This window comes from Actinomadura citrea, from assembly GCF_013409045.1.
GTDB classification, from domain to species: domain Bacteria; phylum Actinomycetota; class Actinomycetes; order Streptosporangiales; family Streptosporangiaceae; genus Spirillospora; species Spirillospora citrea.
The window spans coordinates 1562921-1793606 of the sequence record NZ_JACCBT010000001.1 but is presented as its reverse complement, the minus strand read 5'-3'; the positions used below and the strand labels follow the sequence as shown (position 1 = coordinate 1793606).

Below are 230686 nucleotides of genomic sequence, written 5' to 3'. Positions count from 1 at the left end.
CAGCCATCAGCGCGGCAACAGCAGATCCATAGAAGGTCAATTTTTCGTCAACGAACTTGTCGCGGCGTTCCCTTCCCGGACAGTTGCGCCGCTCCCCGCGAAGCGCTCAACTGCGATCTTCCGCCGCGACCCGTCCACCTGCCCCCCGTGACCGGCCGATCAGGAGCCTCGCGACCGTCCGAACGGCCTGCGAACGTATCAACGATCTGTTTCAGTTCCGACCGTTCCCGGTCCGTTCGGCATCGAACGTGCATAGCTACAACTCCAGCCTCGCATTCCCGACTAGCCGAGGGAGACGGATGGACATCGAGCAGCCAGCGCGTGGCGAGCGCCCCACCGCCGACGAGTTCCGTACCCGCAACGACGAACTCTTCGCCAGGCGCCACGAGCTCCAGGATCGGCTCAGCGCGCTCCGCGCGCGGGCCGACACCGGGGAGCTCGACATGCTCTCGGAACTGGTGCTGCGGCGGGTCGAGCGCGAGTTCGACGACCTCACGCTCGAGATCATGATCGCGAACTTCGGTCTCGTGCGCAGGTACGTCACCATGTTCACCTCGAAGTCGAGCGAGCACATCGAGGACTTCGAGAGCGCCGGCAAGGTCGGCCTGCTGTGGGCGATCGCCTCCTACGACCCGAACCGCGGCCCCTTCGCCAGCTGGGCGTTCAAGCCGATCCAGCGGGAGGTGCTGCGCGCGGTGCGGGACGCCGACCACCCGAACCTCAATCCCGGGGACTTCGAGAAGCGCCCGGCCATCCTGGCGGCCGAGCGGGCGTTCCTCGAGGAGGCCGGGCCGGACGCCCCGGTCGACCACGCCGACATCGCCCGCCGCGCCGGGGTGACCGAGGCCCAGGTGCGCCGCGTGCTCGACGCCCCCCGGCTCGACAGCCTGCACACGGTCGCGGGCGGCTCGGGCGAGGACGACGTCGCGTGGGAGGACCGGCTGCCCGACGCGTCCCCGAGCATCGAGGACGAGGTGCTGCTCCGCTTCGACCTGCGCGCCCTCAGCAGCCGCGGCTTGCCGTTGCTCGACCCCCGCGAACGGTACGTACTGACGCGCCGGTTCGGACTGGACGGCGAGCCGGAGCAGGCGTTGCGCGTCATCGGCGAACGGCTCGGGCTGTCCCGCGAAGGGGTGCGGCAGATCCAGCAGAAGGCGCTGGCCAAGCTGCTCCAGCCCGTCGTCGAGACACCCGAGGGCGCCCGGAGAATCGAGGGACGGGCAGGATGAACGACGGACGGGAGCACGCGGGCGGCCCCGGCGCGGGACCGGCCGGGGGCGCCGGAGAGACGTCTGCGTGGATCATCATCGATGACACCGCGGACGCCGCCGCCGAGGAGCCGGCCGCCGCACCGCCCGCGGCCGGCGGAGAGCCCGCCGCCCCCGAGTCCGAGCAGCCGCCGCAGAGTCCGAAGCCCTCGCAGGGCGACCCCTGGGCCTCGCTCGGCACCTGGGACTCCTGGAGCGCCGCCCCGGGCGCGCCTTCCGAAGCCACCGGCGACACCTGGAGCGCTCCCGGCTCCGCGCCCGGCGGCACCGGCACGCCCGCCGCCGGCACCAGCGCTCCCTCCGGGCAACGGAACACCCCGCCCGCCCCGCCGACGAACCCGCCGGCCCCCCAGCGCAACGCCCCGCCGACCCCCCGGCACAACACTCCGCCTGCCTCCCAGCGCAACGCCCCGCCGACTCCCCGGCAGAGCACCCCGCCTGCCTCCCAGCGCAACGCCCCGCCGACCCCCAAGCACAACGCCCCGCCGACTCCCCGGCAGAGCACCGCGCCTGCCTCCCGGCACAACGCCCCGCCGGCCCCCCGGCAGAACGTCCCGCCGAGCGCCCAGCACAACGCCCCGCCAAGCCCGCCGCAGAACATCCCGCCGAACACGCAGCACGGCGCTCCCCCGAACTACGGCGTTCCACCGAACACGCAGCACAGTGTTCCGCCCAACCACAGTGTCCCGCCCAACCAGGGCGTTCCGCCGAACCACGGGGCGCCGCCGAACCACGGCGTGCCGCCGGGTACGCCGCCCGGCGCGCCCTACGGCGCTCCGGCGAGCACGCCGCATGCCGCCGCACCCGGTGTCGGCTACGCGCCCGTGAACGCGCCCGGTGCGGCGCCCCACGGCTTCCCGGAAGCCGGTGGCCCGTTCCAACCGGAGCCGGCCGCGGGCTGGGCGCAGGCCGCCGACCAGAGCGGCACCACCGGTCCCGCGCAAAACGCCTGGTTCTTCGACGAGGGCAACGACGACGTCCACGCGGACGCGATGGAGGACGCCGGAGCCGGAGGCGCGGTCCGCCGCATGCTGCCCGGCCGGCTGCCGCGGCCCGGCGCCTTCGACCTGATGCCCACGATCATCACTTTCTTCATCACGTGCATGAGCGTCCTGCTGGTCGTCGCATCGCTCATGTGGCGGCCGGACGTGCCCTAGCCGCCCCCGGCACGCCCAGTGAGCCTGGCCGACGCCCCGAACCGGCCGGTCAGGCCGGGGTCGCGTTCCAGAGGCTCCGCATCTTCTCCCGTGCCTCCTCCGCCGCGCCGAAGACGCGTGGCGCACGGTCCAGGACCGCCGTCAGGTCCTTCGCGGAGCACACCCACACGCCGGCGGCCGTGGTGAACGGCCGGTTCCGCATCCCCGGCACGCACACGACCGCGAGGACCGTCCTGCCGCCCAGCTTGCGCGACAGCCTCCGCGCCTGGTTGGCCGCCTGCCGGACGGGGTCGCCGTGCAGCACGCGCTTGCCGACCCGCATGGCCCCGTCCTCGGTGGAGACCCGGCCGTGCCCCGTCTTCACCTCGATGGCCGCGGCCCCGCAGCCTCGGGTGAAGACGACCGTGTCGCAGTCGCCGCCCCGGGCGCCGAGCACGAGCCCGTAGGCCGCCGCGACCGACTCCGTGCGCCGGACGGCCGCGCGCACCTCACGCTCGGACCGCGCGCCCACGGCCGACCGGCGGGCCTGCCCCAGCGCCCGCGTCGCGCGGATCCACGCGTACCCGCACCCCGCCGCCGCGGCCACCCCGGCGACCGCAGAGGTCGCCCTCAGCGCACTCGCGTCCAGGAGCAGCGCCCCCAGTAGGGCTCCCGCGGCCGTGACGGCCAGCGTGGCGGCCCCGGCGGCGTAGAGCGACCCCCGGGTCCGGTGCCGCCACATCTGCCGGGAGACGAAGTCTCCGGCCCGCCCGACCTCGTACATGGATCTCCCTTGGACGCTTGCCTGCGGGCCGCGGATCAGGCCCGGGCGCGGAGCCGTTTGCGGCGGGCCTGCTCGGCGTCAGCGCGGCGCGGCGTGGGCCGGCCCTTCGCGTCCTGCGCGCCGCGCGCCGCGCCGCCCGCCTCGCGCGCGCCGGCCCGGCGCCGCCGGATGTTCTTCAGCGCCCTGAACCAGATGACGCCCTGCTCCGACCCGTCGCGGATCACGTCCCGGACCTCGCGGGCGAGCCACCCGACGGACCGCCAGGCGAGCCGCCAGATCGTCAGCGCCATGCCGGCGATCATGAAGTTCAGCACCGAGGCCAGCCCGGCCACCTGCCCCCAGGCGGCCGCCTCGCGCACCCCGCACCGGCCCGTGCTGAAGAGCCCGCCGGGGCACTCGCCCGGCACCAGCACCACGAGCGCTCCCGCGGCCGCGGCGAGGGTGCACAGCGCGGCGGCGGCGGTGATCCTGCCGATGGTCTTCTTCCAGCGGCGGTGGAGCCGCACGTTCAGCCGGACGACCGCGGCGGCGGCGACGCCCGCCGCGCCGGCGGTGACGACGTCCCCGAGGTCGAACGTGACGACGTCCCCGTACTGGAGGATCAGCAGCCCGATCGAGACGCCCGCGAGGACGAAGCCGAGCAGCACGACGATCGAGGCTTCCAGGGCGATCGGCAGAAGGTCGATCCGCCGTGTCCGGGCCTCGTCCTCCGGCCGCGCCTGGTCCTTCGGGGGCGCCTCGTCCTTCGGCCGGCGTCGCGGCGGCCTCACACCGGCCCCCTCGTCCCCTGCGGGGCTCCCAGCGGGAGCGTCGCGGGCGCGGTGAACGGGTCGGGCGGCTGGTAGCGGGCCAGTTCCTGCTTCCGCATCGGAATGATCACGTACTCGACCCGGCTGGCCGGCTTGTTGACCCGCAGGTACCCCTCACCGGTGCCGAGGGCCCGCAGTTCCTTCGGGAAGACGATGAACTGCTCCTCCCCCATGGCCTGCAGGTTCTGGACGTGGCCGTCCTGGCCGACCCGCTCGCTGAACTTGTTGTTGTCGCGCATGCCGAGGAACTCCGCGCACTTCTCCGCGGCCTCGGGGGACGACTGGGCCATGGCGACCAGCCAGTTGATGTTCTGGGTGAGCCGCGACCAGTCGTCGCCGTCCTTGTCGATCCAGTCCGTCGGGCCCTGGGTGCAGAGGATCATGTTGAACATCGCGGACCGGACCCTGGACAGCATGTTCATGGCGATCTCGCGGTCGATGAAGTTCGCCTCGTCCACCACGATGAGCCGCGGCCGGTCCTTGGGGGCGCGGCCCTGGATCCGCTGCGCGGCGTACACCGACAGCCGCTGCAGTGCGGAGGAGGACAGGATCTTCGCCATGTCGGGCTGGCCGAGGGAGTTGAGCCCGATGTAGGTCAGCCCCTCCCGCCGGACGTCGATCATCTGCCGGTCGGCGGCGGGGACCAGGATGCGGCGGCCCGCGCCGGAGTCGTACAGCCCGGTCAGCTTCGTGCCGAAGCTGGCCGCGGAGGCCGCCTCGTCGCGGGACGGCCGGAGCACGTTGGTGTAGCGCTCGGTGCAGTACCCGAAGCCGCGGACCCCGTCGATCGCGAGCACCTGCTCCTTGACGGCGCCCTTCATGCTCTCGCCCTGCTCCATGATCTTGCCGATCTCGAGCATGTTGGGCGGGGAGAACCTGTCCGGTGCGATCTCGGCGGCCTCGTGGAACATCTGGACGACCTGCTGGAGGACCTTGCGGTTCAGGGCCTGCCAGTACGCGTCGTCGAACTCGACCATCGTCATGATGGTGTCGAACGCCTCGTCGGCGGACATGCCCGCGAGGGCGTTGAACCAGAAGGCCGGCTGCTCGTCGCCCAGGGCGATCTCCTGCATCGGCATGCGGTGCGCCTGCGCGTAGGCGCGCAGGAAGTCGCGCAGGCCGCCCGGCTCGGTGTCCTCCTTCATGTCGAGGACGGTGACGTCGAAGCCCATGTCGAGTGCCGCCCCGATGATCCACATCAGCGTGACGGTCTTGCCGCTGCCGGTGGAGCCGACGACGGCGCCGTGCATGCCCATCTCCTGGGTGCTCAGGAAGACCGGACGGTCGTTGGCGCCGAGCCCGAGGGGGATGGTCTTGGCCTTGATCGGCGTCTTCCTGGCCTTCTCCGTGGCGTACGGGCCGTGCACCGCCGGGATGTCGGCCACGGTCACCCGGCTGGCGACCCGCTTCTTCAGCATCTCGCGCCGGCCGTCCCTGGGAGTGATCGGATCGTCGACCAGCTCCTTCTGCCGGAACCAGGTGCCGTCGAACAGGTCGACGAACTTCTTCTTCTTGCGCAGGAAGGACGAGAGCGTCATGATCGCCGATCCCCGGGCCCTCCCGACGATCAGTCCGAAGAGGCCCGCGAGCACCGCGGTCAGCGACAGCAGGACGGTGACGGGCACCTTCCCGGGCTGCCCCGGGCCGAAGTCGGCGAAGCTCGCCAGCCAGTAGCCGTAGGCGTACGCGTTGTCCTTGGCCCGCAGGGCGAACCCCACCACGCCGGCCAGCGAGACGATGATCCAGTCGCGCCGGGCCAGGAAACGGCGCAGCGCGATGAGCAGCGCCCAGGCGCAGAGGGCCGGGATGAGCACGGCCAGGATGACCGCGAACACCAGCAGGACCACGGTGGGGAAGACATAGCCGCCACCGGCCAGGTCCGCGGGCCTGCTCTCCGGCCCTCTCGGGTCCGCCACGTTCACTCCTTACGCTGAGGTTCCCGCATCAGCCGCCGCTGTTGCCGACCTGGTCGACGCTGGTGAAGATCTTTCCGACGAGGTTGCTCATCATTTTGACCCCCTGGACGGTGAGGCCGAGGTTGAACAGCATCCCGCCGATGAGCAGAGCGAAGATGAGCGACTTGAAGGCCTCGCCCGGACGCCCGCGGCCGATGCCGTTGATCATCCGGAAGACGCCGAACACGACGATGACGACCGCGATCGCGCCGCAGATCGCGACCAGCGCCTTGCCCGCGGGCGAGGTGAAGAAACTGTCGGCGCCGGTCTGGCCGAGCTCCGGTCCCGCGAGTATGTGAAAACCAGGAACTGACATCCTTTTTCCCTCCATGGTTTGAGGTCCCGGTCAGTTGTTCAGTGCGTTGCTGTAGGGGTTCAGTTCCGCCGCGGAACCGGCAGGTCCCCACGCGAGCACCGGGGGCTGCGCCCCGCTGGCTCCCACCAGCAGGTCGAAGTCAGCAAAATTAGTGAATGGCTGGACGTTTCCCTTCTTTCCAGGGACCGTCCCGGTTTGTTCGGCTCTGGCAAGCATGATCCGCACCCGGACGACGAGCTGGTCGTCGAGCGTCTTGATCGCCGAAAGGATCTGCACGGCCTGCGACGAGTCCGCCAGGCGGAACCCCGAAAGGCCTTCGTAGCGGTGCTTGGCGTCCTGGTCACCGGTGACGGCGAGCAGTGCCGTCGAATCACCCGTGGCGTAGGCGGCCGCCCATCGCAGAATCTGGTTTTTGGACTCGGTGCTGACTTCCGTGGTCAGTTGCCGGTAATTGGTGTAGTCGCCGGTCCCCTTGGGCTTGCCGGCACCGTTCTTCCAGACCGAGAAGGCGGGAGAGGCGGCCAGGCGGGGCCCCGAGGGGTCGAGCAGCACCGTCACGTCCAGTTGGAGCACGTGCGAGCTCACCGCCGGCGATTCGCTGCCCCCGGCCGGCGGGCTGCCCTGCGGGTCGGCCGTCGTGCCCGGGGCCGGCGTGCCGGTCGCTCCCGCCTGGGGGGCTCCGCCGGACGGCGACGCGGCCGCCCCGCCGGTCGGCGACGCGGATGCCCCTCCGGTCGGAGACGCGGACGCCCCGCCGGTCGGAGAGGCGGCCGGCCTGCCGGTGGCCGCCGGGGACGGAACCTGCGTGGTCCCCTCACCCTGATCGGGCAGCACGACGAGGTAGTGGTGGATCTCGAAGTCGGTGAAGCCGAGCTTCTCCGTACCGAAATGCCGGGGGGTGAATCCGACCCAGTTCAGCGCCCGGTAGTCGAGCGGGGTCGAGCGCCCGTCGGGGCCCTCCGCGGACGCCCCTTCCGGGTCGAAGGACTCGGCGCGGGGCACGTCCTGCATCCTGCCGGCCAGGAAGTTGACGGCGGCCGTGTACGAAAGGTCGCGCCCCTGCGGGGTGACCGAAGACAGGTCGGGCTTCTCGCTCCCGCTCGAGAGTGCGACGAACACCGCGACGATGCTCAGCCCCGCGGCCACGAAGAGCGCGACCAGGATCCTCCTGGCCCGCCTGCGCGCGGTCGGCTCACTGGAACGCCGGGCGGGCACCATGGTGAAACGAGTGGGTGACTGTTCCGGCATCGTCCCTCCTCTATTTGTCATGTTGCAGCCAGGACCGTGCGGCCCTCACGCGGATGCGCAAGTGCCGGCCGCACTCACCCGCGGCGGCGATCGTTCCGGCCGCGGCGGCGGCCGCTGGACAGCTGGGTGGACGCCGTCAGCCGGCGTCCCTTGCGGCGGGGGGCCCGCAGCCGGTTCGCCCCCGGCATCTCCTGCTGGGGGTAACCGCGCGAGTCCCAGCGGACGGCGTCCACCGGGACGCCGCCGGGCAGCATGCGCACGGTGCCCGAGGCGGTGCGGCGCAGCGGCGAGATGCCGATGTACAGCCGGACCGGCCGGCCGTCCACGTAGAGCCTGCGGTTGCGCGTCCCGTTGATCTGCAGCCCCAGCCACGTCGCCAGCGACTCCCCGTTCAGCGGGGACAGGCTGACGGACGCCCAGCCGGCCGCCCCTCCGAGCACCGGGCCGTACATCAGCGCGTTCAGCCCCGGGCCGAAGACGAGGAAGGCGATCAGGAACCCGAGCGCCGCCCCGACGATCACGGCGATGAGCGTGGTCAGCCTGACCGTGCGGGGCAGCGTGATGTCCTTGTTCAAGCTGCCGATCACCGCGGGCGGCGGCTTCAGCATGTTGGTGGCGGCCAGCATCGCCGGCCCCCTGACGCGGTCGTCCTCCTCGCTCATGCCTGGAACCGTGCGGGGTTGCACCCCGGACGCCATAACGATTCGCGACACGTCGCCGCCCTCCGGTTGCCCGGACGCCCTCGCCCGCGACGGTCAAAGGCATGCCGAAGTTGACCGACTACGCCCGCCAGGGCTTCCGGCGGCGGCGTCTCTTCCAGGAGACCGAGCTGCCCGAGTGGTGGAACATCGCGGTGTGGGCCGGTGTCGGCGGCATCATCCTGATGCTGGTGGTCAGCGCGGTGTTCGACCGCGATGAGTCCTCCGGTGCCGCCCCTTCCGCGAGCCAGGCACCGCGCTACCAGGTCCAGACACTCGACCCCCGCGGTCTCACCGCCTCTCCGAGCCCGGGGGAGGCGACGCCCACAGCGTCCGGGAGCCCTTCGCAGGTGCTTCCGACGGGAGCAGCCGCCAGCAACTTCACCGCCACCGCCGCGACCAGGGTCCCGATGACGGACGGCGGCGCGACGGTCGTCCCGGCCGGCGCCCTCAACGTGGCCGTGGCCTCCGCCAGGGCCATCGTGACCGGGAACTGGAAGGGCGTCCCCATCATCGGCACGGCGCGGCCGTCTCCGGCCAAGGCCATGCCGCAGGGATCGGCGGTGCAGGGGATCACCGTCGCGGATCCCACCAAGACCGGCAACAGCCAGTACCGGTTCAGCGCGACGATCACGCATGCGGGCGGGGCGAGGCCGGATGTCGTCGACCTCCTGGTGGAGCCGGACGGGCGCGGATACGCGGTCCGGGCGGGATAGCACACTCGGCGACTCGATCCGGCATCTCCTTGCCCTGGAAGCGAATCGGCGGACGGTCAAGGTCGATCGTCTCCCGCGCCCGGGGGGTGAGTGCAGAGCCGAGCAAGGTACCGGAACCGAGGTAGCGGCTAATGCCCTGGATGGACGAGGACAGCAGCCCCTGGAAGGGCTCCGAGGTCTCACCGCGCCCTCTGGACGGTGATGAACTGCAGGACGGCCAGTCCTCGGCTCCGCCCGAGCCGACGGCGCTGCAGCCTGTGGCGGAGGGCGAGTTCCCGGACGACCTGGCCGAGCTCACGCCGGAACAGGTCGCCACGCTGGGTTCGGACCCCCGGATCGCCGCCGCGGCCCAGCAGCCGCAGAACGTCTCCGACATCCTCGCGGAGCAGTCGGCCATCGACCGCGGCGTGGACGGGCAGGGGAAGAACCCGTACGGCGACGCGGCGCTGCGGGGCGGGCCCGTCAAGCTCAACAAGGACAACCCGCTCGGGATGCAGCGGGCGCTGGAGGCCGCCGCGAAGGCCGCGCAGCTGGCCAAGGACCTCAAGGCCCCGCCCACCGGCACGCCGTCGGAGCAGACGCCCCAGAGCAACCCCAAGGAGGGGCTCAAGAAGGCGGCCGGCGAACTCGCCGAGGGCAAGCTGCGCGAGGCGGCCGCGAAGAAGGGCCTCCCGGCGAACTACGTCCCGTCGATGCCGGAAGGCGACAACCTCGGAGAGAAGGGCCTCAACCTTCTCGGGCAGGCCGCCGACATCGGCGCTCGCGCCCTGGCCGACCGGTACGCGCCCAAGGTGTACGACGGCGTCAAGGACTCCGGTGCCGGCGGCAAGGCGCTCGACAAGTTCGAGCAGTCCAACATCGGCCAGAAGATACCCAAGTCGTTCTGGGACGGCTTCCGGCGCCGGAAGGGCGGCGCGCAGAACACGGCCGGCGCCGGCCAGCAGAGCAAGGACAGGGCCGACGGCAAGAAGTCGGAGAAGGACAAGAAGCGCGGCAAGCTCAAGGTGATGCTGGCCGCCAGCGTTTCGATCCTCGTCCCGTTCCTCTGCATCATCCTCATCGCCGGGATGCTCCTGGGCGTCAACGTCGACGACGACGTCCCTGAGTCCCAGCCCGAGCAGACCTCGGACACCAAGGTCGCCGAGTACTTCCCCGGCAACTGGCAGCGGATCCTCAAGCAGGCGTCGGAGCAGACCTCGGGCAGTGCGCAGGACTACTCCGAGGTCCCCTGGACGATCCTGGCGGGTCTCGCCAAGGCGCAGACCGACTTCGCCCGCTACAGCCCCTACGACAACGTCGACCGCGACCCCGGGCGCAAGTCGAAGGAGGTCCCCGGCGGGAACGGCTCCGGCGACGGCACCGGCGGCGTGGACGTGAACGTCAGCAACACCGTGGGCGCGGGGCCGGGGCCGGTCCAGGGGGTGACCGGCGCGGGCTCGGCCGCCACCGTGCCCGGCACCGGGAGCGACCACGTGGCGCCGCCGGACGGCGATCTCAGCCATCAGCTCGGCTGGTTCCTCTGGGCTCTGCGGATGCAGGAGTCGAACGGCGTCTACGACCGCAATGCCGGGACGAACAAGAGCACCGCCTGTGGTGCCTACCAGTACATCACCAGCACCTGGAACAACTACGGGGGCTACGCCAGGGCGTGCGAGGCCCCGCCGAGCGTGCAGGACCGCCGGGCCAAAGAGGACATCCTCAAGGCGTGGAACAAGTACCACAAGTGGCAGCCGATCGCGGTCGACCACTTCACGGGGAGTTGGGGCCCCTACCCGGAGAAGTGGGACCAGTGCCCGGGGGCCTGCGACTTCAACCCGACGGCCTGGAAGTACGTCGACGGCGTCATGACGAAGATGCGGGCCGCGGCACAGGCGCACCCGGCCGGCTCCGGCGGCACGCAGCCCGCCTCGTACAGTGTCGAGCCCGCCGGGCCCTGGGCGCAGACCGCCGCGCTCCGCGTGGACAAGGGAACGTCCGAGACGGGGAGCCCCGGCCTCCGCGCCTGGGGCTGCGACGTCGACAACCCGGACCCCGACATCGGCGGCAAGGACAACCAGGGCAGCGGGCCGTACCTGCTCAATCCCGCCGCCTCGGGCCAGATGCGGTCGCACGGTCTCGATCCGCAGAACCCGTGCCAGTCCTCGTACTTCGTGGCCTTCGAGCTCGTCAAGGCGGCGGAGAAGGTGCACCGCGACCCGAAGAGCCCCAAGTGGAAGCCCGACGGTAACGAGAAGGACCAGGAGAACGCCCGCAAGTACTGGAGCAAGGTCATCGCGACCTCCGGCATCTTCGTGGAGCGCACCGCCAACCCCGAGGGGCCCTGCGCCGTCCCCCCGCCGGACGATCCCGAGAAGCCGTGGTCCATCAGCTTCAAGATCATTTCGATCTGGCGCTGCGAGACCAACCGCCTCCAGAACCTCTACCTGGTCACCGGCGCAAAGTCCCAGGAAGGCGGATACAAGTACTCCGTACAGGACAATCGTCCCGCCGCGGTCGAGACACTCGTCAACGAGGCGATGTCGGTCAGCTACGGAGCCGGCAAATGGAAGACCGAGGGGTGCGACAACGGCAAGGACTCGCGCCAGGGCATCTTCCCGATGACCAAGAAGGAGGCGGAGGAGGCCGGCGTCGAGGACCGGTGCGATGTCGACAAGAACATCGCCGGCGCCGCCAAGCTGGTGCTGTCCGTCGAGAAGGTCCCGCCGGAGGAGCGCCCGCACGACCTCGGGGTCTTCCAGCCGATGGTCGGCGGCTGGCAGAAGCTCAGCATCGCCATGGGCACCGACCTCAAGCTGTTCTCGCAGATCGGCCCCGGCCAGAACACCTTCGAGGCGTCGGACGAGTGCCTCACGGTGATGAGGAAGTTCCTCACCGACATCGCCCCGTTCGCGACCGAGTTCGCGTCGCTGAAGAAGCCTCCGGACTCCGACAAGGTGTACAGCGAGTGGAAGCCGAAGCTGGACAAGCTGGAGGAAACCCACGGGATCACCGACCCCGGCAGCGATCTGGCCTGCATGGTCGGGTCCTGGGCGCCCGGCTTCAACAACACGCTCGCCCAGATCGCCACCGACCTGGCGGGGAGCGGAGCGAACGGCACCAACCTCAACGGCCTGGGCAACTACTACCAGGGCAGGGAGGACGCCAACAAGGAGACCCCGCCGGTCGTCGGCGAGGACACCCTGGTCATCCCGCGGCTGGCACTGCGTCCGCTGAAGCCGGTCGGCGCGCCGGTCGCGCCGGACGCGACCGAGGCGTGGTCCCGCCTCGGCAACACCGAGGGCGTGCTGCTCCCGCTGGAGCAGGTCGCGGTCGAGTACGCCTGGTTCTTCGGCGGCGTCATCCCCCCGTTCAACAGCGCGGGCAAGCTGATCGGCTCGCTCGCCACCGGCGGCGGCGGCGCGGTGGACAACGGCACCGTGCAGGTGACGGTCGGGCCGGACGGCTGCCCCGAGAACGCCCCGAACAACACCCTGCGTGAGGGGGCCAAGGAGATCGGCATCCGCAAGCTGTGCGTGGACTCGGTGGCCCAGGCCCGCACGCCTCAGGCCGCGATGGCCATCAAGTGGGCGCTCACCCACCTCGGCTGGCCCTACGCCCCGCTCGACTCGGGAAAGCGGAACGACCCCGGCTGGGCCGACTGCTCCAGCTTCGTGTCCAGGGCCTACCGCGACAGCGGCGCCATTCCGAACCTGTACCCGAAGGGCAGCAACGCCCCCGTCACCACCACGTTCGTGGGGGCCCGCTGGACGCACAAGATCTCGCTCAGCCAGGCGAAGCCCGGAGATCTCGTGGAGCCCCACTCCGGCCACGTGGCCATGCAACTGGCCGACGGCTACAAGGTGCACACCAACCAGACCGGGGACGTCTCCAAGGTAGAGCGCGCCTATTCCGGTGCTTACTGGGTCGGCTGGATCGACCCCAGCAAGGTGTGAGACCTCGCCCATGACGGCCGCCGATTCCGCGTGATCTTGATCACGCGGAATCGGCGTAACGGCCGTTTTCTTTTGTGTCGTCGATCCGCCTACAAGACTTGCCAAAAACAGTCACAGTGCACCTTCCACTTGCGAGTGAGGTGTGCTGTGCGCGACAATTGATGAGCACATTGCAAACAGAGCCGACCCGGCCCCGTTCGCATCTCATCAGACGCGCACAGAAGCCGGGTCCATCACCCGGCTTCTCGCGCCTTCACCGAAAGGAACAACCGTGAACAGCGCGAAGCCGAACAACCGACGCATCCAGCTCATCGTCCTGGCCGTCGTGGCCGCACTGGCCGCCGCCGGCCTGACGTTCGGTCTCATCAAGATGACCGGCTCGGACAGCGACGGCGACCACGCCGACCCCAAGCCCACCGCGACGGCCCCGGCGACCGAGAACCAGCCCCGTCCGGTCATCGCGATGGTCGAGCAGGGCGAGCAGCACGCCCTGCTGGCCTTCAAGGTCTACCCCCAGGGCGGTCAGGTGACCGGGACCTACACGCTGGTGCACTTCGACGGCAACGGCCGCAAGGTCGAGGACCCGAAGGCGAAGGCGTTCAACGGCGTGGGCACGGGCAACACGTTCGAGCTCAACGGCCTGGGTGACTACGGGCCGGTCAAGGGCACCCTCTCCGCGGACGGGACCCGCCTCACGTTCGACCAGACCTTCGGTGTGGAAGAGACCGAGTGGCAGGTCATCGACTCCGAGAGCGTGTTCGACGGCAAGGTCAACGAGTACGCCAAGAAGTTCGAGTCGTGCTCCAAGAAGCACGACTACAACCCCTGCGAGGGCGTCAGCTGAACGCCCGCGCAGGCGCAGGTTCCCCGAACCTGCGGGAACACGACCCGAACCCCGACGACGACCGGCCTCCACCCCACAGCGGGGCGGAGGCCGGTTCTTCTTGCGGCTCGGCGGTTTCCGGCTAGGGCCTTTCGCGAAGTGGCCTCGGCCATGCGCGCGAACGCGTGAACTGGCCGGTGGAGCGAAGCCGGAGGCGAGCGGAACCGGGCAGATCGCGAAGCGATGCCGCGTTCGCCCCAGGCCCGGTCACGCAGCGAGCCGCCAGGCGAGCGAAGCGGGCCGGGACTGTGAAACACAGCCGCCAGGCGAGCGAAGCGGGCCGGGCCTGTGGAACACGGCTACGTCCTGGACATCTCGTCCCGGTACATGTCCCGCAGCACCCTCCGGATGTCGACCGGAGTGTTCGCGTTCGCCGCCAGCCGGGGGTCGACCTGGGTCATCCGCCTGCTGTCCTGGAGAGACCGCTCCAGGTCGCTCAGCCGGTCGAGCACCGCCTGGTTCTCCGAGCGTTCGCCACGGCCCTGCCTGTCGAACATGTCCCTCAGGTCGTCGAGGTTGCGGATGATCGCCGCTGCGGCTCCGGAGTCGGTCGGCCGCTGGGAGATGGCACCGACCAGCCTGTCGATCTCCTGGTGCACCTGCTGCTGCGCCTGCTGGTTGCTCTTGGTGATCTGGTCGGCGAGCCGCGTCAGCTCACCGGCGTCGATCATGCTGCTCGGATCGGCCATCTGCACCCGCAGTTCGCAGACGCCGCGCGCCGAGCGGGACGCGTCGACCGCGTCCCGGAACATGGCGCTCAGCCTGTCGACCTGCTGGGCGGACTCCCGCTGCATCTGGGTGAGCCGGGCGTACTCCTCTCCGAAGAACTCCCCGGTGATCGCTCCCGTGTTCATCGTGTCGTGCAGGTTCTTGGTCTCCAGGGCGATGCTCGCCATGGAGCGGATCTCCCCTTCGAGCTGGCGCTGGAGGTTGCCGGCCGACGCGAAGGTGCCGTCCGGCATCTCGATGCGGATCGTGTTGAAGTCTCCGATCTCTCTCCGCGCAGCGGTCATCACACCGCTCACCGCCTCCAGATCGCGGTGCTGGCGAATGTCGCGGCTCGGCATGTCGACGTCATTGGCCCAGTCCCGGGCCGCCTCCACGGCGGCGACCTCCCCCCGCCGGGGGGCGATGGTGATGCGTGAGATCTCCTCGTCCTTGCCCCCTTCGAGCCAGCGCTCCACCCGCACCTTCACCTCGGGAAGGCGCGTGTCGAGGCCGTGGGCTTCGAGGACGTTGACGATCTCGCCTTCATCGGTGATGTAGCCGCGTTCCCTGAGCTGCGCCGTCATCCGGGCGATCTGCTGATCCTGGGTCTCCATGACCCCGTCGGAGGTCATCTGGGCCCGCCGGTCGCGCGCGGGGAGGAACAGGTGCGGGAGCATGCCCAACTGCTCGGCGGTGATGCCCTGGGGCCGGCCGCCCGCGAACTCCACGTTGGGGGCGAGCAGTCCCTGGTTGCTGACCGCGAGCTGACTGGCGTTCAGCCCCATCGCGTTCGCCGCGTCGGCGAGCGCCCGCATCTTCTCCTCGTCGTTGACGAACCCGGTGAACTCCGGGTTGAGCCCGCCGGGCTGCCCTTCGCCCCACTGCCGGGCCCGCAGCATGTTCAGGCCCTCCTCGGCGTGCTGGCCCATCAGCCGCCGCTGCTCCTCGGAGTCGCTGACGCGGATGATGTTGCGATGCCAGTCGTCGGCCTGCCGCAGACCCGACCGGGCGCTCCCGGCCGTGGGCATGCCCGCCGCGGAGATCGCCTCCATGCCCGTCCCGTCGCCGCCGGCGCCGGAGCGCACGCCTCTGACGCCGTTGACCCCGGCCTGGATGCCGCGCCCGGCCGCGGCGGAGCCGGTGAAGGCCATCAGCGGCAGCGTCGCCAGCACCGCCGGCGGCGCCACCATCGTCAGGCCGGCCAGGCCGGCGGTCAGCCCGGCGTACGCGGCCGCACGCTGCGCGGGCGACCCGGACGCGGCCTTGCGCTGCAGGGCGTTGACACCCTGCTGGAGCTTCGCGCGGCTGCCGTCGTACTTGTCCTTCGCCCAGTCGGTGATCGGGCGGGTGGCTCGCTGCGCCCCCCGCTTCGCCACACCGGCGACCGCCCTCGTCGCACGGTTGTTGAGCATGCGCCGCTGCAGCGACCGCTCGTCCAGGGCGGCCAGCCTCGCCTTGCCCACGCCGAGGCGGCCGAGGCGCTGGGACACCTGCTGGCCGGCGTTGCGCGACAGCCTCCGATCACCACTGCTCCGCAACACGATGGCCGAGGCGAACCCCGTGGCCCCTGTGGTGGAGGAGATGTCCCCCAGGCTCAGGATCTTGCTGATCTTTCTGAACAGGAACAGCGCCACCAAGGGGGCCGCGCCTTGCGCGACCTGCTGGAAGAAGTTCGGTGTGGCATCGTTGGTGGTCGCCTCGATGGCCTGGTACGTGGTATCGGTGAGCATGGTCAGGAACGTCAGCCCGAGGGTGAAGAGGGCATCACCCGCCGCCGCCGCTCCGGTGAGTTTGAGCAGTCTCATGCCTTGCGGCAGGCCTGCTCCTATCAGCAGTAGTGTCAATGGCAAGATCATGACTAGTCCTGCCAAACCCACACTGGACACCGTCATACCGATCGCCATCGGTCCCATGACGAACAGGAAGACGAAGGCGACGATCATCGACATCAGGCCCTGGGTGAGCCGCTGGGCCTGGTTCTTGCCCAGCCAGGCGCTGACGAAGTTCCAGTCGGCCTGGCAGGCCGGCTCGCTCGCGTAGCAGTTCCCCAGCTTGTCCTTGAGCTCGTCGTCGCCGTTGAAGTAGAACGTGCCCATCGTGCCGTTGTCGCAGAGGAAGCAGAGCACGTCGATGCCGGCGACGCTGAACTGGTGCCCGCTCTTGTCATCCTCGTAGGTGACGTCGCTGTAGAGCTTCTCGCAGGCCTTCGCCTTGTCCTTGGTGTCGGTGGCCTTGTCCCACTGCGGGATCGTGTGGGCGCTGCCGAGCCCGTCGTCGTTGGCCTTGCAGGCGCCCCAGGCGATCATGATCATCTGCTCGTCCGCGGCGGGGTCGATGAAGTACCCGCGGGCCGAGTTCGCCGTGGTCCTGCCCTTGCCGTGGCCGGTGGCCAGGTCGTAGGCCTCCAGCTTGCTCTCGGTGCTCACGTCGGCGTTGGCCTCGAGCCAGCGACAGGAGGCATGAGCCGGCGAGGGGAACTGCTTCGTCCCTTCGCCGAACTGCGCGGCCTGCCAGGAACGGACGAGCGAGATCTCCCACATCTTGCTCACCTGCACCATCGCCTGTTTGCCATCGGCGAGCGAGGTCTTCTCGTTCCGGCTCATGTACTCGGTGTTGAGTTTCTCGTCGAGTTGCGCGCAGGTGACCTTGCCCGCTCCGCCGTCCGGATGGCCGTCGTAGAACACGGGATTCGTAGCCACGCCGTCGTTGACTCTGCCGATCTGCTGCAGGCTGTAAAGCGAGTCCGACATGGTCCCGAACCAGCCCTGGACGGTCTTGGCCATCCACGGGGCGGTGTACGCCGCCGTCGGATTGTCCTGGTGCTTGTCGGCCTGGTCGCCGATGAAGAAGATCAACCCGTTCGCGGCCAGGAACACCATGATCAGGCGCATCGCGGCCGCGGGCCCCCGGCGGTGGCCGCTGCTGGACCAGCGCCGGAACACCGCCGCCATGACGAAGATCCACGAAGGGATCAGGAACCACGCCGCGTACAGGGAGAAGGTGCGCACGACGGAGTTGATCGGATCCGCCGCCCGGCAGATCATGTCGAACGAGTAGCCGAACCCCATGAGCGCGCCGATGATCCGCCAGCAGAGCGCCGCCGCCATGAACATCAGGCTGGCGATCATCGAGACGAACCGCTGGGTCTTGAAGATCCGGGCGTTGTCCACCACGAAGAGCTCGAAGGACGTCCACCGGTGCAGCGGCAGGAAGGTCCTGGCCTCGTTGTAGACGTCGCAGTCGTCCTGCTTGATGTCGTAGGTGGGAACGTCGTCGTCCGGCGCCGCCGCGAGCAGGCGCCCGCCGGAGCCCGTCCCGGGCTGCGCCGCGGGGGCGTAGGAAGCGGAGGGCGCCGACGGCGCGGAGGGCGCCGGCGCTGCGGCAGGCGCCGACGGCGCGGCGGGCGCGGCCGCGTGCGACGACCGGCCGCCGGACCCGAACCCCTCGGTCTGCCCGGAGAGCAGGGCCAGACCGCCGAAGACGGTCAGCGCGAGCACCCACACCAGGAGCTGGACTCCACGGCGCGGGCTCTGGCGCGCCGGCTTCGCACCGCCCGGCTCCACCCGGTCGGGGCGGCTCTGCTTCCGCGGGTCGCCGCGGCGGGCCGGGCCGGGCCTCAGCCGACGAGCCATGGGTTCTGCTCCTCCCCCGCCCGCGGCGGCGCGGCGGTGACGTCGTGCCCCGTGTGCGGCGCGGCGTTGATGTCCGGCCCCGCCTGAGCCTGGACCGCGCCGTTCTGCCCCGGCGGCGCTGCGGCGCCGGGCTGTTCCATCCGCGCGGCCGCGGCGACGGCCGCCTCGTACTCGGCCCGCTCGGCCTCCTCGCGCTGGCGGCGGTCCTCCTCGCGCTTGCGGCGGTCCTCCGGGTTCGTGCTGTACGCCTGCGCCGCCTCCGGCGGCGTGGGTCCGAGGACGACCTGGGCGTGCCGCCCGAACAGGTCACGGAAGATGCCCCGCGCCCAGCGCGCCGGTTTGCCGTCCTCCGCGGGCAGCGGGCCGAACTCGCGGATCTGCGCGAGCCGTTCGGCGGTCGGCTGCAGGCCGCACAGCCTCAGCGCCGTCTCCGCCTCGCGCTTCTCGTTCAGCTTCAGCACCAGCACACGGCTCAGATAGGACTCCAGGTCCTTGGTGACCACGTCCGCGATCCGCTGGGTGAGGAACACCGGCATGATGTTCAGCGACCGGCCCTCGCGGGAGATGCGCTGCAGCGAGGCCAGGCCCTCGGCCTGCGAGAGGAAGGTCCACGCCTCGTCCACGATCAGCACGCCCGAGCGGTTGGCGATGAGGATCTCCAGCGAGGCGCGGATGACCAGGCGCACCGCCGCGAGCGCGATGCGCTCCGACACCGAGTACTCGCTCGGCGTCTTCCCCTCCGGCAGGCCGAGTTCTCGGTCGAAGTCGACCAGCGTGAGCCGCTGCGACATGTCCAGGCGGGGCAGCGGCTGGAGGGCGATGCCGAGGGAGAACATGGAGGACGCCTCCATCTGCTGCTCCACCAGGCCGCGCACCCTCTCGGCGTCGTCGCCGGGGACGTACTTCAGGGCGTCCCAGACGCAGCGCGCGCCGTTGAGCGCGCCCCGCTTCAGCCCGGAGCCGAGCGCGAGCCGCTCCGACAGCGAGAGCCCGTCGCGGGAGTCGTCCAGCGCGGACAGGATGTGCACGTTCGCGATCTCGGCCGCGATCGTCGGCGGCGCGTACCGGAACGGGTCGAAGGCCCCGGGCGACTCCTCCAGCGCCGACATCGACACCCGGCCGGCGGGGATCCCCAGCCGCTGGACGTAGTCCACCATCCCGTAGAGGGAGTCGCCGCCCTTCGGGTTCACGAAGATCACCGGCAGGCCGTTCAGCGCGGCCTGGGTGGCGACGGACTGCGCGAAGAAGGTCTTGCCGCTGCCCGGGTCCCCGAAGATCCCGAAGACCGGCGGCAGGTTCTTGCGGGGGGCGCCGAGCGGGTCGACGAAGAACGGCGTGCCGTCCGGGTCGATGAGCCCGCCGTAGACGCCGAGGTCGTCACCGAGGTCGGAGAACGCCTGGAGCCCCGCGTGCGAGACCATCGGCACGTTGACGTCCTGCAGGAACGGGTTCACCCGGACGGACGAGCAGGGGAGGGTCTCCTCCAGGGCCTGGATCTGGCGGTGCTCCAGCGCCTTCATCTGGATCCCGTAGTACTGGGCGAGGAACTCCATGTAGGTCTCGGTGGCGTCGGTCATCTCCCGGGCCATGATGAAGCTGCACCTGGCCAGCATGGGCTGGTTGGAGTTCGCGAGGTAGTCCTCGACCTCCTTGGCCTGCTGGAAGGTCTGGGAGAGCTCGACCTTCTCCAGGTCCTGGGTCTTGCGCTCCTCCTCCATGTTGGACATGATCCGGCGCTGCGCCCGTCGGGACCTCGCCCGCGTCAGGTTCGCCGGTTCGAGCTCGGCCCTGATCGAGATGACGTGCGGGGCGTCGCCGGGGTGGCTGATCACGTCCAGCGCCCACTGGGCCTCCGGGGACGGCATGACCGGCTGGTCGAACCGCATGACGGCGGCCATCTCCAGCTCGCCGATGCCGGTGACGCCGAGCCGGGTCGGCATCTCCTCGATCACCGCGTCCGGGCCCCGCCCGAGGTTGTACCAGGACTCCAGCTGGTCGAGCTCCTGGCGGGTCGGCTCCTGCGCGTCCGCCCGCTTGAAGATCGAGGTGATGTGCTCCATGTCCTTCTGGTAGTCGGACAGGTCGGGGACGTCGTCGGCCATGGAGTCCTTGACCAGGTCGGTCAGGGCTTTGATCGTCCCCATGCCGCCCTGCGAGCCCTTGCCCGCGCGGGACGTCTTGTCCATGAGCGACGACCGGAGCTGCACACCGACGAACAGGACGCGCTTCGGGGCCAGGAAGCCGAAGGCCTCGGCCTGGTAGGCGCGCAGTTCGTCGGTGTTCTCCTTCGGCGGGGTGACGAGGTCGTCCCAAGTGATCGAGACCAGATGGACGTTGCGGTTGTTGGACAGGGTCGCCAGCCCGCCCACGGGCTGCCGCGACGTCCGGCCCAGGTCGCCCAGGAGCCTGGCCAGCGGCGCCGCCATGGACAGCTGCTCCGCCGGGTCCTCCCACTTCATCGGCGACAGCCGCACGGTGCGGTACATCCACACCTCGCCGTTGTAGCCGACGTAGACGCCGTCGGCGGTACGCCAGGCGTACGGAGTGGTCCACATGGTGGCGGTGTCGGCCTCGGAACGGCCTGCGCGGCTGGTCCCGGTGACACGTCCGAGCGCCGCCCTCAGGTTGACCATGTGCTGTCATCTCCCTGGTCGTGTTGGCTCTCAGGGAGACAGTCCGGCAACCGGGGCTGGCGGCATCCATCATTGTCCGCACAGTCGCTAATAGAGATTCCGGCCGCTTCGCCGACCGGGTGACAACCAGAGCGCTGAGGACACTGAGTGATGGCAACTGCGCCGAACCTCGTCGTCGCGGGGGATCCGGGCGTCGCCCGGAGTTTGCGGGAGACCGGCCGGTTCTCCGCGGTGTACGACGCCGCCTCCGCGGCGGAACTTCGCGACCTGTCCAAGAGCGGGCGGGTCGGCTCCCCTGCCGCCTTCATGTTCGCCCCGGGGTTCGTCGAGGACCTCCCGGGCGCCGGCGTGTCCGTCCTTGCGAACGGGCTCGCCGGCCGCGGATTCACCGTGCTCGTGCACGGATACTTCGCGGAACGCGGCGACACCTTCGCACCGGGCGTCCACGTCATCGGCGGGCAGCTCAAGATGTCGGACCTGCTGGCGCTGTTCGGCATCGGGGGTCCGCCGCCGGCCCAGCCCGCCGCCCCGCCACCGGCCGCGTCCCGGCCGCCGGCCGCGTCCCAGACGCAGGCCGCCGGGCAGCAGCAACCGGTGGCCCAACCTTTCGCGGCCGCCCCGCCGCCCGCCGAACAACCGCCCGCGCAGGCACCCGCAGAACAACCGCCTGCCACCGGTCAGCCTTCTGCCGGGGGTTGGAACCCGAACCCGGCGCAGCCTCCGTCCTTCGCGCAGGGGCCCGGTGCCGCGCCGCCGCAGGCCGCCGAACCGCCCGCGCCCTCCGCCCCGGCGCCGAACCACCAGCCGTGGGGCGCTGCCGCGCCCGGGCAGCAGGGGTTCGCGGGGCAGCAGCCCGTCCCGGGAGGCCATGCGGAGCCGGCGCCGGACCAGGGGTCCGTAACGAGGCAGGACCACAACGCGATGCCGGCCCAGCCGTCCTCGAACGGGTGGCCGGGCCCCCAGCAGACGGCGGCGGCCGCCCCGCAGGTCCCCGCGCCCCCCGTGCCTCTGGGGCGGGTCATCGCGATCGCCTCGGCCAAGGGCGGCGTGGGCAAGACCACGACGGCCGTGAACCTGTCGGTCTACGCGGCCAGGCATCTGCACGCGGCCGGCCGGCCCGGGAGGGTGGCGCTGGTCGACACCAACTTCCAGCAGGCCGACGTCGCGCGGTACCTGAACGTGGAGTCGCCGACGGTCCTCGACATGCTCCGGGTGAACGGATCACTCAGGGTGGAGAACGTGCGCACCCATCTCGCGCACATCCCGGACGCCGACCTGTTCACCCTGCTCGGGCCGCAGGACGTCACCATGGCCGACCCGGCGCTGATCAACGCGATGCTGTACCGGCGGATCATCACGGTGCTGCGGCAGGCGTTCGACTACGTGTTCGTCGACACGCCCGTCGCCGAGCTCTTCCACATGACGTTCACCGACCTGATCCTGCCCGAGGCCGACGCGATCCTGGTCCCGGTCGAGCCCAACCGGGTGACGCTGGAGGCCGCCCGCGCCTGGCTCAGCGCGATCACCATGGCACGGCACTCCCGGAGCGGCGGCGTCGACCCCGAGAAGCTGTCGCTCATCCTCAACCGGGCCCGCGCGGACGTGGACTGCAGCCCGGAGGACGTCATGGACCTGATGCCCGGATGGCGGTTCGTCGGCATGATCCCGGAGGACCTGGAGTGGACGCAGGCCGCCAACAACCGCCGGCTGAACGCGCTGCAGATCGGCCCGGACCTGGAGGCGACCTTCCGCGAGATCCTCCAGTTCGTCACCGGGGACCCGGTGTTCGGCCAGCCCATGGCCGCGCATTCGGGGGGCGGCCGGGGCGGCATCTGGAAGAGGCTCCTCGGCATGGACCCCAAGTGATCATCCTCGAACCGGCCCTATCACAAGAAAGGAAGCGGCCATATGGCAGCGCAAAATGAGCCCGCCACCGGAATGGACTTCTGGGCGGCCATCGGCGTCGGCCAGGAGGAGGACGATGGGCCGGAAGAGCAACCCTCGCAGGACAAGCTCCTGGTGACCGGCGCCCCTGCCTCCGCGCCGGCGGACACGGGCACCGCCGCACCGGCGGACACGGGCGCCGCCACAGGTACCGCCAACGGTTCTGGCCCGGGTTCCGAGACGGGAGCCGACCAGCGGGGTCCGCAGGACGACTGGGCGTCACTGTTCTCCGCCTGGGACGACTCCGCCAACGGCGCCGCTCCCGCACCGGGGCGACCGGCCGCCGGATCCCCGTCCGACCAGGCGGTGGCCGGGGCGGGCGCCGGGGCGGGCGGGGCGGGCGCCGGGGCGGGCGGGGCGCAGGCTCAGGCGCCGTCGGCCGCCGCGAAGCCGAAGGCGCAGGAGAGGCCCCGGAAGCAGGAGGAGCCCGCGGACGCGCCGGCGGAGCAGCCTCCCGAGACCCCCGAGGACGCGCAGAGCGCCGAAGCCCCGTCCGCGCCGAAGGCGGGCGGGACGGCGGAGGCCCCCGCGTCCGCGCAGGATCACCGGACCACGCGCAGCACGCCCTTCAGAACGGCCGGGCATGCCACCGAGACCCCGGCACCCGCCCAGGCTCCGCAGGTCGAGCAGGTCGAGCAGGTCGAGCAGGCCGCCCCGCAGGTCGAGCAGACCCCGCAGGAGCCCGAGGATGCCGCCACGCCCCAGCCGCCGCCCGCGGCCGACCCGGCGTGGGCCATCGCGGAGCGCATCGCCACCACGCTCCGCCCCCGGGTGGCCGAACTCTGGCTGGAGGTCCTCACCCGGCACACGGGCGGGGATCCGGCCATGGCCAGCAGGGTCTACCACGTACTGAACGGCACCCACCTGCTCGGCGAGCTGATGCGCGACGAGACGATCGACGAGGTGCACGTCCACGGGACCCAGGTGACCGTCTGCGGAGCGCGCGGCATCCGCCAGATCCCGGGGTTCCCCAACCTCGCCGCGTCCCGCCGGGCCGTCAAGACGATCACGGCCTCCCGGGAGAAGCGGGGCCTGGTCGTCTCGAAGGTCAACGACTCCGTCGTGATCAGCCGGCGGAGCGGCACGGTCCCGAACACCAACGCCCTCGTCGCCAGCGGCGTCGTCGGCGGGGACCAGCTCGCCCGGATCCGGCAGGCGCTGCAGCAGATGCAGACGGTGACCGTGACGGGCCCGGCCGCGCGGATCGTCATCCGCGCGCTCGCCTCGTTGATCCCGGAGGGAAGCCGCGTCTTCCTCGGGGCGTACGCGACGCTCCCCGCCGGGTGCGTCACCGCGGTGAGCCCGATGGAGGCCGACTACGTGCTCGGCGTGCGCCCGGGCGCGGTGGCCGAGGAGATGGCGGGCGCGGGGCAGGTCGGCGGCCTCATCGCCAACCCGGAGACGCAGTTCCCGGCGGCGCTGCGGTTCGCCGTCACGGGGCCGTCCGCCGCGCCGGAGCGGCTCGTCGACCGCTGACCGCCCACCGGAGCCGCGGCGCCGCCCACGGCCCGCACCCGGTTCCCCAGGAACGACGAAGGGGCGCCGCTCGCCATGTCCGGCGAGCGGCGCCCCTTCGGGTGTCGGCTCAGTCGCGTGTCAGCTCAGGTGCACGGCGCGCTCGTGCTTTCCCTCGCCTATCTCCAGCACCCTCGCACGCGCCGCCGCATCGGCCAGCGGCGCGATGAGACGGGCCAGGGGGGCGCGCTGCGGGGTGCCCGGTATCGCGGCCAGTTCGGTGACCCGGCGCACCCCCGTCGCCCCGTGCAGTTCGAATCCGCGGACGGGGTGGGCCCAGAGCCTGCCCTGCGCCGTGTCCATCACCGGCACCGCCCGATCGCCGGGGGCGACGGCGATATCGCCTAAAACCCAGCCGGTCCGCTGCGCCGCGTCGGCGTAGGCGATGACCTGCTCAAGGTCACGCCGCAGCCGCGACACGCAGGAGCCGCCGAACGTGACCGGCGGACCGGCCAGCGCGACGGCGTCGCGGCATCCCAGCCGGCCCGCGATCTCGGCGACCCGTTCGAGGACACTGCGGTGAACGTGGCCCACCTGCTCTCCATCCACGGTCAGCAGCACCACGTTCGCGCGGCCCTGCGAATCGGCCATCGGTTCCCCCTGCCCGGGCGGCCCCCCGGCCGCCAGGGACGGTTCAGGCAGTACGCATGTCCACGACGCGGTCGGAGTCGAGGATGAAGCTCGCGGCCTCGTCCGGAGTGACCCCCAGGACGTCGATGACCAGCCGGATCGGACCGACCTTCTCGGCGTCGCAGCGGTGGCACCTGGTCCGGTTGTCCCCGTACACCTTCATCGAGGGGTTCTGGTCGCCGTTGCTGTGCCTGCTCGGACGCGGGCAGTGCCACAGGTTCCCGTCGTCGGAGGAGGAGCCCAGCCGCGTCAGCACCGTCCGGACGTCCACCGACTTGGCCTCGGCGATCCGCTTGTTGTGCGGCGAGACGGGGACGGGCGGCACCATGTCGGCGCCGCGGCGCCCGGCCCGCAGCTCCTGCCGGTACTTGGCCGCCTCGCGCCGCAGCTTCTCCAGGTCGACGCCCTGGGTCGGGTCGTCCTTGGTGACCGGGGCGGGCTCGTTGCCGGTGGACAGGTAGGGGAACCGGTCGTCGGCCCGCCGCCGCAAAGCCGCGACGAGCACGAAGGTGGCCAGCGCGTCCCGGGCCGAGTCCGGCGGGACCATGCGCAGCCGCGCCGCGTACCGGATCACGGTCGCGGCCTCCGGGGTGACCAACTGCTGCGCGCCGGAGCCGACCTGCACGGTCGGGACGCCTTCGGCGTCCTGGCCGCCGACCTGGCCCCACTCCAGGTACCCGGGGGGCCGGCCCGCGTCGGTGAAGGCCTCCCCCTGCGGGTCCAGCCGCGAGAACTCGAGGACGGTCCCGCCGGCGTAGGCGTCGACGCGGCGGCCGGCGAAGCCGCACAGTGCCGCGTACGGGACGAGGCAGTTCGGGTCCTCGGGCGCGAGGTAGATCACGCGCGATCGGAAGTCGGCCGCGGTCAGGCCGCTCGCCCGCAGGCCGGCGATGGTCGCGGCGATCACGTCCTCGTCGTCGCCCGGAACCAGGTCGACCGACTTGACCCCTTCGATCGCCGGAGGTGAACCGGTGGTGCGAACGGCCAGCACGTAATCGGTCAACTGGTGCATCTGGTCTCCTTTGTAGTGTGCCGCCCCCGTGTGTCACGCATGACTGTCCACGCGACGGGGCGAGCCGCATGCTTTATTTGTCAACCGGTTCGTCGGCGCTCGTCGTCCGGTCCTCTGGTACTTGCCGATCCGACCTGGCCCGAAACGGTTATGACTGAAGAGTGGACACCGGCCGGGGCGACCGGTGCCGCACCTGGCCGGAATCGGCCGGGTGCCGACGTTACCGCCGGCCGTCCGCGGCCGGTGGCTGGACACGGAGAAGGGTGCACAGTGCCAACGCAAACCAAGGAAGAATTCTACGTCCGGCGCCTCTTCGACGACGACGTTCCCGTGTTCGTGGACGCGACCAAGTACGTCCGGCAGGACCTGCCGTACCCGCTCAGCGCCAAGAAGGCGCTGAAGGCGACCTGCGGGGTGCGGACGGACAACGAGGTCCTGGCGTTCAGCCTGCGCAACTACACCGGCAAGCAGGCCGAGCGGGAGGTCGAGCACGTCGAGAGCACCGTCGCCGGGCGGGTGACGGCGCAGAACCAGCTGCGGCTGCGCATGCCGCGCAGGACCCTGCACGGCCTGAACGAGACGGCGCGTGCCCTGTCGGTCGTCCTCGGCGACGAAGTGATCACCGAGCTGGACGGCGACCTCTACGTCCTGACCCTCGCCCGCGCCGGCAACGAGGGGACGCTGGCCCTGGCCGGCAAGCTGACCAGGTCGGAGGGCGGCTTCGTCCGGTCCGACGTCAGCGACGCCGACACCGAGTTCGAACTCCCCGTCGCGGGGGTGCGGCTGCGCATCTTCCTGCGCTCCCCCGTCCGGGACCGCATCATCGCCTACGGGTTCAGCGGCTACCTCACCCGCAAGCCCGGCGAGATGGAGACGGTCACCCGGGCGACCGCGCTGGCCATCAACAGCATCCTCGGCCTGGCGACGTTCCGGATGCTGTCGCAGCTGGACCACGTCGACGTCCCGGCCGTGCCGCGCGGCAACGCCGTCCGGCAGCGCAAGCCCGCCGAGCAGGTGACCTTCACGATCCCGGCGCTGCTGTTCGCCGACGACGGAACGCCGGCGGCCCGCGGCCGCGTCGCCGCCGAGATCGACCTGGACCAGGTGGACCCGGTGACCGGCGGCCTGCAGCTGCACGTCACGGCGGGCGACCAGCTGGAGTGGAACCCGGCGGTGGCCGAGACGCTGAAGTTCGAGGCCTACGAGCGGGTGCTCACCGAGACCATCGCCGCCATGCTGCACTCGGCCGTCGGCGTCGACACGGTGCGCGACCTGGCCTACGACATCATGCTGGGCGACCTCGGGGCCGAGGGCATCGCCCGCCTGCGCGCCGCGACCACCGACCTGCCGGGCCTGGCCGCCAAGCCCAACCAGGCCGAGGTGCGGTCCGCGCAGCCGGCCACCGGCGTGCCGGCCGCCTGACGCCCGGCGCGGACCGGCGCCTCGCCTCGCACCGTTCGTCCGGACCGGTGGTGCCAGACCCCTGGCGCCACCGGTCCGGACGTCCGCACCGGCCCTCGCGCGATACGGGATCGTCGCGCGGCGGGTTCCGGCGGGGGACGGAGCCAGGCTTTAGAGTCTCCGTGTAGCGGCCCCCACACTGGAGACGACGGTGATGACGAACCCACCGGACCCTGGTCACCCTCCGCGTTCGCAGGCGCCCGGCGGGCCTGGCGGGCCCTATGGTCCGCCTCCTGGCGGGCCCGCCGGTCCCTTTCCGGGCCCCGGCCCCGTCCCCGGGCCCCGCCCTCCCGGCCCGGCCTCCGGGTTCCAGGACCCGCGGCAGGGGTGGGCGCCCCCGCCCGGCGAGCCGAGGGGCGGGAACCTGCTCGGGGGGCTGTTCGACCTGAACTTCGACAACATGATCACCACGCGGGTGGTGAAGATCCTCTACGTGCTCGCGCTGATCCCGATCTCCCTGTTCTCCCTGCTGATGGCGGTGTACGGGCTGGCGTGGATCGACGACAGCGCGGCGTTCGGCTACCTCCTCCTGCTCGCGTCCCCGTTCGTGTGGCTCTTCCAGGTGTTCGCGACCCGGATCGTCCTGGAGTTCGTCATCAACCAGTTCAAGATCAGCGAGTATCTTCGGGCCATCAAGGACAAGGGCTAGACGGGACTGCTGTGGGCGAGTTCGATGGCACCCCGCCGCGGGACACCCGGCGGGATGCCGGGACGACGCGGCGGGACGCGGGGGTGCCCGGGCCGCGCCCGGCGTCGCTGACCCGGCGGGAGGGGCACGGTCCGGGAGATCCGCTGATGCGGCTGCCGGCCGTGCTCGGCGAGCGGTACGCGGTGGTCGCCGAACTGCCCGTGCAGGGCGCCGAGTCCGACCTGCTCCTGGTGCGCGACGGCGACGGCGCCGAGTTCGTGGTGAAGATCTTCCGCCGCGGGTACCGCGCCGACCGGGAGGTGTGGGCGAAGCTGCCCGCGCTGGAGGCGCCGAACGTCCTGCGCATCCTGGAGACCGGACACGCCGACGGCCGCGACTACGAGGTCGCCGCGTACGCGCCGGACGGCAACCTGCGGACGCTGATGGACGAGGGGCCGCTCCCCGGCGAGACGGCCGGCGAGGTCGCCGCCCAGCTCGCCGCCGGTCTGCGGGCGCTGCACCGCGCCGGCATCGTCCACCGGGACCTCAAGCCCGAGAACGTGCTGGTGCTGGGCAGGGAGCCGCTGCGCCTCGCGATCGCCGACTTCGGGCTGAGCCGGGTCCTCGACCAGAGCGTGGTGTTCGCCTCGTCGTCGCGGACGCTGGCCTACGCGGCGCCGGAGTCGCTGTCCGGCCAGGTGTCGCCGGCGCGCGACTGGTGGTCGCTCGGCATGATCGTCCGGGAGCTGGCCACGGGCCGGCCGCCCTTCCAGGGGTTGAGCGAGACCGTCGTGGTCGACCACCTCGCGACGCGGCCGGTCAGCGCGGACGACGTCCCCGACCCGCGGCTGCGGCTGCTGTGCCAGGGCCTGCTGACCCGCGACCCGCGCGGAAGATGGACGGGCGAGCAGGTCCGGGAGTGGCTGGACGGCGGTTCACCGCAGGTCGCGGAGGAGAGCGTCCAGACGGGCGTCGGGCTTCCGTTCAAGGGGCGGCGCTACACCGGCAGGAGTGAGCTGGCGCGCGCGCTCGTCGAGAACTGGGACCACGCCGCCCAGTACTTCTTCGGACGGGGCGAGTCCGGCGAGGCGTGGCGGAGCCTGCGGGAATGGCTCGCGGAGATACCCGACGACAGCCGCATCGCGCTCGTCGACGGCCACCTCATGACGACGCTGCCGCCCGACGTCAAACTCCTCCACTTCGTCCGGTGGCTGGATCCGGCGATGCCCCCGCATTACCTCGGCCGCCGGATCACCGCCGCCGACCTGCCCGGACTGGCGGGCCTGGCCGCCGACCGGAGCCATCCCGACCACCGCACGGCCTGCCTCATCGGGCGGGCGCTGTGGGAGCACCGCCTGCTGCCCGTGCTCGCCGGCTTCGCGGGCGGCGAAGAACTCGCCCGGGTCGACGACCAGTGGCACGCGCACGTGTCGGCATGGAACGACCTGGCGCGCTGGCTGCGCGAGCAGGGCTCCACGCCGCCGGGTCTCGCCGGCCGGCTGCCCGACGCCGGCGCGGAGGAGCCGCCCGCCGTGCTGCTCGCCCTGCTCGCGCTGGCGGCGCGTCCGGACGAGACCGGGCCCCTGATCGCCAAGGGCGCGGAGCGGGCGCGCGCGCCCGTCTCCGAACCGGTGCCGTGGTTCTCCTGGATGGTGGACGGGGCCGGCGACGATCCGCTGCGGCTGCTCGCCGTGGCGCGTGCCGCCCCCGAGGCCGTGGCCGAGAGCGAGTCGCGAACGCGCGAGCGGCACGCCGCCGAGCAGCGCGACGAGGCGCTGCGCACGCACTGGGCCGACCGCGAACGGCGGCGGCTCGCCGGGCGCAACTCGGCCATGGTGAAGGCCGTCGCGCTGACGTCGCCGCTGCTGTTCTTCTGGCTCCTGGTGAGCTGGGTCATCGGGTCGCTGTTCGGCGGAGGCGACGACGACGGCACGACATCGGTCGGCCTGCACAGTTCCTCTTCGGGCATTTCCTTCGGCGTTCTGGCCGTCGCGTCCGTGCTCGCCTGGGCGGTGCAATGCGGCGGCGAGGTCTTCGTGGCGCGCGCGCAGGGCGCGGACTACCTCCCCCACGGTCCATGGGCGATGCTCTCGGGCATCCTCGGCGCGGGCGGCCGCGGACTGTCGACGGCGTCCCAGACGATGTCGGGCGCCGCGCAGCGGACCGGGCGGCGCGGCTGCGGGTGCGTGCTCGTCGCCGCGACGGTGCCGCTGCTGCTCTTCCTTCTCCTGCTCGCGGCGGTGACGTCCATCGCGAGCCTGCTGTGGGTCCTCGTCCTCATCGCCGTCCCCGCCGCGCACGCCGTCGCGGCCGGGGTGCGGCTGCACCACTGGCGGCAGGCACGGGCGATCGGAGGGACCCCATGAGCAGCGGGATCGACGCGGACATCGCGCTGGACGCGGCGGTGGTGCTCAGCCTCGGCATGAACCGCCTGCTCGGGCACGGCGCGGGCCTGGCCGGACGGGGCGCGGAAGCGCTGGCGGCGCTCGCCGCCGGGCGCGCGGAGGCGCGGGCGGCGGCGCTCGCCGAGGTCCGGACGCACGAGAGGGCGCTGCGCGAGACGGTGGAGCGCAACGCGCGCATCGCCGCGCTCGCCGAGACCCGCGCGAAGATCGGGGCGGACGTGCCGCTGCCCGGCCGGCTCGACCCGGCCGAACGGTCCGCCGCGGAGCTGACCGCCTGGTGCGCCGCGACCGACCCCGTCCTGGACGAGGCCGAACGGCGCCTCTCCGAGCACCTCGCCGCCCAGGTCGGCACGCAGATCTTCGACGTCCCCGCCGAGGGCCTGGAGTCCGCCGCCGGAGACGCCGCGCCGCCGCCGCGGGCCGGCGACCTGCGCGAGCACCTTGAGCGGATCATGACGCGGCTGCTGCCCGACGCCGGGGAGGCGGAGCGGCGGGCGGTCGCGGAGGCGGCGGGGCTGCTGGCCGGCGTCGCGACGCCGGCCGACGCGGAGGGCGTCCTGCAGGAGGTGCGGCTGCGGATCCAGGAGGCCAACCGCCGCACCCGGGAGCGGCGGGACGAGGAACGGCGGCGGGCGGCCGAGCGCGACGCCGCCGAGCAGGCCGAGGCCGAGCGCCGGTACGTCCTCGACTCGGTCACGGCCGCGTTCGAGGACATGGGGTACGAGGTCCAGGCCGGGTTCGAGACGCTGACGGCCGAGGACGGCACCGTGACGCTGACCAAGGGCGCCTGGCCCGACCACAGCGTCCGGATGCGCGTGGACGACGCCGCGCACGTGCGCGCCTCGATGGTGCGCGAGCGGCCCGCGGAGAGCGAGGACGACCGCCGGGTGGACATCGAGCGGGAACAGGAGTGGTGCGAGGCGTTCGAGGCGGCACGGGAGCGCCTGGCGGGGGCGGGGATCCGCTCGGACGTGGCGTGGCGGCTGGAGCCCGGGGTGCGTGAGCTGCCCGTTTCGGCGGAGGCACGGCAGACTAGGGGCCGTGCCGCCCAACGCGAACGCTCCCGCGAGCGTCACAAGTGAGGTGTGCAGGGGGCGCGCGGACGGAGTGGAGTGACTAGATGAGCATTGATTCGCCGACCCTCGGGGGGCGGTTGCAGGGTTGGCCGCCGTTCATCCGGGAGCTCGACGCGACCCTCTCGGTGCACTCCCAGTACGTCCTGTCGGGGAACCTGCACGACAGTTTCCTCGCCCCGTCGGACGGCGGCCCGGCTCGGCTGCTCCCGTTGCGGGCCCTGCTGTGGGAGACGCTGCACTCCAGCGGCGCGTCCTTCATGGCCGTCTACGACCCGGTGGACGGGCTGCAGATCGTTCCCGACCCGGGCGAGGCGTCCGGGGGCGAGGCGGCGTCGGCGGCGGAGTCGCTGCTCGGCAAGATCAAGGCGGACGAGAAGCCGTCGCTGGAGGGGCTGACGCGGCATCTGGCCGCGATCGCCCGGCCGCAGGAGAACGTCCGCGCCGCGTTCCTGATCGACTCGGCGTCGCGCATCGCCCGGACCCCGACGGACCTGGAGCCGGCCGAGCGCGACTTCTTCCGGTTCTGCGCGAAGCTGTCGCGCAGCGCGCGTCCCGTCCGGGTGACGGGGGCGCGGCCGAAGCCGCTCTACAACCCGGTCATCTGGCTGGTGGAGCGGCCGGGCGACCTGCCGCCGTGGCTGACGGCCGACAACGAGAACATCCGCGAGATCACGATCCCGCGCCCGCATCTCGGCGACCGGCAGGAGACCGCGCGGCTGCTGGCCCGCGCGTTCGGGGTGAGCGACGTCGGGTCGGACGAGGTGGCGGCCGCGGCGTGCGACGCGTTCGCCGAGCAGGCCGACGGGCTGACCCTCCAGTCGATGATCGAGGTGACCCGGCTGGCGAAGGAGCGCAACGTCGACCTCGCCGACCTGCCGGACGCGGTCCGCACCTACAAGCTGGGCGTGCTCGACAACCCGTGGAGCCGCGGGCACCTGCGGCGCCGGGTGCTGGAGGGTGAGAAGCGCGTCCCCGAGCGGGTGATCGGGCAGCCACAGGCGGTCACGAAGACCCTGGACATCCTCAAGCGGGCGGTGCTCGGGCTGTCGGGCGCGCAGGCGACCAGGTCCGGCAGCCGCCCGCGCGGGGTGCTGTTCTTCGCGGGTCCGACCGGCACCGGCAAGACGGAGCTGGCCAAGGCGATCACCGAGCTGGTCTTCGGCGACGAGTCGGCCTACCTGCGCTTCGACATGAGCGAGTTCTCCGGGGAGGGCTCCGGCGACCGGCTGATCGGGTCGCCGCCCGGGTACGTGGGGCACGAGGCCGGCGGCGAGCTCACCAACGCCGTCCGCGAGGACCCGTTCCGGGTGATCCTCTTCGACGAGATCGAGAAGGCGCACCCGCGGATCCTGGACAAGTTCCTGCAGATCCTGGAGGACGGCCGGCTCACCGACGGGCGCGGCAACACCGTGCACTTCTCCGAGTCGATCCTCATCTTCACCTCCAACCTCGGGATGTTCGTGCCGGGGCGGGACCTCACGGCCGGTGACGGGTCCGCGTACGGGGCGCCGGACCGTGTGCAGAACATCACACCCGGGATGTCCTACCAACAGGTCGAGCAGCGCATCAAGGGCGCCGTCGCCGACCACTTCACGGCGGTGCTGAACCGGCCGGAGCTGCTCAACCGGTTCGGCGACAACATCGTCGTGTTCGACTTCATCTCCGGCGAGGCCGCGCACAAGATCTTCGACCTGCAGTTCGCGAACATCTGCCGGCGGGTCACCGAGGAGCACCGGCTCGTCCTCGCCGTGAAGGGGGACGCGCTGCAGACGCTCCGCGAGTGGTGCACGGAGGAGCTCGCCAAGGGCGGGCGCGGCATCGGCATGGCGCTGGAGTCGCACTTCGTCAACCCGCTGGCGCGTGCGCTGTTCGACCGGGAGCTCGTCCCGGACGAGAAGGTGACCGTGACGGGGATCCGGCGCGAGGGCAGCATCGTGCACCTGGACCTCCAGTGAGCACGGGCCGTCCCCCCGCGGCCGGAGACGGCGCCGGTGAGACGCTCCTGCTCGCCAAGGCGCACTATCCGGTGACCACACTCGGCCCCGGGACGCGGGCGGGCATCTGGACGCAGGGTTGCACGTTGCACTGCCACGGCTGCCTCTCCCGAGACACGTGGGACGCCGACCAGGGAAGGGCGATCCCCGTCGAAGCGGTCCTAGGATGGCTCGCGTCCCTTCCCGAACCGGTCGACGGGGTGACCATCTCGGGCGGCGAACCCTTCCAGCAGCCGGCCGCGCTGGCGGCCCTGGTGCGGGGGATCCGCGCGTGGCGGGAGACCCGCGACCGTGAGACGATTGCGTTGGACATATTGGTTTACAGCGGATATGTCTACTCTCGGCTCTCGCGCGCCGCTGTGACGCGCGAGATCGTGGACATGTGTGACGCCGTGGTCACGGGGCCGTACGTCGACCGGCTCAACCCTGGGGGGCGACACCCCGGGGACGGCTCCCTACTCTGGAGGGGGTCGGCCAACCAGCGTGTCGTGCCGGTGTCCCCCCTGGGACGCGAGCGGTACGGGGCAGTGGCCGGCGTCGGCGACACTGAAGGAAGAGGGCCCCGAGTACAGGTGTCCGTGGACGAAGGGCCGGAGGGAAAGCGGGTGTACTACATAGGGATCCCGCGAAGAGGTGACATGGAGCGCCTCACGTCGAGGCTCGACCGCGCCGGGGTGCGCTCGGGGGATGTGTCATGGCGACCTTGAACTGTCCGGTCTGTGACGAACCGTTCCAGCCGGGTGATCTGCTCTGCATGAGCTGCGGGGCCAATCTGGCACGCGCCGGTGGCGGCGCTCACCAGCAGGGCCCGGGCGGGTACGAACCGCAGCGGATACCCCCGCCGCCGGGGCCGCAGCAGGGGGGCCAGCAGTACGGCGCCCCGCAGGACCAGTACGGCCAGCCGCAGCACGGGCAGCCCCAGCAGGGCCAGCCTCAGCAGGGGCAGCAGTACGGTCAGCCCCAGCACGGGCAGCAGCAGTACGGCCAGCCGCAGCAGCAGCCGCCCGCGGACCCGTGGGGCGCGCCGCAGCAGCAGCCGCCCCAGGACCAGTGGGGCCCGCCGCAGCAACAGCAGCAGCAGCCGGACGCGTGGGGTCCGCCCATGCCTCCGCAGCAGTCCCATGACCAGCACGGGCAAGGTCAGCACGGGCAGGGTCAGCACGGGCAGTCCCCGTACGGGCAGCAGCCGCAGCAGGGCCAGCAGCAGTACGGCCAGCCGCAGCAGCAGCCGCCCGCGGACCCGTGGGGCGCGCCGCAGCAGCAGCCGCCCCAGGACCAGTGGGGCGCACCGCAGCAGCAGCAGGCGCCCGACCCCTACCAGCAGCAGCCGCAGGACCAGTACCAGCAGCCGCAGCAGCAGTACGGCGCCCCGCAGGACCAGTACGGTGCCCCGCAGCCCGGACCGGCCGACCACCAGTACGGGCAGCCGCAGCATGGGCAGCCCCAGTACGGTCAGCCGCAGCATGGGGGCCAGCCCCAGCACGGGGGCCAGCCCCAGCACGGGGGCCAGCCCCAGCACGGGGGCCAGCCCCAGCACGGGGGGCAGCCGCTGCACGGCCGCGAGGCGACGCTGCTGCCGCACGAGCACAACCAGGGCCAGCAGCGGTCGCCCGCGCCCGACAGCACGGCGTTCATGTGCCCGTACTGCGAGGCGGTGCTGTCCAACCCGGGCGCCGCACAGTGCGACTCGTGCCTGCGCCCGCTGCCGCAGAAGGGCACGCCCGTCCTGCGCGTCCAGTTCCCCACGGGAGAGCTCAAGGTCTCGGTCGGCCAGCACCTGGTGCTCGGCCGGGACGCCGGCCAGTCGCCGGTGGCGACCACGTTCACGCAGTACGACAACGTCTCGCGGCGCCACTCGACGGTGTGGCTCGACCCGTCCGGGACGGCGTGGGTGCGCGACGAGGGCTCGACCAACGGGACGTTCGTCAACGGCGAGCGTCTCCCCCGCGGCGTGGACGCCCCGCTCCGCGACGGCGACCAGCTCCGCCTGGCCGCCGATGTCACGGGCACCGTCCAGCTGAGCTGAGCAGCACGCGTCAAAGGGGCGGCCCCGCGGTTCCGAGAACCGCGGGGCCGCCCCTTTGGGCTTCGGCGCTCAGCCGGCGCGCTTGGTGCGGGCGCGCGTGCGCTCGCGCTCCTTGGCGTCCAGGACGACCTTGCGGATGCGGACGGCGGTCGGGGTGACCTCGACGCACTCGTCCTCGCGGCAGAACTCCAGGGCCTCCTCCAGCGACAGGAGACGGGGCGGGGTGAGCCGCTCCAGCTCGTCGCCGGTGGACGACCGCATGTTCGTGAGCTTCTTCTCCTTGGTGATGTTGACGTCCATGTCGTCGGCGCGGGAGTTCTCCCCCACGATCATGCCCTCGTACACCTCGGTGGTCGGGCCGACGAAGAACGTCCCGCGCTCCTGGAGGTTGGTGATCGCGTAGGCGGTGGCGGCGCCGGACCGGTCGGCCACGAGCGAACCCGAGGGACGGGTGCGCAGCTCGCCGAACCAGGGCTCGTAGTCCTCGAAGACGTGGTGGGCCATGCCGGTGCCGCGCGTCTCGGTCATGAACTCGGTGCGGAACCCGATCAGGGCGCGGGCCGGGACGAGGAACTCCATCCGGATCCAGCCGGTGCCGTGGTTGGTCATGTGCTCCATGCGGCCCTTGCGGACCGCCATCAGCTGCGTGACCGCGCCGAGGTACTCCTCGGGGATGTCGACGGTGAGCCGCTCGACCGGCTCGTGCTTCTTGCCGTCGATCTCCCGCGTGACGACCTGCGGCTTGCCGACGGTCAGCTCGTAGCCCTCGCGGCGCATGTTCTCCACCAGGATCGCCAGGGCGAGCTCGCCGCGGCCCTGCACCTCCCAGGCGTCGGGACGCTCGGTCGGCAGCACCCGGATCGACACGTTGCCGACGAGCTCGCGTTCGAGCCGGTCCTTGACCATCCGGGCGGTGACCTTGGTGCCCTTCTCGCGGCCCGCCATCGGACCGGTGTTGGTGCCGATCGTCATGGAGATCGCGGGCTCGTCCACCGTGATCAGCGGCAGCGGGCGCGGGTCCTCCGGATCGGCGATGGTGTCGCCGATCATGATGTCGGGGATGCCGGCGATGGCGATGATGTCGCCGGGCCCGGCGTCGTCCGCGGGCTTGCGGGTGAGCGCCTCCGTCATCAGCAGCTCGGTGATCTTCACCCGGTCGACGCTGCCGTCGTGCCGGCACCAGGCGACCTGCTGGCCCTTCTTGATCGTGCCGGCGTGCACCCGGCACAGCGCGATCCGGCCGAGGTAGCTGGAGGCGTCCAGGTTCGTCACGTGCGCCTGGAGCGGGGCGTCCGGGTCGTAGGACGGCGCGGGGATCGTCTCGGTGATGACCTTGAACAGCGGCTCCAGGTCGTCGCTGCCGGGCATCGTGCCGTCCGCGGGCTTGTCGAGCGAGGCCCGCCCGGCGCGGCCGGACGCGAACACGATCGGGAAGTCGATCTGCTCCTCGTCGGCGTCGAGGTCCATGAAGAGCTCGTAGGTCTCGTCCACGACCTCGTCGATGCGCGCGTCGGGACGGTCGGTCTTGTTCACGACAAGGATCACCGGCAGCCGCGCCTCGAGCGCCTTGCGCAGCACGAACCGGGTCTGCGGGAGCGGGCCCTCGCTGGCGTCCACCAGGAGCACGACGCCGTCCACCATGGACAGGCCGCGCTCGACCTCGCCGCCGAAGTCGGCGTGCCCCGGAGTGTCGATGATGTTGATGGTCAGCCCGTTGTGCAGGACCGCGGTGTTCTTCGCGAGGATGGTGATCCCCTTCTCGCGCTCCAGGTCGTTGGAGTCGAGCACCCGGTCGTCGACGTCCTGGTTCTCGCGGAAGGCGCCGGACTGCCAGAGCATGGCGTCGACCAGCGTCGTCTTGCCATGGTCGACGTGGGCGACGATCGCAACGTTACGGAGGTCGTCGCGCGTGGAGATGGGCATGCGGGTTCGCCTTGCGTGAGAGTTCGGGAGTCGCCGCAGACACGCGGCAGTACCCATTCTACTTGGCCGTGCGTACCACCCACTCCGAGCCGTTCGTCCCACCGGTCGCACGGGCCTCGATTGGCCAACTTTGCGCATCCTTTGTAATCTGCCCGAGATCCGGTCGTCCGGAGTCCCACCCCCCGGGACTGCGGCCGGAACGCCGAATCTCCCGCGGGAGAACCGGGGACCCACCACCCTCGGGGTGAATCGACGCTCGTCGTAGGGCGACTCCGGCCCGAACCCGTCAGCTAACCCGGTAGGCGTACGAGGAGAGGAGAACACCGGCTTGGCTCCGGATTCCCACCGGCGGCGTCGCGTTCTGCCCACCGCCACCGCCACCCTGCTCCTGATCGGCCTCGGCGCCACCGCGCCGAACCTCGCCCACGCCGCGCAGCCGTTCCGGCCCGCCTCCGCGCCGTCGGCTCCGAGCCCCACGCCGACGACCGAGAAGGGCCTGCGCAAGAGCCTCGACGCGCTGAACGAAGAGGCCGAGATCCTCACGGAGAAGTTCAACAAGGCCCGTGTGGAGTTCAACAAGGCCCGCAAGGCCGAGCAGGACGCCACCAAGGAGGCCGAGCGGCTGCGCGCCCTCGCCGAGCCCGCCCGCCGGCGGCTCGGCGCCCTGGCCGCCGCGAACTACATGGCCGGCAGCCCCGACGTCCTCTTCGGCTCCGGCGCCTCCCCCGAGGGGCTGTCCGACCGCGCCTACCTCGCGCAGAGCCAGGCCACAGCCGTCCTCGCCCTGAAGAAGCAGATCGACCAGGCCGACGCCGCGGAGCGCACCGCGAAGGCGAAGACCGCCCAGGTCAAGAAGGCCTGGGACGACGCCAAGAAGGCGCGCGAGGCGGCCAGGACCAAGGTCTCCGAGGTGATGAAGCGCCTCGACAAGCTGACCACCACCCACGCGAGCGACCCGCGCACCGGCCTCAGCGCCACCGTCAAGGGCTCCGGCCTGCCCGCGAAGATGGCCCGCAAGGCGCTCACCAAGCTCGGCTCCCCGTACGTGTGGGCCGCCGCCGGACCGAGCAGCTTCGACTGCTCCGGCCTCGTCGTCTGGGCCTACGGCCAGGTCGGCAAGCCCGGCCTCCCGCACTACACCGGCGACCTGTTCGCCATGGGAACCAAGGTCTCGCGCGGCGCGCTCCGCTCCGGCGACCTCGTGTACTTCGGCGGCAACCTGCACCACATGGGCATCTACCTGGGCGACGGCAAGTACCTCCACGCCCCCCAGACCGGCGATGTGGTCAAAATCTCCAAACTCTCCGACCGCTCGGACTTCGCAGGCGCGAACCGTATTTCTTAGCGTTTTTCTCCTCCTTCGGGCCTGGCGGCCCTCCATCGTCGATAAACGCGGGCGATCGCTGGCATCGCTTCGTCTCGCCTTGCGGCTCGCTGCGCGATCAGGTTCTCGCTTCGCTTGAACCTGCCTTCGGACGCGATCGCGGCCCTTGGGGTTGTTGCGGGGTTGCTGTGGCGGCTGAGGTCGGTCGTGAACGGCTTGGGTGCTCGGCCGATCTCGATCAGATTCACGCTTCGCTCGAACCTGCCTCCGGACGCGATCGCGGTCCTTCAGGTTGTTGCTTGGTTTCGGCGGTGGCCAGGGTCGGCGCGTTCGGGCTTGGGCGCCCGGGTGGATCCCCGCGGGGCGGGCCCGGGTTCAGGAGGTTCTAGGTGAGGCCCTGGGCGGCCAGGAGGTCTATCACTGGGCGGTCGCCGGGGAGCCAGTCGACGTCGTAGAGCTCGGGCGGGGTCAGCCAGCGGAGTTCCAGGTGTTCCAGAGGCTGGGGCTCGCCTTCTGCCAGCTCGGCCGTCCAGACGCGCAGGACGGCGCGCTCGCTCAGGCGCCAGTCGCCGCCGACGCGGCGGACGAGGCGCACCTTCACGGCCAGTTCCTCGTGGCACTCGCGTACCAGGGCGTCCTCGTCCGACTCCCCGGGGTCGACCTTGCCGCCGGGGAGCTCCCAGCCGCCCGCCATGTGCGGCGGCTCGGCGCGCTGGGCGGCCAGCAGCCGCCCGTCCGCGAGGATCGCCGCCCCCACCACCACGAGATCGATCGCGACCAGCTCCTCTCCGTCTTCGTGATCAGACCGCGGCGCCGGTCCGTCCGGTTCCGTTCCCCCGGAGGGAGGCGACCAGACGCGTCGCGTCGCGGACGATCTCCTCAAGGTGGTCGCCGTGCGCCCCGCGCCAGTAGACCTGCCCGCACCCGGCGCAGCGGCCGTAGACGTCGTAGCTGCGGCGCGTGCCCGCCCGCAGCTCGCGCTCGATCTCCTCCTTGTCGACGGGGACGAGCTCGCCGTTGCAGGCGGTGCAGCGCGTCCACGGCCGCAGGACGGGCGCGAAGCGGTCGAGCAGGTCGCGGAGCTGGTCGTCCGGCCGCGAGCCGCGGACGTAGGCGCCGAACCACAGGGCGCGGCGGCGCAGGAGGCCGCGGTCCTGGGTGAGCAGGACGCGGCGCTCCTCGTTGGCCTGGACGACGAGCGCCGGGTCGTCCATGTCGTTGTGGTAGGCGGTGTCGAGGCCGAGCAGGCGCATGCGCCGGGCCAGCGTGCCGAGGTGCACGTCCAGGAGGAAGCGGGGGGCGACCTGGCCCGGCTCCAGCGGCACGGGCTGGGGGCGCGGCACCGCCGCGACGCGGACCTCGGCCCCGGCGTCCGGCCGGGTGGCGGGCCCGGCGGGCTCGCCGTCGGCGGTCATCGGGCCCGCCTCGGGCAGCGGGACGCCCAGCGACTCCACGAGGTGCCCCAGCGTCGAGGTTCCGTCGAAGGGCACCCGCGCCGGGGACTCCCGCCGGGTGGCGGGCAGGAACATCAGCAGCTCGTCGGCGACGCGGATCGTTATCTCCACGCCGATCAGCATGCCACGCGCGGCCGACGGTTCAGGCGGCCGTCACGTGCGCGGCGGAGTCCGACAGGCGCGCCAGGAGGGCGGGGACGTCATGTCCGCGCAGCACTCCCCCGCGCTTGACCACCCGTCCGCCGACCAGGACGGTGTCGACGTTGCGGGTGTCCGCCGCCAGGACCACGGCCGCGATGGGGTCGTGGGCCGCCGCGAGGCCGAAGGTGTCGGTGCGCAGGACGAGGAGGTCGGCCTGCTTGCCCGGGGTCAGCGATCCGGTGACGTCCGCGAGCCCCGCGACCTCGGCGCCCTCGATCGTGGCCGTCCGCAGGGCGTCGGCGGTGGTGAAGCCGAGGCCGGCGCCGTCCGGGCGTCCCCGTTCGAGGACGTAGGCGGCGCGCATCACGCTGAACATGTCGCCGGGGCCGGAGGCGACCGTGTCGGCGCCGAGCCCGGTCGCGGCGCCCGCGCCGCGGGCACGTCCGGTGGGCGGGGCGCCGATGTCCAGTGCGGCCTCGATGGCGGGGGCGACGGAGACCGTCCCGCCGCTTCCGGCGATCCGCTTCAGGTCCTCGTCGGTGTAGAAGTTGGCGTGGACGTACGTGGCCGGGTGGTCCATCAGCCGGTGGGCGTCGAGGAACGCCAGGCCGCGAGCGGCGCTCTCGGCGCCGTGGCCGCCCATGTGCACGGTGACCGGCAGCCCGAACTCGCGGGCCGTGCGCCACTCGGCGAGGGCGCGCTCCTCGCCCGCGATCTCGGGGCCGAGCGCGGCCATCGCCATCGTGACGGTGCCGCCCGGGGCGGCGAAGTGCTCGCGGTGGACGCGGCCGGTCTCGGCGGCGAGCGCGCCGAGGTCGCCGTCGCCGCCGTAGCAGTACCCGAACACCGCCCTGATGCCGGCGGCCCGCAGCGCCGCGATGTTCGCCTCGGTGTGGTCCGGGCTCAGCTGGATGTGCGACCAGTCGACCAGCGTCGTGATGCCGGAGTCGAGGCACTCCAGGGACCCGGCGAGCGTCCCGGCGAACACGTCGTCCGGGCGGTACCGGGGCGCCAGCTCGCCGAGGACGCGGCGCAGGTAGGCGGGGAGCGTGCCGTCCGGCAGGGCGGCGCGGATCCCGGCCTGCCAGGTGTGCCGGTGGGTGTCGACGAAGCCCGGCATGACGATGTGCCCGGTCGCGTCGATGGTCTCGGCGCCGTCCGGCGCCGCCAGGTCCGGACCGACCGCGGCGATGCGGCCGTCCTCGACGAGCACGTCGGCGGTCCCCAGCACGGTGGGTTCGGGGGCGGTGTCGATGACGAGGCCGTTGGTGATCAGCAGGGTCGTTGTCATGCTTAAAAGCTTAAGAGTTAGCTTTCTAAAAAGCAACTGGTGGAGCGAGTACGCTCGGGGCGTGCAGGACGAGATCGATGACGTGGCCGCCGCGTGGCGGCGGGACGGGCTCCCGGAGCCGCTCGTCGCGATGCTGGAGCTGAGCAAGCGCGCCGGGCGCGTCGCCCTGCTGGTCCAGCAGGCCCTCCGGGGCCCCCTGGCCGAGCTCGGCCTCACCTACGCCGAGTTCGAGGTGCTGACCGTGCTGCGCCGGGAGGGCGAGCCGTACCGGTTGAGGCCGAGCGAGCTCACGCGCTCGGCGTTCCTCACCTCGGGCGGGACGAGCAACGTCCTGCAGCGGCTGCAGAAGGCGGGCTACGTGGAGCGCGAGGCCAACGCCGGCGACGCGCGCAGCCGCTTCGTCCAGCTGACCGCGGACGGGCTGCGCGTCACCGAGCAGGCCCTGGCCGCGTCGGGGACGGCGCACGAGGAGGTCATGGCCCGGGTGCCGCCGGAGGACGTCCGGGCCGCCGCCGACGCGCTGCGCGAGGTCCTGCTCGTCGTGGGCAGGCGCCGGTTCCGCTGAACCCGCCGGGCGGCTACTGCCGCGCGGCCAGCTCGGACACCTTCTTCTTGAAGTCCGGCCGCGCGAGCGGGCGGGTCACCCCGATCCAGTTCGCCTTCTTGTAGGTCTTCACGCCGATCGCGGGCACGCACGCCGAGCAGCTCGCCACGATCATCTTGCCCCCGCCGATGACCATCCCGACGTGGCCGGGGTTGTCGGCCGACGTCCCGGGGCCGGAGTTGAAGAACACCAGGTCGCCGGGCTGCTCCTTGCCCTTGGCGATCTTCACGCCGAACGGCCACTGCTCGAACGTCGTGCGCGGGAGGTTGAGCCCGACCTGCCGGTAGGCGGCCTGGATCAGGCTGGAGCAGTCGTAGGCGTCCGGCCCGTTCGCGCCGAACACGTACGGCTTGCCGCGCTGCGCCATCGCGAACGCGATGATCGTCTTGACGAGGGCGCCGACGTTGGCGGGCAGCTCGTTGTCCTCGCAGTTGATCCCGTTCGCCTGGACGGCCTCGAACTCGCCGCCGGCGTAGCGCTTCGCCCAGTCCAGGACGAGGTCCACGTAGTCCCACGAGTGGTTGTACTGGAAGATCGCGGTGCGCATGCGCTCGGGGGCGCCGTTGTGCTTGAGGTAGGCGGCGGCCGTCGGGATGGCGTCCTCCGGGTCGTAGCGGTCCTTCTTGCCGTCCTTGTCGCCGTCCACCGCGAACGCCTTGAACGTCGCGGCCAGGAACTGCATGGGACCGCCCGCGCCCGCGTAGTTCTCCCCGCTGGAGACGCCCGGCATCGTCGACCTGCCGTGGTCGGTCTCGACCTTGCCGACGCCCGCCAGGAGGTTCCAGGGGATGCCGTACTTCCTGCCGGCCTCCTGGTACAGCTTCAGGTAGTCGGCGGGGACGGACTTCGCGTCGGTGGCCGCCGCGGGCTGCGCGCCGGCGCCGGCGACGTTCACGCAGCCGCCGCCACCGCCGATCCCGCCGCCGAACAGGAACTGGCTCGCGCCGAACAGGATCGGGACGAAGACCAGCGCCGCGAACATCACCGCCGCGACGCCGAGAGCGCCGACGAGCAGCAGCCTTCGCGGGCTCATCCCGTGTCACCCGCCTGTCCGGCGTCGGCCGGCTCGAACGAGTAGACCTTCAGCGAGCCGCCGTCCCTCGTCACGGTCACCGCGTACTGCTTGCTGTCGCTGCTGGTCCGCCCGTTCTTGGTGACCTGCTGCCGGCCGGTCACCAGGAAGATGATCGAGTTGTTCTCGATGTCGCGGATCTGGTCGAGGGACGCCGCGCCCTGCGCGACGAGCTGCTCGCGGCGGCGCTCCTCCACCATCCCGGGCGTCGCCACGCCCTGGCCGAGCCGCTGCCCGAGGTCGGTGGTGGTCAGGCCGGCGAAGCGCGCCATGTAGGTCTGGGGGGCCTCGTCGTAGCGGTACGTCCCGTAGGCGGCGACGAACCGCTGCGCCATGTCGGCCGCCGTGGCGAACTCCTGCCGGGAGAACGGCAGCAGCCGGTACACGTCGAAGTCGTTCGGGTCGACGGCGTTCTGGATCCCGGGCGGCGGGGACGCGGGGGCCTGCGGTCCCTGCGTCGCGGTCGCGCTCGGGCGGGCCTTCGGCTCATCGCCGGACCCGCCCGAGGGAGAGGCCACCGTCAGGTAGACGCCGACCGCCGCGAGCAGCACGACGAGACCCGCGAACAGCAGCTTGCGCCGCCGGTCGTTCAGGTTCATCACTCGTCCCGATTCGGCTCACCGGACCGGCGATCCACCGGACGCAGCCAGAACGGGATCGGCGGGCTGGCGTTGGAGCCGCCCCGGCCCCACAGCGGCGGGGGCTGCTGCCGCCCGCCGGGCTCGGGACGCGAGGGCCTTCCGCCCCCGGCGCCGCCGCCGCGGCCGCGCTGCCGGGGGACGTTCCCAGAGCCGCCGCCCGAACCGCCCGAACCGCCGCTGCCGCCGTTGCCGCCGCCGGAGAACCAGCCGCCGCCACCGGAGCCACCCGAACCACCGGAGCCACCGGAGCCGCCAGAACCACCGCCCGAGCGCCCGCGGCCGCGTCCGGAGCCAGAACCGGACGAGCGTCCGCCGCCGGAGAACCAGCCGCCGCCACCGCCGGAGCCACCCGAGCCGCCGGAGCCGCCGGAGCCGCCGCCCGAGCCGCCGCTGCCGCCCGAACCGCCGCCACCGGAGACCCCGCCGCCGGTTCCGCCGCGGCCCGCCCAGGAGGTCGGACGGACGGTGCCCTTGCCCGACCCTCCTCCGCCTCCGGAGTCCTCACCGTCGCCCTTCGCGACGGTGACGCCGCCGGGCTTGACGGCCGCCGCCCTGGCGCCGTCCGTGCGGCGGTCGCCGAGGGCGCCCGCCCTGGTCGGCAGGTTCAGCGGAGGAGCACCGCGCCTGGAGCGCCCCTGGGCCGCCGCGGCGCCCGCGCCGCGCGGCTTGGCCGCGAGCACCGGCGCGTCCTCGGGCGACTGCTCCGTGCCCGCGCCGGGCGCCGACCGGTCGGCCGCGGCCACCGTCCCGGCCACCGCGCCGCCGCCCGTCACGCCGCCGGCGACGGCGGCCGCCATCGCCGGGTCGTTCTTGGCCTTGCGGAACATCTGGTAGGCGGCCACCGGCGGCATCGCCTCGGTGCTCTTGCGGGCCGCCGCGATCGACTTGCCGAGCTCCGCCTCGCCCTTGCCCCGCGCCCCGACCGCCGAGTAACCGACGGAGGAGAACAGGTGCTGGAACGGCTTGCGGTACACGAACGCCGCGAACGTCACCAGCGCGATCAGCACCACCTGCAGGCCCCAGGGCAGCGTCTCGCCGAGGATCAGGCTGTACGCCCACAGCAGCAGCGAGAGCACCCCGATGAGCGCGGCCTGCTTCAGCAGCATGGACAGCAGCAGTTCGAGCCAGCGGACGGCGATGACGCGCCCGACGCCCGGATGGATGCCGATCCCGAGGAAGATCGGCCCCGCGACGAGGAGCAGCAGGAACGCGATCTTCACGACGATCAGCGCGAGCGCGATGACCAGGATGAGCAGGCCCGCGACCAGCGCCGCGAACAGCGCGATGAGCGACACTCCCAGCCGGTTCTGCCAGTCCTTGCCCTGGAAGAGCGCGTAGTTCTGGGGATGGTTGTCCTTGATGTCCTTCGTGACGTCCTTGTAGGCGTCACCCTTCTTGCCCAGGTCGACCTTGTTCGTGCCGTAGGTCTCCGGAAGGTCGACCGCCTGGGCCCAGAGCAGCTTGTCGGCGTTCTGCTTGATGATCTTCGCGTTGGGGTCGCTGGTGCCGAACTCGCCCTGCAGCCACGGCTTGCAGACCAGCGCGACCCACAGCGCGTTGGCGTTGCGGGACGTCGCGTCCATGCTCTCCGACGTCGCCGGGTCGGGCTTGCCCTCGGGGACGGGAACGCACGTCCCGCCCTTGGTGTCGCTCGGTGGCAGCGCGGCGCTGAACGCGGCGCTGGTCGCCTCGGACACCTTCGTCCCGAGCGTGGTGAAGTCGGCGGGCCGCGCGATCAGCCAGACCAGCGCCACCATCGCGGCGACCATCCAGATCACGCCCTCGGTGACCTTGCTCGCCCGCTTGCGGACGAGACCCCACCAGGCCAGCCACATCGCGCCGAGGATGACCACCCACGACCAGTAGCGGGCGTTGAACGTCTTGCCGACGTTGGTGATGACCCCGTCGACGGTGTCCTTCAGCCAGCTCAGCAGCGACTCCGACGCGGCCGCCTGGTAGACGCTGATCGTCGTCCGGTCGACCGTCCGGACGAGGGTGAACACGGTGTTCGCGATCGCGTTGCCCATCATCGACATCGCGTCCGAGCAGCCCATGTCGACCGCGTACCAGGTCTGCCCGGCGGTGCCGTACCGGTCGTAGTACGTGAGCTTCTCGACGGGCGTCTTCCGCAGCTTCTCGTCCGGGTAGTCGGGCGGCTTGATCATGCCGTCCGTCCCGGATCCGTACTGCTCGGGCGCCGGATGGTCGGCCGGGCTGCACGCGTCGTTCAGCGGGTTCGGCAGCTGCGGGACCGACGCGGACGCCGGCGACAGCGGCCCCAGCATGAACAGCGCCATGACGACCAGCAGCATCACCGAGCGGCGGGTGCGCGGCGCGCGGCGGCGCCTTGGGCGCCGCAGGGCCTTGCGGTCGAGTCCTTCGCCGGGCGAGCGCTGCAGGCGCGCCGTCCCGTCGCGGGAACCCATCATCGGGAGACCTCCTCGACCTCGGCCCCCGCGGCGGTGAGTTCGGACGTGCCCGGACGGGACCGGGTCGGGTTGGTGTCGAGCCAACGCTGCAGTTCCTCGGAGATCAGGTCGACGCCGATGCGCCCCGCTCGGCCGTCGAGGTCACGGAAGATGCATTCGCCGTTGCCGAGGTTGCGCAGCACGGCCTTGTGCTCGTCGGACGCCTCGACCCCGAGTAGGGACATGACGTTTCCGACCTCGACCCGCTCGGTGGAGCGGAACGAGAACACCGAGGACAGGCAGTTCGTCACCTGCTCGTTCAGCAGGTCCCCCGCGTTCTGGGAGACCAGGATCAGCGCGGTGTTGCGGGAGCGTCCCATCCGCGACACCTCGGGCACCAGCTTGGCGCCCTCGGGCGTCGAGGTGATCGCCCACGCCTCGTCCAGGAAGATGGCCTTCGGGACCCGCCGGTCGAGGCCGTGCATCAGCCGCCGCGCGAACTGCGACACCAGGTACATCAGCGCGACCGACAGCCGCTGCTCGTAGGAGTAGTCCTCCCGCGAGATCGTGACGTCCGGCAGGGTGAGCCCGCCGAGCGTGAACACGGTCGTCCAGCCGGCGGTGTCGATGCGCTCGCCGCCGGACGGGTCGAAGCACAGCCGCGCGAGCCGCATCTCCGACATCGAGCGCAGCACCGCGCCGAGGTTCTTGGAGGCCGGATCGTCGGCGGCCTCCAGGTGGTCGACGACGCGGCCGAGCGACGGACGCTCGGCGTTGGCGACCGCGCCGACCGCCTGGATCATCGCGGACTCGCGCTCCTCCGACATCCGCGGCAGCAGCAGCCGCAGCGTCTCGGTCGCCATCGTCTTCATGGTGGCGAGGTCGTCGCCGAAGGAGAACGGGTCGAGCAGGCCGGGCGCCGCCGAGCCGAGCGGCAGGATGCGCGCCTTCCTGCCCCGCGCCTTGAGCAGCTCCACGAGCGACTCGGCGTCGCCCTTCGGGTCGATCGCCGCGATGGTGACGCCGCGCAGCGCCATCTGGTAGATCAGCAGCAGGGCGAGCGTGGTCTTGCCGCCGCCGGGCTCGCCGGTGATCGCCACGGCCGTGGGGCGGTTGCGCGCCGCGGCGACGAGCGGGTCGAAGTGCACGATGGCGCGGGCCCGGCCGAGCGACTCGCCGATGTAGGGGCCGACCCAGCCCTCGCCCTCGTCGTCGGAGCGGTCGCCGAGGTCGACGGTCGCGACCGGCATGCCGCCCGCGATGGTGCGCAGCGGCTGGCGCTGCGCGTAGGCGTTCAGCCGGATCTGGTCGCCGGGCAGCGACTCCAGGAACAGCGAGAACTGGTCGCCGGTCGAGTTGACGACGTCGATGCCGATGTCGCGGTAGTGCTCCACGACGGCGTCCACGCGCTGCGCGAGGAGTTCCTCGGTCGGCGCCGACACGATCAGCCGGTGCCACCCGTAGACGAACGGCAGCCGCTCCTTGGTGATGCCGTGCTCCAGCATCCGGGCGGCGTCGATCTGCTCCGCGAGCGCGATCGGCGCCTCCGCGCCCGCCTCCCGGATGTGCTGGTCCATGTCGCGGGCGTGCGCGAGCTTGCGCGAGACGTCCTTGGACGCCTTCGCCGGGGGGATCAGCTTCATCCGCGCGCTGATCTCGACGGGGAACGGCAGCGCGTCGGCGTAGTGGAGCCAGGGCTCGCCGTCGGGGAACGGCATCATGTCGGGGAACCGCGCGAACGACAGGTACGCGACGTACGACGCGGCGGTGGCGCCGCCGCCCGCCCCGGTGAAGTTGGGCTGCTCGATCCGCAGGTAGGAGCGCCCGTTGTGGATGGCGCCCTCCACCAGCGCCTCGATCTCGCCCTTGCCCCACGTCCGGCGCGCGACGGCGGACGGCGGCGGATCGGCCAGGGACCCGGTCACCGCGTGCTGGAACAGCCACGCGACCTCGGTGGAGGTGGCGTGCCTGGCGTACAGGGCGGAGCCGCCGAGCGCGCGGCCGATCCGGTCGGCCTGCTCGGTCCAGCGCGCGATCTCCTTCTTGTCGACCGCGTCGTCGTGCACGCCGAGGACGCTCTCGCTGCGCTTGTAGGCCCTGAGGAGCTGGGGCAGGACGCCGCCCGAAAGCTGCGCGCCCATGCCGCGCGGACCGAGCCGCACCCCGAGGTAGACCTCCTTGGTCCAGAAGTCCTTCGCCCACACGTGGGCGTAGGTCTCCTCCAGGTACTCACGCCACCCGGAGCCGCCGTCGGACGTCCCGTCCAGCGCCAGCGCCCACTCCGCCGCCGGATACGTCCGGTGCCCGATCCGCAGGTGGACCTCGGCGTCCTGCATGCGGATGCCCGCCAGCGCGATGGTGATGTTGGTGGCGAGCGCCTCGCGCTCCTCACCGGTCGTGAACTCGTAGGACACCGTGGGGAGCCGGAAGTACGCCCACGCGGCGCTGTCGGTCAGCAGGACGCGGTCGTCGAAGTACCGCACGGCCAGCCGGCTCGACTTGCTCATGCCGTCCTCCCGACGCCGGTTCCGATCAACGATTCTCTCCAGCGCCGGGCGGCCGCACAGGGCTGCCCGGGGAAGTGTTCGCCATCCGGACGGTCATGAACGTCAGGCGCGTCCGCCAGCAATGCCCGGTTCACCTCGGTCTCCGCTCGATGCCCGCGAGGGGCGCTCATCGGGTGGCCTCCTGCTCCTGCTGAAGCTCCTGGTAACGCTCGGGCATGACGGTGAAGCCGCCGGCCACGACGCCGGCGAGGGCAAGATAGGCACGCCGCGTCGGCGTGCGCAACGACTTCAGCTCGTTGCGCGGCGCGCGGTCCATGCTCAGGTGATCATCCCACGGGATGCGCACCAGCGCCCGGCAGCGGCCCCGCGCCACGGCCTCGGCCTGCTCGACGTCGTCCATGCTGCGGCGGCTCACCCCGTTGATGACCGTCACCGCGCGGGACCGCAGCTCCTCGTAGCCGTGGCCGTCCAGCCACTCGAACGTCATCGCGACGGCGCGGGGCGCGTCGGCGCTCGCCGGGGCGACGAGGACGATCTGGTCGGCGTACGGCAGGACGCGCGCCACCACGGCGGCGGCCGCGTCGAGCAGCGTCACCGAGTAGAACTTGTCGATCGTGCGGATCGCGAGGGCGTAGTCGCGGTCGTCGAGCGCCTGCAGCGGGTTCTTGCCCGCCGCGATGACGTCGAGGCCGGACTTGGCCTGCGAGGTGTACCGGCGCATCGCGGTGAGGCTGGAGACCTGGTCGGCGCGCGTGATGAGCCCGGTCAGCGTCTCGTTGGTGTCGCTGCGGGTGCGCCGCGCGAGCGCGCCCGGCCCGGGGTTGACGTCGATCGCCACGACCGGCTCGCCGTTGTGCTGCGCGAACGTGTGCCCCAGCATCAGCGCCGTGACGGTCTGCCCGGCGCCGCCGGTGCAGCCGAGCACGACGACGTGCCGCGTCCCGTGGAACGGCTGCTGGATCCGCTGCTGGTAGTCGGCGTCGACCTCACCGTGCCCGCCGCCCACCGCGTGGATGAGCCGCCGCAGCCCGCCGGACGTCACCTCGTGCTCGGGACCGGGCGGCGTGATCGCCGGACCCGACGGCGGGGGCGAAGGCGGCGGCGGCAGCGGGCGGGGTCGGACGGGCGACGCGGGCTGCGACCGCACCTCCCGCGGCGGCGCCTCCTCCTCCACCGGACGCGGGGGCTCCACTGGACGCGGAGGCTCCGCCAGACGGGGCGGCTCCACGGGCGGCACGTCCTGCGCGGGCGGCGACACCGGCTCGGGAGCCTGCGGCCGCTGCGGCTTGGACAGCCCCTTCGACCAGGGCCTGGGCGGCTCCCGCAGGACCCCGGGCTGCTCCGGCGGCGCGGCGGGACGCGCCGGCGGCACCTGCGGCGGCGGCACGGGCCGCGCGGCGGCCTGCTCGGCCGACGCGGCGGGCAGCTCGGGCCGCGCGGTCTCCCGCTCCGGAGGCGCGGCGGGCGGCCGCACCGTCCACCCGGGACGCGGCTCAGGCGGCACCGGAGGCCGCACCGGCTGCGCGGCGGGCCGCTCTACAGGCGCGTGCGGCTGCTCCGGTGAAGCGGGCCGCTCGGAGTGCGCGGCAGGCTCCTCCGGTCGCGCAGAAGGCCGCTCCGGCGGCGTGGTGCCCTGCTCCGGCCGCGCGGCGGGCAGCTCCAGCGGCGTGGCAGACCGCTCCGACGGGGCGGGCGACTCCGCCCGCGCGGCGGGCTGCTCCGGCTGCGCAGGAGTCTGCTCCGAAGGCGCGTGCGGCTGTTCCGGGGGCGTGGGGGGCGGCACCGGCTCCGCCGCACGCTGTTGCTGGGGCCGGCCGTAGGGCCGGGGAGGCTGGGCGCCGAAGGCGCCGGGGACCATGGGGATGTCCGGGCGGGTGGCCGCGGGGGGTTGGGGGGCCGGGGTCGCTCGTTGCGGGGTGCGCGCGCCGGCGACCTTCCTGTCGCCGGGCTCTCCGTTGAACGCCTGCGTCGCGCGCACGCGCTCGCCCTCGGCGGCGTGGACCTGGTCGGGCTCGGCGGGCGGCTGCCGCGTGACGCCGTCGCCCGGTTCGACGGGGCGCACCCAACGGACGCTCGGCGCCGCGGGGGCCTGCTCGTCCTCGCGCGGGGGCGGTTCGGGGGCGCCCGCGATCTCCTCGGCGGCCCTGCGGTCGTCGGGGCGGGGCTGCTGGGGGATGTCCGGACGGGTGTCGCCGACCGGGACGGCCTGCCAGAACTCGGCCTGCTCGCCCGGCCGGCGGACGCCGGAGGCCAGGGCGCGCTTGCCGGAGCCGGGGGGCGGGCCGGGCGGGGGAACCTCCAGCCGCGGCGTCGCCGGGGGCTGCTCGACGCCGGCGGGGAAGGCCAGGACGTCGTCCTCGTGCGAGATGTCCCGGCTCGTGCGGCGCCACGCCTTGGGCGGGACGACGGGTTCGGGCGCGGCGGGCGGGGCGACGGCGGCCTGCGGGACGGGCTCGGGGGCGAGGGCGATCGGAGCGGCGGGGACCGGTTCGCGCTGGGCCGCGTACTCGACCAGGGACGGCGGCGCGGCGGCGACGGCGGGGCGCGGGATCAGGACCGGGGTCGCGGCGGGGGCCGCGGCGGGTTCCGGCTCGGCAGCGCGCCTGCGGCCGCGGCGGCGGGTCTTGATCGCGGCACGTTCCATGGCGGCGGCCGGGGCGGGGCTCCCGGCGCGCCGCCAGACGCGGGCCACGATGACGACCTCGCGGGGCTCCTGGATGGGGGTGAGGCGGCACCAGGTGCGGGGTTCGGCGAGGTAGCGGCCCTGGGAGAGCAGCAGCTCGGTGAGCCTCTTGCCCTCGATGACGGGGCGCGTCGCCAGCCACGTGAGCACGCCCGGCGGGACGATGTAGAGCACGTGCCAGGGGGACGCGAAGGGGATGCCGACCAGCCGGAGCAGCAGGATCCACGGCACGAACACGCCGAGGAAGACGCCGATCTGGACCAGCGGCAGCGGCATCGGAAGCCGCAGGTCGTACAGCTTGTACAGCCGCTTCTCGATGCGCCAGATGTTCGTGTACGTGGGTAGATCCACGCCCCTACTCCCCTAACTGCGCGAGCACCGTGCCGCCTGCCGACCTCCGCCCGAGGTCAGGCGTCCACGCCTAGGGCCTTGGCGATCGCCTTGGCCGTGGTCTCGATGATGTTCGGTACGTAGAAGACCACTCCGATCCCGATCGCCAGGCAGATGAATTGCACGAACCGCGTGATCTCGCGGGTGAACAGGAAGAAGATCGCCACAATGGAGACGATCACGAGGAACAGCGGGCCGAAGATCTGGCGCAGCCAGTCGGCGAGCTGATCGGTCTTGAGTTCGTCGGCCGCAAGGATTTCGTGCGGAATCGACGCCATGACGTGCTGCAGCATCGACTGGCTACCTTCCCTGGTCGGCGGTCGGGCTGGGGGTGGTGGTGTTCACTTCGCGGCCTCTCATGACGCGTTCGGTTGTGTGGTGCCGCGAATGTCCTGGACGAGCCAGGTCGTCCCCTTCTTCACCATGGCGAGCTGGTAGCTCTGCTCGAGCTCACCACCGCCGCCCCCGGCCGGCTGCCACACCACGGTCGCGGTGACGGTGCGCGAGCCACCGGGCCCCTTCGGCGCGACGACCTCCTTGACCTGTACGAAGATGACGGACTTGGCCAGCCCCGCGATGGTCGTCCCGTTGGAGAAGCGGGACAGGGCCGCCTGGTTGCCGTTCGCGTACTCCTGGAAGAAGGTGCCGAGGAAGGGCTGAAGTTCGGTTTCGAGGGAGGTGTCGCGGTCTTGGACCCCGTCCTGGGGAAGCTGCGCCTTGGCCGGTGGGGGGAGCAGGGCGGGACGGGCGGAGACGACCAGCGAGCCGCTCCGGTCGGCGTACACCGGGACGGCGAGGCGGAGCCAGCGGTCGGCGGTGCGGGCGAGGAGCGTCACGGTGGCGTTGCTGGCGTCGCGGGCGTCGACGCCGGCGACCTGGACGGACTGCACCTGCATCCTGCCGACGCCGTTCCAGCCGTACTGGGCGTCGGCGCCGTCGGGCAGGAAGGTACGCAGCTGCGCCTCGCGGGCGGGCGCGGTCTTCTGGTCGAAGTTGAGGTAGACGTTGGCGAACTGGAGGGCGAACGCGCCCGCGGCGCTGCTGGGGAACCCCGCGTTCTTCGGCGCCTTGGACGTGGCGCCCCCTCCGCTGGGCGTGTCGTCGGCGGTGAAGCGCTCGAACGGGGCGCGGACGCCGTTGACGAGGATGACGAGGATCAGGGCCCACAGCACGGCGCGGCCGACCCAGACCCACCATCGCCCACCGGATCCGCCCCAGCGGCCACCGCCGCGCGAGCCGCCGCCGGACCGTCCGCGGCCGCGCTCGGGCAGGTCCCACGGGTCGGCGGACGCCGCGAGCGCCCGTCCGGGCGCCGCGGTCTCCTCGACTACGGCGGTGTCACGGCCGCGTCCCACGGCCGACCTGCGAGCCATCCTGCCTCCGCTCGCGCCTCGCCCCCGGTCGGCGCGGTCCTGTTGCCTGGTCATGTCGGTGGCTTTTCTGAACCCACCTCGGGCCCAGGGTAACCACGGGCGTCAATTGTTCCAGCGCATCCCAGCGAAGCACAGCCCCGGCACGCGGTTGCGGATAATGCAATCCACCTCAGCAGGAACGGGGAGGATTGCCAAACGGTGACGTTCTCCTACCCAGGCCTCCGAACGGTGCGCAACCCCAGGTAACGGACAAGCGGGACGCCTCAGAAGTTGCTTGGTCACGGGATGGCGGCGCCGCCCGCAATCCGTTTCCAGAAACAGCGGACACTGTGTCGAAAATGCGACACCCCGCACCAAAACACCCAGCTCACCGGGCACACCGGCCACACGGGCATCCTGTGTCGCCAAAATCACACAGGTCACGGGGTCCGTCCGACCCTGGCGGGCGCGGTCGGACGGTGAAGCGGTCAGACGTTGAAGCGGAACTCCACGACGTCGCCGTCCTGCATGACGTAGTCCTTGCCCTCCATGCGCACCTTGCCGGCGGTGCGGGCGGCGGCCATCGAGCCCGCCGCGGTCAGGTCGTCGTAGGAGACGATCTCGGCCTTGATGAAGCCGCGCTGGAAGTCGGTGTGGATGACGCCGGCGGCCTCCGGCGCGGTGGCGCCCTTGGGGATCGTCCAGGCGCGCGACTCCTTGGGCCCCGCCGTCAGGTAGGTCTGGAGGCCGAGGGTGGCGAACCCGATCCGGACGAGCTGCGACAGGCCGGACTCCTCCTGCCCCATGCCCTGCAGCAGTTCGAGCGCCTCGTCGTCGGGCAGCTCGATCAGCTCCGCCTCGATCTTGGCGTCCAGGAAGATCGCCTCGGCGGGCGCGACGAGGGTGCGCAGGCGCTCGCGCAGGGCCTCGTCGGTCAGCTCGCCCTCGTCCAGGTTGAAGACGTAGAGGAACGGCTTGGCGGTGAGCAGGTGCAGCTCGCGCAGGAGCTCCAGGTCGACCCCGGCCTGCTCGGCGCCCGCGAACAGCGTGACGCCCTCGTTCAGGAGCTTCTGCGCGGCGTTGACGGCGTCGACGACGGCGAGCTTGTCCTTGTCCTTCTTGGTCCGGGCCTCCTTGTCGAGGCGCGGCAGCGCCTTCTCGATCGTCTGGAGGTCGGCCAGGATCAGCTCGGTGTTGATCGTCTCGATGTCGCGGGACGGGGCGACGTCGCCGTCCACGTGCGTGACGTCCGGGTCCTCGAACGCCCGGATGACCTGGCAGATCGCGTTGGTCTCCCGGATGTTGGCGAGGAACTTGTTGCCGAGCCCCTGCCCCTCGGACGCGCCCTTGACGATGCCCGCGATGTCGACGAACTCCATCGTCGCCGGGATGGTCTTCTGCGAGCCGAAGAGCTCGGCGAGCACGGTCAGCCGCGGATCGGGCACGCCGACCACGCCGACATTGGGGTCGATGGTCGCGAACGGGTAGTTGGCGGCCAGCGCGTCGTTCTTGGTCAGCGCGTTGAAGAGCGTCGACTTGCCGACGTTGGGCAGCCCGACGATTCCGATGGAGAGGCTCACGGCCGTCAAGTTTATGGGCGCCCGCGGACCCCTCGGGCTGCCCGGAACCTCCGTGCGGCCTCCCTCTGGTGAACACTGGGCCAAATGTCCGGTGACGCGGGGCGCCCCGGCGCGTCGCGGTCGCCGATCGCGGACGCGCTGTCACGATGAGCGGATGGACCTCGCGCTGTTCGCCGGACTCCTCGTCGGCGCCGTCTTCGGCGCCGTCGCGGGGTACGCGCTCGCGACGGGCCGGCAGGGCGCGCTGATCGCGCGGGCGCGGGCGGCCGAGGAGAAGCTCGCCTACGCCGAGGAGCGGATGGCCGAGCACTTCGAGAACCTGTCGGCCAAGGCCCTGGACGCCAGCAACCAGCGGTTCCTGGAGCTGGCGGACGCGCGGCTCAAGGCGGCCGGCGTCGAGGCGGCCGGGGAGCTGCAGCGCCGCCAGCAGGCCGTCGAGCATCTGGTCGCGCCGCTCAAGGAGACGCTCGCCAAGGTGGAGGAGCAGCTCCGCGAGGTGGAGACGGGCCGCCGCGAGTCGCACGCCATGCTGGCCAAGCAGGTCGACTTCGTCCGGCAGAGCTCCGACCAGCTCCGGCGCGAGACGCAGTCGCTCGTGCGGGCGCTGCAGCGACCCGAGGCCCGGGGGCGCTGGGGCGAGCTCCAGCTCCGCCGCGTCGTGGAGCTGGCCGGGATGGCGCACCACTGCGACTTCGACGAGCAGGCCGGCGCGGTCACGGCCGACGGCACGGTCCGCCCCGACATGGTGGTGCGGCTGGCCGGCGGCAAGAACATCGTGGTCGACTCCAAGGTCTCGCTGGCCGCCTACCTTCAGGCGGCGGAGAGCGGCGACCCCGTGCGGCTGGACGCGCACGCGCGGCACCTGCGCGACCATGTCGACCGCCTGTCGGCCAAGTCGTACTGGCAGGCGTTCAGCCCTGCGCCGGAGTTCGTCGTGCTGTTCATCCCGGGCGAGGCGTTCCTGGCGCCCGCCCTCGACCGCGACCCCGGCCTGCTGGAGTACGCGATGAGGCGGCGGGTGCACATCGCCACGCCGACGACCCTCATCACCATGCTGCGGACGGCGTCCTACGCGTGGCAGCAGGCCGCCCTCTCGCGCAACGCCCGCGCGGTCTTCGACCTGGGCAAGGAACTGTACGAGCGGCTGGGCACGATGGGGCAGCACGTCGACGAGCTCGGCCGCGCGCTGACCGGCGCCATCAAGTCCTACAACCGGACGGTCGGTTCCCTGGAGACGCGCGTTCTGGTCAGTGCGCGCAAGCTGAACGAGCTCGGAGTGGTGGACGACGGCCTGGAAAGCCCCCATCCTGTCGAGGAGAGCCCCCGCGCCCTGTCCGCGGCCGAACTGACCGCATACGACGAACTTTTCGACGACGAGGACCATCTGCCTGATCGGGACCATTCCCGGCCTGGCCCCGCCGCGGCGGGTCCCGGCGGGCGCGTCCCCGAGCAGGGCGATCCGCGGAACGTCCAGGAGCGGAACGGGCCGGGGCGTGTGGGGGGTCCGCCTCCCATGGGGAAGAGGTGGCGATGAGTTCATCGACGGTACGCGACGCGCCGGGCGGCTCCTCGGCGTCCCCGGAGGGCCCGGCGCGGCGCCGGCGCGGCGGTGCGCCCCGCTCGGAGTCGGCCGGCCCGATCACGCTCACCGGGCGCGGCGGCATCGTGGTCATGTTCGCCGCCGGGGTGCTGTGCGGGCTGCTGTCGCGGTGGTTCGGCGTGCCGCTGCTGGCCGGCGCCGGGTTCGCGATCGGCTGCGCGCTCGCCGCCTTCGCGACCCGTCCCGCCGACCTGCTCACGCTCGTCGTCAGCCCGCCGCTGGTGTTCCTCGCCGCCACGCTCACGGTCGTGCTCGTCACCACGCTCGGCGAGGGCTCGCTGCTGCGCGGCGTCACGGTGGGCGTCTTCACCGCGCTCGCGGCCACCGCGCCGTGGCTGTTCTTCGGCACGCTGCTCGTGGTCGTGATCTGCCTGGCGCGCGGCGTCCTGACGAACGCCCGGGAGCTGCACGACAAGCTGGTCGGGGTCCGTCTCTTCGAGAAGGACGAGAACGAGAACCCCGTCCGGTGGGACGACTCCCCCGGCACGCCGGAGGGCCGGCACGCCCGGGGCGACCGGCCGCCGTCCGGGGCCGCGGGCTAGACGGGCGTGATGCGCAGGTCCTTGCGGAGTTCCTTCGGCAGGGAGAAGCGCATCCTCTCCTCGACGGACTCGATCTCCTCGGCCTCGCCGTAGCCGCGCTCGGCGAGCCAGGCGAGGACGTCCTGGACCAGCTCGTCCGGCACCGACGCGCCGCTCGTGACGCCCACCGTGGCGACGCCCTCCAGCCAGGCCGGGTCGATGTGCTCGGCGTAGTCGACGAGGTAGGCGGCGTCGGCGCCGTGCTCCTTGGCGACCTCGACCAGGCGGACGGAGTTGGAGGAGTTGGTCGACCCGACCACGATGACGAGCTGGGCCTGCGCCGCCATCTCCTTCACCGCGACCTGCCGGTTCTGGGTGGCGTAGCAGATGTCGTCGGACGGCGGGTCCATCAGCTTGGGGAACCGCTCGCGGAGCTTCTCGACGGTGGCGACGGTCTCGTCGACCGACAGCGTGGTCTGCGACAGCCACGCCACCTTCTCGGGGTCGCGGACGATCACGTTGGCGACGTCGTCCGGGCCGTCGACGAGGTGGATGTGGTCGGGGGCCTCGCCGGTGGTGCCGATGACCTCCTCGTGGCCCTCGTGGCCGATCAGCAGGATGTCGTAGTCCTGGGCGGCGAACCGGACGGCCTCCTTGTGGACCTTGGTCACCAGCGGGCACGTCGCGTCGATGGTGCGCAGGGACAGGCCCCTGGCCTCCTCGTGCACCACGGGCGCCACGCCGTGGGCGGAGAACACCACGATGGAGCCCTCGGGGACCTCCTCGGTCTCGTCCACGAATATCGCGCCGCGCTCCTCCAGCGTCCTCACGACGTGCACGTTGTGGACGATCTGCTTGCGGACGTAGATCGGGGCCCCGTACTTCTCCAGGGCGATCTCGACCGCTTGCACGGCCCGGTCGACGCCCGCGCAGTAACCACGCGGCTTGGCGAGCAGGACACGGCGCTGGGTGGAGGTCATGGCTCCATCGTACGAGGGGCCGGGCTGTGACCGACTCCACGGCACGCTTTGCCAGAATTCCATTCACCCCGCGTGACCAGGGTCGCACCGATGGGGCAGAGTGAGGGGGACGGAGACGAGGCAGGAAGAGGAACGTCCGATGAGGAAATCGCCGCGCCGCGTCAGTGAGCAGGTCCGCGAAACGGTGGGTGAGCAGGTCCGCGACCTCCCGCTGCACGCCGTCCGGCTGGCCATGTTCGGCGTCGGCCGGGCACTGCTGCTCACCGACCGGGTGACCAGGGACTACAAGGAGATCACCGAAGGCGGCGGTGTGAAGCCGGTGGTCGGGCGGCTGCGCGACGACGTCCAGCACACGGCCGGCAAGGTCGTCGGGCTGGTCGCCGAGCGCGTCCGCGGTGAGGAGCCCGAGGCCGGGCCCGCGCCCGAACCCGTGCGCCGCACCAGGACGGCCGCCGCGCGTTCGGCGGCCACCGAGGAGATCTCGATCGGCAAGCCCGGCGGCGGGCCGGGCCACAGGCCGAAGCACGCCCGCCCCGGACCGCCGCCGAAGCCCGCCAAGCCTGGTGCGCTGGGCAGGCACCACGCCAAGGCGGAGGGCGAGGCCGGTCCGGCCGCCGGGCCCGCGCCGAAGCCGGTGCCGTCCGAGCCGAAGCCGGAGCCCGCGCCGCAGGCCGAGCCCGCCCCGAGCCCGAAGGCCGCCGAGCCCGCGCCCTCCAAGCCGAAGCCCAAGCCCAAGGCGGCCGAGCCCAAGCCGGCCCCGGCTGCGGAGAGCAGGGCCCCGGAGAAGAAGGCTCCGGAAGCGAAGGCCCAGAAGAAGGCCGACGAGGCGGCGTTCGAGCCGAAGCCGGAGGCCAAGCCCGCCGCGCAGGCTGAGGCCAAGCACATCGCCGAGGATCTGCCGGTGCCCGACTACGACAGCGCCACGCTGCCGCAGCTGCGCGCGCGCCTTCGCGGCCTGTCCGCCGACCAGGTGAAGCTCCTGCGCGAGTACGAGCGCAAGCACGCCGGTCGTGAGGACGTCATCCGCATGTACGAGCGCCGCATCGCCAAGCTCAACGGCCTCAACTGAGCGGCACGGAGCGACGGCAGGAGGAAGCCCCCGGGAGCGCCCGGGGGCTTCTTCCGTTCCGGGGTCAGGCCGCAGCTGGGGCGTCCTGGAAGGTGTGGTCGATGTCGACCCGCTCCAGCGAATCCAGGTGGCGGCGGCGCACCGCGAGGATGCCGATCGCGACGGCGCAGCAGGCCGCGCCGACCACGTACGGCAGGTTCGCGTCGACCTCCTCCGCGAGCCTCGTCGCGATGTACGGGGCGAGGGCGCCGCCCATCCACCGGACGAAGTTGTACCCGGCGGACGCGACGGGCCGCGGGCTGTCGGAGACCTCCATGGCGGCCTCGGTGAACGCGGTGTTGTTCAGCCCGATCGGGATGCCGGACAGGACGGTGCAGGCGATGATCCCGCCGTGCCCGAGGAACGCGAGCCCGAGCTGGAACACGATCAGCAGCCCCAGCGCCAGGTACATGACCCGGACGGTCCCGATGCGCCGCTGCAGCACGGGGGCGCCGAACACCGACGCCAGCGCGACCATCACGCCCCAGCCGAAGAACACCAGGCCGATGCCGTGCGCGCTCATGCCGAGGACGAAGGGGGTGAAGGCCAGGATGGTGAAGAACGCGTAGTTGTAGAACAGCGCGGTGAACGCGGTGGTGGACAGGCCGCCGTGCGCCAGGGCCCGGATGGGCGCGCTCAGGCGGGTCTTCTCGGCGGGCTTCGGCGTGGGCTTGAGCAGCGTGGCGATCAGCAGGAAGCCGACCGCCATGAGCGCGGCGGTGCCGAAGAAGGGGAACCGCCAGTTCATGTCGCCGAGCAGGGCGCCGGCGAGCGGGCCGAGTGAGATGCCGATGCCGAGCGCCGCCTCGTAGAGGATGATCGCCGACTCCGCGCCGCGCTTCCCCTTCGCGGGGGGCCGGTCCCCCGCACCCTCCGGGTCGCCTCCGGCTCCGCCAGAGGCCGCACCCACGATGACGGCGAGCGCGGTGGCGACGAACAGGGCGTTGCCGAGGCCCCAGCCGGCGCGGAAGCCGACGAGCTGCCCGACGGTCCCGGACGTCCCGGCGAGGGCGGCGAACGCCACCACGATCGCCAGGCCGATCAGCAGCGTCCTGCGTCCGCCGATCCGGCTGGACACCCAGCCGGTGACCAGCATCGCCACCGCGGTGATCAGGAAGTAGCTGGTGAACAGCAGGGACACCTGGCTCGGCGAGGCGTCCAGATTGGCCGCGATCGCGGGCAGGATCGGGTCGACGAGGCCGATGCCCATGAAGGCGACGACCGCGGCGAAGGCGGTCGCCCACACCGACGTCGGCTGCCTGAGGATGCCGCCGCCCTTCGGGGTCGCCGAGGGCTTCGCGTGCATGAGTACCTCCGTGTGCTGGTTCAGGGTGCGCCGAAGAGCTTGTCGAGGGCGGGCAGCGCCGCGGCGACCGCCGCGCGCTCCCCGTCCGTCAGCTCCGCGAACCGCTCGGCGAGGAAGCCGATCCGGCGCTCGCGCCCGGCGGCCAGCCGGTCGCGTCCCGGCCCGGTGAGCCGGGCGGTGACGACGCGGGCGTCGGCGCCGCTCCGGCCGCGCGCGACGAGCCCGTCGCGTTCGAGCCGGTTGATCTGCGCCGTCATGGTCGGCAGCCGGACGCCGTGCTCGGCGGCCAGCTCGGTCATCCGCCGCGGCCCGTGCTCCAGGGAGCCGAGCACGGACAGCTGCTGGCTGGTGATCGGCTGGTCGGCGCTGACCTGCCGGAGCATCAGCACCACGTGGCGCAGGCGCCGGTTGAGCTGCTCGGCGAGCTCGCGTTCGGATGCGGTCACGGTGTCTCCTCGGAATTACTTAGCTAGTCTAAGTTAGCTTGGCTAATGTTTGGTGGCCCGGCGCATGTCTCTTCGGTCACACGGATTCTGCCGGTGCGGGCGGCGTGCGGACCGGCGGCCCGGCCCGCGCCGTAGGCTGCCTGCATGGCGATGGAGACCACTGCCGAATCCCCGGTTCCGGTGCGCACCGTGCTGCAGGCGGTGAGCGGGTGGATCGGCAGGCTCGGCCGCATCTGGGTGGAGGGTCAGATCACCGACCTCAACGCCCGCGGCGGCACGGTCTACATGACGCTCCGCGACCCGGTGGCGAACATGTCGGTGCGGGTCGTCGGCCCGCGCGCGGTGTTCGAGGCCGCCGGGCCGGCGGTCACCGACGGGGCCCGCGTCGTCGTGCACGCCAAGCCCGACTTCTGGATCAACCGCGGGACGTTCTCGCTCAGCGTGCTGGAGATCAGGCCGGTCGGCGTCGGCGAGCTGCTGGCCCGGCTGGAGCGGCTCAAGCGGGTGCTGGCGTCCGAGGGGCTGTTCCGGCCGGAGCGCAAGCGCCCGCTGCCCTTCCTGCCCGGCCGGATCGGGCTGATCTGCGGGCGCGACTCCGACGCCGAGCACGACGTCCTGCAGAACGCACGGCGGCGGTGGCCGGCGGTGGCGTTCCGGGTGGAGAACACCGCGGTGCAGGGTTCGTACGCGGTCGGCGAGGTGATGGAGGCGCTGCGCGCGCTGGACGCCGATCCCGAGATCGATGTGATCATCATCGCGCGCGGCGGCGGCGCGATGGAGGACCTGCTGCCGTTCTCCGACGAGGCCCTCGTCCGCGCGGTCCACGCCGCCCGCACGCCGGTCGTCAGCGCGATCGGGCACGAGCAGGACAGCCCGCTCCTGGACCTGGTCGCCGACGTCCGGGCCTCCACCCCGACCGACGCCGCGAAGAAGGCCGTGCCGGACGTGCGGGAGCAGCTCCAGCTCGTCCGGCAGCTGCGCGACCGCGGGCGGCGGTGCCTGTCCGGCGCGGTGGAGCGGGAGCTGGCATGGCTGCGGTCGGTGCGCTCCCGGCCCGCGCTGGCCGACCCGGTGCGGGAGATCGAGCGGCAGTCCGAGCAGGTCGCGGCGCTGCGCGACCGGACGCGCCGGTCCCTGTCGGCGGCGCTGGACCGGGCCGGGGACGAGCTCGGGCACACCCGCGCCCGGCTGCTCGCCCTCTCCCCCGCCGCGACGCTGGAGCGCGGGTACGCGATCGTCCAGCGGGAGGACGCGTCGGTGGTGCGGGAGGCGGCGTCGGTCAAGGACGGCGAGCGCCTGCACGTGCGGCTCGCCGACGGGCGGCTCGGTGTGAGCGTGACCGAGCGGGAATGAACCGCGGGTCGCCGACCGAACCGCGAGTTGCCGACCTGGGGGACGGGAGGTCCCCCCGGGGATGAGAGGGTGGGCCGGTGGCGGACGAGAAGGGGACGGCCGAGAAGCCGTCGTACGAGCAGGCGCGGGACGAGCTGGCCGAGGTCGTCAAGCGGCTGGAGGCGGGCGGCCTGACGCTGGAGGAGTCCCTCGGCCTGTGGGAGCGGGGCGAGAGGCTCGCCTCCGTCTGCGAGGAGTGGCTGGAGGGCGCCCGCGCCCGGCTGGCCGCGGCCCTGGAACGGCCGGGCGACGGCGACGCCGCCGCCCCGTTCTGAGGCTCAGGAGGCCGGCGTGACCGTCACCGGAGGCGTCGGCCCCCCGGTCTTCGCCTGCTCCTTCAGCGACCCGGCCAGGACGGCCAGCTCCGTGTAGGACGCGGTGCCGGTGACGACGATACTGGCCCCGTCCGGAAGCGTCCGGGCGAGGGAGTTCGCCTTCTTGTCCTTGCGGTGGTACTTGGTCCAGGCGACGCCGTTCACCTGCTGCGTCCCCACCGGCCGGCTGCTGTTGGCCATGCGCGGGACGTACTGCGACGCCTTCTCGTTGCTCTGCTCCAGCGCCGCGTACTCGTCGCTGGGCGTCACGAACCCCAGATGCCAGGCGACGGGGTCCTTGCCGTCGGCGTCCAGCCCGTGCACCCGCGAGCTGTTGGGACGCCAGGTGGCGGGCAGCCCTTCGGGCGCGTAGACGGTGAAGGGCGCGTCATTGCGCATCACCCACAGCTGCGAGCCGTAGTCGACGGTCGGCAGGACCTCCTCGTTGCTGCGCGGCGTGACGACGTAGATCGCCAGCACGATCAGCAGGCAGGCGCCCATCGCCATGGTGAAGCCGCCGAGCCCCGTGGTCAGCCGCTTGTACACTCCGGGGCTCACCTCGACCACGGGCCGTCCCGCGTGCGCGGCCGGCTCGGGGCGTGCCTGCGGAGCGTCCGTCTCGGGGCGGTCCGCGGGCGCGTCCGCCTCAGTCTGGACGGCCTCGGCGTCCGGGGCGGAGGATGGGGTCTTGTCGGTCACCCCTCCAGGATCCCCTACCCCTGGCGCTGCTCCGTACCGGGGTTGCGGATCGTGCCGACGATGGCCATGGTCCTGTCGGCGAGCCTGCGGGCGGCGTCCTCGTCGTCCAGCAGCGAGATCTCCGACACCGCGCCCGCCATCGCGCCCGTCAGCACCGTGACCAGGGCCTCGTCGACGCCGCCGTCGGCGGTGTGGAACAGGGCGGCGTTGCGGCTGGCCCACTTGTTCAGCCGCTGGCGCATGACCCGGTCGAACCCGGGGGGCCCGTCGCCGGAGATGAACAGCCGGGCGACGTCCCGCTCGTCGAGGCAGCCGTTGAGGTAGGCGCCCGCGCCGGCGATGAACTGCCGCATGGGATCCTTCTCGCCGGCCTCCCGGACGGCGTTGATCGCCTCGCGGGTGCGCTCCTGCTGGCGTCCCTGGAAGTCCTCGAACAGCGTCAGGTACAGGTCCGCCTTGCCGTTGAAGTGGTGGTAGAGGCTGCCCACGCTGGCGCCGGCCTTGGCGACGATGTCGGTCACCGCGGCCTGGGCGAAGCCGGACTCGCAGAAGACGTCCCTGGCCGCGGCCAGCAGGGCGCCGCGGGTGGCGGCCCCGCGGTCGGAGGTCCGCGCGGGGCCGTCGGCGGGCCGCGCGCCCCCGTTCCGAGTCACCCCGCCGGACGGGACGTCGATGTCGCTGCTCATGACGCCTGAGATTACGCCCTCTCCCAGGGGGAAACGATCCCTTGTCCGTGCCGCGGTGGTTTCACGGCTCCGCATCCTGTACTCGTTTCACCCGCGCCGGCTCGTTTCACCCGCGCCAGGACACCTGTTCGACCCGTGCCCGGACGGCCCGCGGCCCGGCTGGTCTGGTCCAATTTGTGGCCTGCCATCCGGTCCACGGAGAATCCGAGGCACCACCGACCGAAGGGGCTGCCCCGCCATGTCCGATGAGACCACCGTTTCCTCCCCCCTCGCCACCGAGCCGTCGGCGCCGGACCGCAACCTCGCGATGGAGCTGGTCAGGGTGACCGAGGCCGCCGCCATGGCCGCGGCCCGCTGGGTCGGCCGGGGGGACAAGAACGGCGCCGACGGGGCCGCCGTCAACGCGATGCGCCAGCTGATCAACACCGTGTCCATGCGGGGCGTCGTCGTGATCGGCGAGGGCGAGAAGGACAACGCGCCGATGCTGTTCAACGGCGAGGAGGTCGGGGACGGCTCCGGCGCCGAGTGCGACGTCGCCGTGGACCCGGTGGACGGCACCCGGCTGACCGCGCTCGGCATGAGCAACGCCATCGCGGTGCTGTCGGTGGCGCCGCGCGGGTCGATGTTCGACCCGTCGGCGGTGTTCTACATGGAGAAGCTGGTGACCGGCCCGGAGGCGGCGGACGCCGTCGACATCGAGCGCCCGATCGCCGACAACATCCGCGCGATAGCCCGCGCCAAGGGGTCCTCGCCGCACGACGTGACGGTCTGCATCCTCGACCGGCCGCGGCACGAGGGCATCGTCAAGGAGGTCCGGGAGGCCGGGGCGCGGATCAAGTTCATCCTGGACGGCGACGTGGCCGGCGCGATCATGGCGTCGCGGCCGGGCACCGGCGTGGACCTGCTGCTCGGCATCGGCGGCACCCCGGAGGGCATCATCGCCGCATGCGCGATCAAGGCGCTCGGCGGGGTGATCCAGGGCCGGCTGTGGCCGCAGGACGACGAGGAGCGGCAGAAGGCCACCGACGCGGGCCACGAGCTGGGCCGGGTGCTCACCACCGACGACCTGGTGACCTCCGACGACGTGTTCTTCGCCGCGACCGGCATCACCGACGGGGAGCTGGTCGACGGCGTCCGCTACAGCAAGGGCACGGCGGTCACGCACTCGCTGGTCATGCGGTCGCGCAGCGGCACCATCCGGACGATCTCCAGCGAGCACCAGCTGAGCAAGCTGCGCGCCTACAGCGCGATCAACTTCGACACGGCGGTGTAGGGGCCGGGCGCCTACCGGCCGCGGTTGAGGCGGTTGCGGACGCGGCTGCGCAGCGTGAGCTTCGGAGCGCGCGCCCGCACCGAACCGAAGATCAGCGTGCCGCCCACCTCGATGGTCGGGCCCTCGGCCGCGGGACGGGCCCGCAGGTCGCGTGTGCTGAGGATGGTGCGCCCGGTGACGTCCACGCGGACGCCCTCGGGGACCAGGAGCCGGATGCGGCCGCCGAGGACCAGCGAGTCGACCACGATGTGGCGGCGCTGCAGGACGGCCTCGCGCAGGTCCAGCTCGACCGTCCCGAACAGGGCCAGGAGCGGGAGCTTGACCGGGACGACCCAGCGCCCGTCCCGCCGGGTGCGGCCGAAGAAGACCGAGACCGGGCGGTCGTCCACGAGGATGGGCTGCGCCTCCTCGGGGCTGAGGTCGCCGGTGAGCCCGGTCAGCTCGCCCAGGGTGCGGGCGGCGAAGACGCGGGAGGTGCGCTCGGAGTGCTCCTCCATGGTCAGCCGCCCGTCCGCGAGGGCCTCGCCCAGGACGGCGGCGACGCGTTCCCGGTCGGCGTCGGACGCGCGCAGGTCGCGCACGTTGGTGACCTTTTCGCTCGCCGGGCGATGGGGGACGTCCACAAGGAAGAGCGTATCCCCCGGCGGGGACGGACCCGCGGGAAAACGGGTGGGGATTCGTCCCTCCCTTACCTAGTGTGAGAGGTATGACCTTGCACCGTGCCCAGATCGCGGCTGCCCGCGAGGGCACCGGCGCGGCGGCGATCAGCCTCCGCGGCGTCGTGAAGCGGTTCGGCGGCTTCACCGCCGTGGACGGGCTCGACCTGGACGTCCCCACCGGAATCTGCCTGGGGCTGCTGGGCCCGAACGGCGCCGGCAAGTCGACGACGATGAAGATGCTGACCGCGCAGGCGATCGCCGACGAGGGCACGATCCGGGTTCTCGGCTTCGACGTGCCCCGGGAGTCCAAGCGCGCGCGGGCGGCGATGGGGGTCGTCCCCCAGCAGGACAACCTCGACGAGGAGCTGACCGCGCGCGAGAACCTGGAGGTGTTCGCGCACCTGTACCGGGTGCCGCGCAAGGGGCGGCGCAAGGCGGTGGACGACGCGCTGGCGATCGCGCATCTCACCGGGCGGCAGCTGACCAGGGTGGACGGCCTGTCCGGCGGCATGCGGCGCCGGCTGCTGATCGCCCGGGGGCTGGTGCACCGGCCCGCGCTCGTCCTGCTGGACGAGCCGACCGTGGGCCTCGACCCGCAGGTGCGGGCCGAGCTGTGGGGGCTGATCGACGGGCTGCGCGCCGGCGGCACGACCGTGCTGATGTCGACGCACTACATCGAGGAGGCCGAGCGCCTCGCCGACGAGTGCGCGCTGATGTCGCACGGCAGGGTCATCGCGCGGGGCACGCCGTCGGCGCTGGTCGCCGAGTACGCGGGCGAGCGGGTCGTCGAGCACTACGGGCCGCCGGACCGGCTGACGGAGGTGGAGCGGGTCGCGCGGTCGGCCGGGCTGCCGACCCGCCGCACCGGGCCGTCGGTGTCGGTGCTGAAGGCCGAGACCATCGCGCCCTCCCTGGAGGACGAGCTCGGCCCGGACGGCGTCCGCCGCGCCTCCAGCCTTGAGGACGTGTTCGTGGTGCTGACCGGGGAGCGTGTGGAATGACCGCCCAGGCGGAAGCGGCCCGGTCCGAGCGGGCGCCGCGCCTGCGCCGGTTCGAGACGGCCCCGGTCCGCGGGATCTGGCGGCACGAGCTGGCCCTCTACAAGAGGTACTGGAAGTCGCAGTCGTTCGCCTCGATGGTGGAGCCGACGTTCTTCCTGCTCGCCTTCGGCTACGGGTTCGGCTCGATGGTCGCGGTGATCGGCGACTACCGGTACCTGGACTTCGTCGCGACCGGCGTCGTCGGGACGGCGGCGCTGTTCACCTCGGTGTTCCCGGGGATGTTCAACGGCTACATCAGGCGCGTGTTCCAGCACACCTACGACGCGATGCTCGCCGCGCCCGTGGACGTGCACGAACTGGTGACGGCCGAGGCGCTGTGGATCGCGGCCAAGTCGGCGGTGTACTCGTGCACCCCGATCATCGTGGCGCTGTTCTTCGGACTCGACCCGTCCCCCGGGATGCTGCTGGTGCCGTTCGTGACGTTCTTCACCGCGCTCGGCTTCGGGCTGTTCGGCATGTGGACGTCGTCGGTGGTGCCGTCGATCAACTCGTTCGACTACGTGATCACCGGCGTGGTGACGCCGCTGTTCCTGATCGCCGGGACGTTCTTCCCGGTCGAGGCGCTGCCCGGCTGGGCGCAGAAGGTCTCCTACCTCAACCCGCTGTACCACTGCGTGCAGCTGGTCAGGGACGCGGTGTTCGGCCTGAGCCCGCTCGCCGACCTCGGGCACCTCGGCGCGCTGGTGGCGTTCGCCGCGCTGATGTGGATCATCGCCGTCCGGGGCATGCGCAAGCGCCTCATCGGGTGACGCTCCCCGCCCATTGACCTGGGGCGTACCCTGTCCCTACGCTGACGCGAATCTTCTTCACGTTATGCATCCAGAGAGGTCGGGGCGCATGAGCGAGGGCACCACCGCCCGGGACCGCCGGGCCCGGTTCGCCGCGTACACGGCGTTCGCCGTCCAGGGGCTCTGCTTCGCCTCCTTGGTGACCCAGGTGCCGAAGATGCAGGAGTCGCACCGCCTCAGCGACGCCACGCTGTCGCTGGTGCTGCTCATGGTGCCGCTGGTCGCGGGCGTGGGGAGCGTCGCGTCCGGCGCGCTGTTCCAGCGGCTCGGCAGCGGTCCGGTGCTGCGCGTCTCCCAGCCCGCCGTGGCCGTCACGATCGCCCTGATCGGCCTCACCGGCGACAACGACCTCGCCCTCTACCTCGCCGTCGCCACCTTCGGCCTGTTCGTCGGGGCGGTGGACGCGTCGATGAACGCCCAGGCGATCGCCGTCGAGCGCCGCTACGGGATCAGCCTGATCACCGGGTTCTACGCGGTGTGGAGCATCGCGGGGATCCTCGGCGGCCTGTGGGCCTCGCTCACCAACAAGCTGGACCTGTCGCTGTTCACCGGCTTCGCCATCGCCGCCGCCGTCGGCGTCGCCGCCTCGCTCGCCACCGGCGGCCGCCTCTACCGCCGCGCGGAAGAGGGCGACGGGCCCACCCCCGAGGAGCTGAAGGCGGCCGGGCGCAGCGTCCCGTGGCGTCCGATCCTGGTCGTGGGCGCCGCGATGGCCGTCGCCTACCTGGCCGACTCGGCGATCTCCAGTTACGGCGCCAAGTACCTGGACGACGAGCTGTCGGCGAGCGACTGGGTCGCCCCGCTCGGCTACGTCGCCTACCAGATCACCATGGTCGTCAGCCGCGCCGTCGCCGACCTCGCCGTCCGCCGCTCGGGCGCCGTCAAGGTGGTGCGGATCGGCGGCCTGGTCGGCATCATCGGCATGACCGGCGTGGTCGCCGCCCCCAACGCGGCCCTGGCCATCGCGGCGTTCGCACTGGCCGGGCTCGGCCTGAGCGTGATCGCCCCGGTGTCCTTCTCCGCCGCCGGGCGCGTCGACCCGACCGGTCTCGGCGTCGCCGTCGCCCGCGTCAACATCTTCAACTACGTCGGCTTCGTCCTCGGCGCCGCCGTGGTCGGGGCCATCGCCCCGCTCAGCGCCGACCACGGCCTCCGCATCGCCTTCATCGTCCCGTCGCTCCTGATCCTGGTCATCTTCGCCACCGCAAAGGGCTTCGCCGTGTCCTCCCAGGGGGGCGAACCCTTGGAACCCGCTGTGTCCGCCCAGGAGGTCGACCCCCCTGGGGAATCACGCGTCTTCGGCTAGGGCCGTCACGGCGCGTTCGCCTTCTGTCTGGGCCTCCTCGGGAGACATGTCCTTCAGGGCTTGGCTGAGCGCCACTTCGGCGGCGTCGGCTGCGGCCCGGAGCGTCACAGCGTGCTCCTGTGCCCGTTCGAGGTCGCCCAGACCGACACAGTCGAAGGCCACCTGCGCGTCGTGGGCGGCCATCTTCAACTGCCGCGCGGCCTCTTCCAGACTCATGCATACCTCCTACACCGGGGAAGCGGTTCTTACCCTCCAGCACCGTGAGCAACCGCTTGACCCAGCAGTTGCGCGGCTTTGACCAGGCGGGGCTCCGGGAGGCTCGCGTAGCCGAGGACGAGCGCGGGGGGCGCCTCCTCGGCGCGGCGCGGCGACCACATGGCGCGGGCGCCCGCGACCGACACCCCGGCTCGCGCGGCCCGCTCGACGATCTCGTCCTCGTCGCATCCGCCCGGCAGCTCCACGTAGAGGTGGATGCCCGCTGAGACGCCGCGAACCCTGGCGCCGGGCAGGTTCTCGGCGAGCGCGCCGGCGAGGGCGTCCCGCCGGGCCCGGTACCGCCTCCGCATGGTGCGCAGATGCCGGTCGTAGCCCCCGCCGCGCAGGAACTCGGTCAGCGCGTACTGCTCCAGGACGGGCGCGCCGAGGTCGGTGTTGGTGCGGTGCTCCCGCAGGCCCTCGGCGAGGAACGGCGGCGCGACGGCCCAGCCCAGGCGCAGGGCCGGGGCGAGGGACTTGCTGACCGAGCCGAGGAGGACGACCCGGTCGGGGTCGATGCCCTGGAGGCAGCCGACGGGGTCGCGGTCGTAGCGGAACTCGGCGTCGTAGTCGTCCTCCAGGATCACGCCGTCCGCGTCGCGCGCCCAGGCGATCAGCTCGGCACGGCGCGCCGGGGACAGCACGACGCCGGTCGGGTACTGGTGCGCGGGCGTGACGAGCACGGCGCGCGCCTGGGTGCGGGCGAGCGCCGCGACGTCCACGCCCTCCTCGTCCACGGGGACGCGGACGAGGCGGACCCCGGCGGCGGCCAGCATCGGCAGCTGCCGGACGCTGGTGGGGTCCTCGACGGCGAGCGCGGTGTGGCCGTCGGCGCGCAGCTGGCCGAGCAGCCCCGACAGGCCCTGCGCCACCCCGTTCATGATCACGATCCGGCCGGGGTCGGCGTGCGCGGCGCGCACCCGGCCGAGGTAGGACGCGAGCTCGGCGCGCAGGTCCGCGACGCCGGCCGGGTCGGGGTAGGCGAGCGCGTCGTGCGGCAGGGTGCGCAGCGCGGCGCGGGCGGCGGCGATCCAGCGCTCGCGGGGGAACGCCGAGAGGTCGGGCTGCCCCGGGGACAGGTCGTACCGGACCGCCGGTCCCGCCTGGGGCTCGGCCTGCCGGGCGGGTGGACGGGGCGGCGGCGCGGCCTCCTCGTCGGGGCGGGCCAGCGGCGCGATGCGGGTGCCGTCGCCGCGCCGCGCGATCAGGAAGCCCTCGGCGGTGAGCTGCTCGTAGGCGGTGACGACGACACCGCGCGAGACGTCCAGGTCACGGGCCAGATCGCGGCTCGACGGCAGCCGGGTCCCGGCGGTCAGCCGGCCGGAGCGCACCCCCGCGCGGAAGCCCGCGGCGATCTGCGCGGCCAGCCGCCCGGCGGACCGGTCGAGGGAAAGATGAAGGTCGGTCACATGACTCTCAGCGTCAGGGGGCGGGGTGGACGTCACGGCCAGGCTATTGGTCCGTGTTCAGGCGCATTGATTGGCTCTGTCAGGTGGTCCAACCGCGCCCTAGCGTTCGGTCCATGAACACCTCCCACAAGCGCGGCATGGCGGGCGCCGGGGCCGCGATGTCCCTCGTCGGCACCTTGACCGCGGTCTCGGCGACGATCTCCGGCTACCCCGTCTTCGGCGGCCAGGCGGCCCGGTACGCCGTCGCCGCGCTGGTCCTTCTGGCCGTGGCCCGCCTCGCCGGCGGGCCCGCCCGCCGGCCCTCCGTGCGGGACTGGCTGCTGCTGGCGGCGCTGGCGGCGACGGGGCTGGTCGCGTTCAACGTCTGCATCGTGCTGGCCACCCGGGACACGAGCCCGGCCACCATCGGCACGGTGATCGCGACGGTGCCGATCGTGCTGGCGGTGGTCGGGCCGCTGATGGACGGCCGCCGCCCGGCCCCGGCGATCATCGCGGCGGCCTGCGTGGTGGCGGCGGGGGCGGCGCTCGCGAACGGCCTCGGCGGCGGCGGCGCCCGCGGGCTGCTGCTCTCGCTCGGCGCCCTCGCCGGGGAGGTGGGCTTCTCGCTGCTGGCCGTGCCGCTGCTACCGCGCCTCGGGCCGCTGCGGGTCTCCGCCTACTCCGCCGCGCTGGCCGTCCCGATGCTGCTGGCCGTCGGCCTCGTCGCGGACGGGACGGCGCTGCTGCGCGTCCCGACGCCCGGCGAGCTGGCCGGCTTCGCCTACCTGTCGATCATCGTCACCACGATCGCGTTCCTGCTCTGGTACGACGCCATCGGGCGGCTCGGGGCCGACCGCGCCGGGCTGTGCGCGGGCCTGATCCCGATCAGCGCGGTGGTCACCACCGTCGCGCTCGGCATCGACCGGCCGCAGCCGGCCGATCTGGCGGGCGCCGCCCTGGTCGCCGCGGGCGTCGTGGTGGGCCTGCGCGCCCGGGTCGCCCCCCGTGGGCCCGCGCCCGCCGAGCCCGTAATCTGTGAGGCGGCCCCCATCGGAATCGCGCGAGGATCTGCCTGAGATGCCTGAGTTCTCCTACACCGACCTGCTTCCGCTCGGCCCGGACGAGACCGACTACCGGCTCCTGACCTCCGACGGGGTCTCGACGTTCGAGGCGAACGGCCGGACGTTCCTGCAGGTCGAGCCGGAGGCTCTGCGGCTGCTCACCGAGACCGCCATGCGCGACATCGCCCACCTGCTGCGTCCGGCGCACCTGGCGCAGCTCCGCCGGATCCTGGACGACCCCGAGGCGTCCCCGAACGACCGGTTCGTCGCGCTGGACCTGCTGAAGAACGCGGGCATCGCGTCCGGCGGCGTCCTGCCGATGTGCCAGGACACCGGCACCGCGATCGTCATGGGCAAGCGCGGCCAGCACGTCCTGACGGACGGCGACGACGAGAGGCACATCTCGCACGGGGTGTACGACGCCTACACGAAGCTGAACCTGCGCTACTCGCAGATGGCGCCGGTGACGATGTGGGACGAGAAGAACACCGGTTCCAACCTGCCCGCGCAGATCGAGCTGTACGCGACGCCCGGCGACGCCTACAAGTTCCTGTTCATGGCCAAGGGCGGCGGCAGCGCCAACAAGTCGTTCCTCTTCCAGGAGACCAAGGCCGTCCTGAACCCCAAGCGGATGATGTCCTTCCTGGAGGAGAAGATCCGCTCGCTCGGCACGGCCGCGTGCCCGCCGTACCACCTGGCGATCGTCGTGGGGGGCACGTCCGCCGAGTACGCGCTGAAGACCGCCAAGTACGCCTCCGCCCACTACCTGGACGCGATGCCCGCCGAGGGCTCGCCGCTCGGGCACGGGTTCCGCGACCTGGAGCTGGAGCTCCAGGTGTTCGAACTGACGCAGAGGCTCGGGATCGGGGCGCAGTTCGGCGGCAAGTACTTCTGCCACGACGTGCGGGTGGTCCGGCTGCCGCGGCACGGCGCGTCCTGCCCGGTCGCGATCGCGGTGTCGTGCAGCGCCGACCGGCAGGCCCTCGCCAAGATCACCGCGGAGGGCGTGTTCCTGGAGCGGCTGGAGACCGATCCCGCCCAGTACCTGCCCGACACCACCGACGAGCACCTGGACGACGACGTCGTCGCGATCGACCTGAACCGCCCGATGGCCGAGATCCGCGCCGAGCTGACCCGGTACCCGGTCAGGACGCGGCTGTCGCTGACGGGCCCGCTCGTCGTGGCGCGCGACATCGCGCACGCCAAGATCAAGGAGCGGCTGGACGCGGGCGAGCCGATGCCGGGGTACCTGCGCGACCACGCCGTCTACTACGCGGGCCCGGCCAAGACCCCCGAGGGCTACGCGTCGGGCTCGTTCGGCCCGACCACGGCCGGCCGGATGGACTCCTACGTCGAGCAGTTCCAGGCCGCGGGCGGCTCCCTCGTCATGCTGGCCAAGGGCAACCGGTCCAAGCAGGTCACCGACGCCTGCAGGGAGCACGGCGGCTTCTACCTCGGCTCGATCGGCGGCCCGGCGGCGCGGCTCGCGCAGGACTGCATCAAGAAGGTCGAGGTCCTGGAGTACCCGGAGCTCGGCATGGAGGCCGTCTGGAAGATCGAGGTCGAGGACTTCCCGGCGTTCGTCGTGGTGGACGACAAGGGCGAGGACTTCTTCGCCGACACCACCGGACCCGTCCTCAGCATCGGCAGGCGCTGACTTTCCGCACCTCCGGCGGCTCCCCGCGGGGACCGCCGGGCGGAGGTCCCCCACGGTTTCTTGTCGGTAGGTCACAGTATTGGGCCAAAATTCGCGTTGGTGATGAAGTCTCCCCGATGACCGGCTGGCCACTCCGGTATCTTTTCCGCCATGTCACAGTCAGAGCGCCTCGTGCTAGCGACGCGCTACCGGCTGGTCTCGGAGATAGGTCAGGGCGCCAACGGCACCGTGTGGAGAGGCCACGACGAGCTCCTCGACCGCGCTGTCGCGATCAAGGAACTGCGGCTCCCCGACAACCTCGCCGAGGACGACCGGGTGGTCTTCTACCGCCGCACCCTCCGGGAGGCGCGCGCGCCCGCGCAGCTGCGCACGCACTCCATCGTCGAGGTCTACGACGTGGTCATCGAGCAGGGCCGGCCGTGGATCGTGATGGAGATGATCGAGGCGCCCAGCCTCGAACAGCTCATCGAGCGGTCGGGCCCGCTGCCGCCCGAGCGCGTCGCGCACATCGGCCGCGCCCTGCTGGACGCCCTCAACACCGCGCACAAGGCCGGGATCGTGCACCGCGACCTGAAGCCGAGCAACGTGCTGCTGGACGGCGACCGCGTCGTCCTCACCGACTTCGGGCTCGCGTTCTCCTCGGGTTCGGCGAGCCTCACCAAGACGGGCCACTTCATGGGGTCGCCCGCGTACGTGGCGCCCGAGGTCGCCGCCGGGGAGACGGCGACCCCGCGGTCGGACCTGTGGTCGCTCGGCGCGACGCTGTACGCGGCGCTGGAGGGCCGCCCGCCGTTCGAGCGCGAGAACGTCATGGCGACGCTGTCGGCGCTGGCCAACGAGTCACCCCCCGCCCCGCAGAACGCCGGTGCGCTCGCGCCCGTCATCACCGGGCTGCTGGAGAAGAACCCGACCCGGCGGCTCAGCCACGCCCGCGCGGTCGACCGGCTCGAACGGGCCCTGGCGGGCCCGCGCTCGGGGCGCCGCGCCCCGACCCCCCGCTACCGGCTGATGGTCGTGATCGGGCTCATCGGCGCGACCGTCGCCTCCTGCGGGATCGGCGCCACCGCCCTCATCGTCGGCATGATGCGCGAGAGCCCCGGCCCCTCCCCCACCGCCGCCGCGTCCACCCCGGCGGGCACCGCCCAGGCCGGCGCACCGCCCGGCGCCGCGACCAGCACGCTGGTCGTCCGGGCCCGCAGCGACTCCTGCAAGATCTTCGTGTCGGTGCCGGGGGCCGCGATGACCGTGCTGAGCGACGAGACGCTGCACATGGGCGAGGCGCGCCAGTACGACCAGCCGCGCATCAACGCGGTCGTCTACGACGCGTCCGCCTGCGACGTCTGGGTGAACGGGCGGCAGAAGCCGGCGGGCAAGCCGGGCGAGCGGCAGAACTACACGCTGAACAAGGAGTGATCCGCGCCTCACGCGGGAATGCGTGACCCACCGACCGGGCTGCCATGGACGACGGCGGCCGCCGAAGTCGAGTGGGAGGCGTTCCATGGGCGAGCAGGGGTTCCGGATCGAGCACGACTCGATGGGCGAGGTCCGGGTGCCGGCCGCGGCCAGGTGGCGGGCCCAGACGCAGCGCGCGGTGGAGAACTTCCCGATCTCGGGACGGACGCTGGAGGCCTCGCACATCGCCGCGCTCGGCCAGATCAAGGCCGCCGCGGCGGTCGTCAACGCCGAGCTGGGGGTCCTCGACAAGGACGTCGCCGGCGCCATCGCCGAGGCCGCCCGCGAGGTCGCGGACGGGCGGTGGGACGACCAGTTCCCGATCGACGTGTTCCAGACCGGGTCGGGGACGTCGTCCAACATGAACGCCAACGAGGTCGTGGCGACGCTGGCGCAGGAGCGGCTCGGCGCCCCCGTCCATCCCAACGACCACGTGAACGCCTCCCAGTCGTCCAACGACGTGTTCCCCTCGTCCATCCACATCGCGGCGACCGGGGCCGTCGTGAACGAGCTGATCCCCGCGCTGCGGCATCTGGAGGCGGCGCTCGCCCGCAAGGCCGAGGAGTTCGCGACCGTCGTCAAGTCCGGCCGCACCCACCTGATGGACGCGACGCCGGTGACGCTCGGGCAGGAGTTCGGCGGATACGCCGCGCAGGCCGGGCACGGCGCGGAGCGGCTGGAGGCCGTCCTGCCGCGGCTGGCGGAGCTCCCGCTCGGCGGGACGGCGGTCGGCACCGGCATCAACACTCCGGAGGGCTTCGCCGCCCGCGTCATCGCCGAGATCGCGCGGGCCACCGGGCTGCCGCTCACCGAGGCCCGCGACCACTTCGAGGCGCAGGGCGCGCGGGACGGCCTGGTGGAGGCCAGCGGCGCGCTGCGCACGGTCGCGGTGAGCCTCAACAAGATCGCCAACGATCTGCGCTGGATGGGGTCGGGGCCGCGCGCCGGGCTCGCCGAGATCCGGCTGCCCGACCTGCAGCCGGGCTCGTCGATCATGCCCGGGAAGGTGAACCCGGTGATCCCCGAGGCGGTCGCGCAGGTCGCCGCGCAGGTCATCGGCAACGACGCGGCGGTCGCGTTCGGCGGCGCCTCCGGCAGCTTCGAGCTGAACGTGATGCTGCCGATGATGGCGCGCAACGTGCTGGAGTCGATCACCTTGCTGGCGAACGCGTCCCGGCTGCTGGCCGACCGCTGCGTGGACGGCGTCGAGGCCGACGAGGAGCGGATGCGCGAGTACGCGGAGTCCTCACCGTCGATCGTGACGCCGCTGAACCGCTACATCGGGTACGAGGAGGCGGCGAAGGTCGCCAAGCAGGCGCTCCGGGAGCGCCGGACGATCCGCGAGGTCGTGCTGGAGCGCGGCTACGTCGAGGAGGGAAGGCTTACCGTCGAGCAGCTGGACGAGGCGCTCGACGTGCTGCGCATGACCGGCGCGGCCCGCCGCTGAGGCGGGCGGCGCCCGTCGCGCGTCCCAGACGCCCCGCAGGGCGTCCGGGACGCGCCGGGCCGGGTCAGTACCAGCCGACGGACTGCGAGTGCGACCACGCGCCGCACGGCGTGCCGTAGCGGTTCTTGATGTAGCCGAGCCCCCACTTGATCTGGGTGGTGGCGTTGTTCTGCCAGTCGGGCCCGGCGCTGGCCATCTTGGAGCCGGGCAGGGCCTGCGGAATGCCGTACGCGCCCGAGGAGGGGTTGGCCGCGTGGGCGTTCCAGTGGCTCTCCTTGTTCCACAGGTTGACCAGGCAGCCGAACTGGCCGCTGCCGCCGAACCCGTAGCTCGGCAGCAGCCGCTTGGCGATCGCCTGCGCCTCGCCGGCCGGGACCGGGTCGCCCGTCGGGCCGCCGCCGCTGCCGCCGGAGGGCTTCTTCTCCGGCGTCTTGGTCGGGATCGGCTTGCCCTTGGGAAGCAGCGAGGGGGCCTTCTTGCCGCCGTCCTGGCGCGTCGCGCGGGAGGCCCGGTCGAGCGCCAGCTTCTTGCGCTGCTGCTCCAGCACCTTCGGGTCGATCTGCGGCGGCGCGGCGGCGTCGGCGAGCTGCTTGGTGGGCTTGACGGTCTGCGTGCCCTCGTCGCCGGAACCGCCGGTCAGCGCGAACGCGGCGACCGCGCCGCCGCCGAGCAGGACGGCGGCGCCCGCGGCGACCACCGCGATCCGCACGCCGTTGCGCCCGCCGGAGCCTTCCCTGCGACCGCCGGAGCCGCCCTTGCGACCGGCCCGGCGGGGCCCGCCCGGCCCGGAGGAGATCTGGTCGCCGGGGCCGCCGGTGGAGACGCCGGTGCGCAGCGGCTCCTGGAGGGGCTGGAGTCCGAGCGTGTCCCCCGCGGGGACGCCCGCGCGGGGGTCGGTGCCGGCGACGCGCACGTCGTCCTCGTGCGGCGCCTCGGGCCCCTCCACGGAGGGGTCGGGCGTCTGCGCCGGGACGGGGGCCGCGGCGGTCGGCTGCCGGGGGTCGGAGCTCTGTCGATCGTCTCGCCTAGGGGACCCGGGACGGTCTCCGAACAAGGCGGTCCTTCCGACGGTCGTACGCGCATGGACACGCGCACGAACTGTTTCCACCCCGGTCCGGCGTGCCGCCGGTGGTCCGGCGGCCTCGGACCCGGGACGGCGCCCCGCACGTCGCGCGCGTCGATCAGGGGGCGCGCTCCGGGCCGGCACCGCACTGGGGGTGCTTACGGGGAGACACAATGCCCGAGGCCGAGGGCTGCTTCGCAACCAAAACGAGACGAATGCGGCTGATGGGACGGTTGTCAACCCGTCCGAACGGGGGCCGAAAACCCGGATGGACCTGCGGTTCTCCCCTCACGGCGCAGCAGATGTGACCTTCGCCACATTCCTACCCTCCGGGGTTTAATGATCACCCTCGGTAGGAATCATGCACGGCGTTCTGAGACGCGAGGACCCCGGCGGCCGTCACGGTCCGCCGGGGTCCTCACTCGTCCGGGTCAGACCCCGACGTCGCCGAGCATGTCCGTCACGAGCGCCGCGATCGGCGAGCGCTCCGACCTGGTCAGCGTCACGTGCGCGAAGAGCGGGTGGCCCTTCAGCCGCTCCACCACGGCCGCGACGCCGTCGTGCCTGCCGACGCGCAGGTTGTCGCGCTGCGCCACGTCGTGGGTCAGCACGACCCGCGACCCGGCGCCGATCCGCGACAGGACGGTGAGCAGCACGCCGCGTTCCAGCGACTGCGCCTCGTCCACGATCACGAACGCGTCGTGCAGCGACCGTCCGCGGATGTGCGTGAGCGGCAGGACCTCCAACATGTCACGGTCCACGACCTCGTCGACGACCTCCGGCGTCGTCACCGCCGAGAGGGTGTCGTAGACCGCCTGCGCCCACGGCGACATCTTCTCGTTCTCCGAGCCCGGCAGGTACCCGAGCTCCTGGCCGCCGACCGCGTACAGGGGGCGGAACACCACGACCTTGCGGTGCCGCCGCCGCTCCAGCACGGCCTCCAGCCCCGCGCACAGGGCGAGCGCCGACTTGCCGGTGCCGGCCCGCCCGCCGAGCGAGACGATGCCGACCTCCTCGTCCATCAGCAGGTCCAGCGCGATCCGCTGCTCCGCGGACCGGCCGCGCAGCCCGAACACCTCGCGGTCGCCGCGCACCAGCCGCACCGACTTGTCCGGCTGGACGCGGCCGAGCGCCGAGCCGCGCTCGGACAGCAGCCGCAGCCCCGTGTGGCACGGCAGGTCCCGCGCCTCCTCCAGGTCGGCGCTCCCCGCCTCGTACAGCTCCTCGACGGCCCCGGCGGTCACCTCCAGCTCGCGCATCCCGGTCCAGCCGGACTCCACGACGGCCAGTTCCGCGCGGTACTCCTCGGCGGCGAGCCCCACCGCGGACGCCTTCACCCGCATCGGCAGGTCCTTGGAGACCAGCACGACGTCGCGTCCTTCACGGGCCAGCCACGCGGCCACCGACAGGATGCGGGTGTCGTTGTCGCCGAGCCGGAACCCGTCCGGCAGGACGCTCGGGTCGGCGTGGTTCAGCTCGACGCGGAGCGTTCCGCCCTGGTCGCCGAGCGCCCCCTCGATCGAGACGGGCTCGTCCAGCCGCCCGTGCCGCAGCCGCAGGTCGTCCAGCGTGCGCAGCGCCTGCCGGGCGAAGTAGCCGAGCTCCGGATGGTGCCGCTTGGCCTCCAGTTCGGAGATGACGACGATGGGGAGTACGACCTCGTGCTCGGCGAACCGGGTCATCGCCCCCGGATCGGCGAGCAGGACGCTGGTGTCCAGGACGTACGTGCGCCGGTCCGGTTCCCTGCCGGAGGCAGCGCCCCCGAGGTCCTCGGAGGTCTCCGGTTCGTTGCGGGGGGACGACCCCCCGCTCCCCCCGGACAAACCCGGGGCGGAAATCCCGGACGGGTTCCCGGACGTGCCGGGACGGCGCGCGGAGGTTGTGGCCACTCGATCTCCCTGGATATGGGGGAACTGCCGGTGGCGCGCAGGTCCGCCCGCGCAGGGGCGGTGGTCCGAGGAGGACGGTCAGGTACCGTAGCGCCGGTGCCGCGCGGCGTAGGAGCGGATGGCCCGGAGGAAGTCCACCTTGCGGAAGTCCGGCCAATGGACTTCGCAGAAGTAGAACTCCGAGTGGGCGCTCTGCCAGAGCATGAAGCCGGAGAGACGCTGCTCGCCCGAGGTGCGGATGACCAGGTCCGGGTCCGGCTGGCCGCGCGTGTAGAGATGCTCCGCGATGTGCTCCACGTCGAGGATCTCGGCGAGTTCCTCGATGCTGGTGCCACGACTCGCCTGCTCGATGAGCAGTGAGCGCACCGCATCAGCGATCTCACGCCTACCTCCATACCCAACCGCGACGTTCACAATCAGGCCGGGTGCGCTCGATGTGGCCTCCCCCGCATCTTTCAGGACGCGGGCCGTTTTGTCGGGCAGCAGGTCGAGGGCGCCGACGGGCTTGACGTGCCAGCCGTCGGCGGCGAGCTTGCGGACGGTGTTCTCGATGATCGCCAGCAGCGGTTCCAGCTGGTCCGCGGGCCGGTTGAGGTTGTCGGTCGACAGCAGCCACAGCGTGACGTGCTCGACCCCGGCCTCCGCGCTCCACTGGAGCAGCTCGGAGATCTTCTGGGCGCCGCGCTGGTGCCCGGAGTTGACGTCGGCCAGCCCCATCGACCTGGCCCAACGCCGGTTGCCGTCCAGGATCACGCCGACATGCCGGGGGGTGACGTCGGTGGGCAGCTCGGCCTCGACGCGCCGCTCGTACATCCGGTAGACGGCGTCGCGGACGGCCGCGTACGGGCCGGTCCGGCGGAGGGCGGAGATCAGCCGCCCGCCCTCGGAGGGGCGCCGGCGCACGCCGTCCCTCCGCGCGCCGCGCGGCCTCCTGGTGCGCGGCTCTCCCGTACGCCGAACCCCCATATGGGCTTCCCTTCGAGCGACCGACCCTGGCGGAAAGTCGCTCAATTATGGCCCGACGGCGACACTTCTCCCACCGTCCCCGTGACGCCAGACTAACGCGCGGGGCGCGCCAGACGGGGCGGATGGCCTGCTCTGGCCCGCTCCGCCTCGGCGAGCAGGTCGGCCAGAAACCGCGCAAGTTCGGCCGACGTGAGGACGGCGCGGACGCCGCGCCCGCTCGCGCCCCACGCCTCGATCACGGCGCGCCGCGCGACCCGCCACCGCCCCGCCGCGGACTGCTGGCGGCCGACCCACATCGAGGACGTGCGCAGGGAGCAGCGCAGCTCGCCGGTGCTGATCACATCGCCGCGGTCGCGGTACCGGAACGCGAACAGCTCGGGCTCGCGGGCGGTGTCGCCGGGGACGGGGTCGGGGAAGCGGTCGTCGGGGTCGGGCCAGCGCGCCGCCTGCGGGGACCCGTCGGCCCGCGCGGCGGCGACCCGGGCGGCGAGACCGGCCAGGAAGTAGCCGCACCGCTCCCCCACCGCCCCGAACGAGTCGCCGTCGCGCCACAGTTCGAGCGTGACCTCGAACGGGGTGCCGCCGCGGTCGAGCGAGGCGATCGGGACCACCGCGAGGGCGGACCCGTCCAGGCAGCGCAGCCCCAGCATCCCGTGCACCTCCCGCCCCGCGTCCGGCCCGTTATCCAGGCACAGTAGGGGAGGTCGCCACCATGATCACACCCAGTGACCATCGTGATCGGGTAATGGTTGGCCCGGCCCCGCCCGGCCGGTCGGGCCGGTCAGGCCTGCGGGCCGGCGGCGCGGGCGCGCTCGACGTGCTGCAGGGCGCTGCGCAGCTCCGACAGCCACTCGTCGGTGTTCTTGCCGACGAGCCGGACGCACCAGGCGAGCGCGTCGCTGCGGCTGCGGGCGACTCCGGCGTCCACGAGCGTGTCCAGGACGCGGCGCTCGGGCTGCCGCAGCCGCGTCATGACCGGCACCGACAGGGTGGTGAACATCTCCCGCTCGCCGTCACACTCCACACCCCAGGACACCTTGCGGCCGAAGCGCTGCTCGGCCTCCCGGGCGATGGCGATCCGCCGGTCACGGGTCTCGTCGCGGAAGCGCTGGACGTGCCCGGCGACGAAGCCCGCGCGCTCGGCGCCGGACGCCTCGGCGGCGGCGGCCGGGACGGGCAGCGCGCCGACCACCGCGACCTCCTCGCGGTCGACGACGACTTCGGGCGCGCCCTCGAACCACTCCTCCGGGATCCGCCCGGTGAACCAGCCCCGCAGCTGCTCCGCCGCTTCGCTCGTATGCATGTAATCAAAATTACATCGCTCGCCGCGCGGTGCGCCAGCCCTTGCCCCGATTGACAATCCGCTCCATTTGATAGTTACTTTCATTTTATAGAGACACTCATTTGGAGGTGGCAGCCATGTCCGTGGGGCACGCACGGCGCTGGTTCGGGCTGGGCGCGCTGGCGCTGAGCATGCTGGCGCTCGGGTTCGACATGACGATCCTCAACGTGGCGCTGACCACGCTGTCGGAGGAGCTGCACGCGAGCACCAGCGCGCTGCAGTGGATCGTGGACTTACCTGCTGGTGTTCGGGGCCCTGCTGCTCCCGGCCGGGCTGCTCGGCGACCGGTTCGGCCGCAAGCGGCTGCTGGTGGCCGGCCTCGCGGTCTTCGGCGCCGCCTCGCTCGCCGGGGCGTTCGCGAACGGCTCCGGCGGCGTCATCGCGGCCCGCGCGTTCATGGGGCTCGGCGCGGCGATCGTGATGCCGCTGTCGATGTCGATGCTCCCCGCGATCTTCCCGCCGCAGGAGCGCACCCGCGCCGTCGCGGTCTGGTCGTCGGCGATGGCGCTCGGGCTGCCGCTCGGACCGCTGCTCGGCGGCTGGCTGCTGGAGAACTTCCGCTGGGGTTCGATCTTCCTGGTCAACGTGCCGGTCGTGCTCGTCGGCGGCGTCGCGGTGGCGCTGCTGCTGCCCGAGACGCGGGACCCGTCCGCGCCGCGGGTCGACGGGGCCGGCTCGCTGCTGTCGATGGCCGGCATCGTCGCGCTCGTCTACGGGGTCATCGAGGCCCCGGCGCGGGGCTGGGGCGACGCGGTGGTGCTGCTGTCGTTCGCGCTCGCGGCCGTCCTGCTGACCGGGTTCGTCCTGTGGGAGCGGCGCGCCGCCGCGCCCATGATGGACATGGCGCTCTTCCGCGACCCCGGCTTCACGTGGGCGATGGTCGCCGCCGTCGCCGCGAACCTGATGATGGCCGGGGCGCTGTTCGTCCTGCCGCAGTACCTGGAGGCCGTCCAGGGCAACGACGTGTTCGGCACCGGGCTGCGGCTGACGCCGATGCTGCTCGGCCTGCTCGCCGGGGGGATCGTCACCGACCGGGTCGCGCACCGCTCCGGGCACAAGCCGATCCTCGTCACCGGGCTGCTCGTGCTCGCGGGCGGCTTCGGGTGGGGCGCGCTCGCCGGGCCGGGCGACGGCTACTCCGCCACCGTTCCGTGGCTGCTCGTCCTCGGGCTCGGCTGCGGCCTGACCATCGTCCCGGCGATGGACGCGGTCCTCGCCGGGTTCGACGGCATGAGCGCGGTGTTCGCCGCGTGCGGCGCCGCCGCGGTCGCGACGGCCCTGCTCCTGTGGCTCTTCCAGCCCGGCCGTGCCCGGGAGGGTGCGGCCCCCGCCGCCGATGCACGACAATCGGACCATGAGCACGTCGTCCCGTGAGCACGCCATCGACCGGCTGGAGGACCGGCTCGCCCGGCTGCCGCTGCGGGAGCGCAAGAAGCTGCGGACCCGCCGGACGATCCAGGACCACGCCCTCCGCCTGTTCGGCGAGCGGGGATACGACGAGACGACCGTGGAGCAGATCGCGGCGGCGGCCGAGATCTCGCCGAGCACGTTCTTCCGCTACTTCCCCACCAAGGAGGACGTGGTCGTCACCGACGAGTACGACCCGATCATGGCGGAGGTCATGCGGGGCCAGCCGGCCGGGATGTCCCCCATCGAGGCGCTGCGCACCACGCTCCGCGAGATGCTCCCGCTGATGTACGAGACCGACCTGGACGTGGTCAACGCCCGGCTGCGGCTCACCTCGCAGGTCCCGGCGCTGCGCGCCCGCACGTTCGAGTCGCTGCGCGAGGGCACGCACGCCATGCTGACCGAGGTCGTCGGCCACCGGACCGGACGTCGGCCCGACGACCCGGACGTGGAGACGTTCATCTGGGCCGTCCTGGGCGTGCTCCAGGCGGCCATGTACCAGTGGGTCGAGGGGCGCGTGACGACCGAGGAGCTTCCCGAGCTCGTCGACCACAACCTGGAGTTCCTGGACCGCGGCTGCCCGCTGTGACCCGGCGCCCGAGCCGGGAAGGTCAGCGCGTCAGCGCGGCGGCCATCTTCGGGCTGACGCGGACGGCGCCGCGCATGTTGCGGGTGTAGACGTCCTGGACCTGCACCACGGTGCCCGTCCGCGGGGCCGCCAGCATCTTGCCCTGGCCCAGGTAGAGGGCGATGTGCGAGATGTAGCCGGGCGCGGTCGGGTCGTTGGCCCAGATGAGCATGTCGCCCGGCTCGGCCTTGCCGTAGGGGACGACCCAGCCGGCGCGGGCCTGGTCCGCGGCGACGCGCGGGAGCCGGATGCCCGCCCTGGCGAACGCGTACTGCATCAGGCCGGAGCAGTCGTAGCCGCCCTCGGCCTCGGACTCGCCGCCCCACACGTACGGCCAGCCGAGCCTGGTGTAGGCCGCCTTGATCACCGTCCGGACCTGGCCGGCGGTCATGACCTGGCCGTTGGCGGCCGGCACGTCCCCGGACTCGGGGAAGTCGATCTCCGGGTTGACCGCGACGGCCTTGGCGCCCTTCGGCAGTGCCTTGCGCAGCTTCTTGATGAACGTCTTCGGCGCGGCCTTCGGGACGCTGACCAGCATCGCGTTGCCGGTCGGCAGTCCGAGGGCCTGCGCGGTGGCGTGCGAGACGATCGCGTCGACGTCGCTGATGCCCATCGTCGCGTACGCGCCCACCCGCAGTTGCGACTGGTGCTGCTTGCCGCCGACGGGCACCTGGCTGCCCAGCTTGACGCCGCCGTCGCTGCCCATCGTGAACGAGATGGCGACGTCGCCGGATGCCACGTTGCGCCAGAGCGCGTCCGACTTGGCGGTCGGCTTCGGCGTGTAGTTGCGGAACGTGGACGGGTCGACGCCCATCAGCCCCACCCGCTTGCCCGCGACCATGCCCTGAACGGCGTCGACGACCTCGACGCCCTTCACTCCCTTGGCGCCGCGGACCTTCTGGACGAAGTCGGCCGGAAGTGTGGACGGCGCCGCCACGAGGACGTGCGGAGTGAGCCTCCTGCCGAGCGGCGCGACCGCCGTGGGCGACAGCCCGGTGCTGCCGGACGCGGCCACGAACCGGGCGCGCTGCTCGCCGCGCCGCGCCTGCACCGGCCCGTCGTCGCGCGCGACGAGGACGGCGGTGTTGGCGGCGAGCGTCGTCAGCACGGATACGCCGATGATCGTCGGTAGCACCCGGCGGTTCGGCTTTCCCACTGCCACGCTCCCTCGATGGTCGCCCTGCACCGGCTCCTGACCGCGCACCGGACACGACTATGACTCAATGGTCGGCCATCGTCCAGATACCCGGGGTGCCCTATGACATCCTCGACCGCTTCACCCCGTTGGGTCAGGAGCGGCCCAGTTACTCAGTAGTAACAGCCCGGCCATCTGAGATCAAGGTCACGTTGTCATAAAGTGGATCGTCAGTCCAATTGCCCACGTAGCTCGCGGTTCAGCTCGGCCTGGGTCGTGACGGGCAGCCGGCAGACGAACCCCCGGCAGACGTACGCCGCGGGCTCCCCCTCCAGCAGGCCCCGCCCCTCCAGCAGGGGCACGCCCTCGGCGTCCGGCGGGCCGGTGCTGACCACCGCGCCCGGGGCGACCGCCATGAGGGCCGTCCGGTGCAGGGCGCGGGTGCGCGCGTCGTCCGGATCGCCGATCACCGCGATCTCGACCGGGCCCGTCGCGCGGGCCTCGGCCACCGCGAGGCCCCAGCCCGCGAACCGCGCGTGCTTGTCGGCGAGCGTCCCGGCGGGCGCCAGCGCGTCCTCCGCCGCCTGCCGGTGCCAGTCCGACCCGGTCAGCGCGGCGAACGACAGCAGCGCCCCCGCCGCCGCGAACTGCCCCGACGGCGTCGCGTTGTCGGTCGGGTCCTGCGGGCGCCGGAACAGGCGCTCGGCGTCGTCGGCCGTGTCGTAGAAGCCGCCGGCCCCGTCGGCGAACCGTTCGAGGACGGTGTTCAGCAGTTCACCGGCCAGCCGCACGTGGTGCGGGTCGCCGGTGACCGCGTGCAGGGCGAGCAGCCCCTCGGCCACGTCGGCGTAGTCCTCCAGAACGCCGGCGTTCGCGCCGGCCGTCCCGTCCTTGGACGTGCGCGTCAGCCGGCCGTCCCGCAGATGGACCTCCACCAGCAGCCGCGCGACCTCCTCGGCCGCCCGGACCAGATCCGGCCGGTCGAACAGCGCACCGCACTCGGCGAGCGCCGCGATGGCGAGCCCGTTCCACGCCGCCACCACCTTGTCGTCCCGTGCCGGCGGGATCCTCTGTGCGCGCGCCGCCAGCAACGCGGTGCGCACGCGCTCGTACCGCTCGACGTCCTCGGGGTCGCTCAGAAGCTGGAGGACGGAGGCTCCGAGCTCGAACGTTCCCGTCACCTCGAAAAGGGTCTCCGCGAACGCGCCGTCCTCGTCACCGAGCACCTCCCGCAGCTGCTCGGGCGTCCACACGTAGTACCTGCCCTCGACGCCCTCGCTGTCGGCGTCCAGCGCCGAGGCGAGACCACCGTGGTCGGTGCGCAGGTCGCGCAGCATCCAGTCGCACGTCTCCAGCGCGACCCGCCGCGCGAACGGCGTCCCCGTCAGCCGCCACCAGTGCGCGTAGACGCGGGCCAGCAGAGCGTTGTCGTAGAGCATCTTCTCGAAGTGCGGGACGACCCACCGCGCATCCACCGAGTACCGTGCGAACCCGCCGCCGAGCTGGTCGTACATCCCGCCGCGGGCCATCGCCTCCAGCGTGCGGGACGCCATCGCCAGCGCCTCCTCGCCGCCCGTGCGCGCGTGATGGCGCAGCAGGAACTCCAGCGCCATCGACGGCGGGAACTTGGGGGCGCCGCCGAACCCGCCGCGTTCGGCGTCGTAGGAGCCCGCGAGCACCTGCACCGCGTGCGCGAGCACCGCGTCGCCGGGCGCCTCCGTCCCGGCGAGGCCGGACCCGCGCGAGGTGAGGGCCTCGACGACCTGCTGCCCCTGCTGGGCGACGTCGTCGCGCTGCTCCGTCCACGCCTTGTGGACGGCCTGCAGCAGCGCCCGGAACTGCGCCCGCGGGAAGTACGTCCCGCAGTAGAACGGGTGCCCTTCCGGCGTCATGAACACCGTCATCGGCCAGCCGCCCTGGCCCGTCATGGCCTGGGTCGCCTCCATGTAGACGGCGTCGATGTCCGGTCGCTCCTCCCGGTCGACCTTGATGTTCACGAACAGCTCGTTCATCGCCCGCGCCGTCTCGCCGTCCTCGAAGGACTCGTGCGCCATCACGTGGCACCAGTGGCAGGCGGCGTATCCGACCGAGAGCAGGACGGGGACGTCGCGCCGCCGCGCCTCGGCGAAGGCCTCCCCGGTCCACTCCCACCACTCCACCGGGTTGCCGGCGTGCTGGAGCAGGTACGGGCTGGTCGCGTCCTTGAGCCGGTTCATGCCCCCGATCCTGCCCGATCCGGCCGCCGCCTCACTCCCCCCGCGCCTGCGCGGCGAGACCGGCGAGGGCGGACTCGATGGCGCGGTGGAAGGTCGGGTAGGCGTAGATCATCTCGCGGAGCGCGACGGTCGGGGTCTCGGTGTGGACGGCCACGGCCAGGAAGCCGAGGACCTCCCCGCCGGACGGGCCCGCGGCGGTCGCGCCGACCAGGGTGCCCCACTCGACGTCCTCGACCAGCTTGATGAAACCGTCGTTGCCGGCCTTGTGGATCCAGCCGCGGGTCGACTCGGGGATCGGCGCGACGGCCGTGCGGACGGGGAGGTTCTGGTCGCGGGCCTGGGCCTCGGTGAGCCCGACGGACGCGATCTCGGGATCGGTGAAGGTGACGCGCGGCACGGCGCGGTAGGCGGCGGGCGGTCCCTCCTCGCCGAGGACGTCCCGGACGGCGACGGCCGCCTGGTACATGGAGACGTGCGTGAAGGCGCCCATGCCGGTGATGTCGCCGATCGCCCACACGCCGTCGGCGGCGCGCAGGTGCCCGTCCACGGGGATCCGGCGGGCGTTCTCGTCCAGGCCGACGGCGCCGAGGCCGAGGCCCCGGAGGTTCGGACGGCGGCCGGTCGCGACGAGGAGGCGGTCGGCGACGAGCGTCTCGTCGCCGAGGTGCATCGTGAACTCCGATCCGTCGTGGGTGACCCTGGTGACGTTCACGCCGGTGCGCACGCCGATGCCCTCGCGCTCGAAGACCTCGCGCAGCAGGGCGCTGGACTCGGGCTCGTCGTTGATGAGCAGGCGGTCCGCCGCCTCGACGATGGTGACGCGGCTGTCGAAGCGGGAGAAGACCTGCGCCATCTCGACGCCGACCACGCCTCCGCCGAGGACGAGGAGCGACCCGGGGGCCTCCGTGGCCTGGACGGCTTCGCGGTTCGTCCAGTACGGCGTGCCGGCGAGGCCGTCGACGGGCGGGGCCGTGGGCGAGGTGCCGGTGTTCAGCAGGATGCCGCGCCGGACCTGGAAGACGCGGCCGTCCACGGTCACCTCGCGGGGACCGGTGATGCGGCCCCGGCCGCGCGCCAGCCGCACGCCCTTGCCGGTCAGGCGGTCGGCGGCGACCTTGTCGTCCCACGCGTAGGTCGCCTCGTCGCGGATCCGGGCGGCCACCGGGCCCCAGTCGGGCCGCACCGACGCCTCGCCCGCCATGCCGGGGACGCGGCCGGCCTCAGCGACCAGCCCGGCGGCGCGCACCATCATCTTGGTGGGGACGCAGGCGTAGTAGGGGCACTCCCCGCCGACCAGCCGCGACTCCACGCCGACGACCGACAGGCCCGCCTCGGCGAGCCTGCCCGCGGCGTCCTCTCCCCCGGGCCCGAGACCGATCACCACGACATCGACTTCGTCAGCCATGCCCTGGGTCCTGCCCACCATCCCGTCAGGTCAGACGGCGCGGCGGCAGCGGGATCCGGTCCAGATCGTGGACGAGGGTGATGTCGCCGCCGAACGCGGCGGACGCCTCGTCCGCGAAGCGGTGCTCGTCGGCGGCGGGGTAGCGCTCGGAGAAGTGGGTGAGGACGAGCCGCCGCGCACCCGCCTCCGCGGCCACCGCGCCCGCCTGGGCGGCGGTGAGGTGCCCGTACTCGGCGGCCAGGGCGGCGTCCTCGCCCAGGAAGGTGGACTCGATGACGAGCATGTCGACACCGGCGGCCAGCTCGCGGACGCCGTCGCAGAGCCGGGTGTCCATGACGAACGCGACCTTCTGCCCGGGACGGGTCACGCTGCACTCCTCCAGCGTGACGGTGCGGCCGGCGGGCGTGGTGACCCGTCCGTCCTCCTGGAGGCGGCGGATCAGCGGCCCCCTGACGCCGCGCGCGGCGAGCGCGCCCGGCAGCATCGTCACGCCGTCCGGTTCCTCCAGCCGGTACCCGTACGCCTCGACGGGGTGGGAAAGCCGCCGCGCGACCAGGCCGAACGGGGCGTCTCCGGTGTCGAGCGCCATCCGCTCGCCGGACACCGGCCGCTCGCGGATGACGTCGGTGTCGCGGAACGCGGTCGCGTGCCGCAGCCGCTCCCAGTAGGGCCGGCCGCTCGCCGGGAAGGCCGCGTCCACCGGGTGCGCGACGCCGTCGCGGGCGATGCGCTGGACGATCCCCGGCACGCCGAGGCAGTGGTCGCCGTGGAAGTGGGTCACGCAGATCCAGGTCACGTCGTTCGCGGAGAGCCCGGCGTGCGTCATCTGCCGCTGCGTCCCCTCCCCCGGGTCGAACAGGACGCCGTGCCCGTCCCAGCGCAGCAGGTAGCCGTTGTGGTTGCGGGACCTGGTGGGCACCGCGCTGGCGGAGCCGAGGACGGTGAGATCGCGAACGGACATCCTCCCATGGTGCCGGTCGAAGTGCCGGACAAGCGCTTGGTTATTCTGTGCGCGATGCAGACGACCTTGGGAGGGCCCGTTGGCCGGTAGCAAGCGCGACAAGATCAAGATGACGCCGGAGGAGGTGGCGGACTACCTGGCCGCCAACTTCAAGGTGCAGGTCGCGACCGTCGGCAAGGACGGCGAGCCCCACCTGGTGACGATGTTCTACACGCTGTACGAGGGCAGGATCGCCTTCACCACGTACAAGTCCTCGCAGAAGGTGATCAACCTGCGCCGGGACCCGACCATGACGTGCCTGGTCGAGGACGGCGTCGAGTACAACGAGCTGCGCGGCGTCGCCCTGTACGGGCGGGGCCTGGTCATCGAGGACCCCGAGCCGCGGTCCAAGGTCGGCATGGTCGTCGGCTCCCGCATGGCGGGCCTGCCCGTCCCGAAGCTGGGCGAGCCGGTCGACCCGGTCATCGCCGAGGGCATCGAGCAGGCGCTGGCCAAGCGCGTCCTCATCGTCATGGAGCCCGACCGGGCCGTCAGCTGGGACCACCGCAAGGTGTAGGCGCCGGGCCCGGTCAGGCCGGGCGGATGAGCTCCGCGGCGCGGTCCAGGGCGGCGCGCTCGGCCGCGTCGTCGCCGCGGAGGCGGGCGGCGTCGGCGATGCGGACGAACATCGCGGCCTGCCCGCCGACCGCGTCCAGCCGGCGCAGGATCTCCAGGGCCTGGCCGAAGAAGTTGACGGCCGCGACGGGCCGGTGCGCGCGCAGGTAGGCCTCGCCGAGGCTCTCCAGCGCGCCGGCCCGGGCGTGCTCGTCCGGCTCCGGCAGGGCGGCGAACTCGTCCGGCAGCGGGCCGAGCAGCCCGATCGCGCGGTCGAGGTCGCCGGCGACGATCAGCGCCCGGGCGAGGTCGTGGCGCGCCACCAGCACCGCGTGGGGATCGCCGCCCTGCTCGGCGAGGCGCAGGGCCTCCGCCAGCGTCTCGGCCGCCTCCGCCCGGCGTTCCCGCTCCAGCAGGGCCAGCCCCTCGGCCTCCACCTCCCCCTCGCCGGCGGCCGTGCCGGCGAGATGGTGGTCGAGGGCGCGGCGGAGTGCGGCGTCGCGGTCGGCGTCGGACTCCTCACGCTCGGCGCGCTCGCGGGCGCGGGCGCGCACCGGCTCCGGAAAGCGGAACCGGTCGCCGGGGGACGCGACGAGGAGGTCCCTCGCGGCCAGCGCCTCCAGCAGCTCGCGCGCCTCGGGCTCGGGGACGTCCGCGAGGACGGCGGCCGCCGCGGGCCCGAGGTCGCCTCCGCCCGGCGGCAGGGACAGCAGCCGGAGCAGCCGGGCCGCCGCGGGCGGGAGATCCCGGTAGGCGTCATCGAAGTTCGCGCGCACGTCGAGGGTCCTCCCCGGAGGCGGCGGCGTCCAACCGGCGCCGGGGCCCGGCCGGGTCAGGCGTCGTCGTCGGAGGGCTTGGCGGCCGCACTGGCCTTGGCCGCCTTGGCGGCCTCCGCGCGCTCCCACTCCTGCTGCCTCAGGTCGGCCTCGCGGGGCGCCTGGATCTTCTTCATCTGCTTGCCCATCGACCGGATCAGGAAGACCGTCGCAGCCAGCAGGAGGAGGAACACCACGAAGCCGAGGACGCCGGGGCTGACCGTGTCGTCGTTCAGCGGCATGGCGTAGACGGCAGGCATCACAGACACACCTTCTCCCGGATGCCGGCGAACAGGTCGTCCTCCGGCAGTTCCGTGTCGACCAGGGACCTGGCCAAATGGTAGTCCTCGGTCGGCCATGCCTCGCGCTGGACGTCCAGCGGGACGACGAACCAGAAACCGTTCGGGTCGATCTGGGTGGCGTGGGCGAGCAGGGCCTGGTCACGGGTCTCGAAGTGGTCGGCGCAGGGGACCCGCGTGGTGACCTCCCACCTGGCGGGCTCGTCGCCCTCCTCCTCGAAGCGCTTCAGCCAGTCGCCATAGGGCGACTCCAGGCCGGCCTTCTCCATGGCGGAATGCAGCGCGAGGATGCGGCCCTTGCTGAAGGTCATGTGGTAGTAGAGCTTCAGCGGCTGCCAGGGGTCGCCGGTGCCCGGGTAGCGCTCCGGGTCGCCCGCGGCCTCGAACGCCTCCACCGACACCTCGTGGCACTTCACGTGGTCGGGGTGGGGGTAGCCGCCCTTCTCGTCGTAGGTGAGCATCACGTGCGGGCGGAACTCGCGGACCGCGCGCACCAGCGGCTCGGTCGCGGTCTCCAGCGGCTCCAGGGCGAAGCAGCCCTCCGGCAGCGGCGGCAGCGGGTCGCCCTCGGGGAAGCCGGAGTCGACGAACCCGAGCCAGCGCTGGCCGACGCCGAGGATCTCGCGGGCCCGCGCCATCTCTGCCTCGCGGACCTTGCCGATGTCGGCCTTGACCTCGGGACGGTCCATCGCCGGGTTCAGGATGTCGCCGCGTTCACCGCCGGTGCAGGTGACGACGAGGACCTCGACGCCGTCGGCCACGTAGCGCGCCATCGTGGCCGCGCCCTTGCTGGACTCGTCGTCGGGGTGCGCGTGCACCGCCATGAGACGCAGGGGCTCGTCGCCGCCGCACGGCCGTTCGAGCGCCGCGCCGTCGAAGACGTCGGACGTACCGTCGATGACCTCGGACACTTGGGGGTCTCCCTCTCCGGACTGTTGAGCGGCCCCCGGTTCGAGGCACGCGCCATGACAGACGAGAATGAATTGTCCCTGACAACGTCCGAACCCCGCACGAGGATTCCCGCCATGACGACGAGCGTGTCGAAAGCAGCGGCTCCGGCCGAGTCCCGGCGGAGCCGGCTCGGCCTGGCGGTCATCGGCCTCCTCGCGGCGGTGATGGCGGCCGGCTTCGGCGTCCTCGCCGCGCACACGGGGCAGACGCCCGGGATCGTCCCGCAGACCGTCACCTACGACATCACCGACACGTCGGTCGAGATCAACTACACGGTGGCCAAGGGGAAGGACGACGACGTGCGCTGCACGGTGGACGCCTACGACACCGCCTTCGCGGTGCTCGCGCAGAAGGAGGTCTCGGCTCCCTCCGGGAAGTCCAGCGTGAAGGGGACGGAGACGCTGCAGACGCCGCGGCGGGCGACCGGGGCCAGGATCCGCGACTGCCGCAAGGTCTGACACCGCCGCGACCGGCCGACCGATACGCCCGGTGAGTGACGAGACACGGTTTGGCGGATTGCGGACGCCGTGTTCAGGGAACCTTTACCCGCACACACCGGATAGGCTTGAGGTTTCACCCAGCCGCACTTCATGTCGATGTGACTCCCGCCCGCGGGGGCGGGTGAGATCGCACCATGTGGATGAGGAGTACCCGTGACCGAGACCCGCGCTGACAACGTCACCTGGCTCACCCAGGAGGCGTACGACCGGCTCAAGGCTGAGCTGGACCACCTGTCGGGCCCGGGCCGCATCGAGATCGCTCAGAAGATCGAGGCGGCGCGGGAGGAGGGCGACCTGCGCGAGAACGGCGGCTACCACGCGGCCAAGGAGGAGCAGGGCAAGATCGAGGGCCGGATCCTCCAGCTCCAGGGCATCCTGGAGAACGCCCGCGTCGGCGAGGCCCCGCGCACGGAGGGCGTCGTCGGGCCCGGCATGACCGTCACGGTCTCGTTCGAGGGCGACGACGAGGAGGTGACGTTCCTGCTCGCCTCCCGCGAGGAGGTCGGCGCCCCCATCGACGTCTACTCCCCGAAGTCGCCGCTCGGTGCCGCCATCGACGGCAAGAAGGTCGGCGACAAGGCCACCTACAACCTCCCCAACGGCCGCTCGATGACCGTGGAGGTCCTCGACGCCACCCCCTACGGCGGCGCGTAGCCGCCGGGTTCGACACCGCGCAGACGACGACCGCCGGGCGGCTCCCGCCCGGCGGTCGTCGCTTGTGCGGCCCTACCTCCGCGGACGTCCACCGGGCGGTCCGCCCCCGGCGGGTGCGGACACCGCGCGGACGAGGGGGAGGGTGCGGTACGGGATCTGGGTGGCGAGGGAGATCACCGAGGAGGCGCGCTCCACGCCGGCGACGTCCACGATGACGTCGATGACGCGCTGGAGGTCGGTGTTGCTGCGGGCGACGATGCGGCACAGCATGTCGCCGGGGCCGGTGATGGTGTGGGCCTCGATCACCTCGGGCACCTGGGCGAGCCGGGCCGCCACCGGGTCGTGGCCGCCCGCCTGCCGCAGTTGCAGCGTGACGAAGGCCGTCACCCCGTAGCCGAGCGCGGCCGGGTCGATCTCCGGGCCGTGGCCGGCGATGACGCCGTCCCGCGCGAGCCGGTCCAGCCGCGCCTGGACGGTGCCGCGCGCGACCCCGAGCCGCCGGGACGCCTCCAGGACGCCGACCCGGGGCTCGGCGGCGAACAGCTCGATCAGCCGGCCGTCCAGTTCGTCGATCGGCACGGCACCCTCCTGTGGTCGTGGTCACCATGTACAGAGCGACCGGTCGGATCGCGGTCGCACTGTACAGATTGACCAGTGTTTCAGCCCGCTCTTGCGCACCTTGCAGGCACATGTCGAGATTAGGTGGCATGGATGAGTTTCCGGTCAAGGGTATGGACGCCGTCGTCTTCGCCGTCGGCAACGCCAAACAGGCCGCCCACTACTACTCGACCGCGTTCGGGATGCGCAGGGTCGCCTACCGGGGCCCGGAGAACGGCAGCCCGGACGAGGCGGTGCACGTGCTGGAGTCGGGCGGCGCCCGGTTCGTGTTCCGCGGACCGGTGAAGGCGGGCACCGAGCTCGGGCGGCACATCGCCGAGCACGGCGACGGTGTCGTGGACCTCGCGATCGAGGTGCCCGACGTCGAGCACGCCTACCGGCATGCGCTCGCGAAGGGCGCCACCGGCCTGCAGGAGCCGCACGTCCTGGAGGACCGGTACGGCAAGGCGACGGTCGCGGCGATCGCCACCTACGGCGAGACCCGGCACACGCTGGTCGACCGCTCCAACTACACCGGCCCCTACCTGCCCGGGTTCGAGCCCGCCGAGCCGATCGTGGAGCCGGTGGGCAAGCGGTTCTTCCAGGCGATCGACCACTGCGTCGGCAACGTCGAGCGCATGGACGAGTGGGCCGACTTCTACCACCGAGTCATGGGCTTCACCGACATGGCGGAGTTCGTCGGCGACGACATCGCGACCGAGTACTCGGCGCTGATGTCCAAGGTCGTCGCGGACGGCACCCGCAAGGTGAAGTTCCCCCTGAACGAGCCCGCGGAGAGCAGGCGCAAGTCGCAGATCGACGAGTACCTGGAGTTCTACGGCGGCCCGGGCGTCCAGCACATCGCGCTCGCCACGAACGACATCCTGGCCTCGGTCGACCGGATGCGCGCCGCGGGCGTGGAGTTCCTGGAGAGCCCCGACTCCTACTACGAGGACCCCGAGCTGCGCGAGCGCATCGGCCAGGTCCGGGTCCCGATCGAAGAACTGCAGAGGCGCCGGATCCTGGTCGACCGGGACGAGGACGGCTACCTGCTGCAGATCTTCACCAAGCCCGTCCAGGACCGTCCGACCGTGTTCTTCGAGCTGATCGAGCGGCACGGCTCGCTCGGCTTCGGCAAGGGCAACTTCAAGGCGCTGTTCGAGGCGATCGAGCGGGAGCAGGAGCGCCGCGGCAACCTGTGACACCGCGCCACCGGTGACACCCGTGGCACCGCGGCGAGCCTCGACGCCGCGGTGCCCGGACTCGGGGGACCCGGCCCCGGACGCGCCCGCGTCCGGGGCCGGTCGTCGCCCGGGCGACCGCGCGCCGCCCGTACCGGGCACACTGTGGGGCCATGAGCGAACCACCCCAGGACACCCCGAAGCCGGACAGCGGCTGGCAGCCCCCGGACCGGCCGCCGGGCGAGGCCCCCGCCTCGCCCGAACGCCCGCCGCCGTACCAGGGCTCCTACGGCGGGCCTCCGGCCCAGGCCGCCCCCGCGCCCGGGTACGGCCACCCCGGCGCCCCGCCGCCGCAGGCGCCGCCGGTCCCGGGCTACGGCCCTCCCGGCTACCACCACCCCGGTCCGCAGGGGCCGCAGGACGTGATCGCGGGACGGGGCGCGCGGCTCGGCGCCGGAATCCTCGACAGCGTCCTGCTCGGCATCGCGGCGACGCCGGCCGTCCTGTTCTCGATCCGCTGGGACCGGCTGCAGGACATGGCCAGATCGGGCGAGCCGATGACCGACCCGCTGGACCTCTACAACATTCCGCGCCTCATCGGCGGGTACGCGATCGCGTTCCTGCTGGGCTTCGTGTACTTCACCGTTCTGCACGCCCGATGGGGCCAGACGCTCGGCAAGAAGGCGTTCGGCATCCGGCTGGTGCGGGCATCCGACCTGTCGGCGGTGAGCTGGGGCCAGGCGCTCGGACGGCAGGCCTTCGTCTACGCCATCAGCGTGACGACGGGCGCGCTGAACCTCCTCACGCCGGTCGCGGGGATCCTCGGGCTCGTTGGCCTGCTCGACAACGCCTGGATCCTGTGGGACGAACGGCGCCAGGCGCTGCACGACAAGGTGGCCGGGACGGTGGTGGTGAAGGCGACGCCGTGGACGCCGAACCCCTACGCCCGCGACCAGACCCGGTCCTGACCGCGTCCCCGGTAAGAGCCTGGTCATGCGGGGGTAAACATTCCGGCTCCACCCGGGCGCGGCAGGGTTGGGTCGCGGTCACGCGGCGACCCTCACGGCATGACGCAACCGCCGCACGACCCCGCGTCCGGGCGAGAGCCGGAAGACGACCGGCCGCACGGGGACCAGGAGCACCCCGACCGGCCGGGCCCCTATGGCGGCCGGCAGCCGTATGGTGAACGACCCCAGGGCCAGCAGCCTCCGTACGGCGAGCAGCCACCGCAGGGAGGCCAACAGCCGCCCGGCGGGCAACAGCAGTACGGCCAGCAGCAGTACGGCCAGCAGCAGTACGGCCAGCAGCAGTACGGCCAGCAGCAGTACGGCCAGCAGCAGTACGGCCAGCAGCCCTACGGGGAGCAACAGTGGGGCGGGCAGCAGCAGTACGGCGGACAGCAGCCCTACGGCGAGCAGCAGCCGTACGGCCAGCAGCAGTATGGCCAGCAACCGTATGGCCAGCAGCCCTACGGCGAGCAGGGGCAGTGGCAGCAGCAGCAGCAGTACGGCGAACAGCCCTACGGGGCCCAGCCGGGGTACGGGCAGCAGCACCCCGGCTACGGGGCGGGCGGGTACCCGCACCCTTCCGGGGAGCTGGCGAGCCGCTGGGCGCGGCTGGGCGGGGGCATCGTCGACCTCATCGTCATCGGCATCGTGGCGGGCCTGATCTCGATCCCGTTCATCAACTGGAACGACGTCGTCGACCCGGAACCGGGCACCTCCATGTACGACGGCGCCCGGGTGGGGACGAACGCGATCAGCGTCGTGCTGGCCTTCTTCTACTTCTGGCTGATGCACGCCAAGTGGGGGCAGACCCTCGGCAAGATGCTGGTGCGGACGCGGGTCGTGCGGGCCGACGACGGGCAGGCGATCACCACCGGCCAGGCCGCGGGCCGCTCCGCGTTCTACAGCGTGCTCGGCGGCATCTGCGGGTGCATCGGCCTGATCGACATCGCGTGGATCCTCTGGGACCAGCGCAAGCAGGCGCTCCACTGCAAGGTGGCGCGGACGGTCGTCGTCAAGGCCGACCCGTACCGGCCCAATCCCTACTCCCACCGCTGACATCGCCCCCGCCGGCGGGCTTTCCGGCACCGTCCGAGTTGCCGGGCGGGGTCTCGTCCGGGCAGGCTGGACGGCGTGCATATGGCCGGAAACTCACCCAGTCCCCGTCGTAACGGCTCAAGGGCCGTCCGCGGCGCCGCGTCGCGCGGCGTCCCGGGGCTGGCCGCCCTCGCCCTCGCGGGGTCGCTGACCGCAGCCTGCCAGACCCCGTTCAAGGACCCGGGCGCCTCCGGCCCGTCCAAGGGACCGGTGGTGAACGGCCCGGCGGGCCCCACCACCGCGGGCGACGACTACGTGCCGGGCAACGGCAACGGCGGCTACGACGTCCAGCACTACGGGCTGAAGCTCACCATCACCCCGGACGGCCCGAAGCAGCTCGACGGCGTCGCGACGATCACCGCCAAGGCGACCGCGAAGCTCGCCCGGTTCAACCTCGACCTGACCGGCCTGGACGTGTCCTCCATCAAGGTGGACGGCGCGCCCGCGCGGCAGCAGCGCGGCGGCGGGGAGCTGGAGGTGACGCCCGCCAAGCCCCTGGAGCAGGGCAGCACCTTCACCACGGTGATCGCCTACTCGGGGACGCCGCGCCCGGTGTCGGACCCGGTGCTCGGCCGGTACGGCTGGATCCGCACGTCCGACGGCGTCTTCGTGGCGTGCCAGCCGAGCGGCGCGCACACGTGGTTCCCGAGCAACGACCATCCGAGCGACAAGGCCACCTTCGACTTCGAGATCACGGTCCCGCAGGGCCTGACGGCGATCGCCAACGGCGAGCCGGACACGCCGCCGCAGGACTCCGGCGGCGGCGCGCCCGGAACCCCGCCGGGCCTGCCCGGCGGGCCGCCCACCGAGACTCCGCCCACCGAGCCGACGGACGGCCCGACGGACGGTCCGGGCGTCGTGCCGGTCGGCCACCGCGCCGCCGCGGGTGCCGTGACGACCTCGAAGTGGCGGGTCAAGGACCCGATGGCCACCTACCTGGCCACCGTCGACGTCGGCCGGTTCGCGGTGCGGACGGGCAAGACGGCCGGGGGCATCCCCAATATCACCGCCGTGGACGCGACCACCTCCGGTGTGAACATCGACCAGTTCCACCAGCTGAACGGCCGGGTCATCGACGAGTGGTCGAAGCTGTTCGGCCCGTACCCGTTCTCCTCCACCGGCGGCCTGATCGACAACGCCGACGTCGGCTTCGCGCTGGAGACGCAGACGCGGCCCGTGTACGGGGCGTTCGGGCTCCAGCCGACCATCGTCGCGCACGAGCTGGCGCACCAGTGGTTCGGCGACAGCGTCAGCCTGTCGCGGTGGCAGGACATCTGGCTGAACGAGGGCTTCGCGACCTACGCCGAGTGGCTGTGGGACGAGAAGACCGGCGGCCAGACGGTCCAGGAGCACTTCGACGAGGCCTACAACGGCATCGGCGGCGGGGAGCTGTGGGACGTCCCGCCCGGCGACCCCGGGCGCAAGCAGATGTTCGGCCGGTCGGTGTACGACCGGGGCGGCATGACGCTGGTCGCGCTGCGCGGCCGGGTCGGCGAGGACGTGTTCTACAAGATCCTCCAGACCTGGACGAAGGAGCACCGGCACGCCGCCGGGACGACGAAGCAGTTCATCGCGACGGCGAACCGCGTGTCGGGCAAGAAGCTGGACGCGTTCTTCGACGACTGGCTGTACCAGAAGGGCCGTCCGTCCAAGTGACGCGGTGATCCCGGTCTGCTGCGGGTGAAGGCCCGGCAAGGATTGGGGAAAGGCGGGCCGGTCGCCGTCCGCGCGGGGCGGGCGCGCGCCATCATCGGCCTGATGAACGGGCCATCTCGGCGGATGACCGCGGCCTTGACCGCCGCGATCCTGGTCGGATCGCCCGGCGCCGCGTCCGCGTCCAAGGATCCGGGCGCCGCGGCGGAGCGGCGGGCGGCCGCACCTTGTCCACAGCCCTTGCCGCCCGCCGTGCCGCCGCCGGACATGTGCGGCACGGCCTCCCCGGGAGCGCCCGGCCTGGGCGACCCCTACTTCGAGGGCGCGGGCAACGGCGGCTACGACGTCGCCCACTACGACGTCGCGCTGGCCTACGCGGGCGCCAGGACGGGAGCGGTCGACGCGGCGGTCACGGTCACCGCGACCGCCACCCAGGACCTGTCCGCGTTCGACCTCGACTTCCGCGGCCCGCAGATCACCGCCGTCGCGGTGGACGGCCGGGCGGCGCGCCACCGTCGCGCCGGCCGGGAGCTCGTGGTCACGCCCGCCGAGCCGATCCGCGCCGGACGGACGTTCCGGGTCGCCGTCCGGTACGCGGGCAGACCGGAGCCGATCGGGAACAAGGCGTTCGGCGCCTACGGGTGGGTCCCGAGCAAGGACGGCGCGGTCGTCGCCTCCGAGCCGGATGGCGCGTCCACCTGGCTGCCGGTGAACGACCACCCCCGCGACAAGGCCACGTACGCGTTCCGCATCACCGTCCCGAGGGACCTGCGCGCCGTGGCGAACGGGCGTCCCGGTCCCGTCCGCACCGGCATCGCGACCACCACCTACACGTGGACCGAGGACGCGCCGATGGCGAGCTACCTGGCCACGGTCGCCATCGGACGGTTCCAGGTGCGGCGGACCGAGGTGGACGGCGTCCCGGTGATCACGGCCGTGGACCCCGCGTTCCGCTCGGCCGCCGAGCGGCTGGAGAGCACCACCGTCAAGGTGATGAAGTGGGCGGCACCGCTCTTCGGCCCGTACCCGTTCGCGACGGCGGGCGGCATCGTCGACGACCCGAAGCTCGGCTATGCCCTGGAGACCCAGGAACGCCCCGTCTATGGCGGCTTCGCGCCGGACGACGGCTTCATCGTCCACGAAATGGCCCACCAGTGGTTCGGTGACAGCGTCGGGCTGCACCACTGGAGCGACATCTGGCTGAACGAGGGCTTCGCGACCTACGCCGAGTGGTTGTGGCGCGAGCGCACCGGCACGGACTCGGCCGAGAAGATCTTCAAGCGGTACTACGCGCAGCCCGCGAGCTCGCCGATCTTCAGCCCGCCGCCGGGCGCGCCGGGCGCCGCGAAGATGTTCGGCTTCTCCGTCTACGTCCGCGGCGCGATGACGCTCCAGGCCCTCCGCGAGCGGGTCGGCGACAGGGCGTTCTTCACGATCCTGCGGACGTGGACGGCCGAGCACCGCCACTCCACCGCCACGACGCCGCAGTTCACCGCGCTGGCCGAACGGGTGTCGGGCCAAAGGCTCACGACGCTGTTCCAGGCGTGGCTCAGTTCGGAGACCAAACCGCTGAGTTGGTGACCGGACACCGGATTCCGCCACAGAAACCTCACCTGACAGGCAGATTCGATATCAAATCGCGCTTGTGCGGACCCGGTTCACGAGAAAGTCTTGAGCGCTGTCATGACGGTCCACCCAGGCTACCGAGGACGAGGTCGATGAGCAGAACCCCCAGAGCGCTGGCGGCCGTGACGCTGGGCGTCGCGGCGAGCCTCGCGGTGACCGCGGCACCCGCCGGCGCCGCCGAGCGGTTCACCCCCGGGGCGCCCGGCGCGGGCGACCCCTACTTCCCCGACATGGGCAACGGCGGCTACGACGTCGCCCACTACGACATCGGCCTGAAATACGACCCCGCGACCAAGGGGATCCAGGCGGTGACCCGCGTGACGGCGCGGGCGACGCAGAACCTGTCCCGGTTCGACCTGGACTTCCTCGGCCCGCTGAAGATCTCCTCCGTGAAGGTCGACGGCCGCGCCGCGTCCTACACGCGGACGGGCGCCCAGGAGCTGGTCATCACCCCGCGCAAGGGCATCCGGGACCGCCGCGCCTTCACCGTGACCGTGGCGTACTCCGGCGTTCCGCAGACGGTCAACGACGACGCGCTGGGCGTGTCCGGCTGGGTGCCCACCCCCGACGGCGCGGTGATGCTCAACCAGCCGTTCGGCGCGGCCACCGTCTACCCGGTGAACGACCACCCGACCGACAAGGCGACCTACACCTACACGCTGACGGCTCCGAGCGGCCTCACCACGCTCGCCAACGGCGACCCGCGCGGCAGGCGGACCGCGGGCGGCTGGACGACCACGCGCTGGGACGTCCGCAACCCGATGGCCAGCGAGCTCGCCATGATCGCCATCGGCCGGTACGACGTGACCACCGGACGGACGAAGGCGGGCATCCCCAACCTGACCGCCACCGACCGGGCCATGGCCATCAAGCCGGAGGACGCGAAGAAGTTCCACGACCAGACCGCCGAGGTCACCGACTTCCAGAACCGGCTCTACGGCCGCTACCCGTTCACCTCGACGGGCGGGATCGTCGTCAAGGCCGGGGTCGGCTACGCGCTGGAGACGCAGGGCCGCCCCGTGTACGACCTCGGGCGCCGTCCGGGCGGCATCCCGAGCACCGACCTGCTCGCGCACGAGCTGGGCCACCAGTGGTTCGGCGACTCGGTGTCCCCGGCCAGGTGGGCCGACATCTGGCTGAACGAGGGCTTCGCGACGTACTCCGAGTGGCTGTACGCGGCGGCGCACGGCGGCACGTCCGTCCAGAAGCAGTTCGACGAGACCTACGCGACGCCCGCGAGCAACGGCCTGTGGACGGGCAGGGTCGCCGACCCGGGCCGCGACCACATCTTCGACGGGCTCGTCTACGACCGCGGCGCGATGGCCGTCCACGTGCTGCGCACGAAGATCGGCGAGCGGGCCTTCTCGGCTCTGCTGAAGGCGTGGCCGGCCGCCTACCGGTACGGCAACGCCTCCACGAAGGACTTCGTCCGCTTCGCCGAGCGCCTGTCCCGCAAGGACCTGGACGCCTGGGCCAAGGCCTGGCTCTACTCCGAGGGCAAGCCGTCCCTGTAGAACCCCGCTCGGCCGTGACACCGCACCCTCACGCTGAGCCGGCCGCGCGCGGCTAGCTCAGCGTGAGGGTGTAGCCCTTCTCGCGGAGGCGGCCGATGACGTCCTCGGAGTGGTCGGCCCCGCGGGTCTCCAGGTGCATGAGCACCTCGGCCTCCTCGACATGGAGGCGGGCCGCCATCCGCTCGTGCATGACGTCCAGGACGTTGACGCCCAACTCGGCCAGTTCGCTCAGCAGGGTCACCAGGGCGCCCGGACGGTCCTTCAGGCGGCAGCGCACCACCAGGTAACGCCCCGCGCCCGCGAGCCCGTGCCGCAGCACCTTCGACAGCAGCAGCGGGTCGATGTTGCCGCCCGACAGCAGCACCACGACGGGCGGCTCGACGGCGTAGCCGTGCTCCAGCAGCGCCGCGACGCCCGCCGCCCCCGCCGGCTCGACGACCTGCTTGGCGCGTTCGAGGCAGAGCAGCAGGGCCTGGGAGATCGACTCCTCGGTCACGGTGACGACGGCGTCCACCAGCTCGGTGAACATGGCGTAGGTCAGCTCACCGGGACGGCCGACCGCGATGCCGTCCGCCATCGTGCGCTCGATCCCGATCTGGGTGGGCCTGCCCGCTGCGAGCGACGGCGGGAACGCCGCGGCCCGCTTGGCCTGCGCGCCGACGAGCTTGACATCCCCGCCGCCGGTCTCCTTCGCCAGGCCCTTCACCGCCGCCGCGACCCCGGCCAGCAGGCCGCCGCCGCCCACCGGCGACACGATCGTCCGCGCCTCCGGGCACTGCTCCATGACCTCCAGGCCGATCGTGGCCTGCCCCGTGACGACGTCAGGGTGGTCGAACGGGTGGATGAACACCGCGCCGCACTCGTCCGCGTACTCCTGCGCGGCGACGAGGCAGTCGTCCACGGTCGGCCCAGGGAAGACGACCTCGGCGCCGTAGCCGCGGGTCGCGGCGATCTTCGGGAGCGGGGCGCCGACGGGCATGAACACGGTGGCCTTGCAGCCGAGCATCGAGGCGGCGAGCGCGACGCCCTGCGCGTGGTTGCCCGCGCTCGCCGCGACCACGCCGCCCGCCCGCTCCCGCTCGCTCAGCCGCGCGATCCGCACGTACGCGCCCCGGATCTTGAAGGAGCCGGTGCGCTGCAGGTTCTCGCACTTCAGCAGGACGGGCCCGCCGATCTGCTCCGACAGCACCCGGGAGGGGATCAGCGGCGTCGGCACGGCCACCCCGCCCAGCAGCTCCCTGGCGGCGCGGACGTCGTCGACATCGATGGAGGCCGGACCAGAGTCGCTCATACTCGCTCGTGGGGGGGCGCCCCCCCACACCCCCCGGGCCGCTTCGCTCATTCATTCATCCTTGCATGCCCGGCCTATCCGGCACTCCAATAACGATCTTGGGCGTAGACCAGGGCGGCGGCGCCGACGAGGCCCGCGGTCTGCCCGAGCTCGGCCGGGACGATCCGCAGCCGGCGCGCGAACTCCATCCGCGCGTGCTCGCCGAACGCCTCCTCCATCGGGTCGAACAGCAGCCGTCCCGCCTGCGAGAGCCCGCCGCCGATCGCGGCGACCTCCAGATCGCACAGGTGCGTCGCGGACGCGATCGCGATGCCGAGGGCGCGGCCCGCCCGGCGCATCGCCGCGCCCGCGACCGGGTCCCCGCGGCGGGCGTCGTCGGTGAGCTCCACGCCGGTGGCGCCCGCGCTCCCGGACCGCCAGCCCTGCTCCCGCGCCCACGCGACCAGCCCCGGGCCGCGCGCGACCGCCTCCAGGCAGCCGCGGCCCCCGCATCCGCAGGGCGGCCCGCCGGGCTCGACGATGACGTGCCCGATGTGCCCGGCGTTGCCGCTGGCGCCGTTCACCAGGCGCCCGCCGAGCATGAGCCCGCCGCCGACGCCCGTGGACACCACCATGCCGAGGACGTTGTCGTGCCCGCGCCCCGCGCCGAGCCAGTGCTCGCCGATCGCGACGCAGACCGCGTCGTTGTGGATGCGGACGGGCAGGCCCGGGTACCGGGCGCGGAGCCGATCGCGCAGCGGGAAGCCCCGCCACGCCGGGATGTTCAGCGGCGACACCTCGGCTGCCGGCCAGGTCATCGGCCCTCCGCAGCCCACCCCGACGCCCGCGAGGGGCGGGTCCCCGGCGCCGGCGGCGAGCTTGGCGAGCAGCGCCTCCAGCGCCCGCCACAGCTCCTCCCCGTCCACGTCCGGCGAGTTGGGGGTGGGGGCCCGGTCGTGGGCGGTGACGCGCCCGTCGGGTTCGACCAGCGCGGCGGCGAGCTTCGTCCCGCCGACGTCCACCGCGAGCACGGCGCTCAAACGCCCTCCTCGGCCCGGCCGAACGCGAGGATCGAGGCGGTGAAGCCGTGCACGTGGTTGCGTCCCGCGACCGGGCCGATCTCCCCCGCCGCGAAGAAGCCGCCCACCCCGGCGGGGCCGAAGGCGCGGTCCAGCACCTTGGCGTCATGGTCGGAGTCGGGGAACATCGCCTGCCCGCGGCCGTTGCAGGAGATCAGCAGCGCGCCCTCGACCGGCGCGAGGTCGAACCGCTCCAGCAGCGCGGCGAGGTCCTCCTCGGCGGCGCCCGCGTCCCGGACCTGGAACCGGACGGTGCGCCCCACGTCCACCACGTCGCCGATCGCGATGGCGCCGGTGTCGGTGTCGGCGCCCACGACGCCGCGGACGAGGAAGTCGCCGTGCTCGTGCTCGTCGGCGTACTCGTCCATCGCGACGCCGATCAGCAGCCCGCGCCCGGCGAGCTCCTGCTCCTCCTCCGGCAGCCCGAGGACGATCTGTTCCAGCTTCTCCAGCGCCGGCACCCCCGCCAGCTCGTACAGGACGTTCTCCTCGGCCCTGGTCACCACCATGTCCGGGCCGATCGGGCGGGCGCCCTGGCTGACCACCGTGGCGGCGGCGACGGACCCGCCGATCACCACGCCGACCGCGCCGTCCCGGTACACCTCGCCGCCGACGAACAGCCGCGCCTCGCCTTGCCCGGTCTCGCCGCCGACCCCGCTGCCCTCGGCCAGCCCGCCGACCAGCGGCAGGCCGGGCAGCGCCTCGTCCGAGCGCTCCACGAACGCGTCCACCGGGAAGCTGTACGGGTCGGCCAGCAGCACGCCGACCGCGTCGTCGTCCTGGGCCTCCGGCATGCCGACCACGATGAGCCGGTCGTCGCCCTTCAGCGTCTCCAGCCGGAACGCGTCGAGCCGCGCGCCGGGCAGCACCGCCGCCCACGCGCTCACCGCGCCCCGCTCCTCCACGCCGCGCCCGGCCCCGATCACACCGGACGCGCTGCACCCCAGCAGCAGCGCGGGACCGGCCGCGCGCTGCGCCGCCTGCGCGGCCTCCTCGATCTGGCCCGGGTCGTCGCCGGTGACGAACACGCACACCAGGTCGGGCGCCGCGCTGAGCGGCGCGAGCGCCTGCTCGACCGCCGTCGTGGCGGCGCTGGACAGATCGGGTCCGAGGGCCAGGCCATCACCGAATCGCGCCATCGGCGCCGCCTCCCTCACTCCGTTCGCCGGGTCGCTTCACACCACCAGTCTCCCCCTCCGCGACCGTTCCACCCAAACGCCGGCGAGACGGGACAGGGCGGGCGAATCCCCGGCGGGGGTGCGATTCCCCGGGCCGGGACGTAGTGTCGGTCGCGTGCGTTCATCCACACCACGCGAGTCCTCCTCCGGCGAATCCGCACCCCGTGAATCGACGCTGGGCGCGCTGCGCGCCACCGGTCACGTGCGGCTTCCCGTCAAGGCCGAGATCCGGCGCAACCTGCTCGGCCGGCTGAGATCCGGCGAGCCGCGCTTCCCCGGCATCCTCGGGTTCGACGAGACCGTCCTGCCCCATCTGGAGCGAGCCCTGCTGGCCGGGCACGACCTGGTGCTGCTGGGCGAGCGCGGGCAGGGCAAGACGCGGCTGATCCGCACCCTGGTCGGACTGCTGGACGAGTGGACCCCCGTGGTGGCGGGCTGCGAGATCAACGACCACCCGTACGCGCCGGTCTGCGTGCGCTGCCGCCGGCTCGCGGGGGAGCTGGGCGACGCGCTTCCGGTCGAGTGGAAGCATCGCGACGACCGCTACGGGGAGAAGCTCGCCACGCCCGACACCAGCGTCGGCGACCTGATCGGCGACGTCGACCCGATCAAGGTGGCGGAGGGCCGCACGCTCGGCGACCCGGAGACCGTGCACTTCGGGCTCGTCCCGCGCACCAACCGCGGGATCTTCTCCATCAACGAGCTGCCCGACCTCGCCGAGCGGATCCAGGTGGCGCTGCTGAACGTGCTGGAGGAGCGCGACGTCCAGGTCCGCGGCTACGCGCTGCGGCTGCCGCTGGACGTGCTGCTCGTCGCGTCCGCCAACCCCGAGGACTACACCAACCGGGGCCGGATCATCACGCCGCTGAAGGACCGCTTCGGCGCCGAGATCCGCACCCACTACCCCCTCGAACTGGACGCCGAGCTCGCGCTGATCCGCCAGGAGGCCGACTTCGCCGACCTCGCGGGCCTGCCCGCCGAGGTGCCCGACCACATGGTCGAGGTGATCGGGCGGTTCACCCGGCTCGTCCGCGACTCGACGGCGGTGGACGCGCGGTCGGGTGTGTCGGCGCGGTTCGCGCTCGCGGGGGCCGAGACCGTCGCGGCGGGCGCTGTGCGCCGCGCGGCGCTCACCGGGGAGGAGCACGCCGTCGCGCGGGTCTGCGACCTGCCGGCCGTGGTGCCGTCGCTGATGGGCAAGGTGGAGTTCGAGGTCAGCGAGGAGGGCCGCGAGCAGGAGGTGCTGGAGCACCTGCTGCGCCGCGCGGTCGCCGAGACCTACCGCCGGACGCTGGGCGCCGCCGACCTCACCGGCCTGCTCGACAAGTTCGACTCCGGGGAGAGCGTGGAGTCGGGCGAGCTGGTGCCGGCGCGCGAGCTGCTGCGGCGCACCGGCCAGGTGCCCGGCCTCGCCAAGATCATGGAAAGGCTCGGCATGAGCGGGGAGTCCCCGGGGCAGGCCGCGGCGGCGATCGAGTTCGCCCTGGAGGGGCTGTTCCTCACCCGGCGGCTCTCCAAGGACGTCGCCGAGGGGCGGTCCGACGGGACGGCGACGTACCGGACGTGACACCCCGCCCCGAGGTCTCCACGCGCAAGGGGATTCGATGAGCCGATACCGCTACGGCGCCTACGAGGACGGGCCCGACCCGCTCGCGCCTCCCTACGACGTCCGCGACGCGCTGGACGCCGTGGGCGACTCGGTGCTGGACGGCACCCGCCCCGACGACGCGCTCCGCGAGCTGCTGCGGCGCGGCCTGCCGGGCGCCCAGCCGCGCCGGGGGCTCGACGACATGCTGCGCCAGGTCAGGGAGCGGCGCCGTGCGCTGCGCGACCGGGGCCGCCTCGACGGCACGCTGGAGCAGGCCCGCGCGCTGCTGGACACCGCGATCGGGCAGGAGCGGGCCGAGCTGTTCCCCGACCCGGGCGACGACGCGCGGCTGCGCGAGGCGGAGCTGGACATGCTGCCGTCCGACACCTCGCAGGCGATCCGGCGGCTGTCGGACTACGACTGGCGCTCCGCCGCCGCCCGCCGCACCTTCGAGCAGCTGAAGGACCTGCTGCGCCGCGAGGTCCTCGACGCGCAGTTCCAGGGCATGAAGCAGGCCCTGGAGAACCAGGATCCGGCCGCCATGCAGCGGGTCAAGGACATGATGGCCGACCTCAACGCGATGCTGGAGCGGGACGCGCGCGGCGAGCACACCCAGGATGACTTCGACCGGTTCATGGGCGAGTACGGGGACATGTTCCCCGACGATCCGCAGAACCTCGAAGAGCTGGTCGACGCGCTGGCCCGCCGCGCCGCCGCGATGGACCGGCTGCTCGCCTCGCTCAGCCCCGAGCAGCGCGCCGAGCTGGCCGGCCTCATGGAGCAGGCCATGCAGGACGCGGGCCTCGCCATGGAGATGACCCGGCTCGGCGACGCGCTGCGGACCCGCCGCCCCGACCTCGGCTGGGGGCAGCCCGAGCAGATGACCGGCGACGACCCGCTCGGCGTGGGCGACGCCACGACCGCGCTGGCGGAGCTGGCCGACCTCAGCGAGCTGGAGGCGGCGCTCGGGCAGGACTACCCAGGCGCACGGCTCGACGACATCGACGAGGACGCCGTCCGGCGGGCCCTCGGCCGGCAGGCCGTCGACGACCTCGCCGAGCTGCGCCGCATCGAGGCCGAACTGGAGCGGCAGGGCTACCTTCAGCGCAAGCGCGGGAAGCTGGAGCTGACGCCGAAGGCGGTGCGGCGGCTCGGCGAGACCGCGCTGCGCCGGGTGTTCTCCCAGCTGGCGTCCGGCCGGCGCGGCGACCACGACCAGCGGGACGCGGGCCAGGCGGGCGAGCTGACCGGCTCCAGCCGCGAGTGGCGGTTCGGCGACGAGCAGCCCCTCGACGTGGTCCGGACGGTGAGCAACGCGATCCGGCGCAGCGCCATGGAGCGCGGGACGACCTCGAACGGGACCGGGGAACGCGGCACCGGCCTCGTCCCCCCGCCCGCGGATGCGAGGCTCGCCGAACCCGTGGGCACCTCCGACGCCGTGGCGGTCGGCGGAAACGGCGCGCGGCGCCCGGACGGCGTGCGGCTGAGCGTGGACGACTTCGAGGTGCACGAGACCGAGCGCCGCACCGGCGCCGCCGTCTGCCTGCTCGTCGACCTGTCCTACTCGATGGTGCTGCGCGGGACGTGGGCGGCCGCCAAGCAGACCACGCTGGCCCTGCACACGCTCGTGACCAGCAAGTTCCCGCAGGACGCCATCCAGATCATCGGGTTCTCCAACTACGCGCGGGTGCTGCACCCCACGGAGATGGCGGGCCTCGACTGGGACATGGTGCAGGGCACCAACCTGCACCACGCCCTGATGATCGCCGGACGGCACCTGGACCGGCACCCCGACTTCGAGCCGATCGTCCTCGTCGTCACCGACGGCGAGCCCACCGCGCACCTGCGGCCGGACGGCCGCTCGCTGTTCGACTACCCGCCGTCCACCGACACGCTCGTGCTCACCCTCGCCGAGGTCGACAAGATGACCCGGCGCGGCGCCTGCATGAACTTCTTCATGCTCGCCGAGGACCGGCGGCTCGTGTCGTTCGTGGAGGAGGTCGCGCAGCGCAACGGCGGCCGGGTCTTCGCGCCCGACGCCGACCGGCTCGGCGAGTACGTCATCAGCGACTACCTGAGAATCAGGCGCTGAACCACGCGACGACCTCGATGGTCGCGATCGCGTCCGAAGGCAGGCCCGGGGGCGGAGACGCGAGCGAAGCGATGCCGGCGATCGCCGCTTTTGTCGACGTTGGAGGGCCGCCAGGCCCGAAGGTGGAGAGAAAAGCAATGAACTAAGGTCGGCCCATGTCGACTTCGGACCGCATCCTGCTCTTCCTCCACATCGGGTTCGCGATCTTCACTCTGGGGCCGCTGACCGCCGCCACGATGTCCACGCCCCGCTACATCCGCAAGCGCAACGTGGTCGTGGTGCGTTACCTCCACCGGACCACCCAGATCTACGGGATCGGGACGCTGGGGATCTTCCTGATCGGGCTCGGGCTGGCGAAGGGCGATCTCGCCGAGGTGTGGCTGACGGTGTCGATGACGCTGTTCGTCGTCGCGCTGGTGCTGCTGCTGATCGTCGAGCGCGACCAGCGCAAGGCGGTGCACCTGCTGGAGGTCGCGGCGGCCGAGGCGGTGCCCGCGCCCGTCGCGGCCCGTCCCGCCGCGACCGAGAAGGCCGGGGAGGCCAAGGAGGGCGGCGTCGAGGCCGAAGGCGGCGCGGCGGAGGCCGGGGCCCCCGCCGCCGGAGCCACCGCGGAGCCGGCGGCCGCCACCGGTGAGATCGCCCAGGTGGAGCGGGGGCGGCTGGCCGCCATGTCCGGCGTCGTCGCGCTGATCTGGCTGGTGATCCTCGTCCTGATGGTCTGGAACGGCTGAGCCGGCCCTACTGGCCGGGGTTCAGCCGCTTCTTGAGCCAGGCCAGGATCGTCGGGTAGACGCTTTCGTCGCTCAGCATGTCCGAAGCGTGCATGTCGCCCTCGACGGTCTTGACGGTCGCCTGGACCCCGGCGGCCCGCAGCGCGCCGGCCAGCCCGGTGCTCTGGGTGACCGGGACGAAGTCGCCGGTGGCGTGCATCAGCAGCATCGGGGCGTCGTCCGCGGAGACGTGCGTGACGGTGCTGGCGTCGTCCAGCTTCGTCCAGCAGTCCGGGGCGGCGGCCGCACCGGGCACGCAGTGGACGAGACCGACCACGGCCTGCCGCAGCTTGCGCTCGGTGAACGAGGCGTCCGGCTTCGCGCCGTCCTGGAAGGCCAGGAAGGGGTTGTTCGGCGGCGACAGCGCGACCACCCCGCGGACCTGGCGGGTGCCCGTCCCGAACGTGCCGAGCTGCGTCGCGAGGTGCCCGCCGGCCGACGAGCCCATGACCGCGATGCGGTTCGGGTCGACGTTCCACACCTGGGCGTGCTTCTTGATGAAGTCGAGGGCCGCCATGGCGTCGTCGCGCTGGGCGGGCCACTGCGCCTTGGGCGCGAGCCGGTAGTTGGCCGACAGGACCACGAAGCCCTGCTCGGTCAGCCGGCGCGCGAAGTACTTCCAGCCGCCGCCCTTGTCGCCCTCCAGCCAGTAGCCGCCGTGCAGGAGCAGCACGGCCGGCCGCGGCGTGGCGCGGGGGCCCGGCTTGCGCCAGTAGGCGTCGATCTTCTGGGCGGGCAGCTTGCCGTAGGCGTAGGTGCGGAACCGCGGCAGCTGCGGCGTCACCATGACCGCCTGCGCGGTGACCGTGCCGTCCGGCTCCCCGTCCGTGCCGGCCGGGCCGCCCTCAGTCGGCGTCGCGGACGGCGCCGACGGCGAGCCGGTACCGGGGGCCCCGGTCTCCGGCCCGCCGGACGGGGTCCCCGCCGGCGGCTCGGACGGCTCGGACGGGACGGACACCGTCGGCGTCGGCGTCGGCTCGTTCGCGTGGGCTCCCACGGGAACGGTCACGGCGGAGACACACGTCGCGGCGAACGCCGCCCCACAGACCAGTACTTTGCGCACCCCGGGCCCTTTCTTCACAAACCTGGCGCGCTGAGTATAGATGTTTTGATCAAGTCCGGTGGGGAATGGTCAGCCGATTCTCAGGAAAGCGCCTGCTCCAGATCGCGGAGCAGGTCGGCGGCGTCCTCGATGCCGACCGACAGCCGCACCAGGTCGGCGGGCACCTCCAGCGGTGATCCGGCCGCCGAGGCGTGCGTCATCCGCCCCGGGTGCTCGATCAGCGACTCGACGCCGCCGAGCGACTCGCCGAGCGTGAACAGCTTCGTCCGCTCGCAGACCCGGACGGCGGCCTCCTCCGACTCCATCCGGAACGAGACCATGCCGCCGAACGCCTTCATCTGCTTGGCGGCGATCTCGTGGCCCGGGTGGTCGGGCAGCCCCGGGTAGAGGACCTGCCGGACGGACGGGTGCCGCGTCAGCAGGTCCACGACCCGCTCCGCGTTGGCGCAGTGCCGGTCCATCCGCACGCCGAGCGTCTTGATCCCGCGCAGGGTGAGCCAGGCGTCGAACGGGCCCGCGACGGCGCCCATCGCGTTCTGGTGGAACGCCAGCCGCTCCCCGAGGCCGGCGTCCGCGGCGATCAGCGCGCCCCCGACGACGTCGGAGTGCCCGCCGATGTACTTGGTGGTGGAGTGGACGACGACGTCCGCGCCGAGCTCCAGCGGCCGCTGGAGGTAGGGCGAGGCGAAGGTGTTGTCGACGACCAGCAGCGCCCCCGCGTCCCGGGCGACGGCGGCCAGGGCCGCGATGTCGGCGACGCCGAGCAGCGGGTTGGTGGGCGTCTCCACCCAGATGATCTTCGTCTCGGGGAGGACCGCCGCCCGCACCGCGGCGATGTCGTTGAGCGGCACCGGGTCGAACTCGACCCCCCACGGCTGGGCGACCTTCGCGAACAGCCGGTACGTCCCGCCGTAGGCGTCGTTCGGGACGATGACGTGGGCACCGGGCTTGCAGACCGTGCGCAGCAGCGCGTCCTCGGCGGCGAGCCCGGAGGCGAACGCCAGCCCCCGCGCGCCGCCCTCCGTCTCGGCCAGGCATACCTCCAGCGCGGTACGCGTCGGGTTGGCCGACCGGGAGTACTCGTAGCCCCCGCGCAGCCCCCCGATGCCGTCCTGCTTGTACGTCGAGACCTGGTAGATCGGCGGGACGACCGCGCCGGTGGCCGGGTCGGGCTCCTGCCCGGCGTGGATGGCCAGGGTCTCGAACCCCCGTTGAACCTCGTTGTCCATGGGTACGAGGCTATCCACTCCCCGCCCCTCCTAGAGGAGGAGAGGCTCCCCCGGAGGTATCACACCGCATTTCGGCGCTGCGGGTGACCCCCGCGCCGTGTCCGGTCTCTACTGTTTTACAGGTATCCCTACGACTGTGAATTAAGGAAGCCCCCATGTTCGCTCGGCTCGCGCGCTTCGTCGTGAGACACCCGTGGTGGACGATCGTGGCCTGGCTCGTGGCCGCGGTGCTCATCATCGCCCTCTCCCCCAAGCTCACCACCGAGTCCGACCAGGGCGACTTCCTGCCCTCGAAGTACGAGTCGGTGCAGGCGCTCAAGATCGCTGAAAAGGCGTTCCCGCAGCAGGAGGACACCTCCTCGCTCGTCGTGGTGAAGCGTTCCGACGGCCAGGCGCTGACGGCGCAGGACACCGCGAAGGTGAACGAGGCCGCCAAGACGCTCAACGCCAAGAAGCCGCCGACGGTCCTCGGCTTCGCGACCGGCCCCGAGGCCGTGGCGCCCAACAAGGCCGTCCAGGTGATCATGGTGCCGATGAAGGGCACCTCGATGGCCGACAGCGAGAAGCAGGGCGACGCGGTCAAGCAGATCCGCAAGGACCTGCCCACCCTGCTGAAGGACAGCGGGATGGAGGCCAAGGTCGGCGGTGACGTCGCCGGCTTCGTCGACAACGAGGACTCCTTCAACAAGTCCTTCGAGATCGTCGGCATCGCCACCTTCGTGCTGATCATCGGGTTGATCCTGCTGATCTTCCGGGCCCCGCTGGCGGCGGTGCTGCCGATCGTCGTCATCACCGTGACCATGCAGGTCGCGATGGGTCTGATCGGCACGGCCTCGAAGATCTTCGGGTTCTCCGGCGACGACAGCCTCAGCACCATCATCCTGATCGTGCTCTTCGGCATCGGCGCCGACTACTACCTGTTCCTGATGTTCCGGTTCCGCGAGCGGCTGCGCGCCGGCGACGACAAGAAGACCGCGATGATCACCGCGGTGGAGCGGGTCGGCGAGGTCATCTCCTCGGCCGCCGCCGCCATCGCCGTGACGTTCCTGGTCCTGCTGCTCGCGACGTTCGGCGTCTTCAGCGCCTGGGGCCCGGCCCTCGCCATCGCCGTCGTCGTGATGGGCATCACCTCGCTGACGCTGTTCCCGGCGCTCGTCTCGCTGCTCGGCACCGCCGTCTTCTGGCCGTCCAAGGCGTGGAAGAAGCAGCCGAAGGGCAAATTCTCCACGGCCATCGGCCGCGGTGTCGGCAAGCGCCCCGCCGTCGCCGCCGCGGCGTCCGGGCTCGTCCTGGTCGTGCTGGCGCTCGGCACCCTCGGGTTCAAGGCCGACTACGACTTCGCGGCCGGCTTCCCGCAGGACACGGAGTCCGCCCAGGCGACCAAGGACATGGAGAAGGGCTTCCCGCCCGGCCTGACCACCCCGGTCCAGGTGTTCATCAAGAGCCAGAACGGTCAGCCGGTCACCCAGCAGCAGCTCCAGTCGTTCAGCCAGGCCGCCGAGAGCGCGCCCGGCGTCGGCAAGGTGCAGCAGCCCGTCCCCGGCCAGGACAAGACCGTGGCCCGGGTCGACCTGGTACTGAAGGTCAACCCGGCGTCCAACAAGGCGATCGCCCTGGTCAAGGACGAGCTGGCGCCCGCCGTGCACAAGGCGGCGCCGGAGGGCACCCGCGCCTACGTCGGCGGATCGACGGCGATCTTCTCCGACATCAACACGGTCAACAACCGCGACCTGTCGGTGATCCTGCCGGTGGCGGCGGTGCTGATCGCGCTGATCCTGGCGCTGCTGCTGAGGTCGGTGGTCGCGCCGATCTACCTGGTGGTGGCCGTCCTGCTCGGCTTCGCGGCGACGCTCGGCTCCGCGGTGTACGTCTTCCAGGGCGCGATGGGCGAGGCCGGCGTCACCTTCCAGCTGCCGATCGTCCTCTACCTGTTCGTGCTGGCCATCGGGACCGACTACAACATCCTGATGACGGCGCGGCTGCGCGAGGAGGCCAAGGAGGGCCACGACCCGCGGAAGGCCGCGGCCCTGGCCGTCCAGCACGGCGGCCCGACGGTCGCCGCGGCGGGCCTCATCCTGGCCGGCACGTTCTCGGTGATGATGCTCGCGCCGGTCTCGATGCTCCAGCAGATGGGCTTCTCGGTGGCGATCGGCATCGCGCTGTCGGCCTTCGTGATGTCCACCTTCCTGGTGCCGGGCCTCACCGCGATGCTGGGCCACAAGGCCTGGTGGCCGGGCCACGGCGACGAGCCGAAGAAGCAGCCGCGGCCGAACGACACGCGGGAGGACTTCGCTCCGACCGGGTACCGCGGCTAGCCGCGGCGCCCCCGAGACGTCGGGTTGCGGGGGCCGGCCCATAACGCCGCCCACCGGCCGGGCCCCGCAACCCGACACCTGAACGGCCGAGCGCCTGGAGATCGTCGATCTCCAGGCGCTCGGCCGTTCTCCGGTCGTCTCCCCCGGGTCAGCCGGTGGCGTCGGACAGGAACGCCAGCAGGTCCTGCCGGGTGATGAGGCCCTTGGGCTTGCCGTCCACGAGGACGACGGCGGCGCCGGACTTCTCCAGGACGCCGACGGCCTTGCTGACCGGCTCGCCGGAGCCGAGCGTCGGCAGCGGCGCCGACATGTGCGACTCGACCGGCTCGGTCATCTTGGCCTGGCCCTTCACCATGATGTCGAGCAGGTCGGTCTCCCCGACCGAACCGACCACCTCGGCCGCCATGACCGGCGGCTCCTCCTTCATCACCGGCAGCTGCGACACCTCGTACTCGCGCATGATGGCGATCGCGGTCTGCACGGTCTCGTGCGGGTGGACGTGCACGAACTCCGGCAGCGTGCCGCCCTTGCGGGTGAGCACCTCGCCGACCCGCGCCTCCTCGGTGGAGGGGGTGAGGAAGCCGTAGTCCGCCATCCAGCTGTCGTTGAAGATCTTGCCGAGGTAGCCGCGGCCGCCGTCGGGCAGCAGCACCACGATCACCGCGTCCGGATCGGCGCGCTCGGCCACGCGCAGCGCGGCGACGACGGCCATCCCGCAGGACCCGCCGACGAGCAGCGCCTCCTCGCGGGCGAGGCGGCGCGTCATGGTGAAGGAGTCCTTGTCGGACACCGCGATGACCTCGTCGCAGATGCCGCGGTCGTAGGTCTCGGGCCAGATGTCCTCGCCGACGCCCTCGGTGAGGTAGGGGCGGCCGCTGCCGCCGGAGTAGACCGAGCCCTCCGGGTCCGCGCCGACGATCCGGACCCGCCCGCCGGAGACCTCCTTGAGGTACCGGCCGACGCCGCTGATCGTGCCGCCGGTGCCGATGCCCGCGACGAAGTGCGTGATGCGGCCCTCGGTCTGCTCCCACAGCTCCGGCCCGGTCGTCTCGTAGTGCGACTGCGGGTTCTGCGGGTTGGTGTACTGGTTCGGCTTCCACGCGTCGGGGATCTCGGTGACCAGGCGGTCCGACACCGAGTAGTAGGAGTCGGGGTGCTCGGGGTTCACCGCCGTCGGGCAGACGACGACCTCGGCGCCGTACGCCCGCAGCACGTCGATCTTGTCCTTGCCGACCTTGTCGGGGCAGACGAAGACGCAGCGGTAGCCACGCTCCTGCGCGACCATGGCGAGCCCGACCCCGGTGTTGCCGGACGTCGGCTCGACGATCGTCCCGCCGGGGCGCAGCTCGCCGGACTTCTCGGCGGCGTCGATCATGCGGACCGCGATGCGGTCCTTCACCGACCCCCCGGGATTGAAGTACTCCACCTTGGCGAACAGCTGCGGCTCCCGGCCGCCCCCCACGCCGGCGGTCACCTTGCGCAGTCGGACGAGCGGAGTGTTGCCCATCAGTTCGACGAGCGAGTCGTGTACGTGCACCGCGACATCCTTGTCGTTCAGTGTGTTGATCTTAATGATGCGGCCCTGTTCCGCCGCCGGTCACAAGCGCGAACCGGCGCGGGGGCCGAAAGGTTTCCCGTTCCCGACGGTAGCCGAGATCGGCCACCGCAGGTATCGCGGCCCTTTCGCGTGGGTAGGAACTTATTCACGGAGGGTCAGCGCAGTATGTGGAGAGCATTCACCGCGCGGCGCATCGCCGCCGCCGCGGCCTACGGCGGTGGAGGCATCACCGCACTCGGCGGCATCACGTTCGGCCTGCTGCTGATGCAGGCCAGGCTCGCCCGCAGGACCATCCTCGCACGGCCGAACGGCGACCCGCCGATCGCCGACGGGCTGTACGGCGGGACGCGCGGCGGTGAGCCGCTGTCGCTGGTCGTCCTCGGCGACTCGACCGCCGCCGGGCTCGGCGTGCACGCCTCGGAGGAGACGCCCGCCGCGCTGCTCGCGGCCGGGCTGTCCGCGATCGCGCGACGTCCCGTCCGGCTGACGAACGTGGCCCGGTCCGGATCCCGCTCGCAGGCGCTGGGCGGCCAGGTCGACCAGGCCCTGCAAGCCCGTCCCGACGTCGCCGTCATCATGATCGGCGCCAACGACGTGACCGGGCGGGTCCCGGCCACCGAGTCCGTCCGCCACCTCGCCCGCGCGGTGGAGCGGCTGCGCGGCGCCGGCGGCGAGGTCGTCGTCGGCACCTGCCCCGACCTCGGCTCCGTCAAGTCGCTGATGCCGCCGCTGCGCTGGTTCGCGCGGCGGGCGAGCCGGCAGCTCGCCGCCGCCCAGACGATCTCCGTCGTCGAGCGCGGCGGCCGGTCGGTGTCGCTCGGCGATCTGCTCGGCCGCGAGTTCGCCGCCGACCCGCTCTCGATGTTCAGCGAGGACCGCTACCACCCGTCCGCCCGGGGCTACGCCGCCGCGTCGGCCGCCGTGCTGCCGTCGATGGCATCCGCGCTGGGCCTCGGCCACGACCTGTCCGACCACCTGACCGCGGACGTCCTCCCCGTCTACCTGGCCGCCGCCGAGGCCGCCGAACGGGCCGGTACGGAGGTCAGCGGCGCGTCGGTCGCCGGGCTCGACCGCGGCCCCCGGGGCCGCTGGGCCACGCTGCGGTATCCGCTGCGCCGCCCCGCGCTGCGCCTGCCCCGGCGCCACGGGTCCGATCGCCTTCCCCCCGAGGACGACGGGGGCTTCACGGAGCCGGGGCCCGCCCGGTCACCGGTGGCGGGCCCCGGCCGTCCGGGACACCGGCCGAGCCTCCGCCCGCGCTGGCGGTGGCCTCGCCGGTGGCGTCGGTCCCACTCTCCGGTGCTCGGCGTCCCGGGCGCATGGGGCGGCGGTCACCCGGCCGCCGGGACCTGGCCCAGGTGGGCGAGGTAAGCCCGCACTTATTGGACGCGCCGTCCATCAGGCCCGGGGGGCGGCGTGTACGCCGCGGGGGACCAGCGGCTAGATTGCTGGTGACCGGTGAGTAACACCGTTGGCCGCTGAGAAGGAGACCCGCACATGCCCGAGGCAGTCATCGTCGCAACCGCGCGCTCGCCGATCGGGCGCGCCTTCAAGGGGTCGCTCAAGGACATCCGGCCCGACGACCTCACCGCCCAGATGATCACCGCCGCGATGGCGAAGGTCCCGCAGCTGGACCCGAGCCAGATCGACGACCTGCTGCTCGGCTGCGGCCTGCCCGGCGGCGAGCAGGGCTACAACATGGGGCGCGTGGTGTCGGTCCTGCTGGGCTGGGACAACGTGCCCGGCGCCACCATCACCCGGTACTGCTCGTCCTCGCTCCAGACGACGCGGATGGCGCTGCACGCGATCCGCGCCGGGGAGGCCGACGTCATCGTCTCGGCGGGGGTCGAGACCGTCAGCCGGTTCGCCAAGGGCAGCAGCGACGGCCTGCCCGACACGCAGAACCCGCTGTTCGCCGATGCCCAGGGCCGCACCGCCAAGGCCGGCGAGGGCGGCGCCCCCGCGTGGCACGACCCGCGCGAGGACGGCGCCCTGCCCGACATCTACATCGCGATGGGCCAGACCGCCGAGAACGTGGCGGCCCTGCGCGGCGTGTCCCGGCAGGCGCAGGACGAGTTCGGCGTCCGCTCGCAGAACCTCGCCGAGAAGGCCCTCGCCAACGGGTTCTGGGAGAAGGACATCACCCCGGTGACGCTCCCGGACGGCTCCGTCGCCGCCAAGGACGACGGCCCCCGCCCCGGCACCACCTACGAGAAGGTGTCGCAGCTCCAGCCGGTGTTCCGCCCGGACGGGACGGTCACCGCCGGCAACTGCTGCCCGCTGAACGACGGCGCCGCCGCGGTCGTGGTCATGAGCGACACCAAGGCCGCCGAGCTCGGCATCACCCCGCTGGCCCGCATCGTGTCGACCGGCGTCACCGGCCTGTCTCCCGAGATCATGGGCCTCGGCCCGGTGGAGGCGTCCCGCAGGGCCCTCGCCAAGGCCGGGATGACGATCGACGACATCGACCTCGTCGAGATCAACGAGGCGTTCGCGGCGCAGGTGCTGCCGTCCGCCGACGAGCTCGGCATCGACCACGACAAGCTGAACGTCAACGGCGGCGCGATCGCGGTCGGCCACCCCTTCGGCATGACCGGCGCCCGGATCACCTCCACGCTCCTCAACGGCCTCAGGTTCCACGACAAGCAGTTCGGTCTGGAGACGATGTGCGTGGGCGGAGGCCAGGGCATGGCCATGGTCCTGGAGCGCCTCTCCTAGAGGTAAGCCCGACCTTGCCTGGGGAAACGGAACCCACACCAGCGCATGGTGGCCCGCACGAAACCGCCCACGGGCGGCTTCATGCGGGCCACCTGCGCGTTTCCGGGGATCATCCCCGTTACAGATGATCTACGTAACGCAATAGATAGGTCCCCGTTAGGGGGTTGTCACATGCGGAGAGGTGTTGCAGAGTCGGCAGGAAGAGCCCCGCGACCTGGAGGTGCCAATTGTCACTGAACCACTCGCCGGAGACCCACAGCAAGCTGATAGCCCGCATTCCGCAAGTCACCGGACGTGACATCCCCGAGTGGTTCACCACGATCGAGGACGGGCCCTCGTTCACCCGCTGCGAGGAACGCAGCACCTGGCTGGCCGAGGAGCACAACCTGTCCCACGGCTACGCCGCCGCCCTGGTCCGCGAGCACGAGCGCACGCGCCGCGCCCGCCACTACTGAACTGAGCACGCGCCTCCCCCGGGAGGACGCGCGGTCGGACTTCACAACGAACGTGGCGGGATCCCGCCAGAGGATGCCCCCGCCGTCGTGCCGCTGAGCGCCACGACCTTGGCGCAGAGATCCCGCACAGATCAGCCCCACGCCGTCCGGCGCGGGGCTGATCGTCGCGAGGGCTAGTCGCGCCCGGAGAAGTAGCTGAGCAGGCGCAGGATCTCCAGGTAGATCCACACCAGGCTCAGCACCAGCCCGAAGGCGCAGTACCAGGCGAACTTCTCGGGCGCCCCCGTCCGGACCCCGGTCTCGACCGCGTCGAAGTCGAGCAGCAGGAAGAAGCAGCCGACGAGGATCGCGGCGACGCTGAAGATGTAGGCGAGCGGGCTGCCGGGGTCGCGGATCCCGATCCCGTGGTCGCCGCCGAACAGGTGCACCACCAGGTTGACGATCATCAACCCGATCAGCGCGAGCCCGGCGGCCATGACGAAGCGGGCGAACTTGGGCGTGACCCGGACGATGCGCAGCGCGTAGACGGCGAGGGTGGCGCCGAACGCCAGCGCCGTCCCGACCACCGCCTGGAAGACCACCCCGTGGTAGAGGTCGTTGTAGGAGTGGCTGACGAGGCCGACGACGACGCCGTAGACCGCGGCGAACGCCAGCACCGTCGCCGCGTTCGCCTTGCGGCCGAACGCGATGAACGCCCAGATGCCGATCTCGGCGATGAGCGCCACGACCAGCACGGGCGCGGCGAGCGAGGTGGGCACGAGCGCCCACGCCAGCGCCGCCGTGATCATCAGCGTCGCGAGCGTCAGGAACCCGCGGACGACGACGTCGTCCATGGTCATCGGCCTGGTGGCGGCCGGCGCGTACCCGGGCGCGCCGTACCCGGCCCCTCCGTAGGGCTGCGCGCCGTACCCTCCGGCCCGCTGGTCGAAGGCGCTCCCCCGGAACGCGGGGTTTCTGCTCTCCATCAGGTCTCCACTTCGGCCGACGTGACCCACCAGTCTAAACCGCAGTCCCCCCAGTTGATCAGCCCAAAACCCCGTTCACCGGCCACCGGTCCTAGGCCCTCACAGACGCGCACGCCCCGGCCCGGGTAAGCGAAGGCGAAGCCGAGCATCCGCGGGTGCTCACAGACCCCGGCCGGAGAGCGAAGGCGAAGCCGAGCACCGGCCAGACACGCGCCGACCTCAGCCACCGGGAATGCGATGGCGAAGCCGAGCCTCCGCGAGGGCGGAGCCCGAGCATCGGGGGTTCCAGGGGGTCGCCCCCTGGGCGGACACTGCGAGCCCCGGCGAAGCCGATCAGAGATCGGCGAGCAGGGTTCGCCGCACGTGCCCCTGGTCGGACTCGAACCGACACACTGGCTCTTTTAGGGAGCCCGCCTCTGCCGTTGGGCTACAGGGGCGGGGTCATCATATCGAGTCAGTGGCTGTCACCGCCGTCTCCGGGGGCCGTGAGAATGGAGCTCCGGCGGCCGGGTTCGGCCAGTGGAACGGTCCGGGCGGTCAAGGGCGGTTGTCAGATGTCGTGCTTGCGGCCGGCGGCGAGTTCGAACTCCTGGCGGGGCCATTCGAGTTCTCCCAGCGAGACGATCTCGCGGCGGAAGAACGCGGAGAGCGTCCAGTCCATGGTGATGCGGAACTTGCGGTTGACGGTCGGCATGCGCGACAGGTGGTAGGTGCGGTGCATGAACCACGCGGGGAGGCCGCGGAGCTTGAGCCCGTAGACGTTGGCGACGCCCTTGTGCAGGCCGAGGCCGGCGACCGAGCCGACGTAGGCGTGCACGTACGGCTTGCGGGGCTTGCCGCGCAGGTCCGCCACGATGTTGTCGGCGAGGCGCTTGGCCTGCCGGACGGCGTGCTGGGCGTTGGGCGCGGTGAAGTCCCCGGTATCGGTGAGGTCGGGCACGGCGGCGTTGTCGCCGGCGGCGTAGACGCCGTCGAGCCCTTCGACGGTGAGTTCGGCGGTGGCCTTGATGCGGCCCTTGTCGTCCAGGGGCAGGTCGCTCTCCCTGACGACGGGGTGCGGTTTCACGCCGGCCGTCCAGACGAGGGTGCCGGCCTCGAACTCCTCGCCGTCGCTCAGCACCATGCGCCGCTTCTCGGCGGACTTGAGCAGCGTGTTCATCTTGACCTCGATGCCGCGGCGGCGCAGGGCCTCGGCGGTCCAGCGGCCCATCTCGGGGCCCACCTCGGGGAGGATGCGGTCGGTGGCCTCGACCATCATCCAGCGCATCTCCTTCTCGTCGATCGTCGGGTACCACTTGCAGGCGTCGCGGGCCATGTCCTCCAGCTCGGCCATGGCCTCGACGCCCGCGAACCCGGCACCGACGAACACGAAGGTGAGGGCGCGCCTGCGGACGGTCTCGTTGTCCGGGTTGGACGCGGCGATGTCGAGCTGGTGCAGGACGTGGTTGCGCAGGAAGATCGCCTCTTCGACGGTCTTGAAGCCGATCCCGCTCTCGGCGAGGCCCGGGATGGGCAGGGTCCGCGAGATGGAGCCGAGGCTGATCACGAGCATGTCGTACTCCACCTCCCGCTCCGGCACGCCGGCGGTGTGCGCTCCGGCGGGCCGGAGGGTGACCCGCCGGGAGGCGCTGTCGATCCGCGTCACGAACCCGTTCACGATGCGGCAGCGGTTCAGGACCTTGCGCAGCGGCGCGACGACGTGGCGGGGCTCCAGGTTCCCCGCGGCCGCCTCCGGCAGGAAGGGCTGGTAGGTCATGTAGGACTGCGGGTCGATGACGGTGACGGCGACCTCGCCGCGACGCAGTTCGCCGCGCAGCCTCTTCTGCAGGCGCAGGGCCGTGTACATGCCGACGTACCCGCCGCCGACGATCACGATCTGTTTCGTGCGCTGGATTGGCATATCCGGAGCGATACCCGGTTATGCCGCGGGCTCACGCCCCAGGAGAGGCGCGAACTTCCTCAGCGCGCCCGACATCTCAATCGATGTACCGCCAATAGGGAGACGGCGAGGTCAGGGCCCGACGGGGGCGCCAAGCGGTCGCGGGCGGCGGATCGGTGCAGGGGCCGGTCCGCCGCGCCACGGCCGCTTGGCCAAGGCCCTGCCTCGCCGTCGAACTCTTTGCAGGACGGCTCCCACGGGGGAAGTGATGCCACGAATCATCTGGGGGACCATCACCGTCGCCGCCTTCACCGCTCTCGCGGGTTGCGGCGGAAGCAGCTCGACCGCCGGGCGCACATCGTCCGAGGGGGACGGCCCGACGCCCACGCCGACCGGTGGCGCGCACTTCGGCTCGCCCGACCCGACGACCGGTGGGCAGGCGACGCCCTCCGTCAGCCCCGGGAACGGGACCGGCGCACAGGAGCCGCACTGCACCACGGGAATGCTCACCGTGACCCTCAGTGGTCTCGACGCGGGCACCGGCGACCGCTACGCGGCGCTCACGCTGACCAACAAGTCCGGAAGGCCCTGCACGGCCGGCGGCTGGTCCGGGCTCCAGCTCCTCGGTGCGGCCGGGAAGATCCCCACCAGGGTCTTCCGGGAGGGAAGGGCGCGCACGATCGTGATCCCCGGCGGCGGCCACGCCTACGAGCGGCTGCACTGGGCGGTCGTCCCCGCCGGCGACGAGACGGGGACGACCTGCGAGCCCGTCGCGACCGCCCTGAGAGTGATCCCGCCGAACCAGACCGAGCCCATGAACGGGAAGTGGCGGTACGGGCCGGTCTGCCGGTACGGCGAGATCCGGCTGACGCCCCTCGCCACGACCCCTCCGGCCTAGTGGAAGTCGCGGGCGCGGACGAAGACCGCGTCCAGCATGTCCTCGGTGACGCGGCCGGTGAAGGTGTTCTGCTGGCTCGGGTGGTAGCAGCCCAGCAGCAGGACGGGGTCGCGCCGGGAAGCCGACGGCGGTGGCGCCAGCTCGACCTCGGCGCCGTGGCCGAACTTCGGCCGGGGGCGCGGCACCGCGTACCCGGCCTGCTTCAGCGCGGGCCACACGCCCTGCCAGGCGAACCCGCCGAGGCACACCACGCAGCGGACGCTCGGGGCGACCTGCTCGACCTCGCGCGCGAGCCACGGCAGGCAGGTCGTCCGCTCCAGGGGCGTCGGCTTGTTGTCGGGCGGGGCGCACCGGACGGTCGCCGCCATCCGCGCACCGAGCAGCCGCTGCCCGTCGCCCGCGTGGACGCTGGTCGGCCGGGCCGCCAGCCCGACCCGGTGCAGGGACGCGAACAGCCAGTCGCCGGAGCGGTCGCCGGTGAAGATGCGGCCGGTGCGGTTGCCGCCGTGCGCGGCCGGGGCCAGCCCGACGATCAGGATGCGCGGCCGCTCGTCGCCCCATCCGGCGACGGGACGGCCCCAGTACCGCTCGTCCGCGAAGGCCCGGCGGCGCTGGACGGCGACCTTCTCCCGCCACTCCACGAGCCGGTCGCAGGCGCGGCACACCGACTGGCGGGCGCACAGCTCGTGCAGATCGGGCGCCCCGGCGGCCAACTCGATGACGTCGCCTGCGCCGTGCGCGACGGGGGTCGCGGGGGCGGCGGGGTCTTCCGGCCACCCTGACCCGGGCGGCACGAACGGAGGGTTGGCGGGCGGCATACCACCGATCGTCCCACGCCACAGGCGATGGCCGGGTTCCGCCCATGGCGGGTGGGAGGCGGGTCCGGTCGGTACGATGCGTTCGCCGGTCGGGGAGGCAGGTGTCTCGGCACGCGCGTTGTGCGAAGCGGGAGGCAGGAGTGTCGCAACCAGGCTGGTACCCCGACCCCTACGGCACGGGCAGCCTGCGCTGGTGGGACGGCGAGACCTGGACCGAGCGGCTGAACCCCGAGCCCGACCGGCCGCCCCGGCTCCCGCGCAGGGAGCAGCCGCAGGACACCGGGTCCGCCGGCGGGGCTCACCACGCCGCCCCGCACGCGCCGACCTGGGACCGCGCCCCGTCCGTCCCCTCCCTGGAGGTGAACGTGCGCGGCCTGCACCTGCACGCCGACGACCAGGGCGTCGCCTACGGGGACGCCTCGCTCGCCTGGCCGCACGTGGAGTGGGTGGCGTACTGGGCGGCGGAGCGCCCGGCGGGCGGCGGCCACCTCCCCGGCACCCAGTGGATCTTCCAGGCGGGGCGGTACCCGTTCCGCGGCGGGCTCCGCGTGGAGGTGGTGATCGAGCCGGGCGCGCTGCCCGGCCGCGCGCCGGGCCCGGACGGCGACCCGGAGCGCGTCTGGGGGCGGCTGATCCAGCTCTGCCAGGAGCACGCGGAGCCGCGGCTCGTCGAGGAACTGGCCGGCCGCGTCCGCGCGGGCGAGTCGGTCGACGTGGCGCAGGGGCTGACCGTTCATCCGGGCGGCGTGCGCGGCAACCGGGTTTCGCTGAGCTGGTCGTCGATCTCCGCCGCGACCGTCGACCGGGGACGGGTCTGGATCCAGCAGGCCGGCGGCACCACGCCGATCCTCTACGTCCCGCAGCAGAACCCGAACGCGGTGCTGATCCCCGCCCTGCTGGCGCGGCTCAAGCACTAGGGCGGAAGGGCCTGGGCCACGCACGCGAACGCGTGACCTGCCCGGTGGAGCGAAGCCGGAGGCGAGCGGAACCGGGCAGATCGCGAAGCGATGCCGCGTTCGCCCAGGCACGGTCACGTAGCGAGCCGCCAGGCGAGCGAAGTGGGCCGGGACTGAATCAACACAGCGACCAGGCGATGCCGTCGAGGATGTCGTGCTCGCTGACGACGACGGCCCCGAACCCGTACTCGCGCATGATCCGGTCGAGGATGAGCGCGCCCGCGCCGATCACGTCGACGCGGCCGGGGTGCATGACGCCGAACTCGGCGCGCTCGGCGCGGGTGGCGTGCAGCAGCCGCCGCGTCACCTCGTGCACCTGGCCGGCGGTGATCCGTGCCAGGTGGATGCGGTCCGGCTCGTAGCTCGGCAGGTCCAGCGCGATGCCGGCGACCGTGGTGACGGATCCGGCGAGCCCCACGAGGGTGCGCGCCTCGTCCACCGGGACGGTCTCCCGGACGGCGGCGAGCGCGGTGTCGATGTCGGCGGCGGCGTTGGAGATCTGCTCGGGCGAGGGCGGGTCGTCCTTGAGGTGCCGCTCGGTCATCCGCACGCAGCCGATGTCGATGGAGCGGGCCGCGGCCGCCGAGGAGCTGCCGAGCACGATCTCGGTGGACCCGCCGCCGATGTCGACGACCAGGTAGGGGCGGGCGGGGCGCAGCTTCGCCAGCTCGCGGGTGGCGCCGGTGAACGACAGCCCGGCCTCCTCGTCCCCGCTGATCACCTCGGGGACGACGCCGAAGATGTCGACGACGCCGCTGACGAAGTCGGCCCGGTTGGCGGCGTCGCGGGTCGCGCTGGTCGCCACCACCCGGGTCTTGACCGGCCCGTGCCCGTCGCCGTGCCGCTCGATCAGCTCGGCGTACCCGCGCATCGCGGTGAAGGTGCGCTCCAGCGCGGCGGGCGACAGCCGCCCGGTCTCGTCGACGCCCTCCCCCAGCCGGACGATCTCCATCCGGCGCTCGACGTCGGTCAGGGTGGCGGCGCCCTCGCCGTCACCGCCTCCGGCCGCGATGTCGGCGATCAGCAGGCGGACCGAGTTGGTCCCGCAGTCGATGGCCGCGACGCGCGTCACCGCGCCTCCCCGGGTTCAGGTTCCGATTCGACAGGTTCGCCAGGTTCGATCTGGACGCAGGGCCCCGAGCGCCACCAGTCGGGCAGCGCGTCCAGGGCTTCGCGGCCGAACGGGTTGCCGCCCGGCACCGCCAGCTCGTGCGCGACGAGGGCGTGCAGGCACTTGACGCGCTCCGGCATTCCGCCGGCGCTCTGCATGCCCTCGGGAAGCGGTTCGACGCCGTCCTCGCGTGCGGCCTCGTCGCGGCGGCGCAGGTAGTCCTCGTGGGCGGCGGCGTACTTCGCCGCCAGGGACGGGTCGTCGGCGAGCCTGGCCTGCATGTCGCGCATGACGCCGCTCCCCTCCAGCGTCCCGATGGCCGAGGCCGCCTTCGGGCACGTCAGGTAGAACAGCGTGGGGAAGGGCGTCCCGTCCGGGAGCCGCGGCGCCGTCTCGATCACGGCGGGCAGCCCGCACGGGCAGCGTCCCGCCACACGGCGGACGCCGCGCGGCTCGCGCCCGAGCTGGGCCGCGACCGCGGCCGTGTCACGTGCATCGATCATGTATCCACCCGCGGATCCGGGGATCCGTTCTCCTCCGCGCCTCAAGGAACGTCAGCGGGGCCTGTCGGCGGCCTCCACCGACCGCCACAGCGTCTCGTACCAGGGTGGCCTGCTCTCCGTTCCGCTCTTGCGGGACTGCTGCCCGTCCCCTTCGCCGCCGTCCAGGACGATGTAGCACTTCACGTCAGGACGACAGTAATGGAGCCGCCGCGTCGCCTCACGCTCAATGTACGACTTGTCGCCCAGCTGTTGCTTGCGTTGGGCGAGGATCTCGACCTGGCGGCGGGACACCGCCTCCTGGCGGCGCAGATCGGCGATCTCCTTGCGCTGGGCGATGTACTCGCGAACAGGGTAGGCGAGGCTCAGCGCGATCGCGCACATCACGACCGCGAGGATGGCGGCGCGGCTCGTCAGCGCCGGGTTCGAGCGGCGTGTCCGGCCGCTCCGCGCCCCGTGCTCGCCCGACCCGCGGTCGGCGTCGCCGTGGCCGGTCTCGTGGTCGTCGCCCTGCGCCATCGTGTCCCCTGCCTGTGGCTCGGCTGCCGGAACCCGGTGCCCGGCGGGACGGAGACGCCGCCCGCCGGGTCACGCGGCTCAGCCCTGCGCGTCGAAGCGCGGGAACGCGGCGGCGCCGGCGTAGCGGGCGGCGTCGTCCAGCAGCTCCTCGATGCGCAGCAGCTGGTTGTACTTGGCGACCCGGTCGCTGCGGGCGGGGGCGCCGGTCTTGATCTGGCCGCAGTTGGTCGCGACGGCGAGGTCGGCGATCGTGGTGTCCTCGGTCTCGCCGGAGCGGTGGCTCATCATGCAGCGGTAGCCGCTGGTCTGCGCGAGCGAGACGGCGTCGAGGGTCTCGCTGAGCGTGCCGATCTGGTTGACCTTGACCAGCAGCGCGTTGGCGGCGCCGGACTTGATACCGCGGCCGAGGCGCTCGGGGTTGGTGACGAAAAGGTCGTCGCCGACGAGCTGGACGCGGTCGCCGACGGCGGCGGTGAGGCCCTCCCAGCCGGCCCAGTCCTCCTCGTCGAGGGGGTCCTCGATGGAGACGAGCGGGTAGCTGCCGAGCAGCTCGCCGTAGTAGGCGGCCATGTCGTCGGCGGACCGCTTGGTGCCCTCGAACGCGTACTGGCCGTCGGCGTGGAACTCGGTGGCGGCGACGTCCAGCGCGAGGGCGATGTCGCGGCCGGGGGTGAAGCCGGCCTTGCGGATCGCCTCCAGGATGAGGTCGAGGGCGTCCCGGTTGCTCGGCAGCTCGGGGGCGAAGCCGCCCTCGTCGCCGAGGCCGGTGTTGAGGCCCTTGGACTTCAGCACCGACTTCAGCGCGTGGTAGGTCTCGGCGCCCCAGCGCACCGCCTCGGCGAAGGTGGCCGCGCCGATCGGCGCGATCATGAACTCCTGGATGTCGACGTTGGTGTCGGCGTGCGCGCCGCCGTTCAGGATGTTCATCATCGGGACGGGCAGCAGGTGCGCGTTCGGGCCGCCCACGTACCGGAACAGCGGCAGGCCCGCGGAGTCGGCGGCCGCCTTGGCGACGGCGAGGCTGACGCCGAGGATGGCGTTGGCGCCGAGCGCGGACTTGCCGGGGGTCCCGTCGAGGTCGATCAGCAGCTGGTCGATCAGGCGCTGGTCGGAGGCGGGGTAGCCGACGAGCTTCTCGTCGATGGTCTCGTTGACGGCCTTGACGGCGTTCCGGACGCCCTTGCCGCCGTAGCGCTCGCCTCCGTCGCGCAGCTCGACCGCCTCGAACTGGCCGGTGGAGGCGCCGCTCGGGACCGCCGCGTGCGCCTCGGTCCCATCGGCGAGCAGCACCTCGACCTCGACGGTCGGGTTGCCGCGGGAGTCAAGGATCTCCCGGGCGAGTACGGCCTCGATCGACGACACGGGGAACCCCCTGATGGTGCGGATGGTCGGTGCGGTCACCGAGCCTATCCGCGCGGCCCGGCCGCCGCCCAACCGCCTCGCCGTGGCCGGGCGGGAGGCATACATAAGGGACGTACGCAGCGAAACCCGCTCCAGTTGGCGACCGCATCGTGCCAGGAAGGCGACTTGACGCGGCGAACGCCCACCTTATCTACTATGCAGGTCAAACAGACTTGATTGATAGGGAATCATGACAATGCATCGTGGACTCCGCGGGCGCATCGCCGGCGTGGCACTGACCGTTCTGGTCGCAGCGGGCACGCTCGGCGCCTGTGGCGGCGGCGATGAGGAGTCCGGCGGGGACGCGGCCCCGCTCCGGCTCGGCTATTTCCCGAACATCACCCACGCGACCGCCCTGGTCGGCGTCGAGAAGGGCATCTTCGCCAAGCACCTCGGCGCCGCGCCGAAGACCGCGACGTTCAACGCCGGCCCGGCCGCCGTGGAGGCGCTGTTCTCCGGCGCGATCGACGCGACGTTCGTGGGGCCCAACCCGTCCATCAACGCCTGGTCCAAGTCGCACGGCAAGGCGGTCCACATCATCTCCGGCGCGGCCTCGGGCGGCGTGTCGCTGGTGGTCAAGCCCGGGATCAAGGACGTCCAGGGCCTGCGCGGCAAGAAGATCGCGACCCCGCAGCTCGGCAACACGCAGGACGTCGCGCTGCGGTACTGGCTGAAGAAGAACGGTCTCACCGCGAACAAGGACGGCAGCGGGGACGTCAAGGTCGTCCCGCAGGAGAACGCCCAGACGCTGCAGACGTTCGCGCAGGGCGACATCGACGGGGCCTGGGTGCCCGAGCCGTACGCCTCGCGGCTGATCCTGGAGAACAAGGGCGAGAGGCTGCTGGACGAGAAGTCGCTGTGGCCCGGCGGCAAGTTCGTCATCACCAACCTGCTCGTCAGCCAGGAGTACGAGAAGAAGCACCCGGAGCAGGTCAAGAAGCTGCTCCAGGGCGTCGTCGAGGCCACCGACTTCATCAACCAGAGCAAGCCGGACGCCGAGAAGGTCACCAACGACGCCCTCGCCAAGCTGAGCGGCAAGCCGCTGAAGCAGGACGTGCTCACCGCGGCCTTCAAGGAGATCGACTTCACCACCGACCCGGTCGCGTCCTCGCTGGTCGCCGGCGCCGCCCACGCCGAGGAGATCGGGCTGCTGGAGAAGACCGACCTGGCCGGGATCTACAACCTGGCCCCGCTCAACGGCGTGCTCAAGGCGGGCGGGAAGGCACAGGTCAGCGACCGATGACCGCGGACACGGCGGTCCGCCTCAGCGAGGTCTCCAAGGCGTTCGGGACGGGCGGGTCCGCGCTCCTCGCGCTCGACAAGGTCTCCCTGGACGTGGCGCCGGGCGAGTTCACCTGCCTGGTCGGCGCGTCCGGCTGCGGCAAGAGCACGCTGCTCAACCTGGTCGCCGACCTCGACCGCCCGAGCGCCGGGACGATCGACAAGGACGGCGCGCGGGTCGCGCTGATGTTCCAGGAGCCCGCCCTGTTCCCGTGGCTGACCGTGACCGGCAACCTCGAACTCGCCCTGAAGATGCGCGGCGTCCCCCGGGGCGAGCGGCGGAACCGGGCGGGCCGCCTGCTCGACTCGGTGCACCTCGGCGGGTTCGGGGGCAGGCGCCCGCACCAGCTGTCCGGCGGCATGCGGCAGCGGGTCGCGCTGGCCCGCGCCCTGGCCCTCACCGAGGACGACGCCGGCGAGGGCCAGGGGACCGTCCTGCTGATGGACGAGCCGTTCGGCGCGCTCGACGCGATGACCCGCGACCTGCTGCACGACGAGATCGAGCGGATCTGGCGGGAGCGCGCCCTGACCGTGCTGTTCGTCACCCACAACGTCAGGGAGGCGGTGCGGCTCGGCGACCGGGTGGTGCTGCTCAGCAGCCGGCCCGGCCGGGTCGTGCAGGAGTTCCCCGTCCCGATGGAGCGGCCGCGGCGGATCGACTCCCCCGAGGTCGCCTCCCTGGCCGGGACCATCACCGACCGGCTTCGCGAGGAGGTCGTCCGGCATGGCGCATGACACGGTGAAGGGGGAGGCGCGGCTCGACCGCGAACTGGCCGGGCTGGACGCGCTGGAGCTCGGCGGCACGACGCGCGCCCGGCTCCTCCAGCGGGCGTGGTCGGCGGTGTGGCCGATGATCGCGGCCGTGCTGATCGCGCTCGCGGCGTGGCAGCTGGTCGTGTGGAGCGGCTGGAAGGAGCCGTGGGTGCTCCCCGGCCCCCGGGAGACGCTCCCGGTGTTCTGGGACCAGCTCACCTCGGCGCGGTTCTGGGAGGCCGTCGCGCTGACGATGCGGCGGGCCGTCGTCGGATTCGCCTTCGCCGTGGCGGTCGGCGTCGTGGTCGGCGCGCTCGTGGCGCGGTTCCGGGTGCTGCGCCGGGCGTTCGGGTCCCTGATCACCGGCCTGCAGACGATGCCGTCGATCGCCTGGTTCCCGCTCGCCATCCTGCTGTTCCGGCTCAGCGAGAGCGCGATCCTGTTCGTGGTGATCCTCGGCGCGGCCCCGTCGATCGCCAACGGGCTGATCGCGGGCGTCGACTACACGCCGCCGATCCTGCTGCGCGCGGGGAAGGTGATGGGGCTGCGCGGCCTCGCGCTGTACCGGCACCTGATCATGCCGGCGTCGCTGCCCTCGTTCGTGGCGGGGCTGAAGCAGGGCTGGGCGTTCGCGTGGCGCAGCCTGATGGCGGGCGAGCTGCTGGTCATCATCGGCGACACGACCTCGCTCGGCGTGCTGCTGTCGCAGGCCAGGGAGCTGAACAACACCGCCGACATGATCTCCTACATGCTGATGATCCTGATCCTCGGCATCGTGATCGACCAGCTGTTCGGTCTGGTGGACGGGGCGATCCGGCGCCGCTGGGGCCTCGACGAGGGCTCGTCCTAGAAACCTTTACCCGGCGACCCGGATGGGGTCCGCCCGTTCAGGTATGAACTCCCGGTACTGACATGACCTGCAGCGCACCCGGGAGGTCGTCATAGGCGTCCGGCTCCGCCGGCCGTCACCGAGCGGCTGGATCTGGCGAGCCGTGCTGCGTCACCCGGAGATCCGGTTCCGGGTGACGGTGACGGCCTCGCTGGTCGCCTTCGTGCTGTCGTCGGCGCTGTGCGCGGTGCTGCTGATCCTGCTCAACAAGGACGCCTACCAGGACCTCGTGCGGCGGCTGGCGCGCGACAACCGGCGGACGGCGACGGCGATCCAGACCGGGCAGCTGACCCTGGACATCTCCCCCACCACCGACAACCTCCAGCAGGTGGTGAACATGCGGGGCGAGGTGCTCGCGGCCACGCCGCGGATGCAGGGTCGCCGGAGGGTCCGGTTCCCGCCGCCGACGCCGTTCGAGGAGAACAGGATCGGCCGCAGCTGCCACGTCGACGCGCCGGGCGGTCGCTGCTTCGTGGTCGTCGAGCGCCGGGTGGGGCTCGGGGCGGACGCGCTGTACATCTACTCGCTCGCCCCCGTGGAGGGGCCGCTGCCGCGCCCGGCGATCGGGGTGCTGATCCTGCTCGGCGTCCCGTTCCTCACCTTCCTCGCCGGCTACGGGACGTGGCTGTCGGTGAGCCGGGCGCTGCGTCCGGTCGACCGGATCCGCCGGGAGCTGGACGAGATCACCGCCACGGACCTGAAGCGCCGTGTCCCGGAACCGCACCGGCGCGACGAGGTGGGGCGGCTCGCCGAGAGCGTGAACGCCACCCTGGACCGCCTGGAGGAGGCGGTCGCGCGGCAGCGCGCGTTCGTCTCCGACGTGTCGCACGAGCTGCGCAGCCCGCTCACCGCGCTGCGCATGGAGCTGGAACTGGCGGTGTCGGCACCGGACGACACCGACGTGGCCGCCGCGCTGCGCGCCATCCTGCTCAACACCGAGCGGCTGTCGGCGGTGGTGGACGACCTGCTCGCGCTCGCCCGGCTCGAAGCCGACCGCACCTCCCCCCGTGAGCGGGTGGACCTGACCGAGATCACCGACCAGGAGGTGCTGCGCCGCCCCCGCCGCGCCCAGGTGACGGTGCTGTCGGAGGGACCGGTGGCGGTGTGGGGCGGGCGCAGCGACCTGGCGCGGCTGCTGACCAACCTGGTCGACAACGCCGACCGGCACGCCGCGCACGAGGTGACGGTGATCCTGCGCACCGAGCCGCCCGCCACCGCGGTGGTCGAGGTGATCGACGATGGCACGGGCGTCGCGCCGGAGGACCGCGAGCGGGTGTTCGACCGGTTCGCACGGCTGACCGAGGGCCGGCACCGCGACGCCGGCGGCACCGGCCTCGGCCTGGCGATCTCCCGCGACATCGCCGAGGCCCACCGCGGCTCGCTGATCCTCACCGACCGCATCGACGGCGTCCCCGGCGCCCGCTTCGTCCTGCGCCTCCCCCGCGACGACTCCCCCGAGTAGCCGTCCCCGCGGGGACGGCTCTCTCGGTGGACGGGGATCTCAGGCCAGGTCGGCGGCGGTCACGGAGACCTCGATCTCCTCGGTGGGGTCGACGCCCATGGCGCCGGCGAGCTTGCGGAAGGCGCGGGCCTCGTCCGGGCGGCTGCGCCGCTCCAGGGTGCGGGCCAGGGCCTCGTAGGCCCAGCCGTTGCACGGGTCGAGCTCGACCAGCCGGCGGAACGTCTCCTCGGCGCGGCCGAGCTGGGCGCTGTGGAAGTAGGCGCGGCCGAGCAGCTCGACCGCGGCGCGGTTGCCCGGGTCGCCGGCGGCGATCGGGGCCAGCATGCGCGCCGCGCCCGCGTAGTCCCGGGCGTCGAAGAACGACGTCGCGCGCTCGAACTCCTCGTAGGTGGTCATGCCTGCGGAACCGGGGGCGGCCGGGCTTTGTTCCCCGGCCGCCCCCGGGCGCTCAGGTCATCCCGAGATCGCTGCGCAGGCGCTCGCGCTCGGCCTCCAGCAGGTCGATCTGCCCCTGCAGCTCCTCGCGCTGGGCGAGGTACTGGCCGGAGTCCACCATGTCCGCGGGGTCGCCGGACGGTTCGGGAAGGTCCGCGCGCAGCCGCTTCAGCGAGTCCTCGATGTCGCGGAGCCGGGCGCGCCGTTCGTCTTCGGTCTCACCCTGGTTCATGTGTCTCCTCCTCCGGCTCTGCATGCCCGCACCGTCGCCGACCTCACCTCGGCGGCGCCGTCAGATGCGCAGGACGGTCTTGCCTCGGGCGCCGCCCAGCCGGTTGCCGGCCAGGGCGTCGGCCGCCTGCTCCAGCGGAACCTCCCGTTCGACCCGGACGCGCAGTTCGCCCGCGTCGATCAGGTCGGAGAGGCGGTCCAGCAGCTCGGCGGACGGCTGCCCCTGGAAGTTGACGCCGCGCAGCCCCCTGGCCTCCAGGGAGTCGGGGTTCACCGACCAGGTGGTGGAGATGTAGGTGCCGCCGGGCCGGAGCAACTGCACGAGGTGCTCGGCCGAGCGGGTGTCGCCGGCCATGTCGAGGACGGCGTCGATCCCGTCGGAGTGGACGGCGAGCACCTGCCGGTTGAGGTCGCCCGCGGAGTGGTCGACGGTCTCGTCCGCGCCGAGGTGCCGCATCGTGCCCGCCATGTCGGCGCGCGCGGTCGCGATGACCTTGGCGCCGGCGCGGGAGGCGAGCTGCACCACGCCCTGCCCGACGCCGCCGGTGGCGCCCACCACGAGGACGGTCTGGCCGGTGTCGATCCGCGCCTGGTCGACCATGGCGAGCGCGGTCGCGCTCGCGGTCGGCACCGCCGCCGCCTGCGTGTAGATCATCCCTTGCGGCATCCTCGCGACCGGGCCGTCCTCGCGGACGAGGGCGTACTCGGCGTAGCTGCCGAGCCCCCGGTCGACCATGGCGAAGGCCCCGTAGACCTGCTCGCCGTGCCGCAGCCGGGTCACGCCCTCACCGGCCTCCTCCACGACGCCCGCGCCGTCCCGGCCGAGGATCAGCGGGAACGGCACGTCGACGGAGTCCTTGAGCATGCCTTCGGCGATCTTCCAGTCCAGCGGGTTCAGCCCGGCGGCGATCACCCGTACCAGGATCTCGCCGGGCCCCGGTTCCGGACGCGGCAGGTTCATGAGCGCCGGCGTGGCGCCGTATTCCGACACGGCGATGGCTCGCATGACGATGGTCCCCCGAAACGGATCAGCGCGGGTGTCGCGTCCCGCTGTCGATCTTCCCGTGTCGACCTACCCCGCGACTGGACGATCACACGTCGACGCAGGTCACGCGGGGGCCTGCCGGGCCGGTCCGTCCGGTTCGGGGGTGGGCGTGACGGGAGGGACGGTGGGGAGGCCGCCTCCCCGGCGCTGCCCGCCGGGCCGGCGCCCGGCGCCCTTGCTGACGTACAGCGTGATGGTGTCGCCGGGCTCGGCCGACGCGGGCGACATGCCGGCGACGGTCCCCTTCGGGAACCGGCGGGACGCCACGGGCGCCCCGATCCGGGCCTTGAAGCCGGCGGCGCGGAGCCGGGCGACGGCCTCGCTCGGCTTCATGCCGCGCACGTCGGGCACCCTGGCCCTTTCCTCGCCCGAGCCCCTGCTGAAGAAGCGCGACGGCGGGCGGTGGAACGAGCCCGGATCGGTGCGCGACAGCGCCCCGAGCATGCTCTGCCGCCAGATCGGCGCCGGGATCGTCGCCCCGAACACCGAGCCGTAGCACCGGCCGTCCATGCACAGATTGCCCATCGGGTGCTTGTAGCCGCCGCGCGGGTCGCCGACCCACACGGCCGCCGCCAGGTCCGGCGTGTACCCCGCGAACCAGGCGGCGGAGAAGTCGTCGACGGTCCCGGTCTTGCCCGCGGCGTCGCGCCCGAGGCCCATGCCCCGCGCGGTGCCCTTGGTCAGGACGCCGCGCAGGACGTAGTTGACGGCGTCCGCGACGCCCTCGTCCATCGCCTGCTCGCAGTGGCGCCCCGGCACCTTCAGCCTGCGCCCGGACGCGGCGCGGATCTCCCTGATCGCGATCGGCTCGCAGTAGCGGCCGCGGGCGCCGAACGCCGCGTAGGCCGCCGCGAGCCGCAGCGGGGAGACGGGGTTGAAGCCGAGCGTGAACGAGGGGTACTCCTCCAGCGGCTTGCCGTTCGCCTGCTTCATCCCGAGCCGTTCGGCCATCTTGACCGTGTCGCAGAGGCCGACCTTCTTCTCCAGGGCGAGGAAGAACGTGTTGACCGAGTGGTGCGTCCCGGTGACGATGCTGAACTGCTTGCCGCCCTCGCCGTCGGCGGAGTTGCGCAGGGAGGCGGACGGGTCGCCGACGCGGTCGCCGTCGCAGTTGCGGTAGCCGACGGGCGTGTAGGAGCGCGGAGCCATCATCCGGGTCCCGAACGGCATGCCCTCGTCCAGCGCCGCGGCCAGCGTGAACGCCTTGAACGTGGACCCGGCCTGCATGCCGATGCTGGAGCCGTGGCTGGCGTCGGCGGCGAAGTTGATCCACGTCCGGCCGCGGTCCCGGTCGGGGCCGAGTTCGCGGTCCACGACCATCGCCTTGATCTCGCCGGTGCCCGGCTGCACCATCGCCTCCGCGGCGGCCTTGTGCGCGGAGTTCTTCGGCGGGACGTGCCGGTCGACGGCGCGCTGCGCGGCCTTCTGCGCCCGCCGGTCCAGGGTGGTGCGGATCGTCAGCCCGCCGCGCTTGAGCAGCTTCTCCCGGTCCTCGGCCGTCTTGCCGAACACCTGGTCGGTGAGGATCTCGCGCTGGACGTAGTCGCAGAAGAACGGGGCGTCGCTGGTGACGCAGCCGCTGTGCACGTTGTCGACGTCCAGCTTGACGGGGGCCCGCTTGGCCTCGGCCGCCCTGGCCTGGTCGAGCCAGCCGAGCTCGGCCATCCGGGTCAGCACGGTGTCGCGGCGCTGCCGGGCCGCGGCGGGATGGCGGATCGGGTCATAGGCGTAGGGGTAGCGGACGACGCCGGCCAGCAGCGCCGCCTCGGGCAGCGTCAGCTCGGAGGCGTGCTTGGAGAAGTAGTGCCGGGACGCCGCCTCGACGCCGTAGGCGCCGTCGCCGTAGTAGGCGATGTTGAGGTAGCGGCGCAGGATCTCGTCCTTGGTGAACCTCTTCTCCAGCGCCACCGCGTACTTCAGCTCGCGGATCTTGCGGGCGGCCGAGACCTCCCGGGCCTCCTGCCGCTCGACGTCGGTGTCGGCCTGGGTGAGCAGCAGGTTCTTCACGTACTGCTGGGTGATGCCGGACCCGCCCTGCGTCACCTGGCCGTTGCTGAGGTTGCTGGCGAGCGCCCGCAGGGTGCCCTGCGCGTCGATGGCGCCGTGCTCGTAGAAGCGGCTGTCCTCGATCGCCAGCACCGCCTGGCGCAGCACCGGGGCGATCTTCTTGAACGGGACGTCGACCCGGTTCTGGTAGAAGAACGTGGCGAGGGTGGACCCGTCCGCGGCGAGGATCTTCGAGCGCTGCGGGACGCCGGAGGTCGTCAGCCCGTCCGGCTCGGACTCGAACCAGCCGGCGGCGTCGCGGGCGCCGACGCCCGCCGTGCACGCGGTCGGCAGCAGCATGAGCGCGACGAGCAGGCCGGCCAGACCGCCGAAGGCGCCGAGGCCGCGCACCGCGCGGGCCTTCTCGGCGCGGGTCGTCGACGAGGTGAGCAGGCGGCGCGGGCGGGGGCGCCGCGCCGCGGGGGCTCCCGTCCCGGGATCCCCTTCGTCAGTTCCGGCCTCGGTCGGCACGCGCTCAGAGTAGACGCGCCTTCCCGGGCGGACCACCCCATCGGCGATGTTCCGCCCGTTATCCCCCGATTCAGGCGCGCTCTCGCCGCTCCCACGCTCGGACACGATCCCGGAATACCCGGGAAACGGCCCGCAACTCGGACTCGGCGTCCACGCCCCGCTCCCCCGCCTCCCGGACCAGCGCGAACAGCCGTCCGCCCAGCTCGGCCCCGGCCTCCTCCGCCAGCCCCTCGGCGAGGCCGGACGGGGCGTCCATACGCGCGGCGCGGCGCTGCAGTTGCGCGGCCAGCGACAGCGAGGGCTGGCCCATCGGCACGCCGTCGAGCGCCGAGGCGTCCGCGCCGCTCTTCTCCGCCCGCTCGGCCGCCTTGATCTGCTCCCAGTTGGCGTTGACCTCGTCGGCGCCGGAGACGGTGACGTCCCCGAACACGTGCGGGTGCCGCCGGACGAGCTTGTCGACGATCGCGCCCGCCACGTCGTCGATCGTGAACTCGGTCCCGTCGTCGCGCTCGGCGGCCACCACCGAGTGGAACGCCACCTGCATCAGCACGTCGCCCAACTCCTCGCGGAGCGCGCCGTAGTCGCCCTCCTCGACGGTGTCGAGGACCTCGTAGGCCTCCTCCAGCAGGTACGGGACGAGGGTGGTGTGCGTCTGCTTGCGGTCCCACGGGCATTCGCGGCGCAGCGTGTCCATCACCGACACCAGGTCGAGCAGCCGGGCGCCGGGCAGGTCGTAGGAGCCGTGCAGCACCTCGACGTCCAGCGGGTCGTCGACGACCAGGGCCCCGACCCCGCGCATCAGCGCCTCGTCGCCCTCGGGCGCGGCCACCCAGAGCACGTCCGCGCGCCGGGCGTCGGCCACCAGAACGGCGGGGTCGGGCTCCTCCACGAGGTCCGGGACGACGCCGGCGTCGAGGAGCGCGGGCAGCAGCGGGTGCCCGTCCCGGAGGCGGACGGCGTCCGCCGAGCGGAGCGCATCCCAGGCCCGCCAGGTCAGCAGGCCCGGCGCGACCCGGTGCGTGGTCGCCAGCAGGGTGAGGCTCATCGGCCTCAGATACCCGAATCGGGGCTGGACAGCCGGTAGACGATCGGGGCGACCTCGAACTTGGCGGGGTCGTAGTGCCCGTAGCGCGGGTTGACCTTGATGTGCATGCCCGCGGCGGTGCGCTGGAACAGCTCGTTCCACTGCCGGCCGGCCTGCTCGGTCGCCGGGTTCAGCCGGTTGTCCAGATCGGCGCCGAACCGCTGCATGACCGCCAGCTGCGTCGCCACCAGCCGGGCCAGGTCGCGGGCGTGCGCGCGGGGCAGCCCGCTCGCCAGCGTGATCGACTGGGCCCCGCCCTGGTGGTCCAGGGCCTGGAGTGCGCCGTCGACCTGCCCGCCGGTGACCTCGACCCCCGCCCGGCGCGCCACCTTGTCGGCGACCCTGAAGTTGATCAGCAGGGTGAGCGCGCCCTGCAGGTCGGACTCGGACTCGCCGGCGACCTGCGGCGCCGGGTTGGCGGGGTTCGCGCGCAGCTCGTTGGCCGCCGGGTCCGAGCGGAACTGCGCGCGCCAGTCGCGGACGGTCTGGCTGAGGGTGGTGACGGTGATGCGGTCGTCGCCGACGAGTGCGGCGGTGCCGACCTTCGGGGAGCCGCCGCAACCGGCCAGCGCGGCGGCCGCCAGCACGGCCGCCACCGCCGCCTTCACGGACTTACCAGGCACGGATTCCTCGTCTCGTCGCCGGATCGGTGCGGCGCCAGCCTAGCGCCGCGCCGCGGACTCCAGGAACAGCGCGTCCACCAGGTCGGTCGCCCACTTCAGCAGCTCCTGGTCGCGCAGCGGGCGGCCGCCGAGCTGCGCGGTCTTCGGGGCGGGCACGAGCAGGGTGTCGGTCGCCGGCTTCAGGATGCTCTTCGGGTACAGGCGCTGCAGCCTGACCTGCTTGGAGTCGGGCAGGTCCACGGGCATGAACTTGACGAAGGTGCCCTGGAGGGTGACGTCGCTCAGCCCCGCCCTGCGGGCCTTGGCCCGGAACCGGGCGACCTCCAGCAGGTTCAGCACCGGGACGGGCAGCGGACCGAACCGGTCCTTCAGCTCCTCGTGCACGGCGCCGATCTCGTCCTCGGAGGTGATCGCGGCGATCCGCCGGTAGGCGTCCAGCCGGAGCCGCTCGCCCGGCACGTACTCGTGCGGCAGGTGCGCGTCGACGGGCAGCTCGACCTTGGTCTCGACGGCCTCGGGCGCGGCGCCGCCCTCCTTCAGCTCCCGCACCGCCTCGCCGACCATCCGGACGTACAGGTCGAAGCCGACGCCCGCGACGTGCCCGGACTGCTCGGCGCCGAGGATGTTGCCCGCGCCGCGGATCTCCAGGTCCTTCATCGCGACGTACATGCCGGCCCCGATCTCGGTGTGCTGGGCCAGCGTCGCGAGCCGCTCGTGCGCGGTCTCGGTGAGCGGCTGCTCCGGCTGGTAGAGGAAGTAGGAGTAGGCCCGCTCCCGGCCGCGCCCCACGCGCCCGCGCAGCTGGTGAAGCTGCGACAGCCCGTACATGTCGGCGCGGTCGACGATGAGGGTGTTGGCGTTCGGGACGTCCAGCCCGGACTCCACGATCGTGGTCGCGACGAGGACGTCGTAGTTCTTCTCCCAGAAGTCGACCATGACCTTCTCGAGCTCGTGCTCGTTCATCTGGCCGTGCGCGACCGCGATCCGCGCCTCCGGGACGAGCCGCGCCAGGTTCGCCGCCACCTTGTTGATGGAGCGGACGCGGTTGTGCACGAAGAACACCTGGCCCTCGCGCAGCAGCTCGCGCCGGATCGCCGCGGCGATCTGCTTCTCCTCGTACGGGCCGACGAACGTCAGGACGGGGTGGCGCTCCTCCGGCGGGGTGAGGATCGTCGACATCTCGCGGATGCCGGTGAGGCCCATCTCCAGCGTCCGCGGGATCGGCGTCGCCGACATGGCGAGCACGTCCACCTGCGTCCGCAGCCGCTTCAGCTCCTCCTTGTGCTCGACGCCGAACCGCTGCTCCTCGTCGATGACCACCAGGCCGAGGTTCTTGAAGCGGGTCTGCGACGACAGGATCCGGTGCGTGCCGACCACGACGTCCACCGAGCCCTCCGACAGCCCCCGCAGCGTCTCCTCGATCTCCTTGTCGGACTGGAACCGGCTGATCGGCTTCACCACGACGGGGAACGCCGCGAACCGCTCGGTGAACGTCGACAGGTGCTGCTGCACCAGCAGCGTCGTCGGCACGAGCACCGCGACCTGCCGCCCGTCCTGGACGGCCTTGAACGCCGCCCGCACGGCGATCTCGGTCTTGCCGTAGCCGACGTCGCCGCAGATCAGCCGGTCCATCGGGACGGGCCGCTCCATGTCGCCCTTCACCTCGTCGATGGCGGCGAGCTGGTCGGGCGTCTCGTTGTAGGGGAAGGCGTCCTCCAGCTCCCGCTGCCACGGGGTGTCGGGCGCGAACCCGTGACCGGGGCTCGCCATCCGCGCCGAGTAGAGCCGGATCAGCTCCCCGGCGATCTGCTTGACCGCCTTGCGGGCGCGGGACTTGGCCTTCTGCCAGTCGGCGCCGCCGAGCCGGTGCAGGCTGGGCGCCTCGCCGCCGACGTAGCGGGTGAGCTCCTCCAGCTGGTCGGTCGGGACGAACAGCCGGTCGCTCTTGGCGTACTCCAGGATCAGGTACTCGCGGGTGGCGCCCTGCACCGTCCGGCTGACCATCTCCACGTACCGCCCGACGCCGTGCTGCTCGTGCACCACGTAGTCGCCCGTCTTGAGCTGGAGCGGGTCGATGCCGCCGCGCCGCCGCGACGGCATGCGGCGCGCGTCCCGCGTGGACGACTTCTGCCCCGACAGGTCGGTCTCGGTCAGCACCGCGAGCTTGACCGACTCCCAGGTGAACCCGTTCTCCAGCAGCCCGGTCGTGACCGTGACGACCGACGGATCGGGCGCCCCGGCCAGATCGGCGAGCCGAGCGCCGACGCCCTCCTCCCGGGCGAGCTGGACGAGCCGCTCGGCGGGCCCGTGCCCGGCGGTGACCAGCACGACGCGCCAGCCGCCGTCCGTCCAGCCCTTGAGGTCGCCGACGACGCGGGAGGTGTCGCCGCGGTAGGCCTCCGCCTGCTGCACCCCGAGGCTCAGCGCCTCCGCGCCGCCGTCCGGGGACTCGCCGTCCGGGAGCTCGCCGACCGCGCCGCCCGCCGCCAGCGGGCTCAGCGCCGTCACGCTCCACCGCGGCAGCCCCAGCTCCGTGCTGTGCTCGCGGACCTCCTCCAGCGAGCGGAACGCCGCGGCGCCGAGGTCGATCGGCGCCTCTCCCCCGGCGGCGGCGTTGACCCAGCTCGCCTCCAGGAACTCCTGGCTCGTGCGGACCAGCTCGACCGAGCGGGTGCGGATCCGCTCCGGCTCGCAGACCAGCAGCGCCGACCCGTCCGGCAGCAGGTCGGTCAGCAGCTCCATGCTCTCGGCGAGGACGGGCGAGAACGCCTCCATGCCCTCCACGGTGTCGCCGTCGGCGATCCGGCCGAGGATCTCTTCCAGGGCCGGGTGCTCCTGCGCGAGCAGCTTCGCGCGCTCGCGCACCTTCTCCGTCAGGGGCAGCTCGCGGCACGGCGGCGCCCACAGCCCGCCCTGCGCGACCTCCAGCGAGCGCTGGTCGGCGGCCTTGAAGTAGCGGATCTCCTCGACGGTGTCGCCCCAGAACTCCACCCGGAGCGGGTGCTCCTCGGTCGGCGGGAACACGTCGAGGATCCCGCCGCGCACCGCGATCTCGCCGCGCTTCTCCACCAGGTCGACGCGGTGGTACCCGGCCTCCACCAGGCGCCGGACCGCGTCGTCCATGTCGGCGTCCTCGCCGGAGGCCAGCCGCACCGGCTCCAGGTCGGCGAGGCCGGACACAATCGGCTGCAGCACCGCGCGGACCGGCGTCACCACGACGTCCAGCGCGCCGCCCTTCGCCGAGCCGTCCCCGCCGGGGGGGCCGCCCGCGCCCGGGTGGACGAGGCGGCGCAGCACCGCGAGCCGCTGCCCGACCGTGTCCGAGCGCGGCGACAGCTTCTCGTGCGGCAGCGTCTCCCAGGCCGGGAAGTGCGCGACGCGCCCGGGGTCGAGCAGGCTCGACAGGGCGGCGGTGAGGTCCTCGGCCTCGCGGCCGGTCGCGGTCACCGCGAGCACGACGCCCGCGCCGTCCTCGCCCAGGCGGCGGCTCAGCGCGGCGGCCAGGATCGGCCACAGCGCGGCGGGTGCGACGACCTCCCGGTCCGTGCGCGGCCGCGTGAGCGCGTTCCGCAGACCGGGGTCGGTGCACGCAAGGTCAACAAGTCCAGAAAGCGTCATTATTCGCCCGATATTCGCCCGCAACTTGGCCGATCACCCCGGGGCAGGGCAGGCCGAAGACCCGGAATCCAGCCGGACCCGGTACCGCGTACCAGCGTACGCGCCCCCGGCGGCGCTCGTTCAGGCGGCGCCGAAGGCGCCCTTCCAGGCGGGCGCCGCTCGCCGTCCGTGCCCTGACCGGCACGGACGGCGACACGGCCGTCGCCAAGAAAAGGCAAATAGCGGACGGAGCGCAGCCAAGCGATTACGCTGCGAGATTGTGACCGATCTGCGTACGTCGCCGGTCAACGGCGGCGATCTCTTCTCAGAACGCGCCCGCCAGTACGCCCTGGAGAACCCCCTGCAGCGGATCCACATCCTGGAAGCGGGCTGTGGCTGGGGTACGGGCCTGGATCTCGGCGACCACGAGCGCGAGGTCACGGGAGTCGACCGGGAGTCCCCGGAGCTGCGCGCCTACACCTGCGAGCGGCCCGACCTCGACTCCTGGCACCTCGGCGACCTGCGCACCGTCCCGCTTCCACCGCGCGCGTTCGACATCGTCCACGCCTCGTACCTGATCGAGCGCGTCCCGCACGCCGAGCTGGTGCTCGACCGGTTCGTCGCCGCGCTGAAGCCCGGCGGGCTGCTGCTGGTGCACCTGCGCGACCGCGACACCGCGTTCGGGTTCCTGGACCGCACGCTCCCCCGCTGGCTGCGCGCGTCCGGCCGGCGCCGCCTCCGCCCGGGGCGCGCGCCGTTCGCCGAGCGCCCGCGCCGGGCCCGCGGCGCCCACGCCCGCGTCCCGTACCCGGCGGGCGAGCTCGGGGCCGACGCCGGGCAGGCCCCGGCCCGGGAGGTCCTGACGGCACCGGAGCCGGCCGCGTCACGGCCGGTGCCGGTGGTCCGGACGAGCCCGCCCGCGGCGATCTACGACCGGGTCGCGTCCCGGTCGGGTCTGCGCTGGTACTGCGTCATGCGCGGGCTGGTCGTCGCCGAGGAGTACACCTCGCGGCAGGCGCTGGAGGCCCTCGGGGCCGGAACCGGCCTCGCCGACCTGCTGTGCCGGCTGGTGTCGGCGGTCACCCGGGGGCGCCTGACGGCGGACCACAGCGAGGTCACCTTCGTCATCCGCAAGCCCGAGAACCGCTTCGCGCGGGTCATCTGATCGGGGGCGGAGGGCCGTCCCGGCCGGGGCGGGCGTGCGAACGGTCAGGCCGGGGCAGTATTTTTCCTGCGAAACCCCTGCTCGCCACGGATGAGCCCGGCCGCCTCGCCGGGCGGGATCGGAGATCGCGGTGACCGCCGAAGCAGGCCTTCCCGACACGCTGCGCGACCTGCCCGCCTGGACCCCGGATCCGGTCGAGCTCGCCGACCTCGAACTCGTCCTCGCGGGGGTGTACCGCCCGCTGGAGGGCTTCCTCGGCTCGTTCGACACCGCCATGGTGATCGCCGGGGGACGGCTCGCGGACGGCACCCCGTGGCCGGTCCCGGTCACGCTCTCGGTCCCCAAGGAGCTGACCGGCCATGAGCGGGTCGTCCTGCAGGACCCCGAGGGCGTGCCGCTCGCGGTGCTGCGGATCGGCGAGGCGTGGCAGGACCCGACCACCCAGGGCTGGCGGCTCGCCGGACCGCTGGAGGCCCTCCGCGCCCCCGCGCACGGACCGTTCCACCGCCTGCGCCGCCGCCCGGACGAGCTCGACGCGTTCGAGGGCGACGTGCTCGCGGTGGCCACCCGCGAGCCCCTGCACCGCAAGCAGCTCGGCCAGCTCCGCCAGGTCGCCGAGCGGCTCGCCGCGAAGGTCCTCGTCCTGCCGCTGCTGGGCGGCGAGCACGACGAGTCCCTCGTCCGTGCGCTGCTCGGCGTCCGCAAGGAGCTGCCGGACGGCGCCCAGATCATCCCCGTGCCGCTGCCGGCGCGCGGCGACCGGGAACGCGACATCCTGCTCCGCGCGCACGTCGCGGCCGCCTACGGCGCCACCCACCTGCTCGCCGAACGGGAGATGGAGGGCACCGCCGTCCCGCTCGTCGTCCCGGAGCCGTGGGCCTACGACGCCGACGTGGAGGTCTGGCGGCCCGTCGCGCGCATCGAGCCCGACCACGTCCAGGCGGAGCTGACCCCCGAGCGGCTGAACGACCTGCTGGACGCGGGCGAGCCCGTGCCCGACTGGTTCACCCCGCCCGCCGTCGCCGCCGAACTGGCGCTGGCGCGCCCCCCGAAGCGCTCGCGCGGCATCACGGTGTTCTTCACCGGCCTGTCCGGCTCCGGGAAGTCCACGGTCGCGCGCGGCCTGGCCGACGCGCTGGTGGAGCGCGGCGGCCGGACGGTCACGCTCCTGGACGGCGACGTCGTCCGGCGGATGCTGTCGGCGGGCCTGACGTTCTCCCGCGCCGACCGCGACCTCAACATCCGCCGCATCGGCTTCGTCGCCGCCGAGATCACCCGGCACGGCGGCACCGCCGTCTGCGCGCCGATCGCCCCCTACGCCGCCACCCGCGCCGAGGTGCGGCGGATGGTCTCCGCCGTGGGCGACTTCATCCTCGTGCACGTGGCGACGCCGCTGGAGGAGTGCGAGCGCCGCGACCGCAAGGGCCTGTACGCCAAGGCCCGCGCCGGGCAGATCCCCGAGTTCACCGGCATCTCCGACCCCTACGAGGAGCCGGACGACGCCGACCTGACGCTCGACACCTCCCGGCTGGCGCCGGACGAGGCGGTCGCCCGGGTCCTCGACCTGCTGGTCGGCGGCGGCTGGGTGCGGGCGGAGTAGCCCCCCTCGTCCCATCCGTCCCTCTTGTCCGGTATTTTCCCGATCCAGCGGGCATCACCTATCGTGTTAGCCATAATTCCTACATGACAGGTAGGTCATGCCGATGGACTTCGATTGGACGATGGCGCTCGGCTCGTTCCTCGTCGCCATCATCGTCGGGCTGACCGGTATGGGCGGGGGCGCCCTGATGACGCCGATGCTCGTGACGTTCTTCGGAGTGAGCCCGCTCGCCGCCGTGTCCAGCGACCTGGTCGCCGCCGCCGTGATGAAGCCGGTGGGCAGCGCCGTCCACTACCGGCAGGGCACCATCGACATGCGGCTGGTCAAGTGGCTGTGCCTGGGCTCGGTGCCCGCCGCGTTCTCCGGCGTCCTGCTGGCCCGCGCGCTCGGCCACGGCGACTCCGTGGAGAACGTCATCGGCAAGGCGATGGGCGCGGCCCTGATGATCGCCGCCGCGGGCCTGGTGCTGCGCGGCTACCTCGCCTACCGGGGCCGCGCCGGATCCGGCGGAGACGGCGACCCGTCCCCGAAGATCACGGTCCGCCCCGTCCCGACCGTGCTGATCGGCGTCGTCGGCGGCCTCGTCGTCGGCATCACCTCGGTCGGCTCCGGCTCCCTCATCATCGTCGCGCTGCTGGCCCTCTACCCGGCGCTCAAGGCCAACCAGCTCGTCGGCACCGACCTGCTCCAGGCCGTCCCGCTGGTCTTCGCGGCGGCCATCGGCCACCTGCTGTTCGGCGACTTCCGCATGGAGGTCACCGCCGCGCTGCTCGCCGGCTCGATCCCCGGCGTCTACCTCGGCTCCAGGATCTCCTCCCGGGCCCCGAGCACCCTGATCCGGCGAGTGCTGGCCCTGGTGCTGGTCGCCTCCTCGCTGAAGATGTTCGGCGTCCCGGCCGTCCCGCTCGCCTGGACCATGGTCGTCCTCACCGCCGCCACGGTCGCCGCCTGGCTCGCGCTTCGCCACCGCGTCGCGCCGCGCCGGGATACGCTCTCCTCTCCGGTCGTTTCCCCCGGCGTCGCCGGTGCCTCAGGAGAGCAGAGCGAACGTGGACCCACGATGGCCGCATGACACCGTCGACGTCCTCGGCGTACGGGTCAGCCGCGTGGACGTCGCACGGTTCCGCTCCTTCGTGGCGGCGGCCGTCAAGGAGCGGTCCAAGCTGACGGTCACCTTCGCCAACCCGGACTACGTCCTCAGGGCGCAGAAGGATCCGGGGCTGCGCGACCTGATGAACGGCTTCGACCTCAACCTCCCCGACGGCTGGGGCGTCGTGCTGGCCGCGAAGATCTTCGGGCGTCCCGTTCCCGGCCGGATGGCCAACGACGACCTCACCGACGACCTGTTCGGCCAGCCCGCCGAGGAGGGCTGGCGCGTCTTCCTGTTCGGCAACGCGCCCGGCATCGCCGAGGCCGCCGCCGCGAACGTCCGCGCCTGGTACCCGGGCGTGGAGGTCGCGGGCACCCAGCACGGCCACTGGGCGGACGAGCAGGGCCGCATCCCCGCAGAGACCGCCGAGCGCCTCGTCGAGGAGATCAACGACGCGGCCCCGGACATCCTGCACGTCGGCCTCGGGACACCGCTGCAGCAGCGGTTCGTCGCCGAGTACCGCGACCGCCTCACCGCGCCGGTCATCATCACGTGCGGCGCGTACTTCGAGCACCTCGCCGAACGGCGCGACTACTACCCCGCCTGGGTCACGAAGCTGCGCGTCGGCTTCCTCTACCGCCTGGCGCGCGAGCCCCGCCGCCTCTGGCGCCGCTACACCGTCGAACTGGGCGCCTACCTGGCCCGGGTCCTGCACCATCGCCTGCGGCACGGAAGGGCGCCCGCCGACTGAGCCACAGGCCTCCATGACGCACTTTCCAGGAACCAATACCCGTTATCTAGCTATGTGGTAGGACAAGATGCCATCAGCGTCCCCGGCCGCATCCCGGAGCACCTTCATGCGCCCCACCATCGCCTGCCTTACGGCCACCGCGCTCGCGGTGCTCACCGTCCCCGCCGCCACGGGCACGGCCTCCGCCGACATCTCCCAGTCGGCGGTCGTCTCCGCCAACCCGGTGAACAACACCCCGCACGTGCTGGACGGCACCGTCCGCGCCATCACCGTCGTGGGGAACTGGGTCGTCGTCGGCGGGAACTTCGAGGAGGTCCGCGAGGCCGGCAGCGGCAAGAAGACCGTCAAGCGGCACAACCTGTTCGCCTACGACATGCGGAACGGGAAGATCAGCACGGCCTTCGTGCCGAAGGTCGACGGGACCGTCCACGCGCTGCAGCCCGGGTCCAGCGACTGGATCTACGCGGCCGGGACCTTCACGACCGTCAACGGCACCAAGACCGGCACGGTGACCGCGCTCAAGGTCTCCACCAACAAGGTCCACACCGGCTTCAAGCCGAACGTGAACTACCGGGTCTACACCATGGTAGTGCGCGGCGCCCGGCTCTACATCGGCGGCATGTTCACCAAGGCGGGCGGCAAGGCGCGCACCGGTCTCGCGCGGGTCGACAGGCTCACGGGCGTCGCCGACAACGCCTTCAACTTCACCGTCGCCGAGCCCCGGTCGGGCGACCTCAAGGTGTACCGGCTGGCGGTCGACCGCACCGACACCCGGATGGTCATCAACGGGACGTTCACCAAGGTCAACGGGGAGAGCCGGCCCCAGATCGCGATGATCAACCTGGGCAAGGGCACCGCGAAGCTGTCGACCTGGTCGACCCAGCGGTACTCCACCCCCTGCAACCTCGCCGCGTTCGACACCTACATGCGGGGCATGGACTTCTCCCCCGACGGCAAGTACTTCGTGGTCGTCACCACGGGCGGCCCCTACGGCCAGACCCAGATGTGCGACTCGGCCGCCCGCTGGGAGTCGTCGCCCACCGGGTCCGGGCAGAAGCCCACCTGGGTCAACTGGACGGGCGGCGACACGCTGCTGTCCACCTCGGTGACCGGCTCCGCGGTCTACGTCGGCGGGCACCAGCGCTGGCTGAACAACCCCTACGGGCACGACTCCGCCGGTCCCGGAGCCGTGTCGCGACCCGGCATCGGCGCGCTCGACCCGAAGACCGGCAAGGCGCTCCCGTGGAACCCCACGCGGACGCTCGGCCACGGCGTCGAGACGCTGGTCGCCCACCCGAAGGGGATGCTCGTCGGCAGCGACACCGACCAGCTCGGTCACGAGTACCACGGCCGCCTCGGGATGTTCCCCACGGGGTGATCCGGCGGCTCGCATGAGACGAAGAGCGGGGACGTTCTGCGGGAGGGGACGGGGGCCGTGGTCCATCACGAACAGCGCAAGGTGGTTCCCGGCGGGCATCACCGGCCGGACGCGCGCCGTTCCCTGCCCGTCCCGCCGGACGGACCGCGCCGACGGCGCGACCGGCGGCGCGGGCCCCGCCCGTTCTTCTACGTCACCTCCGCGAGCGCCCTGCTGGTGCTGGGCGGCTCCGCAGGTGCGGTCGCCCTGTCGGGGACCGGTACGACCCACAACGCCCGGACGGCCGGCGCGCGCGCGAACGCGGTCGTCTCCGCCACGGCGGACACCTACGTCGTGCGCGAGATGCCCGGCACGACGTTCGGCGACGCAAAGAAGATCACCGCCTCGGCGTGGCCCGACTGGCACACCGAGGCCTATGTCGCGTTCGAGGTGCCGCCCGGCACCCCGGCGGTCACCCGGGCCCGCGTGGAGATGACGTTCGACCGGCCGGAGAACCGGCCGCGGCGGGTCGAGCTGCGCACCCTGCCCGGCGCGTGGACCGAGGACGGCACGTCCTGGGGCAACCGCCCGGTCGCCGGACCCGTCGTGGCGACCGCCCCCACCGGCTCGGGGGGCAAGGTCTCCTTCGACGTCGGTGATGTGGTGACCGGCCCCGGCCTCTACGCGTTCGCCGTCACCGGCCCGGGCCCCCGGACGGCGGTCTCGCTGCACTCCCGGGAGACGGCCGAGGGCCCGCGCCTCGTCCTGCGGACCCGGCCGGGCGCACGGCCTCCGACGCCGAGCAGGTCGCCCGAGACGTCCGGCACGGCGCTTCCCGCGCCCGGACCGGAACCCACCTGGGAGACCCCGCAGCCGGTGAAGACCCCCGGGACGTCCCCGGCCGGCGGCCGGACGCTCTGCGGCCTCTCCCTCGAACTCAAGCCGGGTGAGACCTTCCAGAAGTCCCTCACCCGCCTGGACGCCGCCTACGGCGGCCTGGAGACGGTCCGGCTGTTCTACCAGGGCGTCCCGCCCGCGTGGCCGGGCAAGCCCGACACCGGGAAGCGCCCGCCGATCATCTCGTTCAAGCTGGCGCCCAAGGACGTGCTCGCCGGCAAGTACGACCGGGAGCTGACCCGCTGGTTCGCCACCGCGCCCCGCGACCGCGACCTCTACTGGGTCTACTACCACGAGCCCGAGGACAACATCGCCTCCGGCGAGTTCACCGCCGCCGACTACCGCGCCGCGTGGCGGCGGCTGCGGTCCCTCGCCGACAAGGCGGACAACCCCCGCCTCCACGCCACCCTCGTCCTGATGGGCTGGAGCCTCGACCCGCTGTCCAAGCGCGACTGGCGCGACTACTACCCGGGCCGCGACGTCATCCAGGTCCTCGGCTGGGACGTGTACAACCTCGGCTGGAAGAAGGGCCGCTACGACGACCCGGCCGCCATGTACGACCGGGTCGTCGCGGTCAGCAAGGGCGAGGACCTCCCGTTCGGCATCGCCGAGACCGGCAGCTACCTCGTCGCCGGCGACAACGGCGACAGGCGCGCCGCCTGGCTGAACGCCACCAACGCCTACCTCGCCAAGCACCGTGCCCTGTGGGTCGCCTACTTCGACCTCGACTGGAACACCGGCGACTTCCGCCTCCTCGACACCCAGAGCCGCAGGGCCTGGAGCGACTTCTGCTGAAGGCCCCTCCTGCGGCCCGGTCCCCCGCACCCGTCCGGGCCCTGACGGCCCAGGCCCCTGACGCCCGACGTGCCACGCCCCCCGCCGGAGACCCGGCGGGGGGCGTGGCACGTGCGGTGACGCGTCCTACTTGCGGGCCAGGATGATGGTCCACAGCGCGGCGCGGCTGGCGGCGTCGGTCGTCGCCGTCTTGCCGCCGTAGGTGCCGGTGGCGACCGTGCCGTTGCTGTCGGCGACCAGGGCCGTGATGCGGCCGCTGCCCGAGCCGATCCCGGTGCCGCGGGTCTCCACGCCGGCCGGGGCCGTCCAGGAGGTCGTGCTGGACGACTTGTCCGCCCAGTACGTCACCGCCCAGGACCCGGCGGCGTCCACCTGCGCGGACGGGCTGGTGTGGGAGGTGCCGGAGCCGGGGTCGCTGCTCTTGGCCACGGCCGCGACCGGGTCGGTCGCGTTGGTGCCCTCGTAGGCGAGCAGCCGGATGTCGGCCTTGGTGTAGGCGCTGAACCCGATGCCGACCTGCGTACCGGCGTCACCGGCCTGGGCGACGCGCTTCCAGACGACGGACGTCGCGGTGCCCGCCACCTGCGTGCCGACCTGCGTCCAGCCGGACGGCGGGGTCGCCAGCGTCGCCTCGCTGCTGTTGAACGTCAGCATGAGGATCATGCCGTCGCCGGGCTGCACCGCCGGCGGGACCTGCGCCGTGGCGGTCTGGACGTTGCCGTTGCCGCCCGCACCGCCGCGGTAGCCGATGTTCACCTGGTTCGAGGCGACCGTCACGTCCTGCGACCTGGTCCCCTTGCCGCCGCGGTCGTCGGTCACCGTCAGCTTGACCGTGTAGGTGCCGGCCGCGGCGAACGCGTGCTGCGGCGTGGCGCCCGTGCCGGTCTCGCCGTCGCCGAAGTCCCAGGCGTAGGAGGCGATCGAACCGTCGGGGTCGGACGAGCCGCCGGCGTTGAACGTGCAGTTCAGCCCGTCGCAGTCGCCGGTGAACGCGGCGCTCGGCGGCTGGTTCGGCGTCCCCGCGTAGAGGAACACCGTCCGGCCGCGCCAGTCGGCGGTGCTGACCTCGGTCGACGATCCGGACGGCACTCCCGCCGCGGAGAACGCGACCAGGTAGAGCCGGCCGTTGCCGTTGTTGACGTAGTAGAGGTTCGCGCCGTCGACGAACATGCCGCCGACCGAGCTCCAGCTCATGCCGGGCAGGTTGTTCACCGCGACGAACTCCTGTGCGCCGACGACGTTGCTCTCCGGGTTGAACGTCCGGTAGTAGAGCGAGGACTGCCCGCGCGTGTAGTAGACCCGGCCCTTGGCGAAGAACATGCCGGTGATGTTCTGCACCTGCGAGTGCCAGGTCGTCATGGTGGCGAGCTGGTCGGCGGTGTCGATGGTTGTGGCCGTGCCGAGCGCGGTGCCGTCGAAGGTGCGGCGCCGGAACAGTCCGTCCGACGAGCCGTAGAAGAGCTCCCCGTTCACCATGAAGGCGCCGCGCGCGGTCCGCCAGTCGATGCCCGCGGTGCCGTCGTCGACCGCGGCGCCGGCGGTGGTGCCGTCGAACGAGCGGTGCCGGAGGTAGTTGGCGGCCCCGAAGCCGATGCCGCCGCCGGAGTAGACGTTCCCGGGCAGCTCGCCGGTGCTGTAGGCGGGAACGGCCGCGCCGCCGGCGACGGGGAACATCGCGAGCTTCTGGTGGAACTCGCCGCCCACGTTGTCGGTGTCGCTGCCGATCCACAGGCCCTCGTCGGTGGCCAGCATGTCGAAGACGCCGACGCCCTTGTCGCGGCCGGGGTTCCAGCTGAACGGCAGGCCGCTGACCGGGTCGAGCGCGACGATGCCCTCGCGGCCGACGGCGCCCTGGCCGGGGTTGTCGCCGGCGAACGGGTTGTTGGCCCACCGGAAGTGGCCGCCGGTGTAGACGGCCGTGTCGGTGATCTCCACGGCGTAGGTGGTGTCGCCCCCGGTGAAGTTCACCCAGGTCGGCTGCTGGCCGCCGCCGGTGGCGGGGCTCTCCCAGCGGGCCTGGGTGTCGCACAGCTTCGCGGAGCCGCCGTAGGCGCCGGTGGTCGTCACCACGAAGTACGAGCCGTCCGGAGAGAACTCGACGTCGCGCATGTAGGTGTCGAACGACTGCGAGCACTGGTCGGCGTAGCGGGTGGTGTCCCAGTTCGCGAGCTGCGCGGACGGGCCGGTGAGGTCCACCATGACGATCTGGCGCCGGGTGCTGCCCGCGACCGAGCTGAAGTTGCCGATGCCGACGAGCTTGGAGCCGTCCGGGCTGACGTCCATCTTGTAGATCTGGGTGACGCCGTCGCCGGTCTGGGTGCCGGCGAGGTTCAGGTTCACGAAGTCGTCGCGGTCCCCCGTCTGGGGGTCGAGGGCGGCGAGGGCCACCCGCGCGGCGCCGCCGACGGTCGCGAAGGTGCCGCCGACGTACAGCCGGCCGCCCGCCAGCCGCAGGTCGCGGACCTTGGCGTCGAGCTGCGGGTCGAACGCGGCGATGGGGGCGCCGGTCTGGGCGTTGATCCTGGCGAGCACGAAGTGCCGGACGCCGTTGATCTCGCTGAAGCTTCCGCCGACGTAGATCGACTGGCCGTCGGGGGCGGGCAGCAGCGCGCTGGCCTCGCCCTTGTTGAGGTCGGGCGCGAAGCCCGGATCGATGGCGCCGGTGGCGGCGTCGAAGGCGAACAGCCGGTTGCGGACCAGCGTCGGCTTGTTGGCCCCGACCTCCTTCACCTGGGTGAAGGAGCCGCCGACGTAGATCTTGCCGCCGATCTTGATGATCGACTTGACCTCGCCGTCCAGCACGTTCGGCGTGTAGTCCGCCGGGTCGGCGTTGACGACCTTCCCGTGCCCGGGCTCGGACCCCCTCTGGTCCGCGCGTGCCGGGGCGCTCGCGGCGAGGCTCCCCGTCAGCGTCCCCAGCGCGAGCGCGGCCCCCACGGCCAACGCCCCCCACCTGCGTCTGCCCATCGACCCCTCCGTGCAAGATAGAAGTAAGCGCCATGTTCCCCGTGAAGGCACACAGCGCCGCGTAATCGTAGCCAGCGGGCTACCGGTACCACCGTTTGATCACTAACTTTTCGATCTCGGCCGCCGAACTGCACGGTGGACCGCTTGCCGCAGGACCCCCTGACTCGCCTCGGCGGGCACGCCCATCGCGTCTCGCGAGGTACGCTGCGCACCTCGAAAGGACGCTTGCCGGGTCTCACCGGACGACCGGATCGCGTGGCCGAAGTCGGCCACCGCCCGCTGTCGCCCCTGGTAAGAGACAGGACGTCCTTCCATGGGCGACGTGCGTCCGGGACCGGACGGCGCGGTCCGCGCGCCCGAAGGCGCGTCCCACGGAAACGGAGCGGTGATTGGCCGGGATGCGAGGGATCGCGGGGAGCACTCCTCTCGCGACGCCGCGGCTGCTGCCCTGGCGCCTGCGGCCGGGCTGGCCGCTCACCGTCGCGCTGCTCGGTTTCCCGCTGTGGTGGATCCTCGGCCTCGCGAACGTCGTGCTGCTGGTCATCAGCGTGCCCATGGCGATGACGCTGTGGCGGCGGCGCGGCACCCTGGTGGCGCCCGGAGGCTTCGGGGCGTGGCTGTTCTTCCTGCTCTGGGTCGTGCTGGGCGTGTTCGTGCTGTGGGCCGACGCGCCCCTCGCCGAACCGGGCGGCGGGTTCAGCCGGCTCCTGGTGTACGGCTACCGGCTCGCCTGGTACCTGTCCTCCACCATCGTGCTGCTCTACGTCGGCAACATGAGCGAGCGGGAGCTGCCGTCGGGCAAGATCGGCAGGCTCCTCGGCTACATGTTCATCGTGACGACCCTCGGCGGGCTGATCGGGTCCTTCTTCCCATCGATCCAGCTCACCTCCCCGGTGGAGATGGTTCTGCCGCACGGCCTGACCTCCAACTCCTTCGTCCGCGACATCGTCCACCCGAGGGTCTCCGAAGTGGAGTCGATCCTCGGGTTCGAGCAGTCGCGGCCCATGGCGCCGTTCGCCTACGCCAACACCTGGGGCGCCGCCTACGCCTTCTTCCTCCCGTACTTCCTGCTGACCTGGATCGTCCGCGCCGACATGCGGCGCCGCGCGTTCGGGCTGGCCGTCCTCGCCGCGTCGCTGTGGCCGGTCGTGTACTCGCTGAACCGGGGGCTGTGGGGGGCGCTCGGCGCGATCGGCCTGTTCGGCGTCGCGAAGCTGCTCCAGGTGGGCGGTCCCCGCGTGATCGCCTGGACGGCCGGGATGGCCGCGGCGGGCGCGATCGTCGTGGCGCTGTCCCCGCTGCCCGGCCTCGTCCAGGACCGCCTCGACAACCCGCACAGCAACAACCGCCGCACGCTGCTGGCCGAGGAGACCACCCGCAGCGCCCTCACCGGCTCCCCGCTGGTCGGTTTCGGATCCACCCGCAACGTCCAGGGCGACCTCGGCCAGGTCTCCGGCGGCGACAAGATCGGCTGCAAGGCGTGCGGCTCGCCGCCGCTCGGCACCCAGGGCCACCTGTGGCTCCTGCTGTTCGCCAACGGCATCGTCGGGACGATCGCGTTCTGCGCGTTCTTCGCCGTCCGGTTCCTGCGGCACTGGCGGGAGCGCGGCGCGTACTCCCTGGCGGGCTGCGCCGTCCTGATCGCCTGCGGCCTGTTCATGATCACCTACGACATGGTGGAGGTACCGCTGTACACGGTGATGATCGCTGTGGGCCTGATGTGGCGGGCGAGCCGGGACGCCCGCGCGCAGGCCCGGCCGCGCGCCCGTGCCCGGGTCGCCGCCGAGGAGGCGCCGCTGTGAGCGCATCGGAGGAGACGCGGGCCGCCTGGATCGCGGCGGTGCGGGACCTGTGGCCGGACGCGCGGGTGGAGGCCGTCGGCCCGGGGCGCTCCGAGGGGGCGCGCCGGGAACTGGCGTTCCTGCCGGACGCGGAGCGGCCGCGGCTGCTCGTCCCGGCGGGGATGCCGCGCGCCACCGCGGCCGCGCTGCGCCGCTACAGCCACGACCTCGGCGTGAAGCAGCGCGCCTCCCGCGGCCTGACGGCGGCGGCGGTGCGCACCGGGCTGCCGGAGCGGACGCTGCGCGACCGGCTCCGCGTCACCGGCGGCGGCCCCTCCATCGAGGACCGGCTGTCGGACCTGCTCGGCCGGCCGGTGGTGGTCAGCGTGGGGCTCGGGAGCGCCCGCGCCAACCGCAAGCCGATCCTGCACGTGCTGTCGCCGCGCGGCGAGCCCGCGGCGTTCGTCAAGATCGGCGACACCGGCACGGCCCGCGCCCTTCTCGACGGCGAGGCCGCCGCCCTCACCTACCTGAACGCCCACCTGCCCGCTTCGGGGTCGCGCGGGCTCCCGCACGTCCCGCGCCTGCTCCACCACGGCACGTGGCACGGCCTGGACCTGCTCGTCCTCGAACCGCTCCCGACCGGCGCGCTCGGCTGGCGTCCGCGGAGCCGGGCCCCCGTCTCCCAGATGCGGGCGCTGTTCGAGGTCGGCGGCGTCGAACGGGCGCCGCTGCGCGGCAGCGCCTACTGGGAGGAGATGACCGCGAGCCCCGGCCTGGTCCGGGACGAGCGGCAGCGCGCCGTCTTCGGCGAGGTCGTGGAGTTCGTCGGCAAGGCGCACGGCGATCTGGTCCTGGACTTCGGCGCCTGGCACGGCGACTGGACGCCGTGGAACATGGCCTGGCACCGCGGCGTGCTGCGCCTGTGGGACTGGGAGCGGTTCGCGCGCGGAGTCCCGAACGGGTTCGACCTGCTGCACTACCGGCTCCAGGAGGCGATGCGCACCGCGTCCGGGCCGCCCTACACCACCTGGCCGGACGGCGCCGCCGCCCTCCTGGAGCCGCTCGGGCCGACGGGCCCCGCCGCGGAGGCGACCGTCCGGCTCTACCTCGTGGAGCTGTGCCGCCGCTACCTGCTGGCCGCCCAGGAGCCGATCGGCGGGCCGCTGCGCGCCGACACCGAGCGGCTGCTGGCGCTCCTGCACACCACTACACAGGACACGATTTCGGGAGGAACCCCGTGATCTCACGCCGTGACGCCCCCCCATGGGTCAAGGAGGCGGGCCGGGCCGCGACACGCACCGGAGGGCGGCTGACCTCGGGCGCCCGGATGCTGCCGGACTTCCTCATGGTCGGCACGCAGCGCGGCGGCACCACCTCGCTGTTCCGGGCCCTGGCCGCGCACCCGGCGACCGTCCAGCCCAACTTCCACAAGGGCGTGCACTACTTCGACGTCAACTACCCGCGCGGTCTCGGCTGGTACCGGGGGCACTTCCCGGTCCGCGCGCTCGCCGAGCGCCGCGCCCGGGGCGCCGCCCCGCAGGCGTTCGAGTCCGCCGGCTACTACATGCACCACCCGCTGGCGCCGGAGCGGATCGCCGGCGACCTGCCCGGGGTGAAGCTCGTCGTCCTGCTGCGCGACCCGGTGGTGCGGGCCTACTCCGCCCACAAGCACGAGCTGGCGCGGGGGTTCGAGACCGAGCCGTTCGAGCGGGCCCTGGATCTGGAGCCCGAGCGGCTCTCCGGGGAGGTCGAGAAGATCAGGGCCGACCCCGCCTACGTGAGCCACGGCCACCGGCACCACTCCTACCTCGACCGCGGTCGCTACGCCGAGCAGATCGAGCGGCTGTTCGCCCTCTTCGGACGGGACAGGGTGCTCGTGCTGTTCGCGGAGGACTTCTTCACCGAACCGGAGCCCTGCTACGACTCCGCGCTGGAGTTCCTGGGACTGCCGGCGTGGAGGCCCGCGTCGTTCGAGCGGCACAACGCCCGGCCGGGCTCCCCCCTGCCGGACCACCTGCAGCGCCGCCTGTCCGACTACTACGCCCCCTGGGACGACAAGCTCGCCGCGCTCCTCGGCGCCGAGCCCGCCTGGCGGCGATGAGGCGGCGATGAGCAAACGCTCCCTCGGCTCGGCCAGCGTGCAGGCGGAACCGCCGCTCGCGCCGGACTCGATCCCGGTGACCCGCTACGCGGGCGTGGTCCGCCGGCACCTGGTCGCGCTGCTGATCGCGCTGCTGGCCGGGTGCGCGATCGGGGTCGTGAAGATCGTGCTGACGCCGACGACCTACACCGCGCAGATCTACGTGCTGGCGCCGCCGGTCGCGCTGCACCCCTCCATCGACATCGGCTCGGCGATCGACACCAACACCCGCGCACCCCGCGAGACGACGATGGACACCGAGGCCCAGCTCGTCTGGTCCCACCCGGTGCTGTCCAAGCTGGTGGAGCGGCCCGGCTTCGACGCGTCCGACGCCGAACTGCGCGACCGCATCGGCCTGACGGTGCCGTCCAACACCCACGTGCTCACGATCTCGGTGCGGGCCGGCACTCCGCGGACCGCCCAGGACGGCGCCCGGGTCGTCGCCGACTCCTACCTGACGCTGCGGAACCGGATCCTGGGCCAGGTGCTGGAGCACAACCGCCAGGCGCTGGAGCACAACGCCGAACTGCTGAAGAAGCAGCTCGCGGCCCTGCCCGGCGACGAGGACGAGCTGCGCCGGCTCACCACCCGCACGCGCCGCCAGGCGCTCGTGAAGCAGATCCGCGACGTGGAGAAGCAGGTCACGACCATCAAGAGCAAGCAGGAGCAGCCCGGCGAGGTGCTGCGCGGGGCCCCGCTCCCCCGGCGGGGCGACGATCCCGGCCGCGACGTCGCGGTCGCGACCGGGATCGGCGTCGCGCTGCTCGGCTGGATCGGCTACGTGGTGGTCCGCGAGACGCGGCCGCGCCGCATCCGGCGCCCCGCCGACCTGCGGCTGCACAGCCGGCTTCCGATCATGGTGGAGGGGACGGCGCTCGGCACCGGGCACCGCGAGGTCGCACGGCGGCTGCGCAACCTGGTCTTCGACGCCGACGCCACCACCGTGCTGGTCACCGGGGTGCCCGGATCCGCCGGCACCGAGGTGGCCTACGAGCTGGCCGAACTGTGCACCGAGGGCGGCTCGGCGACGACGGTGCTGCGCGTCGTGGCCGACGGCGAGCCCTTCCACGAGCCGCCGGCCGCGGCCGGGACCGGCCACTCCTTCAACGTCCGGCTGGTGCGCAGCGACGACGACCGGCAGCTCACCCGGGCCGTCGGCAAGGCGGGGAGCGTGTCCCGCATCGTCGTCATCACCACACCCGACATCAACGGCGCGGACACCATCGCCGCGGCCGCGGCCAGCGACGTGGCCCTGGTCGTGGTCGAACGGGGACGGGCCCTGGACCGCGAGGTCGCGAGCGGGGTGCTGGCCCTCGACCAGGCGGCCAGCCCCGCGCGCGTGATCGTCCTGACCGCGCCCGCCCTGCGCGGGCCCGCGTCCCCGGCGCCGCGGCGCGCCCCGCACCGGTCCCCGGTCGGGGCCGCCGCTCCTGGACGAGGTTGAGATGAACAGAGCCGTCTTCTTGCAACGCGCGGTTAAAGTCGAGATGAACACTCCGCCAAGAACGATTCTGATCGATGAGGGGGATCGTCGTGGGAGCTGACCGGACGGCCGACGCCCAGGGAGGGCAGCTGCTCGCCCTGGTCCGGCGCTATCTGGGGGCGCTGATCGGCCTCGCCGTGCTCGGCACCGCGGCCGGCGTCGTCCTGGAGATGGCCGTGCCGCCGCCGTTCAAGGCGACCGCGACGGTACTGGTCAGCCCGCTGGAAGGCAACCCGTACTCGCCGGAGGGCCGCGGCGACGACCTGGTGAACCTGCAGACGGAGGCGCAGCTGGTCGCCACCGACAGCGTCGCCAAGATCGTCCAGAAGAAGCTCGGGCACGAGGCGGAGGGCGACATCGGGGTCTCGGTCCCGCCCAACACCCAGGTGCTCAACCTGACCTACACCGCCGGCAGCTCCGGCAACGCCCGCGCGGGCGCGCAGGCCTTCGCCGACGCCTACCTGGAGTACCGCACGCAGCGCGCGCAGGGCGTGGTGAACAACCAGCTCGCCAAGCTGAAGGCGCAGTCGGCCAGGGTCGAGCGCCTGCTGCAGCGGGCGAACAACGAGCTGGCCGCCTCCTCCGGCTCCCGGCGCTCCACCCTCCAGCAGCGCGTCACCGCCTACACCAACCAGCTCGGCGTCATCGACGAGCAGTCCAACGACATCGCCAGCACACCCCTCGACCCCGGCCAGGTGATCACCCCGGCGGACGCGCCGGCCGGGCCCGGCATCGTCCGGCCCGCGATGTACGGCGCGGGCGGCCTGCTGCTCGGGCTGGTCGCCGGTTTCGTGATCATGCTGCTGCGGGAGCGGCTCAACCAGCGGCTGCGCAACGCCGAGACGATCGAGGGACTCGGCGTCCGGACGCTGTCCACCATCCCGGCGGGCGGCCCGTCCGGCGACACGCTGGCCCTGGTCAGCGCGCCCAAGAGCCCGGTCGGCGAGGCGTACCGGCGGCTGCGCGCCGCGGTCGTGGCGACCGCGCCGCAGACCCCGGTGGCGCTGCTGATCAGCAATGCCACCCCGGGCGGCGGCGCCCGCATGGCCAGCGCCAACCTCGCGGTCTCGCTCGCCTTCGCCGGCGCGAAGACCATCATGATCGACGCGACCACCGAGGACGCCGACATCAGCACCCTGTTCGGCGCGCGCCCCGGCGGCAAGGGGCTGTCGGACACCCTGCTCAGCGGCACGGACCCGGCGACCCTGCTGATCCACACCGACTCGCAGCTGCGGCTGCTGCCGCGCGGGCCCCGCGCCCGCGAGGCCGCCCACCGGTTCAGCGGCCCGCGGATGCGCGAGACCGTGAAGGTGCTGCGCCGCCGCAGCGAGTACCTCATCGTGAACGCGGCGAGCCTGCACGACGCGGACGCGCAGGCCCTGTGCACGTTCGTGGACGCGGTCGTGCTCGTGATCAACCAGGGCGTCACGACCCGTGAGGAACTGCGGCAGGCGTACGTGGAGGCCGAGCGCGCCGGCGTCACCGTGCTCGGCGCCCTCCTGGAGCCGCCGGAGCCGCGCGGAGGGCGCGCGGCGCGGCAGGCCCCCGCCGCCGCCCGCCAGTCCCGCCCGCCGCAGGGCGGCGACGTCCGGGGCCCCGCCGAGCCCCACCTCCCGGAGACCCGCGGCGGCAAACGCCGCGCGCCGGAGCCCCCCCTCGCTTGGGCCGAGGACCAGCCAGGCGTCCCGAAGGACGAGCCCGACGAGAACCCGGCCGACTCCCCGTCCCTGGTCACGCAGGCGCTGCCGCAGGTCAAGCAGCCGCCGCCCCGGACGGGCGAGGCGCGGCCGGCGCCGTCCGGGCGGCGCGGCGCACCGCAGCCGGAGCCGCGGCGCCGTCCCCTCCCGCCCGCGCTCGACCCCCCGTCCGGGCCGGGCAAGCCCGTCGCCCCGAGGCCCGTCTCCCCCACGGAGGTCACCCAGGGCACGGGAGCGGTGCGCCCGCGCCCGGCGGCGCCCTCCGACGCCGAGCCCGCCGAGCCCGCCGACGCGGAGGCCGACGAGGCGCTGGAGTCGGCCGCGACGCGGACGCAGGAGGACATCTCCAAGTTCATGCCGCCGGATCTGCCGGAGGACGGCGCGGACGGCACGCCCCCGGCGGCGCCGAAGGACCCGGCGCCGGACGTCGCCCCCCGCTACGGCAAGAAGACGCACAAGGCCGGCCGGCATGCCGGCCCCTGAATCCGGCGAGACCGCGGCGGACGAACCCAAGCCGTCCGGGCCGGGCGGCCCGAACCTGAACAGGCTGGCCAGGGGCGGCGCCCTGAACCTCGTCGGCGCCGCCGTCGCGGGCGTCCAGGGCCTCGCGCTCGTCTTCCTGGTCGCGCACCTGTACTCGCAGCGGATCGCGGGCACCTTCTTCGCGGCGACGTCGCTGTTCATCATCCTGCAGGCCGTGTCGGGCCTCGGCACGGACGCGGGCCTGCTGCGCTGGCTGCCCCGCCACCTGGCGCTCGGCGACCGCGGCGCGGCGCGGCGGACGGTGCCGGTGGCGCTCGTCCCGGTCGCGGTGACCGCGCTGGCCGCAGGCCTCGTGCTGGCCCTCACCGCGCCGTGGACGGCGGGCCACATCGGCGCCGACGACCCCGGCCAGGCCGTGGACATGGTCCGGGTGCTGGCGCTGTTCCTGCCCCTCGCCGGGGCCCACGACGCGTTGCTCGCGGCCACCCGCGGCCACGGCTCGATGCGGCCGACCGTCCTCGTCGACAAGATCCTGAGGCAGACGCTCCAGGTCGCCGGGGTCGTCGTGGCGGCGCTGCTGACCGACGACGCGGTGTGGCTCGCACTGGCGTGGGCGGCACCGTACCTGCCGTGCCTGGTCGTCGCCCTGCTCTGGTACCTGAAGATCAGCCGCCGCAGCCGCGCCGAGGCTCCGGTGACCGCGGAGGCCGAGGCCCCGTCCGGCTGGCGCCCCCTGGCCGGCGACTTCTGGCGCTTCACCGCGCCGCGCGCCTTCGCGCAGATCTGCCAGACGGCGTTCCAGCGCGCCGACATCGTGCTCGTCGCGGCGCTCAGCTCGCCCCGCGAGGCGGCGATCTACACCGCCGCGACCCGGTTCATCGTGATCAGCCAGCTCGTCACCCAGGCCGTGCAGAACGTCATGCAGCCCGCGGTGAGCCGGCTGATGGCGCTCGCCGACCGCGCGGGCGCGCAGCGGGTGTTCGCGGTGTGCGCGTCCTGGAACCTCGCGCTCGCCTGGCCGGTGCACCTGTCGATCGCGGTCGGCGCGCCGGTGTACGTCGGCTCCTTCGGCGCCGGCTACCGCGGGTCCGGCGAGGTCGTCACGGTCGTCCTGGCGATGGCGATGCTGGTGGCGACCGCGACCGGCGCCCGCGACGTGATGCTGCTGATGGCGGGGCGCAGCGGGCTCAGCCTGGTCAACCAGAGCGCCGCGCTCGGGGTGAACCTGGTGCTGAACGTGCTGCTGATCCCGCCGTTCGGGATCGCCGGGGCGGCGGTGGCGCGGGCCTGCGGGCTGCTCGTGCGGACGCTGCTGGCCCTGGTCCAGGTCCGCCGGATCCTCGACATGACCCCGGCGAGCGCGGGGCTGTTCTGGGCGGGCGGTTCGGCGCTGGTCAGCTTCGCGGCGGTGCCGCTCGCGGTCCGGCTGGCCGCCGGCTCCGGCGAGGCCGCCCTCGCCGGAGGGCTGATCCCGGGCGCGATGCTGTACCTCGCCCTCCTCTGGGCCGGCCGCGAGCGGCTGTCCCTCACCGCCTTCGCCTCCCTGCTGCCGGGGAGACGCGGCCGCACCGCACTCGCGGGCACCGCCGCCTCGCCCGCCACCGAAACGACATCTGCCAGGAGCATGCATGCCCACGGGAATTGACCAAGTGCGCCGTAAGTCCCGCGCGGTGCTTCGCAAGAGCGGGCTCGCCCCGAGCGGCCCGGTGTACGGGCGGCTGGTCGACGCCGGGCGCTCGCTGCCGATCCCGGCCGCGGCGCGCGTCGCGGTGTCCACCGCCGTGCTGCGGCGCCCGTGGAAGGTGCCGGTCCGGTTCGACCAGCTGCTCGTCGGCGCGCAGGGCGGCTGGACGGCCCGCGAGTTCGCCGACCGCGCCGGCGACCTGCTGTGGCCCTCGACCCCGTTCCTGGACGGCCCGCACGTCGGGCTGCTCCGGCTCGCCGACGACCGCCCGGAACTGACCGACGCCGAGATCCTCTCCAGCGCCTACGGCAGGCTCGGGCTGCGCTGCATCGAGGCGGGCGGCAGCTACTTCGGCGGCACCGACGAGGCCGGCGTCCTCGCGGCCGCCCGCGCCTTCGTCGCGCGGTACCGCGGCGAGGACGCGCCCGGCGCGGCGCCCCGCCCGCAGCAGAGCGGGCCGCAGGACCCGGTGCTCGTCGCCCCCGTCCGCGGCTCCGACCAGTACCAGATCCTCGACGGGCACCACCGGCTCGCCATCGCCGCGATGAGCGGCGCCGACGGCGCCAACGTCGTCGCCAAATGGCTGCCCGTCACCACCCCCCTGCAGGACCTCCTGCTGAAGATGAGCTGGCTCGACGGCACCCACGAGCTCTACCAGCCGATCGAGGCGCCCGAGCTGAGGTCCGGCTGGACGACCGTCCGGCAGTGCACCGACCGGCTCGCGAAGATGGACGCGTTCCTCGGCGAGCGCGGCCTCTCCGGGGGCCGCTACCTGGACGTCGCGAGCTGCTACGGATGGTTCGTCGCGAAGATGGCCGAGCGCGGCTTCGACGCCGAGGGCATCGAGCGCGATCCGCTGGCCGTCCCGCTCGGCCGGGCCGTCTACGGGCTCCCGGACGGCGCCGTCTCCACCGGAGACTGCGTCGAGTTCCTCGGCGGGCACGACGCCGGCCGCTGGGACGTGGTGTCCTGCTTCAGCCTCCTGCACCACTTCGTCCTCGGCCGCGGCTCGGTGAGCGCCGAGGAGCTGATCCGGCTGCTGGACCGCGCCACCGGCCGGGTGCTGTTCTTCGACACCGGCCAGGACAACGAGGCGTGGTTCGCCGACTCGCTGCGCGGCTGGGACCCCGCCCGCGTCGCGGAGTTCCTGCGGGAGAACACCGGCTTCGACGAGATCGTCGACCTCGGTCCCGACGAGGACGCCCGGCCGCCCTACGAGGACAACTACAGCAGGCACCTGTTCGCCTGCGTCCGCGCGGCGTGACCCCGCCGCGCCGCCCGCTCGCCGCGCTCATCGCCCTCCCGGTGCTCCTCGCGGCGGCGGCGTGCGGCGGGACGGCCGCGCCCGCGAGCGTGCCCCGGGTCTCCCCGCCGCCCGCCGCGGGCTCGGCGGGCGCGCGGAGCGGCACCGTGTGGACGAGCGGGTTCAACGGGAGCGGGCAGCTCGGCCGGCCGGGGGCGGCCGCCGATCCCCGGCTCGCCCCCGTCACCGGCGTCGGCGGCCGGGGACGGCTCGACCGTGCCGTCGCCGTCGCCGGGGGCGGCCGCCACTCGCTGGCCGTTCTCGACGGCGGGCAGGTCGTCGCGTGGGGCGCCAACGACGACGGCCAGCTCGGCGACGGCACCACCCGCGACAGCGGCGCGCCCGTCCGCGTCCGCGCACCGGACGGGCGGCCCGGCCGGCTGGACGACGCCGTCGCGGTGGCCGCCAACAACGACTTCTCCATGGCGCTGCGCCGCGACGGCACCGTCGTGACCTGGGGCGAGGGATCGTCCGGGCAGCGCGGCACCGGCGAGCGCACCGCTCCTCCCGTCCCCACGACCGTGCGGGCGCCGGACGGGCGCGGGGCGCTCAGCGGCGTGACGGCGATCGCCGCGGACGGGCACACCGAGCTGGTGCTGCGCGCCGACGGGCAGGTGCTCGCGTGGGGCGCCAACGCGGGCGGCATGGTCGGCGACGGCACCCGCGAGGACCGGGCCCTGCCCGTGCCGGTGCGCGGCCTGGACGGGGCCGCGCGGCTGGACGGCGTCGTCCGCATCGCGATCGGCGGCCAGCACGGCCTGGCGCTGCTGCGGGACGGGCGGGTCGCGTCGTGGGGCCGCAACGAGCTCGGCCAGCTCGGCGACGGGACGCGCCGGGACCGGCTCACGCCCGCCCTCGTCTCGGGTGTGGGCGGCAAGGGCGTCCTCGACGGCGTCGCCGCGGTCGCCTCCGCGGAGAAGCACAACTACGCGCTCCGCGGGGACGGCACCATCGTCGCCTGGGGCAACAACACCGCCGGCCAGCTCGGGGACGGCACGGTGAAGCCGCGGCCCGCCCCGGTCACCGTCGTCGGGCGCAGCGCGCCGAAGCTGCGCGGCGCCACCCGGGTGTTCGCCGGGGAGGCCTACGGCGCGGCGATCCTGACCGACGGGACGCTGCTGACCTGGGGCGCGGGCGGCAGCGGCCAGCTCGGCTCCGGGAGGAGGGCGCCCCGCAGCCGTCCCGGCACGGCGCTGACGGCCGAGGGAAAGGTGGCGGCCGACGCCCTGTCGGTGGGCGTCGGCGAACGCCACCTGATCGTGCTGGCGAGGTCCGAGGGGCCGTAGCCCGCCCGGAGTCCTCAGGGATTCCGGGGCGGCTCCGGCCTGGCGTCGCCGGGCTCGGGCCCGCCCGCGGGAGGCTGGGCCCCGGGAGGCTGGGCCCCGGGTGCGGGCGGCGGTGCCGCGGCGGCGCCGGGCGCCGAGGCTCCGGTCCCGCCGGCGGGCGCCGGAGTCGCGGAGCGGCGGCGCCACAGCAGGAACCCGGCCCCGGCGGCCGCCACGACCACCGCGCCACCGCCACCGAGCAGGTAAGGCATGGCCGAGCCGTCGTCCTCCCGGACCTCGGCCCCGGTGGCGCGCTCGGTCGGCTGCGACTGGGCGAGCGTCCGCTCCTCCTGCTGCTTGACCGACGCCTCCGGTGCGGGTTTGCCGTTGTTGCCCGGCTTGCCGGTCTTCGGCGGCGCGTACTTCGACTCCGGGAGCGTCTGCACGAAGCGCAGCAGCGCCAGGTCGGGCTTGCCCTTGCTGCCCTTCACGGCCCCGTCGTAGATGGACTTCACCCGGGCGCCCGGCAGCGCCGTGGAGGACACCCGGAGCTGGTCGCCGGCCAGCACCGCGTAGGTGCCCTTGCGCTTCATCAAGCCCGGCAGCTGGCTGAGGACCTGTCCGGGGTCGTTTCCAGGCGGCAGGATCGCGATGAAGACCGCGACGGACCGGCCCTGCGCCGTGCGGAGCAGCTCCTGCGCGCCGTCCGACTGGTAGTACTTCGCGTGGGAGTCGACGTAGTAACCGCTCTCGCCGATGCCCTCGGCGACCGCGTCGAGGTCGACGCCCGCGAAGGCGGGCGTCGCGGTCATTCCGAACGCCGGCACGAAGGCCAGCGCCAGCGTCCCGGACGCGACGATGCGGCGGGAGAAGTGGTTCACGGAAGAGGCTCCTTCAACGCTGGGATGGCCATCGACATTACCGGCGCGACTTGGGGAAAGGTGGTCAAAGCCTAGGAATCGGCATCGGTCCGTCAGATGCCGCGGCCCCGGGTGTGCAGGGCCAGCAGGACGCGCTTGCCGGACACGACCCCGGACGCCACGGCCAGCGCGAACGGGACGCGGCGCTCGGCCGGGTTCGCCTTGAGGGCGCGCGCCGACCAGCGCAGCGCGTCCCTCCGGCGGCCCACGGTCGCGCAGCCGAAGGCGAGCTGCCCGTAGACGCGCCCGGCCGCGCCCGGTTCCCTGCCGATCTCCGGGTAGTGCTCCAGGAACCACTCCAGCGCGGCGACCTTCGTCTCCCACGCCTGCGCGTAGTAGGACGTCAGCCCCCACAGGACCCGGACGTACGGCTCGTCCACGTTCACCACCGGGTGGCGGCGGGCGGCGCGGAGCGCGAGATCCCAGTCCTCGCCCTGGCTGCCGGGGATCGTCTCGTCCACCATGCCGATCTCGACGAGCGGTTCGCGGCGCGCCACGTAGGTGGAGGAGTGGACGCTCATCATCCGGTCGCGGATCAGGGCGTCGTAGGTCACCCGTTCCGTCCCGGCCAGCCGGGGCAGTTCCCGCCCGTCGAAGTCGATCAGGATCCCGGAGCTGCACAGCACGGCGTCCGGCTCGCCTTCCAGTGCCTTCACCTGCGCGGCGAGCTTGCCGGGCAGCCACAGGTCGTCGTCGTCGCAGAACGCGACCAGATCGGTGCCGAGGGCGAGGACCCCGGAGTTGCGGGCGCCCGCGAGGCCCGGTGCCCGGGTGTTGCGGATCACCTCGACGCGGTCCCCCGCCAGGGACGGGTCGGGCTCGGCCCGGTCGAAGACGACGACCGCGCGCACCTCGCCCTCGTACTCCTGGGCCAGCACCGACTCCAACGCGCGGCGCAGCAGTTCCGGCCGGTTGTGCGTGGGGAGCACGACTCCGACGGAGGGGGGCATCCAGGGCCTGCCTTGTCGTTGGGGGGTCGGGAGGGGACGCGGACCGGCGACCGCCGCGGGGCCGGCGGGCCCCGCGGCGCCGGGTCAGCGCGCGCCGGTGATCATGCCGGCGGCGACGGTGTTGTTGGTGGCCTCGTCGATCAGGATGAAGCCGCCGGTGAGGCGGTTGCGACCGTAGTCGTCGACGAACAGCGGCTGGGTCACCCGCAGCGAGATGCGGCCGATCTCGTTCAGGCCGAGGGAGTCCGCCTGTTCGTCGCGGTGCAGGGTGTTGACGTCCAGCCGGTAGTGCAGCTGCTTCACCATCGCCTTCGCGGTGCGGGTCGTGTGCTTGATGACCAGCTTCGAGCGCGGGCTGAGGGCGCGGTCCGGGGTCATCCAGCAGACCATCGCGTCGATGTCCTGCGCGACCTCGGGCCGGTTGTTCGGACGGGCGATCATGTCGCCGCGGGAGATGTCGATGTCGTCGGCGAGGCGCAGCGTCACCGACATCGGCGCGAACGCCTCCGCGACCGGCCCGCCCGGCCCGTCGATGTGGGTGATCGTCGTGGTCAGCCCGGACGGCAGGTGCACCACCTCGTCGCCCGGCTTCAGCACGCCGCCCGCGACCTGGCCCGCGTAGCCGCGGTAGTCGTGCAGGTCGGGGTCCGTGGACGCGTGCGGGCGGACCACGTACTGCACCGGGAACCGCACGTCGATCAGGTTGCGGTCCGACGCGATGTGGACGTGCTCCAGGTGGTGCAGCAGCGACGAGCCCTCGTACCACGGCATGTTCACGCTGCGCTCGACGACGTTGTCGCCGTGCAGCGCCGAGATCGGGATGAACGTCAGGTCCGTGACCTCCAGCTTGGAGGCGAACGACGTGAACTCGTCCACGATCCGCTCGTACACGCCGCGGTCGTAGTCGACCAGGTCCATCTTGTTGATCGCCACGACCAGGTGCGGGACCTGCAGGAGCGTGGTGAGGAACGCGTGCCGGCGCGACTGCTCCAGGATGCCCTTCCGGGCGTCCACGAGGATGATCGCCAGGTCGGCGGTGGAGGCGCCGGTCACCATGTTCCGGGTGTACTGGATGTGCCCCGGCGTGTCGGCGATGATGAACTTGCGGCGCGGCGTCGCGAAGTACCGGTACGCCACGTCGATCGTGATGCCCTGCTCCCGCTCGGCCCGCAGGCCGTCGGTCAGCAGCGCCAGGTTCGTGTACTCCTCGCCGCGGTCGGCGCTGGTCTTCTCGACCGACTCCAGCTGGTCCTCGAAGATCGACTTGGAGTCGAACAGCAGCCGGCCGATCAGCGTGGACTTGCCGTCGTCGACGCTGCCGGCGGTGGCGAACCGCAGGAGGTCCATCTGCTTGGCCGGCCGGGTCTCGGCGAGCCGGTCGTTCGCGCTGGCCATCAGAAGTAGCCCTCCTTCTTGCGGTCCTCCATCGCGGCCTCGCTCGTGCGGTCGTCGGCGCGGGTCTGGCCGCGCTCGGTGATCCGCGTCGCCGCGATCTCCTCGATCACCTCGTCGAGCGACATCGCGTTCGACTTCACCGCGCCCGTGCAGGACGCGTCGCCGACCGTCCGGTACCGGACGGTCGCCGCGAACTCGGGCTCGTCGTCGCCGCGGTTCGCAAAGCCCGTCTCGGCGTCCAGCAGCAGCCCGTCGCGCTCGAACACCTGCCGGGTGTGCGCGAAGTAGATCGGCGGGAGTTCGAGGTCCTCGCGCCGCACGTAGTCCCAGATGTCGAGCTCGGTCCAGTTCGACAGCGGGAACACCCGGACGTGCTCACCCTGCACGATCTTGGTGTTGAACAGGTTCCACAGCTCGGGGCGCTGGTTCTTGGGGTCCCACTGCCCGAACTCGTCCCGGAAGGAGACCACCCGCTCCTTGGCGCGGGCCTTCTCCTCGTCCCGGCGCGCACCGCCGAACGCCGCGTCGAACTGGTGCTCCTCGATGGCGTCCAGCAGCGGGGTGATCTGCAGCCGGTTCCGGGACGCGCGGCGGCCCTTCTGCTCCACCACCCGGCCGCTGTCGATCGCGTCCTGCACCGACGCCACGATCAGCCGGACGCCGAGATCGGCGACCCGGCGGTCCCGGAACTCGATCACCTCCGGGAAGTTGTGGCCGGTGTCGACGTGCATGACCGGGAAGGGGATCGGGGCGGGCCAGAACGCCTTCTGGGCCAGGCGCAGCATGACGATGCTGTCCTTGCCGCCGGAGAACAGCAGCACCGGCCGTTCGAACTCGGCCGCCACCTCCCGGAAGATATGGATCGACTCGGCTTCGAGGATGTCCAGCTGGGACAGTAGGTAATCGCAACGCTGCATGGTCTGGGGCTCTTTCCACACTGTTTGGCAGAGGCAACCGGTGGCACGGAGATGGGCGCATGCCTTCCCACCGGGTCGAAACGCCGGCCCGCGCCGGTTCAGTCCCGCGGTGGGGACGGACTGGTCAGGGCAGCGCGCCGCTCACTTCCCGGATGCCGGACAGCAGCGTTGACGCCGACATGGGATGGCACACCAGGATATCCGGGAGCCGGGGGTCCTCACGGTTGTAGCGCAGCGGCGCCCCGTCGACCCGGGACGCGTGCGCCCCGGCGCCGAGCGCGACGGCAGCCGGAGCCGCCGAGTCCCACTCGAACTGGCCGCCCGCGTGCACGTAGGCGTCCACCTCGCCGAGCAGCACCGCGGAGATCTTCGCCCCCGCCGACCCGATCGGCACCAGCTCCACCTCCGGCTCGATCGCCTCCGCCAGCCGCCGGACGAACTCCGGCGGCCGCGTGCGGCTCACGGCGATGCGCAGCTTTCCCGCGTCCGGCGCCGGGACGTGCAGCGGCACCTCGCGGGGCGGCGGCGCCCCGGCGGGCCCGTGCCCGGCGGTGACGGGGTCGGGATCGGTGAGGTCCGTCCGGACGAGCGCGGCGCCGCCCACCGCGTCCGTGCGGAGCGTCAGGCCCTGCGCCGGCAGCGCGACGGCGCCGGCCGCCAGGCGCCCGGTCCCGGACGCGTCCCGTTCCCACAGCGCCACGTGCACGGCCCAGTCGCGGCGGCCCTCCTCGGAGAACTCGCGGGTGCCGTCCAGGGGGTCCACGATCCACACGCGGGAGGCCGTGAGCCGCTCCGCGTCGGCGGTGTTGCGGGTCGGTGCGCGGTCGTCGCCCTTGGACCGCTTCCCGGCGACCGAGGACCGCCCCTCCTCGGACAGGACGGCGTCACCGGGACAGCGCTCGGCCAGCGCCGCCATCAGGTACTCATGCGCCCGCAGGTCGCCGGTGTCCTTCAGGGCCCTCGCGTCCGCGAAGCCCGTCTCGGCCCGCACGCCCAGCAGCAGCCGGCCCGCCGTCCCGGCGAGCTCGGCCGCGAGCGAATGATCGTCTGCCGCCCCTGCCTCGGTCATCTGAGATCACATTCCCGACTCGACTGGTCTGCTCGGTCTACTTTCTCATGCGTCGCGCACGGGCCACGGGACGAGGTCCCGCTCAGCGGCTCGTCCGCCAGTGTCCCGCCGGCGCCGTGTCGCGGGCAGCGCCGTGTCGTGTTCCCGCCGAGGTCCCGTCCCGCGCCGCGGCCGCCGCTCAGTACGCGCCGGAGCCGCGGACGACGGCCGACCAGGTCTTCCACATGATCTGAAGGTCCAGGGCGAGGGTCCAGTTGTCCACGTACCGCAGGTCGAGGCGGACCGACTCCTCCCACGACAGGTCCGAGCGGCCGCTCACCTGCCACAGCCCGGTCAGGCCCGGCTTGACCACCAGCCGGCGGTAGACGTCCCCGCCGTACTGGGCGACCTCGTCCGGCAGCGGCGGGCGCGGCCCCACCAGCGACATCTCGCCGCGCAGCACGTTGAACAGCTGCGGCAGCTCGTCCAGCGAGTACCGGCGCAGCCGGCGCCCCACCCGCGTCACCCGCGGGTCCTGCCGGATCTTGAACAGCACCCCGTCGTTGTCGTTGGCGGCCAGCAGCTCCAGCCGGCGCGCCTCGGCGTCGGCGACCATCGTGCGGAACTTCAGCACCGTGAACTCCCGGCCCCCGCGCCCGACGCGCGTCTGCCGGAACAGCACCGGGCCCTCACCGGACATCTTGATCAGGACGGCGATCAGCAGCAGCAGCGGGCTCAGCACCACGATCCCGGCGAGCGCCGCCACCCGGTCGACCAGGCCCTTGAGGATCTTGCGGCCGCCGTCCAGCTCCGGGTGCTCCACGTGCAGCAGCGGCAGGCCCGACACCGGGCGGATCGAGATCCGCGGCCCGGTCACGTCCATCAGCGCGGGCGCCACCACCAGCTCGACGTCGTTGCGCTCGATCTGCCACGCCAGCCGGCGCAGCGCCACCCCGTCCATCTCCGGGCACGCCAGCACGGCCACCGAGTCGGCGCCGATCCGGTCGGCGACCGCCGCCGCCTGGCCGAAGTCGCCCAGCACCGGGACGCCCTCCACCTCGGCGACCGCGTCCTCGCCCGACGCCAGCGCCGGGGGCAGGCACACGGCCACGATGTCCATCCCGTGGTACCGCTTCTTCTGCAGCAGCCGGATCAGGTCGGACACCGACGTCCGGTGCCCCACCGCGACCACCCGCCGCATGCACTCGCCGTGCCACCGCTTCTTGTGCAGCCACTTGCGCAGCCGGTACCGCGCCAGCAGCGCCAGGAACGTCCCGAGGGGCAGCGCCATCACCACGTAGCCGCGCGCGACGTCGGTCTTGGTGGCGTACGCCCCGATCGCGAGCACCGCCATCAGGATGAATCCCGCGCGCAGGACCCGGTGGAACTCCTCGTACCCGACGCCCACGTACCGCGGCTGGTACGCGCGGCACAGCGCCAGCGCCGGGAGCCACACCACCGGCAGTGCCACGGTCAGCACCACGTACGGCGCGTCGAGCTCCGTCGGGACGCCCGGGAACCTGAGCACGAAGGCGATCACTCCGGCCATCAGCATGCTGGCGAAGTCGAGGGCCCGCGCGAGCCGCCGGTAGGTCCGGCTCCAGTTCTGCGATGCCGCGCGCTCGTGCTCATGGCGGATCGATGACTCGGCCTGAACCTTGTCAACGACGGCCATAAACCACTCACCAATCCTGTGTAACGCGCGCCCCGTCAGCGCGATTCACACCGAAGACGGCTGAACGTCGCCCGAGGTTCACATTGAACCTGAACCTCGATCGGCCTGCATCTTACGTTCGCTTTGCCGTGGTCACGGACGGAACGCGGCTATCAGTTGGACAATGCACCCGAACCACCCCGAGCGCACACGAAAGAGACGCCACTCGGCCTTGATCACGGTTGCCCGCCGGTCGCGAGGCCGGATCCGGTCACCCGACCGCAGGCGACCGGTCACCCCGTGTGAGCGACTTCTCGTCCCACGCCGGTAGCCATCCGACAGCGACGCAATCACGGGGCCGAAAACCAGGTCGCACTCGGTTCGGCCCTCTTCCGCGCGGCGATGCGAACGGTCCTTCCCGCCCTTCACGCGGCGGATCCGGTCAGTCCGCGTGGAAGGCGTTCTGCGCCGCGGCCAGCCCGTCCACCAGCAGCGCCTCGACCGCGTCCGCCGCCCGGTCCACGACGAAGTCGAGCTCCTTGCGCTCCGCCGCGGAGAAGTCCTTCAGAACGAACGCCGCCGCGTCCATCCGCCCCGGAGGCCGTCCCACCCCGAACCGCACGCGCGGATACTCCTTCGCGCCCAGCGACCTGGTGATGGACCGCAGCCCGTTGTGGCCGTTGTCACCGCCGCCCTGCTTCAGCCGCACCGCCCCGAAGGGGATGTCCAGCTCGTCGTGGACGACGACCACCCGCTCCACCGGCACCTTGTAGAAGTCCCGCAGCCCCTTCACCGGGCCGCCCGACTCGTTCATGAACGAGCGCGGCTTCGCCAGCACCGCCCGCGCTCCGGCCAGCCGGCCCTCAAGCACGTCCGCCCGCGCCCGGTGCGACTTGAACCTGCCCCCGGCGCGCGCCGCGAGGACGTCCAGCACCATGAACCCCGCGTTGTGCCGGTTCTTCGCATACGACGGCCCCGGGTTGCCCAGCCCCACCACGAGCCAGAGATCCGCGTCCACCCGCACTCCTCACACGCGAGCACGGCCCCCGCCGGTGCGCGCACCCGCGGGGGCCGTGGAAGTACCTGCGGCCCGCCGTCCGGCGCGACCCCGCGCCGTGCCGCCGGGCCCCGGCGGCACCGCCGTCACTCGGCGGCGGCCTCGCCCTCACCCTCGGGGGCCTCTGCCTCGGCCGCGGCGGCCTCGGCCGCCTCGGCGGCCTCCGCCTCGGTCTCGGTCGCGCCGGCCGACGCGGTCGCGTCGGCGATCTGCAGGACGAGGGCCTCCGCGTCGACCTGCAGCGTGACGCCCGACGGCAGCTTCAGGTCGCCGGCCAGCACCTGCGTCCCGACCTTCAGGCCCTCGATGGACAGGTCCACGGCCTCGGGGATGTGCGTCGCCTCCGCCTCGACCGACACCTGGACCAGCTCCTGCTGGATGACGCCGCCCGCGACGACGTCGCCGACCAGGTTGACCGGCAGGTCCACGACGACCTTCTCGCCGCGCTTCACCAGCAGCAGGTCGACGTGCTCCAGGAACCCCTTGACCGGGTCGCGCTGGACGTCCTTCGGCAGCGCCAGCGAGGCGCCGTCGGAGAGGCCCTCGATGGTCAGCAGCACGTTCGGCGTCTTCAGGGCCAGCATCAGGTCGTGGCCCGGCAGCGCGATGTGCTGCGGGTCGGTGCCGTGACCGTAGAGGACGGCGGGCACCTTGCCGGCCCGGCGGGTGCGCCGCGCGGCACCCTTACCGAACTCGGTGCGCGGCTCGGCGGCAATGCGTACCTCGGACACGGCGAAAACTCCTCGTTGTTGCTTCCACGGCCGTCCGCCATCGGACGTCCGCTACGGACGATGCGTTGCGTTCCTCGCGCGCCGTCGAAGGGCGGGCGCGCTCAAAGATTCGTTTGCGTTCCCCGGGGAGTGCGGCCCCTGCGCGGGCACCGCACTTGAACGTCCCAGGGCATACGCGGTTGCACAAGTCTAGCCCAATACGGCAACGCCCAACGCCAAGGCCCTGCCGACGCCATGGCCCCGGCCACGGCCGCCGGCACGCGGCGCGCCGTGCCCGACGTGGAGGTTCAGCTGTGGCCGCCGAAGAGGCTCGTGACCGAGCCGTCGGAGAACACCTCGTTGATCGCACGCGCGACCAGCGGCGCGATCGACAGCACCGTGAGCTTGTCGAACTGCTTCTCCTCCGGGATCGGCAGCGTGTTGGTCAGCACCACCTCGGAGATCCGGGAGTTCTTCAGCCGGTCCACCGCCGGACCCGACAGCACGCCGTGCGTCGCCGCGACGACGACCTTCGTCGCGCCCTGGTCGAACAGCGCGTCCGCCGCCTTCACGATCGTCCCGCCGGTGTCGATCATGTCGTCCACCACGACGCAGGTGCGGCCGGCGACCTCGCCGACCACGTCGAACACCTTGACCTCGTTGGCCACGTCCGGGTCGCGCTTCTTGTGGATGATCGCCATCGGGACGCCGCCCAGCCGGTCGCTCCACCGCTCGGTGACCCGCACCCGGCCCGCGTCCGGCGCGACCACGGTGACCTGGGAGGTGTCCAGCCGGCTCTCGAAGTGCCGGGCCAGCAGGTCCAGCGCGAACAGGTGGTCCACCGGGCCGTCGAAGAAGCCCTGGATCTGCGCCGTGTGCAGGTCGACGGTGATCAGCCGGTCGGCGCCCGCCGTCTTGAACAGGTCGGCCATCAGCCGTGCCGAGATCGGCTCGCGGCCGCGGTGCTTCTTGTCCTGCCGGGCGTAGCCGAAGAACGGCGCCACCACCGTGATCCGCTTGGCCGACGCGCGCTTCAGCGCGTCCACCATGATCAGCTGCTCCATGATCCATTGATTGATGGGAGCCGTGTGACTCTGGACCACGAAGGCGTCGGAGCCGCGGACCGACTCCAGGAACCGCACGAACGTCTCGCCGTTGGCGAAATCGTAGGCGGACGTCGGCGTCAGCTCGACCTGGAGGTTGTCGGCTACTTCCCTGGCCAGGTCAGGGTGGGCTCGGCCGGTGAAGAGCATCAGCTTCTTCTGACCGCTCGTTTTTATCCCACTCACCTCTGACAACTCCCCCTCAATGGAACCGTGCCCTGCATGTGGGTTGTCGTCCCCACCTCCCGCGCACCAAAGATCCGGCGCGCGGGTCGTCTTGTCGTCGAGCCGCTCTCCGGTCGGGCGGCTCTGTGTTGTCCTGGAAGACGCCGTCGTCCTCCACCTCCCCGCCCTGAGGCGGGGCAGTCCTCATCGGGCGCGCTAAGACGCGCTCTCCTCGCCGGCCCTCCGGGCCGCCTCGGCCGCCGGCGTCCCCGGCCGCTTCCGCTCGACCCAGCCCTCGATGTTGCGCTGCCGCCCTCGCGCGACCGCCATCGCCCCCGGCGGGACGTCCTGGATGATCACCGAGCCGGCCGCGGTGTAGGCGCCGTCCCCGATCGTCACCGGCGCGACGATCATGTTGTCGCTGCCGACCTTCACATGCGACCCGATGACGCTGCGGTGCTTCTCCACACCGTCGTAGTTGACGAACACCGAACTCGCGCCGATGTTCGAGCCGGCGCCGATCTCGGCGTCGCCGACGTAGGTCAGATGCGGCACCTTGGTGCCCTCGCCGATGTCGGCGTTCTTGGTCTCGACGTAGGTCCCGACCTTGGCCCTGGGCGCGAGCCTCGTGCCGGGCCGCAGGTAGGCGTAGGGCCCGACCGAGGCCTCCGGCCCGATCTCCGCCCCGACGCACACCGCGTTGGTCACCGACGCGCCGGCGCCGACCGTCGTGTCGGTGAGCGTGCAGCCGGGACCGATCCGCGCGCCCTCGCCCAGGTGCGTCCTGCCGTGCAGCTGCGTCCCCGGGTGGATCTCCGCGTCCGGTTCGGCGGTCACCTGCACGTCGATCCAGGTCGACGCCGGGTCGATGACGGTGACCCCGGCCCGCATGTGCGCCTCGAGGATCCGGTCGTTCAGCTGCCTGCGCGCCTGGGAGAGCTGGACCTTGTCGTTGACGCCCTGCGTCTCCACCCAGTCGGCGGCCAGGTGCGCGCCCGCCCGGTGACCGTCGCCGCGCAGGATCGCCACCACGTCGGTGAGGTACTCCTCGCCGCCCGCGTTGTCGGTCGTCACCCGCTTCAGCGCGTCCGCCAGGAGCGCGCCGTCGAACGCGTACATCCCGACGTTGATCTCGTTGATGGCGCGCTGGTCCCCGGTGGCGTCCTTGTGCTCGACGATCGCCTCGGCGCTGCCGTCGGCCGCCCGGATCATCCGCCCGTAGCCGGTCGCGTCCGGCATCTCGGTCGTCAGCACGGTGACGGCGTTGCCCTCGTCCTCGTGCGCCTGGACCAGCGCCCGCAGCGTCTCGCCCCGCAGCAGCGGGTGGTCGCCGTTCGTCACGACGACCGTCCCCTCCAGCGCGCCGGTCTGCTCCAGCGCCATCCGCACGGCGTGGCCCGTTCCGCCCTGCCGCTCCTGCACGGCGGCCTCGGCGTCCGGGGCGTGCTCGGCGAGGTGCCCGACGACCTGCTCGCGCCGGTGCCCGACGACCACGACGAGCCGCTCGGGCTCCAGTTCGCGGGCGGCGGCCAGCACGTGGCCGAGCATGCTGCGCCCGCACAGCTCGTGCAGCACCTTCGAGGTACGGGACTTCATCCGGGTGCCCTCGCCCGCGGCGAGGACGATGACGGCGGCCGGGCGGCTCGCAGCACTCACAAGGAGGCTCCTCGGCATCGCGGACGGGGATCGGTCGCGGGCCCGCCCACCTGCGACATCATCACACGGCAGGCCGGGGCGAACCCGACACGGGCAGGATACCGCCCACCCCGCTCCTGTCACCCCACCGCCCGCCCCCGGCAAACCAGACGGCATTTCCGACAGCTCCGCCGCCAGGGCTCGAACCTGGAGTCTTCTGGACCAAAACCAGCTGCGTTTCCAATTACGCTACGGCGGATCGGCAGGACTCTTCGCTAACGCGGGGGCGCCTGCGAGGCCCACGATACCGGTGTGGGCTCGCGGCCCACACCTACTTACCTTCGCCTGCCGCGGTCACCGAGGATCTTGCTGAGGACCTCGTCGGAACGGCTGACCAGCCGGGCCTCCGCGACCTCACCGCCGAGCACGGCACCGTAGGCCCATCCCTCGACGCGTCGGTACAGGTCCGCGCCCTTGCTCACAGTGATCTGCAGGCGACCCCGGGACTCCCCGGGCTTGAGCTTGTCTCGGATCTCGCCCGGCATCGGTCCACCCATGGGAGAAGCATAGCGGAGACTTTGACTCTCCGCAGTTGATTGATTACCGAAAGCGATGCTAAGAGCATGGTCGTTTTGTCCGGATCGGTTTAGATCGCGCGGTACCGAGCAAGCCAACTGCGTGTCGGTCGGCCAGGGCCCGGTCGGGCGGCGCGGCGGTCTCCGCGCAGATGCGGCGGGCGGCCGCCTGGCCCCCAGTCCACACGAGAGTTATGTGACCGAAGGGGCAGTTTCCCGCTGAGTTTACTGTTCGGCTCTGCACAACCTACGGTCTCGTAGGTTACGTTGACGTAGGTAAGGCTGCCTCGAGTCACGGGAAGTGATGACGCATGACGACAGCTCCGGCCATGGATCCACCCCGCCCGCAGCGACGTCCCGAACTCGCGCCCCAGCAACGGGGCAACGCGGAGCGGGCGCTGGTCGCCACGTTCACCGCGCTGCCCTTCCTGGCACTGTTCGCCGCCGTCCCGCTGGCCTGGGGCCGCTTCCTCGGCTGGACGGACGTCGTGCTCACGGCGGTCTTCTACCTGGTGTCCGCGGGGGGCATCACGGTCGGCTACCACCGGTACTTCACCCACGGGTCCTTCAAGGCCACGCGCGGCCTGAAGATCTTCATGGCGCTGGCCGGGAGCCTGGCCATCGAGGGGCCGGTCATCACGTGGGTGGCCGACCACCGGCGGCACCACAAGCACTCGGACAAGGAGTTCGACCCGCACTCGCCGTGGCGGTTCGGCGACGACTGGAAGGCGCTGGGCAAGGGGCTGGCCTGGGCGCACTACGGCTGGCTGTTCGACGCCAACCGGACCTCCAAGCAGCGGTTCGCCAAGGACCTGCTGAACGACCGCGACATCAGGCGCATCCACCTGGCCTTCCCCGGTCTGGTCGCGGTGTCCTTCCTGCTCCCGGCCGTGATCGGCGGCCTGGTCACCATGTCGTGGACGGGTTTCCTCACGGCGCTGTTCTGGGCCGGGTTCGTCCGGATCACCCTGGTGCACCACGTGACGTGGTCCATCAACTCGATCTGCCACACCTTCGGCAAGGAGGAGTTCGAGGTCCGGGACAAGTCGCGCAACGTGTGGTGGCTGGCGATCCCGTCGCTGGGCGAGTCGTGGCACAACCTGCACCACTCGGACCCGACCTGCGCGCGGCACGGCGTGCTGAAGGGGCAGATCGACATCAGCGCGCGCATCATCTGGGCGTTCGAGAAGATGCGCCTGGCCCATGACGTCCGGTGGCCGAACCCTGACAGGCTGGCCGCCAAGCGCACGAAGCAGGCGGTTTGACCGCCACAATTGATTCCGTGACAGATCCCGCTCCCCGGACCCGCAGAAAGCGGATGACCGGCAAGGAACGCCGTGAGCAGCTCCTCGACATCGGCCGGACGCTGTTCGCCGAGCGCGGGCTGGACGGCACCTCGGTGGAGGAGATCGCGTCGGCGGCCGGCGTGTCCAAGCCGGTGGTGTACGAGCACTTCGGCGGCAAGGAGGGGCTCTACGCGGTCGTCGTCGACCGGGAGTTCGAGCGGCTGCTGAGTCTCGTCACCGACTCGCTGAACTCGGCGGTCCACTACCGGAGCAAGCTGGAGAAGGCGGCGCTGGCGCTGCTGGAGTACATCGAGGAGCACCCGGACGGGTTCCGCATCCTCGTCCGCGACTCGCACGGCGGGACGGGCCAGGGCAGCTACGCCAGCCTGCTGAGCGAGATCGCCGGCGAGGTGGAGCACATCCTGGCGCAGGAGTTCGACCGGCACGGGTACGACGACAAGTTCGCGCCGCTGTACGCGCAGAGCCTGGTCGGCATGGTGGCGCTCACGGGCCAGTGGTGGCTGGACGTCCGCAAACCGCATCGGGAGGACGTGGCCGCGCACATCGTGAACCTGGCGTGGAACGGCCTGTCCGGGCTGGAGCCGAGGCCGTCGCTGGATCCGCGCCGCCGCCGCAAGGAGATGGAGCGGCAGGAGAAGCGCGCGGAGAAGGCGGCCGCCAAGGCCGGGCGGGCCGAGGAGAAGGCGGCGGCGAAGGCGGAGAAGGCCCAGCGCCGGGGACGGCGCGACTTCGAGGAGATCGTCGACCCGTCAGCCTGAGGGCCGCAGGAACTCCAGCCGGTTTCCCACGGGGTCGTCGGCGTAGAAGCGGTGGTGGCCGGGGAACAGCTCGTCCGGCCTGACGTCGTGGCCCGCGGCCCGCAGGCGCGCCGCGAGGGCGTCGAGGTCGTCGACGAGCAGGCCCGGGTGCGCTTTGCGGGCAGGCCGGAAGCCGGGCTCGACGCCGAGGTGGAGTTCGACGCCCGGGCCGCGGAACCAGGCTCCCCCGCGCTTGGCGAGTTCGGGCGGCTTGGGGATCTCCTCGAGGCCGAGGACGCCGCCGTAGAAGGCGCGGAGCCGGTCCTCGCTGCCGGGCGGGACGGCCAGCTGGACGTGGTGGACACCGGTGATCATGGTCGCCTCCCGACATGACACCGGCGGCCTCCCGGAGTTCGTCCGGGAGGCCGCCGGCAGGGGTCACCGGTCTCGGGTCGCGAGCCGGGTTTCGCGGACGCCGCCCATCCGCCGGAGATGGCACACCGCAGGGGAACGAGTCGCTTCCCTCGGGCGGGCGGGCGGCATCCCGTCTAGGGGGGTGTGGCGATCACGAAGATCCTCCGGAAGGGGAACACGGTGCCGTAGGGGGCCGCGGGGTAGGCGCGCCTGAGCCTCTCCCGGTACTCGGCGAGGAACTCGTCCGCCTCGGCGGGCGGGAGGGCGGTGAGGACGGGGCGCAGCGCGCTGCCCTTGACCCATTCGAGGACGGGGTCCTCGCCGTGGAGGATCTGCGCGTAGGTGGTCTCCCAGGCGTCGACGGCGCATCCGAGGCGGGCCAGGAGGTCGACGTATCCGGCGGCGTCGAGGACGGGGGCGTCGCGCTGCAGGTGGGCGAGCCGGCCGCGCCACCTCTCGGAGCGGCCCATCTCGCGGAGCAGGACGTGGCTGGGCGCGTCGAAGTTGCCGGGGACCTGGAAGGCGAGGCGCCCGCCCGGGGCGAGGGCGCCGACCCATCGGGGCAGCAGGTCGAGGTGTTCGGGGACCCACTGCAGGACGGCGTTGGAGATCACGAGGTCGAGGGGCCGCTCGGGCTCCCAGGCGGCGACGTCGGCGACGCGGAAGGCGAGCCGTCCCGGGATCTCGTGCGCGCGGGCCACCGCGATCATCTCCGGCGAGCTGTCGAAGGCGTCGATGACGGCGTCCGGCCAGCGGGCGGCGAGGGTGGCGGTGAGCTCGCCGCTCCCGCAGCCGAGGTCGGCGACGCGCGCGGGCGGGGCGCCGCCGAGCCGTCCGGCGAGTTCGGTGAAGGGCCTGGCGCGCTCGTCGCCGAAGACCCCGTACTGCGCGGGGTCCCACACGGCCGCGGTTTGTCTCGACATCAAGAAACATCATGCCCCGCGCATATCTTGATGTCAAGAATCTTGGGCGCGTGTCACGGCGACCGGTCGCCTGACGGATGCGCCGCCGCGCGCGGCGCTCCTAGGCTCCCCGGCATGACGGACGACAAGAGCGGATGGGCGCTGGCGCTCGGCCCCGGCGGGCCGGTCGGGACGGCGTGGCTGATCGGCCTGGCGGCGGGGCTGCGCGAGGCGGGCGTGGACCCGGCGGGTGCGGGCCTGGTCGTCGGGACGTCGGCGGGCGCCATCGCCGGCGCGGCGATCACCACGGGCAGGGACCTGGCGGCGCTGGAGGAGCTGCCGCCGCGCGGCGGCCCGCCGGCGCCGGCGGACGACTCGGTGATGGTGCGGGTGTTCGAGGTGGGCGGCACTCCGGGCCTGGAACCGGACGAGGCCCGGCGGCGGATCGGGCGGCTGGCCCTGGACGCGGCCGCGCTGCCCGCGGACCGCCACCGCGCGAGCATGCGGTACCTGGTCGGCACGGACACGTGGCCGGACGCCCGGTTGCTGATCACCGGGATGGACGCCGTGTCGGGCGAGCCGGTGCTGTGGGACGGGTCGAGCGGCGTCCCGCTGTCGCTGGCGGTGGCGGCGAGCAGCGCCGCACCCGGCTTCGCCGAGCCGGTGCCGATCGGCGGGCGCCGCTACATGGACGGCGCGTTCGCCGGGTGGTCGGAAGCGGAGCTGACGAAGGGGGCCGGGCCGCTCGTCGCGGTGGACCCCGTGCCCCACATGCGCGGCGGCGGTGACGTCCGGATCGTCCCGGACGGACGGGCGCTGGAGGTGTTCGGACCGAGCCTCGGAGACCGATCGCGCTGGACGCCCGTCTACCGGGAGGGGGTCCGGCAGGCGCCGGAGGCGGCCGAGCGGATCACCGCCGCGCTGGCCGCCCGCCGCTGATCGCACCCCGTCTTTCTCGATATCAAGACAGGTAGGGTGTCGGCATGCGCGATGAGGTCGACAGGCTGGTCGAGGCGTGGAACACCGAGCGTCCGGACCTGGACGTCCGGCCGCTGCAGGTCCTCAGCCGCGTCTCCCGGCTGGCCCGCCACCTCGACCGCGCCCGGCGCGCCGTGTTCGCCGACCACGGCCTGGAGCCCTGGGAGTTCGACGTGCTCACCGCGCTGCGCCGGGCCGGCGCCCCCTACCGGCTGAGCCCGGGCCGCCTCCTGCACGCGACGCTGGTGACCTCCGGCACGATGACGAACCGCATCGACCGGCTGGCGGCGGCGGGCCTGGTCGAGCGGCATCCCGACCCCCAGGACAAGCGCGGCGTGCAGGTCCGCCTCACCGACGCGGGCCTGACCCGCGTCGACGCCGCCTTCGCCGACCTGCTCGGCCGCGAGCAGGCGATCCTGGAAAGCCTCACCCCCGACCAGCGCGAAGCCTTGGCCGACCTCCTCAGAACCCTGCTCGTCCCCTTCGACCAGTAACTCCCAGGGGTTGCGCTTCGCCCCCAGGGCCAACACGGCCCGTTGAGCCGGACGACCGCGGCGACACGTCAAGACACGGCTAGCCGAGGTCCTCGGCGAGCATGAGCCACTCTTCCTCGACGTCGGCGGCCTCGGCCTGGATCTCCTTGAGCCGGGCGTCGAGCTCCTGGAGCTTGGCGTAGTCGGTGGCGTGCGCGGCGAGCTGCTCGTGGAGGGCGGCCTGTTGCCCGGCGAGCTTCTCCAGGCGGCGTTCGAGGCGGTCGAGCTCCTTGCGGGCCTTCCAGTCCTGGCCGCCCGCCTTGGGCTTGGGGGGCGCCGGGGCGGGCTCGTCGCGGACGACGCCGGGCTTGGGCGCGGTTCCGGCCGCGCGGCGTTCGAGGTACTCGTCGACGCCGCCGGGCAGCAGCGACACGCGACCGTCGCCGAGCAGCGCGACGACGTGGTCGGTGATGCGCTCCAGGAAGTACCGGTCGTGGCTGACGACGACGAGGGTCCCGGGCCAGCCGTCCAGGAGGTCCTCGACCTCGGTGAGGGTCTCGATGTCGAGGTCGTTCGTGGGCTCGTCCAGGAGGAGGACGTTGGGTTCGGCCATCAGGAGGCGGAGCAGCTGCAGGCGGCGGCGTTCACCGCCGGACAGGTCGCCGACGGGCGTCCACTGCCGGTCGCCCGCGAAGCCGAGCCGTTCGAGGAGCTGGCTCGCGGTCCATTCGCGCTTGCCGACGGTGATGCGGCGGCGGATCTCCTCGACCGATTCCAGGACGCGCCGGGACGGGTCGAGGTCCTCCAGGTTCTGCGACAGGTGCGCGAGCTGGACGGTCTTGCCCTGCACGACCGTTCCCGCGACCGCCCGGACGGAGCCGTCGAGGAGGCGCAGCAGGGTGCTCTTGCCGCTGCCGTTGACGCCGACGAGACCGACCCGGTCGCCCGGGCCGAGCCGCCACGTCATGCGCTGGAACAGGTCGCGGTCGCCGAGGCGGACGCTGACGTCCTCGAGGTCGTAGACGGTCTTGCCGAGCCGCGCGGTCGCGAACCGGGTCAGCTCCACCGCGTCGCGCGCCGGCGGCTCGTCGGCGATGAGGGCCTGCGCGGCGTCCACCCGGAACTTGGGCTTGGACGTGCGGGCCTGCGGGCCGCGGCGCAGCCATGCCAGTTCCTTGCGGAGCAGGTTCTGCCGCTTGGCCTCGGTGGCGGCGGCGATCCGGGAGCGTTCGGCCTTGGCGAGGACGTAGGCGGAGTAGCCGCCCTCGTAGCGTTCGACGCGCCCGTCGACGACCTCCCACGTGCGGTCGGTCACCTCGTCCAGGAACCAGCGGTCGTGGGTGACGACGAGCAGCGCGACCTTGCGGCCCCTGAGGTGCCGGGCCAGCCAGTCGATCGCCTCGATGTCGAGGTGGTTGGTGGGCTCGTCCAGCAGGAGCAGGTCGGACTCGGGGACCAGGAGGCGGGCCAGCGCGACGCGGCGGCGCTCCCCGCCGGACATGCCGGCCAGCGGCGCGTCCAGGTCCAGGTCGGCGAGCAGGCCGCCGAGGATCTCGCGGACGCGGACGTCGCCCGCCCACTCGTGCTCGGCGCGGTCGCCCAGCACGACGGACCGGACGGTCGCGGTCTCGGCGAACGCGTCCCGCTGGGTCAGGTAGCCGAGCCGGATCCCGCGCGCATGGGTCACGCGCCCGTCGTCGGGTTCGGTCTCCCGGGCGAGGACGGACACGAGGGTGCTCTTGCCGCCGCCGTTGCGGCCGACGACGCCGACGCGGTCGCCCTCGTCCAGGCCGAGGGACACGGCGTCGAGCAGCGGCTTGGGCCCGTAGGCCTTGGCGACGTTCTCAAGATTGATCAGGTTCACGGCGCCTTCAAGCGTAGGGCCCCGCGCGCACCGCTCGCACGGCGCGCCCCGGCCCGGACGATCAGTTCGGGGGCACCAGGCCCGAAGATCCCGGCTGATCCGGCTGATCCGGCTCATCTGGCCGGCCCGGCTGACCCGGCTGACCGGGCTGCCCGTACTGATCCGGCTGGCTGGGCTGGCCCGGCTGCCCGTACTGCCCCGGCTGACCAGGCTGACCAGGCTGCCCGTACTGGCCGGGTTGGCCGTACTGGCCGGGCTGACCAGGCTGCCCGTACTGCCCCGGCTGGCCGGGCTGCCCCGGCTGGCCGGGCTGCCCGTACTGACCGGGCTGGCCTGCTTGCCCGTACTGGCCGGGCTGCCCGTACTGGCCGGGTTGCTGTGGCGGGTATGGCGCGCCGGGCGGCCCGTACGCCGCGCCCGAGGCTCCGGACCTCGACGACCTCGTGGCGAGGACCACCACCAGGGCCACGACGCCGACGACGACGATCAGGAAGAGGATCACGAGGAGAAGCAGGAATGTCATGCCGCGGCCGCTCGCCATCTTGTTAGCCGATCTCGGGGGAGTCGATTGGTCGAGGCGGCCGCGTTCCGGCCGCGCGGCGAGCCTACTGCCCGCCCGCCTCCCCCGGCATCACGGAGCCGGGCGCCACGGCGCCCGGCACGGCGGGGCCCGGGACCGCGGGGCCCGGCACGGCGGAGCCCATTCCTGCGCCCGCCGCGGAGGCCGCCACCACCTTGTCGGGGGCGTTGCGGCGGAGATCCCGGTCGCGGCGCACCGCCAGCAGGATGAGCGTCGCCATCACGGCGATCGCCACGAGGCCCAGCATCCCGGACAGATACGTCATCGCTCCACCTCGCCGGTCGGGTCAGTCCCGGAGGAACCGGTGTCACGGATAGATGACGCGCTCCGCGACCCCGGGGTTCGCTTGTGTGACGATGGCAGCTACCGGGACAGGGCCGTCCCACCGTCGCGTCAGGTGATTGTGGCCCCGGGGACGGGTCCGTGGGCCCGGACGATCTGCTCCGCGACGCCGGCGGTGTCCAGCGCGTCCGCGAGCCCGGCGGCGTCGTCGTCGCTCTCGGCGAGGAACGCGCAGGTGGGGCCCGAGCCGGAGACCAGCGCCCCGATCGCGCCGAGGTCGCGGCCGGTGTCGAGCGTGCGGCGCAGCGACGGGCGCAGCGACAGCGCGGCGGGTTGCAGGTCGTTGGACAGCGCGGCGCCGAGGGCCTTGGCGTCCCCGGTGGCGAGCGCGGTCATCAGCGCCTCGGACACGGTCGGCCAGGCGGCCGCCTCCCCCGCCGCCAGGCGGAGCCGGTCGCATTCGCCGTAGACGGCGGGCGTGGACAGGCCGCCGTCGGCGGTGGCGAACACCCAGTGGAAGGTGCCGCGGGTGAGGGCGGGGGTGAGCCGCTCGCCGCGCCCGACACCGACCGCCGTGCCGCCGAGGACGGCGAACGGGACGTCGCTGCCGAGGTCCCCGCCGAGCTCCATCAGGTCGTCGCGGGTGAGCGCGGGCTCCTCCCGGTCGTCCCAGAGCCGGGCGCAGGCGACGAGCGCGGCGGCGGCGTCGGCGCTGCCGCCCGCCATGCCCCCCGCGACCGGGATCGCCTTGCGGATCGAGAGCCGCACGGCCGTCTCGACGCCGAGGCGCGCGGCGACGAGCCGGGCCGCCCTGGCGGCGAGGTTGTCCTCGCCGGTGGGGACGCCGTCGACCGCGACGCGCGCGTGCGGGGCCGCCCGGACCTCCACCGCGAGCCGCTCGGCGGGCTCGGCCGTCACCTCGTCGAACAGGGACACGGCGTGGAACACGTTGACAAGGTCGTGGTAGCCGTCGTCGCGGATCGGCCCGACGCCCAACTGGAGGTTCACCTTGGCGGGGACCCGCACCGTCACTGCGCTCACTCGCGAAACCCTACGGGACCCTCAGCCGCCGCTGGTGACGGGGAGGTTGCGGGGGTTGAAGTACGGGGTCGTGGCGAGTTCGCGCAGCGCAGAGGTCGCGTGCTTGTCGCCGGTCACCGAGTAGGAGCGGCGCTTGTCGCGGGCGTTCTTCGCCTGCTCGTCGGAGTCGAAGTACACGATGGCCTTGACCTGCGGGTCCTGCAGGGTCTTGGCGGCCTCGCGGAGCCATTCGGCGCGGCGCGGGCCGTAGGACTTCGGCACCCCGAACTCGGCGATCATGATGGGCTTGTGGCGCCCCCGGGACCACTCCATGAACAGCTTCAGCGCCTCCGACAGGTCGCGGTAGTCGTAGTCGGCGCCGGGCTGGGCGTCGGCGCAGATCCAGTCGACCTGGTCGTCGCCCGGGTAGTAGGACCCGGCGTTCGCGCCGCTGAAGCCGCGGGCGGTGGGGCACCACACCCAGGCGACGTTGTCGACGTTCTCCCGCTTGAAGATCTCCCGCAGGTGCTTCCAGGCGGCGACGAAGTCGGCCGCCGAGTGGACGCTCTTCTGGCCGGACGACTTGTCCATGTCCCGCGACCAGCGCAGGAACACGGGCTTGCCGAGGGCCTTGACGGCGCGGGCGCGCTTGGCGATCAGGTCGTCGTGCTCGCCCTGGACGATCTCGCGGGTGTCGCCGCCGTCCCAGGTCAGCAGCAGGTAGCGGTTCCCGTCCGCGACGGACTTCTCCAGCCCGCCAGGGAAGTCGCTCTTCCAGCCGCGGTAGCTCTGCACGATGTCGAGCCGGCGGCCGAGCTTCTGCTCGAAGTCCAGGACGGGCGCCATGCCCGGCTTGCCGGCGTCCTTCCCGGACGGCGTCGGCGACTGCGAACCGGATGGCGACTCCGAGGGCGATCCCGAGTCCGACGGCGACTCCGACGGCGACTCCGACGGGGACGGCGAGGCGGACGGCAGGCCGGCGCCCTCCGCCGGCACCCACGCCCCGAAGTAGGCCCCCTGGTCCGGCGGGACCGGGGCCACGCCCGCCCGCGCCGTCGTCGTGATCTTGGGTGCCGCGCCGGCGCCGCCGCCGCAGCCCGCCGCGACCGTGGCGATCACGCCCGCGATCGCGAGCAGCGCCGTCCCCACGATCGGCATCCGGGTCCGCGCCGCTCGCGAACGCGCCTTCACATCGACCTCCGGCTCATACTGATGCTGTCTCATCCCCCGCGGGGTGCCCTCGCCTCAGGGGTTCGAGGGTGATCACCCCGGCGAGAAGGACCATACTCGGCAATCCGGGCAAATGCGGTCACGTCCAGCGCTTCGCCCCTGGCCCGCGGATCGACGTCCGCGGCGCGCAGCGCCTCCTCCGCGGCGGCCGCCGACCCGGCCCAGCCCGCGAGGGCCGCGCGCAGCGTCTTGCGGCGCTGCGCGAACGCGGCGTCGACCACGGCGAACACCTCCCGCCGGGACGCCCCGGTCGGCGGCGGGTCGCGGCGGGTGAACGCCACGAGCCCGGAGTCGACGTTCGGCGCGGGCCAGAACACGGCGCGCCCGACGGGCCCGGCCCGGCGGGCGTCCCCGTACCAGGCGAGCTTCACCGACGGCACCCCGTAGATCTTGGAGCCGGGCCCGGCGACCATCCGGTCGGCGACCTCGGCCTGCACCATCACCAGCGCGGACCGCAGCGACGGCAGCGTGGCCAGCAGGTGCAGCACGACGGGGACGGCGACGTTGTAGGGCAGGTTCGCCACGAGCGCCGTCGGCGCCGGCCCCGGCACCTCCGTGATCCTCATCGCGTCGGCGCGCACGACCTCCAGCCGCGCCGCGAAGTCCGGTTCCCGGGCCGCGGCCGTGGCCGGCAGCTCGGCGGCCAGCGCCGGGTCGATCTCCACGGCGACGACCCGCCGCACCTGCGGCAGCAGCGCCAGCGTGAGGGACCCCAGCCCGGGGCCCACCTCGATGACGACGTCATCGGGGTCCAGCTCCGCGGCCCGGACGATCCGCCGGACGGTGTTGGCGTCGATGACGAAGTTCTGCCCCAGCGTCTTCGTCGGCCTGATGCCGAGCCGCCCGGCCAGCTCCCGCACGTCCGCCGGCCCGAGCAGGCCCCTGGTGTCCCCCATGCGACAAGTCTCTCCTGTCATCGCGCGGACCCGTCCCCCAGGTCCCCGCGGGCGCCGGTCAGGAGAACAGGAACTTCCCGCAGTTGGGCCACTGGCCCTGCCAGCGGCCGTTCACCCGCTTGTAGAGCAGCTGGGCCCGGTAGGTCTGCTCGGCCGAGCTGGCGTCCGACGGCCTGCCCGAGCCGCCGACCGACGCCCACGACGCCATGGAGAACTGGTAGAGGCCGTAGTACCCGGCCGGGTTCACGGCCTTCGGGTTGTTGTGCGACTCGCAGTTGGCGAGGCCGTGCCAGTTCAGCCGCGTCACCGAACCGCTGTTCGCCGACTTCGGCCCCACCGCGATGATCTGCGCGACGGGCTTGCGCTTCACCTTCCTCGCGAGGACCTTCGTGACCTTGCGGCCCTTGCGCCGGACGTAGGCCACCTTGACGATCGTGAGCCCTGGGCGGCCCTTGCGCAGCTCCTTCTCGCTCCACGGCGGGACGGACGAGCTCTTCTTGCGGACCGTCGGGGCGTTCGTCTTCACGACCTTGGTCACCGGGTCCGACAGCAGCCGCATGATCTTGATGACGTCCCCGGCGGGCTTGTCGGCGGCCGGCTCGACCAGGTCGTGCGGGCCGAGCGCGATCTTCGCCTGCTCCAGCACCTGGCCGACGGTCGCGCCGGTCGTCATGGTCTCGGTCTTCTTCGCGTCGACCATGATGACGATCTTGCGCGGCGCGGGGGCGGTGGTGCGCGGCGCGTCCGCGACGGCGCCGTTCTTCGGGGCCGCCGATCCGCCGTCCCCACCGCACGCCGAGGCGAGCAGCGCGGACGCCAGCAGGACGGCGAGGGGCGCGATCGCGCGGGGCGCGCGCCCGCGCGGCGCGGATGGGGAAGGCACGGGGAGTTCCTCCAGGGAGCCGGGCTCGGGGGGCGCCCGTCCAACGGCCAGAGATTAGAGGTCCCCGCCCTTCTCCGCCACCACAACGCCGCCACTCGCCCCATTTGCCCGATATGCGTGCCGCGGGAACCGCGCCGCCGTCCGGCTTCGCGCGGGTCACCAGGGGCCGAAGGCGCGCTCCCCGTTCGCGGCGATCGCGGCGCACAGCTCCGCCAGGTCCACGCCCTTGACCTCCGCCATCGCGCGGACGGTGTGCGGGATCAGGTACGAGGCGTTCGGCTTGCCGCGGTGCGGGATCGGCGTCAGGAACGGCGCGTCGGTCTCCACGAGCAGCAGGTCGAGCGGCGCCGCGCGCAGCGCGTCCCGCAGGGGCTCGGCGTTCTTGAACGTGACGTTCCCGGCGAAGCTCATCAGGTAGCCGCGATCGGCACAGACCCGCGCCATGGCGGCGTCGCCCGAGTAGCAGTGGAAGACGACCGTGTCGGGCGGGCCCTCCTCCTCCAGGATCGCCAGCACGTCGTCGTGGGCCTCCCGGTCGTGGATGACCAGGGCCTTGCCGGTGCGCTTGGCGATGTCGACATGGGCGCGGAAGGAGCGGTGCTGGTCCTCCTTGGGCGCCCAGTCGCGGTAGTAGTCAAGGCCCGTCTCGCCGATCGCGCGGACCTTCGGGTGCGCGGCGAGCAGGGCGACGTCGGCCAGGACGGCGTCGCTGATGCCCGTCGTCTCGTTCGGGTGGATCGCGACCGCCGCGTACACGTCGTCGAACTCGCCGGCGGCGTCCACCGCGAACCGGGAGGACGGCAGGTCGCAGCCGATCGTGACGATCCGCGCGATCCCCGCCGCCCTCGCCGACCTCAGCTGCTCGTCCACCGGCGTGTCGACGATGTCGAGATGGCAGTGGCTGTCGAAGACGTCGACGGGCAGCCGCTCGGGCAGCGGGGGGTAGGACCGTGAGGCCTGCCCGTCCCCCTCCTCGCTCACGCCTTCTCCAGCCGGGCGAGTTCCTCGTCCACCACGGACGCGTCCAGCTTCTTGAACAGCGGCACCGGCTTGGCCAGCGGGACGCCCGGCTTGACGGGGATGGACTCCCAGCGCGCCTCGGTCGCGTAGTCGCCGGTGAGGACGCGGTAGTCGGGGCCGCCCTCCTCCGACACCGTCTCCAGCCTCGGCATGCCGCTCCACACGCCCTGCCCGCCGAGCATCTCGTAGACCTTCTGCGAGGAGTTCGGCAGGAACGGCGTCAGCAGCGTCTTGGCGTCGTCGACGACCTGCAGCGCGGTGTGCAGGATCGACTTGACCCGCTCGGGGTCGTCCTTCAGCTTCCAGGGCGCCTGGTCCGACAGGTACTTGTTGGCGTCGCGGACGACGTCCAGCGCCTCGGTGATCGAGTTCTTGAACCGCGACCGCCCGAGCTCGGCGCCCACGGCCCCGAACGCGGCGCGGCTGCGCTCCAGCAGCGCCCGGTCGGCGTCGGTGAGGTCGCCCGCCTCGGGGATCGCGCCGAAGTTCTTCGCCGCCATGTTCACCGAGCGGTTCACGAGGTTGCCCCACGCCGCCACCAGCTCGTCGTTGTTGCGGCGGACGAACTCCGACCACGTGAAGTCGGTGTCCTGGTTCTCGGGGCCGGCGACCGCGACGTAGTAGCGCAGCGCGTCCACGTCATAGCGCTCCAGGAAGTCCTTCACGTAGATGACCACCTGGCGGGACGAGGAGAACTTGCGGCCCTCCATCGTCAGGAACTCCGACGACACGACCTCCGTCGGGACGTTCAGCGCGCCCAGCGAGCCAGGCGTGCCGCCCCGGTCGCCCTGGCCGCTGTAGCCGAGCAGCATCGCCGGCCAGATCTCGGCGTGGAAGACGATGTTGTCCTTGCCCATGAAGTAGTAGGAGAGGGCCTCCGGGTTCTGCCACCAGGCGCGCCACGCCTCGGGGTCGCCGGAGCGCCGCGCCCACTCCACCGACGCGGAGAAGTAGCCGACGACGGCGTCGAACCACACGTACAGCTTCTTGGCCGGGTTCTCGCGCCAGCCGTCCAGCGGGATCGGCACGCCCCAGTCGAGGTCGCGGCTGATCGCCCGCGGCTGCATGTCGTCCAGCAGGTTCAGCGCGAACTTCAGCACGTTCGGCCGCCACGGCGCCTCACCCCCGGGGCCGCGCCCCGCCCCGCCCTGCTTGCCCCGCAGGTACCGGCCGAGGACCTCGGTGAACGCGGGCAGGTCGAGCATGAAGTGCTCGGTCTCGGTGAACTTCGGCGTCTCGCCGTTGATCCGCGACACCGGGTTGATCAGGTCGATCGGGTCGAGCTGGTTGCCGCAGTTGTCGCACTGGTCGCCGCGCGCCCCGTCGTACCCGCAGATGGGGCAGGTGCCCTCGATGTAGCGGTCCGGGAGCGTCCGGCCGGTGGACGGCGAGATCGCGCCCATCGTCTTGGTCGCGAAGATGTAGCCGTTGTCGTACAGGCCCTTGAAGACCTCCTGGACGACCGCGTAGTGGTTCAGCGTCGTGGTCCGCGTGAACAGGTCGTAGGACATCCCGAGGCCGTACAGGTCCTCGGCGATCACGGAGCTGTAGCGGTCGGCCAGCTCGCGGGCCGTCACGCCCTCCTTGTCGGCCTGCACCTGGATCGGCGTGCCGTGCTCGTCGGTGCCGCTGACCATCAGGACCTTGTTGCCCGCCATCCGCTGGTAGCGGCTGAACATGTCGGCGGGCAGCGCGAAACCGGAGACGTGCCCGATGTGACGGGGCCCGTTGGCGTACGGCCATGCGGGCGCGGTCAAGATATGACGGCTTGACGAGGACATGGAATCAAGGGTAGTCGCGTCACGGGGGCCGCGGCACGCGAGTAATCTGGCTCGGCGTCACAGCACGGACCAGCGGAGGCGGGACTCAAGGCATGGCCCAGACCACGTCCGACCAGGCGGTCGCCCGGGAAGCCGGCGACGCGGGGCCGGAGCCGCCGTCCCTCCCCTCCCGCCTGCTGGCCCGGGTGCGGCGGACGCGGCGGGTGGTGTGGCTGTCGCTGCTGGTCGCGGCGTCCGCGGTGCTCGCCCAATGGGTGATCATGACGCCGCCGCTGTACTTCGACCCGTACTACGTGTGGCTCGCCGCCCGCGACTGGCCGCACATCCCGCTCACCCAGTGGCCGTTCGACGAGGTCCCGCACCAGGTCACCCGGATCGGGCTGGTGCTCCCGGCGAGGCTCGCCCAGGAGGTCCTCGGGGACGGCCAGGCCGCCTACTTCACCGTCGCCGCCCTCGGCGGCGCCGCCTTCTTCGTCGGGACGTACCTGGTCGTCCGGTCCCTGTTCGGGGACGTGGCGGGCCTCGTGTCCGCGGCGGTCATGCTGATCCACCCGTTCTTCACCATGACCAACCCGTTCGGCCACGAGATCACCTGGTCGTCCGGGGTGATGCTGCCGGACATGCCGGGCGCCGGGCTGTTCACCATCGGGATGGCGGGGCTCGTCGTCGCGAGCCGCAGGACCGGGCGGGCGCAGACGCGGATGCTGCTCGCCGCCGGGGTGCTCCTCGGCGCGTCGTTCCTCGTCCGGGAGTTCCTGGCCTTCCTCTTCCTCGCCATCCCCGCCTACCTGGCGCTGCTGCGGATCCCGTGGCGCCGCAACGTCGTGGTCGGCGCGCCGATGCTGGCGATCCTGCTGGTCAACTTCGTCCACAACCAGCTGGTGTGGGGCAGCCCGCTCGCCGGGCTCATGTCGGCGGCCGAGCACGGCGGCCAGTCCCGCGACTACGTCACCCGCTCGCTCGCCGCGCGGTCGTTCCTGCGCGCGATGCACGAGTGGAACCCGCTCGGGCTCGTCTTCACCGCGGCGCTCGCCCTCACCGTCGTCGGCTGGGCCGTCACCCGCGACCGGCGGCTCGCGCTGGTCCTGGTGTGGTTCTTCACGCTGGCGGTGCCGCTGACGCTGTTCTCCGGCGTCCTCGACCCGAACGACATCTCGCTGCGCGCCTGGCTCCAGCGGTACTGGTTCGCCGTGCTGCCCGCGCTGCTCGCCGGCGGGTCCGGGTCGCTGATCCTGATGTTCCGGATGCTGCCGTCCGGCCTGGTGTCACGGCTGCGGCTGCGGACCGTCGTGGCGCCCGTCCTGGCGGTCGCACTGGGCGGGACGTACGCGGTGGCGGCCGTCCGCGCCGTCCCGGAACTGCCGCGCGACAAGGCGTGGAGCGAGCTGCGCGGCTACCTCGGCGACCACCGCGACGTCACGCTGATCTGCGCCGACCGGCGGCTCGCGCAGACCCTCACCTTCTACACGCGCGACGTGTGGGGCCGTCCGGTCTGGCGCGGCGAGATCCGCGACTTCCCGCACTACCTGCCCGTCCCGCGCAACGCGACGGAGGGGCCGATGCTCTACACGCGCTGGCGCGGCATGGAGTCGCAGATCGGCGGCGGCTGGCGCCCCGACCCCGCCCAGGGCTGGACGCTCATGTGGCGCTCGTCGGACGGGGTCCTGCAGCTCTGGAATCCCCCCGCAGGGAGCACCACCGGGAATTAGGGCTTGTCTCGAAGTGGCCTCGGCCACGCACGCGAACGCGTGACCTGCCCGGTGCAGCGAAGCCGAAGGCGAGCGAAACCGGGCAGATCGCGAAGCGATGCCGCGTTCGCCCAGGCCCGGTCACGAAGCGAGCCGCCAGGCGAGCGCAGTGGGCCGGGACTTCAGCCACGCAGCCAGGCGACCCAGTCGCCCTCGACGGTGCGGCGGCTGGCGACGACGCGCCAACCGGGCGGGGCGCCCTTCGGCCATGACGCGGTGGGTGGGGCGTTCTTCGGCCAGGCCAGGACGATCATGTCGGCGTCCTGCGGCGGCGCGGTCCAGCGCGCGTCGAACACCCTCCCGTCCCCCCACCAGGCCCAGTAGTACTGGGAGAGCCGGATCGTCCACCAGATGTTCCAGTCGACGGCGATGGACCGCTGCTTCGTCAGGTCAACGCTGCCCCGCAGGTCGGTGTAGGCCGTCTCGGCGCGCACCAGCGGCTGCGCGATGCGCTCGGTGGCGGTGACGCACATGGCCACCGCGACGACGGCCAGCAGGCCCGCCAGCAGCAGCGGACCGTTCGTGCGGCGCGGCCGCAGCAGGACGGACGCCGCCGACAGCGCGAGCAGCCCGAGCCCGGCCAGCGTGGCGCGCCAGAGGTGGAAGGCCGTCCAGTCCCAGGTCAGGAACGACGTCTCCGGGAAGTCGTAGGCCGTGTAGGTGTACCGGGTGAGCAGGTCGCCCGCGTACCACTGGACGACGCACGCGGCGACGACCGTCAGCACGGCCGCCGTGCCCGCCGCCCACAGCAGCGTCCGCCGCGAGGCGCGCATCAGGACCGCGACGCCCACCGCGAACAGCGCCGGCGTGACGCTGGCCAGGTAGCGGCCGTACACGTAGTTGCCGATGCGGTACTCGACCGGCAGGGCCGCCGACGTCGCGAACGCGATGCCCGCCACGAGCGCGGCGACCGCGAGCGCCAGCGCCCGCAGCGGCCCCGGGGTGGTGCGGCGGACCGCGAGGAACGCGACCGCGACGAGCCCGAGCGCCGCCACGCCGCCGGTCGCGACGGACTGGTACCAGACCTGGCCGGTGCCGAGCGAGAGCGTCCAGCCCCACCCGTCCAGGGTGGTGAGGCGTTTCACGACGTTGCCGCCGAGGTCGTTGTCGCCCTGCGGGTACATGTGCGGCAGCAGGGACCGGTTCAGCAGCATCCCCGTGGCCGTCGCGGCGGCGAGGGCGAGCGTGGCGGCGGCCACGGCGCGCCAGGTCCGCCACCGGAACACCAGGGCGGCGCCGAGCAGCGCGGCGTGCACGAGCAGCAGGATCGCGCCGCGGGTGTGGCAGGCGTAGGCGTAGGCGACCAGCAGCGACGCGCCCGCCCCGGCCAGGGTCAGCCGGACGGACGAGCGGCGCCCTGCCGGGGGCGGGGCGGTCAGCCAGGTGTGCGCCAGGAGCAGCCAGCCGACCACGAGCACCGGCAGGATCGCGTCGGTCAGCACGAACCCGGAGTAGAACAGCACGCCCGGCAGCAGGGCGGTGACGTGCGCGAAGACGTACGACCAGCGCCGCCGCACCGCCAGCCGGCGCAGCAGCAGGTAGGCCAGCGGCAGCATCGCCGCGCTGACCAGCGCGTTGATCGCCAGGGCGGCCCGGTAGACGCCGACCGGGCCCTCGCCGATCCAGAAGGCGGGCGTCAGCAGCAGCGGGTAGCCGCCGCGGTAGACCGTCCCGAACGACATGTCGGCGTCGGGCCCGCCGGTCAGGACGCGGGCCGCGAACAGGTACCCCGACTCGTCCGGCGTCGCCACCGGCACCGTCTGCCCCGACGCGAGCCAGAGGCGCACGGCGACCTGCGCGACCCAGCCGAGCGCGAACAGCCAGGCCCAGCGGCGGCGGTCCGCGCGCGGCGGGGCGGCGACCGGGTCGGCGGGGAAGGCCGGCGGGCGGGCGACCGCGCCTCCGGGCGGTGCGTCCGGGGGCGCGGCGTCCTGCGGCGTGTGCGTGCTCACCGGCGCGCGGCGCGCCGGGCGCCGGCTGCCGGGGAAAGAAGATCCATCGAGGGTCAAGCCTGTCATGGTGCGGGCGGGGCGCCCGGGCCCGGCCCGGAGACGCTCAGCGGCCGTCCTCGCCGCCGTCCTCGGGCGCGGTCGCGCCCGCCTTGCCGGCGGCCACCTTCTCCCGCTCGTCCGCGGTCGCGGCATCGTCGGCCTGCACGTCGCCCTCGGCGGCCTTCTCGGCCTCCTCGGCCTCGTCCCTGGCGACCTTCAGCGCGGCGGCGTCGACGACGCCCGCGGCCTCCTCGGCCGGGTCCGTGAGCGGCGGGTGCTGGCGGCGGCGGATGCCGAGGATGCTGACGAACAACGAGGCGAAGATCGCCTGGAAGCTCATCACCAGCGCGGTCGCGGCCGGGACGACGATGCGCAGCGAGTGCCGCGGGTCCAGCTCGCCGAAGCTGTTCACCCGCCAGTGCAGCAGGGAGGCGACCAGGCCGGCGAGACCGGCGACGGCGAGCAGCCCGCCGAGCAGCAGGCCGCGCTCCAGGCTCCACCAGTCGATGACCTTCTGCACCCGGCGGTCGTGCGGCAGGAATCCCTCCTGCATCGCGTAGACCTTCGTCAGCAGCGCGAACAGCACCGCCTGGAAGCCGATCACCAGCGCGGCGGAGGCGCCGACCAGCGTGTCGACGTCGAAGGCGATCTCCCCGACGGTCACCGGACCGGTCGACAGCGCGATCCCGGCGACCAGGCCGAGCGTCATGAAGACCAGGCCGGGGATGAGGAACAGCCAGCGGGGGCTGTAGAGCATGAGGAAGCGCAGGTGGCGCCAGCCGTCGCGCCAGGTGTTGAGGTGCGGGGCGCGTGTCCGGCCGTCCTGCGACAGCGTGGTCGGCACCTCGCGGATGTCGTAGCCCTGCAGGGTCGCCTTGACGACCATCTCGCTGGCGAACTCCATGCCGCCGGTCTGCAGGCCGAGCCGCAGGATCGCGTCCTTGTCGAAGGCGCGCAGGCCGCAGTGGAAGTCGCCGATCTTGCTGCCGAAGAACAGCCGGCCGACGAAGCTGAGCACCGGGTTGCCGAGGTAGCGGTGCAGCGGCGGCATGGCGCCTTCGGCGATGCCCCCCTTGAACCGGTTGCCCATGACGAGGTCGGCGCCGTCGCGCAGCTCGTCGAGGAACGGGCCGAGGGTGGCGAAGTCATAGGAGTCATCGGCGTCGCCCATCGCGACGTACCTGCCGCGCGCGGCCCGGATCCCGCCCATCAGGGCGTTGCCGTAGCCCTTGTCGATCACCGGCACGACGCGGGCGCCCGCGTCCCGGGCCAGCTGCTGGCTGCCGTCGGTGCTGCCGTTGTCGGCGATGACCACCTCGCCGTCGATGCCGCTGTCCTCGAAGAAACCGATGGTCTTGCGGACGCAGGTCTCGACCGTCTCGGCCTCGTTCAGACATGGCATCACTACGGAGAGTTCCACGCGATCTCCTTCGTTACCCCTGGTGGCGTCGTTACTCTTGGTGACCCTGTTACACCTGCTGACCGTCTGCGGCGTTTTCCACTAATCTCTATTGTTCCGCGTGTTGTTCATCGGGACGGCCCGTCGGCGTTCATGATGCCCGCCGAGGGCGGGGCATGATGGCCGCTCTCGTCAAGAGCACCCGTATCGTGTTGCCCACTTGCAACCGGAAAACCCTATCCGGCACCGTCGCGGGCGGCATGTTAGGACGTCAAGCATACGGGCACGGCGGCCCGGAAAGGTGGCCGGCTGTGACGCGCGCCGCAGGACGCAGTGCCGTGGACGAACGTAGTGCCCTGGACCGACGCAATGCCACCGGACCGGGGGCCGGACATCGAAGGGAAGGTGCGGCAGTGGCGGGGGAAACGCCGCGGGGCACCGCGCTCGACGGGTCGGCGCAGGGCGGGACCGCCCTGGCGACGGCGGCCGCGTCCGCCGCGGCGACGGCCGCACCGGACGCCCCGGGCGACACGCCCGGGGACGCGAAGACCGGCCCGGAGTCGGCCAAGCCTCCGTCAGGAGTCGGCAACGCCGCTCCCGATTCCGGCACGGCGGACCTGGAATCCGGCATAACGGTCATCGCTTCCAGCGAGGCCATTAAGGACGACCCGGAAACCACCACAAAGGCGCGTCCGGAATCGGGGGACGCGCCGGACGACGCACCCGGAGAGAGTGCGGAGCCGGGTCGCGGACGCGGCCGCGGGTTGTGGACGCTGGCGCGCCGGAACCCGGTCTTCAGTGTGATCATTGCCATAGCGGCGCTGCTCCGCCTGGTGGCGATGCTCGGCTACCAGCCGGTGATGTTCTTCAACGACAGCTTCGACTATCTGAACGTCGCGATGGACCCGTACCCGCACCCGCTGCGGCCCGACGGGTACTCGTTCCTGCTGCTCGTCCTCAAGCCTTTCCACAGCTTCGCGCTGGTCGCCGGGCTCCAGCACCTCATGGGCCTGGCCATGGGCGTGATGATCTACGCGCTGCTGCGGCGCCGGTTCGGGCTGCCCGGCTGGGGAGCCGCGCTCGCGTCCGCGCCGGTCCTGCTGGACGCCTACCAGCTGCAGCTCGAACACCTGGTGCTGTCGGACACGACGTTCACCTTCCTGGTGATGTGCGCGGTGACGCTGCTGCTGTGGCACGACCGCCCGACCTGGAAGATCGCCGCGTCGGTCGGGCTCATCGTCGGGTTGGCGTGGCTGACCCGCTCGGTCGGGATGCCGGTGCTCCTCGGCGTGCTGGTGTACATGCTGATCCGCCGCAGCGGCTGGCGGCTCATGGCCGTCACGCTGGTCGCCTGCCTGCTGCCGGTGCTGGGCTACATGGGCTGGTACAAGGCCGAGAGCGACAAGTTCGCGATCACCGAGAGCAACGGGATCTTCCTGTACGCGCGGGTCTACAAGTTCGCCGACTGCCACCGGATGGAGGACCTGCCGGTCAGCGAGTACCCGCTGTGCACCGAGCCCGCGAACCGGCTGCCGAACTCGCAGGACGGCATCTGGAACGCCCGCTCCCCGCTCAACCGCTACACCGGCACGCGGTTCAGCCCCGAGAACAACAAGCTCGGCAACGACTTCGCCAAGCGGGCCATCGCCGCCCAGCCGCTCGACTACGCGCGGGTCGTCGCGCACGACTTCTTCCGCGTCTTCCAGTGGAAGCGCACGGTGTTCCCCGACCCGGCGACGTACTCGCAGTACGAGTTCGAGAAGAAGAGCAGGCCGCTGCCCGACTGGCACATGCCCGGCGGCGGGACGGCCGCCCAGGACGCGCGCGGCTACGAGCACGGCAACGCCCGCACGCAGGTCGTCGAGCCGTTCGCCGGGGCCGCCCGCGGCTACCAGGACGTCTTCTACCTGCGCGGCACCATGGTCGGCGGCATCCTGCTCCTCGGCCTGGCCGGGCTGATCCCGCTGTGGCGCAGGTTCGGCGGCGAGGCGCTGCTGCCGTGGACGCTCGCCACCGGGCTGCTGCTCGCGCCCGCGGCCACCGCCGAGTTCGACTACCGGTACGTGCTGCCCGCCGTGCCGCTGGCGGCGCTCGCCGCCGGGCTGGCGTTCAGGCCCGAGGCACGCGCGACGACGGCCGGCTGGACGCGCCGCCTCACGGGCCGCGGAAAGAACGCGGCGGCCCCGCCGACCGAGCCGGCGGCACAGGAGTCCCCGGAGGCCGCCCGCGTCACCGCCTGACCGCCGCGCGGCTACCAGGCGTGCATGCGGCGGAGGTGGAAGACCATCGCCACGTCGCTGCCGCTGCGGGCCATCGGCACCTCGTCATGCCCGCCGTCCCTCGCCGACAGCGCCTTGACGTTCTGGCTGCCGCAGGACGGGCAGGACCGGTCCATCCAGGGCGTCGTGCAGGGCTGGCCATGGCACCGGTAGATGACCGCCTCGTTGCCGTGCCCGTCACCGGAGTGCCGGACCTGGAACTCCTCATCCCAGGACGCTGCGCAGCTCAGACACTCGAAGACCCAGACTTCGCGGCTCGTCCATGCCTCATGCACGGCACTCGCCCCCTCACAGACCGTCTTCCGCGCGTGAATTCGGCGCCCCTGGTCTGCTCCGTCGGATGCCGCGGCCGGAGGCCACCGGATCATTTATGCCCAGTTGGAACGCGTTTTGACCGCATTGAGGGCGGTGACTAGGTCCTGGCCTTGACCACGGCGTCGTACACGAGGCGCTTCTGGGCGCCGTTCTCCCGGGCGACCTCGGCGATGGCCTGCTTGCGCGGCGTCCCGGCGGCCTCCCGCGCGGCGACCGCCGCCGCCAGCTCCGCCGGGTCCGTCAGCCCCCGCGGCTCGGGCGCGCCGCCGACCACCACCGTGATCTCGCCGAGGACGCCGTCCTTCGCCCACGCGGCGAGGTCGCCGAGCGTCCCCCGGCGGACCTCCTCGTAGGTCTTGGTCAGCTCGCGGCACACCGCGGCGGGACGGTCCGCGCCGAACGCCTCCGCCATCGCCGCGAGGGTGACGGGCAGCCGGCGGGGCGACTCGAAGAACACCATCGTGCGGGGCTCGGCCGCGAGCGACTCCAGCCGGCGGGCCCGCTCGCCCGGCTTGCGCGGCGGGAACCCCTCGAAGCAGAACCGGTCGGTGGGCAGCCCCGACACCGCCAGCGCGGTCGTGACGGCGGACGGACCGGGCAGCACCGTGACCGGGACGCCCTCGGCGACGGCGGCGCGCACCAGCCGGTAGCCGGGGTCCGACACGCCCGGCATCCCGGCGTCGGTGACGACCAGCACGTCCCGTCCGGCGAGCAGGTCCTCCACCAGGCCCGCGGCCCGCTGCCGCTCGTTCAGGTCGTTGTAGGACACGACGCGCGCGGCCAGTTCGACGCCGAGGTCGCCCGCCAGCCGCCGCAGCCGCCGCGTGTCCTCGGCCGCGATGACCGGCGCCTCCGCGAGCGCCGCCCGCAACCGGGCCGAGGCGTCCTCGGGCCTCCCGATCGGCGCCGCCGCGAGCCGCAGCGTTCCCGTCTCCGCCTCCATCACGGCCCCCATCCCGGTCGTCCCGTCACGCGGCTCATTGTCCCAGGGAAGGCACCAAGGTCCTGAAGGAGGAGGGAAGTGCAAATAAACTCGCAGGATGTCGACGACGGATCTGGCTCCGGTCCCGGCCATGGCGTCCCGGCGCAGGCCCCCTCCGCTGCGGGAATGGCTCACGCCGGCGATCCCCGGCAGCCCGCTGCTGTCCTGGCTGGGCCCGCTGCTGGTCACCGCGCTCGCCGCGTACCTGCGTTTCGACCGGCTGGGGACGCCGAACGCCGTGGTGTTCGACGAGACCTACTACGCCAAGGACGCGCTCGCCCTGCTGAAGTTCGGCTGGGAGCACAACACCGTCGAGAACGCCGACAAGATGCTCATCGCCGACCCGGACGCCCAGATCTGGGGCAGCGGGCCCGCGTTCGTCGCGCATCCGCCCTTCGGCAAGTGGATGATCGCGATCGGCGAGTGGATGTTCGGCGCGACACCGTTCGGATGGCGGTTCGTGCCCGCCCTGGTCGGGACGCTGTCGGTGCTGATCCTGTGCCGCGTCGCCCGCCGGATGACCGGCTCGACGCTGCTCGGCTGCGCCGCCGGGCTGCTGCTGGCGCTGGACGGCCTGGCGTTCGTGACCAGCCGGGCCGCGCTGCTGGACGTCTTCGTGATGTTCTGGGTCCTCACCGGGTTCGCCTGCCTGGTGAACGACCGGGACCGGTCCCGCCGGGTGCTCGCCGAGCGGATCGAGGACGGCCGGACCTCGGTGTACGGGCCGTTCCTCGCGCACGGCTGGCGGTGGGGGGCGGGCGTCTGCCTCGGCCTCGCCTGCGCCACCAAGTGGACGGGGATCTTCTACGTCGCCGCGTTCGGGCTCATGACCGTCCTGTGGGACTACGGCGCCCGCCGCGCCGCCGGGGTCCGGGCCCCGTTGCAGGGGACGATGCTGCTGGAGGCCGTCCCGGCGTTCGTGCAGATCGTCGTGGCGGGGCTGGTCGCCTACCTGGCGACCTGGTGGGGCTGGATCTTCAGGCCGGGCGGCTGGGGGCGCGGCGAGGTCTCCGGCAACCCGCTGTGGCGGCCGTTCGAGGCGATGCCGAAGCTGTGGCACTACCACTCGGAGATGCTCGGCTTCCACACCGGTCTGGACGCCAAGCACCCCTACCAGTCGTGGCCGTGGGACTGGCCGATCCTGCGCCGTCCGGTCGCGTTCTTCTACACCGAGCCGAAGGGCGCGTGCGGCGGCGCGACCCGCTGCTCGCGCGAGATCCTCGGGATCGGCACGCCCGCGCTGTGGTGGGGGGCGCTGGTCGCGCTGGTCGTGGTCGCGTTCATCTGGCTGATCCTGCGGGACTGGCGGGCGGGGGCGATCCTGCTCGGCTTCCTCGCGGGGTGGCTGACCTGGTTCCCGTCGGCGTTCGCCGACCGCACGATGTTCCTGTTCTACGCGACGCCGCTGATCCCGTTCATGGTGCTGGCGGTCGTCCTGGTGCTGGGCTACCTGATAGGACCCGCGCCCGCCTCGGTGGCGGGCGCGCACGCGGCGCGCCCCGGAGAGAGCGGCTACGACGCGGGGCCCACCGCTCCCCGGCGGGCCTCCTCCGAAGAACCTCCCGGCCTGCCGTGGGAAGCGCCTGCCGACGCGGGACCGGCTCTCACCCCGTACGACGAGCACGCGCCGCACGACGAGCACGAGCACACGCCTTATGACGAGGGCAAGTCGTATGACGTGGGCAAGTCGTATGACGAGCACGCGCCGTATGACGGGCACGGGGCGCACGCGCCGCCGGCGCCCGTCCAGGCGGCCGGGGTCCGGCGGCTGATCGGCGCCGCCGCGGCGGGGGCCTTCCTGCTGGTGGTGCTGGCCAACTTCGCGTACTTCCATCCGATCCTGTCCGCGCAGACGATCCCCTACGACGACTGGCAGGCGCGGATGTGGTTCTCCCGCTGGGTCTGACGCGCGGCCCGGACCGTCACAGCCGGGCGGCGGCGTCCGCTGTGACGGCCGGGCCCGCGGCGGGGCTCAGCGTCCGCGCGCCGAGCAGGCACAGGGCCAGGGCGAGGACGCCCCCGACCCCGGCGCCCGCGAACGCGCCGGGCACGCCCGCGGCGTCCTGCCCGACGCCCGAGACGAACGAGCCGACGGAGCTGCCCGCGCCGATCGCCGCGACGATCCACGCGAACGCCTCGGTCACGGTCCCGGCCGGGGCGAGCCGGTCGACCAGCGTGAAGCTGCACGCCAGCACGGGCGCGAGGAAGACGCCGGAGACGAACGCGAGCACCGACATGACGGGCAGGCCCGGCGCGAGGACGAGCGGGATGTACCCGGCGGCGAGCGCGGCCAGCAGCCAGGGCAGCCGCCGGTGCGCGGCGCCCGCCCACGGGCGGGCGCCGTAGGCGATCCCGCCGGCGAGGGCGCCGCCCGCCATGCACGCGAGCAGCAGCCCGGAGGCCAGGTCGCGGCCCAGGTTCTCGGCGTAGGCGACGACGGCGACGGAGTAGACGCCGAGCGCGATCCCGGCGCAGGCGAGCGACAGCAGCAGGACCCGCAGGCCGGGCGACCGCAGCGGCCCGGCCCAGTCCGAGGCGCGCGGCTCGCCCCGCCACCTGCGCGACGGCCCGGACAGCGCGACGACGAGCGTCCCGGCGATGCCGAGGGCGCCGGTGATCAGCAGCGCGGTCTCGGTGTTCACGACGGCCGCGGCGACGACGAGCAGCGGCCCGACGGTGAACAGCAGTTCCTGGGCGGCGGCGTCGAGCGCGTAGGCGGCGTCGACCTGCTCCGGACCGTCCAGGACGTCGGGCCACAGGGCGCGCAGCCCGGCTTCGAGCGGCGGGGTGGCGAACCCGGCGGCGGAGACGGCGGCGACCGCCACCGGAAGCGGGGCCGCCCCGACGGCGGCGAGCAGGGCGAATCCGGCCGCGGAGGCGCAGGCGGCGGGCAGCAGGACGCGCGGCTGGCCGAACCGGTCCATGGCGCGGCCGAGGACGGGCTGCCCGGCGGCGGTCGACAGCCCGAGGATCGCGGCGAGGGTCCCGGCGAGGGGGTAGCCGCCGTCGTCGGCGCGGACGTGCAGGACGACGGCGAGCATCCCCATCCCGTTGGGCAGCCGGCCGAGGAGGGTGCCGCCGAGCAACCGTCCCGCGTACGGCCTCCGCAGGAAGACGACATAGCCGCGCATCGATGGCCCCCGGGATCCTGTCTCAGTTGTCAGTCATACGTATTACCTCCGTCATACGTACCACTTCCGGGCCCTTCCGTTCTAGTCTGAATTCGTTCCACCGATCCGCCCAGGGAGGCGCAGGTGCCGGCGATCAGCCGTCCCACCAGCAAGGACGTGGCTCAGGAGGCCGGGGTCTCGCAGTCCACGGTCTCGCTCGTGCTGGGCGGCAAGTGGAGCGGGCGCGTCTCCCCCGCGACCGCGCGCAGCGTGCGGAGCGCCGCCGCGCGGCTCGGCTACCGGCCCAACCAGGCCGCCCGGAACCTGCGGCTCGGGACGAGCCGGACCGTGCTGCTGATGGTGCCGACCCTGACCGCGCCGTTCTTCGGCCCCGTCTACACGGGCGCCGCGCGGGTCGCGGCCCGGCACGGCTTCGGCGTCGTGGTCTCGACCTGGCCGGACGACGCGGCGGGCCCCGCCGACGGCCCGTTCGCGGCGCCGGACGAGGCGATCGACGGCGTCCTCGCGTCCTCGATGGCCGCGGAGGCGCTCGGCGGGTTCGGCGAGACGCCCGTCGTGATGCTGGACAGCGGTCCGGCCGGACGGCCCGGCGCCCCCGTCCCCACGGTCGACTTCGGTGTGGCCGACGGGATGCGGGCGATCGCGGCGCACCTCGCGGGCCTCGGCCACCGCCGGATCGGGCACGTGGCCGCCGCCCCGGACCAGTGGACGTTCCACGCCCGCGCGGACGCCCTCGCCGAGGTCGTGGCGGACCTGCCGGGAGGCGTCCTGACCCGGGCCGGCTGCGCGATCGACGTCGCCTCGGCCAAGGACGCCGCGACCCGGCTGCTCGCCGCCCCGGAGCCGCCGACCGCGCTGGTCTGCGACGACGACCTGATCGCGGCGGGTGCGTACAAGGCGGCCCGCGCGCTGGGCCTGGACGTCCCGTCCGACGTGTCGGTCACCGGTTTCGACGACGTGCTGCTGGCGACGGCGCTGGAACCCGAACTGACGACCGTCCGGCTGCCGGCCGAGGAACTGGGCGCGCAGGGCATGGCGGCGCTCCTCGACCTCCTCGACGGCCGCAGCCCGGCCCCCCGCGTCCTGCCGGGCGAGCTCGTCGTCCGCGGCTCGACGGCGCCGCCGCGCGCCCGCTGACCGGCCCGGACGGCCCGGCTCGCCCCGCCCCCTCATGTCCTGGGAAAGCCGGGGTATAAGGCGCGCATGGGATCTCATCCGTCCGAGACCGATGCCGACGAGGATCCGGGCAACCGGATCGGCTCGGCGCCCCCGCGGACGCGGGCCTGGCACGGCGGCGCGATCGAGGCGGAGGGCTTCCCCGTCGCGCGGCTGAGCGACTACCTGGAGCGCCCGGACGTCGTCGTCTGGCTCGACCTGTGCGCGCCGCGGCGCGAGGACCTGCACGTGGTCGGCGACGAGCTCGGCCTCGATCCCGTCGCCGTCGAGGACGCGGTGTCCCGGCACGAGCGGGCGAAGCTCGACCGCTACCAGGGGTACGCGTTCCTCAACGTCTACGTCCCGGTGGTGACCGACGGCGAGCTGGCGATGCACGAGGTGTCGGCCTTCGTCAGCGAGCGCGCCCTCGTCACGGTCCGGCAGGACTGCGGGTTCGACGTCGACGCGCTGATCCGGCGCTGGGACCAGACCCCGGACGCCGGGCTCGCCGAGCCGACCGCCGCGTTCCTGCTCTACGGGCTGCTCGACCTGGTCGTCGACCTGCAGCTGACGGCCGTCCAGGCGCTCGACGACGAGGCCGACACGGTCGAGGACCTCGTCTTCGACACCGTGTTCCCGGTCAAGGAGATCCAGCGGCGCAGCTACCGGCTGCGCAAGAACCTGGCCGCGCTGCGGCGGGTCGCGCTGCCGATGCGGGAGGTGCTCAACACGCTGCTGCGCCGCGACCTGAAGTTCGTCCCGGCGCCGCTCGTCCCCTACTTCCAGGACGTCTACGACCACACCCTGCGCGTCGCGGAATCGATCGACGGCCTGCGCGACCTCGTCGCCGACCTGCTGGAGACGCGGCTGGCGCTGCAGGGCAACCGGATGAACGAGGTGATGAAGAAGGTCACCAGCTGGGCGGCGATCATCGCGGTGCCGACCGCCGTCACCGGGTTCTACGGGCAGAACGTCCCCTATCCCGGGTTCTCCCAGCACTCCGGCTTCGTCGCCAGCACGGTCATCGTCGTCGTCTGCAGCCTCTCCCTCTACGTGATCTTCAAGATCCGCGACTGGCTCTGATCGCGGCGTCCGGCGAGGTCGGGGCGCTGCCATATGCGTTCGCATATCGAATCTCACGTCATATCAATATTGGACATGACCTTCCCGGCTCTGGTCTGCTCTCCCGCATGACGACCCACAGCACACGCGACCGGCGGCTCGGCGCCGCCGCTCTCGCCCTGACGACGGTCGCCGGCCTGGCCGGCTGCGGTTCCGGCGCGGACCCGGACGTGCGGAGCGCGGCGCCGCGCGGAGCCACGTCCGCGATCGCCGTCGATCCCGCGCAGGCGAAGGTCACCAAGCAGATCGGCCGCCTCGAAGCGACCCACCACGCGCGCATCGGCGCCTTCGCGATCGACACCGGAACCGGGCGCACTGTCTCCCACAGGCCGGACGAGCGCTTCGCGTTCGCCTCCACGTTCAAGGCGATGGCGTGCGGTGCCGTGCTGCGCAAGGCCCGGCGCTCCGACCCCGGCCTGCTCGACAGGGTGATCCACTACACGAAGGACGACCTGGTCGACTTCTCCCCCGTCACCGAGAAGCACGTGGACACCGGCATGACCGTCGCCGCCCTGTGCCACGCCGCCATCACCCGGAGCGACAACACCGCCGGGAACCTGGTGCTGAAGCAGATCGGCGGGCCCGCCGGCCTCACCGCCTTCTTCCGCTCGCTCGGCGACGGGGTGAGCCGCAGCGACCGCTGGGAGACCGCCCTCAACGACTGGAAGCCGGGCGAGCTGCGCGACACCACCGCGCCGCGCCCGTGGGCGGGCGACCTGCGGGCCCTCACCGCGGGCGGCGCGCTCGTCCCGGCCGACCGCAGGCAGCTCGTCGACTGGATGAAGGCGACCATCACCGGGGACAAGCGCATCCGCGCCGGGCTCCCCGGGAACTGGACGGTCGGCGACAAGACCGGCACCGGCGGCGTCTACGGCACCGCCAACGACATCGCGATCGCCTGGCCGCCGTCCGGCGCCCCGCTGGTCATCGTGATCACCACGAACCGGTTCGGCGCCGACGACGAGGCCGACGACAAGGCCGTCGCCCAGACCGCCCGCGTCCTCGCCGGTGCGCTCCGCTGAGCGACCGCGGCGTGACGACCGCCCCTGGTACCGGACGTCCGGTACCAGGGGCGACGCGCGTCAGGGCGGGCGCCGGGGCTCAGAGCGCCCTGAGGAACTTCGCGGCGATGGGGGCGGCGGCCTCGGCGCCGGTGCCGCCGCCCTCGACGATCACGGCGAAGGCGACGTCCTTGCGGTAGCCGATGAACCAGGCGTGGGTCGGCGGGTCGTCGCCCTCGCCGAACTCGGCGGTGCCGGTCTTGCCCGCCGTGCCGGACGGGAAGTCGACGCCGGACGCGGTGCCCTCGCTGACGACGGCCGGCATGAGGGCGTGCAGGGCGTTCTCGACGGCGGACTCCAGCCGCTTCGGCGGCTCGGGCTTGCGGCCTCCGGCGTCGGCGGCCTGCCCGGCGAGGGACGCCTCGACCAGGCGGGGCGAGCGCCAGGTGCCGTCGGCCGCGGCGGCGGCGACGCTCGCCATGTTAAGCGGGCTGGTCAGCACCTGGCCCTGCCCGAAGGACGCGGCGGCGAAGGCGGTGTCGTCCTTGTTGGCGGGGAACGCGGCGCGGACGGCGGGCAGCCCCGCGATGATCGGGGCGTTGAACCCGAACTGGGAGGCGACCTGGGCGAGCCGCTTCTCGCCGAGCTTGTCCACGGCGAGGCGCGCGAACGTGGTGTTGCAGGAGTGCGCGAACGCCTCGCGGAGCGGGACCGTCCCGAAGTCCTCGTGCTGGTAGTTGTGGAACGACCGGCCGTCGACCGCGGTGGTCGCCGGGCAGGCGACCTTCGTCGCCGGGGACATCCCGCCCGCGACGAGCGCTGCGGCCGTGACGACCTTGAACGTCGAGCCGGGCGGGTACCGGCCCATCAGCGCGCGGTTGTAACCGCCGGGCTGGTTCGCCACGGCGAGGATCTCGCCGGTGGAAGGACGCAGCGCCACCATGGACGCCGGCTTGCTCGCCCCGGCGACCGCCTGCCCGGCGGCGGCCTGCGTCTTCGGGTCGATGGTCGTCTTCACCGGCTTGCCCTCGGCGCCGCCGAACCGCTGGAGCGTCTTCACCGGGACGCCCTCGGCGTCCACGATCTGCACGGCGAGCGCGGGCTTGCCGGAGAGACGGCGCTCGTACTGCTGCTGGAGGCCGTCCGCGCCGGCCGGATCGCCCTTGCGGTACGGGGCGCCGAGCTTGCCCGCCGCCTCGGCGGACACCGGGCCGACCTGTCCGGCGAGCTGCCGGGCGGATCCGGACGGGGAGGACGCGAGGTCGCTGCCGTCCGCCGCGAGGACGGCGGCGCGGTCCGGCCAGGCGCGCGACGCGCGGAGCCGCTGCCCCTCCTTGAGCTCGGGGTACATGACCTGCGGCGACCAGCGGACGAGCCAGTCACCGTCCTTCCTGACCATCGGAAGCGACCCGTTGTACTTCCACATCCGGTCACCTGCCAGCGTCACCTCGGCGCTGTAGGCCCCACCGACCTCGTCGCCTTTGGGACGCCCCACGGAGGCCACCGTGTAGCGCTGCCCGACGACGCCGAGGTCGTCCCGCATCTGCTTGAACCGCGTCTCGAAGTCGGCGGGCGGAGCGTCGGTCAGCGTCTTCATCGCGGCGAGGTCGCCGCCGCTCCAGGCCGCGAGGTAGCGCTTCGCGGCGTCCCCGGGATCGTCACCGTCGCGCAGGAACCACACCGCCCCCGCCCCCACGATCACGACCGCCACCACGACCGCGGCGACGGCGAGCACACGGGATCGGTGCATCGTCGAACTCCTTCTCCCCCTGTCGGCCCACCGGCCGGGCGATCCGCCGAAAGCGCGGATGACCGATGGGGGCACAAGGACACCAGGCACCGCCCGAAAAGTCCAAGATTGATATCGGTCCAGATGAATATCCGTTTTGGTATCATCGCTGGTCGTGGACCTCGTCGGGCATCTGCGGTGCTTCGTCGTCGTCGCCGAAGAACTCCACTTCGGCCACGCGGCCGAGCGTCTCGGCATGGCGCAGCCGCCGCTGAGCCAGCGTATCCAGCGGCTGGAGAAGGAGCTCGGCGTGCGGTTGTTCGACCGGAGCAGCCGGCGGGTGCGGCTCACCGCCCCGGGCGGCCTGCTGCTGGAGGAGGCGCGTGACATCCTCACCCGCGTGGACCGCATCTACTCCGTCGCCGAGCGGGCCCGGCTGGGCGAGGTCGGGACGGTGCGCGCCGGCCTGCCGAGCGACCTCGGCGGCCGGGTCGTCGCCGCGCTGATCGCCGCGTTCCGGGAGCGCCGCCCGGACCTGCGGCTCGACCTGCGCGAGACGGGCACCGACCAGCAGATCCGCGCGCTCGCCGAGGGCGCGCTGGACGCCGGGGTGGTGCGGCACCCGTGTGACGCCCGCGGGCTGGAACTCGGCCCGATGCTGGCGCAGCCGCTCGGCGTGCTGCTGCCGGGCGGCGACCGCGCCGCGCAGCCGGGCGCCGGGTCCCCGGAGGTGCATCTGGCCGACCTCGGCACCCGCGACGTCGTCGTCCCGCCTCGCGCGGAGGCGCCCGGCGCCCACGACGAGGTGCTCGCGGCCTGCCGCCGGCACGGGTACGCGCCCGCGGCCGTCCACGAGGCGCGGCATCCGGGGTTCGCGCTGGGGCTCGTCCTCGCGGGGACGGCCGTGGCGCTCGTCCCGCGCACCGACGACACCGCCGGGGCGGTGTGGCGGCCGCTGGCGGGCGAGCCGCTCGCCTGGCGGACGTCGTGCGCCTGGCGGCGGGCCCGCGACCCCGAGCACGCCCGCGCCATCGCCGACTTCACCGCCGTCGCGACCGCGGTGCTGCGCGGCGAGGCCGGCATGACCCCGCTCGACCGGGCCCCCGCCCGCCGGGTCGTCCCGCGCCCGTCCTCCGGGTTCCTGGCATGAGCGAGGTGCCCGTCAGGAGGGCGGGTGCGGCGGAGCGGATCGAGGCGGCGTTCCGGTCCGCGGGCGTGACCGGGTTCCTGCACGTCGTGGACATCGACACCGGCCGGGACGTCGCGGTCGGCGCCGACGAGCCGGTGGTGCTCGCGTCGGTGTTCAAGGTGCCGCTGCTCGTCGCGTTCCACCGGCAGGCCGCCGCGGGCGTGCTGGACCCGGCCGAGCAGGTCACGCTGCGCCCGGACGACCGCACCGCCGGGCCGACCGGGGTGTCGGCGCTGCTGGACGAGGTCCGCATGTCGCTGCGCGACCTCACCTGCCTGATGATCACCGTCAGCGACAACGCCGCGGCCGACGTCGTCATGGACCGGGTCGGCCTGGACGCGGTCAACGCGACGGCCGCCGACCTCGGGCTCCGCCACACCGTCATCGAGGGCAACGGCCGCGACCTGCACGAGTCCCTGCTCGCCGACGCCGGGGCGGACAGCGTCGCCGAGGTCTGGGCGCGGCTGGACGAGCCGGGCCTCCAGGGCCGGCTGCGCGCCCTCGACCCGCTCCGCACGAGCCGCAGCACGCCGCGCGACATGACCCGGCTGCTGTCGATGATCTGGCGGGACGAGGCCGCCCCGCCCGCCGGGTCGGCGGCGATGCGCCGCCTGTTCGGCCTCCAGGTCTGGCCGCACCGCCTGTCGTCCGGGTTCCCCTACGACGACGTCGTCGTCAGCGGCAAGACCGGCACCCTGCCGACCCTGCGGAACGAGGTGGGCGCGGTCGAGTACCCCGACGGCGCCCGCTACGCGGTGGCGGTCTTCACCAGGTCGATGCTGCCCGTGGCCGTCCTCCCCGAGGCCGACGCGGTCATCGGCTCCGCCGCCCGGATCGCCGTGGAGTCCCTCCGCCGCCCCTGAGTGTGCGGCGCGGCCGTCGAGGGGGACTCGGGCGCCCCAGCACTCGCTCGGAAAACATAAGCTGTACCCCTGTTTTGGACGTTCTTGGGGAGTGTTCGTTGCGGCTGCCGGAGCATCTTGAGCTACTGCTCACCGACGAGCCGGTGCTCGACGTCTACTCGCACGGCCCGTGGCGCGTCCCGGACGGGCTGTTCGAGGAGATCTCGGCGCGGATCGACGGGCTCGCGGCCGACCCGCGGGCCGTGGAGCTGACCACCGACGAGCACAAGCTGCTGACGCTGCCCGCGTCGCTCGTCACCGCGGAGATCTTCGGCATGCTGGCGTTCCTGCCGGGCGGCGGCGCGATCAAGGCGGGCTCGTGGTCGCAGCTCCCCGAGCGGCTGCTGCACCGGCACCTGGTCAACCCCGGGCCGCTCAGCACCCGGATGACCCGCTGGGACGCGCCGGGCGGGCGGTGGCGGCCCCCGGTGGACTGGCTCATCGAGGCGCCCGACCGGGCGCTGGCGATCGAGCTGGCCCGCGACTGCCTGTCCGTGCTGGAGGGCATCGAGCCGATGGAGGAGCGCCGCAAGGCGCTGCTGCGCCTCTACGACGACCCGCCGGTCTGCGACGTGAACCTGCCCAAGACGGAACTGCGGGAGCACTGGCACGCGCACGCCGGAGACGACATCGTCGCGGCGGTCCCCGAGCTGCTCGGCCCGGTCGGCTACCTGGAGTGGGTCTGCGCGGGCCTGCTCGCGTCCTACGAGCACCTGATGGAGGCGGCGCCGCGCGAGGAGACGGTCGAGGTCCACCTGGTCCAGCTGCTGCTCCAGGGCAGCATGGAGCAGGTCCCGGCCGAACTCGCGGTCGCGCTCGGCGAGGACCGGTACGGCGAGCTGCTCCAGCGGTTCACCGCGGAGCGCCGCGGGTTCAAGGCGGGCGCCTGGCAGGAGCGGACGCGGGCCTGGCTCGTCCGGGCACTCGTCGCGGGCGCCGCCGACGCGTGCCGCGGCTGGCTCGACATGGCGATGCGGTTCATCGCGATCGTGCAGGGACTGCCGGGCGACCCGTGGTTCCCGAAGGCGGAGTGGATCCCGGTCGGCCAGTTCCAGACCGACCTGCGCCGCCTCTACGCACCGCGCCGCCGCGTCGTGAACCCGCTCACCGAGACGTTGAAGAGCGTGCCCGCCGCCGCCGGGTCCGCGACGACCGCGGCCGGCCGGCCGGAGATCGCCACCTCGCTGGTCGAGCAGCCGGAGGTGACCGCGGCGCTGGCCGAGCTGACCCGCGGCAGCGCGTCCGTCCGGCTGCTGATCAGCGGGCCGGACGGCACCGGCAAGCGCGACGCGGCGCAGGAGCTCGGCAAGGCACTGGCGCTCGGCCGCGATCCGCACTGGGTCACCGACAACCTGTACGCCGGGCAGCGCCTGTCGGACGCCGTCGCCAAGCTGCACGCCGACGCCCGCGACTGCGCCGGCGACCGGCTGCTGATCATCGAGGGCCTGGACGGGATCGTCGCCGACCCCGGCAACGGCGAGGCCCTGGCCGCCGAGCTGCACCGGCTCCTCGCCGTCCACCCCGACCTGAACCTGGTGGCGCTGTGCGACGCCGGCGGCGAGGAGCGGATCCGCGAGATCAACCCCGTCCTGCCGCAGCGGTTCCGGATCGCCCGCACCCGGCCGTTCACGGCGGCGGGCCACGCCGAGCTGTTCCGCCGCGCGCTGGACGCCCGCGGCGCCCGCGGCACCCGCCCGGCGATCGAGGCGGCGGGCGCGCTGCTGGCCGCGACCCCGCCGACGCAGACGCTCCGCAACGCGCGCCTCGCGCCGCATCTCGCCGACCAGGTCGTCGCCGCCGCGCGGGCCCGGCTCGACGCCGACGCGGAGGGCGGCGGGCTGGTCGTCCGCAAGCAGGACGTCCCGGCCGCGCTCGACACCGCGCAGGCCGCCGGGAACCCGCTGGCCGAGCTGCGCGAGCTCACCGGCCTGGAGACCGTCAAGCACGAGATCGCGCTGCTCGTCGCGGGCACGCACGCGGCGCGGCTGCGCAGCGAGTCGGGCCTGCGGATCACCCCGCCGACCCGGCACATGGTGTTCACCGGCAACCCGGGCACCGGCAAGACGATGGTGGCCCGGCTGCTCGGCCGCATCTACAAGCGGCTCGGCGTCCTGTCGTCCGGGCACCTGGTGGAGGCGTCCCGCGCCCACCTCGTCGGCGAGTACATCGGGCAGACCGCGCCCCGCACCCGCCGCCTGGTGGAGCGCGCGGTCGGCGGCGTCCTGTTCATCGACGAGGCGTACACGCTGACGCAGTCGCCGCTGAAGGGCGACTACGGGCACGAGGCGATCGCCGAGCTGGTCAAGCTGATGGAGGACCACCGCGACGACCTCGTCGTGGTCGTCGCCGGCTATCAGCAGGAGATGGCCGAGTTCCTCGCCGCCAACCCCGGCCTGGACTCCCGGTTCCCCAAGCAGATCCACTTCCCCGACTACGCCGACGACGAGCTGATCACAGTGTTCGGCCAGCTCGCCGCCGCCGACGGCTTCGAGCTGGCCCCCGGCACCGAGGACGTCCTGCGCTCGATGCTGCGCCGCGCGCCCCGCGGCCCGTCCTTCGGCAACGGCCGCCTGATGCGCAACATGCTGGACGTGGCCGTCGCGAACCAGGCCGACCGCGTCGCCTCCGCCGCCGTCGCCCTCACGAGCGACCCGGCGGTCAGGAAGGGCGCGGGCAAGGACAAGCGCGGCGACCAGGCGCCCCCCACCAGGGAGGAACTGGTCACGCTGACCGCCGACGACCTTCCCCCGCTCCTGGACCACCCCGAGGAGTTCTTCGGCCTCTACCTCTAGCCGGGCGGAGACCGGTCAGCGGGCGAGATGCTCGGCGGCGGTGAACAGGAGGCTCTCCGCGCCGCGGCGGGTGACGAGTTGCGCCCCGACCGGCAGCTCGCCGCCGCCGCCGTCCGCCGGGACGGTTCCGGCGGGAACGGACAGGGCGGGCAGTCCCAGCACGTTCCACGGCGAGGTGAGGCTGACCAGGAGCGCGGTGAGCGGGCCGAGCCCGACCTCGGTCGCGCCGATCCGCGGCGCGGGGATCGGCATGGTGGGCATGGCCAGCAGGTCGTAGCGGTCCAGCAGCACGGCGATCTCCTCGGCGTACCGGTCCCGCTCGCGCAGCGCCCGGACGAGCCGCCAGCCCGGCATCCGGCCCGCGCCCTCCAGGCGGGCGAGGGTCGCCGGCTGGTACCGGCCGGGCGCCTCGGCGACCCGCTCGGCGTGCACGTCGTACGCCTCGCTGTACTCGATCGCCAGGAACACCTGCCGGAGCCCGGCGAAGTCGATCCGCTCGGACGGCGCGTCCGGGAACAGGGCGCGGACGCGCCGCTCCACCTCGGGGTCGCACGCCGGCGGCTCGATCCAGGCGACGCGCCCGTACGGCGTGGCCCCGGCCCGGTCGCCGCCGCCGGACGAGCCGTCCAGGAGGGAGGGGACGGCCTCCGCCGGCCCGGTCAGCGCGTCATAGGCGAGGCGGCAGTCCTCCGCGGTGGCGGCGAGGACGCCCACGTGGTCGAGCGAACGCGACAGGGGGAACACTCCGTCGGTCGGGATGACGCCGTGCGGCGGCTTGAACCCGGCGATCCCGCAGAACGCGGACGGGATGCGCACCGATCCGCCCGTGTCGGTGCCGATGGCGAGCGGGACCATGCCCGCGGCGACCGCGACGGCGCTGCCGCTGCTGGACCCGCCGGACATCCGCTCCCGGTCGCGGGGGTTGCGGACCGCCCCGTTCACCGACACGTCGCCGCTGCCGCCGAACGCGAACTCCTGCGTCCCGGTCTTGCCGACGATCACGGCGCCCGCGTCCCTCAGCATCGTCACGCAGGCCGCGTCGGCCTCGGCGACGTACCCGGCGAAGTGGCCGGACCCCATGCCGGTGGGCAGCCCGGCGACGTCGACGATGTCCTTCACCGCGACCGGGACGCCGTGCAGCGGGCCACGGTCGACACCGGACGCCAGCTCCTCGTCGGCCCACCGGGCGGCGGTCTCGGCGCCCTCGGCGTCCAGGGTCACGAAGGCGTTCAGGTCCTTGTCGACCGACTCCAGGACCCGCGCGACCAGGCCCCGCGCCGACTCCCGGCCCGCGCGCAGGTCGCGCCCGATGCCGGTCAGCGTCCGTCCGGTGAAGAACCCGCCCATTCCGCCTCCTTGCCTCTTACCTGTGCAGATCTGCGTAGCATCTCAGACCTCCGCGGCCCCTTCCGCCCGCCCGCCGTCCCGGTCGTCGTGCCTAATGTCGCGCTTTGTCATCCAACCGTCGCTCATGGTCGACCACTGGCCGCAGATTGCCCGCCGCTCGTCGACCGCGCTCCCGGAACCGCGAACCTACGCCCGGGTAGGCGGCAGGCTTCCAGCACCCGGAGGTGACGCCCCCGCCGGTTCGCTGGGGGGCGGGGCGGAGGCCGCGCGCCGTCGCGCCCGGCATACCGCCCCTGTAACCGGCGACGGTCACACCGAGGTGGGGGACGAGGTCACGGCCGAGCGCCGTGGCCTCGTTGTCGCCGCGGCCTTCCCGGGACGTTCGCCCCTAGGCCCGCGGGCCCAGGGCTGATGGGCTCTCGGTGACGGTTGAGAACCCCGTCCGTGGGGACGGGATGTCCTCAGGGCGGTCGAGAACACCCGGGAGGACGCGCATGACCCAGTCGGGCACCCTGAGCGATGACGAAGTACAGCAGATCAACGCGTACTGGAGAGCCGCCAACTACCTGTCCGTGGGGCAGATCTACCTCCTGGACAACCCGCTGCTCCGCGAGCCGCTCGAACGGCGGGACCTCAAGCCGCGGCTGCTCGGGCACTGGGGCACCACACCGGGCCTGAACTTCTGCTATGCCCACCTCAACCGCGTGATCAGGGCGCGCGACCTCGACATGATCTACGTCATGGGCCCGGGGCACGGCGGTCCCGCGGCGGTCGCGAACGCCTGGCTCGAAGGCACCTACAGCGAGGTGTATCCGGAGGTGTCGCAGGACGAGGCGGGCATGCGGCGGCTGTTCCGGCAGTTCTCCTTCCCCGGCGGCATCCCGAGCCACGTCGCGCCGGAGACGCCCGGCTCCATCCACGAGGGCGGCGAGCTGGGCTACTCCCTCGCCCACGCGTTCGGGGCGGCCTTCGACAACCCCGGCCTCGTGGTCGCGTGCATCGTCGGGGACGGCGAGGCCGAGACGGGCCCCCTCGCGGCGAGCTGGCATTCCACCAAGTTCCTCGACCCGGTGCGGGACGGCGCCGTCCTGCCCGTCCTGCACCTCAACGGCTACAAGATCGCGAACCCGACGGTGCTGGCCCGCATCCCCGAGGAGGAGCTGGTCCAGCTCCTGGACGGGTACGGCTACCGGCCGTTCCTGGTGAGCGGGGACGAGCCCGCCTCCATGCACCGCAAGATGGCCGCCGCCCTCGACCAGGCCCTCGACGAGATCGCCGACATCCAGCGCGGCGCACGCGAGGGGCAGGCGTCGCAGCGGCGCCGCTGGCCCATGATCGTCCTGCGGTCCCCCAAGGGCTGGACGGGCCCGAAGGAGGTGGACGGGCTGCCGGTCGAGAACACCTGGCGGTCCCACCAGGTGCCGCTCGCCGGAGTGCGCGAGGACGCCGGGCACCGCGCGCAACTGCAGGAGTGGCTGCGCTCCTACCGCCCGGAGGAGCTGTTCGACGAGGCGGGCCGGCCGGTGGCCGGGCTCCGGGCGCTCGCGCCGGCGGGCGACCGGCGGATGAGCGCGAACCCGCACGCCAACGGCGGGCTGCTGCTGAAGCCGCTGGCGCTGCCCGACTTCCGGGACTACGCCGTGGAGGTCGACAAGCCCGGCACCACCACGACCGAGCCCACCCGGAGGCTCGGGACGTTCCTGCGCGACGTCGTGCGCGCCAACCCGTCCAACTTCCGGATCATGGGCGCGGACGAGACGGCGTCCAACCGGCTCGGGGACGTCTTCCAGGTCACCGACCGCGTCTTCCAGGGCGAGCTGCTGCCGACCGACGAGCACCAGGCCCGGTCCGGCCAGGTGATGGAGGTGCTGAGCGAGCACCTGTGCCAGGGCTGGCTGGAGGGCTACCTGCTCACCGGGCGGCACGGGCTGTTCAACAGCTACGAGGCGTTCGTGCACATCGTCGACGCCATGTTCAACCAGCACGCGAAGTGGCTGAAGGTCACCCGCGGCCTGCCGTGGCGGCGGGCGATCGCGTCGCTGAACTACCTGCTGTCGTCGCACGTGTGGCGGCAGGACCACAACGGCTTCACCCACCAGGACCCCGGCTTCCTCGACGTCGTGCTGAACAAGAAGCCGGAGATCGTCCGCGTGTACCTGCCGCCGGACGCGAACACGCTGCTGTCGGTCGGCGACCACTGCCTGCGCTCCCGCGACTACGTCAACGTGATCGTGGCCGGGAAGCAGCCCGCGCTGAACTGGCTGCCGATGGACGCCGCGATCGCGCACTGCACCCGCGGCATCGGCGTCTGGGAGTGGGCCTCCACCGACGGCGGCGCCGACCCCGACGTGGTGCTCGCCTGCGCGGGCGACATCCCGACGCTGGAGACGCTCGCGGCCGTCGACCTGCTCCGGCAACTGTTCCCCGAACTGCGCGTCCGCGTCGTCAACGTCGTCGACCTGATGCGGCTCCAGCCGTCCGGCGAGCACCCCCACGGCCTGTCGGACCGCGAGTACGACACCCTGTTCACCACCGACAAGCCCGTCATCTTCGCCTTCCACGGCTACCCGTACCTCATCCACCGCCTCACCTACCGGCGCGCGGGACACGGCAACCTGCACGTCCGCGGCTACAAGGAGGAGGGGACGACGACCACGCCGTTCGACATGGTCATGCTGAACGACCTCGACCGGTTCCACCTCGTCATGGACGTCGTCGACCGCGTCCCCTCCCTCGGCGCCCGCGTCGCCCACCTCCGGCAGCGGATGGCCGACCAGCGCCTCTTCCTGCGCTCCTACACGCGCGAGCACGGCGAGGACGCCCCCGAGGTCCGCGACTGGACGTGGCCCTACTGATGCGGGTCCTGACGGTCAACCCCGGGTCGAGCAGCCTGAAGGTGAGCCTGCTCGACGCCGACGACACGGTCCTCGCCGAGGAGTCCGCCGGTGGCCACGAGATGGCCGGGCTGGTCGCGGACCTGCCCCGGCCGGACGCCGTCGGCGTCCGGTTCGTCCACGGCGGCACCGACTTCACCGCGCCGGTGCGCGTCGACGAGAAGGTCACCGCGCGGCTCCGCGCGCTCGCCGACCTCGCGCCGCTGCACCAGCCCGCCTCCCTGCACGCCCTGGCCGAGATCACCGGCGTCCTGCCGGACGTCCCGGCCGTGGCGTGCTTCGACACCGCCTTCCACGCCGCCCTCCCGGCCGCCGCCGCGACCTACGCGCTGCCCCGGGAGTGGTGCGAGCGGTTCGGCCTGCGCCGCTACGGCTTCCACGGCCTGTCGTTCTCCTACGCCGTGCGGCGCGCCAGCGAGATGATCGGCGCCGACCCGGCCGCGCTGCGGATGGTGGTGTGCCACCTCGGCGCCGGCGCGTCCCTGTGCGCCGTGGCCGAGGGCAGGTCGGTCGACACCACCATGGGGTTCACGCCCCTCGAAGGGCTGGTCATGGCGTCGCGGGCGGGCAGCGTCGACCCCGGCATCCCGCTCTGGCTGATCGAACACGGCCTCGCCCCCGCGGAGGTGGGCGACGCGCTCGAACGCGACTCCGGGCTGCGCGGCCTGACCGGCACCGGCGACATGCGCCGGGTCCGCGAGCGGGCGGCCCGGCACGACGCGACCGCCCTCGCCGCCCTGGACGTCTACCACCATCGCCTGCGCGCCTGCGCCGCCGCGATGACGGCCTCGCTCGGCGGGCTCGACGTCCTCGTCTTCACCGGCGGGATCGGCGAGCACGACGCGGCGGTCCGCCTGCGGCTGGCCGAGGACCTCGCCTACCTCGGGACCTCCGTCGACCCGGACCGCAACGCCGCCGCGGACGGCGACACCGACGTCACCGCCGCCGGCGCCGCCGTCCGTGCGCTCGTGGTGACGGCCCGCGAGGATCTGGAGATCGCCACCGGTGTCCGGAGGTGCCTGCGCGGAGATGGTCCACCCGGCGCGACCGGGTAGTACATAAGGTGTGAACGTGGAGAACACGGCGGGCGCTTCGGAGGGTGCGATCCGCAGGCTGGCGAACATCCAGGCGATCACCGACGAGGCGTTCGCCAACATGGACATGGACGAACTGCTCGACACCCTCCTCGACCGCGTCCGCGCCGTCCTGAGGGTCGACACCGCCGTGGTCCTGCTCCTGGACCGGGAGGAGCGGCTCCTCGTCGCGACGGCGGCGAAGGGCATCGAGGAGGAGGTCGCCCAGGCCGCCCACGTCCCCGTGGGCGAGGGGTTCGCCGGGCGGGTCGCCGCCGAGCGAAGGCCGGTCTACGTGCCGGACGTGCCCAGCGCCGGCGTGTTCAACCCGCTGCTCGTCGAGCGGGGCCTGCACTCGCTGCTCGGCGTCCCGCTCGTCGGCGGCGGGACGCTGGTCGGAGTCATGCACGTGGGGACGCTCGCCCACCGCCGGTTCACCCCCGAGGAGACCGGGTTCCTCCAGCTCGCGGCCTCCCGCGCAGCGCTGGCGGTGCAGTCCCTGCTCAGCCGCGCCGAACGCGCCGGCGCGCTCGAACTGCAGCGCAGCCTCATCCCGGCCGCGCCCCCGCAGGTCTCCGGGCTCGAACTGGCCGCCCGCTACAGCCCCGGCAAGGCGATCGTCGGCGGGGACTGGTACGACGTGTTCACGCTCCCCTCGGGCGAGGTCGGCATCGTCATCGGCGACGTGGCGGGCAACGGGCTCCCGGCGGCCGTCGTCATGGGCCGGATGCGCAGCGCGCTGCGCGCCTACGCGCTGGACAACGACGACCCGGCCGTGGTGCTGCGCAAGCTCAACCGGAAGATGCTGCACTTCGAACCCGAGGCGACGGCGACCGTCCTGTACGCGGTCGTCGACACCGCCACGGGCCGGGTCCGGCTGTCGTCGGCCGGGCACCCTCCCCCGGTCCTCGCGCTGCCGGAAGGCCCGGCCGAGTCCGTGGACATGAAGTTCGACGTCCTGATCGGCCTGGGCGAGGGGGTTCCCCGCCGGACCCTGACCCTCACCCTCCCGCCCGGCGCCCTGCTGTGCTTCTACACCGACGGGCTGATCGAGCGGCGGGACGAGTCGATCCTGGCCGGTGTCGCCCGGCTGTGCGAGGCGGCCTACGCCGGGCCTCCCGAGGCGGTCGGCGCGGCGGTGATGTCGGCGCTGATCGGCCGCCAGGCGGCCCCGGACGACGTCGCGCTCCTGATCGCCCGCCGCGTCCCCCCGGAACGCCGGGACGGCTGACAAGGCATCGGCCCGCGCCTGCCGAACCTACGGCATGTCCTCTGCCGCCCCCGTCCGGGAGGCCGGGACGCATCGTCTACGCGACCGCGGGGATCTTCTCGGACTGATCCGGGGGGCACCGAGCGGAGGACCGTGGAGCGGGCGTCAGTCGGCCGGTTTGCGGGACGCAGCGCGGGCGCGCTTCTCCTCGTCCTCCAAGAGGGGACCCACGCGGAACGGGACCTGGTGGGTCAGGACGATCGAGGTGGTGCTGCGGCGGACGCCGGGGCAGGCCAGGATCGAGTCGATGACCTCGTGGAGCTGCTTGCCGTTGGGGGCGACGGCGCGGACGAGGAGGTCGCCCTGACCGGTGATCCCGAGCACCTCCAGGACGCGCGGGATCGCGGAGAGCGCGACGGCGGCCTCGCGCAGCCGGCCCTGGGCGACCTCCAGGGTGACGAAGGCCGTCAGCTCGAAGCCGATGGCGCCGAGGTCGACCTCGCGGCCGCGGTGGCCGATGACGCCCTCGCGTTCGAGGCGCTCCACCCGGGCGTGCGCGGTGTTGCGGGCGATGCCGAGCCTGGCGGCCAGTTCCGTGACGCCGATGCGGGGCTGCTCGACGAGGCGGCGCAGGATCTGCAGATCGAGGAGAGTGGTACGGGTCACAACGCTCAGCTCCGGCGGGTAACTCGGTTCTGACTTGAGCAATCCGCTCAATTATCGTCCAGCCATCTTGCACTCCGCTCAGCGTAGGCGGCTCAATGCAAGCATGAGCACCACCGTTTCCTCCTCCCCCCTTCGCGACCGGCTCGCACTGGAGCGCGGCCGGATCGCGATCGGCGGGGTGCACGCCCTCGTCCGGCTGCTGCTGGAGCAGCGGCGCGCGGACGCCCGGCGGGGATGGCGGACCGCCGGGTTCGTGTCCGGATACCGCGGGTCCCCGCTCGGCGGCCTCGACCAGCAGCTGGTGCGGGACGCGAAGCTGCTGGAGGGCCACGACATCCGGTTCGTGCCGGGCGTGAACGAGGAGCTGGCGGCGACGGCCGTGTACGGGTCGCAGCTCGTCGAGCACCTGCCGGGTCCCCGGTTCGAGGGCGTGTTCGGGCTCTGGTACGGCAAGGCGCCCGGGGTGGACCGGTCGCTGGACGCGTTCAAGCACGCGAACTGGCTCGGCACGTCGGAGCGCGGCGGGGTGCTCGCCGTGGTGGGCGACGACCCGGCCGCGAAGTCCTCCACGCTGCCGTCGGCGACGGAGGGCGCGCTCGCGGAGGCGTTCATGCCGGTGCTGGTCCCCGGGTCGGTGGGCGACCTGCTGCGCCTCGGGCGGCACGGCTTCGAGATGTCCCGGTTCAGCGGGGCGTGGACCGGGTTCAAGCTCGTGACGGACGTCGCCGACTCCCACGAGATCGTGGACGTCGAGCCGGTGCCCGACCCGGTGTACCCGGAGTTCGCGTGGCGGGGACGGCCGTGGAAGCCCACGCGCAGGCCGGGCGTCGACCTCAAGGGCACGACGGCCCTGGAGACCGAGGTCCTCCAGGGCCGCCTGCAGGCCGCGACGGCCTACGCCGCCGCCAACGGCCTCGACCGGATCGAGGGCGCCGCCGGCGACGCGGTCGTCGGGCTGGTCGCCGCGGGCCGCACCTACGTGGAGCTGCGCGAGGCCCTCGACCGCTTGGGGCTGGACGACGAGGCCCTGGCCCGCCGGGGCGTCCGGCTGCTGCGCCTCGCCATGATCTACCCGCTGGACGCGGACCGGCTCCGGGAGTTCGCGCGGGGACTGCGCGAGATCGTCGTCGTGGAGGAGAAGCGGGCGTTCGTCGAGACGCAGATCCGCGACGTCCTGTACGACCTGGCGGAGCGTCCCGCCGTGTACGGCAAGAACGGCCCGGACGGCGCCGGTCTCGTCCCGCCCGACGGGGGCCTGGACGCCGACCGGCTCGTGAAGGCCCTCGCCGGGCTCCTCGCCGACCGCGTCGGAGAGGAGCACGTGGACCTGCGCGACGCGGTGCTGAAGCCCCGCACGCCGCAGATCAACCTGCTCGCCCCGGCGCGCACCCCGTACTTCTGCTCGGGCTGCCCCCACAACCGGTCGACGGTCGTCCCGGACGGGTCGGTCGCGGCGAGCGGCATCGGCTGCCACGTGATGACCGTGTTCACCGACCGCGGCATCGGCACCACGCAGATGGGCGGCGAGGGCGCGATGTGGGTGGGCGCGGAGCCGTTCTCGGACACCGGGCACATGTTCCAGAACCTCGGCGACGGGACGTTCTTCCACTCCGGCAGCCTCGCGGTCCGGCAGGCCGTCGCCGCCGGCACCAGCATCACCTTCAAGATCCTCTACAACGCGGCCGTGGCGATGACCGGCGGGCAGGACGCCGACGGCGGCTCCGACCCGGCGGCGATCACCCGGATGCTGCACGCCGAGGGCGTCGCGAAGATCGTGGTGGTGGCGGACGACCCGTCCCGCTACCCGCGCGGGACGGACTGGGCGCCCGGCGTCCGGGTCCGGCACCGCGACGACCTCGACGCCGTCCAGCGGGAGCTGCGCGCCGTCCCGGGCGTGACCGTGCTGCTGTACGACCAGGCGTGCGCGGCCGAGACGCGGCGCAAGCGCAAGCGCGGCCTCGTCCCCGACCCGCAGACCCGCGTCCTGATCAACGAGGCCGTCTGCGAGGGGTGCGGCGACTGCGGCACCAAGTCGAACTGCCTCAGCGTGGAGCCGGTCGAGACCGAGTTCGGCCGCAAGACGCAGATCAACCAGACGTCCTGCAACAAGGACTACTCGTGCGTGGACGGCGACTGCCCCTCGTTCGTCACCGTCCTGCCCGGGAAGAAGCCCAAGGCGGCGCGGACCCTGCCGCCGATCGGCGAGCTGGAGGAGCCCGGGGCGCGGCCCGAGTCGGCGGACGTGCTGCTCGTCGGCATCGGCGGCACCGGCGTCGTCACGGTCAACCAGGTGCTCGCCACGGCGGCCCTCATCGACGGCCGCCACGCCCGCGCGCTCGACCAGACCGGGCTGAGCCAGAAGGCCGGCGCGGTCGTGTCGCACCTGCGCATCGGGACCGCCGACCGGGACCGGCCGGGCATGGTCGGCGCGGGCGGCGCCGACGCCTACCTCGTGTTCGACTCGCTGGCCGGGACGACGGAGGCCAACCTGCGCCGCTGCGCGCCCGACCGGACCGCCGCGGTCGTGTCGACCAGCGAGGTGCCGACGGGGCAGATGATCGTGGACACCTCGGTGTCGCTGCCGCCGAGCGCGTCGCTGGTCAAGCGGATCGCCGAGCGCACCCGGGCGGACCGGCTGGTCGCGCTCGACGCCCTCGCGCTCGCCGAGCGCTGGTTCGGCGCCACGACGACGGCCAACTTCGTGGTGGTCGGCGCCGCCTACCAGGCGGGGCTGCTGCCGCTGTCGGCGAAGGCGATCGAGGAGGCCCTCACGCTGAACGGCGTTCAGGTGGACGCCAACGTCCAGGCGTTCCGCGCCGGGCGCCGCCTCGTGCTCGACCCCGAAGGCCGGGGCGACGCCGCCGCGCCGCCGGCGCAGGTCGCGCCGCGCCCGCTGGACTCGACGGCGTCGGCCGCGATGGACCTCGTCGACGCGTCCGGCGTGGACGGCGAGCTGGCCCGCGTGCTGCGGATCCGCGTGCCCGACCTCGCCGCTTACCAGAACCTGGCGCTCGCCAAGCGGTACCTGGACGCGGTCCTGCGCGTCGCCGGGGCCGAGGACGCGGCGGGAGCGGGCGGGCGGCGCCTCGCGGTCGCCGTGGCGCGCAACCTGTACAAGCTGATGGCCTACAAGGACGAGTACGAGGTGGCCCGCCTGCACCTCGACCCGGAGCTCGCCCGGCGCGTCGAGGAGCAGTTCGGGCCCGGCTCCACGGTCGCGTACATGCTGCACCCACCCCTGCTGCGGGCGGTCGGGGTGGACCGGAAGATCGCCCTCGGCCGGACGGCCCGCCCGGCGTTCCGCGCGCTGCGCGCGATGCGGCGGCTGCGCGGCACCCCGCTCGACCCGTTCGGCGCCACCGCGCAGCGGCGCGCCGAACGGCGCCTCGTCACCGGGTACGTCGCGGTGGTGAACGAGCTGGTGGCCGGGCTGGACGCGGGCGCCGCCGGGGACGGCCGGCACGACGCCGCCGTGCGGATCGCCGAGCTGCCGGACATGATCCGCGGTTACGAGGACGTCAAGACCGCGAACGTCGCCCGGTACGAGGAGAGCCTGCGCGAGCTGCTCGCCGCGTGGCGGGCCGAGCGGTCGCCGAGCCGGGTGTGACGCTCAGGTGATCGCGCCGGCCACCGCCCCGGCCAGCGCGATCACCACCAGCTCCAGCGCGAGCAGCCTGGCCAGCGGGCCCGGCGCGAGCCGGGCCGCGTAGCACTGCTCTGCGAAGATCTTGAGCTGGTCGGACGGGTGCAGGCGCGGCGCGGAGTGCCGGGACGGGACGCCGCGCAGCGCCGCCGGCGGGAGCGGCTGCTCCTCGACCGGCCGCACCAGCACGCTGTTGACCGCCCGCGTCGGCACGACCATCCGGTCCCAGTGCAGCGCGTCCAGCGGCAGCGGCCCGCCGTGCCCGTCGAGCTGGAAGATGGGGCCGCACAGGGTGATGAAGGGCAGCTCGTGCCCGCGCGCCGCCGACTCCTCTCCGAGGAGTCCGCGAAAGGTCTCGCCGCTGTTCAGGGTGATTTCGAGTTCGACGTCGCGGTCCCCGTAATCGGCGTTCGCCCCGGCCGCCGGACGTGCCTCGACGGGAAACGGCCCGGGACGATTCTCCAGCCGCGCCAGAACTGCCGCGGCCAGCGATGAGAGGGTCAGGGAAAGCGCGAGGAAACAGCACACCGCCCAGGCCGCGGCGAGGGGCGGGGCCGGGGCGGCGCCCTCGTCCAGAAGGTGATGCGGGCTCGGCACCGCGGCCTGCCCCAGCACGCCCAGCAGGATCGATGTCACCGTCGTGACCATCGTGCCGGCGACCACCACGCGGGAGAACCGCGGTAGCGCGTCCCCCGGCCGGGCCCGTTCCCGGCGGCCTCGCACCAGATCGAAATGCAGGCCCGGAACCGCCGCCAAGGCCAGTAGTACGACAGGCACGACAATGGAGCTCTCGGTCAAGGTCGCCCCTGCCCTGCATCGGGGGTCATGGGCCCCAGATCCTGTCAGTTGGACCAGGGAATCTCAATATGAAGACAACTGACTCCCGGTCCAATTGCCGTTCCTTTCCGGGACCGCCGGAAAGCTCTTCTCCGCGCACCGGCTGCGCCGTCGCGGGCGGGCGGGTCGAACCCGCCGGGCCCGGCGGCGCGTACCTCCTGACGAGCCGGGGACCGCGCCCGGCACCGGAGTGCGACGAGGGTGACGTCCAGTGGAAACGGGACTGCGGCTGACGGAGCGCTACCGCCTCGTGGAACGCCTCGACGACGGCGGGACGATGGAGGTCTGGCGCGCCTGGGACGAGCTGCTGGGCCGTCCCGTCGCGGTGAAGGTCCTGACGCCCGCGGTCACCGGTTCGCAGCGGGGGTTCCGGCGGGGCGTGAACCGCGCCGCCGCGCTTTCCCACCCCGCGCTGGAGACGATCTTCGACAGCGACCAGACCCGCGACGCGTCCGGGCGGCTCGCGTCCTTCGTCGTGACCGAGTTCCTGGTCGGCGAGCCCCTCACCGACCGGCTGCGGCGCGGACCGCTCGCCGCATCCGAGGCGGCCGCCGTCTGTGCCCAGATCGCAGGTGCCCTGGAGGCCGCGCACGCCGCGGGCGTGACGCACGGCGATCTCACGCCGGACAGGGTCGTGCTCGTCCACGGCGACGTCGGCATCGACGTGAAGGTCGTCGACACCGGCATCGGCGGCGTCATCCGCGCGTCGGCGGGAGACGGTACGGAGGCCACCGAGATCCAGACCGCCGACAGCGGGGCCGCCGACGTGCGTGCGCTCGGCGTCGTCATCGCCGCCTGCCTCGGCCCCGGGGCGTCCGGAGAACTCTCCGCGCTCGCCGCCCGCTGCATGGGCCCGGACGCCCCGTCCGCCGCCGAGGTCGCCGCTTCGCTGGTCCGCGACGAGGGGCCGCCGAGCGCCCTCTTCGTCGCCCCGGGCACGGCCCGCCCCGACGGCCACCGGACCAGCGCCCCGCCCCCGCCGCCCGCGCCGGCCCGCCGCGGGAACGTCCGCCTCGCCGCGCTCGCCCTGGTCGTGGCGATCCCGGTCACGGCCGCCGCGGCGGTCCTGCTGTCGGCGCCGCGCTCCCCGGTCGCCGTCCCGGCTCCGGCGCGGACGAGCGCCGCCCCGCCGGCCCCCGCGCCGACGCTCCGGACTCCGCCGCCGGCGTCCGCTCCCCGCGTCACCGACGCGCTGGGGCGGCTGCGCCCGATCGTCAGCCGCGGCTACGCCGCCGGCGAGATCCGCTCCGACGTCGCGATCGACCTCGACAACGTCATCACGAACCTGGAGAACGACCTCACCGCCGACCGCGAGGTCGACGTCGGCGGCCGGATCGCCGAACTGCACGACAAGATCATCACCCGGCGGAGGGAGCGCGGCCTGTCCCCCGGGCTCGCCGACGAACTGAACCGCGTCCTCGCGACCGCCCAGGCATGACGGGCGGACGGCGCACCGCGACGTGGCGGCGCGAGGACCTCCCCCGCACGCCGCCCGTCGCCCGCTTCCCCTGGCTCGCGCTGGCCGGCGTCGCCGCCACGATCGTGGCGGCGACCGTCCTCGTCCTCGGGATCGGCGACACCCTCTCCAGCCGCGACGGCTCCGCCGGACGCCTCCTCCCGCTCCAGGCGGCGTCCCCGACCGCGCCGCCTCCGCCCGAGACCTCCGCTCCCGAGCAGTCCGGCCCGCGGACGCCTTGGCCGCCCGGATCGACCGCCTCCGAGCCGCCCCCGCCGGAGCCGCCGCCCACGGAACCGAGCGTCGACGAGGTCCTCGTGAGGCTGCGCGATGCCGTGGACCAGGGCGTGGCCGCCGGGGACGTCCGCGACGACGTCGGCCTCGACCTGGGCAACGTGATCGAGCGGATGCTCGGCCACGGGGAGCGGAGCCGCGCGGACGTCGCCTCCCTCCGCCACAAGATCGTCACCCGTGCCCGGGAGGGCGCCATCACCGGCGGCCGCGCCGAGCAGCTCCGTGTGATCCTCGACGGCGCGCTCCCCTGACCGGCGCCTCTCCTCAGCCGCCGGAGGCGCTCGACCCCGATTCGGGGCCCGGACTTGACGGCGGCATATCGTTTATCGTTACTATCGAAAAACGATACGCCACCCCCCGAGGAGACGACCCATGACACCGACGACGCTCTGGTCGCGGTTCGACAGCCATGTCCTGGAGCTGCTCATCGGGCTCGGCCTGCTGCTGGTCGGACTCTTCCAGGCGCTCTTCCCGATCCTCGGCGTGACCGGCCCCTTCCCGCCGATCGACACCCGCGACGTCACCCTCCGCTCCACCTCCCAGGTGCCGCACCTCGCCTCAGGCGGGACGGCCCTGCGCGGCACCCACCACGCCGAACTGGCGGTCGACGACCCCGGCCTGGGGGACCGCCTGCTGCTCGCCGCCCCCGAGGTCGCCCGGGCCGTGCTGATCGTCGTGATCCTGTCGATCCTGATGCGGATGGCCGCGACCCTCCGCACCGGAGACGTCTTCGTCCCGGCGAACGTCCGGCGGCTCTTCGCGATCTCCACCGCCGTCCTGCTGCTCGGCGCCGCCGTCCCCGCCCTCGACATGGTCACGACGAACGCGCTGGTCGGCGGCACCCCGCTCGCCTCGGCGGTCGAGGTCGGCTTCATGTTGCGAGCCTCGGACATCCTGCTGGCCGTCCTGATCGCGGCGCTGGCCGGGGCGTTCGCGCACGGTGCCCGCCTGCGCGCCGACACCGAGGGCCTCGTCTGATGCCGCCCGAGGATCCCCACCAGATCACCGTCCACCTGGACGCGATCCTCGCCGACCGCGGCATCACCCTGGTCGAGCTGGCCGAGCGCGTGGGCGTGACCCCCGTGAACCTCTCCATCCTGAAGAACGGCCGCGCGAAGGCGATCCGGTTCACCACCCTCAGCGCCCTCTGCCGCGAGCTAGGCTGCCAGCCCGGCGACATCCTCTCCCGCACCGAGGACTGACCCCTCACATGCCGCCGACGTATCCCGTCCTAGACGCGATACAGCCGCAACCGTCGGACGCAACAACCCCAGCCACCACAGCAACCAGCGACAAGCCGGGCCACCGCGATTGCGAGCGAAGCCAGGTTCGAGCCCGCGAGAACCTGATCGCCGAGTGAGCCGCCAGGCGAACCGAAGCGATGCAGCAATCACACCTACTTTCTGAAGGTCGGCGCCCCCAGGCGCCGACCGCCCAAACTGACGGCGACAAGCGCAACCGTCAGGCGCAACGACCTCAGCCACCACAGCAACCACCAACAAGCCAAACCAACGCGATTGCGAGCGAAGCCAGGTTCGAGCCCGCGAGAACCTGATCGCCGAGTGAGCCGCCAGGCGAGCCGAGGCGATGCAGCAATCGCACGTGTTTTTGGGTGGTCGGCGCCCCCGGGCGCCGACCACCCAAAAACACAATAAATACAGCAGGCACCTCTCCGGATGAGGTGCCTGCTGTGCGGGGTACGGACGAACCGGGCCTCGCGGTCCGGGTCAAGGCTTCGCCCGTTTCCCGTGTCAAGGAGGGGTGTCAGGCGCGGGCGATCACTTCCGTTTCTGGCTCGGGGACGGGACGGGACGGCCGGAGCCGGCGCGGGGTCATGCCAAGGGCGGCGATCGCTGCGATCACCATGAACGCGCCGACCATCAGCCAAGCGTGGACGTAGGCGGTGTGGGCGTCGGGGTAGCCGCGCGGGGTGCCGAGGACCGCGACGGCGAGGCTGACGCCGAGCACCGCGCCGATCTGGCGGCTCATGTTCACCACGGCGCTGCCCGTGGCGTAGCGGTGGGACGGCAGCTCGACCGCGGCGGCGGACAGGATGGTGGGCAGCGCGAGCCCGACGCCCGTCCCGCCGACGAGCCAGCCCGGCAGCATCTCGGAGGCGTAGGCCGGCGCCGGGCCCAGGCTCATCGCGATCAGGACGACGCCGAACGCGCACAGCATGCACCCGACGGCGGTGATCAGCCCGACCGGGACGCGCGCGGCGAGGCGTCCGGCGATGAGCGCCATCACGGGGACCATCAGCGGGCCGGGCGCGACGGCGAGCCCGGTGCGGATCGGCGAGTAGTGCCAGACCTGCTGCATCCACAGCACGCCCAGCAGCAGGTTGGCGGCGAACGCGACGGTGAACAGCAGCACCGCGGCGTTGGACCAGAAGAAGGTGCGGACGGCCAGCAGCGCGGGCTCGATCACCGGCGCGGGGTGGCGCAGGGAGCGCAGCCAGAACCAGGCGAGGCCGAGCAGCGCGGCGGCGACCACGAGGACCGTCCGCTCGCCCGGCCAGTCGTTGATCTTCACTACGCCGAGCGCCAGCAGCGCGATCGCCGCGGTCGCCACGACGGTCCCGACGAGGTCGGGGACGCGGGCCGTCAGGCCCTCGCGCGAGTCGGGGACGAGGCGGGCCGCGAGCAGCACCGCCGCGATCCCGATGGGGACGTTGACCTCGAACACCCAGCGCCAGGAGACGTCCACCAGGACGCCGCCGACCGCCGGCCCGGCCGCGGCGGCGATCGCCGAGGCCGCCGACCAGATCCGCACCGCGCCGCCGCGCCGTTCCGCCGGGAACGCCGACAGCAGCAGCCCGAGGCTGGTGGGGATGAGCGCCGCGGCGCCCGCGGCCTGCACGACGCGGAAGGCGACGAGCCACCACAGCGACGGGGCGGCCGCGCACGCCTGGGAGGCGAGGGTGAAGACGGTCAGGCCGAGGAGGAGGCCCGTCTTGCGGCCGTAGCGGTCGGCGAGCCGGCCGAGCGGCACCAACAGGGCGGCGAACACGATCGCGTATCCGTTGAGCACCCAGGACAGGTCGGCCATCGACTCCCCGGCGAAGTCGCGGCCGATGTCGGTGAACGCCACGTTGACGATGAACAGGTCGAGGCCCGCCATGAAGGAGGCGACGGAGAGCACCGCGAGCACCGGCCCCCTGCGGACCCGGCCCGCGCCGCGCACCTGACTTTGTTCCACCATAGTCAGGGAGGCTAGCGAGCCACCTGACTTTGGTCAAGCGAAGTCAGCAGGTTTATAGTGGAAGGGTGACAATCTCACTGGAAGGGCACTTCGCCGACCGTGACGCCTGGTCGATGCAGAACTGCCCGGTCGCGAGGACGCTCGCCGCGCTCGGCCCGCCGTCGGCGGTGCTGGTGCTCAGCGAGGCGTTCTTCGGGACGAACCGTTTCGGCGACTTCGTGCGCAACCTCGGCATGACCGAGTCGGCGGTCACCGCCCGGCTGCGCCATCTCGTCGACGCCGGCCTGCTCACCAGGGAGCCCTACCAGGAGCCGGGGCAGCGCACGCGGTACGAGTACCACCTGACGAAGATGGGCCTGGACCTCGCGCCCACCCTCGTCAGCCTCATGGAATGGGGCGAGACCTATCTTCCCCACGAGGAGGGCCGCCAGGTCATGCTGACGCACGCCCGCTGCGACGAGCGCGTGACGGCGCAGGTCAGATGCGCGGACGGCCACGACGTCGCGGTGGACGAGATCGTCATGGGCCCGCCGGGCACGGCGGACGGCGAGCAGGCGAACGGCGGGCCGGGGGGCTGACGCGCGGCCGCGGCAGGTCCGGCCTGCTAGGCGTGCCGGGTGCCGCCCGCGAGCCGCAGCGCGTGCTCGACCAGCGAGACGAGCACCTGCTTCGCCGACCCCGTCCGGCGGGCGTCGCACAGCAGGACGGGGACGTGGGGATCGATGTCCAGCGCCGTCCGGATCTCGGGCGCCTCGTAGCGGTCGGCGTCGTCGAAGCAGTTGACGGCGACGACGAACGGCGTGCCCTTGCGCTCGAAGTAGTCGATCGAGGCGAAGCTCGCCATCAGCCGCCGCGTGTCGGCGAGGACGACCGCGCCGAGCGCGCCGCGCGACAGCTCGTTCCACATGAACCAGAACCGCTCCTGGCCGGGCGTCCCGAACAGGTAGATGGCGACGCCGTCGCGCAGCGTGATGCGGCCGAAGTCCATCGCCACGGTCGTGGTCGTCTTGGCGGCCACGCCGTCGAGGTCGTCGACGCCGACGCTCACGTCGGTCAGCGCCTCCTCGGTGCGCAGCGGGCGGATCTCGCTGACCGCGCCGACCATGGTCGTCTTCCCGACGCCGAACCCTCCGGCGACGAGGATCTTCAGCGCGACGCGCGGGCCGTCCGCCCGATCGTCGGGCTCGTCCGGTTCCACGGTGGCGGGGGGCGGGGCGTCAGAGCGCGCGGAGTTCATCGAGCACCCTCCTGAGCAGGTTCGGGTCGTTGTGCGGCTGGAGCGCGGTCGCCGGGCCGAACGGCCCGGACGGCGACGGCGCCGGGGACCATCGCTGGACTTCCAGGAGGCCGGAGTCGAGCAGGTCGCCGGCCAGCACCCGGATCACCCCGAAGGGCAGGTTGAGGTCCGAGGCGAGGTC

The 230686-nt window shown here is 72.8% G+C and carries 188 protein-coding genes, 2 tRNA genes and 1 riboswitch (1 of these 191 only partly in view); of the genes, 89 read left to right on the top strand and 101 right to left on the bottom strand.

What is annotated here, in order from left to right; all coding sequences use genetic code 11:
- Positions 1 to 299: 299 nt before the first annotated feature.
- Together BJ999_RS08590 and BJ999_RS08585 are read left to right on the top strand one after the other, a co-directional pair.
- Positions 300 to 1229 (top strand): sigma-70 family RNA polymerase sigma factor, encoded by a 930-nt coding sequence (locus BJ999_RS08590; RefSeq protein WP_179832793.1) that lies wholly within the window; start codon positions 300 to 302, stop codon positions 1227 to 1229.
- The gene (locus BJ999_RS08585; protein ID WP_179832792.1) at positions 1226 to 2425 is read left to right on the top strand and encodes a hypothetical protein; all 1200 of its coding nucleotides are present in this window, start codon (positions 1226 to 1228) and stop codon (positions 2423 to 2425) included. The genes BJ999_RS08590 and BJ999_RS08585 overlap by 4 nt, the downstream gene beginning before the upstream one ends.
- A gap of 49 nt (positions 2426 to 2474) precedes the next feature.
- Here the strand turns inward: BJ999_RS08585 and BJ999_RS08580 are convergent, their stop codons facing one another.
- From BJ999_RS08580 to BJ999_RS08555, 6 genes are all read right to left on the bottom strand, one after another.
- Entirely contained in the window at positions 2475 to 3188 is a 714-nt protein-coding gene (locus BJ999_RS08580; RefSeq protein WP_179832791.1) for a nuclease-related domain-containing protein, read from the bottom strand.
- 35 nt (positions 3189 to 3223) lie between these two features.
- On the bottom strand, positions 3224 to 3958 hold the full coding sequence (locus BJ999_RS08575) for a hypothetical protein (RefSeq protein WP_179832790.1): 735 nt from the start codon (positions 3956 to 3958) through the stop codon (positions 3224 to 3226).
- A complete protein-coding gene (locus BJ999_RS08570) occupies positions 3955 to 5913 on the bottom strand; it encodes a helicase HerA-like domain-containing protein (RefSeq protein WP_179832789.1) in 1959 nt (652 codons plus the stop codon). Before BJ999_RS08570 ends, BJ999_RS08575 begins: the two co-directional genes overlap by 4 nt.
- Positions 5914 to 5941: 28 nt before the next feature.
- Entirely contained in the window at positions 5942 to 6268 is a 327-nt protein-coding gene (locus BJ999_RS08565) for a hypothetical protein (RefSeq protein WP_179832788.1), read from the bottom strand.
- A gap of 30 nt (positions 6269 to 6298) precedes the next feature.
- Positions 6299 to 7414 carry a hypothetical protein gene (locus BJ999_RS08560; protein WP_179832787.1) on the bottom strand — a complete coding sequence of 372 codons (1116 nt, stop codon included), beginning with the start codon at positions 7412 to 7414 and terminating at the stop codon, positions 6299 to 6301.
- A gap of 176 nt (positions 7415 to 7590) precedes the next feature.
- Positions 7591 to 8178 (bottom strand): hypothetical protein, encoded by a 588-nt coding sequence (locus tag BJ999_RS08555; RefSeq protein ID WP_179832786.1) that lies wholly within the window; start codon positions 8176 to 8178, stop codon positions 7591 to 7593.
- A gap of 101 nt (positions 8179 to 8279) precedes the next feature.
- Between BJ999_RS08555 and BJ999_RS08550 the strand changes: the two genes are divergently transcribed.
- The 3 genes from BJ999_RS08550 to BJ999_RS08540 all read left to right on the top strand — a co-directional run bounded on the left by BJ999_RS08550 (position 8280) and on the right by BJ999_RS08540 (position 13706).
- Entirely contained in the window at positions 8280 to 8930 is a 651-nt protein-coding gene (locus tag BJ999_RS08550) for a hypothetical protein (RefSeq protein ID WP_179832785.1), read from the top strand.
- 140 nt (positions 8931 to 9070) lie between these two features.
- Positions 9071 to 12862 carry an NlpC/P60 family protein gene (locus BJ999_RS08545; protein WP_179832784.1) on the top strand — a complete coding sequence of 1264 codons (3792 nt, stop codon included), beginning with the start codon at positions 9071 to 9073 and terminating at the stop codon, positions 12860 to 12862.
- A 271-nt stretch (positions 12863 to 13133) separates the two neighbouring features.
- Positions 13134 to 13706 carry a hypothetical protein gene (locus BJ999_RS08540; protein ID WP_179832783.1) on the top strand — a complete coding sequence of 191 codons (573 nt, stop codon included), beginning with the start codon at positions 13134 to 13136 and terminating at the stop codon, positions 13704 to 13706.
- A gap of 338 nt (positions 13707 to 14044) precedes the next feature.
- Here BJ999_RS08540 and BJ999_RS08535 read toward each other — a convergent pair whose 3' ends face one another.
- Together BJ999_RS08535 and BJ999_RS08530 are read right to left on the bottom strand one after the other, a co-directional pair.
- The gene (locus tag BJ999_RS08535; RefSeq protein WP_179832782.1) at positions 14045 to 18085 is read right to left on the bottom strand and encodes a hypothetical protein; all 4041 of its coding nucleotides are present in this window, start codon (positions 18083 to 18085) and stop codon (positions 14045 to 14047) included.
- Entirely contained in the window at positions 18070 to 20718 is a 2649-nt protein-coding gene (locus BJ999_RS08530; RefSeq protein WP_179832781.1) for an ATP-binding protein, read from the bottom strand. The genes BJ999_RS08535 and BJ999_RS08530 overlap by 16 nt, the downstream gene beginning before the upstream one ends.
- 150 nt (positions 20719 to 20868) lie before the next feature.
- Here BJ999_RS08530 and BJ999_RS08525 point away from each other — a divergent pair, with 150 nt between their 5' ends.
- Together BJ999_RS08525 and BJ999_RS08520 are read left to right on the top strand one after the other, a co-directional pair.
- Positions 20869 to 22584 (top strand): CpaE/TadZ family protein, encoded by a 1716-nt coding sequence (locus BJ999_RS08525; protein WP_179832780.1) that lies wholly within the window; start codon positions 20869 to 20871, stop codon positions 22582 to 22584.
- 42 nt (positions 22585 to 22626) lie between these two features.
- Complete coding sequence (locus BJ999_RS08520; protein WP_179832779.1) at positions 22627 to 24138, top strand: hypothetical protein; 1512 nt, start codon at positions 22627 to 22629, stop codon at positions 24136 to 24138.
- A gap of 120 nt (positions 24139 to 24258) precedes the next feature.
- Here BJ999_RS08520 and BJ999_RS08515 read toward each other — a convergent pair whose 3' ends face one another.
- A complete protein-coding gene (locus BJ999_RS08515; RefSeq protein WP_179832778.1) occupies positions 24259 to 24768 on the bottom strand; it encodes a hypothetical protein in 510 nt (169 codons plus the stop codon).
- Positions 24769 to 24811: 43 nt separating this feature from the next.
- Positions 24812 to 25819 (bottom strand): hypothetical protein, encoded by a 1008-nt coding sequence (locus BJ999_RS08510; RefSeq protein ID WP_179832777.1) that lies wholly within the window; start codon positions 25817 to 25819, stop codon positions 24812 to 24814.
- Between the two features lie 270 nt (positions 25820 to 26089).
- Between BJ999_RS08510 and BJ999_RS08505 the strand changes: the two genes are divergently transcribed.
- From BJ999_RS08505 to BJ999_RS08480, 6 genes are all read left to right on the top strand, one after another.
- Positions 26090 to 27241 (top strand): hypothetical protein, encoded by a 1152-nt coding sequence (locus tag BJ999_RS08505; protein ID WP_179832776.1) that lies wholly within the window; start codon positions 26090 to 26092, stop codon positions 27239 to 27241.
- Between the two features lie 193 nt (positions 27242 to 27434).
- Complete coding sequence (locus BJ999_RS42890; protein ID WP_268247798.1) at positions 27435 to 27929, top strand: DUF4282 domain-containing protein; 495 nt, start codon at positions 27435 to 27437, stop codon at positions 27927 to 27929.
- 11 nt (positions 27930 to 27940) lie between these two features.
- Positions 27941 to 30274, top strand: a complete 2334-nt coding sequence (locus BJ999_RS08495; RefSeq protein ID WP_179832774.1) for a serine/threonine-protein kinase — start codon at positions 27941 to 27943, stop codon at positions 30272 to 30274.
- Positions 30271 to 31395: a response regulator receiver protein gene (locus tag BJ999_RS08490; protein ID WP_179832773.1), complete on the top strand. Its 1125-nt coding sequence runs from the start codon at positions 30271 to 30273 to the stop codon at positions 31393 to 31395. Before BJ999_RS08495 ends, BJ999_RS08490 begins: the two co-directional genes overlap by 4 nt.
- Positions 31396 to 31433: 38 nt before the next feature.
- Complete coding sequence (locus tag BJ999_RS08485; RefSeq protein ID WP_179832772.1) at positions 31434 to 33344, top strand: AAA family ATPase; 1911 nt, start codon at positions 31434 to 31436, stop codon at positions 33342 to 33344.
- Positions 33341 to 34090, top strand: coding sequence for a 4Fe-4S single cluster domain-containing protein (locus BJ999_RS08480; protein ID WP_179832771.1), 750 nt, complete (start codon positions 33341 to 33343; stop codon positions 34088 to 34090). Before BJ999_RS08485 ends, BJ999_RS08480 begins: the two co-directional genes overlap by 4 nt.
- On the opposite strand, the gene BJ999_RS08475 is transcribed toward BJ999_RS08480, so the two are convergent.
- A complete protein-coding gene (locus BJ999_RS08475) occupies positions 33994 to 34965 on the bottom strand; it encodes a hypothetical protein (protein WP_179832770.1) in 972 nt (323 codons plus the stop codon). The genes BJ999_RS08480 and BJ999_RS08475 overlap by 97 nt on opposite strands.
- 51 nt (positions 34966 to 35016) lie before the next feature.
- On the opposite strand from BJ999_RS08475, the gene BJ999_RS08470 reads away from it, so the two are divergent.
- Positions 35017 to 35409 (top strand): FHA domain-containing protein, encoded by a 393-nt coding sequence (locus tag BJ999_RS08470; RefSeq protein ID WP_179832769.1) that lies wholly within the window; start codon positions 35017 to 35019, stop codon positions 35407 to 35409.
- A 69-nt stretch (positions 35410 to 35478) separates the two neighbouring features.
- Here BJ999_RS08470 and typA read toward each other — a convergent pair whose 3' ends face one another.
- Positions 35479 to 37332: a translational GTPase TypA gene (gene typA, locus BJ999_RS08465; protein WP_179832768.1), complete on the bottom strand. Its 1854-nt coding sequence runs from the start codon at positions 37330 to 37332 to the stop codon at positions 35479 to 35481.
- A gap of 190 nt (positions 37333 to 37522) precedes the next feature.
- Positions 37523 to 37653, top strand: a riboswitch (cyclic di-AMP (ydaO/yuaA leader).
- A 7-nt stretch (positions 37654 to 37660) separates the two neighbouring features.
- On the opposite strand from typA, the gene BJ999_RS08460 reads away from it, so the two are divergent.
- On the top strand, positions 37661 to 38677 hold the full coding sequence (locus BJ999_RS08460) for a C40 family peptidase (RefSeq protein WP_179832767.1): 1017 nt from the start codon (positions 37661 to 37663) through the stop codon (positions 38675 to 38677).
- Positions 38678 to 39041: 364 nt separating this feature from the next.
- Here BJ999_RS08460 and BJ999_RS08455 read toward each other — a convergent pair whose 3' ends face one another.
- The 3 genes from BJ999_RS08455 to BJ999_RS08445 all read right to left on the bottom strand — a co-directional run bounded on the left by BJ999_RS08455 (position 39042) and on the right by BJ999_RS08445 (position 41542).
- Positions 39042 to 39428 carry a (deoxy)nucleoside triphosphate pyrophosphohydrolase gene (locus tag BJ999_RS08455; RefSeq protein ID WP_179838411.1) on the bottom strand — a complete coding sequence of 129 codons (387 nt, stop codon included), beginning with the start codon at positions 39426 to 39428 and terminating at the stop codon, positions 39042 to 39044.
- 28 nt (positions 39429 to 39456) lie between these two features.
- On the bottom strand, positions 39457 to 40185 hold the full coding sequence (locus tag BJ999_RS08450) for a Mut7-C RNAse domain-containing protein (RefSeq protein ID WP_229810284.1): 729 nt from the start codon (positions 40183 to 40185) through the stop codon (positions 39457 to 39459).
- 67 nt (positions 40186 to 40252) lie between these two features.
- On the bottom strand, positions 40253 to 41542 hold the full coding sequence (locus tag BJ999_RS08445; protein ID WP_179832765.1) for an amidohydrolase family protein: 1290 nt from the start codon (positions 41540 to 41542) through the stop codon (positions 40253 to 40255).
- A gap of 61 nt (positions 41543 to 41603) precedes the next feature.
- Between BJ999_RS08445 and BJ999_RS08440 the strand changes: the two genes are divergently transcribed.
- The gene (locus tag BJ999_RS08440) at positions 41604 to 42107 is read left to right on the top strand and encodes a MarR family winged helix-turn-helix transcriptional regulator (protein WP_179832764.1); all 504 of its coding nucleotides are present in this window, start codon (positions 41604 to 41606) and stop codon (positions 42105 to 42107) included.
- A 13-nt stretch (positions 42108 to 42120) separates the two neighbouring features.
- On the opposite strand, the gene BJ999_RS08435 is transcribed toward BJ999_RS08440, so the two are convergent.
- The 8 genes from BJ999_RS08435 to ychF all read right to left on the bottom strand — a co-directional run bounded on the left by BJ999_RS08435 (position 42121) and on the right by ychF (position 54779).
- A complete protein-coding gene (locus BJ999_RS08435) occupies positions 42121 to 43179 on the bottom strand; it encodes a C40 family peptidase (protein ID WP_179832763.1) in 1059 nt (352 codons plus the stop codon).
- The gene (locus tag BJ999_RS08430; RefSeq protein WP_179832762.1) at positions 43176 to 43817 is read right to left on the bottom strand and encodes a hypothetical protein; all 642 of its coding nucleotides are present in this window, start codon (positions 43815 to 43817) and stop codon (positions 43176 to 43178) included. Before BJ999_RS08430 ends, BJ999_RS08435 begins: the two co-directional genes overlap by 4 nt.
- A complete protein-coding gene (locus BJ999_RS42885; RefSeq protein WP_179832761.1) occupies positions 43817 to 46288 on the bottom strand; it encodes a type IV secretion system protein in 2472 nt (823 codons plus the stop codon). The genes BJ999_RS08430 and BJ999_RS42885 overlap by 1 nt, the downstream gene beginning before the upstream one ends.
- Complete coding sequence (locus tag BJ999_RS08420; protein ID WP_179832760.1) at positions 46285 to 48774, bottom strand: ATP-binding protein; 2490 nt, start codon at positions 48772 to 48774, stop codon at positions 46285 to 46287. Before BJ999_RS08420 ends, BJ999_RS42885 begins: the two co-directional genes overlap by 4 nt.
- 166 nt (positions 48775 to 48940) lie before the next feature.
- On the bottom strand, positions 48941 to 51808 hold the full coding sequence (locus BJ999_RS08415) for a TcpE family conjugal transfer membrane protein (protein ID WP_179832759.1): 2868 nt from the start codon (positions 51806 to 51808) through the stop codon (positions 48941 to 48943).
- 56 nt (positions 51809 to 51864) lie between these two features.
- Entirely contained in the window at positions 51865 to 52140 is a 276-nt protein-coding gene (locus BJ999_RS08410; protein WP_179832758.1) for a hypothetical protein, read from the bottom strand.
- A gap of 63 nt (positions 52141 to 52203) precedes the next feature.
- Entirely contained in the window at positions 52204 to 53220 is a 1017-nt protein-coding gene (locus BJ999_RS08405) for a conjugal transfer protein (RefSeq protein ID WP_179832757.1), read from the bottom strand.
- Positions 53221 to 53687: 467 nt separating this feature from the next.
- Positions 53688 to 54779: a redox-regulated ATPase YchF gene (gene ychF / locus BJ999_RS08400; RefSeq protein WP_179832756.1), complete on the bottom strand. Its 1092-nt coding sequence runs from the start codon at positions 54777 to 54779 to the stop codon at positions 53688 to 53690.
- A gap of 154 nt (positions 54780 to 54933) precedes the next feature.
- On the opposite strand from ychF, the gene BJ999_RS08395 reads away from it, so the two are divergent.
- On the top strand, positions 54934 to 56313 hold the full coding sequence (locus BJ999_RS08395) for a DNA recombination protein RmuC (RefSeq protein ID WP_179832755.1): 1380 nt from the start codon (positions 54934 to 54936) through the stop codon (positions 56311 to 56313).
- Positions 56310 to 56921: a DUF6542 domain-containing protein gene (locus tag BJ999_RS08390; RefSeq protein WP_179832754.1), complete on the top strand. Its 612-nt coding sequence runs from the start codon at positions 56310 to 56312 to the stop codon at positions 56919 to 56921. The genes BJ999_RS08395 and BJ999_RS08390 overlap by 4 nt, the downstream gene beginning before the upstream one ends.
- On the opposite strand, the gene BJ999_RS08385 is transcribed toward BJ999_RS08390, so the two are convergent.
- Positions 56918 to 57880: a 4-hydroxy-3-methylbut-2-enyl diphosphate reductase gene (locus tag BJ999_RS08385; protein ID WP_179832753.1), complete on the bottom strand. Its 963-nt coding sequence runs from the start codon at positions 57878 to 57880 to the stop codon at positions 56918 to 56920. The genes BJ999_RS08390 and BJ999_RS08385 overlap by 4 nt on opposite strands.
- Positions 57881 to 58019: 139 nt before the next feature.
- Between BJ999_RS08385 and BJ999_RS08380 the strand changes: the two genes are divergently transcribed.
- Positions 58020 to 58949 carry a DUF8129 domain-containing protein gene (locus BJ999_RS08380; RefSeq protein WP_179832752.1) on the top strand — a complete coding sequence of 310 codons (930 nt, stop codon included), beginning with the start codon at positions 58020 to 58022 and terminating at the stop codon, positions 58947 to 58949.
- A 64-nt stretch (positions 58950 to 59013) separates the two neighbouring features.
- Here the strand turns inward: BJ999_RS08380 and BJ999_RS08375 are convergent, their stop codons facing one another.
- Together BJ999_RS08375 and BJ999_RS08370 are read right to left on the bottom strand one after the other, a co-directional pair.
- Positions 59014 to 60294, bottom strand: a complete 1281-nt coding sequence (locus BJ999_RS08375; RefSeq protein ID WP_179832751.1) for an MFS transporter — start codon at positions 60292 to 60294, stop codon at positions 59014 to 59016.
- Between the two features lie 20 nt (positions 60295 to 60314).
- A complete protein-coding gene (locus BJ999_RS08370) occupies positions 60315 to 60740 on the bottom strand; it encodes a MarR family winged helix-turn-helix transcriptional regulator (protein WP_308427249.1) in 426 nt (141 codons plus the stop codon).
- A gap of 144 nt (positions 60741 to 60884) precedes the next feature.
- Here BJ999_RS08370 and xseA point away from each other — a divergent pair, with 144 nt between their 5' ends.
- Both xseA and BJ999_RS08360 read left to right on the top strand, forming a co-directional pair.
- Complete coding sequence (xseA, locus tag BJ999_RS08365; RefSeq protein WP_179832750.1) at positions 60885 to 62093, top strand: exodeoxyribonuclease VII large subunit; 1209 nt, start codon at positions 60885 to 60887, stop codon at positions 62091 to 62093.
- Positions 62094 to 62170: 77 nt separating this feature from the next.
- A complete protein-coding gene (locus tag BJ999_RS08360) occupies positions 62171 to 62407 on the top strand; it encodes an exodeoxyribonuclease VII small subunit (RefSeq protein WP_179832749.1) in 237 nt (78 codons plus the stop codon).
- Between the two features lie 3 nt (positions 62408 to 62410).
- Here the strand turns inward: BJ999_RS08360 and BJ999_RS08355 are convergent, their stop codons facing one another.
- Positions 62411 to 63145: a DUF4245 domain-containing protein gene (locus tag BJ999_RS08355; RefSeq protein ID WP_179832748.1), complete on the bottom strand. Its 735-nt coding sequence runs from the start codon at positions 63143 to 63145 to the stop codon at positions 62411 to 62413.
- Positions 63146 to 63159: 14 nt separating this feature from the next.
- Positions 63160 to 63831: a TetR/AcrR family transcriptional regulator gene (locus tag BJ999_RS08350; protein WP_179832747.1), complete on the bottom strand. Its 672-nt coding sequence runs from the start codon at positions 63829 to 63831 to the stop codon at positions 63160 to 63162.
- Between the two features lie 238 nt (positions 63832 to 64069).
- On the opposite strand from BJ999_RS08350, the gene glpX reads away from it, so the two are divergent.
- Positions 64070 to 65104, top strand: coding sequence for a class II fructose-bisphosphatase (gene glpX / locus BJ999_RS08345; RefSeq protein WP_179832746.1), 1035 nt, complete (start codon positions 64070 to 64072; stop codon positions 65102 to 65104).
- Positions 65105 to 65115: 11 nt separating this feature from the next.
- On the opposite strand, the gene BJ999_RS08340 is transcribed toward glpX, so the two are convergent.
- Positions 65116 to 65727 carry a DUF1707 SHOCT-like domain-containing protein gene (locus tag BJ999_RS08340; RefSeq protein WP_179832745.1) on the bottom strand — a complete coding sequence of 204 codons (612 nt, stop codon included), beginning with the start codon at positions 65725 to 65727 and terminating at the stop codon, positions 65116 to 65118.
- Positions 65728 to 65810: 83 nt separating this feature from the next.
- On the opposite strand from BJ999_RS08340, the gene BJ999_RS08335 reads away from it, so the two are divergent.
- The 3 genes from BJ999_RS08335 to BJ999_RS08325 all read left to right on the top strand — a co-directional run bounded on the left by BJ999_RS08335 (position 65811) and on the right by BJ999_RS08325 (position 68918).
- On the top strand, positions 65811 to 66764 hold the full coding sequence (locus BJ999_RS08335; RefSeq protein ID WP_179832744.1) for an ABC transporter ATP-binding protein: 954 nt from the start codon (positions 65811 to 65813) through the stop codon (positions 66762 to 66764).
- Positions 66761 to 67573 (top strand): ABC transporter permease, encoded by an 813-nt coding sequence (locus BJ999_RS08330; protein WP_179832743.1) that lies wholly within the window; start codon positions 66761 to 66763, stop codon positions 67571 to 67573. The genes BJ999_RS08335 and BJ999_RS08330 overlap by 4 nt, the downstream gene beginning before the upstream one ends.
- 88 nt (positions 67574 to 67661) lie before the next feature.
- Entirely contained in the window at positions 67662 to 68918 is a 1257-nt protein-coding gene (locus tag BJ999_RS08325; protein ID WP_179832742.1) for an MFS transporter, read from the top strand.
- On the opposite strand, the gene BJ999_RS08320 is transcribed toward BJ999_RS08325, so the two are convergent.
- Both BJ999_RS08320 and pdxR read right to left on the bottom strand, forming a co-directional pair.
- On the bottom strand, positions 68901 to 69134 hold the full coding sequence (locus BJ999_RS08320; RefSeq protein WP_179832741.1) for a hypothetical protein: 234 nt from the start codon (positions 69132 to 69134) through the stop codon (positions 68901 to 68903). The two genes, BJ999_RS08325 and BJ999_RS08320, sit on opposite strands and share 18 nt — an antisense overlap.
- Before the next feature lie 29 nt (positions 69135 to 69163).
- A complete protein-coding gene (pdxR, locus tag BJ999_RS08315; RefSeq protein WP_179832740.1) occupies positions 69164 to 70582 on the bottom strand; it encodes a MocR-like pyridoxine biosynthesis transcription factor PdxR in 1419 nt (472 codons plus the stop codon).
- A gap of 113 nt (positions 70583 to 70695) precedes the next feature.
- On the opposite strand from pdxR, the gene BJ999_RS08310 reads away from it, so the two are divergent.
- From BJ999_RS08310 to BJ999_RS08295, 4 genes are all read left to right on the top strand, one after another.
- Positions 70696 to 71637, top strand: a complete 942-nt coding sequence (locus tag BJ999_RS08310) for a DMT family transporter (RefSeq protein WP_179832739.1) — start codon at positions 70696 to 70698, stop codon at positions 71635 to 71637.
- A 1-nt stretch (position 71638) separates the two neighbouring features.
- Complete coding sequence (locus BJ999_RS08305; RefSeq protein WP_179832738.1) at positions 71639 to 73279, top strand: fumarate hydratase; 1641 nt, start codon at positions 71639 to 71641, stop codon at positions 73277 to 73279.
- Positions 73280 to 73429: 150 nt separating this feature from the next.
- Positions 73430 to 74692 carry a serine/threonine-protein kinase gene (locus BJ999_RS08300; protein ID WP_179832737.1) on the top strand — a complete coding sequence of 421 codons (1263 nt, stop codon included), beginning with the start codon at positions 73430 to 73432 and terminating at the stop codon, positions 74690 to 74692.
- 85 nt (positions 74693 to 74777) lie between these two features.
- Complete coding sequence (locus BJ999_RS08295) at positions 74778 to 76178, top strand: class II fumarate hydratase (RefSeq protein ID WP_179832736.1); 1401 nt, start codon at positions 74778 to 74780, stop codon at positions 76176 to 76178.
- 64 nt (positions 76179 to 76242) lie between these two features.
- Here BJ999_RS08295 and BJ999_RS08290 read toward each other — a convergent pair whose 3' ends face one another.
- The 5 genes from BJ999_RS08290 to BJ999_RS08270 all read right to left on the bottom strand — a co-directional run bounded on the left by BJ999_RS08290 (position 76243) and on the right by BJ999_RS08270 (position 81399).
- Positions 76243 to 77124, bottom strand: coding sequence for an aggregation-promoting factor C-terminal-like domain-containing protein (locus tag BJ999_RS08290; protein WP_229810262.1), 882 nt, complete (start codon positions 77122 to 77124; stop codon positions 76243 to 76245).
- A 548-nt stretch (positions 77125 to 77672) separates the two neighbouring features.
- Positions 77673 to 78959, bottom strand: coding sequence for a PhoH family protein (locus tag BJ999_RS08285; RefSeq protein WP_179838409.1), 1287 nt, complete (start codon positions 78957 to 78959; stop codon positions 77673 to 77675).
- A 249-nt stretch (positions 78960 to 79208) separates the two neighbouring features.
- Entirely contained in the window at positions 79209 to 80033 is an 825-nt protein-coding gene (locus BJ999_RS08280) for an isoprenyl transferase (RefSeq protein WP_268247799.1), read from the bottom strand.
- 155 nt (positions 80034 to 80188) lie between these two features.
- Complete coding sequence (locus BJ999_RS08275; RefSeq protein ID WP_179832734.1) at positions 80189 to 80746, bottom strand: hypothetical protein; 558 nt, start codon at positions 80744 to 80746, stop codon at positions 80189 to 80191.
- 131 nt (positions 80747 to 80877) lie between these two features.
- Positions 80878 to 81399 (bottom strand): hypothetical protein, encoded by a 522-nt coding sequence (locus BJ999_RS08270; RefSeq protein WP_179832733.1) that lies wholly within the window; start codon positions 81397 to 81399, stop codon positions 80878 to 80880.
- Positions 81400 to 81681: 282 nt separating this feature from the next.
- Here BJ999_RS08270 and BJ999_RS08265 point away from each other — a divergent pair, with 282 nt between their 5' ends.
- Together BJ999_RS08265 and BJ999_RS08260 are read left to right on the top strand one after the other, a co-directional pair.
- On the top strand, positions 81682 to 82812 hold the full coding sequence (locus BJ999_RS08265; protein WP_179832732.1) for an MFS transporter: 1131 nt from the start codon (positions 81682 to 81684) through the stop codon (positions 82810 to 82812).
- Positions 82793 to 83434: an acyl-CoA-like ligand-binding transcription factor gene (locus BJ999_RS08260; protein WP_179832731.1), complete on the top strand. Its 642-nt coding sequence runs from the start codon at positions 82793 to 82795 to the stop codon at positions 83432 to 83434. The genes BJ999_RS08265 and BJ999_RS08260 overlap by 20 nt, the downstream gene beginning before the upstream one ends.
- Before the next feature lie 22 nt (positions 83435 to 83456).
- Here the strand turns inward: BJ999_RS08260 and BJ999_RS08255 are convergent, their stop codons facing one another.
- From BJ999_RS08255 to BJ999_RS08240, 4 genes are all read right to left on the bottom strand, one after another.
- Complete coding sequence (locus BJ999_RS08255) at positions 83457 to 84629, bottom strand: C40 family peptidase (protein WP_179832730.1); 1173 nt, start codon at positions 84627 to 84629, stop codon at positions 83457 to 83459.
- A 209-nt stretch (positions 84630 to 84838) separates the two neighbouring features.
- The gene (locus BJ999_RS08250) at positions 84839 to 86824 is read right to left on the bottom strand and encodes a thioredoxin domain-containing protein (RefSeq protein ID WP_179832729.1); all 1986 of its coding nucleotides are present in this window, start codon (positions 86822 to 86824) and stop codon (positions 84839 to 84841) included.
- 31 nt (positions 86825 to 86855) lie between these two features.
- Positions 86856 to 88229, bottom strand: a complete 1374-nt coding sequence (locus tag BJ999_RS08245; protein WP_179832728.1) for a dihydrolipoyl dehydrogenase family protein — start codon at positions 88227 to 88229, stop codon at positions 86856 to 86858.
- Between the two features lie 25 nt (positions 88230 to 88254).
- On the bottom strand, positions 88255 to 89190 hold the full coding sequence (locus tag BJ999_RS08240; RefSeq protein ID WP_179832727.1) for a ribonuclease Z: 936 nt from the start codon (positions 89188 to 89190) through the stop codon (positions 88255 to 88257).
- A gap of 79 nt (positions 89191 to 89269) precedes the next feature.
- Between BJ999_RS08240 and BJ999_RS08235 the strand changes: the two genes are divergently transcribed.
- Positions 89270 to 89746, top strand: a complete 477-nt coding sequence (locus tag BJ999_RS08235; RefSeq protein WP_179832726.1) for a pyridoxamine 5'-phosphate oxidase family protein — start codon at positions 89270 to 89272, stop codon at positions 89744 to 89746.
- A 13-nt stretch (positions 89747 to 89759) separates the two neighbouring features.
- Here BJ999_RS08235 and BJ999_RS08230 read toward each other — a convergent pair whose 3' ends face one another.
- From BJ999_RS08230 to mca, 3 genes are read right to left on the bottom strand one after another with little or no spacing between them, the layout of a single operon-like run.
- Positions 89760 to 90560: a tetratricopeptide repeat protein gene (locus tag BJ999_RS08230; protein ID WP_179832725.1), complete on the bottom strand. Its 801-nt coding sequence runs from the start codon at positions 90558 to 90560 to the stop codon at positions 89760 to 89762.
- A gap of 56 nt (positions 90561 to 90616) precedes the next feature.
- Positions 90617 to 90859: a hypothetical protein gene (locus BJ999_RS08225; RefSeq protein WP_179832724.1), complete on the bottom strand. Its 243-nt coding sequence runs from the start codon at positions 90857 to 90859 to the stop codon at positions 90617 to 90619.
- Positions 90859 to 91722 carry a mycothiol conjugate amidase Mca gene (gene mca, locus BJ999_RS08220; protein WP_179838408.1) on the bottom strand — a complete coding sequence of 288 codons (864 nt, stop codon included), beginning with the start codon at positions 91720 to 91722 and terminating at the stop codon, positions 90859 to 90861. The genes BJ999_RS08225 and mca overlap by 1 nt, the downstream gene beginning before the upstream one ends.
- 201 nt (positions 91723 to 91923) lie before the next feature.
- Here mca and BJ999_RS08215 point away from each other — a divergent pair, with 201 nt between their 5' ends.
- Together BJ999_RS08215 and greA are read left to right on the top strand one after the other, a co-directional pair.
- Positions 91924 to 92307, top strand: a complete 384-nt coding sequence (locus tag BJ999_RS08215) for a DUF4307 domain-containing protein (protein WP_179832723.1) — start codon at positions 91924 to 91926, stop codon at positions 92305 to 92307.
- Positions 92308 to 92502: 195 nt separating this feature from the next.
- A complete protein-coding gene (greA, locus tag BJ999_RS08210; protein ID WP_179832722.1) occupies positions 92503 to 93003 on the top strand; it encodes a transcription elongation factor GreA in 501 nt (166 codons plus the stop codon).
- A gap of 72 nt (positions 93004 to 93075) precedes the next feature.
- On the opposite strand, the gene BJ999_RS08205 is transcribed toward greA, so the two are convergent.
- On the bottom strand, positions 93076 to 93582 hold the full coding sequence (locus tag BJ999_RS08205; RefSeq protein ID WP_179832721.1) for an Lrp/AsnC family transcriptional regulator: 507 nt from the start codon (positions 93580 to 93582) through the stop codon (positions 93076 to 93078).
- 128 nt (positions 93583 to 93710) lie between these two features.
- Here BJ999_RS08205 and hppD point away from each other — a divergent pair, with 128 nt between their 5' ends.
- From hppD to BJ999_RS08175, 6 genes are all read left to right on the top strand, one after another.
- Positions 93711 to 94802 carry a 4-hydroxyphenylpyruvate dioxygenase gene (gene hppD / locus BJ999_RS08200; RefSeq protein WP_179832720.1) on the top strand — a complete coding sequence of 364 codons (1092 nt, stop codon included), beginning with the start codon at positions 93711 to 93713 and terminating at the stop codon, positions 94800 to 94802.
- Between the two features lie 152 nt (positions 94803 to 94954).
- Positions 94955 to 95749, top strand: coding sequence for an RDD family protein (locus BJ999_RS42880; protein ID WP_179832719.1), 795 nt, complete (start codon positions 94955 to 94957; stop codon positions 95747 to 95749).
- Positions 95750 to 95848: 99 nt separating this feature from the next.
- Positions 95849 to 96844: an RDD family protein gene (locus BJ999_RS08190; protein ID WP_179832718.1), complete on the top strand. Its 996-nt coding sequence runs from the start codon at positions 95849 to 95851 to the stop codon at positions 96842 to 96844.
- A gap of 81 nt (positions 96845 to 96925) precedes the next feature.
- Positions 96926 to 98539, top strand: a complete 1614-nt coding sequence (locus tag BJ999_RS08185) for a M1 family metallopeptidase (RefSeq protein ID WP_179832717.1) — start codon at positions 96926 to 96928, stop codon at positions 98537 to 98539.
- A 102-nt stretch (positions 98540 to 98641) separates the two neighbouring features.
- Positions 98642 to 100117 (top strand): M1 family metallopeptidase, encoded by a 1476-nt coding sequence (locus tag BJ999_RS08180; RefSeq protein ID WP_229810263.1) that lies wholly within the window; start codon positions 98642 to 98644, stop codon positions 100115 to 100117.
- Positions 100118 to 100254: 137 nt separating this feature from the next.
- Complete coding sequence (locus tag BJ999_RS08175; protein WP_179832716.1) at positions 100255 to 101676, top strand: M1 family metallopeptidase; 1422 nt, start codon at positions 100255 to 100257, stop codon at positions 101674 to 101676.
- Between the two features lie 52 nt (positions 101677 to 101728).
- Here BJ999_RS08175 and ilvA read toward each other — a convergent pair whose 3' ends face one another.
- The 3 genes from ilvA to BJ999_RS08160 form a co-directional block, all read right to left on the bottom strand.
- Positions 101729 to 102967, bottom strand: a complete 1239-nt coding sequence (ilvA, locus tag BJ999_RS08170) for a threonine ammonia-lyase (RefSeq protein ID WP_179832715.1) — start codon at positions 102965 to 102967, stop codon at positions 101729 to 101731.
- Positions 102968 to 103041: 74 nt separating this feature from the next.
- On the bottom strand, positions 103042 to 103977 hold the full coding sequence (locus BJ999_RS08165; RefSeq protein WP_308427253.1) for an ROK family protein: 936 nt from the start codon (positions 103975 to 103977) through the stop codon (positions 103042 to 103044).
- A gap of 5 nt (positions 103978 to 103982) precedes the next feature.
- Positions 103983 to 105164: an FIST signal transduction protein gene (locus BJ999_RS08160; RefSeq protein WP_179832713.1), complete on the bottom strand. Its 1182-nt coding sequence runs from the start codon at positions 105162 to 105164 to the stop codon at positions 103983 to 103985.
- Positions 105165 to 105318: 154 nt separating this feature from the next.
- Between BJ999_RS08160 and BJ999_RS08155 the strand changes: the two genes are divergently transcribed.
- From BJ999_RS08155 to BJ999_RS08145, 3 genes are all read left to right on the top strand, one after another.
- On the top strand, positions 105319 to 106770 hold the full coding sequence (locus tag BJ999_RS08155) for a sigma 54-interacting transcriptional regulator (RefSeq protein WP_373292721.1): 1452 nt from the start codon (positions 105319 to 105321) through the stop codon (positions 106768 to 106770).
- Positions 106771 to 106807: 37 nt separating this feature from the next.
- Entirely contained in the window at positions 106808 to 108883 is a 2076-nt protein-coding gene (locus tag BJ999_RS08150; RefSeq protein WP_179832712.1) for a vWA domain-containing protein, read from the top strand.
- Positions 108884 to 109038: 155 nt separating this feature from the next.
- Entirely contained in the window at positions 109039 to 109614 is a 576-nt protein-coding gene (locus tag BJ999_RS08145) for a hypothetical protein (RefSeq protein WP_179832711.1), read from the top strand.
- A 7-nt stretch (positions 109615 to 109621) separates the two neighbouring features.
- Here BJ999_RS08145 and BJ999_RS08140 read toward each other — a convergent pair whose 3' ends face one another.
- Complete coding sequence (locus BJ999_RS08140) at positions 109622 to 110662, bottom strand: alpha/beta hydrolase (protein ID WP_229810264.1); 1041 nt, start codon at positions 110660 to 110662, stop codon at positions 109622 to 109624.
- A 134-nt stretch (positions 110663 to 110796) separates the two neighbouring features.
- Positions 110797 to 111945 carry a cystathionine gamma-synthase gene (locus tag BJ999_RS08135; RefSeq protein ID WP_179832710.1) on the bottom strand — a complete coding sequence of 383 codons (1149 nt, stop codon included), beginning with the start codon at positions 111943 to 111945 and terminating at the stop codon, positions 110797 to 110799.
- Positions 111946 to 112100: 155 nt separating this feature from the next.
- Between BJ999_RS08135 and BJ999_RS08130 the strand changes: the two genes are divergently transcribed.
- On the top strand, positions 112101 to 114260 hold the full coding sequence (locus BJ999_RS08130; RefSeq protein ID WP_179832709.1) for an MMPL family transporter: 2160 nt from the start codon (positions 112101 to 112103) through the stop codon (positions 114258 to 114260).
- Positions 114261 to 114408: 148 nt separating this feature from the next.
- Here BJ999_RS08130 and BJ999_RS08125 read toward each other — a convergent pair whose 3' ends face one another.
- Complete coding sequence (locus BJ999_RS08125; protein WP_179832708.1) at positions 114409 to 115797, bottom strand: cystathionine beta-synthase; 1389 nt, start codon at positions 115795 to 115797, stop codon at positions 114409 to 114411.
- A 186-nt stretch (positions 115798 to 115983) separates the two neighbouring features.
- On the opposite strand from BJ999_RS08125, the gene BJ999_RS08120 reads away from it, so the two are divergent.
- The 3 genes from BJ999_RS08120 (at position 115984) to BJ999_RS08110 (ending at position 118991) form a co-directional block, all read left to right on the top strand.
- Complete coding sequence (locus BJ999_RS08120) at positions 115984 to 117189, top strand: SGNH/GDSL hydrolase family protein (protein ID WP_179832707.1); 1206 nt, start codon at positions 115984 to 115986, stop codon at positions 117187 to 117189.
- Between the two features lie 126 nt (positions 117190 to 117315).
- Positions 117316 to 118536, top strand: coding sequence for an acetyl-CoA C-acetyltransferase (locus BJ999_RS08115; RefSeq protein WP_179832706.1), 1221 nt, complete (start codon positions 117316 to 117318; stop codon positions 118534 to 118536).
- Between the two features lie 227 nt (positions 118537 to 118763).
- Positions 118764 to 118991 (top strand): DUF4287 domain-containing protein, encoded by a 228-nt coding sequence (locus BJ999_RS08110; RefSeq protein ID WP_179832705.1) that lies wholly within the window; start codon positions 118764 to 118766, stop codon positions 118989 to 118991.
- A gap of 173 nt (positions 118992 to 119164) precedes the next feature.
- On the opposite strand, the gene BJ999_RS08105 is transcribed toward BJ999_RS08110, so the two are convergent.
- From BJ999_RS08105 to BJ999_RS08095, 3 genes are all read right to left on the bottom strand, one after another.
- The gene (locus tag BJ999_RS08105; protein ID WP_179832704.1) at positions 119165 to 119956 is read right to left on the bottom strand and encodes a Bax inhibitor-1/YccA family protein; all 792 of its coding nucleotides are present in this window, start codon (positions 119954 to 119956) and stop codon (positions 119165 to 119167) included.
- A gap of 364 nt (positions 119957 to 120320) precedes the next feature.
- A tRNA-Leu gene (locus BJ999_RS08100) sits at positions 120321 to 120393 on the bottom strand.
- A gap of 113 nt (positions 120394 to 120506) precedes the next feature.
- Complete coding sequence (locus BJ999_RS08095) at positions 120507 to 121856, bottom strand: NAD(P)/FAD-dependent oxidoreductase (RefSeq protein ID WP_179832703.1); 1350 nt, start codon at positions 121854 to 121856, stop codon at positions 120507 to 120509.
- Between the two features lie 247 nt (positions 121857 to 122103).
- On the opposite strand from BJ999_RS08095, the gene BJ999_RS08090 reads away from it, so the two are divergent.
- Positions 122104 to 122733, top strand: a complete 630-nt coding sequence (locus tag BJ999_RS08090) for a DUF4232 domain-containing protein (RefSeq protein WP_179832702.1) — start codon at positions 122104 to 122106, stop codon at positions 122731 to 122733.
- Here BJ999_RS08090 and BJ999_RS08085 read toward each other — a convergent pair.
- Positions 122730 to 123551: a uracil-DNA glycosylase gene (locus tag BJ999_RS08085; RefSeq protein WP_179832701.1), complete on the bottom strand. Its 822-nt coding sequence runs from the start codon at positions 123549 to 123551 to the stop codon at positions 122730 to 122732. The genes BJ999_RS08090 and BJ999_RS08085 overlap by 4 nt on opposite strands.
- 140 nt (positions 123552 to 123691) lie before the next feature.
- Between BJ999_RS08085 and BJ999_RS41255 the strand changes: the two genes are divergently transcribed.
- The gene (locus BJ999_RS41255; protein WP_218934988.1) at positions 123692 to 124468 is read left to right on the top strand and encodes a DUF2510 domain-containing protein; all 777 of its coding nucleotides are present in this window, start codon (positions 123692 to 123694) and stop codon (positions 124466 to 124468) included.
- A gap of 157 nt (positions 124469 to 124625) precedes the next feature.
- Here the strand turns inward: BJ999_RS41255 and BJ999_RS08075 are convergent, their stop codons facing one another.
- From BJ999_RS08075 to eno, 4 genes are all read right to left on the bottom strand, one after another.
- On the bottom strand, positions 124626 to 125579 hold the full coding sequence (locus tag BJ999_RS08075; protein WP_179832700.1) for a Ppx/GppA phosphatase family protein: 954 nt from the start codon (positions 125577 to 125579) through the stop codon (positions 124626 to 124628).
- Entirely contained in the window at positions 125576 to 126121 is a 546-nt protein-coding gene (locus tag BJ999_RS08070; RefSeq protein ID WP_179832699.1) for a DUF501 domain-containing protein, read from the bottom strand. The genes BJ999_RS08075 and BJ999_RS08070 overlap by 4 nt, the downstream gene beginning before the upstream one ends.
- A gap of 51 nt (positions 126122 to 126172) precedes the next feature.
- Positions 126173 to 126637: an FtsB family cell division protein gene (locus BJ999_RS08065; protein ID WP_179832698.1), complete on the bottom strand. Its 465-nt coding sequence runs from the start codon at positions 126635 to 126637 to the stop codon at positions 126173 to 126175.
- A gap of 78 nt (positions 126638 to 126715) precedes the next feature.
- Complete coding sequence (gene eno, locus BJ999_RS08060; RefSeq protein WP_179838404.1) at positions 126716 to 127999, bottom strand: phosphopyruvate hydratase; 1284 nt, start codon at positions 127997 to 127999, stop codon at positions 126716 to 126718.
- 235 nt (positions 128000 to 128234) lie between these two features.
- Here eno and BJ999_RS08055 point away from each other — a divergent pair, with 235 nt between their 5' ends.
- The 4 genes from BJ999_RS08055 (at position 128235) to BJ999_RS08040 (ending at position 132423) form a co-directional block, all read left to right on the top strand.
- Positions 128235 to 129281 (top strand): ABC transporter substrate-binding protein, encoded by a 1047-nt coding sequence (locus BJ999_RS08055; protein ID WP_179832697.1) that lies wholly within the window; start codon positions 128235 to 128237, stop codon positions 129279 to 129281.
- Positions 129278 to 130054, top strand: coding sequence for an ABC transporter ATP-binding protein (locus BJ999_RS08050; RefSeq protein ID WP_179832696.1), 777 nt, complete (start codon positions 129278 to 129280; stop codon positions 130052 to 130054). The genes BJ999_RS08055 and BJ999_RS08050 overlap by 4 nt, the downstream gene beginning before the upstream one ends.
- Positions 130044 to 130922, top strand: a complete 879-nt coding sequence (locus tag BJ999_RS08045) for an ABC transporter permease (RefSeq protein WP_179832695.1) — start codon at positions 130044 to 130046, stop codon at positions 130920 to 130922. Before BJ999_RS08050 ends, BJ999_RS08045 begins: the two co-directional genes overlap by 11 nt.
- Before the next feature lie 142 nt (positions 130923 to 131064).
- Positions 131065 to 132423, top strand: a complete 1359-nt coding sequence (locus BJ999_RS08040) for a sensor histidine kinase (RefSeq protein ID WP_229810265.1) — start codon at positions 131065 to 131067, stop codon at positions 132421 to 132423.
- A 39-nt stretch (positions 132424 to 132462) separates the two neighbouring features.
- Here the strand turns inward: BJ999_RS08040 and BJ999_RS08035 are convergent, their stop codons facing one another.
- From BJ999_RS08035 to mfd, 7 genes are all read right to left on the bottom strand, one after another.
- Entirely contained in the window at positions 132463 to 132819 is a 357-nt protein-coding gene (locus tag BJ999_RS08035) for a tetratricopeptide repeat protein (RefSeq protein WP_179832694.1), read from the bottom strand.
- A 52-nt stretch (positions 132820 to 132871) separates the two neighbouring features.
- A complete protein-coding gene (locus tag BJ999_RS08030; RefSeq protein WP_179832693.1) occupies positions 132872 to 133090 on the bottom strand; it encodes a hypothetical protein in 219 nt (72 codons plus the stop codon).
- A gap of 60 nt (positions 133091 to 133150) precedes the next feature.
- Complete coding sequence (locus tag BJ999_RS08025) at positions 133151 to 134095, bottom strand: NADP-dependent oxidoreductase (RefSeq protein WP_179832692.1); 945 nt, start codon at positions 134093 to 134095, stop codon at positions 133151 to 133153.
- A gap of 102 nt (positions 134096 to 134197) precedes the next feature.
- Positions 134198 to 136651, bottom strand: a complete 2454-nt coding sequence (locus BJ999_RS08020; RefSeq protein ID WP_179832691.1) for a penicillin-binding protein — start codon at positions 136649 to 136651, stop codon at positions 134198 to 134200.
- A 70-nt stretch (positions 136652 to 136721) separates the two neighbouring features.
- A complete protein-coding gene (gene mazG, locus BJ999_RS08015; protein WP_179832690.1) occupies positions 136722 to 137696 on the bottom strand; it encodes a nucleoside triphosphate pyrophosphohydrolase in 975 nt (324 codons plus the stop codon).
- Between the two features lie 5 nt (positions 137697 to 137701).
- The gene (locus tag BJ999_RS08010) at positions 137702 to 138358 is read right to left on the bottom strand and encodes a hypothetical protein (protein WP_179832689.1); all 657 of its coding nucleotides are present in this window, start codon (positions 138356 to 138358) and stop codon (positions 137702 to 137704) included.
- Between the two features lie 39 nt (positions 138359 to 138397).
- Positions 138398 to 141976 carry a transcription-repair coupling factor gene (mfd, locus tag BJ999_RS08005; RefSeq protein ID WP_179832688.1) on the bottom strand — a complete coding sequence of 1193 codons (3579 nt, stop codon included), beginning with the start codon at positions 141974 to 141976 and terminating at the stop codon, positions 138398 to 138400.
- A 259-nt stretch (positions 141977 to 142235) separates the two neighbouring features.
- Here mfd and BJ999_RS41845 point away from each other — a divergent pair, with 259 nt between their 5' ends.
- The 6 genes from BJ999_RS41845 (at position 142236) to BJ999_RS07975 (ending at position 149610) form a co-directional block, all read left to right on the top strand.
- Positions 142236 to 143120 (top strand): class I SAM-dependent methyltransferase, encoded by an 885-nt coding sequence (locus tag BJ999_RS41845; RefSeq protein WP_179832687.1) that lies wholly within the window; start codon positions 142236 to 142238, stop codon positions 143118 to 143120.
- 130 nt (positions 143121 to 143250) lie between these two features.
- The gene (gene cysC / locus BJ999_RS07995; protein ID WP_179832686.1) at positions 143251 to 144720 is read left to right on the top strand and encodes an adenylyl-sulfate kinase; all 1470 of its coding nucleotides are present in this window, start codon (positions 143251 to 143253) and stop codon (positions 144718 to 144720) included.
- A gap of 103 nt (positions 144721 to 144823) precedes the next feature.
- Positions 144824 to 145792: a sulfite exporter TauE/SafE family protein gene (locus tag BJ999_RS07990; protein ID WP_179832685.1), complete on the top strand. Its 969-nt coding sequence runs from the start codon at positions 144824 to 144826 to the stop codon at positions 145790 to 145792.
- Entirely contained in the window at positions 145770 to 146561 is a 792-nt protein-coding gene (locus tag BJ999_RS07985; protein WP_179832684.1) for a WecB/TagA/CpsF family glycosyltransferase, read from the top strand. Before BJ999_RS07990 ends, BJ999_RS07985 begins: the two co-directional genes overlap by 23 nt.
- Before the next feature lie 106 nt (positions 146562 to 146667).
- On the top strand, positions 146668 to 147939 hold the full coding sequence (locus BJ999_RS07980; RefSeq protein ID WP_179832683.1) for a hypothetical protein: 1272 nt from the start codon (positions 146668 to 146670) through the stop codon (positions 147937 to 147939).
- Positions 147940 to 147996: 57 nt separating this feature from the next.
- A complete protein-coding gene (locus BJ999_RS07975; protein WP_179832682.1) occupies positions 147997 to 149610 on the top strand; it encodes a CBM96 family carbohydrate-binding protein in 1614 nt (537 codons plus the stop codon).
- Between the two features lie 126 nt (positions 149611 to 149736).
- Here the strand turns inward: BJ999_RS07975 and BJ999_RS07970 are convergent, their stop codons facing one another.
- Positions 149737 to 152577: a PKD domain-containing protein gene (locus BJ999_RS07970; protein WP_179832681.1), complete on the bottom strand. Its 2841-nt coding sequence runs from the start codon at positions 152575 to 152577 to the stop codon at positions 149737 to 149739.
- Between the two features lie 398 nt (positions 152578 to 152975).
- On the opposite strand from BJ999_RS07970, the gene BJ999_RS07965 reads away from it, so the two are divergent.
- From BJ999_RS07965 to BJ999_RS07930, 8 genes are all read left to right on the top strand, one after another.
- Entirely contained in the window at positions 152976 to 154379 is a 1404-nt protein-coding gene (locus tag BJ999_RS07965; protein WP_229810288.1) for a hypothetical protein, read from the top strand.
- Positions 154376 to 155602, top strand: a complete 1227-nt coding sequence (locus tag BJ999_RS07960; RefSeq protein WP_179832680.1) for a phosphotransferase — start codon at positions 154376 to 154378, stop codon at positions 155600 to 155602. Before BJ999_RS07965 ends, BJ999_RS07960 begins: the two co-directional genes overlap by 4 nt.
- Complete coding sequence (locus BJ999_RS07955) at positions 155599 to 156462, top strand: sulfotransferase domain-containing protein (protein WP_179832679.1); 864 nt, start codon at positions 155599 to 155601, stop codon at positions 156460 to 156462. The genes BJ999_RS07960 and BJ999_RS07955 overlap by 4 nt, the downstream gene beginning before the upstream one ends.
- Before the next feature lie 7 nt (positions 156463 to 156469).
- Positions 156470 to 157945, top strand: coding sequence for a GumC domain-containing protein (locus BJ999_RS07950; protein ID WP_179832678.1), 1476 nt, complete (start codon positions 156470 to 156472; stop codon positions 157943 to 157945).
- An 89-nt stretch (positions 157946 to 158034) separates the two neighbouring features.
- Positions 158035 to 160164 carry a tyrosine-protein kinase domain-containing protein gene (locus BJ999_RS07945; protein WP_179832677.1) on the top strand — a complete coding sequence of 710 codons (2130 nt, stop codon included), beginning with the start codon at positions 158035 to 158037 and terminating at the stop codon, positions 160162 to 160164.
- Positions 160151 to 161809 carry an MATE family efflux transporter gene (locus BJ999_RS07940; protein ID WP_179832676.1) on the top strand — a complete coding sequence of 553 codons (1659 nt, stop codon included), beginning with the start codon at positions 160151 to 160153 and terminating at the stop codon, positions 161807 to 161809. The genes BJ999_RS07945 and BJ999_RS07940 overlap by 14 nt, the downstream gene beginning before the upstream one ends.
- On the top strand, positions 161793 to 163112 hold the full coding sequence (locus BJ999_RS07935; protein WP_179832675.1) for a ParB N-terminal domain-containing protein: 1320 nt from the start codon (positions 161793 to 161795) through the stop codon (positions 163110 to 163112). Before BJ999_RS07940 ends, BJ999_RS07935 begins: the two co-directional genes overlap by 17 nt.
- Positions 163109 to 164437, top strand: a complete 1329-nt coding sequence (locus tag BJ999_RS07930; protein WP_179832674.1) for an RCC1 domain-containing protein — start codon at positions 163109 to 163111, stop codon at positions 164435 to 164437. The genes BJ999_RS07935 and BJ999_RS07930 overlap by 4 nt, the downstream gene beginning before the upstream one ends.
- 14 nt (positions 164438 to 164451) lie before the next feature.
- Here the strand turns inward: BJ999_RS07930 and BJ999_RS07925 are convergent, their stop codons facing one another.
- From BJ999_RS07925 to BJ999_RS07870, 12 genes are all read right to left on the bottom strand, one after another.
- Complete coding sequence (locus BJ999_RS07925; RefSeq protein WP_179832673.1) at positions 164452 to 165297, bottom strand: hypothetical protein; 846 nt, start codon at positions 165295 to 165297, stop codon at positions 164452 to 164454.
- A gap of 92 nt (positions 165298 to 165389) precedes the next feature.
- Positions 165390 to 166286 carry a glycosyltransferase family 2 protein gene (locus BJ999_RS07920; protein WP_179832672.1) on the bottom strand — a complete coding sequence of 299 codons (897 nt, stop codon included), beginning with the start codon at positions 166284 to 166286 and terminating at the stop codon, positions 165390 to 165392.
- 84 nt (positions 166287 to 166370) lie between these two features.
- The gene (locus tag BJ999_RS07915; RefSeq protein WP_179838402.1) at positions 166371 to 167633 is read right to left on the bottom strand and encodes a sulfate adenylyltransferase subunit 1; all 1263 of its coding nucleotides are present in this window, start codon (positions 167631 to 167633) and stop codon (positions 166371 to 166373) included.
- 47 nt (positions 167634 to 167680) lie between these two features.
- Positions 167681 to 168598 carry a sulfate adenylyltransferase subunit CysD gene (gene cysD, locus BJ999_RS07910; RefSeq protein ID WP_179832671.1) on the bottom strand — a complete coding sequence of 306 codons (918 nt, stop codon included), beginning with the start codon at positions 168596 to 168598 and terminating at the stop codon, positions 167681 to 167683.
- 124 nt (positions 168599 to 168722) lie between these two features.
- Positions 168723 to 169667: a 3'(2'),5'-bisphosphate nucleotidase CysQ gene (locus BJ999_RS07905; RefSeq protein ID WP_179832670.1), complete on the bottom strand. Its 945-nt coding sequence runs from the start codon at positions 169665 to 169667 to the stop codon at positions 168723 to 168725.
- A gap of 178 nt (positions 169668 to 169845) precedes the next feature.
- A complete protein-coding gene (locus BJ999_RS07900) occupies positions 169846 to 171321 on the bottom strand; it encodes a sugar transferase (protein ID WP_179832669.1) in 1476 nt (491 codons plus the stop codon).
- Between the two features lie 421 nt (positions 171322 to 171742).
- Positions 171743 to 172318 (bottom strand): aminoacyl-tRNA hydrolase, encoded by a 576-nt coding sequence (gene pth, locus BJ999_RS07895; RefSeq protein WP_179832668.1) that lies wholly within the window; start codon positions 172316 to 172318, stop codon positions 171743 to 171745.
- Between the two features lie 125 nt (positions 172319 to 172443).
- Complete coding sequence (locus BJ999_RS07890) at positions 172444 to 173088, bottom strand: 50S ribosomal protein L25/general stress protein Ctc (protein WP_179832667.1); 645 nt, start codon at positions 173086 to 173088, stop codon at positions 172444 to 172446.
- Positions 173089 to 173375: 287 nt separating this feature from the next.
- Entirely contained in the window at positions 173376 to 174356 is a 981-nt protein-coding gene (locus BJ999_RS07885) for a ribose-phosphate diphosphokinase (RefSeq protein ID WP_141578287.1), read from the bottom strand.
- Between the two features lie 195 nt (positions 174357 to 174551).
- Entirely contained in the window at positions 174552 to 175991 is a 1440-nt protein-coding gene (gene glmU, locus BJ999_RS07880) for a bifunctional UDP-N-acetylglucosamine diphosphorylase/glucosamine-1-phosphate N-acetyltransferase GlmU (protein ID WP_268247800.1), read from the bottom strand.
- 165 nt (positions 175992 to 176156) lie between these two features.
- Positions 176157 to 176229: transfer RNA gene (locus tag BJ999_RS07875), tRNA-Gln, on the bottom strand.
- Between the two features lie 76 nt (positions 176230 to 176305).
- Complete coding sequence (locus BJ999_RS07870) at positions 176306 to 176527, bottom strand: hypothetical protein (RefSeq protein WP_179832665.1); 222 nt, start codon at positions 176525 to 176527, stop codon at positions 176306 to 176308.
- A 329-nt stretch (positions 176528 to 176856) separates the two neighbouring features.
- Here BJ999_RS07870 and BJ999_RS07865 point away from each other — a divergent pair, with 329 nt between their 5' ends.
- A complete protein-coding gene (locus BJ999_RS07865) occupies positions 176857 to 177810 on the top strand; it encodes an acyl-CoA desaturase (protein WP_179832664.1) in 954 nt (317 codons plus the stop codon).
- A gap of 17 nt (positions 177811 to 177827) precedes the next feature.
- A complete protein-coding gene (locus BJ999_RS07860) occupies positions 177828 to 178610 on the top strand; it encodes a TetR/AcrR family transcriptional regulator (RefSeq protein ID WP_229810266.1) in 783 nt (260 codons plus the stop codon).
- Here BJ999_RS07860 and BJ999_RS07855 read toward each other — a convergent pair.
- Positions 178602 to 178964 (bottom strand): VOC family protein, encoded by a 363-nt coding sequence (locus BJ999_RS07855; protein WP_179832663.1) that lies wholly within the window; start codon positions 178962 to 178964, stop codon positions 178602 to 178604. The two genes, BJ999_RS07860 and BJ999_RS07855, sit on opposite strands and share 9 nt — an antisense overlap.
- 173 nt (positions 178965 to 179137) lie before the next feature.
- On the bottom strand, positions 179138 to 179926 hold the full coding sequence (locus BJ999_RS07850; RefSeq protein ID WP_179832662.1) for a trans-aconitate 2-methyltransferase: 789 nt from the start codon (positions 179924 to 179926) through the stop codon (positions 179138 to 179140).
- A gap of 114 nt (positions 179927 to 180040) precedes the next feature.
- Between BJ999_RS07850 and BJ999_RS07845 the strand changes: the two genes are divergently transcribed.
- Both BJ999_RS07845 and BJ999_RS07840 read left to right on the top strand, forming a co-directional pair.
- Positions 180041 to 180844, top strand: coding sequence for a patatin-like phospholipase family protein (locus tag BJ999_RS07845; RefSeq protein WP_179832661.1), 804 nt, complete (start codon positions 180041 to 180043; stop codon positions 180842 to 180844).
- A 44-nt stretch (positions 180845 to 180888) separates the two neighbouring features.
- Entirely contained in the window at positions 180889 to 181377 is a 489-nt protein-coding gene (locus BJ999_RS07840; RefSeq protein WP_179832660.1) for a MarR family winged helix-turn-helix transcriptional regulator, read from the top strand.
- 79 nt (positions 181378 to 181456) lie between these two features.
- On the opposite strand, the gene BJ999_RS07835 is transcribed toward BJ999_RS07840, so the two are convergent.
- From BJ999_RS07835 to metG, 9 genes are all read right to left on the bottom strand, one after another.
- On the bottom strand, positions 181457 to 183220 hold the full coding sequence (locus tag BJ999_RS07835; RefSeq protein WP_179832659.1) for an ABC-F family ATP-binding cassette domain-containing protein: 1764 nt from the start codon (positions 183218 to 183220) through the stop codon (positions 181457 to 181459).
- Between the two features lie 61 nt (positions 183221 to 183281).
- A complete protein-coding gene (locus BJ999_RS07830) occupies positions 183282 to 183743 on the bottom strand; it encodes a hypothetical protein (RefSeq protein WP_179832658.1) in 462 nt (153 codons plus the stop codon).
- A gap of 82 nt (positions 183744 to 183825) precedes the next feature.
- Complete coding sequence (locus tag BJ999_RS07825; protein WP_179832657.1) at positions 183826 to 184065, bottom strand: hypothetical protein; 240 nt, start codon at positions 184063 to 184065, stop codon at positions 183826 to 183828.
- A gap of 128 nt (positions 184066 to 184193) precedes the next feature.
- Positions 184194 to 185123: a 4-(cytidine 5'-diphospho)-2-C-methyl-D-erythritol kinase gene (locus BJ999_RS07820; RefSeq protein WP_268247802.1), complete on the bottom strand. Its 930-nt coding sequence runs from the start codon at positions 185121 to 185123 to the stop codon at positions 184194 to 184196.
- A 21-nt stretch (positions 185124 to 185144) separates the two neighbouring features.
- Positions 185145 to 186293, bottom strand: coding sequence for a glycoside hydrolase family 26 protein (locus tag BJ999_RS07815; RefSeq protein WP_229810267.1), 1149 nt, complete (start codon positions 186291 to 186293; stop codon positions 185145 to 185147).
- A gap of 29 nt (positions 186294 to 186322) precedes the next feature.
- Positions 186323 to 187228 (bottom strand): 16S rRNA (adenine(1518)-N(6)/adenine(1519)-N(6))-dimethyltransferase RsmA, encoded by a 906-nt coding sequence (gene rsmA, locus BJ999_RS07810; protein WP_179832656.1) that lies wholly within the window; start codon positions 187226 to 187228, stop codon positions 186323 to 186325.
- Positions 187229 to 187286: 58 nt separating this feature from the next.
- Complete coding sequence (locus BJ999_RS07805) at positions 187287 to 188111, bottom strand: transglycosylase family protein (protein ID WP_229810268.1); 825 nt, start codon at positions 188109 to 188111, stop codon at positions 187287 to 187289.
- Positions 188112 to 188267: 156 nt separating this feature from the next.
- Positions 188268 to 189092: a TatD family hydrolase gene (locus BJ999_RS07800; RefSeq protein ID WP_179832655.1), complete on the bottom strand. Its 825-nt coding sequence runs from the start codon at positions 189090 to 189092 to the stop codon at positions 188268 to 188270.
- Positions 189089 to 190912 carry a methionine--tRNA ligase gene (gene metG, locus BJ999_RS07795; protein WP_179832654.1) on the bottom strand — a complete coding sequence of 608 codons (1824 nt, stop codon included), beginning with the start codon at positions 190910 to 190912 and terminating at the stop codon, positions 189089 to 189091. The genes BJ999_RS07800 and metG overlap by 4 nt, the downstream gene beginning before the upstream one ends.
- A gap of 92 nt (positions 190913 to 191004) precedes the next feature.
- Here metG and BJ999_RS07790 point away from each other — a divergent pair, with 92 nt between their 5' ends.
- Positions 191005 to 192621 carry a glycosyltransferase family 39 protein gene (locus BJ999_RS07790; protein ID WP_179832653.1) on the top strand — a complete coding sequence of 539 codons (1617 nt, stop codon included), beginning with the start codon at positions 191005 to 191007 and terminating at the stop codon, positions 192619 to 192621.
- Positions 192622 to 192782: 161 nt separating this feature from the next.
- Here the strand turns inward: BJ999_RS07790 and BJ999_RS07785 are convergent, their stop codons facing one another.
- Positions 192783 to 194669 (bottom strand): hypothetical protein, encoded by a 1887-nt coding sequence (locus BJ999_RS07785; protein ID WP_179832652.1) that lies wholly within the window; start codon positions 194667 to 194669, stop codon positions 192783 to 192785.
- Positions 194670 to 194715: 46 nt separating this feature from the next.
- Positions 194716 to 196071 (bottom strand): glycosyltransferase family 2 protein, encoded by a 1356-nt coding sequence (locus tag BJ999_RS07780; protein WP_229810269.1) that lies wholly within the window; start codon positions 196069 to 196071, stop codon positions 194716 to 194718.
- 392 nt (positions 196072 to 196463) lie between these two features.
- On the opposite strand from BJ999_RS07780, the gene BJ999_RS07775 reads away from it, so the two are divergent.
- Positions 196464 to 198290: a glycosyltransferase family protein gene (locus BJ999_RS07775; RefSeq protein ID WP_229810270.1), complete on the top strand. Its 1827-nt coding sequence runs from the start codon at positions 196464 to 196466 to the stop codon at positions 198288 to 198290.
- Between the two features lie 11 nt (positions 198291 to 198301).
- Here BJ999_RS07775 and BJ999_RS07770 read toward each other — a convergent pair whose 3' ends face one another.
- Positions 198302 to 198604, bottom strand: a complete 303-nt coding sequence (locus BJ999_RS07770; protein ID WP_179832650.1) for a hypothetical protein — start codon at positions 198602 to 198604, stop codon at positions 198302 to 198304.
- Between the two features lie 137 nt (positions 198605 to 198741).
- Positions 198742 to 199587 (bottom strand): 16S rRNA (cytidine(1402)-2'-O)-methyltransferase, encoded by an 846-nt coding sequence (rsmI, locus tag BJ999_RS07765; RefSeq protein WP_179832649.1) that lies wholly within the window; start codon positions 199585 to 199587, stop codon positions 198742 to 198744.
- Positions 199588 to 199684: 97 nt separating this feature from the next.
- Between rsmI and BJ999_RS07760 the strand changes: the two genes are divergently transcribed.
- Positions 199685 to 201532: a dolichyl-phosphate-mannose--protein mannosyltransferase gene (locus tag BJ999_RS07760; RefSeq protein WP_229810271.1), complete on the top strand. Its 1848-nt coding sequence runs from the start codon at positions 199685 to 199687 to the stop codon at positions 201530 to 201532.
- A 16-nt stretch (positions 201533 to 201548) separates the two neighbouring features.
- Here the strand turns inward: BJ999_RS07760 and BJ999_RS07755 are convergent, their stop codons facing one another.
- The gene (locus tag BJ999_RS07755) at positions 201549 to 202757 is read right to left on the bottom strand and encodes an MFS transporter (protein WP_179832648.1); all 1209 of its coding nucleotides are present in this window, start codon (positions 202755 to 202757) and stop codon (positions 201549 to 201551) included.
- A 123-nt stretch (positions 202758 to 202880) separates the two neighbouring features.
- Between BJ999_RS07755 and BJ999_RS07750 the strand changes: the two genes are divergently transcribed.
- The 3 genes from BJ999_RS07750 to bla all read left to right on the top strand — a co-directional run bounded on the left by BJ999_RS07750 (position 202881) and on the right by bla (position 206056).
- Positions 202881 to 203894 carry a LacI family DNA-binding transcriptional regulator gene (locus BJ999_RS07750; protein WP_179832647.1) on the top strand — a complete coding sequence of 338 codons (1014 nt, stop codon included), beginning with the start codon at positions 202881 to 202883 and terminating at the stop codon, positions 203892 to 203894.
- A gap of 66 nt (positions 203895 to 203960) precedes the next feature.
- A complete protein-coding gene (locus BJ999_RS07745; protein ID WP_179832646.1) occupies positions 203961 to 204995 on the top strand; it encodes a magnesium transporter CorA family protein in 1035 nt (344 codons plus the stop codon).
- A 107-nt stretch (positions 204996 to 205102) separates the two neighbouring features.
- Positions 205103 to 206056: a class A beta-lactamase gene (gene bla / locus BJ999_RS07740; RefSeq protein ID WP_179832645.1), complete on the top strand. Its 954-nt coding sequence runs from the start codon at positions 205103 to 205105 to the stop codon at positions 206054 to 206056.
- A 79-nt stretch (positions 206057 to 206135) separates the two neighbouring features.
- On the opposite strand, the gene BJ999_RS07735 is transcribed toward bla, so the two are convergent.
- Positions 206136 to 207785 carry a penicillin-binding transpeptidase domain-containing protein gene (locus BJ999_RS07735; RefSeq protein ID WP_179832644.1) on the bottom strand — a complete coding sequence of 550 codons (1650 nt, stop codon included), beginning with the start codon at positions 207783 to 207785 and terminating at the stop codon, positions 206136 to 206138.
- Between the two features lie 154 nt (positions 207786 to 207939).
- Between BJ999_RS07735 and BJ999_RS07730 the strand changes: the two genes are divergently transcribed.
- The 3 genes from BJ999_RS07730 (at position 207940) to BJ999_RS07720 (ending at position 212647) form a co-directional block, all read left to right on the top strand.
- On the top strand, positions 207940 to 208914 hold the full coding sequence (locus BJ999_RS07730; RefSeq protein WP_179832643.1) for a LysR family transcriptional regulator: 975 nt from the start codon (positions 207940 to 207942) through the stop codon (positions 208912 to 208914).
- Positions 208911 to 209816: a serine hydrolase gene (locus BJ999_RS07725; RefSeq protein WP_179832642.1), complete on the top strand. Its 906-nt coding sequence runs from the start codon at positions 208911 to 208913 to the stop codon at positions 209814 to 209816. The genes BJ999_RS07730 and BJ999_RS07725 overlap by 4 nt, the downstream gene beginning before the upstream one ends.
- 98 nt (positions 209817 to 209914) lie before the next feature.
- Entirely contained in the window at positions 209915 to 212647 is a 2733-nt protein-coding gene (locus tag BJ999_RS07720) for an AAA family ATPase (RefSeq protein ID WP_179832641.1), read from the top strand.
- 15 nt (positions 212648 to 212662) lie between these two features.
- Here BJ999_RS07720 and BJ999_RS07715 read toward each other — a convergent pair whose 3' ends face one another.
- Positions 212663 to 213994 carry an amidase gene (locus BJ999_RS07715; RefSeq protein WP_179832640.1) on the bottom strand — a complete coding sequence of 444 codons (1332 nt, stop codon included), beginning with the start codon at positions 213992 to 213994 and terminating at the stop codon, positions 212663 to 212665.
- A 494-nt stretch (positions 213995 to 214488) separates the two neighbouring features.
- Here BJ999_RS07715 and BJ999_RS07710 point away from each other — a divergent pair, with 494 nt between their 5' ends.
- The 3 genes from BJ999_RS07710 to BJ999_RS07700 are packed head-to-tail and all read left to right on the top strand — an operon-like array spanning position 214489 to position 219192.
- Positions 214489 to 216849 carry a phosphoketolase family protein gene (locus BJ999_RS07710; RefSeq protein WP_179832639.1) on the top strand — a complete coding sequence of 787 codons (2361 nt, stop codon included), beginning with the start codon at positions 214489 to 214491 and terminating at the stop codon, positions 216847 to 216849.
- Complete coding sequence (locus BJ999_RS07705; RefSeq protein WP_179838396.1) at positions 216849 to 217943, top strand: acetate/propionate family kinase; 1095 nt, start codon at positions 216849 to 216851, stop codon at positions 217941 to 217943. Before BJ999_RS07710 ends, BJ999_RS07705 begins: the two co-directional genes overlap by 1 nt.
- A gap of 16 nt (positions 217944 to 217959) precedes the next feature.
- Positions 217960 to 219192, top strand: coding sequence for a SpoIIE family protein phosphatase (locus BJ999_RS07700; protein ID WP_218934985.1), 1233 nt, complete (start codon positions 217960 to 217962; stop codon positions 219190 to 219192).
- A 144-nt stretch (positions 219193 to 219336) separates the two neighbouring features.
- On the opposite strand, the gene BJ999_RS07695 is transcribed toward BJ999_RS07700, so the two are convergent.
- Positions 219337 to 219837 carry an Lrp/AsnC family transcriptional regulator gene (locus BJ999_RS07695; protein WP_179832638.1) on the bottom strand — a complete coding sequence of 167 codons (501 nt, stop codon included), beginning with the start codon at positions 219835 to 219837 and terminating at the stop codon, positions 219337 to 219339.
- Between the two features lie 34 nt (positions 219838 to 219871).
- Here BJ999_RS07695 and BJ999_RS07690 point away from each other — a divergent pair, with 34 nt between their 5' ends.
- Complete coding sequence (locus tag BJ999_RS07690; RefSeq protein ID WP_338070766.1) at positions 219872 to 223444, top strand: indolepyruvate ferredoxin oxidoreductase family protein; 3573 nt, start codon at positions 219872 to 219874, stop codon at positions 223442 to 223444.
- A 3-nt stretch (positions 223445 to 223447) separates the two neighbouring features.
- On the opposite strand, the gene BJ999_RS07685 is transcribed toward BJ999_RS07690, so the two are convergent.
- Positions 223448 to 224257: a DUF6338 family protein gene (locus tag BJ999_RS07685; RefSeq protein WP_179832636.1), complete on the bottom strand. Its 810-nt coding sequence runs from the start codon at positions 224255 to 224257 to the stop codon at positions 223448 to 223450.
- A 271-nt stretch (positions 224258 to 224528) separates the two neighbouring features.
- Here BJ999_RS07685 and BJ999_RS07680 point away from each other — a divergent pair, with 271 nt between their 5' ends.
- The 4 genes from BJ999_RS07680 (at position 224529) to BJ999_RS07665 (ending at position 227269) form a co-directional block, all read left to right on the top strand.
- On the top strand, positions 224529 to 225755 hold the full coding sequence (locus tag BJ999_RS07680; RefSeq protein WP_179832635.1) for a protein kinase domain-containing protein: 1227 nt from the start codon (positions 224529 to 224531) through the stop codon (positions 225753 to 225755).
- The gene (locus BJ999_RS07675) at positions 225752 to 226318 is read left to right on the top strand and encodes a hypothetical protein (RefSeq protein ID WP_179832634.1); all 567 of its coding nucleotides are present in this window, start codon (positions 225752 to 225754) and stop codon (positions 226316 to 226318) included. Before BJ999_RS07680 ends, BJ999_RS07675 begins: the two co-directional genes overlap by 4 nt.
- 121 nt (positions 226319 to 226439) lie before the next feature.
- Positions 226440 to 227045 (top strand): DUF2975 domain-containing protein, encoded by a 606-nt coding sequence (locus BJ999_RS07670; RefSeq protein ID WP_179832633.1) that lies wholly within the window; start codon positions 226440 to 226442, stop codon positions 227043 to 227045.
- Complete coding sequence (locus BJ999_RS07665; RefSeq protein ID WP_179832632.1) at positions 227045 to 227269, top strand: helix-turn-helix domain-containing protein; 225 nt, start codon at positions 227045 to 227047, stop codon at positions 227267 to 227269. The genes BJ999_RS07670 and BJ999_RS07665 overlap by 1 nt, the downstream gene beginning before the upstream one ends.
- Positions 227270 to 227831: 562 nt before the next feature.
- On the opposite strand, the gene BJ999_RS07660 is transcribed toward BJ999_RS07665, so the two are convergent.
- Positions 227832 to 229268, bottom strand: a complete 1437-nt coding sequence (locus BJ999_RS07660) for an MFS transporter (RefSeq protein ID WP_179832631.1) — start codon at positions 229266 to 229268, stop codon at positions 227832 to 227834.
- 65 nt (positions 229269 to 229333) lie between these two features.
- Between BJ999_RS07660 and BJ999_RS07655 the strand changes: the two genes are divergently transcribed.
- Entirely contained in the window at positions 229334 to 229846 is a 513-nt protein-coding gene (locus BJ999_RS07655) for a winged helix-turn-helix transcriptional regulator (RefSeq protein ID WP_218934984.1), read from the top strand.
- A gap of 26 nt (positions 229847 to 229872) precedes the next feature.
- Here the strand turns inward: BJ999_RS07655 and BJ999_RS07650 are convergent, their stop codons facing one another.
- Positions 229873 to 230505, bottom strand: coding sequence for a GTP-binding protein (locus tag BJ999_RS07650; RefSeq protein WP_179832630.1), 633 nt, complete (start codon positions 230503 to 230505; stop codon positions 229873 to 229875).
- A protein-coding gene (locus BJ999_RS07645) for a DUF742 domain-containing protein (protein WP_179832629.1) crosses the window boundary here: on the bottom strand, positions 230486 to 230686 show its end. It continues 243 nt past the right edge of the window; the window shows 201 of its 444 coding nt (coding positions 244–444); its start codon lies beyond the right edge, outside the window; its stop codon occupies positions 230486 to 230488. Before BJ999_RS07645 ends, BJ999_RS07650 begins: the two co-directional genes overlap by 20 nt.

Bases quoted from the DNA above. Each gene is read 5' to 3' on its own strand.
- BJ999_RS08435 (WP_179832763.1), bottom strand. From the start codon at position 43,179: ATGAGCCCGCGAAGGCTGCTGCTCGTCGGCGCTCTCGGCGTCGCGGCG.
- BJ999_RS07900 (WP_179832669.1), bottom strand. From the start codon at position 171,321: ATGGCCGTCGTTGACAAGGTTCAGGCCGAGTCATCGATCCGCCATGAG.
- BJ999_RS08550 (WP_179832785.1), top strand. From the start codon at position 8,280: ATGCCGAAGTTGACCGACTACGCCCGCCAGGGCTTCCGGCGGCGGCGT.
- metG (WP_179832654.1), bottom strand. From the start codon at position 190,912: ATGTCCTCGTCAAGCCGTCATATCTTGACCGCGCCCGCATGGCCGTAC.
- BJ999_RS08310 (WP_179832739.1), top strand. From the start codon at position 70,696: ATGAACACCTCCCACAAGCGCGGCATGGCGGGCGCCGGGGCCGCGATG.
- BJ999_RS08445 (WP_179832765.1), bottom strand. From the start codon at position 41,542: ATGACAACGACCCTGCTGATCACCAACGGCCTCGTCATCGACACCGCC.
- BJ999_RS08430 (WP_179832762.1), bottom strand. From the start codon at position 43,817: ATGAACCTGAACGACCGGCGGCGCAAGCTGCTGTTCGCGGGTCTCGTC.
- BJ999_RS08525 (WP_179832780.1), top strand. From the start codon at position 20,869: ATGGCAACTGCGCCGAACCTCGTCGTCGCGGGGGATCCGGGCGTCGCC.
- BJ999_RS07660 (WP_179832631.1), bottom strand. From the start codon at position 229,268: ATGGTGGAACAAAGTCAGGTGCGCGGCGCGGGCCGGGTCCGCAGGGGG.
- BJ999_RS08160 (WP_179832713.1), bottom strand. From the start codon at position 105,164: ATGGCGCGATTCGGTGATGGCCTGGCCCTCGGACCCGATCTGTCCAGC.
- BJ999_RS07670 (WP_179832633.1), top strand. From the start codon at position 226,440: ATGACACCGACGACGCTCTGGTCGCGGTTCGACAGCCATGTCCTGGAG.
- BJ999_RS08185 (WP_179832717.1), top strand. From the start codon at position 96,926: ATGGCCGGAAACTCACCCAGTCCCCGTCGTAACGGCTCAAGGGCCGTC.
- BJ999_RS07980 (WP_179832683.1), top strand. From the start codon at position 146,668: ATGCGCCCCACCATCGCCTGCCTTACGGCCACCGCGCTCGCGGTGCTC.
- BJ999_RS08270 (WP_179832733.1), bottom strand. From the start codon at position 81,399: ATGCATACGAGCGAAGCGGCGGAGCAGCTGCGGGGCTGGTTCACCGGG.
- BJ999_RS08470 (WP_179832769.1), top strand. From the start codon at position 35,017: ATGTGCCCGTACTGCGAGGCGGTGCTGTCCAACCCGGGCGCCGCACAG.
- glpX (WP_179832746.1), top strand. From the start codon at position 64,070: ATGTCCGATGAGACCACCGTTTCCTCCCCCCTCGCCACCGAGCCGTCG.
- BJ999_RS08580 (WP_179832791.1), bottom strand. From the start codon at position 3,188: ATGTACGAGGTCGGGCGGGCCGGAGACTTCGTCTCCCGGCAGATGTGG.
- BJ999_RS08035 (WP_179832694.1), bottom strand. From the start codon at position 132,819: ATGACCACCTACGAGGAGTTCGAGCGCGCGACGTCGTTCTTCGACGCC.
- BJ999_RS08585 (WP_179832792.1), top strand. From the start codon at position 1,226: ATGAACGACGGACGGGAGCACGCGGGCGGCCCCGGCGCGGGACCGGCC.
- BJ999_RS08275 (WP_179832734.1), bottom strand. From the start codon at position 80,746: ATGCTGGGGCTGCGCTGCCTGGACGGGTCCGCCCTCGCGGTGGTCCCG.
- BJ999_RS08305 (WP_179832738.1), top strand. From the start codon at position 71,639: ATGCCTGAGTTCTCCTACACCGACCTGCTTCCGCTCGGCCCGGACGAG.
- BJ999_RS07870 (WP_179832665.1), bottom strand. From the start codon at position 176,527: ATGGGTGGACCGATGCCGGGCGAGATCCGAGACAAGCTCAAGCCCGGG.
- BJ999_RS08260 (WP_179832731.1), top strand. From the start codon at position 82,793: ATGAGCACGTCGTCCCGTGAGCACGCCATCGACCGGCTGGAGGACCGG.
- typA (WP_179832768.1), bottom strand. From the start codon at position 37,332: ATGCCCATCTCCACGCGCGACGACCTCCGTAACGTTGCGATCGTCGCC.
- BJ999_RS08190 (WP_179832718.1), top strand. From the start codon at position 95,849: ATGACGCAACCGCCGCACGACCCCGCGTCCGGGCGAGAGCCGGAAGAC.
- BJ999_RS07745 (WP_179832646.1), top strand. From the start codon at position 203,961: ATGGGATCTCATCCGTCCGAGACCGATGCCGACGAGGATCCGGGCAAC.
- BJ999_RS08490 (WP_179832773.1), top strand. From the start codon at position 30,271: ATGAGCAGCGGGATCGACGCGGACATCGCGCTGGACGCGGCGGTGGTG.
- BJ999_RS08335 (WP_179832744.1), top strand. From the start codon at position 65,811: ATGACCTTGCACCGTGCCCAGATCGCGGCTGCCCGCGAGGGCACCGGC.
- BJ999_RS08245 (WP_179832728.1), bottom strand. From the start codon at position 88,229: ATGGCTGACGAAGTCGATGTCGTGGTGATCGGTCTCGGGCCCGGGGGA.
- BJ999_RS08555 (WP_179832786.1), bottom strand. From the start codon at position 8,178: ATGAGCGAGGAGGACGACCGCGTCAGGGGGCCGGCGATGCTGGCCGCC.
- BJ999_RS08385 (WP_179832753.1), bottom strand. From the start codon at position 57,880: ATGACCTCCACCCAGCGCCGTGTCCTGCTCGCCAAGCCGCGTGGTTAC.
- BJ999_RS08150 (WP_179832712.1), top strand. From the start codon at position 106,808: ATGAGCCGATACCGCTACGGCGCCTACGAGGACGGGCCCGACCCGCTC.
- BJ999_RS08410 (WP_179832758.1), bottom strand. From the start codon at position 52,140: ATGCTGCAGCACGTCATGGCGTCGATTCCGCACGAAATCCTTGCGGCC.
- mfd (WP_179832688.1), bottom strand. From the start codon at position 141,976: ATGACGCTTTCTGGACTTGTTGACCTTGCGTGCACCGACCCCGGTCTG.
- BJ999_RS07920 (WP_179832672.1), bottom strand. From the start codon at position 166,286: ATGCCCCCCTCCGTCGGAGTCGTGCTCCCCACGCACAACCGGCCGGAA.
- BJ999_RS07935 (WP_179832675.1), top strand. From the start codon at position 161,793: ATGCCCACGGGAATTGACCAAGTGCGCCGTAAGTCCCGCGCGGTGCTT.
- BJ999_RS08330 (WP_179832743.1), top strand. From the start codon at position 66,761: ATGACCGCCCAGGCGGAAGCGGCCCGGTCCGAGCGGGCGCCGCGCCTG.
- BJ999_RS08590 (WP_179832793.1), top strand. From the start codon at position 300: ATGGACATCGAGCAGCCAGCGCGTGGCGAGCGCCCCACCGCCGACGAG.
- cysD (WP_179832671.1), bottom strand. From the start codon at position 168,598: ATGCAGCGTTGCGATTACCTACTGTCCCAGCTGGACATCCTCGAAGCC.
- BJ999_RS07950 (WP_179832678.1), top strand. From the start codon at position 156,470: ATGAGCAAACGCTCCCTCGGCTCGGCCAGCGTGCAGGCGGAACCGCCG.
- BJ999_RS08420 (WP_179832760.1), bottom strand. From the start codon at position 48,774: ATGAGCAAGTCGAGCCGGCTGGCCGTGCGGTACTTCGACGACCGCGTC.
- BJ999_RS08250 (WP_179832729.1), bottom strand. From the start codon at position 86,824: ATGAACCGGCTCAAGGACGCGACCAGCCCGTACCTGCTCCAGCACGCC.
- BJ999_RS08085 (WP_179832701.1), bottom strand. From the start codon at position 123,551: ATGCCGCCCGCCAACCCTCCGTTCGTGCCGCCCGGGTCAGGGTGGCCG.
- BJ999_RS08145 (WP_179832711.1), top strand. From the start codon at position 109,039: ATGTCGACTTCGGACCGCATCCTGCTCTTCCTCCACATCGGGTTCGCG.
- BJ999_RS08485 (WP_179832772.1), top strand. From the start codon at position 31,434: ATGAGCATTGATTCGCCGACCCTCGGGGGGCGGTTGCAGGGTTGGCCG.
- xseA (WP_179832750.1), top strand. From the start codon at position 60,885: ATGGCGATGGAGACCACTGCCGAATCCCCGGTTCCGGTGCGCACCGTG.
- BJ999_RS08520 (WP_179832779.1), top strand. From the start codon at position 22,627: ATGGCAGCGCAAAATGAGCCCGCCACCGGAATGGACTTCTGGGCGGCC.
- BJ999_RS08510 (WP_179832777.1), bottom strand. From the start codon at position 25,819: ATGCACCAGTTGACCGATTACGTGCTGGCCGTTCGCACCACCGGTTCA.
- BJ999_RS07665 (WP_179832632.1), top strand. From the start codon at position 227,045: ATGCCGCCCGAGGATCCCCACCAGATCACCGTCCACCTGGACGCGATC.
- BJ999_RS08025 (WP_179832692.1), bottom strand. From the start codon at position 134,095: ATGCGAGCCATCGCCGTGTCGGAATACGGCGCCACGCCGGCGCTCATG.
- BJ999_RS08535 (WP_179832782.1), bottom strand. From the start codon at position 18,085: ATGGCTCGTCGGCTGAGGCCCGGCCCGGCCCGCCGCGGCGACCCGCGG.
- BJ999_RS08030 (WP_179832693.1), bottom strand. From the start codon at position 133,090: ATGAACCAGGGTGAGACCGAAGACGAACGGCGCGCCCGGCTCCGCGAC.
- BJ999_RS07790 (WP_179832653.1), top strand. From the start codon at position 191,005: ATGGCCCAGACCACGTCCGACCAGGCGGTCGCCCGGGAAGCCGGCGAC.
- BJ999_RS08055 (WP_179832697.1), top strand. From the start codon at position 128,235: ATGCATCGTGGACTCCGCGGGCGCATCGCCGGCGTGGCACTGACCGTT.
- BJ999_RS08175 (WP_179832716.1), top strand. From the start codon at position 100,255: ATGAGCAGAACCCCCAGAGCGCTGGCGGCCGTGACGCTGGGCGTCGCG.
- hppD (WP_179832720.1), top strand. From the start codon at position 93,711: ATGGATGAGTTTCCGGTCAAGGGTATGGACGCCGTCGTCTTCGCCGTC.
- BJ999_RS08225 (WP_179832724.1), bottom strand. From the start codon at position 90,859: ATGCCTGCCGTCTACGCCATGCCGCTGAACGACGACACGGTCAGCCCC.
- BJ999_RS08380 (WP_179832752.1), top strand. From the start codon at position 58,020: ATGAGGAAATCGCCGCGCCGCGTCAGTGAGCAGGTCCGCGAAACGGTG.
- BJ999_RS08130 (WP_179832709.1), top strand. From the start codon at position 112,101: ATGTTCGCTCGGCTCGCGCGCTTCGTCGTGAGACACCCGTGGTGGACG.
- BJ999_RS08450 (WP_229810284.1), bottom strand. From the start codon at position 40,185: ATGTTCCTGCCCGCCACCCGGCGGGAGTCCCCGGCGCGGGTGCCCTTC.
- BJ999_RS07650 (WP_179832630.1), bottom strand. From the start codon at position 230,505: ATGAACTCCGCGCGCTCTGACGCCCCGCCCCCCGCCACCGTGGAACCG.
- BJ999_RS07855 (WP_179832663.1), bottom strand. From the start codon at position 178,964: ATGATCACCGGTGTCCACCACGTCCAGCTGGCCGTCCCGCCCGGCAGC.
- BJ999_RS07755 (WP_179832648.1), bottom strand. From the start codon at position 202,757: ATGCGCGGCTATGTCGTCTTCCTGCGGAGGCCGTACGCGGGACGGTTG.
- BJ999_RS08515 (WP_179832778.1), bottom strand. From the start codon at position 24,768: ATGGCCGATTCGCAGGGCCGCGCGAACGTGGTGCTGCTGACCGTGGAT.
- BJ999_RS07725 (WP_179832642.1), top strand. From the start codon at position 208,911: ATGAGCGAGGTGCCCGTCAGGAGGGCGGGTGCGGCGGAGCGGATCGAG.
- BJ999_RS07710 (WP_179832639.1), top strand. From the start codon at position 214,489: ATGACCCAGTCGGGCACCCTGAGCGATGACGAAGTACAGCAGATCAAC.
- BJ999_RS07990 (WP_179832685.1), top strand. From the start codon at position 144,824: ATGGACTTCGATTGGACGATGGCGCTCGGCTCGTTCCTCGTCGCCATC.
- BJ999_RS42885 (WP_179832761.1), bottom strand. From the start codon at position 46,288: ATGATGGGTTCCCGCGACGGGACGGCGCGCCTGCAGCGCTCGCCCGGC.
- rsmA (WP_179832656.1), bottom strand. From the start codon at position 187,228: ATGGGGGACACCAGGGGCCTGCTCGGGCCGGCGGACGTGCGGGAGCTG.
- BJ999_RS07965 (WP_229810288.1), top strand. From the start codon at position 152,976: ATGCGAGGGATCGCGGGGAGCACTCCTCTCGCGACGCCGCGGCTGCTG.
- BJ999_RS07735 (WP_179832644.1), bottom strand. From the start codon at position 207,785: ATGCACCGATCCCGTGTGCTCGCCGTCGCCGCGGTCGTGGTGGCGGTC.
- BJ999_RS08320 (WP_179832741.1), bottom strand. From the start codon at position 69,134: ATGAGTCTGGAAGAGGCCGCGCGGCAGTTGAAGATGGCCGCCCACGAC.
- BJ999_RS08120 (WP_179832707.1), top strand. From the start codon at position 115,984: ATGTGGAGAGCATTCACCGCGCGGCGCATCGCCGCCGCCGCGGCCTAC.
- BJ999_RS42890 (WP_268247798.1), top strand. From the start codon at position 27,435: ATGACGAACCCACCGGACCCTGGTCACCCTCCGCGTTCGCAGGCGCCC.
- BJ999_RS08545 (WP_179832784.1), top strand. From the start codon at position 9,071: ATGGACGAGGACAGCAGCCCCTGGAAGGGCTCCGAGGTCTCACCGCGC.
- BJ999_RS08115 (WP_179832706.1), top strand. From the start codon at position 117,316: ATGCCCGAGGCAGTCATCGTCGCAACCGCGCGCTCGCCGATCGGGCGC.
- BJ999_RS42880 (WP_179832719.1), top strand. From the start codon at position 94,955: ATGAGCGAACCACCCCAGGACACCCCGAAGCCGGACAGCGGCTGGCAG.
- BJ999_RS07760 (WP_229810271.1), top strand. From the start codon at position 199,685: ATGTCGACGACGGATCTGGCTCCGGTCCCGGCCATGGCGTCCCGGCGC.
- BJ999_RS08565 (WP_179832788.1), bottom strand. From the start codon at position 6,268: ATGTCAGTTCCTGGTTTTCACATACTCGCGGGACCGGAGCTCGGCCAG.
- BJ999_RS07850 (WP_179832662.1), bottom strand. From the start codon at position 179,926: ATGTCGAGACAAACCGCGGCCGTGTGGGACCCCGCGCAGTACGGGGTC.
- BJ999_RS07675 (WP_179832634.1), top strand. From the start codon at position 225,752: ATGACGGGCGGACGGCGCACCGCGACGTGGCGGCGCGAGGACCTCCCC.
- BJ999_RS08070 (WP_179832699.1), bottom strand. From the start codon at position 126,121: ATGATCGATGCACGTGACACGGCCGCGGTCGCGGCCCAGCTCGGGCGC.
- BJ999_RS07970 (WP_179832681.1), bottom strand. From the start codon at position 152,577: ATGGGCAGACGCAGGTGGGGGGCGTTGGCCGTGGGGGCCGCGCTCGCG.
- BJ999_RS08180 (WP_229810263.1), top strand. From the start codon at position 98,642: ATGAACGGGCCATCTCGGCGGATGACCGCGGCCTTGACCGCCGCGATC.
- BJ999_RS08095 (WP_179832703.1), bottom strand. From the start codon at position 121,856: ATGCCAATCCAGCGCACGAAACAGATCGTGATCGTCGGCGGCGGGTAC.
- BJ999_RS08215 (WP_179832723.1), top strand. From the start codon at position 91,924: ATGACGACGAGCGTGTCGAAAGCAGCGGCTCCGGCCGAGTCCCGGCGG.
- BJ999_RS08045 (WP_179832695.1), top strand. From the start codon at position 130,044: ATGGCGCATGACACGGTGAAGGGGGAGGCGCGGCTCGACCGCGAACTG.
- rsmI (WP_179832649.1), bottom strand. From the start codon at position 199,587: ATGGAGGCGGAGACGGGAACGCTGCGGCTCGCGGCGGCGCCGATCGGG.
- ilvA (WP_179832715.1), bottom strand. From the start codon at position 102,967: ATGAGCGACTCTGGTCCGGCCTCCATCGATGTCGACGACGTCCGCGCC.
- BJ999_RS08050 (WP_179832696.1), top strand. From the start codon at position 129,278: ATGACCGCGGACACGGCGGTCCGCCTCAGCGAGGTCTCCAAGGCGTTC.
- BJ999_RS08390 (WP_179832754.1), top strand. From the start codon at position 56,310: ATGAGTTCATCGACGGTACGCGACGCGCCGGGCGGCTCCTCGGCGTCC.
- BJ999_RS08375 (WP_179832751.1), bottom strand. From the start codon at position 60,294: ATGCACGCGAAGCCCTCGGCGACCCCGAAGGGCGGCGGCATCCTCAGG.
- mca (WP_179838408.1), bottom strand. From the start codon at position 91,722: ATGGCGGTGCACGCGCACCCCGACGACGAGTCCAGCAAGGGCGCGGCC.
- BJ999_RS08065 (WP_179832698.1), bottom strand. From the start codon at position 126,637: ATGGCGCAGGGCGACGACCACGAGACCGGCCACGGCGACGCCGACCGC.
- BJ999_RS08325 (WP_179832742.1), top strand. From the start codon at position 67,662: ATGAGCGAGGGCACCACCGCCCGGGACCGCCGGGCCCGGTTCGCCGCG.
- BJ999_RS07865 (WP_179832664.1), top strand. From the start codon at position 176,857: ATGACGACAGCTCCGGCCATGGATCCACCCCGCCCGCAGCGACGTCCC.
- BJ999_RS08090 (WP_179832702.1), top strand. From the start codon at position 122,104: ATGCCACGAATCATCTGGGGGACCATCACCGTCGCCGCCTTCACCGCT.
- BJ999_RS07915 (WP_179838402.1), bottom strand. From the start codon at position 167,633: ATGGACCTCCTGCGGTTCGCCACCGCCGGCAGCGTCGACGACGGCAAG.
- BJ999_RS08295 (WP_179832736.1), top strand. From the start codon at position 74,778: ATGGGCGAGCAGGGGTTCCGGATCGAGCACGACTCGATGGGCGAGGTC.
- mazG (WP_179832690.1), bottom strand. From the start codon at position 137,696: ATGAGCCTCACCCTGCTGGCGACCACGCACCGGGTCGCGCCGGGCCTG.
- BJ999_RS08530 (WP_179832781.1), bottom strand. From the start codon at position 20,718: ATGGTCAACCTGAGGGCGGCGCTCGGACGTGTCACCGGGACCAGCCGC.
- BJ999_RS07905 (WP_179832670.1), bottom strand. From the start codon at position 169,667: ATGACCGAGGCAGGGGCGGCAGACGATCATTCGCTCGCGGCCGAGCTC.
- BJ999_RS08240 (WP_179832727.1), bottom strand. From the start codon at position 89,190: ATGTCCGTTCGCGATCTCACCGTCCTCGGCTCCGCCAGCGCGGTGCCC.
- BJ999_RS07715 (WP_179832640.1), bottom strand. From the start codon at position 213,994: ATGGGCGGGTTCTTCACCGGACGGACGCTGACCGGCATCGGGCGCGAC.
- BJ999_RS08405 (WP_179832757.1), bottom strand. From the start codon at position 53,220: ATGGCTCGCAGGTCGGCCGTGGGACGCGGCCGTGACACCGCCGTAGTC.
- BJ999_RS08395 (WP_179832755.1), top strand. From the start codon at position 54,934: ATGGACCTCGCGCTGTTCGCCGGACTCCTCGTCGGCGCCGTCTTCGGC.
- BJ999_RS08300 (WP_179832737.1), top strand. From the start codon at position 73,430: ATGTCACAGTCAGAGCGCCTCGTGCTAGCGACGCGCTACCGGCTGGTC.
- BJ999_RS07840 (WP_179832660.1), top strand. From the start codon at position 180,889: ATGCGCGATGAGGTCGACAGGCTGGTCGAGGCGTGGAACACCGAGCGT.
- BJ999_RS08350 (WP_179832747.1), bottom strand. From the start codon at position 63,831: ATGAGCAGCGACATCGACGTCCCGTCCGGCGGGGTGACTCGGAACGGG.
- BJ999_RS07830 (WP_179832658.1), bottom strand. From the start codon at position 183,743: ATGACATTCCTGCTTCTCCTCGTGATCCTCTTCCTGATCGTCGTCGTC.
- BJ999_RS08135 (WP_179832710.1), bottom strand. From the start codon at position 111,945: ATGGACAACGAGGTTCAACGGGGGTTCGAGACCCTGGCCATCCACGCC.
- BJ999_RS08105 (WP_179832704.1), bottom strand. From the start codon at position 119,956: ATGGAGAGCAGAAACCCCGCGTTCCGGGGGAGCGCCTTCGACCAGCGG.
- BJ999_RS07705 (WP_179838396.1), top strand. From the start codon at position 216,849: ATGCGGGTCCTGACGGTCAACCCCGGGTCGAGCAGCCTGAAGGTGAGC.
- BJ999_RS07845 (WP_179832661.1), top strand. From the start codon at position 180,041: ATGACGGACGACAAGAGCGGATGGGCGCTGGCGCTCGGCCCCGGCGGG.
- BJ999_RS07940 (WP_179832676.1), top strand. From the start codon at position 160,151: ATGCCGGCCCCTGAATCCGGCGAGACCGCGGCGGACGAACCCAAGCCG.
- bla (WP_179832645.1), top strand. From the start codon at position 205,103: ATGACGACCCACAGCACACGCGACCGGCGGCTCGGCGCCGCCGCTCTC.
- BJ999_RS07825 (WP_179832657.1), bottom strand. From the start codon at position 184,065: ATGACGTATCTGTCCGGGATGCTGGGCCTCGTGGCGATCGCCGTGATG.